Here is a 168,439-nt window from a genome sequence, read left to right as displayed (position 1 = left end):
CCCGCGAATTCGCGGGCCCTTTTGCTTTCAGGCGACCAGATCCGCATCCTCCGGATGCCGGTCGAGATAATCGACGACGAAGCCGCAGCCGGCGATCACCTTCCTGCCGTCGCGGCGGATCAGATCCAGCGCGCCCTTGACCAGCTCTGAGCCGATGCCACGGCCGCGCAGCGCACGTGGCGTCTCGGTGTGGGTGATGATGACTGCCGTCGGGGTCAGCCGGTAATTGGCGAAGGCGACCTCGTTGCCGACATCGAGCTCGAAGCGGCTCCTGTCCTTGTTGTCCCGTACCGATGCCGCCATGCAAGATCCTTCCGACGTGCTGTTTGCTCTGATCTAGGCTCCTGAACCGGCCCTTGCCAAGGTGCGACCAAGGAGGGTTGTTGCAGGGGAGATATCCGCAAAATGCGTGTCCGGTTCAGTCTCATGCTGCTGCTCGCCGCGCTGACCTCGACGTCGCCTGTCGCGGCCGAGGGAGGTCCGGCCTGGGATGTGTGCGTGGGGCTGAGCAGCACGCCGGACCAGCGGGTCGAGGCCTGCTCCACCGTGATCGACACCAAGAGCGAGGGCGGCAAGCGGCTTGCCGGTGCCTATTGCAACCGTGGCCATGGTCTCACCGAGAAGCGCGAGCTCGATGCCGCGCTGTCCGATCTCGACGAGGCGCTCAAGCTCGACCCCTTCTATGCCTGCGCCTACAACAATCGCGGCCGGGTCTATTCCTTCAAGCGCGATTATGATCGCGCCATTGCCGATTACAACCAGGCCATCAAGCTCGATCCGTCGATGGCGCTGGCCTACAACAATCGCGGCGAGTCGCGCTTCAACAAGGGCGATCTCGACGGCGCCCTGACCGATTTCGACGCGGCGATCAAGCGCAACCCGAATTCCGCCATGGCCTTTAGCAACCGCGGTCTCGTCTATTACCGCAAGCGCGACATGGCCCACGCACTCGCCGATTATACGACGCGGATCAAGCTTGCGCCCGATCTGCTCGCCTATATCGATCGCGGCAACGTCTATCGTGACACCGAGCAGCTCGACCGCGCCGCCGCGGACTATGGCGAGGCGATCCGCATCGCGCCGACCGACGCGCGCGGCTGGCGCAATCGCGGCATGATCCGCCTCTTCCAGGGCGACAACAAGGGCGGTGTTTCCGACTACGACAAGGCGCTGCAATACGATCCCTCCGACGCCTATTCCTGGAATAATCGCGGGCAGGCCCGCCTGCGGCTCGGCGACAAGCAGGGCGCGATCGCAGATCTCCGGAAGGCGCTGGAGCTGAAGCCGGACCTGGCGTCCGCGCAGGACGCGTTGCGGAAGCTCGGAGCGCTGTAGGCGGTAGCTCATCACCGCGCATTTGCGGCCATCGAAATAATCCTCAGATCCGCTCTTGCGCCGCCGCCGGCGGTTCCCACGTACTTTGCAGGACATACGTCCGAATGCGGCCGGCAGGGTCGCCAAGACATTCGGAAGTCGTGCTCGCCAGCCGCCGACGTGTGCCTCTGTCATAGGAGGGTACGATGTCGGACTTTGGTTTCTTGAATACTCATCGGACATGGGAAGACTGGTGTGGGATGCTGCTCGGCGCGGTGATCGTGGCTTCGCCATGGTTTCCCGTCCAGGAGGCGGCGATCACCGGCGACCAGACGGTGATCCTGAATGCGGTCGCAATCGGTCTGGTCGTCTTTGGCATCAGCCAGCTCGAATATGTCGCCTTGCAGCGCTGGCAGGAGGTGACGACGATCCTCGTCGGGCTGTGGCTGATCGGCTCGCCCTATATGCTCGGCTATTCCGGTGAGGGCTTTCTGCGCATCTATCACACCGGCCTTGGCGCCGTGCTCGTGCTGCTCGGCACGCTGCAGCTGTGGCAGGACTGGGACATGACCGACCAGGACATGCTCAGGCATGGACAATAGGCCGTAGAGATCGGCAGGCCCGTCGGCAGCGGGCGGCGGGCCTGTAGGCTCAGCGCGTCACGAGATCCGCATAGTCCGGGTGCTTCTCGATCCATGCCTTTACGAACGGGCATTGCGGGATCAGCTTCAAACCGGCGGCGCGGACCTGATCGAGCGCGCCCTGCACCAGCTTCGAGCCGACGCCCTTGCCGCCGAGCTCCTTCGGCACGTCGGTGTGCTCGAACGTGACGGTATTGCCGTCGCGCCTGTAGTGCTCGGTCGCGAGGTGTCCGTCGACCTCGAGCTCGAAGCGGTGATGCTCGCGGTTGTCGATGACGTCGTTCATGTCGTCTCCGCTCAGCTCTTCAGCGAGTCCGTCAGCATCCTGCGGATCGACCAGGCCTCGCCGCCGGAGGAGCCCTTGATGTCGTCGATCTTCCAGCCACTGGCCTCGCGCACGAAGTCGTAACGCATGATCAGGTCGGCGGGTTTCCGGTCGTTGCGGTGGCCGGTGATGGTGACCGCGATGGTTGCCTTGTCGGCTTCCATCTTCTCCGCGTCAACCTTGAACGATTTCACATCCGGTTCCTGCGAATTGGTGACCGGATCGAAATCGACCGGCCCGACATCGCCCTTCGGCGTATGGGCATCCGCTTTGGCCCACAGCGCGACCAGTCCTTTGGAGAGGTACTTTGCCTTCGCAGCCCTGTTCTCGATGATGAAGGCGCCGCCGCCATCACCCTTGCCCTTGGCCGCGCGGGTGTAGATCGCAGTCAAAATCGCGACGGGATCGCTCGGGGCCGGAGTCTCGGCGAAGGCGGGCGCGATGCCGGCGAAGAGAGCGGCGGTGACAAGGGAGCGACGGGTGAGCATGGAATGTCCTGGAAATGATTTCTCTGCAATGAGGGCGAGCACGACCGCCCGGAGCGGCCGGCCTCTATGCTTGTTGACTGACGTGAACGCCGTTCGGTTCAATCGGCGGCTTTGGCGAGCCTGGAGTCTTCGGGTTGCTGCTGCGGACGCAGGCATCCCTGGCAGATGACGAGGGAGCGGTTGAGCCTGGCATCCTGCTCGGCCTCGCTGGCGTCCTGCGCCTGCAACCATTCCTTCGACTGGGGCTGAAGCGCGGCCTGCGATCGGGAGCCTTCGGATCGGGCCAGATTGCGCGTTGGCTGTGAAGCGGCACGCGGCCGATTGGGATCCTCGCCGGCGCCATCCCAAGCCAAGCGGCCCGGCTTGAAGGCGGGATCGGACGCCAGATGCGCCTGAGGGCCCACGGCGCATCCGGCAAGCGCCAGCGACAACAGGATGAAGGCGGGCGCTTTGACCATGATGCGGCACTCTGTCGGCGAGAACTGAGCGAGGTTGCGCTGATCATGTTTAAGATTCCCTGAACGGTTGCCGCCGCCGCGGCGACCAACGCCAATGCGCTATCTCCTGCCTCTGCTGGTCCTGTTCGCCTCCGCCGCGCGTGCCGAGGATGCCAAGTCCTTCAATCCTTCCGATTATCCGCCCGGCGTGCAGCAGGCGTTGCGCTACGCCAATGAGGAATGCACCAGCCAGGATGGCGGCGAGGTGACCTTCGCCTCCGGTACGGTGCGCAGGATCGACCTCACCGGCGACGGCCGCGACGACTACATCGTCGATTTCAGCGAGACCAAATGCGGAGACCGCGAGACAACCTATTGCGGAACCGGCGGCTGCGTCATGAACATCCTGGTCACGCTGCCCGACGGCAGCGTGCGCCAGGTTTTCGACGGCTATGTGCGCAGCTACACGATCATGGCGCCGCCGGTGAAGCGCGGGGCTGCGCGCAGCATCCGCTTCGATCTGCACGGCAGCTTCTGCGGTGGCTTTGGTGCGCAGGCCTGCGTCAAGCAAAGGGCGATCACGGCGACACCGTTCGCGTTCAGAGCGCCGTGACAGAGCGGGTGCGGCCTGCCGCCCCCCGCTTTTCACCTTGATTGAGCCGGCGCCGGAGTGCAATCCTTGGGTATTGTGGCTCACCAGCCGGAGCAATTTTCATGAAGCGCGTTGTCGGGCGGAATATCTATATCACGAGCCTTTCAACCGTACTCGCCAAGGTCGGAGGCGCGAGCCAGCTCGCGGAGCTCGCCGACAAATGCCATTTCAAGGCGCTCTGGCTGCGGCTGGCGCGGGGCAAGACGCTCGATGCGAATTTTTCCGGAGGTCACGCGCATGACCTCCGCGCGGCTCTCGATCAAGTTGGTGTCGAGCTGTGGGGGTGGCACGTTCCCTTCTGCGCCAATCAGAATGAAGCTGCTACCGAAGGCGCGAACGTCTCCGCCTGGGCGGAGCAGTTCGATCTGGGCGGGGTCATCATCGACGCCGAACGCACCAACGAGTCGCCGCGATTTCGCGGTCATGCAGCCGAAGCCACCACTTACATGACCCGCATCGCGCACGATCTTGCGGCGCACGATCGTGGCCTCGCGCTGTCGAGCCATGATCAGCCGTCCCTTCACACGGACCTGCCGTTCGAGCCGTTCCTGAGCAACGTGAACGACAATTGTCCGCAAGTGTACTACCGCACCGAGAACATCATCACCCGTCTGGACAAATCGGTCCATGACTACAAGATCGCCGAGCGGACACGTAATTTTCAGGATCGCTACAGGCCGACTGGCAACGTGACGATCTCGGGTGACATTCCATTTTCGAGCGTGCACGCGTGCCTCACGGCGACGCGAAACTTCATCACCGCCGTCGAGCAGCGAGGCTACGGCGGCTACAGCTTCTGGTGCATGGACGAGGCGCCCCAGGAGCTGTGGCCGCTTCTCGAGGACCTTCCGCCAGCCGTCAGCTGAGCGCGAGAGCAGGCGTCAGGAGGTCACGGGATCGAGATGCTCGCCGCCGTGGCGCTCGGCGAGCAGCTCCTTCACCTTGTCGATGAACTTGCTCTTGACGACCTTCTTTCCCGGACAGGCATGCGTCGTCAGATGATCTTCCTTATGCAGCTTCATCGAATCCGGGTTCAAGCCCAGCACCGCTGACATCGTCGCGACGGCCGCGACGGCGTTCTTTTGCACCCGCAGCCCTCGGCCGGAATCGAATTCATCCTTGTCGTAGTCGCCGAGCATTTCGAATCCCAGCGAGACTTTATTCCACGACGGCGAGTGGACGCCCGACATGGTCATGGGTGTAAACGCCCAGATCTTCTTGTCGTCGATGAAGAGGTGCGGGCCGGCCTTCCAGTGTTGCTGGTCCCTGAAAAAGCTTTCCAGATTCAGGATGTGCTGTTTGGTGAAGCCGTTGGGGCGCTGTGCCAGCGTCGGCGATGCGGTGTTATGCAGGACGATGAACGACGGGCGCCACGCGTTCCAGGTCAGTGCGTGCGCATAGCTGTCGAATTCATCAGGGGTATAGGCAATACCGACAATCCCTTTCCATTCCAGCATGGTTCTTCTCCCAAATGAAATCATGAAATTCGTGCCGCGCATGCGCGGCGGACTGTGCAATATCAGAAATGACAACTTGAGATCGTAGTCACATAATCCTTCTTTGGCAAGGAACCCGGGGCGAGCGTCTGGTGCCTCGGCGGGCGAGACGCATGCTGGCGACGGGAGGGTCTGCGCCGGCCAGCCTTGCGGTGGCCGATTGGATGGCGATAAACAGGGCTCGAAAGCGGCCCGCTTGCGTAGGCCAGCTATCGAAGAGGAAGCCCGATGCAGCCCCTGCGCATGTCCCGCCGCGTCATGAATCTCGCTTACATGCTGACCCAGAATGCGCGGCGGCACGGTGCGCGTCCCGGTTTCGTCTGGGGTGACAGATCCTGGACCTGGCGGCAGATCGATGCGCAGGTCTCGGCGCTGGCGGCTGCGCTCGCCGCGCGCGGCATCGCCAAGGGCGACCGCATCCTGGTCCATTCCAAGAATGGCGACGAGATGTTCTTCTCGATGTTCGCCGCATTCCGGCTCGGCGCGGTCTGGGTGCCCACCAATTTCCGCCTGATGCCGGACGAGGTCACCTATCTCGCACAGGCCTCGGGGGCGAAGGCGTTTCTGTGCCACGTCGATTTCCCCGAGCATGCCGCGGCCGTGAAGGGCGGGGCGCTGGAGTTCACCTGGAGCATCGACGGCAAGGGTGCGTTCGGCGAGACGTCGGTTGCGGAGGCTATCGCATCGCGAGCCGGAGAGGTGGTCGACAACGTCGCTGTGGAACACGATGATCCCTGCTGGTTCTTCTTCACCTCGGGCACCACGGGCCGCTCCAAGGCCGCGGTGCTGACGCATGGCCAGATGGGCTTTGTCGTCACCAACCATCTCGCCGATCTGACCCCTGGCGTCACCGAGGACGACGCCTCGCTGGTGGTGGCGCCGCTGTCGCACGGCGCCGGCGTGCATCAGCTGGTGCAGACCGCGCGCGGCGTCTGCACCGTTCTCTTGCCGACCGAGAAATTCGACATCAACGAGGCGTTCCGCTTGATCGAGACGCATCGGGTCGCCAATCTCTTCACCGTGCCGACCATCCTGAAGATGATGGTCGAGCACCCCGCCGTGGACAAATACGATCATTCCTCGCTGCGTCACGTGATCTATGCGGGTGCACCGATGTATCGCGAGGACCAGAAGGCCGCGCTGAGGAAGCTCGGCAAGGTCATCGTGCAGTATTTCGGCCTCGGCGAGGTCACCGGCAACATCACCGTGCTGCCGGCGGCGCTGCACGATCCCGAGGACGGCCCGCACGCGAAGATCGGCACCTGCGGCTTCGAGCGCACCGGCATGCAGGTCTCGATCCAGGACGACGAGGGCAGCGAGCTCGCCGCCAACCAGAGCGGCGAGATCTGCGTGATCGGACCTGCGGTGCTCGCGGGTTACTACGACAATCCCGAGGCCAACGCGAAAGCGTTCCGCAACGGCTGGTTCCGCACCGGCGATCTCGGCCACATGGACGAGGAGGGCTTCGTCTACATCACCGGCCGCGCGTCGGACATGTACATTTCCGGCGGCTCCAACATCTATCCGCGCGAGATCGAGGAGAAGATCCTGACGCATCCGGCGGTCGGCGAGGTCGCGGTGCTCGGCGTGCCCGATGCGACCTGGGGCGAGGTTGGCGTTGCCGTCTGCGTTGCGCGCGAGGGCGAGAAGGCGGTGAGCGAGGCCGAGATGGCGGCGTTCCTGTCGCCCAAGGTGCCGCGCTACAAGATGCCGAAGCGCTTCTTCTTCTGGGAGGCCTTGCCGAAATCGGGCTATGGCAAGGTGCCGAAGCGCATGGTGCGCGACGAGCTCGAGGCCCGCGGGCTGCTCGATCTCGACAAGACGAAGACGGGCTGAGCGTTGGCGATGCGGAGTATCAAGCAGCCGGGCGCGCCGATCGCGGAACGCATCCAGTGGGTAGAGGCGAGGGGACGCGCCTTTTCCTTCACGCTTCAGGCGGGCCTGCCGCTGTTGGAGGCCGCGCGGCGCGGCTTTGCCGCCGAGGGATTTGCCAGCGGCGTGCTGAATTTCGGGCGCGGCACGCTTGGGCCGTTCGCCTATGTCATGCCGGCGCTCTCGAAGACCGGCGAGAACGCCGCATTCTACAGCGACACCTATCGGCCCGGCGGCCTGACGCGCACCAGGCTCGGCAGCCTGACGTTCGGCACGCGCGATGGCGCGCCGTTCTTTCATTGCCACGGGCTGTGGACGGAGGCGGACGGCAAGGCGAGCGGCGGCCACATGTTGCCGGACGAGACTGTCGTCGCCGAACCGTTCGAGGTCGAGGCTTTCGGTCTCGATGGCGCGACATTCGCCGCCGAGCCCGATCCGGAGACCAATTTCAGGCTGTTCGGGCCGGTGGCCGCCGCGCGCACCGGCGCGCGTACCTCTACCAGCGCCTTCGCGCTGCGGCTGCGGCCCAATCAGGACTTTGCCGGCTGTCTTGAAGAGTTCTGCCGCGCGCGTGGCATCGCGCGTGCGAGGATCCATGGCGGCGTCGGCTCGACCATCGGCGCACGCTTCACCCAAGGCGGCGTGACCGAGCCGTTTGCGACCGAGCTTGCGGTGACGGCCGGGCTGATCGCGCCCGGGCCCTCCGGCGCGCTCGAAGCCGTGCTCGATGTCGCGCTGGTCGACTACACCGGCGGCCTCGCCGAGGGACGCCTGGTGCGCGGCGACAATCCGGTGCTGATGACGATGGAGCTGGTGCTGGAGCCGCTGGATTAGGCTGCGATCGGAGATTGCGCGCGGGGCTCTCGCCAGTTGCTCGATCTCTGAGTTCTCGTTATGTTCTGATCCGAAGTATCGGGCAGAACGGACGGAGAGACGGTCATGAGCCGGAGAGGTCATCGCACCATCAACCTGCCGGCGCCGTATCTGAAGCGGGTCTGGCTCGATCCGTTGCAGGTGGGTGATCGCGAGGCCTATCCGTTTTGCCTGCCCATCTTCCCGGACGAGTTCGAGCTCAACTTCGACACCGCCATCACGATCATCGTCGGAGAGAACGGCACGGGGAAGTCGACCATCCTCGAGGGGATCGCAGCACTCGCCGGCTACGACGATGCCGGCGGCGGCAAGGGCTATATGCCGGTCGACCATTCCGAGGCACGCGAGAAGATGGGAGGTCAACTCGCCAGGGCGCTGCGCGCGAGCTGGCTGCCGAAGATCACCAATGGCTGGTTCTTTCGCGCCGAGAGTTTCTTCTCGGTCGCGCGGTATCTGGACAAGGCCGCGCGCGATGCCGGCCAGGCCGGTCCCGATTTCCTGTCGCACTCGCACGGCGAGGGCTTCCTGCGCTTCTTCGAGGAGCGCTGTCAGCGCCAGGGCATTTTCATCTTCGACGAGCCGGAATCGGCGCTGTCGCCGGCGCGGCAGATCGAATTCCTCAAGCTGCTGCGCCGCATGGAGGAATCCCGGATCTGCCAGGTCATCATGGCAACGCATGCGCCGATGCTGATGGCGTATCCCAATGCACGGCTGCTGCGGCTCGGGAAATACGGTCTGGAGCCGGTGAGGGTGGAAGAGACGGAGCATTACCGGCTGATGCGGGAGTTTTGTGCCGATCCGCGCGGGTTCGTCGAGGCGACGCTGGGGGAGTGAGTGCCGTATTCATTGCCGTTCACCGAAGCCCGTAGTATGTTTCTGCCATGATCAGATCCTGGCGGAACGCGGCAAGCCGCAAGGTCTGGGATGGCGACCGCCCGAACCAGTTTCGCGGGCTGGACTTCGAGGCGGCGGTCGATTTGCTGCTCGCGTTGAACGTCGCAAAGTCGCTTGGTGATCTCAGCCCGTTGAAGAGCGTCGGATTGCATAAGCTGAAGGGCGATCGCAAGGGACAATGGGCGATGACGGTCAACGAGCGGTGGCGCATCTGCTTCGAGTTTACCAAGGGCGACGCCTACGAGGTTGAAATCGTCGACTATCATAAGGGCTAACATCCATGCCTCCTCTCGTGCACCCCGGTCGTTTGCTCAAGCGCGAAATGACGGTGCGTGGGCTTAGCGCCAACAAGCTTTCCATCGACATCGGCGTGCCCTCGGGCCGGATCACTGATATCTTGAACGGGCGTCGCGGTATCTCTGCGGACACGGCGGTGCGTCTCGGACGCTATTTCGGCAACAGTCCCCAGTTTTGGCTGGACTTGCAGGGACAGCACGACATCGGCGTCGTCGAGCGCGAGAAGGGGGCGGAGATCGCGCGTCGGGTGAGGCCGGCCGACGCTGCGTGACGGAGTTTTGGTCCAGGCTTCATCGGAGCAGCTTGCGAACGATGTGGACACGGCCTGACCTCCTCGCGGCATGAACTGCCCGAGCTTTGCGGCATTCGCCGCCCTCAAAAGTGCCGAGGGCGCAGGGAAGGCCGGGTGCCGGCTGGCACCCGCGGTCCACTGTGCGAAACCTGCGTGACAAGAAGCTGCACAGCGGCATACAGGTGTAGCCAAACATCCGGCCTTCCCTGCGCAGTGGGTTGACGGCTTATGTCGTGCTCTCCTCGGGGAGCGATGCGCTATTGCCCCCGTCGCCTTCTCGGATGGCTGATGCGCGCGGTCCGGTCGGGCCGCGACATCACCGCAAGGCTTGGCGCACAGACTGCGGGCGCCGGGACCACACGATTTTGCCGTACGGAGGCTGCACCGGTCGTGTGCGCGACACCCTCGCTCACGGTTGCCCGCCCTGCGAAGCCCTTCGCGCCGACGCCGCCTACGTCCACCACGTCCCATCCCGCGTTCGTGACGATCGCGATGCGCCCCTCGGCCCGGGACGGGATGGCTTCCTATACGATAATCCGAAGTTCTGATAAAGAGAAATATTTCGATTTGGTGGCGTTGACCCGCCCGTGGGTGTTTTGCCTCTCGGGCGGCGCAACGGGTTGTGGGGGCGTGCCGGGACCCGCCGCAACGGCGCCACGAACCGGTCTCCCCTCGGCCCCAAAATGCGCTAGGATGACCGCAGCGCGCATGCCAAGTCGCGCACGATCAACTGGACGTAAGAGGAAACGAGATGAGGGTGACGATTGGACGGCGCACGGCCGTGGCCGGCGCGCTGGCTGTGTGTGGGGCGGCAGGCTTGACAGCGGCCTTTGGGCCGTTTTTTTCACCGGCCGCCTGGGCGCATGGGCCGACGCGGCAGAAGGTGCGTGAATCCATCGAGATCAACGCGCCGCAGGACAAGGTCTGGGCCGCGATCCGCAACTTTCAGGACATGAGCTGGCTTCCGCCGGTCACCAAGACCACGGGCGAGAAGGGCAACGAGGTCGGCGCGACGCGGACGCTGACGTTGCAGGGCGGCGCGACGGTCGAGGAGGAGCTCTACAAATACGAACCCGACATGCTGAGCTATTCGTACCGGATCACCAAGGTCGACGTGAAGGTGCTGCCGGTGACCAATTATTCCTCGACGCTGACGGTATCGCCCGCGCCCGACGGCAAGGCCAAGCTGGAATGGGCTGGCGCGTTCTACCGCGGCTTTCCCAACAACGATCCGCCGCCGGAGCTGAACGACGAGGCCGCCAGGACGGCAGTGAGCGGGCTCTACAAGACCGGGCTCGAGGCGCTGAAGAAGAAGATCGAGAGCGGTAGCTGACCGTGCGGGCGCTGGTTCTGGCGGCGGCGCTCGCCGCCGGCTTTAGCCATGCCGGCCCCGACGGCGCGCGCGCCGAGGAGGCGTTCGTCACCAACCAGCTCAGTGACGATCTGATGGTGATGGATCTCGGCACGCTGCGCAGCATCGCGACCATTCCCATCGGCGGCAAGCCGGCGGGGGTGGCCGTCAGCGCTGACGGGCGCTTTGCTTATGTCACGAGCCCCGACGCCAAGGCGGTGACGGTGGTGGACGCGGCGGCGCGGCAGGTCGCGGGACGCATCGAGGTCGGCGGCGGGCCGCTCGGCATCGCCGTCGCGCCGGATGGCAGGACGGTCTATGTCGCCGACTGGTACGCGGCGGCGGTGCGCGTGATCGATGCGGCCTCGCACAGCGTCACCGCCAGCATCGCGGTCGGCGCCTCGCCGTCGGGCCTTGCGGTGACGCCCAACGGCAAGCTGCTGCTCTCGGCCGACCGCGACGACGACAGCGTCTCGGTGGTGGACATTGCGACGCGCCAGCGCAAGGCGGTGATCAAGGTCGGCACCCGCCCGTTCGGCGTCACCATCGACGCCGAGGGCAAGCGCGCCTACACCGCCAATGTCGGCTCCGACGACGTCTCCGTGATCGACATTGCAGAGGGGCGCGAGATCGGCCGCGTGAAGGTCGGCATGCGGCCCTACGCGGTGGCGCTGACTTTGGGCCGCGGCTTCGTCACCGACCAATATGGCGGCACCGTCAGCGTGTTCGACGTGGCGAGCCTGAAGCCGATGAAGCGCATCAATGTCGGCGACTACCCTGAAGGCATCAACGCGACCGCCGACGGCAAGCGCGTCATCGTGGCGTGCTGGGAGAGCAACACGCTAAGCATCATCGATGCGGCCGAGCTGAAGGTCGTGGGCGAGATCAAGACCGGGGACGGGCCAAGGGCATTCGGGGCGTTTCTCAGGCGGACGGAGTAGGGGCGCGTAGGGCGGATTAGCGAAGCGTAATCCGCCACCTTGCATCGACGATCGCTCGGCGGATTACGCTTCGCCAATCCGCCCTACGGCACCGGGGCGCACCGCGTCCGCAATCTCGTCCATCCGCTCGAACACATGGTCCGGGCCCAGCGCCCGCAGCGCGGCCGGGGCCGCATAACCCCAGCACACCGCGCCGCAGGCAATGCCCACCGCATGTGCCGCCTCGATGTCGCGGACCTCGTCGCCGATCGCGATGACCCGGTCCGGCTGCACGCCGGCGCGGCGGATGACGCGGCGGAATTTCGCGGGCTTGCCGAAGATCGACGCCGAGCAGTCGAAATGCTGGAAGAGCGCGGCGGCAGCCCCGAGCTTCTCGCGCGCATTGGTCTCGCTGTCTGACGTCACCAGCGCGAGCTGCACGCCGTTCTCGGCCAGCGTCCGCAGCATCGTCTCGACGCCCGCGAACAGCGCAATCTCGGCCGCCGCTTCGCCCTTCAACCGCCGCGCATGCCGCGCGATCGCGGGCAGCTTCCACAAGGGCACTTCGAGGCGTGAAAGGATCTCGCGTGTCGAGGCATGCCGCAGGCTGTCGATATCCTCATCGGAGACGCGGCGAAAACTGAAGCGATCGGCGATATCGTTGATGGTGCGCAGAAACCACGGGAAGCTGTCGGCGAGGGTGCCGTCGAGATCGAAGATGGCGAGGGAAAAGGGCATGGGGCGGGGTACGTGCGGGCGGGCCAAGCATCGGGCTAGGAGCGATGCGCTGACAGATGCCATCGGGGATGCTATATTAATCGGCAGAGGTGACAGATGTCGGAGCTACTGGCAAGGATTACGGTCGATCCGCAGCGTATGCACGGACGTCCCTGCATTCGCGACCTGCGCATCACGGTTGCCGACGTCCTGGGATTGCTGTCCGCGGGACAATCGCGCGAGAGCATCCTCGAAGATTATCCGTATCTGGAGGAGGTCGACATTGACGCGGTGCTCGCCTATGCCGCCCGCCAGGTCGATCACCCGATCATAGCGGCCAAATAGTTTGCCATACCTGATCGATGCTCAGCTCCTCCGGCACTCGCGGAAGCCATGCGTCGCGCCGGATACGATGCGGCTCATGTGGCCGAGCTCGGGATGGCAAACGCGCTCGACGGGGTGATCTGGAACGAAGCCATTTCTAGATCGGCCGTTCTCGTGACCAAGGATCGCGATTTCTCCCTTCTGCGCGCTGCAAAGAGGCAGGGGCCGATCGTCCTGTGGGTTCGTGTTGGCAATATCGACAATCGCGTGCTGATCCGCCAGTTTCTGGCCGTCATGCCGCAAATTGTCGAAGCTGTCGCGCGGGGCGAGGCGGTTATTGAGTTCGTGGGTCGTTAGCGAGACGACAGTCTGCGAACGTCGACGTTGACGTCGAGATCAATGTTGCTGACGCAGGTCTGAGTAATTCGGTGCGAGCCGCCTTCGTGCCAGCGGCCCTCCCGCGCCAGCGCGCCACGGACGTTGGCCAGCTTCAGGCAGCGCCACTGCGGCAGCGGTCCACTGCTCTCGCCTGCAAACTGCCAGGCCAGTACGGCCTCCTCGCCGGATTTGTTGGTGCCGATGATATGCGGGCAGACTTCGCGGTGGCGACCCCCGTAGACGCAAGTCACCTGTTGCTCGGCAAGGATGGCGTTCCGAAATAGCGCATAGGTTCGGCTCGGCATCGAGATCACTCCACCGCGGCTCGATTCCTGCTGCCCAAGGCAACAGCAGCAGCTACTCCGCCGCCTCGCTCGTGCTCCTCCGCTTCGGCTTGCCCGCCTTCTTCAGCACCGGCGCCAAAAACTTGCCCGTGTAACTCCTTGGCGCCTTCGCAATATCCTCCGGCGGGCCCCAGGCGACGATCTCGCCGCCGCCGTCGCCGCCCTCGGGGCCGAGGTCGATGACCCAGTCGGCGGTCTTGATGACTTCGAGATTGTGCTCGATGACGACGACCGTGTTGCCTTGGGCGACCAGCTCGTGCAGCACCTCCAGCAGCTTCTTGACGTCGTGGAAGTGCAGGCCGGTGGTGGGCTCGTCCAGGATGTAGAGCGTACGTCCCGTGGCGCGCTTGGAGAGTTCCTTCGCGAGCTTGACGCGCTGGGCTTCACCGCCGGAGAGCGTCGTCGCCTGCTGGCCGACATGGATGTAGTCGAGGCCGACGCGGTGCAGGGTCTGGAACGTCTCGCGCACGCGCGGCACCGCCTTGAAGAACTCGGCGGCTTCCTCGACGGTCATGTCGAGCACGTCGGCGATGGACTTGCCCTTGAACAGCACCTCCAGCGTCTCGCGGTTGTAGCGCTTGCCCTTGCAGACGTCGCACGTGACGTAGACGTCGGGCAGGAAGTGCATCTCGATCTTGATGACGCCGTCGCCCTGGCAGGCCTCGCAGCGGCCGCCCTTGACGTTGAAGGAGAAGCGGCCGGGCTCGTAGCCGCGCGCCTTGGCTTCGGGCAAGCCGGCGAACCATTCGCGGATCGGCGTGAAGGCGCCGGTATAGGTCGCGGGGTTCGAGCGCGGGGTGCGGCCGATCGGCGACTGATCGATGTCGATGATCTTGTCGATATGCTCGAGGCCCTCGATGCGGTCGTGCGGGGCGGCGCCTTCGCTGGCATTGTTCAGCTTGCGGGCGATCGCCTTGTAGAGCGTGTCGATCAGCAGCGTCGACTTGCCGCCGCCGGAGACGCCGGTGACGGCCGTGAACAGGCCGAGCGGAATCTCGGCGGTGACGTTCTTGAGGTTATTGCCGCGCGCGTTCACCACCTTGATGGTGCGGCGATGGTTCGGCGGGCGCCGTTCCGGCACCTCGACCTCGAGCTCGCCGGTCAGGTACTTGCCGGTCAGCGATTTCGGATTGCGCATGATCTCGGCGGGCGTGCCTTCGGCGATGATGTTGCCGCCATGCATGCCGGCGCCGGGGCCGATATCGAGGACGTGGTCGGCCAAGAGGATGGCGTCCTCGTCATGCTCCACCACGATCACGGTGTTGCCGAGGTCGCGCAGGCGCTTGAGGGTATCGAGCAGGCGGGCATTGTCGCGCTGGTGCAGGCCGATCGAGGGCTCGTCGAGCACGTAGAGCACGCCTGTCAGGCCCGAGCCGATCTGCGAGGCCAGGCGGATGCGCTGGCTCTCGCCGCCGGACAGCGTGCCGGAGGAGCGCGACAGCGTGAGATAGTTGAGGCCGACGTCGAGCAGGAAGGTGAGGCGCTCGCGGATTTCCTTCAGGATGCGGCCCGCGATCTCGTTCTGCTGCGCGTTCAGCACATCGGGCACGGTCTCGAACCATTCGCCGGCCTTCTTGACCGACAGCTCCGAGATCTCGCCGATATGCCTGGCGCCGATCTTGACGCAGAGCGCCTCGGGCTTCAGCCGGAAGCCCTTGCAGCCCTCGCAGGGCACATCGTGGAAATACTTCGCCAGCTCCTCGCGCGCCCACTCGCTCTCGGTCTCGCGGTAGCGGCGGTTGATGTTGGTGATGACGCCTTCGAACGGCTTCTTGGTGTCGTAGGAGCGGACCCCGTCCTCGTAGGAGAACTTGATCTCGTCCTCGCCGGAACCATGGAGGATGGCGTTCTGGGTCTTCTTGGCCAGGTCCTTCCACTTGGTAGTCAGCGTGAACTTGTAGTGCTTGCCGAGCGCGGTCAGCGTCTGCGTGTAATAGGGCGACGACGACTTCGCCCAGGGCGCGATCGCGCCCTTGCCGATGGCGAGCTCCTTGTCGGGAATGACGAGGTCTTCGTCGACATGCTGCTCGACGCCGAGGCCGCCGCAGGCGGGGCAGGCGCCATAGGGGTTGTTGAACGAGAACAGTCTGGGCTCGACCTCGGGGATGGTGAAGCCGGACACGGGGCAGGCGAACTTCTCCGAGAACAGGATGCGCTCGGGTCCGCTCTTGTCGTGAATTTTCGCGGTTTTCTTTTTCTCTTCGGCAGGCGCCGCAGCGGCAGCCGGTGCATCGGCATACTCGATCACGGCGAGGCCCTCGGCGAGCTTCAGCGCGGTCTCAAAGCTTTCGGCGAGGCGCTGGCCGATATCGGCGCGCACCACGATGCGGTCGACCACGACGTCGATGTCGTGCGGGAATTTCTTGTCCAGCGTCGGCGCTTCCGCGAGCTCGTAGAAGGTGCCGTCGATCTTGACGCGTTGAAAGCCCTTCTTGAGCCATTCGGCGAGCTCCTTGCGGTACTCGCCCTTGCGGCCGCGCACGACGGGGGCCAGCAGATAGAGGCGGGTGCCCTCAGGCAGCGCCAGCACGCGGTCGACCATCTGGGAGACGGTCTGGCTCTCGATCGGCAGGCCGGTGGCCGGCGAATAGGGCACGCCGACGCGCGCCCAGAGCAGGCGCATGTAGTCGTAGATCTCGGTGACCGTGCCGACGGTCGAGCGCGGGTTCTTCGACGTCGTCTTCTGCTCGATCGAGATCGCCGGCGACAGGCCGTCGATCTGGTCGACGTCGGGCTTCTGCATCATCTCCAGGAACTGGCGCGCATAGGCCGACAGCGACTCGACGTAGCGGCGCTGGCCCTCGGCATAGATGGTGTCGAAGGCGAGCGAGGATTTGCCGGAGCCGGAGAGGCCGGTGAACACCACCAGCTTGTCGCGGGGAATCTCGACGTCGATGTTCTTGAGGTTGTGCTCGCGCGCGCCACGGATCGTAATTGCGCGCAGGCTCGAGCCCGCGTTCTGCTGTTGGCGCTTCGCCTTGATCACTTCATCCATCCGAGTTGCCCTCAAGGAGCCCAAAGGTGCGCGATCGCGCCAACAAAAAAGGCGCGCTTCGCCCCGAACCGGGATCGGCGCCGATGGGTATGACAGCGAACGTAGGAAGAACGGGGACGGATTTCCAGAGGGAGTTGCGACTCGTCAACGGAATGTTGGCGCGCTGGCGGCATCTGGCAGCAGGAGGGCGCGGAATTGCGGGAACGTGTCAGGCCGGACCAAACAAAAAGGCCGGCGCAAGGCCGGCCTTTCGTAACGCTGAGGCGTTGAAGTCGAAGCTTAGTACTTGGCGACGACGGGGGCGCCGAAGTGATAGTTCACGCCGACCTGCACGGTGTGGAAGTTGAGCGTGCCGGTGGGCACGGCGCCCGAGAAGTAGGTCTCGCCGCCGAGGCTGCGATAGAGGTACTCGCCCTTGACCGACCACTGCGGAGCGAAGAACGCCTCGACGCCAGCACCAACGGTCCAGCCCGAGTGGAACTTGCTGTCGGAGACCGAGAGGCCGCCGAGGGTGGCGGTGATCTTGTTGTCGATCCAGGCGTAACCACCGGTGCCGTAGAGCAGCACGTTGTTGACGGCCCAGCCGATGCGGCCGCGGACGGTGCCCATCGCGTCGGTCTTGGAGCTCACCGAAGCCGGGATGCCACCGACGCCGGGGACGAAAACCACGCCAGCGGCCGAAGCGCTGACGTCAGCCCAGGCGCCATCCGCCTCGAGGCCGAACACGACGTTGCCGGTCTGCCAGTTGTAGCCGGCGGTGCCGCCGACGAAACCACCCTGCATCTTCGGATCACCCGACGAGGCTTCCCAGGCGCCGCCACCGACGATACCGAGATAGAAGCCGGTCCAGTTGTAGACCGAAGCCATCGGAGCGACGGGAGCCTTGGTGTAGGGGCGAGCCGCGAGGTCAGCAGCCGAAGCGGGGGCGGCCAGAGCGAACAAACAGGCCGAAGCCAACAAAACTTTCTTCATTTTCAACTTAATCCCAGTCCCAGTTTCTGTTGTTGCCTTCCGCGGACGGAAGGGCAGCGGACTCAACGGCCCAACTGACGGGGTGCTTACACCACTGAAGCCGCAAGTTGTGTCTCCGGAAAGCCACAGTGGTCGAAAAGGTGATGGTTACTGACTCATTATGACGGCAAATTCGATCGCCAAATGGGAACGGAAGGCGCAAGGATTTTGCCAAATAGTCAAGTAATATCAGTCTGATATCTGTGCGTCGCGACCGGCTGGCCCTACCGGCGGCCGTGTACGCAGATCATCCCGATATCGATGTTCTGGCTGGTACGCTCGGAGCGTGTAGCAGCGCCCACCGGGCAGTTCGGTGGGAACCCGAACGCCATGCCGGCGCCAATCGCGCCGACAAGAACAAATCTGGAACGCTGCGGATGTCGATGCTATATGTGTTGATAACCCCGGGGGTGACGGGCTGAGTTGGGCCTGCCAGCGTATAGGGTCGCCTCGACAGGGCGCAGAGGAACGCGGGCAGCGCGCTCGGCCTTTTGAAATTCAGTGGCATTCGGAGTGGAGAGCGGCGATGGCGGGAAGCGTCAACAAGGTCATTCTGGTTGGAAATCTCGGCAAGGATCCTGAAATCCGCCGCACCCAGGACGGGCGGCCGATTGCGAATCTGAGCATCGCGACCTCGGAGACCTGGCGCGACAAGAACAGCGGCGAGCGCAAGGAAAAGACCGAGTGGCATCGCGTCGTGATCTTCAATGAGGGCCTCTGCAAGGTTGCCGAGCAGTACCTGAAGAAGGGCGCGAAGGTTTACATCGAGGGCGCGCTCCAGACCCGCAAATGGACCGACCAGAGCGGCGTCGAGAAGTACTCGACCGAGGTCGTGCTGCAGGGCTTCAACTCGACCCTCACGATGCTCGACGGCCGCGGCGGCGGCGGAGGAGGCGGCAGCTTCGGTGACGAACCCGGCGGCGATTTCGGCTCCTCAGGCCCGGTCAGCAGCGCGCCGCGACGTCCGGTTGCGGCCGGTGGCGGTGGCCGCAACAACGACATGGACGACGACATCCCGTTCTGAGAACGGTCGGGACGATGAGGGGCGCTGCCGGGTGTGGGTAGAGCCTGTCCCATCGTGTCAGCAAACCTTACTAATTGACGGGACGGGCTCGGGATTTCCGGGCCCGCTTCATGTTTGGCTTGAACTTGAGATGGCGTCCGGACGCGGCGTCATGGGGCGCTCGCCCACGTGATTTGTCGGGGTGGCGGAGGTGATTTTGGAAGTCCGGTTCCAGGCTCATCCAGGATGCCCGCTATACGGCCGTAAGTTATTGGAAAAATAAGCGGAAAAAGCGCTTCCCAGCCCTCGCCGAAGGGTGGTTATCAGGGGGGCGATGCGCTATATGATTCCCAGACAAAAACTCACCGGATTCCCCCTTGGCTGACGACGACAACAAGCCCGGCGACCAGCCGGCGCACCCCTCGGACATTCGCCCCGTCTCGATCTACGAGGAGATGAAAAAGTCCTATCTCGATTACGCCATGAGCGTGATCGTGTCGCGTGCGCTGCCCGATGCGCGCGACGGGTTGAAGCCGGTGCATCGCCGCATCCTGTTCTCGATGAACGAGCAGGGCTTCACGCCCGATAAGAAGCACAAGAAGTCAGCCGGTATCGTCGGCGACGTCATGGGTAAGTACCACCCCCATGGCGACCAGGCGATCTACGACGCCCTGGTGCGCATGGCGCAGGACTTCTCCTTGCGCGAGTTGCTGGTGGACGGGCAGGGCAATTTCGGTTCGGTCGACGGCGATCCCGCGGCGGCGATGCGCTACACCGAGTCGCGCCTCACGAAGATCGCGCTGAAGCTGCTCGAGGACATCGACAGCGACACAGTCGATTTCCAGGACAATTACGACGGCACCGAGCGTGAGCCCGTGGTTCTGCCGGCGCGGTTCCCGAATCTGCTGGTCAACGGTGCCGGCGGCATCGCCGTCGGCATGGCCACCAACATCCCGCCGCACAATCTCGGCGAGGTCATCGACGCCTGCATGGCGCTGATCGACAACCCCTCGCTGACCATCGACGAGCTCATCAACATCGTCCCGGGCCCGGACTTCCCGACCGGCGGCATCATCCTGGGACGTCAGGGCATCCGCAGCGCCTATCACCTTGGCCGCGGCTCCATCGTGATGCGCGGCAAGGTCTCGTTCGAGACGATCCGGAAGGAGCGCGAGGCGATCGTCATCACCGAGATCCCGTATCAGGTGAACAAGGCGACGATGGTCGAGCGCATCGCCGAGCTCTACAAGGAAAAGAAGATCGAGGGCATCTCGGACTTGCGCGACGAGTCCGACCGCGACGGCTACCGGGTCGTCGTCGAGCTCAAGCGCGATGCGGTGCCCGATGTCGTGCTGAACCAGCTCTACAAGTTCACGCCGCTGCAGACCTCGTTCGGCGTCAATGCCGTCGCGCTGGACTCGGGCCGTCCGCAGACGATGAACCTGAAGGACATGCTGACGATCTTCGTCGGCTTCCGCGAGCAGGTCGTCACCCGCCGCACCAAGTACAAGCTGCGCAAGGCGCGCGAGCGCGCGCATGAGCAGGTCGGCCTTGCCATTGCGGTTGCCAATATCGACGAGATCATCAAGGTCATCCGGCACTCGCCGACCCCGGCCGCCGCGCGCGAGACCCTGATGACGCGCGACTGGCCGGCGCGCGACGTCGAGGACATCATCACGCTGATCGATGATCCCCGTCATCGCATCAACGAGGACGGCACCATCCGCCTGTCGCTGGATCAGGCGCGGGCGATCCTCGAGCTGCGCCTCGCACGCCTCACCGCGCTCGGCCGCGACGAGATCGGCGACGAGCTTGCCAAGCTCGCCGGCGAGATCGGCGAGTATCTCGAAATCCTGCACTCCCGCGCCCGCATCCTCGACATCATCAAGACCGAGCTTGCCGAGGTGAAGGCCGAGTTCGCGACCCCGCGCCGCACCGTGATCATGGAGCAGGAAGGCGAGGTCGAGGACGAGGACCTGATCCAGCGCGAGGACATGGTCGTCACCGTCTCGCACGCCGGCTACGTCAAGCGCGTGCCGCTGTCGGCCTATCGGGCCCAGCGCCGCGGCGGCAAGGGCCGCTCGGGCATGCAGACCCGCGACGAGGATTTCGTCTCGCGCCTGTTCGTTGCCTCCACGCACACGCCGGTATTGTTCTTCTCCTCGCGCGGCCAGGTCTACAAGGAGAAGGTCTGGCGCCTGCCGATGGCGGCTCCCAACGCGCGCGGCAAGGCGCTGATCAACATCCTGCCGCTGGAGCAGGGCGAGCGCATCACCACCATCATGCCGCTGCCCGAGGATGAGTCGACCTGGGGCGAGCTCGACGTGATGTTCGCGACGACCGGCGGCAACGTCCGGCGCAACAAGCTGTCCGACTTCGTCGACGTTCGCCGCTCCGGCATCATCGCGATGAAGCTCGACGACGGCGAGGCAATCGTCGACGTCCAGATCTGCACCGAGCGCGACGACGTGCTGCTGACCGCCGCCGGCGGCCAATGCATCCGCTTCCCCGTGCCCGACGTGCGCGTGTTCACAGGGCGCACCTCGATGGGCGTGCGCGGCATCGCGCTCGGCGAGGGCGACAAGGTGATTTCGCTGGCGATCCTGCGCCATGTCGAGACCACCTCGGACGAGCGCTCGGCTTACCTGAAGATGCGCCGCGCGGTGGCCGGAGAAGCCGCGGCGGAAGAGGCGCCGGCGGATGCCGAGGCCGAGGAGACGTCAGGCAGCTTCCAGCTCCCGCAGGAGCGCTATGTCGAGATGTCGGCGGCCGAGCAGGTCGTGCTGACCGTCTCCGTCAACGGCTACGGCAAGCGGACCTCGTCCTACGAGTACCGCACCACCGGCCGCGGCGGCAAAGGCATCGTCGCCATGAGCGTCAACAACCGCAACGGCAATCTGGTCGCCTCCTTCCCGGTGGAGGACGCCGATCAGATCATGCTGGTCACCGACAAGGGCCAGCTGATCCGCTGCCCGGTCGAAGGCATCCGCATCGCCGGCCGCTCGACGCAAGGCGTGATCGTGTTCGACACAGCCGAGGACGAGCACGTGGTGTCGGTCGAGCACATCACCGAAGAGGCCGAGAGCGGAAACGGCGCGAATGGGGAGTAGTGCGAATGGTGAGTGGCGAATCGCGAATGGAATGATCTCTGTTCGCTACTCTCTATTCGCCATTCACCCCTAAATCTCCAGCTCCGTGCCGAACTCCACCACCTGCTTGGTCGGCACGCCGAAGAACGCGGCGGAGCGTTCGGCGTTGCGTTGCAGGAAGGCGAACACGCCTTCGCGCCAGACCCACATGCCCGGAACATCCTCGCGCGGGATGATGGTCTCGCGGCCGACGTAATAGGTGATGTCGGAGAGGTCGATGCCGGGCAGCTTGCCCTGGCGGCAGACGAGCTTCAATCCGTCATAGATCGTCGGGTTCTGCATGAAGCCGTAATGCAGGATCACGCGGGTGATGCCGGGAATGATCTCGATCACCTCGGCGCGTTCCTCGTCGGGAACGTGCGGGGATTCCTCGATCAGCACGGTGACCAGCAGCACGCGTTCGTGCAGCACCCGGTTGTGCTTGACGAACTGCGTCAGTGCGAGCGGCACGCCCTTCGGCGCCGCCGCCAGGAACGCAGCCGTGCCGGGCAACCTCGCGTGACACTTGTTGACAGCGGTTTCGATCAAATCCTCCTCGGGCTGTCGCAGCTTTGCACGCGCCGCCTCGACCAGCTTCACGCCGGCGCGCCAGGTCAGCATCAGGAAGGCCACGAGTCCGGCGAGCAGCAGCGGAAACCAGCCCCCTTCGAACAGCTTGACCGAGTTCGCCGAGAAGAAGATCAGATCGATCACGAAGAAGAAGCCGTTCACGGCAACGACAAGCCAGGGCGAAAAGCCCCACTGGATCGCGACCAGCGCGGCCAGCAGCGTCGTGATCGCCATCAGCAGCGAGACCGCGATGCCATAGGCGCCGGCGAGGGCGTCCGAGGAGCCGAAGCTCAGGACGGCGCCGAGCGTTGCGGCCGCGAGCAGCCAGTTCACCAGCGGCACGTAGATCTGGCCGATCGCATCGCTGGTGGTGTGGCGGATCTGCATGCGCGGCAGGAAGCCGAGCTGGATCGACTGCTGGGTCAGCGAGAACACGCCGGAGATGATCGCTTGCGAGGCGATCACGGTCGCGACCGCCGAGAAGGCGACGAGCAGATAGTGCAGGGCGTCAGGGCAGAGCTGGAAGAACGGGTTCTCGATCATCGAGGGATCGGTGATCAAGAGCGCGGCTTGGCCGAAATAGTTCAGCACCAGCGCAGGCAGGCAGATGGCGAACCAGGCGAGGCGGATCGGCAGACGGCCGAAATGTCCCATGTCGGCATACATGGCCTCGCCCCCGGTCACCGCGAGGAAGGCCGCGCCGAGAATTCCGAACGAGATGTGGAAATCCTGGTGGATCAGGAAATTGAACGCATAAAACGGGCTGAGCGCCGCCAGCACCGCCGGCGCCTTGACGATGCCATGGATGCCGAGCGCGGCGAGCACGACGAACCAGGACAGCATCACTGGTCCGAAGATGCGGCCGATGAAGCCGGTGCCCTGCTTCTGCATCATGAACAGGCCGATCAGGATGGCGACGGTCAGGGGCACCACGACGGGGGCAAGCGATGGGGCGTCGACCTTGAGGCCTTCGATGGCTGAGAGCACCGAGATGGCCGGTGTGATCGCGCCGTCGCCATAGAGCAGGGCGGCGCCGATGAGGCCGACCACCAGCAGATGGGCGCGCCAGGTGCCGGGCTGGGCGTGGCGGGCGTGGAGCAGGGCGAGCAGCGCCACGATGCCGCCTTCGCCGCGGTTGTCGGCCCGCAGGATCAACAGGGCATATTTCAGCGAGATGATCAGCAGCAGCGCCCAGAGGATCAGCGAGGCGACCCCGAGGACCGCGTCATGACTGAGTGTGCCGCCATGGGCGGCCGCCTTGGCGGCTTCCTTGAGGGCATAGAGCGGGCTGGTGCCGATATCGCCATAGACGACCCCGAGGGCGCCCATGGTCATGGTCAGCGGCAGCGGATCAGGATGGTGGCCGGAAGCGACTGCGGGCGTACTGGACAACGGCCCCCCCCGATGAAATCGCGCCCGACGGGCCATTCCGACGGACGCGAGCTTTAGGCAGTCTGCGACGGGACGTCGCAAATATCCATGGGGTTTCGGCTTGGGGGTCAGCTCTGGGGGCAGCTTGGGGCTTCAGCCTGGGGTGAGCTGACGCCAACCTGACAGGCCCGGCTACGGGGTGCGGTTGGCGGTCACGAGGCGCGCCTCGCGGACATCAGCCTTGGTGCCGGCCTTGCGCAGGCACGAAGCCTCGAAATTCGGCCAGGCCTGCTGCGAGCAGTCCTTGCCGATGGCGCGGATATCGAGCCGGTCGCTCTTGGCCAGCGGCTGCGGCACGCTGGCCTCGACGCTCGGGGCAAAGCCGGGCAGGAGGGTGAGGGCGGCGGCGACACACGCAGACAGAGCGATCGCTGAGAGAGCCTTGATCATTTGACAGTCCCCTGTGATGCGGCCGCCTACGCCCAGTGTGCGGCCCGTCATTCGTTGGCTGGATTAGTAACCATGGCCAGTTTCCGGACGTCTTCGCCGGCACGGGAAATGGTTTCGTGTCCGCGCCCATGTGTTTCATGGGCGCCCTCGGGACGAAACAAACCGGCCGTCGCCGACCGGCCCACGGGATATTTTGCCGGAAATTGCCGGGGAACCCGCCCGGCTTGCCGGGCTGCGCCGGGCGCGGTAGGAGGGGGCCATGCCGCGCATCGCCTTTTACCCCGGTTCCTTCGACCCCATCACCAACGGCCATCTGGACGTGGTCCGGAACAGCGTTTCGCTGTGCGACCGGCTCGTGGTCGCCATCGGGGTCCACCCCGGCAAGAAGCCGCTGTTCTCGACCGAGGAGCGGCTCAAGATGCTTCATGACGTCTGCGGCCCGATCGCGGCGCAGGCCGGCTGCGTTCTGGAAGCGGTGACCTTCGACGATCTGGCCGTCACCGCGGCGCGCAGGCACGGCGCCACCATCATGATTCGAGGCCTGCGGGACGGCACCGACCTCGACTACGAGATGCAGCTCGCGGGCATGAACGGCACCATGGCACCCGAGGTGCACACCGTCTTCCTGCCGGCCTCTCCCATGGTTCGCCCGATCACCGCCACTTTGGTGCGCCAGATCGCCGGCATGGGCGGAGATGTCTCGGCCTTTGTCCCGCCGCAGGTTGCGGCACAGCTCAAGGCAAAATTCGCCGGATAACGGCGCACGCTTTCTCTCATCTGATCCGGAGTTGTCATGATCCGAATTTTCGCAGTCCTTGCCGCGCTCGTGTTCGCGGTGCCGGCGGTGGCGCAGCAATTGCCGGCCAATCTCGACAAGGCCAACGCCATCGTCATCGACAGCACCAAGGGCCGCATCGTCATCAAGCTGCGCACCGACATCGCGCCCCAGCATGCCGAGCGCATCAAGCAGCTTGCGCGCGAGGGCTACTACAACAACGTGCCGTTCCATCGCGTCATGGACGGCTTCATGGCCCAGACCGGCGACGGCCAGAACTTCAACGGCACCGGCGGATCGAAATATCCGAACTTGAAGCAGGAATTCTCCAAGGTGCATTTTGCCCGCGGCATCGTCGGCATGGCCCGGCGCGGTGACAGCGTCGACAGCGCCAACTCGCAGTTCTTCATCATGTTCGCCGACGGCGGCAGCCTCGATGGCCAGTACACCGTGGTCGGCGAGGTCGTGCAGGGCATGGACGTCGTCGACAAGCTGAAGAAGGCGCCTCCCGGCTCGGCCGGCGGCGCGGTGACCGACCCCGACAAGATGGTGAAGGTGCAGGTCGCCTCCGACATCAAATAGGACGGGGCCATGGCGCGCTGTGGCGACAAGCTCCTGCTGGTTGCCGCACTGCTGCTGCTCGGGACCTCGGGCGCGGCCGCCGGGGACGGGCAGGTCAACACCATCCAGGACGTGTTCCGGCACCTGCGCACCTGCTGGAGACCGCCGCCGCCTGCCAAGGCCCGGCCACTCGACATCACCGTCGTCGTGAGCTTTAACCGCTCCGGCGACATTCTGGGCCATCCGAGGATCTCCTATGAATCCCCTGAGGGCTCCGACAATGACCGGCTGCAATACCGGATCGCGGTGATGGAGGCGTTGCAACGCTGCACGCCGATGCCATTTACCGATGCAATGGCGGGCGCTGCCGCGGGACGTCCATTCGCGATCCAGTTCCGTAACCGCAAAACGTCACCCGACAAGACTTCACCTCCAACGCAAGAGAGACGAGCATGAGCGTCACCGAAAACACCCTGATCCTCGAGACCACCCAGGGCCCCGTCACCATCGAGATGCGTCCCGATCTCGCGCCCGGCCACGTCGCGCGCATCAAGGAGCTGGTCCGCGAGGGCTTCTACGACGGCATCGTGTTCCACCGCGTGATCGAGGGCTTCATGGCGCAGACCGGCTGCCCGCACGGCACCGGCACCGGCGGCTCCGGCAAGAAGCTGAAGGCCGAGTTCAACAAGGAGCCGCATGTGCGCGGCACCACGTCGATGGCGCGCGCAGCCAGCCCCGATTCCGGCGACAGCCAGTTCTTCATCTGCTTCGACGACGCCCGCTTCCTCGACAACCAGTACACGGTGTGGGGCAAGGTCACCGAGGGCATGGAGAACGTCGACAAGATCAAGCGCGGCGAGCCGGTGCAGAACCCCGACAAGATCGTCAAGGCGCGGATGGCCGCGGACAAGGAGTAAGCTCCTCGTTCCAGGGGCGCGCGCAGGCGCGTCCCTGGTGGCAAGCCACGAATGCGCACTGATCTCTTCGATTTCGATCTGCCCGCCGAGCGCATCGCCTTGCGCCCGGCGAGCCCGCGCGACTCCGCGAAAATGCTGGTCGTGGAGAACGGCGCGCTGCGCGACCAGACCATCGCCGACCTCGCGCAATGGCTGAAGCCCGGCGACCAGCTCGTCGTCAACGACACCAAGGTGATCGCGGCGCAACTGAAAGGCCGCCGCATCGGCCGCGAGACCGAGCCGAAGATCGAGGCGACGCTGATCAAGCGGCTCGACGGTTCGCGCTGGCAGGCGCTGGTGAAGCCCGCCAAAAAGCTTGTCGCCGGCGACCGCATCCGCTTCGGCAATGAAGGCAAGGTCTGCCTGCTCGGCCATCTCGATGCCGAGGTCGAAGCCAAGGGCAGCGAGGGCGAGGTGACGCTGTCGTTCTCGTTCCACGGCCCGGCGCTGGATCAGGCCATCGCCGATCTCGGCAGCCCGCCGCTGCCGCCCTACATCGCCTCCAAGCGCACGCCTGATGATCAGGATCTTGCGGATTACCAGACCATGTTCGCCGCCAACGAGGGCGCGGTCGCCGCGCCCACCGCGGGCCTGCATTTCACCCCGGCGCTGGAGCAGGCGCTGCGCGCGCGCGGCGTCGGCCTCAACCGCATCACGCTGCATGTCGGGGCGGGGACGTTCCTGCCGGTGAAGGTGGACGACACCGACGGCCACAAGATGCACGCCGAGTGGGGCACGATCTCGGCCGAGACGGCGGAGCGGCTCAACGCGGCGCGAAGGAACGGCGGCCGTATCATCGCCGTAGGCACCACGTCATTGCGTCTGCTCGAGAGCGCGGCGCGCGAGGACGGCACGATCCAGCCCTTCGCGGCCGAGACCTCGATCTTCATCACGCCCGGCTATCGCTTCCGCGCGGTGGATGTCCTGATGACGAACTTCCATCTGCCGAAGTCGACGCTGTTCATGCTGGTCTCGGCGTTCTCGGGGCTCGAGACGATGAAGCAGGCCTACGCGCACGCGATTGCGAACGGGTACCGGTTCTATTCGTACGGCGATGCGTGCTTGCTGTTCAGGGCGGAGCCGTAGGCGACCCGCGCAAACGCATCACCGTCACCCTGAGGTGCTCGCCTCTTCGGCGAGCCTCGAAGGGCGACGGCCCGGTTGGTGCATCTCGGCCGTTCATCCTTCGAGGCTCACCATGCAGCGCCAGGCGCTGCATGGTTCGCACCTCAGGATGACGGATCGACAGGCGTGCTTTGTTACGCCATCACCCGCTGCGGCAACAGCTCCGCGATCTGCACCGCGTTCAGCGCCGCACCCTTGAGCAACTGATCGGCCGCCACGAACATCGAGATCGAATGCCCGGAGGGATCGCTGAGGTCCTTGCGGATACGGCCGACCAGGACGTCGTCCTGGCCCGAGGCGTCGATCGGCATCGGGAAGTAGTTCTTGCCGCGGTCGTCGACCACCTTCACGCCGGGCGCCCGGGCCATGATGGCGCGGACCTGGTCCTCGGTAATCGGCTTCTCGCATTCGAAGGTGATGGCCTCGCAATGCGCGCGCAGCACCGGCACGCGGACGCAGGTGACGCCGATCGCGATTGTCTCGTCCTCGAAGATCTTGCGGGTCTCCTTGATGACCTTGGTCTCTTCGTCGTTGTAGCCGGTTTCGGGGTCGACAGTGGTGTTGTGGTTGAACAGGTTGAACGCGTAGGGGTGCGGCATCACCTTGGGCGTATAGACCTGCCCGTTGAGATTGGCGCGGGTGGACTCGACCAGCTCTTCCATCGCGGCGGCGCCGGCACCGGAAGCCGCCTGATAGGTCGAGATGATCACGCGCTTGATGCGGTTCTTCTGGTGGATCGGCCAGAGCGGCACCAGTGCGGTGATCGCGGCGCAGTTCGGATTGGCGATGATGCCCTTGTGATCCCTGATGCGGTTCGCGTTGATCTCGGGGATCACCAGCGGCACGTTCGGATCCATGCGGAAGGCCGAGGAATTGTCGACCACGACGGCGCCCGACTTGACGGCGATCGGCGCGTACTTCTTCGAGATGCTGCCGCCGGCGGAGAACAGGGCGATGTCGACGCCCTCGAAGGAGCGCTCAGTCAGCTCCTCGATCACGACCGGCTGGCCGCGGAATGATACCGTCTTGCCGGCGGAGCGGGCGCTGGCGAGCGCCTTGAGCTTGCCGACGCGGAAGCCGCGCTTGTCCATGGTGGCTATGAATTCGGCGCCCACCGCACCGGTGACGCCGACAATCGCGACGACGGGATCGTTACTCACTTTGTCCTCCATTCCGTTTCAGTTGAGCATGATCTGATCGGAAAACCGGATTCCACTTTTCCGGATCATGCAGTTGCGATTCAGACAACAAAAAAGCCCCGGACCATCGAGGGCGGGGCTTCGGCAGAGATGATGCGTTTAAGTCGACGACCTACGCGCGCACGCCTCCCCGGGCCCCTGGGGCCGTGGTGGTTTTGGTCGTGCGTTTGGTGGTCGTGAACATGGCGGCGACTTATGGGGGAGAGTCCTGCGGTCGTCAATGGCTTTTCGTTCCCGGCCGATGCCGGGGACCGAGCCCGTTGCTATCTGGCCCGCGCGCCGGGCGGCTCCAGGATGACCTCCTTGAGGTCGTCCCCGCTGATCACGACGATTGCAAAATTGAGCCGGCCGCGTTCGCGCACGAGGCCACCGCTGATCGCCTTGCCGGAAGCGGCGCGCTCGGCGACCTGGACGGCGTCGGCGAGGCGGTGCCTGATCGCGCCGAGCGCTGCGAGGTTGTCGCGGTCCTCGTGATCGAGCTCGGCGAGGGGGAGGGCCGCTTCGCCGCCGACGATCTCGCCGGTCGCCGCGTTGATGGTGTGGCGCCAGATCCGGTCGTTGTGCAGGGTCTTCACCCGATACACCGGCACGCCGGTAGCCCCGTCAAAACTCACATCCGCCGTGGTCGCGCCGGCGTGCCGGCCTTCGGCAATCGCCATGGCCTGGCTGATCGAGATCGACGAACTACGGAAGCGTTCGATCTCGCGGCTGACGGCCTGGCGATCAACCTCCGCGTCACCATCTGTTTCGCTGTGCAGGGCAGTCGGCGTGCTGCCCGCGGTCACGATCGCCTGCGCGGGCGCCGCGAGGAGCAGCGCGGGCAAGGCGATCGCCAGCAGTCCTGAGGTCCATCGTTTGGCTGTCGTCATGCTCGAAACCCTCGACCAGCGAGTGTGCCGGATGATCGTAAAGAATTCGCGGCCGGCCTTGGGCATCGGCCGGCCGCGGAGCGCCGCACCGGGCTGTCCCCGGCAACGGCGATCTCAGCGGTACGGGCCACCTTTGGGGCTGGTGAAAAAGGCAGCCCGTATCGCTTATAACTAAACCATACCGTATCGTTTTATTTCGGTCAATCGAAGCGACGGCGTTCCCCGTGGGGAAAGCCGGCCTCTCACGGAATTGTCAGCGGGCGGGGCGTCGCCGTGGCGCGCCTTTGGCGGCGCTTTGGACGCGATCGGCAGGTCCCAGAGCACCGGCGAGGAAGAGCTTGATGGCCGTGCGCATGCGCTTTTCGGCAGTCTTCAATTCGAGCGCCATTCCGAACGTCGCCATGCGGTGGGTGTGACCAACGACGACGTCGAGGAACACTTCCGCCGCGATGGTGGTGTCCTCGATGTCGAGCGCGCCTTGCGCCACCAGATGGTCGAAGAAGCGCGCCGTGGTGGCGACGGCCTTGAGCCAGCCTTCCTCCTTGCCGAGCTTGGCGACGTCGGGGAAGTTGATGGCCTGCGACGTCATCATGCGGCTGAAGGCGACGGCATCGGGTCCGCAGGTGAAGGTCAGCATCTCGCGTCCGATCTCGATCAGCCGCTGCTCGACGGAGATGTCCGAGGCACTGGAGAGTTGCGTCTCCGCCGCTGCCGAGAGCGGCGCAAGCCAGCGCGCGATCTCGCGCCGGAGCACTGCGGCAAACAGGCCGCGCTTGTCGCCGTAGCGGGAATAGACGGTGGGCTTGCTGACCCGCGCCGCTTCCGCCACTGCGTCGAGCGAGGTGGCGTCGAAACCGCGATCCAGGAACAGGCGGGTGGCGACCTCGATCAGCCGCTGGTCGCGCTCGATGGCCGCGGATTTCGTCGGCCGGCCGCCGCGCGATTTCTGCACCTCGCGCCGCGGCGCTGCCGCTCTCGTCCTGGTCGCAGTCAATCCCATGCCCAATGATTCCTGCGCGTTTCTGACAGTCGTCATTCGCTCTATATCGCGCAGGAGCCGAGGCGTCATCGCGAATCTGGCCGAACGGGCCGTATCGTCAACGGTTTCGGCACCGGCGGCGTTCCTTCACCAAACCTCATGGCACCGTGGAGGTCCAGGCCTGCCCGGACGCGGCCTTGTCGTATCCGTATTGATAGAGCGCGCGCATATAGGTGGTGTCGAACCCTTCCGTCGGCGGCGCCGGATAGTCGCGCGCGATGTAGGAGAGATGAAAGCCGAGACGGTTTCGCTTGGCGAAATCATAGGTCGAGAAGATGATCGAGCGCGTCTGTGACTGGGTGATCGCCGACAGGCTGCGCGAGGCGACATCGATGGTGCCGTTGGAGACGAGCTCGAAGTTGCGTTCGATCTTCTTGTTGACGAGGATGTAGATGTCCATCTTCGCGCTGCCCGGCAAACGGCTGCCCTGGAACAGCAGGGCTTCCGGCAGCGTCAGCACCGGCGCGGTCACGCCGCCGTCGACATGCATCTCCTGAAACTTGCGGCCCTGGCCCTCGGCATCGATCATGATCGGTGGAAACACCAGGGGAATGCTGGCGGAGGCCGCCATCACGTCGCGAAACAGCTTGAGCGCCTCGGGCGTGCCGACGGCGGCGATCTTGCCCATGTCCCAGATCGCGGTGCGCTGGGTGTCGAGATCGGTCGTCACCACCAGCAGCTTTCGTCCCTTGGCGTTCTCGCGCGCGACCTGCGCCATGATCTCCGGTCCGACATATCGGGCGACGAGCTCGCGCAGCCGCGTGTTGCCGAACAGGCCGGATCCGAACAGCACGCGCATGATGCTGGGATCGTTCAGCAGGCTCTCCGCGATGCCGCTGGTATAGACCTCCTTCAGCGTGTCGTCGTATTGCGGGCCGAGAAACGCGAACGGCGCGATCAGGCCGCCGGTGCTCACGCCCGAGACGACGGAGAAGGTGGGACGGGTTCTGGCCGCGCTCCAACCGTTGAGAACGCCGACGCCGTACGCGCCATCGGCGCCGCCGCCGGAGAGCGCCAGATAGGTCTTCGCGGCGCTGCCGGTGTCCTTCTCGAAGCTGAATTTGGTGACGGGTTCGTCGGCGTACCGCCTGAGGCCGTCGATATCCAGCACGCGCGATGTGCTGGCTTCAGCGGCGGTATAGGGCGTGCGGGGCAGGGAGGTGCAGGCGGCAAGCGCCAGACTGCAGGTCAGGACCAGAATGCCGGTCAGTCGGCTGCCCGTTTGCCTGATCCAGGCATGCAAACGGCCGGAGACGTCAGTCGAACACGAAGGCAGGGGCACGGTGGCTGGCAATCAACACTTTCACGGCCGCCGGCAGTGTTCGCCGTGGCATCTCGTCCAGCCCCAAGATAAAACTACACGGTATCGTTTTGTTTAACAAGGCCGGCGGCGCGAATATCCGCCTTGATTGTGTCCCAGTCTGAGGCACAAGCCGGCCGAGGCGTGGGTTGGGCGGGTTGATCGGCTCCCCCCGACACGCAATAAGCACCGCCATGAATCCCGACAATGACCTTCCCAATCACTTTGAGTTGCTCGCCACCGATGGCGCCGCCCGCACCGGGCGACTGACCACGCCGCATGGCGTGATAAGGACGCCGGCCTTCATGCCGGTCGGCACCGCCGGCGCCATGAAGGGCATGCACTGGCGCGAGGTGCGCGACGCCGGTGCCGACATCGTGCTCGGCAACACCTATCATCTGATGCTGCGACCGAGCGCCGAGCGGATCGCAGCGCTCGGCGGCCTGCAGAAGTTCACCGGCTGGAACGGGCCGATGCTGACGGATTCCGGCGGCTTCCAGGTGATGTCGCTGTCGGACCTGCGCAAGGTCACCGAGAACGCCGTCACCTTCCGCTCGCATATCGACGGTGCCAAGGTCGAGCTGTCGCCGGAGCGCTCGATCGAGGTGCAGCGCCTGCTCGGCTCCGACATCGCGATGCAGATGGACGAGTGCGTGCGGCTGCCGGCCGAGCACGCCGACATCGAGCGTGCGATGCAATTGTCGCTGCGCTGGGCCGAGCGAAGCAAGCGCGCCTTCGAGAGCGCGCCCGACGGCTACATGCTGTTCGGGATCGTGCAGGGCGGCGACGTGCCACAGCTTCGTCATGCGAGCGCGCAGGGGCTGGTGGCGATCGGCTTCCATGGCTACGCCATCGGCGGCCTTGCCGTCGGCGAGCCGCAGGCGGTGATGCTGGCCATGATCGACGAGACCGCGCCGCTGCTGCCGAAGGAGCGCCCGCGCTATCTGATGGGCGTTGGCACGCCCGACGACATCCTCGAAGCCGTGAAGCGCGGCATCGACATGTTCGATTGCGTGATGCCGACGCGCAATGGCCGGCACGGCGTCGCCTTCACGCGCTTCGGCCAGGTGAATTTGCGCAATGCGCGCCACGCCGACGATTCCCGTCCGCTCGACGAGGAGAGCTCATGGCCGTCGGCGCGCAACTACGCGCGCGCCTATCTGCACCATCTCGTCAAGGCGGGCGAGACGCTGGGAGCGATGCTGCTGTCCGAAATCAATATCGCCTACTACCAGTTCCTGATGCAGGGCATCAGGGACGCGATTGCGCACGGAACGTTTGACGAGTTCTATCGGCGTACGCGCGAGGACTGGGCGAGGGGCGATATCGCCCCGCGCTAGGTCAATCAAAGATCAATTGCACACGATCCGCTGCTTGACGGCGTGCTTGGTGACGAAGCCGTAGCCGCAATTGTCGCAAGTCCAGAGATAGCTGATCACGTGGTCCGAGACGTACGCAGATGCTTCGGCTGCGACCATGGAGTCGGCGCAGACGGGACAGGTCGGCAACTCGCTGCAACGCGGATCACGCCTTAGCGTTACGGTCGACATCACTTCAGCAACTGCTGACATCGTGGTGACCTCCCTGCTTTGAGACCTAAGTCTAACATAAGCAGAATCAGTTGACGAGGTCGCAACACAAATGCGTTGGTTTTCTGCTAATTAAAGCTCACGCGATTTTGCGATGCAGCGTATTTAACATGTACCGCATTGTCGCTTGCGTGTCGTCGCAGGCTGTCCGTAACTGCGCATGGGCTGCGCAAGAAACGCAAATTGTCGCCACAGGGAGTTCATCATGGACGCATCGTCCACCACGGGTGCAGCGCACCAACCCGGCCGCGGCCGGATCTATGACTCGATCGTCGACGCCTTCGGCAATACGCCGATCGTGCGGCTGCGTCGGCTGCCCGGCATGAACGGCGTGAATGCGACGATTCTGGCAAAACTTGAATATTTCAACCCTGCGGCAAGCGTGAAGGACCGCATCGGTGCGGCCATGATCGTCGCGATGGAGAAGGCGGGTATCGTCAAGCCGGACACCGTGCTGATCGAGCCGACCTCCGGCAATACCGGCATCGCGCTCGCCTTCGTGGCGGCTTCGCGCGGCTACCGCCTCAAGCTGGTGATGCCGGAATCGATGTCGATCGAGCGGCGCAAGATGCTGGCCTTTCTCGGCGCCGAGCTGGTGCTGACGCCGGCGGCGCAGGGCATGAAGGGCGCGATCGCCGCCGCCGAGGAGCTGTTGAAGACGACGCCGAATTCGGTGATGCCGCAGCAGTTCAAGAACCTCGCCAATCCCGAGGTGCACCGCCGCACCACCGCGGAGGAGATCTGGAACGACACCGGCGGGAATATCGATTTCTTCGTGGCCGGCGTCGGCACCGGCGGCACGATCACCGGCGTCGGCCAGGTGCTGAAGCCGCGCAAGACCTCATTGCGCGTGGTCGCGGTTGAGCCGGAGGAGAGCCCGGTGCTGTCGGGCGGACAGCATACGCCGCACAAGATCCAGGGCATCGGCGCCGGCTTCGTGCCCGACATTCTCGACCGCTCGGTGATCGACGAGATCGTGAAGATCAATTCGACGACGGCGATCGAAACCTCGCGCGCGCTGGCGCGGCATGAGGGCATTCCCGGCGGCATTTCCTCGGGCGCGGCGATCGCGGCTGCACTCGAGATCGGCAAGCGGCCGGAAGCGGCGGGCAAGACCATCCTGGCGATCGTGCCGTCGTTCTCGGAGCGGTATCTTTCCACGGCGCTGTTTGAGGGAATCTAGGACATGGCGGATCAACCCCCGAGGCGGCCGCGTACGCTCGGCGATGCCAGGACCGAAGCTGAGGCGGCATTCAAGAAGGTGACGGCCAAGGTCGCCGCCGCGCCGCCGAAGCAGAACGTGCCGCCGGGGATCAAGGAGCAGGTCACGCTGCGGATCGACCAGGATGTGCTGGAGTTCTTCCAGGAGGGCGGGCCCGGCTGGCAGGACCGCATCAACGAGGCGCTGCGGAAAGCTGCGGGGAAGTAGGCGCCGACCTGCGCGCCGGATCTGCTATCTCTCTCCTGGAATGTGACACCCGCTTGGCGCACGTCTCTATCCGCGTCATTGCGAGGAGCTCTTGCGACGAAGCAATCCAGGCTGTCACCGCGGAGAGACCCTGGATTGCTTCGCTGCGCTCGCAATGACGGAGTGTGCGGCGGCGTCGCAAAACGAAAAAGCCCGGCGCGAGCCGGGCTTTTGTGTTGTCGATCTTGCTGCGGCTCAGCGGCGGAACATGCCGCCCATCATGCCGCCGACGACACCGCCCACGAAGGCCGCGCCAGCGGCATCGCCGGGATTGCTGCGGTGTTGCGGGGCCGGCGCAGGCGCGCTGTTCTGCGGAGCACTGGCGGCGCGCCGGGCCGGCTTCTGGCTGGTGTCGCTCGCCGTCGCCGGGGCAGCGACGATTTCCGCGAGCAGGGCCTTGTGCTGGTGCGTGTTGAGGTAACCCGATGAGGGATAGCCGCGTGCGGTCTGCCAGCGCTTGAGCACGGACCGCGTCTCGTCGCTGAATACACCGGTCTGCTTGGTGTCGAAGCCGAGCGCCGTGAGGCGACGCTGCACGTCGCGGCGTTTGTTCTTGTCGAGGCCGATCTGGTCCTCGGTAACTTGGCTGGCCTCATCGGTGAAGGTGGCGGGATCGACGCCGGCGTTGAGCGTACGCGTTGCGGTCGACGGGCCGCTCTTGATCGCCGCGAGGCGCGCTAGCGCCAAGGCCTTGAACTGGCCGTTCGGATAGGCGGAGAGATAGGCGTTGAGCTCTTCCGACTTGTTCGACTCCTTCACCGAGCGCCAGTATTCGAGCTCGACGCCGTCCGAGCCGCCGGTCGCTGCCGGCACGATGCCCGTCGCGGTCGGGGCTGCGTTGGCGACCTGCGTCGTCGGAGCCTGGTTGAGATAGACGGAGCCGGTCAGGTTGGTATGGCCCCAGGGCAGCTGGCCCTTGCGGGTCTCCTCATTGACCTGAGCGCGCACCGACGTCATCGCCTGCTGGATCTCGACGCCGGGCTTGGTGATGTTGTCGATCAGCGCGCGCGTGAACGGGCTGTTGTTGCCCTCCTGGCCGTCGAGCGCGGTCTGGCCGGGGCCGGTGGCGAACGCGATCAGGGTGCCTTCGCCGGACTTCATCTCGGCGAGACCGCTCTGCACGTTGACGCTGCGGGTCGCCGAGTTCGACTTGATCTTGGCGGCGAACGGATTGTCGCGGCAGGCATCGAGGAAGACGAGCTTGACCTTGGCATCGCCCATGGTCTGCTCGAGCGTCAGGTCGATGTTGATGGCGGCGCCCAGCTTGACGTCCATCTCCGACTTGATGTCGGCGTCGACAGGCAGCAGGTAATTGGTGCCGCTGACGGCGATGCCGTGGCCGGCATAATAGAACAGCGCGATGTCCGAGCCTTGCGCCTTGCGGCCGAAGTCGAGCAGCTTCTCCGTCATCTGGTCGCGGCTGAGATTGGACCCTTCGATCACCTCGAAGCCGACATTGCGCAGCGTCGATGCCATCGCCTTGGCGTCGATCGGCGGGTTCGGCAATTGCGCGACGTTCTTGTAGGAGCCGTTGCCGACGACGAAGGCGACGCGACGGTCAGCCTTCGCGGCACTGACCGACAGAGCCATGCACATCAGCGACGCGAGGAGGGTGAGATAGCGCATTCTGAAATCCCCAGAATCGAATTGCAGGCAGCATCAGATTGGCAACGAACGTACACGAAGTGCCCGACGTCGTGCCACCAAAACGGCAGTCCGTTGCGTTCAACCCATTGCTGTGTGGCCGAATGTGCACGGTGGATTGATTTCCCAACGTGATCCAAATCACATGGCCACTTTGTTTTGTCGCGCAAGGCGGCGGAAGGTTCAGCGCGCGCGGGCGGGAACCGATGGCGCCGGCTTCAAATTCAGGAGATTGCCGCACAGGATCAGCACCGCACCCAGCACGGTCCAGGCGTCGAGCCGCTCGGAGTAGAGCAGCCAGCCGGCGGTCGCGGTCAAAGGAACCCGCAGGAAGTCCATGGGAACCACGATCGTGGCGTCGGCGTACCGAAGCGCGCTGGCAAGGCAATAGTGCGAGAAAGTGCCGCAGACCCCGATGACGAACAGCCAGCCCCAGAGATAGGCCGACGGCCATGACCAGACGAAGAGCGTTGGCACCAGGCCCACGACCATCTGCACCACGATCATCCAGAACAGGATCGACAACGCGCTCTCGGTCCGGGTCAAGGACTTCGCGAGAATCATGGAAATGCTGAAGCCGATCGCGGCGCCGAGCGCGATCAACTGACCCGGATTGATCTCGCTGGTGGCGGGCCGCACGATCATGACGACGCCGACGATGCCGAGCACGACAGCGGCGATTTTCCAGATCGTCATGCGCTCGGACAGGAACGTCGCAGCCAGCACGGCGGTCCAGATCGGCATGGTGAACTCGATTGCGACCACCTGGCCGATTCCGATCAGCGTCAGTGCGTAGAACCAGCCGAGCTGTGCAAAATAATGCACGCCGTTGCGCGCCAGGTGCTGGTGCAGGCGTTGGGTTGCGACCGCCTTGAAGCCGCCGGCGCGGAAGATGATCGGCAACAACAGCGTGAATCCGATCACCGAACGCACTTCCATGATCTGGAAAACGTTGAGCTCGCGCGTGGTCTCGCGGCCGGCAACCGCCATCACCAGCATCAGCGCCAGCCAGCCGGCCATCCAGAATGCAGCCATCGTTTTGGACGGTGTCGCGCTCATCGGGGCAGGATTCTGGGGCAGGGTGCTGGAAGATGGAAAGTGCGAGAGGACGGCCGGTATCGACGACATCGCCGCCGTTTGCAACGGCCAAATCTGCGGATGCAGCGATGCAAGCGGACGTGCTAAGGCTTCATCGAACAACAAGAAAAGGGAGAGCTTCGCTCATGCGCATCTTGCAGCCAGCCGAATGGACCAAGCCTCGCGGCTTTTCCCATGGCGTCGTCGTCGAGGGACCGGGGCGCTGGGTGGTCCTGGCCGGCCAGACCGGCGGCGACGAGACGGGCAGCTACGCGCCCGACATGGCGGCGCAGGTCGCGACCGCACTGAAGCGGATCATCAAGCTGCTGGGCGAGGCGGGCGCCGGCCCCGAGCACATCGTCCGCCTGACCTGGTACCTGACCAGCCGCAGCGAATATGAAGCCGCCGGTGTCGGCATTGGCGCGGCCTGGAAGGAAACGCTCGGACGCAATTTCCCGCCTTCGACGCTGCTCTACATCGGTGGCCTCGTGGACGACCGGGCCAAGGTCGAGATCGAAGTCACGGCATTCGTGCCGGGCGCATAAAAAAAGATCCGGCGAGGTCGCCGGATCGTTTCTCGGATCGTCTGCTGTCTTACTTCGACATCGAGATGTTGGCGCCGCGGAACTGGCTGTCGGCGCGCATCGTGACGGTCTGCCTGTTGCCGCTCGTCTTCAGCGCGATGTTGGCGTTGAAGCCGGCGGCGGAGGCGACCACCTCGAAGTTCCCGCCGCCGCCGCGGCCTTGGAGCGAGCCGGAGATGTTGCGGCTGGCCTCGGACCAGCTGCCGGTGATGGCGCTTCCCTCAGCCTTGACGCTGGCCGCAAGGTTGAACTTGTAGGCGTCGCTGGCACAGGTCAGCGACATCTCCATGGTGGGACCGATCGGGGCGTATTTGGCCCGGCAACGGATCCGTTCCGTCGAGCCATCGTCAAGCGTCACGGTGCCGCTGCCGCTCCAGCTGCCCGCCATCGGTGCGAACGGACCGGACTGTGCGTTACTTTCCGTGTTCGCGAACGCCGCCGCAAACAAAACGGCGGCCGCAGTCAGCAGCCGCCGGTTCCGGGCGCGAGCCTCAACTGGTTTATTGGCGCGATGCTTCCCATCGCCCGCTGCACGGTATGCCTGCAGATGCTCCATTCCACTTCCCCGATCCGGCGTTGCCGTTGAGTTGACCGTTGGCATATGCACCATTGATCGAAACTTTCACAAGTCCCCCGCTGCCGATGGTGCCGGAAACGTTAGCGCCAGGCGCAGTGATCTTGCCGTCGGCAACCGTCAGCATGGAACTCGCGGTGGGTTCGCAGGAGCCGCTCTTGGTCACGATCGTGACCTGCCAGTTGCCGTCATAAGGGGTTTGGGCAAAGGCGGACGCGGCGAGGGTGCCAGTGAAAACCGAAGCGGCACAGAACACCGCAATGCGAGCAAAACGCATAAACTCCGTCCTTGAATGTGTCTGATATGCTGTCGCTTATCTGGACCAAATGTGACGGAAATTTGTTGCAATGCCAAATCGAAAATTGTTCCTGTGGAAACAATGGTTTATTTGCGTTTTCGGGACCGATTTTCGAAGCAAAATCAATGCAGCTTCACGTTAAGGGTAAACGTGGGCACAGGCGTTACGAGAGACTCGGTGCGGAGGTCGCGAACTGCTCGTCCTGAGTCTTGGCGGGCAACGCCTTGTGGACCTTGGCATAGTCGATCACGTCGGCGAGCAGCTTGAGCCCCAGGGGCGCCAGGGCGCGCTCCCAGAGCTCCCGCGCCGTCTCGCCCTTCTTGACGAAGCACCAGTCCTGGGCGGCAATGGCGCCGGCGTCCATGCGGTCGGCGAGGTGGTAGATCGTACCGCCGGCGATCGGATCGCCTTCCTTGATGGTCCATTCCACGGCGGCCTTGCCGCGATGGCGCGGCAGCAGCGAGGGGTGATAGCCGATGCCGCCGAGCTTGGCGGCGGCGAGCGCATCCTTGCCGATCCGGGCGTGGCTGTGCGCCGTGATGATCAGATCGGTATCGGGAGCGATCTCGGAGGCCACCACCAGTTTCGGATTGGCCTGGACCACAACCTCGATGCCGGCTGCCTTGGCGGTCGCAGCGAGGCGATCCTCGGCATCGGCGACCACGACCCTGACGATCGTGACGCTGTGCTCCCGGAGCATGTTCAGGGTGGTCACGCCGAAATGGCGGGAGCCGACGAGGGTAATGCGCATGGGTGTCCGATCCGGTCTCGCAACTGCGTCATCCCCCGATAACACGTCCGGACGCCCTGTCACCACCCGCGCCACGTTTGCGCGGGTTATCAACAATGCGCCTTGGCGCCGGGCGCGACCAACGCCGTGATTGCGCAGCCCGGCGTTCCGGTGCTTCCATGGCGGGCATTACGCCGGTTCGGGAGCGAGCTCATGCGAAGCGCCTGGTTTTTCCTTCTCGCGGCATTGCTGATAACCGTTCCCGCTCATGCCGGCGAGCCGTACCCCGTCGTGCCGCCGGAGACCGGGATCGCTCCCTTCGTGGGGCCGACCTGGGACGGCTATCGCTGTGCCCGCGGGCCGGTGTTCAATTTCTATCATCGCGCCTATTACGGCGAGGAGCCGCCGGCGCTCCATCGCGGCTACGCCTACCGGCCGTATTACCGGTACAGCGCCTATCGCAGATTGCCGCGCACGTATTTCTGCGTCACCGACTAGCGTTGCCGCGCGGCCACGGTGCAGCGGCAAGCGCGGATAAGTCGGTTCCTGTGTTTCGTTTTTAACAGAGGTAACCCGGGCCGACTGATAAGAGAGCGCCTACCGGGGCTGGCGACATTTCAATCCGCATCCGTTTTTAAACCCGGCTTGGGCCGCTGGCGCATTCGTCAGCGGCCTTTTCAATGCCGCTCATCGAGAAATCATCGAATGGTAACGCGATCTCAACCAGCCCGGCGTATCGACGAATCCGTCGCGGATTTGTATTGCGTACCGCGACACCGAAAATGTCCCGCCGGCGTGGGTGCGTCGCGCGGGCCTTTTCGCCGGGACACATTTCATGCCGCGCGCCATTGAGCAGATCGTTGACAGCTATGTGCGGCTGAAGAACCGCCGCGGCCTCGACGAGCTGATGATGCACAGGCAGCGGCTCGCGGTCGATCTGAAGAGCAAGTCCGGCTACGATTTCAGCCTGCCGATCGGCCAGATCGACGAGGAGATCGCGATCATCGAGGCGGGCCTCAACCGGCTCAAGGCAGAGAATTCCGCGCCGATCTAGCGGGTTATCGCGCGCTGGGAACGACGCATCGTCGCAGCCCCGGACCGGTTCATGCACGGTTCAGGCCGGCCATGGCTCAATCTCCGGGTCGTTTCGTGGGACACGAATCCTGTTAGGCTTTGTCCCCGTGATTTGGAGGAGACGTCATGATCGCTCTTGCGCTGGCTGGCCTGCTTGGGTTCGCAACCGTGCCCGCGGCATCGCCGGCACCCATGGTGGAGCAAGTTCAGTTCAGGGCTGCTCCAGGCGGACGCTGCCCGGACGGCTATGATTTCAACCACTCGAACGGCCGCTGCTATCCCAACGGCTATCATGCGCCGGGTGTCTACACGCGGAATCCCGGGCCGCACGAATACTACGGAAACTATGGTGGCTACGGAGGCTATGGACGGCGCGGCGGCCTCTGCCCTGACGGCTTCGCATACAATTACGCCGACGGTCAGTGCTACCGCAACGGCCGGCAACCGCCCGGACTGTACGGGCGATAATCGATCGCCGCGTCGGGGGGGCGGCGCGCTCTAGTCGCGCCGGCCGCCGTCGATCACCGTGAACAGCGGTCGTGCCGGCGTCGGCTCGACCAGCAACTCTTCCACGAGCGCGGTGGCTGCATCGACATATTTGCGCGTCGGCTTGTCGAGTTCGCGCCTGGCCTCGTCGTCGAGCGCGACCTTGGCGGCTTCGACCAGCTTGCGCATGCGCACGGCGTGGTCGTCGCCCGCCGTCAGCGTCGCGCGCGCCAGCGAGCGCAGCACGAAGAGCTCGCCTTCGAGGCGGAGCAGGCGGTCGTTGAGCCTTGTGAGAACGGCGTTGAGGTCGGCCATGTCTGCGGTTCGGCGCGAAGGATCTGTCCTGATCTAGCGACGATCGGTGAACGGAGTCCAAACGACACCGGCGCAATTGGGGCGATTTGCCGTCACGCTGCGGTGCGCGCCAGATAGTCGCGCGCAAAGGCGAGATACCATTCGAGGCAGGCGGGGTTGGCCATCGCCTCCTTGTTGATCACCTTTTCGACGGGCTGGCCGAGCAGAAGCTTCTTGACCGGCAGCTCCTGCTTCTTGCCGGACAGCGTGCGCGGGATCTCGGCGACGGCAAAGATCTCGTTCGGCAGGAAGCGGCGGGACAGGCCGGCCTCGATCGCCTTGTTGATCTTGGTCTGCATGGCGTCGTCGAAGGCGACGCCCTCGCGCAGCACCACGAATAGCGGCATGTAGCTGTCGCGGCCGAGATATTCGAGATCGACGACGAGGGAGTCCATCACCTCCGGCAGCGCCTCGATCGCGGAATAGAGCTCGCTGGTGCCCATGCGCAGGCCGTGGCGGTTGATGGTGGCGTCGCTGCGGCCGTAGATGATGCAGGAGCCATCGGGATTGACCTTGAGCCAGTCGCCGTGCCGCCACACCGGCCCACGGCCGCTGCCGTCGAAATTGTCCGGATAGGTCTCGAAATAGCTGGCGCGATAGCGCGCGCCGTCTCTGTCGTTCCAGAAATACAGCGGCATCGACGGCATCGGCTCGGTGCAGACGAGCTCGCCGACCTCGTCGACCACGGCGCGGCCCTGCTCGTTGAAGGCTTCCACGGCGGCGCCGAGCGATCGGCATTGCATCGCGCCGGGTGTCTGCGGCAGCTCCCGGTTGCCGCCGATGAAGGCGCCGGCGAAATCGGTGCCGCCGGAGATGTTGGCCCACCAGATATCGGCCTGCGCCGTGCTGCCGTTGATTTTCGAGAGCGCTGCAAAGCGGTCGTTGAACCAGGCCTGGGTATCGGCGCTGAGCGGCGAGCCGGTCGAGCCGAGACAGCGCAGCCGCGACAGATCGCCGGCAGCGGCCAGGTCGATCTCGGCCTTGGCGCAATTGGCGAAGAACGCAGCGCCCGCGCCGAAGAAGGTCGCCTTCGACCGCGCCACGAAGCGCCACAGCGTGGTCCAGTCCGGCTTGTCCCTGGTGCCGCCGGGGCTGCCGTCGAAGATGCAGCAGGTGGTGCCGCTGAGCAGGCCGCCGACCTGACTGTTCCACATGATCCAGCCGGTCGACGAGTACCAGTGATAGCGCTCGCCGAACGAGTTCGAATGATACGAGCAGCCGATGTCGTTGTGCAGGCCGAGCAGGGCCATCACCACGATGACGATGCCGCCATGCCCGTGCACGATCGGCTTCGGCAGCCCGGTGGTGCCGCTGGAATAGACGATCCAGAGCGGATGATCGAACGGCAGCCACATCGGCTCGAACGCGTCGATCGCAGCGCCGGTCTTGGCCGTGATCTCGGCGAGCAGGGCATCGGGCGCAGCGACCGCGCCGGCCTCGCTGTGCAGGATGACATGCTCGACCGATGGCAGCGATCGGCGCAGCTCGGCAACGACGTCGTTGCGATCGTGCCGCCGGCCGGCATAGGTGACGGAATCGCAGGCGATCAGCACTTTCGGCTCGATCTGCTTGAAGCGGTCGATGACAGCGGGTGCCGCCATGTCCGGCGCACAGACGCTCCAGACGGCGCCGATGCTCACGCTTGCCAGAAATCCGACAATGGTCTCGGGGATGTTAGGCAGATAGGCCGCGACGCGGTCGCCGGGCTTGATGCCCTGGTCCTTCAGATGCAGCGCAAGCGCCGCGGCCTTGCGCCGCAGCTCCGGCCAGCTCGTCGCCGTGATCCTGCCATCCTCGCCGCTGCTGACGATTGCGGGCAGGCCGGCGGCATCGGCCGCCTCGACGTGCCGGAACACCTGCCGGGCATAATTAACTTGCGCGCCCGGAAACCAGACCGCGCCCGGCATCTTGCGCTCGGTGATCACGGCCTGGAACGGCGTCGGCGATTGCAGGTCGTAATAGTCCCAGATGCTGCGCCAGAAACCGTCGAGATCACGCACCGACCATTGCCGCATCGCCTCGTAATCGGCGAAGGAGAGACCGCGCTGCTCGGCGAGCCAGTTGCGGTAGAGGGCGATCTGAGGAACGAAGGGAGCGGTCATCGGCTATCGGCATCAGTTGCGGGAAGGGAAATCTAGCCGGTGCCGCAGAGGAGCAGAAGCCGCAGTTCACGCAGGCCGCAATGACCAGGAGGCGCCCTTGCCCTGGACCTACCAGCCGGCGCCGGCCCAGCGCCGTCCGAACACGGGCGGTCGGGTCGTCACCGCTTTCCAGCCGAAGAAGTGATACTTGCCGGACCAGGCGTGCACCACGCCGCTGCAGATGGTGCACTTGAAGCTGCCGGCATGCGCTTCGCTGTGCTCCTCTCTGGTCGCGGTGTAGTTCATGCTGCAACCGGTGCAGGTGAATTCTTCGATCGTCCAGATGCTGTTGGCCATTGCACGCAGTGTTTTTGGGGACCTCGATGCAGGCTAGTTGCGGGCGTTTGCAGCGGCGTAAATGGGCCGGCGGAAATCCGGTTAACGGGCGTTAGCCAAGCCGCGGCCGCGGGTCCGTGAGAGATCCGCGCGGGCACCCGGATCAGTCGCCGCTTCGCATGTCCCGGTCGATGCGCATCTGTACCCGCCTGATCGCGAGCAGCTGAAGCCGGCCTTGCACCCGCCCGGAGCGGACCCTGTTGGCGATGGCATAGACATAGCGCCAATAGCCCGGTGCGGCATTGGGCTTGAGAGAATAGTGGATGCCGCGATGCATCCCAACGTGCTCGGCGGACTGTCTTGGAGGGCGTGTCATCGCCTTTCGAATGCGGAATGGTCCGATGGGTTCCTAATCGCGGCCCCCGGGGCGGTTCCAGTCGTCTTGACGCCGGATGCGTTGCTAGCAATAACGGACAGGCCTCGCAAGCACCGGAAGTTGCGTTCATGCCGCAAGGAAAGCAGTGCCCGTGAAAAGTCTCCGTCAGCTCCTGACGGGAGAGGACATCATCCAGCTCGTGATCCGGCTCGGCCTGCTGGCCCTGCTGATCATCTGGACCTTCCTGATCATCCGCCCGTTCGTGCCGATCCTGGCCTGGAGCGGCGTGCTGGCGGTTGCGTTCTATCCGGCTTTCAGCTGGGTGGCCAAAGTGCTCGGCGGCCGGCCCAAGACCGCAGCAGCGATCCTGACCCTGATCACGCTCGGCATCGTCATCGGTCCGGCGACCTGGCTCGGCATCAGCGCGGTGGACGGCGTGCGCGAGCTGGCACACCAGCTCGGCACCGGCGATCTGGCGCTTCAGGCCGCGCCCGAACAGCTCAAATCGTGGCCGCTGGTCGGGCCCTGGCTCTACGAACTCTGGGACCAGGCCTACACCAATGTCCGCGCGGTGGTGCGCGAGTTCGCGCCGTATCTCCAGCCGCTGGCCGGCCCGCTGCTTTCGCTCGCGGGCGATGCCGGCGTCGGCACGCTCCAGTTCCTGGTCTCGGTGTTCGTGGCGGGCTTCTTGTTTCCGCATGGGCCGCGGTTCGTGGCGGCCGGCCGCGGCTTCCTGTTTCGCATCGTGCCCGAGCAGAGCGAGCATTTCCTCGGGCTCGCGGGCGCGACCATCCGCGCGGTGGCGCAGGGCGTGATCGGCGTTGCGATCGTGCAGGCGTTGCTCGCCGGCATCGGCTTCAAGCTCGCGGCGGTGCCGAGCGCCGGCCTTCTCGCCTTCATCGTGCTGCTGCTCTCGATCGTGCAGATCGGCGCCTTCCTCGTGCTGCTGCCGGTGATCATCTGGATCTGGACTGCCAAGGACGTCACCACGGCGCTGCTGCTCACCGTGTTTCTCGTCGTCGTCGGCTTCATCGACACCATGCTGAAGCCGCTCGTCATGGGGCGCGGCCTGACCACGCCGACCATCGTGATCTTCGTCGGCGTGATCGGCGGCACGCTCGCCCACGGCATCGTCGGCCTGTTCATCGGGCCGATCATCCTGTCGGTGGCCTGGGAGATGATGATGGCCTGGATCAGGACCGAGGACCGGGCAGGGGCGGGCAAGAGCTGATCTCGCCCCGATCGGCGCGATCCGCCCGAGGCGCCGCGCCGGGACCCGACGGCGCGCAGCTGTGGTCAAGGCGCGCCGCGAACTTGTCTGTTCGACTAGACAAGTTACGATTGGGACGATTCTGTTTCAATGACGGCAGTGATGGCGAAGTCTTCCAAGCTGGTTGCCGCGAGGCGCGGCAAGGTATTGTTGGTCAGACGCCGGTCGGACGGCCTGTGGATGTTCCCGGGCGGCCGCAAGCGGGCGCGCGAGTCCGACAAGGATTGCCTGCGGCGGGAGATCAAGGAGGAGCTGCCCAAGCTGAAGCTCGGCAGGATCAGCCTCTGGAAGGAAGTGACGGCGAGGAACAAGCGCTCCGGCCGCAAGATGAGCGACGCGATCTTCATCGCCAAGACAGCCAAGGGCCGGCTGGCGATCGGCGACAAGAAGGAGATCGACCGCGCCGCCTGGCAGAAGCCGCGCGGCCTCCGCCTGACGCCGACCTCGCGCTACATCCGCGACCGCCTGTTTCCGAGGAAGCAAAGGCGGCGGTGAGCTAGTCCTCGCGTTCCGCCGATCGCGTCCGTCCGGCGAACCTCCTCGACTGCGTGCCCCGCGGTTCGGGCGCAGCAAGCTTCGCGGCCTCGAGCTCGCGCATCTCCTTGCGGACCTTGCGCGCATTGCGCATCGCGCGCTTGATGAAGGGATGTTGAGAGTCCTCGGCGAAGAACAGCACCACTTCGCAGCTCGGACATTGCCGGGAATAGCCGTCCTGCAACCGCCCGGCGCGATCGCGAAACACGTTCTTGCACCGCGTGCATTGAATTTGGACTGAACTCATGCGCGGGAACAACAATGACTTTGAAAATGGATCGTCAGCTCATCCCAAAAGTCTGAAGAAACCCTGAAGGCTTTCGCGGCCGGATGTCGCAGAACGCGCGGCCAAGCGCCGTCCCCCGGCCGCGTCCTGGCCGTGGACGATGCCGGTTTGAAACAGGCCGGCGGCCGCTATTGCCTGGCCGCCATCGCGTCCAGGCAATGGTTCAGAAAGGCGGTGCGATCCCTGGGCAGCACCTTCTCGAGATCCGCCTTCAGTGCGCATTCGCGCTGGCGCAACTGCTCGGCCCGGCGCTTCTCGGCGGCCTCGCGATATTCGGGAGCAACCTTGCTGGGATCGACCAGCGTCTGTGAGCGGGCGGGAGCCGTTGCAAGCAGCGCTGTGGCGGCGATGAAAATCAGTGGTTTCAAATGAGCCTCCGTAAAAGGAGCATCGTAGCGCGCGGTGCGGGCGCGCTCAAACGGCGAATGCGGTATTCCGCTCCGGCATGTTGGGGACGGAATGTGCCGGCCCGGCCAATGCCCGGCCTGCAGTTTTGGAACGACCGTGCCCGGCAGGCGTCGAATCCTGGCTCTCGGCCCATCCCCAAGCCCCAAAGCCCCCGGGCCGCGAGTAAACCTTCCCCACCAAGGTTGGCGACCTCAGCCCCCGCGCTGAGGTCGTTTGTTTGCCGGATGATGTGTGAACCAGTTCACAAGCGAGCGGCGATGTTGCTGCTATGAAGACGTCATTGCTTGACCAATTCATTTTGAACGAAACGCCCCAGCGTGGCTCCAAGCGCTGGGGTTTTTCGTATCTTCTTGCGCGCCGGGTGTTTACAATCGCGCCAAGCGTTGCGTCGACGGACGCAGATCCCGCGCCGCGCCAGTTCCCATCCACAGCTCGATCAAACGGCCCTTGTGGCGGGATCGCAGCGCCGCGCTGAACGTTGCCACCAGGCGTGCGTTCACCGGGCAAATCCCATATGCAGGGCGCGACGTCGCCGATTCGGAACGAGGGCGACTGGCGTTCAGTTGACGACGGTTTACGACCAGAAACGGATTCACGTGAGGCAGACCAAAAAGGCGCGGGTGGCCAAGACGCTCCCGAACAAGACGCCGCCGAAGAAGGCGTTGCCGAGGAAGACGTCGCCAAACAGGACGTCGACACACAAGACGTCGACGAGGAAGAGCACAAGGACACAGCGCGGCGCGATCTCGTCGTCGTCGCCGCTCGGGGTGCTCGCTCTGCATCTGCTTGCCCGATGGAAAGAGTCCGGGCGTAGCGGCATCGTCTTTCTCGCCGAGAACGAGAACAGGGCGGAGCGGCTCGGCAGCGTCATTCACGCGCTCGATTCCTCCTGCGAGGTCCTGGTGTTTCCGCGCTTGAACACCTTGCCGTTCGATCAGCTGGAGCCGTCGCACGAGCTCGCAGGGCGCAGAGCCTCCGTCCTGAGGCGCCTCGCGAAATCCAAGAAGCCGGTGTTTCTCGTCTCGACGGTGGAAGCCGTGATGGAGCGCCTGCCGTCGCCGGCGAGCCTGTTGCGGCTGAGCCTGAGCCTGAAGGTGGGCGGCGCGTTCTCCGAGCGCGAGCTCGAGGCGCGCCTCGAATCCCTCGGATACGATCTGGACGACGAGCCGGATTATCCGGGCGGGGCTTTGTTCCACGGCCAGACTTTCGAGATCTTCCCCGCGGGCGCGCTGGGGCCGTTCCGGATCGAGCATTCGGATCGCGCGATCAGAAGGATCGTGGCGTTCGATCCGAACGAGCACAGGATCATCTTCGAGACCAAGGAGCTTCTCGTCGACCCCATGTCGGAGCGGCTCGGCCTTGCCGGCAAACGCGGCAAGCGCGCGACGCTGTTCGACTATTGCGGGCGCGCCAAATGGATCGCCGATGCAGGCGTCCCGGTGCACGCCGACGGCTGGCTCGATACGATCGAGGAGGCCGCCCCGCGCGCGGAGCGTGAGCGCGAATATCTCGGACGGCGCGACTGGACGCAGCTCTCCAAGGGCATGAAGGTGCTGCCGCGCGCCTCGTCCTTCCAGACCATCCCTGAATTTTCCAAGCTGACATCCACCCGGAAGGCGCTGCGTGCCTTCGTCGAGGAGACACGCCGGGCCGGATCGCGGCTGATCCTCGTCGCGGCGCAGGAGGACGATCTGCGCGTGATGGAGCGGATGAGCGGCGTCAAGGCACAGCGCTGCGAGGACTGGGACGAGGCGACGCGGAGCCGCAGCGGCGAGGCGGCGCTGCTGGCTGATTTCGATGCCGGCTTCGTGGTGCCGGGGAAGAAACCGCTCGTCGTCGTGACGGCCTCCGACGTGCTCGGCAGCCGGGCGCATCATCCGCAGCCGATGGCGCGCGCCTGGACCGCGGCCTTTGACCATGCCGACGCGCCCGAGCAGGGCACGGTGGTGATCCACCTCCAGCGCGGCCTCGGCGTGCTCGACGGCCTGCAGAGCGTCAACACCGGCGGCGGCGGCTTGCGGGAGATGATCCGCCTGAAATTCGCCGGCGACAACGCGGTGCTGGTGCCGCCGTCCGATCTCGCCATGATGTGGCCTTACGCGGCCGAGCTCGGCAAGCTCGCGCTCGACAAGGCCGATGGCAGCACATGGTGGGCGCGCCGCACGGCAGCCGAGCGCGAGATCCAGATTGCCGGCAAGGCGCTCGCCAAGCACATCAGCCAGCGCCGCAAGCGGCGCGGCGAAAAGCTGGTGCCGCCGGGATCGGCCTACGAGAAGTTCGTCGCGCGTTTCCCTTACTTCACGACGATCGACCAGGCCAAGGCGATCCGCGACGTGCTCGACGATCTTGCCTCCGGCCATCCCATGGACCGGGTGATCTGCGGTGACGTCGGGTTTGGCAAGACCGAGGTGGCGTTGCGCGCGGCGGCCGCTGTCGTGCTGTCGGGCAAGCAGGTGGCGATCGCGGTGCCGACGACGGTGCTCGCCCGCCAGCATGTGGCAACTTTCCAGAAGCGCTTTGCGCCGTTCGGCATCGAGGTGGGCAACCTGTCGCGGGCAACCTCGGGCGCGGAGCTGCGGGAGACCAGGGAGGGCCTGCGCAGCGGCCGGATCAAGGTCGTGATCGGCACGCAGGCGTTGACGGCCAAGGACGTCAGGTTCGACGATCTCGGCCTCGTCATCATCGACGAGGAGCAGCATTTTGGCGCGGCCGAGAAGGCCAAGCTGTCGGGCCTCGCCAAGAATGCCCATGTGCTGATGATGAGCGCGACGCCGATCCCGCGCACGCTCGCCGCGGGCCTTGCCGGCTTCCGCGATCTCAGCGTGATCGCCTCGCCCCCGGTGCACCGGCTGCCGGTTGCGACGCGGATCGCGCCGCTGTCGGATGCGGCCATCGCGTCGGCGCTGCTGCGCGAGCAACGTCGCCATGGCCAGAGCTTCCTGATCTGCCCGCGCATCCAGGATCTCGATCCGATGCTGGCGCGGGTGCAGGCGGTGGCGCCGGACTTACGCATCGTCTGCCTGCATGGCAGGTTGGCGGCCGACGAGATCGACGACCGCATGATGAGCTTCGTCGAGGGCAGGGCGGACGTGCTGCTCGCAACCAACATCGTCGAGAGCGGCCTCGACATTCCCCGCGCCAACACCATCGTGGTGTGCTGGCCGGAGAAGTTCGGCCTCGCCCAGCTGCATCAGCTGCGCGGCCGCGTCGGCCGCGGCGGCATCCGAGCCTTCGCCCATCTGTTGACCGAGACGGCATCAGGACAATCCGAGAAGCGGCTCGCCGTGCTCGAGGAGTTCAGCCGGCCCGGCGCGGGCTTTGCGATCAGCGAGCGCGACCTCGACCTCAGGGGCGCGGGCGATCTGTTCTCGGAGCAGCAATCCGGCCACGTCCAGGTGTTCGGGCCCGTGCTCTACAGCCACCTCCTCAAGATGGCTTCGGAGAAGCTCGACGAGGGGCAGGCGGTGTGGGTGCCGGACCTGAACCTGCCGGTCGCGGACATGCTGCCGGAGACCTACGTGCAGTCCGAGCCGGTGCGCCTCGAGCTCTATGCGCGTGCTGCACGATGCACTGACGAGGACGATCTCGAAGACCTCGAGGAGGAAACCGCACGCCGCTTCGGCCCGCTGCCGAAGGTCGCGCGTGACTTCTTCGCCGCCGCCCGGCTCAGGCTCGAATGCAAGCGCAGAGGCATCATCCGCCTCGACGTCGGCCCCGAGGCGGCCGCCGCGACGTTCCTGCCCGGGCGCTTGCGCAAATCGCGAGGCAAGTCGCTGCAGCGCGACGGTGATCGCGTCGTCTATCACGCCAAGATGCAGGACGCGCCGTTTGCCCGGGTGGAGGAATTGTTCGAGCTGCTGGACGAAGGTTAGTGGGCCGGTTCAAAAAACGCGAAAACAACCCCATGCACAGTAGCTAAGTGGCGCTGGCGCAAGGCTTTTTGAATCCGGCGGAAGGGCCTGTTTGCTCCCGTCGGGCAAAACAGCTGCACGATGTGATCTTCGGAAGATCCGCTGCCCAGGATGTGGGACTGGGAATGGCTGCACGGCCCCGTAATCGGCCGGGGTCGCCGCGCCAGGCCGCTAACGTGGAATTAATTCAAAATGCTCACAATTTTAGACAGTTGTAGTTGGGTGCTGCGTACAAGGACTCGTCGCGAGGACGTTCCAGGGGCGGCTGCCTGTTGCTCGCTCATTGGGGTCCACGCACGTGACCACGACATTCGAAACGGCAAGCTTCGCCGAAGAGCTAGACGCCGCAGCCCTGGCAGCTGCCGCATCGGGCGATGAACCCGAGATGCTCGAAGCGCCTGAGCCGGTCAAGCGATCCAGCCGCAAATCGATCCTGGCCTTTGCAATCTGTGCCCTGGCCATCAACGGCGCGGCGGCCGTCTATACGTCGCAAGCCGATTTGTCGTCGTTGAATGTCGGCCGCCTGGCCGAACTGCTCCCGCGCTTCGAAGCGTCCGAGCCAAAGCCGGATCCCGTCATCGCTGCGTTGAAGGACATTCAGGCGGCCCAGCAGCAACACACCGCGTTGCTGCAACAGAACAATCAGGCAGCGGATCAGAACTCGGTTTTGCTGCAGCAGGATTCAATGGTGCTGCTGTCGCTGCGACAGAGCATCACGGATGAGCGGGTCGATGTGAGGAAGATGTCCTCGCAGCTGTCGTCGCTGATCGCGAAGATCGATGCGCTGCAGAGCACGATGACGATGTCGGACGTCACGTCCTCCATCCGAAAGGCGCATGCGCGCTACGGATTGTCTCCCGCGATGCGCAAGCGGATGGTGCGGGACACGCGGGAGACCAAGCCTCTGGGACCGGTCTCCGTTGGAGGCGCTCCGCTGAGCCTGCCGATTGCGTCGTCGGCTCCGGAAAGCTGAGGCGCTGGGCCCGCTGCCTCTCCACCGATGAGGCAGGATCAACGCATTTGAATTCTTACCGGATGTCGTGATGCCCGGGCTTGTCCCGCCTGCGCGGCCGATGCCGCTTCGGCGCGGCGAAGGCCCGGGCATTCACGTTCGCTATGCTTCATGCATGCGTAAATGGCATCTTCGCCGGTGGCGAAATGCTCGATCGCGCCCTGTGATCGTCATTGATCATTCCGCCTGATCGTCGCTCGACCTCATGTGATCCCCGCTGGTCCTGCGCACGACGCACGATGCACGACGTCTCTTTGAACATCAATCCGCATTGATCGTTGCGAACGATGTCCCTGTGTTGCGCGAAATGAGAATGGCGTATGGGAACTGACGAAGAGCTTGCTCAGTCTCCAGAGCCGTCGCCGCGATCGGACACGATCTACCGCATGGTTCTGCCTGTACGGGCTCTTCGCGTTTAGCACGTTGCACGCGCATTCATGCGCCGCGACGGGCGCCATCTATTGCCAGTTGCCAGGCAGGAGAGGTCCCCCCACTCCTGCCTGGTAACACCGGGACGTCTTCGATCACGCAGTGATGGCACGCTGAACAGTGTTTCGCGAAACCAGGAATGATTTTCGATGGTGAAGAAGATTAGCCGGCACGATGCCCCGCGCTGGCGCACCGCATTACCCGCCGCTGCCTTGACACTTTTCCCCGCCGTGGCGACGACGCCTGCAGCTGCGCAATCGGCGGCGTCGTTTCAGACGCCGGAATATTTCGCCTCGGGCGCCCTCAACCAGATCAATGCGGCTGCGGCCTATGCGGCGGGCTTCACCGGCAAGGGCGTGACGGTCGGTGTCGTCGATTCCGGCATCGATCTCAGGAATTTCGAGTTCTCGACGGCGGGCAAGTTCGCCGGCGGCGTTCGCTTCACCACCGCATTCGATGCGACCGCAACCGACCCGAGCGCGTATACGGTGATGCCCGCCGGCCAGAACAGCGATTCCGACACCACCGGCAGTCACGGCAGCATCGTCTCCAGCCTGATCGCCGGCGCCCGGAACGGCTCCGGCATGCATGGCTCGTCCTTCGACGCGAGCCTCTACGTCGCGGCCATCAACACCAATGGCAGCCCTCCCGGCGCGTTCGACGAGCAGCTCAGCGTGGCCGTGACCGGCCTCGTCGACGAGGGCGTCAAGATCATCAATCTCAGCCTCGGCAACAACAATTGCGCGACGGGCACGAACTCGGCGCAGAACGGCGGCGCGAAGTGCAACGTCGACGACTATACGCCGGCCGCCGCCGTGGCCGAGCTTCCGAAGTTCGCCGCCGCCGCGCAAACCGCCGTGGCCAACGGTGCGCTGCTCATCTTCGCCACCGGCAATGAAAAGCAGCCGTCGCCGGATATTCTCGCCGGCATGCCCAAGGTCGTCAGCGGCATCCAGAACGGCTGGCTTGCCGTCGGCGCCGTCGATGCGAACAACGTGACGACGTGGTACAGCAACGCCTGCGGATCGGCGGCGGCCTGGTGTCTGGTCGCTCCGGGCGATCTCACCGGCGCGACGACGGTCGGCACCGGCAATCTCGCCGGAAGCACGCTCGCCGGCGCCAACGGCGCGAACTACTCCTCGGGCTCCGGCACATCCTATGCCGCGCCGACGGTTGCCGGCGTTGCTGCGCTGGTCAAACAGGCCTTCTCCTGGTTCACCAATTACGACCTGCAGCAGACGCTGCTGACGACGGCGACAGCGCTCGGCACCCGCACCGCCGGCAGCATCACGCCCGACGCGACTTACGGCTGGGGCCTCGTCAACGCAGGCGCGGCCGTCAAGGGCTACGGCGCTTTCGTCACCACCGCGACGCTCGATACGCGCGGCTACAGCTCGACCTTCGGCAACGACATCTTCGGTCCGGGCGGTCTCATCAAGACCGGCGCCGGCAAGCTGACCCTTTCGGGCAACAGCACCTACACCGGCCCGACCACGGTCCAGGGCGGTGCGCTTGCCGTCACGGGCTCGATCGTCTCGCAGGTCACGGTGGAGCAGGGCGGCATCTTCGGCGGTTCCGGCCAGGTCGGCACGACGATCGTCAACGGCAGGCTGGGTCTCGGCACGCCGCAGACGCTGACCATCAATGGCGATCTCACCTTTGGTGCGACCGGCACTTATTTTGCCAGCATTCACGGAGCGACCTCGGATCTCGTCAGGGTCACCGGTACGGCTGCGCTCGATGGTACGTTGAAGGCGCAGACGCTCGGCGGCTCCTATTCGTTCAGCACGCCCTATACGCTGTTGTCGGCGACCGGCGGCGTCAACGGCACCTTCGGCAGCTTCGATCGCTCGCTGGTCGGCGCGGGGCTCGTGACCTCCGTGACCTATAGCGGCTCGCAAGTGCAGATGACGCTGACGCCGGGCCGGCTCGCCACGCTCTCGGAAAATCCGACCAAGGCGGTGACGCCGACCTCGACCACGACGACATCAGGCGGCACGACGACGGTGACGACGGAAGTCACCACGCCGACGCCGGCCAACTCGGAGGCAAGGACCGACAGGGACAAGGTGGCCGTGGCGATCGACAACGCAGCCGCCGCCGGTGCCAACATGAATCCGCTGTTCGCGCTCTACAATTCGACCGACGACATGCTGGATTCCGAGCTCGATCAGCTCACGGGCGAGGTCCATTCCTCCGTCCAGCGGATGGGTGTTCAGGTCGGGGGTCAGTTCCTTGGCGCAATGACGGACATTCACGGTGAGGGGCGCGATCCCTCGGCCAATCCGGCGCTCGCCTATGCTTCGATGTCGCGTCCGGCTGGCGTCGGGGCCATCGACAAGGCGACCGGTGCAACGGCGGGCGTGCGTGGCTATGGGCCGACCTACAGCGTCTGGGGCGGCCCGGTCACTTCGTACCGGACGACCAGCGGCGATGCCGATGTCGGCTCGGCCCGCTCGACGTCGCGCGCCACGCAATTCGTCAGCGGAATCGACATCCGCTTCAGTCCCGCGACGATGATCGGCATTGCCGCGGCCGGCGGTTCGGCGTCGAGCTCGCTCGCCGGCGGTCTCGGCTCCGCTTCCGCCAACGTGGCGCAGTTCGGCACCTACGGCACGACGCGGACCGGCGCGCTGACGCTGACGGCGGCGGCTGCTTTCTCCTGGATGGACGTGACGACGCATCGCGCCATCCCCGTTCTCGGGCTCACCGACGTGACTGGCCGCTACCGGCCGACGGTGTGGAGCGGACGCATCGAGGCGGCCTTCGAGGTGGCGAGGCTCGCCCGCGTCGCCTTCTCGCCCTATGCCGCCTTCGACGCGCACAGCATGCGCACGCCGGGCTTCAGTGAGCAGGACGCGATTGCGGGCGGTGCTGCGGTCGGCGGCCTCACGGTCCAGGGCCAGACCGGCACGACCACGCGCTCGACCCTCGGCCTCGATACTCGCGGCACCATGGAGTTCGGCGGGCTCGCCATGCAGGGCTTCGCGAAGGCGGGCTGGGCGCATTATTACGCGCAGGCGGCCCAGACCACGGCCTTCCTGACCGGCATCCCCGGCTCGGACTTCACCACCACGGGCGCCAAGTCCAAGCCAGATGCGGCGGCCGTCTCGCTCGGCCTCACCACCTGGTTCACGCCGAGCCTGAGCCTGACGACGACCTTCGACGGCGAGTTCGCCGCGAACAGCCAAGCCTATACCGGCGCGGCGCGGGTCAAGCTGACGTTCTGACCTCAGCCACCTTGCCGGCGCAAGATCGCGCCCGGGCCGCTCCGCGGGGGCTGCCCGGGCGTTGTCGTTGTCTGCCGATGTTTGGAAAGCGTGCCGACGGCCGGGAAGCTTAAGCCGCTTGCTCTTCGAACGAGGTGTAGACGCGGCCGGAGGGATCAACGACCTGCACGTCCCAGCAGCCGTCCTCGACCAGCTCCCTGGCCTTCTTGAGGGCCGCAGCCAGTGAAGGCCGCTTCAGGCTGACGACGCCAGCCGTGTCGAAACCGTTGATTTCAAACATGCAGTTCCCTCCGGTTTTGGGGAATCCTACACGTTTCGGGCTAGATGTCAGCGGGGTTTTTTGGAGGACGGGATGCGGCTGGCGCGGCCGCTCCGGCGTCAGCCCAGCGGAATGGTATCGACCCGCAGACAGGGGCGGCACTGGTAGGCATGCGCTCCGGGAAGCGTGAAGATGGCCGGCAGCGTGGCCAGGAAAGTCATCGGCCGTCTGCACAAGGAGCAGATCAAAACGGGTGGGCCGTCCTTCGCTACGCAAACCATCGCCAAAATGCCCAGGAGAGGTCAGGCACAATAGGAGGGCGCTGCGGGGAGTTCATCTCGGGGCGACTACTGGAGTCTATCGGAATCTGGCGGGCTCACTTGCGGGGAAGGGGCCGTTGCATTCGCGTTGACGAAGTCGGCGTGGCACGAACGGCACTTCGGATTGATCGAGCTCTTCGAAACCCATGGCGCGCAAACTCACCGCCGAACAGTACCAGATTTACGTAACGCGATTTGTTAGCGCTACCCGGAAAAGCCGCTCAAGTACCCTTTGGCAGTCGACCGCCGCTTGTAGCGAGCTTCCAGCTCCGGGAACGGCTCATGGAAGCGCATTGAGCATTGGCTGGGACTAGACGCCTGCCATCTCGGGGAAGACCGCCTCGATCTTGGTTTTCAGCGTGGCGGCGTTGAACGGCTTGACGATATAGTTGTTCACGCCCGCCTTCTTGGCGGCTATGACGTTCTCGGTCTTCGATTCCGCCGTGATCATGATGAACGGCGTGGTGGCGAGATTGGTGTCGGCGCGGACCTCCCGCAGCAAGTCATAGCCGGTCATCGGCTCCATGTTCCAGTCCGAGATGACCAGGCCGTATTTCTTGGCGCGCATCTTGTTGAGTGCGGCCGATCCATCGCTGGCGTCGTCGACATTCTCGAAACCGAGCTGCTTGAGGAGATTTCGGATGATACGGATCATGGTGCTGTAGTCGTCCACCACCAAGACAGGCATCGACAGATCAACTGCCATCTTGCTCTCCTACGCAACGAAAACGCACATTCGGGACAGATTGTCGAGACCCCGGTCAGTCCGCTTCGAGCACTAACATCGGCCCATAAACAGGGCGTTAACTGCTGTATCAGGTCGCAATGCCAAGGGGGTAGGGCGCACCAGATGCGCGGCGCTCCTCGGTGACCGTTTTGCCGCGATCGGCAACGGTCTCGATTTCCGGCTCGCTCCTGGCGCCTCGTGCTCGAAAGACGCCTTGATCCGGAAACGGCTCTCTTTCGCAGAGGGGGGGTGGCCTTACCGCTTATTTAACGATCGCTTGCTTTGCTGGTCCACGAAAGTTGAACGCGCGAAAATGCGTCCGCTCATTTGGAGCTTCCTTTCGAAGCCGCCGTAGATTGCTGTGGCACACGAAGGGCAAGTCGCCACCGTCGGGGATTTCTGATGATTACGTCGCAAGAAGAGACGGTGCTGAAAACGCATTTGGTCGAGATGTTCGGCCACATCAGCAGCATGCGGCGGGAATTCGCCGCTCTTCAAGGCAACAGCAAAGGCAGTTTCGCGACGATGGCAGACACCCTCGACGCGATCGTCGAGAATACGGAGGCGGCCGGGAACGCGATCCTCGAAAGCATGGAGGCGATCAGCGCCAGCGTCGCGAAGTTGCAGGGCGTCGACGAGCCGACTGTCGCAGCCGTATGCGGCGAGATCGTCGATAGCACGAACAACGTGTTCGAGGCCTGCGCGTTTCAGGACCTCACAGGTCAGCGGATCACGCGAGTCGTCAAGTCGCTGCAGTTCATTGAAGAACACATCAACAGGCTGGTCCGGATGTGGGGGAAGGAGGAGCTGGCGCGGATGGCCGCCGAGCTTGCTGTTCCAAGCGAACCGAACTTGATGGAGGGGCCGAAGCGGCCGGGCGTGGCGATTTCCCAGGACGACATCGACAAGCTGTTCGCGTGAGCTGCAGCATCCTTCGAGCTGCGGCACTGTAAGCGGGGCTACGCGAGCTAGATAGAAGCTTAGCCCCGAAACTACGGTCAGTGTTTGGTGAGCGCGCTGGGGCTCGAACCCAGGACCCCGTGATTAAAAGTCACGTGCTCTACCGGCTGAGCTACGCGCTCCCATGGCCGCTGATGGCCTCAAAGAGATCGCCATCGTGTTCGGACACTCGAGAAGCATGTCTTGCCGCTGCGCTTAGGCTTGCGTCGCGGGGAAAACCGGCTGTTTCCGGATCATGCTCTCGGCCCGGGCTGTGTAGGGGGATGGGACGCTGAGGTCAATAGCGGGCATAGCTGCCAAAAGTCCGGGCAGGAGTGCGGATTTACTCGTTAAATCTGCGGCTTAAGCGAAGATTTTCGACTCGATTGGAAAACCGTCATCCACGCCGAAGACCACGTGACTCTTGATCACGAGGTCCAGGCCGGGACTGGGGCTGCGCTCACTTCGTCTCCCGCCGCGCCTCGTTCGGCACCGGCTGCGGTGCGCCCACCGGTGGCAGCGCCACCGGGCGCAGGCCGATCAGCTCGGCGGTGCGGATCGCGCTGTCGTGCCAGAACTGGAACGAGTTGATGCGGCTGAGCTCGAGGATGGCGATGGCGACCGCCGCCAGGAACGGCAGGCTCTGCAGCACCAGCACGCCGGCGAAGATGTAGATCTCGGTGATCTGGCGGAAGCTGTTGGTCACGATCAGCACGCCGGCACCGACGATCAGCAGGGTGCCGATCACGGCCTCCCAGAACGCCTGGAACTCGATCGACATGCGGCTGAGGCCGCCCTTGGAGGTGCGGGCGAAGGCGATGTGCTCGGTGATGAGGCCCTGCGCCACCGCGCGCGACACCGTCCACTGCACGCTCATCGCCGCGATCATCGCACCCAGCATCTGGCCGGGCTTGATGGCGACGCGGGCGCGGTACATCGACAGGAAGTGCGCCAGCGAGACGACGAAGGCGCCGATGATCGGCAGCGTCAGGATCTTGTCGGGGATGGCGATGTCGGCGAAGGCGACGATCGGCACCCAGACGAGGTTGAGCAGCGCCACGACGACGCCTAGGCTTTCCGCGCCCAGCCAGTTCAGCCAGCCGAGGCCGTATTCGCGCTTCTGGTCCGCCGTCAGCCGGCTCGCGCCCGGCAGGAAGCGGCGCCAGTGCTTCTTGACGATCTGCAGGCCGCCATAGGCCCAGCGATGGCGCTGCTTCTTGAAGGCCTCGTAGGTGTCGGGCAACAGGCCCGCGCCATAGCGGGTGTTGGTGTAGTGGGTGGTCCAGCCGAGTTCCTGGATCGCAAGGCCGAGATCGCTATCCTCGCAGATCGTGTCGGACGACCAGCCGCCGGCCATGTCCATCGCGGCGCGACGGATCAGGCACATCGTGCCGTGCACGATGACGGCGTTGAGCTCGTTGCGCTGAACCATGCCGATGTCGAAGAAGCCGGCATACTCGCCGTTCATGATGTAGTGCATGATCGACAGATCGCCGTCGCGATGCTCCTGCGGCGCCTGCACGAGGCCGACGCGCGGGTCGGCGAACGCGGGCACGAGGTCCTTCAGCCAGTCGGGCTCGACGACATAGTCGGCATCGAGGATGCCGATGATCTCGGCATCGACGGCGGTGCGGTCCATCGCAATGCGCAGCGCGCCGGCCTTGAAGCCCTGCACCTTCTCGGCGTTGATGAACTTGAAGCGTTCACCGAGCGCGCGGCAATGGTCCTGGATCGGCTGCCAGAACGCGGGGTCCGGCGTGTTGTTGATGATGACGACGCATTCGTAGTTCGGATAGTTCAGCCGCGACAGCGCATCCAGCGTCTGCTTGAGCATGTCGACCGGCTCGAAATAGGCGGGGATGTGGATCGAGACCTTCGGGCAGTAGGCCTCGGGCACGTTCTCGACCGGCTTGTCCTTCGTGATCAGCCGCTGCGGCGGCCGGCCGAAGGCCACGGCCGCGATCTCGTCGATTCGCGCCATCGCAATGAGAACGAGCGGAACAAGCAGGATCATGCCGAGCGTCAGCGCGAAGGCCGAGCCGAAGATGAAGTAATGGCTGTTCCAGAACGCGAACACCGTCGCCGCCCAGGCGCCGACGCCATTGGCGGTGGCCGACAGCAGGAACGCCTGCCTGGCGGTCGCCTTCTCGATGCGCAGGATCGGCAGCGACAGCAGCACGCCGACCAGCAGCGCGATGCCCATCAGCTTCCAGTAATCGGGGTTCTCGACCGGACCGGTCCAGGCGAATTTCGGCTCGCGGCTGGCGTTGAGGATGCCCCAATACGGACCGACGCCGCCCTCGAAATACTTCCAGGGCTGATCGATGGCTTCGACGATGTTGTAGTCCATGCCGATGGCTTCGGCGCGGGTGACGAAATTGCGCAAGGTCAGCGCCTGCTGGAACGGACCCGGATCGGCGTTGCGCAAATTGTAGCCCTGGCTCGGCCAGCCGAATTCGGCGATCACGATACGCTTGCCCGGGAACTGGTTGCGTAGCAGGTTGTAGCGGTCGACGGCCTGGTCGACGGCCTGGTCCGAGCGGAAGTTTTCCCAATAGGGCAGCACGTGGGCGGCAATGAAATCGACGCTGGAGCCGAGCTCGGGGTTGTCGCGCCAGATGTTCCAGATCTCGCCTGTCGTGACCGGCACGCGGACTGCGCTCTTCACCCGCTTGATCATGTCGATGAGGTCTTCGACCTTCTGCTCGCCGCGGTAGATCACCTCGTTGCCGACGACGACGCCGACGACGTTGCTGTTCTTCCGGGCCAGCTCGATCGCGGCCTTGATCTCGCGCTCGTTGCGATCCTTGTCCTTGTCGATCCAGGCGCCGACGGTGACCTTGAGACCGAACTCGGCCGCGATCGGCGGCACAAGCTCGACGCCGCCTGTCGACGAATACAGGCGGATCGCGCGCGTCATGGTCGACAGCGTCTTCAGGTCGGCGCGGATTTTCTCGATGGTCGGGATGTTGTCGATGTCGGGGTGGGCCGAGCCCTCGAACGGCGCGTAGGAAACGCTCGGCAACAGCCCCTTGAAATCGGGCGCGGGTTCCTTGTCGCGCAAGACTCCCCATAGTCCTGCGTGGAGCGCGGACACGAGCAACAGAACGGCGGCGACAACGCGCATCGCGGCTAAACCAATAGGGGCTGTGGGGGCAGGGAAGCGGATCCGACCCCGAGATCCGACCAAGTCCGCGGCAAAGGGAGCATACCTCTGCCGCGCGGTTTCTCAACTGTCATGGCCTCATGTCCTTATGAGGGCATGGCATTTTGGGACGGGCAGCAGTGCCGACCGCACATATCGCCGATCGTTCCTGAACGGAGGCTGAAGCCTGCCTGTGACTATTTGGATGGGGCCGGCGTCGGGCTGGCCGCGGGCGAGGGGCTCGCTGCCGGCTGGGGCTGTGCGCCGCCTGGGGCTGGTGCGGGCGACGGCGAGGCGGCAGCCGCTGCTTGCTGCGGCTGCGCAGCCGGATTGATCCAACAGGCCTGGGTCAGATTGTTCAGGCTATTCGGAGCCTTGTCATCGATCTGAGGGAGAAAGCGGGTCAGGCAGCGGAACGCGGCCTGGATGTGGCCGCCAGGGCAGCCAAACCGGTCGTAAAGATCGATGTGGCGGAAGGCGGTATCGAGGTCATCCCTGTACATCAACTGAACCGCCCGACGGCCGAGCCAAACACATTCGGGGTTGCCGGCCGGACCGTTGATGGTGCGGGCAGCTTCGGCGAACTCGTCAGTTCGCTTCTGGTTTTGGCTCTGGGCGGCTTCCTTGGCGGCGTCGGCGGGCTGGGCGGCGGCCTTGCCCTGATCGGGCGCCGGCGTTCCGCTCTGGGCGGAGACGCCACCGAGACCGGCGAGAAGGAGAAGGGAGGAGACGGCCAAGGTGGCGGCGAACTGCCGCAGGACCGCATTTCGTGACTCGAACACCCGTTGCCGCATGAATTCCCCAATGTATGCGCTGGCCGTCCGCGTCAGGAGGATCCCGCGGACGCGCCGGTGATGGCGTCCAAATGGGTCTCCAATGCGGCGGAAAAGTCTTTCGGAGTCCATGGCCTGTATTTGGAATTTTGTCCAGCAAAGTCACGATGCTAGGTCCCGGTCGAACGGCCGCAGCCCGATTCCTTTGGCGGAGGAGCGGATCCTCACCCGGACACCCCCTTGGCAGATGGCGTGCAAGCAGGTAATCGACGGACCCTTCGCGGAGGACGGAACCGATTTCACTTCGTACGCCACTGGCGCTTCTGCTCGTTTCACTGGGTGCGATTGCTGCCGTGTGGTGGTGGCTGGCGACGCCGATCACGCTCGCGCGCGCGCCGATCGATCCCGCCGACAAGGTCCAATGCGTCTCCTACGCGCCGTTCCGCGGCGAGCAGACGCCGCTGGAGGCGTGGACCCATATCGAGGCCGAGCAGATCGAGCAGGACCTGCGCCAGCTCAAGGAGATCACCGGTTGCGTCCGTACCTATTCGATGGAGAACGGGCTCGACCAGGTGCCGGAGATCGCCGCCAAGGTCGGCGGGCTGAAAGTGCTGCAGGGCATCTGGCTGTCCAGCAACCGCACCAAGAACTACGAGCAGGCCGGGCTCGCCATCCGCCTCACCAAGCAATTCCCCGACGTGATCACCGCGGTCATCGTCGGCAACGAGGTGCTGCTGCGCGGCGAGATGACGACGGCCGACCTCGTCTCCATCATCCGCCTGGTGAAGACGCAGGTCAGCGTGCCCGTCACCTATGCCGACGTCTGGGAATATTGGCTGAAGAATCGCGAGGTCTCCGATGCCGTCGACTTCGTCACCATCCACATCCTGCCTTATTGGGAGGATTTTCCGGTCAAGGCGAAATTCGCCTCCGCCCATGTCGAACAGATCCGCGAGCGCATGGTGGTGGCGTTTCCCGGCAAGGAAATCCTGATCGGCGAGACCGGCTGGCCGAGCGAGGGGCGGATGCGCGACGGCGCGCTGCCGTCGCGCACCAACCAGGCGCGGGTCGTCTCTGAAATCCTGGGCCTTGCGAAGTCGCAGAAGTTCCGCGTCAATCTGATCGAGTCCTACGACCAGCCGTGGAAGCGCAAGCTGGAAGGCACCGTCGGCGGTTATTGGGGCCTTTATGACTCGGTGCGCCGGAGCCTGAAATATCCGCCGGGTGCGCCGATCAGCAATTTCCCGTACTGGAAATGGTACATGGGCGCGGGCATGGGCCTTTCCGTGCTGGTATTCGCGGTCGCCATCATCACGCTGCGCCGGCGGCCGTGGACGCCGCGCTTCTCGGCCTGGCTCGGCGTTGCGATCTCGGCGACGACGGCGGGAAGCCTGCTCGGGATCGGCGCCGACAAGATGTATTACGAGAGCTACGGCATCGCCGGCTGGCTCTTCTGGGGCGCGCTGCTGCTGGCCGGCATCCTGTCGCCGATCTTCTGCGCCCAGGCGATGGTGATCGGCCGCAGCCTGCCGAGCTTCCTCGATCTGCTCGGTCCGCGCGAGGGCCGCAAATGGTCGAAGCTCACTGCCGTGCTCGGCCTGACGCTGGCGGTGACGGCCGTGATCGCGGCGGCAACCGCGCTCGGCTTCGTGTTCGACCCGCGCTACAAGGATTTCCCCTACGCCGCGCTGACGATGGCGGTGGTGCCGTTCGCGCTTCTGATGCTGAACCGGCCGCAGATCGGCCAGCGTCCGATCGCGGAATCGGTGTTCGCTGGCGTGCTGGCGCTGTCGGCCGTCTTCGTGCTCTTCAACGAGGGGCGCGACAATTGGCAGTCGCTGTGGACCTGCGCGATCTATCTCTTGTTCGCGCTCACGCTGTGGCGGGCGCGGGCCGAGCAAACCCAAGAATGAACAGGCCGATCGCAAGGCCCGACAGCACGACGTTGTAGAGCACGATGCCGAGCCCGGCGGCGACAACGCCGACGGTGAGCAGCACGATCGACGGCCGCATCAGGTTCAGCGTCGCAACCACCAGCGCGACGATCCCGAACACCGAATTCTTGAACAGCACGGTCGAGACCGCGCGGCCCTTGCACAGCAGCGTCTGCAGCCCGGCGTCGCAGGCGAGCGCGGTCTGCGACAGCTCGATCGCGAGATAACGCAGATAAAGCGCATAGCCGACGGACGCGAAGCCGACGACGAGCAGGAACTGCACCTGATAGGGCGTGAGGCGGAAGGGCTTTTTTGTCATGGGCGCAATATGGTCGGGATGGCGCGGGCAGGCAACAGGGCAGGCGAGGTTTCTTGATCCGGCTTGCCCGGGCGTCCGCGATCAAGGTGTCATGCCCTCAAGATCCTGGCATCTTCCGGTTCTGCTCGGCCAGCCGGCGCTCGTATCGTTCGGCCAAGGCGAGCAGTCGTTTTCTGATATGGGGATCGGCCTGGTCTGCCAGTTCGCGGATCAACGCGAGTTGCTCCCGCAGAAAATTCGCGTCCGTCATCGCCGCTCCGAATCAATCAGGAGCGGATACTGCCTGCTGACGCCGGGCGCTTCCGTATCATTTGGTATGTGCGACGCGCGTGCCCTCGTGCGGCTATTTCAATCCCAAGCGACGTTCGACCCAGCCGAGAACGAACAGCACGAGCAGGGTGACCGTAATCGCCGCGCCGACGAGCAGCCAGGCGCCGAGCGCGCAGGCGATGCCAAGGCCGGCGGCAATCCAGACGGTCGCGGCCGTCGTGAGGCCATGAACCGTCTTCGCCTTGCCGTCGTGCAGGATGACGCCTGCGCCGATGAAGCCGACGCCCGTCAGCACGCCGGCGACGACGCCCTGGATGACCCTGGAGATCGCATCGGGGTGGTCGCGCAGGTTCTGGAACTCGATCACCGAGATTGACACCAGCGCGGAGCCGAGCGCGACCAAAGAAAGGGTCCGCATTCCCACCGGCTTGTCGTTCATGTCGCGATCAATGCCGATCAGCAGGCCTGTCCCCGCCGCGACGAGCAGCCTCAAGACATCATCGAGTTCGTTCATCGGATTCCGCTGGGTTCGGAGAGGCGCGCTGCCTGGAGCGCCGTCAGAGAACGCAGATCCGCGGCAAAAGGACTGCGCAGGCCGCAGCGTCCGATCGCCGCATGCGAGCAGCTTCCGTCGAGGATAAAGCCGTCCTAGCGCCTGAAGAAGGACGTCAGGGTCGAGGCCGCCGAGGCCGTCTCCGGCTTGGCCGGCGCGGGCTGCGCCGCAGGCGCCGGCGCGGGCTCCTCGCGTTTCGACGAGCGCTTCGAGGAATAGCTGCGGCGGTGCTTGCCCGGCTTCTCGGGCTTTGCGACGGGCGCGGTTTCGGCTTGCGGAGTCGCGTCCTGGTTCTTCTCGGAGTTCTTCTCCTGAACTCGATCTTGGGACTTCTCCTGTCCCTTGTCCTTTTCCGAGCCGCGCATCGAGAGGCGCTGGCCGTCGAACACAGTGGTCTCGCAGTGACGATCGTTCTCGGCAAGGGTCGCGCAGAATTTCGCGGCGGCGGCGGCGTTGACGAGGGGGCCGGCGCCGAGGCGGAGCTGCATGCCGAGCCCGGTGGTGCCTTCCTTGATCATGATGATCGGTCGCAGCGCTGCGACTTCCGGATTGGATTTGGTCACGCCGCGCCAGAGCGCGCGCAGTCCGTCGACCGAATTGGCGCCGCCGAGATCGATCGCAAAACGCGTCTGCTGAACTGCGATCGCGGGGGATTCGCTCTCGGCTGCTTCCGGCGGCTTGGCGGCGGCCATGACGGCTTCCGTCGGAGCGGGCGCCGGCTCGGCCTTCTTCTCCGCGGCCTTCTCTTTTGCCTCGGGCTGCATCAACTTCGACGCGGCCGGATCGGGCGGCGCCATGATCGATTTGGACGGCATCAGCGGAATGGTCGGCAACGACGAATTCATCGCCGTCGATTGCTGCACGAGGGAGGCGGCGGCAGCGGTCTGCGACGGCGGGCTCGCCGGCTCCTTCGCTGTTTCCTTCGGCATGTCCCTGGATGTTTCCCTGGACGTATCCTTTGCGTCCTTGGACGCATCCTTTGCGTCCTTGGACGCATCCTTGGACGCGTCCTTCGCAACCTCGGTGCGCGGCTTGTCGGCGGGAGTCGAGGCGACCGGCGCGACGCTGGGGGCTGCGGGCGCAGCGTCCTGCGGCTTGCCGGCCTGCGGCGGCGAGGCGGTCTGCTTGGCGATGGCGCCGGTGACGGAATCGAGCCCTTGCTCCAGCACGGTGACGCGTGAATAGAGCCGGTCGCGATCACTGTTCAGCGTCTCGATGGCAGCTGCGAGCCGGCGCGCCTCGTTCTGGCTTTCCTTGGTCAGCAGCTGCAGACGGTCGGCCTGGCGCGCAAGATCGGCCGAGGCGACCTGGTCACGCCGCCAGCCGAGCTGGGCCTGGTTGGCCATTACCGCGATGGTCACGGCGCCGACGGCGGCCACGCCCCACGAGCCTAGCCGCCACATCAAGCGGCGGTCGAACGCGCTTTCCTCGGCCAAAAGTCCGGAGAACAGTCCGCCGGTCTCCTTGGCGCCGAAGGCATCCGCCAGTGGGTCGGAATCCTTTGCCATGAACGTTAAGTGCCCAGCCCCGAAGCTTCCCCGAATCAATCAAGGAACATTAACAGGAAAAGCGTGTCGCACTTGAATTCCGGGCGTTTGCGGGGGTAGCAAGGCGAGAGCATTTCAGGGTGGCCTGCCGCCCGTCACGCCAATTGATTCGGCCGAATCTGACAGGATTTCGATGACCGCCCGTTCCAGCCTCACGATCGTGCTCGCCGCCGGCGAAGGCACGCGCATGCGATCGAGCCTGCCGAAAGTGCTGCATCCCGTTGCCCAGCAGACGCTGCTCGCCCACGTGCTCGCCGCGGCCCCCAAGGGAACCGGCACCTCGCTCGCGGTCGTGATCGGTCCTGATCACCAGGCGGTGGCGGACGAGGCGAAGCGCATCCGGCCCGACGCGCTGACCTTCGTGCAGACCGAGCGGCTCGGCACGGCGCATGCGGTGCTGGCGGCACGCGAGGCGATCGCGCGCGGCGCGGATGACCTGCTCGTTGCCTTCGGCGACACGCCGCTGATCTCGGCCGAGACTTTTGCGCGGCTGCGTGCGCCGCTCGCCAAGGGCGCCGCGATCGCTGCGCTCGGCTTTCGTGCCGCCGACCCCACCGGTTACGGCCGCTTCATCGTCGAGGGCGAGCGTCTGGTGGCGATCCGCGAGCAGGCCGATGCCAGCGCGGAGGAGCGCAAGATCGACCTCTGCAATGCCGGGGTGATGGCGATCGACGGTCGCCGCGCGCTCGAGATCCTCGGGCAGATCGGCAATGCCAATTCCAAGGGCGAATATTATCTGACGGACGCGGTCGAGATCGTCCGCAAGCAGGGATGGGAGTCCGTGGTGATCGAGACCAGCGAGGACGAGGTGCGCGGCATCAACACCAAGGCGCAGCTCGCCGAAGCCGAAGCCGTGATGCAGGTGCGGCTGCGGAAAGCGGCGATGGAAGCCGGCGTCACGCTGATCGCGCCTGAGACGGTTTATCTCGCCGCCGACACCGTGTTCGGCAAGGACGTCACCATCGAGCCGTTCGTGGTGATCGGCCCCGGCGTGTCGATCGCCGACGGCGCCGTGATCCATTCCTTCTCGCATATCGTCGAGACCAAGCTCGGCAAGAAGGTCTCGATCGGCCCCTATGCGCGGCTGCGGCCCGGCACCTCGCTCGGCGACGGCGCACGCATCGGCAATTTCGTGGAGACCAAGGCGGCGACGCTGGAGGCCGGCGTCAAGGTCAATCATCTCTCCTACATCGGCGATGCCACCGTCGGCGCCAATTCCAACATCGGCGCCGGCACCATCACCTGCAACTACGACGGCTTCAAGAAGCACAAGACGGTGATCGGGCAGGGCGCCTTTGTCGGCACCAATTCCTCGCTGGTCGCCCCGGTGAAGATCGGCAATGGCGCCTATATCGGCTCGGGCTCGGTGATCACGAAGGACGTGCCTGATGATGCCATGGCGCTGGAGCGCAGCCAGCAGACCATCCGCGAGGGCGGCGCGGCACGCTATCGCGAGATGAAGACGGGCGGCAAGAAGACTGAGAAGTAAGCTGCCAAGCGGTGCTTCTCGTGCGAGGGGGCGCGCATGGACGACGACAAAGAGGCGTCCGTCTTATTCGAGTTCCTCGTCGAGAACGTCATCAAGCCGCCGGGGCAATGGCTGCTGGACCAAATTGGAGTGCCGCATCCGCATGAGCAGGAGATGGCCTCGCTCTTCACCGGACTGGCGTTCTGGGCGTTCGTCGTCTTCCTCGTTTTCGCCCTGGTTCTCGGCTGGTGAGGCGTCCGCTATTCGTCGTCGGCGAATTCGGAGAAGATCGCGCGGGTCAGGCGCCAGCCGCGCGGCTTGGCGCGCTTGACCGGCTCACCTTCCGGATGCTTCACGAAGACAGGCTTGCTTTCCTTGCCGCGCTGGGGCGGCGGCCAATGCGCAAGGTGCGTGCCCGTTGTCTCGCTGGCGCGCAGATACATCGATGACAGACCTTTGCGGTCGGACGAGCCTTTCATGGCTTTGCTCTCCTGAACCGGAATCGTTGGTCAAAGATGTTGACAACAAGTTAATGCGCGCGGTTTAAGGCCGGCCAATTCGACGCAGCCGCGGGCCGGTGCATCGGGACGCTGTCTCAATCAGCAATAATTATTGAGTTTCTGGTTCCTTGGGAACTTCGCTAAAAACCGCACGCGTCGTTTAGGCGATTTTTCGACGATTTGGGGGATAGTGATCCGCATGTGCGGGATTGTCGGCATTCTCGGGCGCGAGCCGGTTGCGGAGCAGCTGGTGGATTCGCTCAAACGTCTCGAATATCGCGGTTACGACTCCGCGGGCGTCGCCACGCTCGAAGGCAAGCACCTCGAGCGCCGCCGCGCCGAAGGCAAGCTGAAGAATTTGGAGAAGCGGCTGGAAGCCGAGCCGCTCCAGGGCACGACCGGCATCGGCCACACCCGCTGGGCCACCCACGGCAAACCGACCGTCAACAACGCCCATCCGCATGCGACCGAACGCGTCGCCGTGGTCCACAACGGCATCATCGAGAATTTCCGCGAGCTGCGCGAGGAGCTCGAGAAGAAGGGCACGGTGTTCCACACCGAGACCGACACCGAGATCGTGCTGCATCTCGTCGACGATCTGCTGACGCGCGGCAACAAGCCCGTGGAAGCGGTGAAGCTCGCACTCGGCCGCCTGCGCGGCGCATTCGCACTCGGATTCATCTTCGCCGGCGACGACGATCTCATGATCGGCGCGCGCAACGGCCCGCCGCTGGCGATCGGCTATGGCGACGGCGAGATGTATCTCGGCTCCGACGCCATCGCGCTCGGCCCGTTCACCGACACGATCAGCTATCTCGAGGACGGCGACTGGGTGGTGCTGACCCGCAAGAGCGCGAAGATTTTCGACAAGGACGGCAACGCCGTCCAGCGCGACAAGATCAAGCATGCCGCCTCGACCTCGCTGGTCGACAAGGCGAACTATCGCCACTTCATGGCGAAGGAAATCCACGAGCAGCCGGAAGTGGTCGGTCATACGCTGGCGCGCTATGTCGACATGGCGACCGAACGCGTCTCGCTGCCGGTCAAGCTGCCATTCGACTTCAACGACATTCGCCGCATCAACATCACCGCGTGCGGCACCGCGAGCTATGCCGGCTTCGTCGCCAAATACTGGTTCGAGCGCTTTGCGCGCGTGCCGGTCGAGGTCGATGTCGCCTCCGAATTCCGCTATCGCGAGGCGCCCTTGCGCAAGGGCGATCTCGCCATCTTCATCTCGCAGTCGGGCGAGACCGCCGACACGCTGGCGGCGCTGCGCTACGCCAAGGCCGAGGGCGTGCACACCATCGCGGTCGTCAACGTGCCGACCTCGACGATCGCACGCGAGAGCGAGACCGTGCTGCAGACGCTGGCCGGCCCCGAGATCGGCGTCGCCTCGACCAAGGCCTTCACCTGCCAGCTCATGGTGCTGGCGAATCTTGCGATCGCGGCCGGCAAGGCGCGCGGCGAACTGTCCGACGAGGACGAGACCAAGCTGGTCCACGGCCTCGTCGAGGTGCCGCGCCTGATGGCGGATGCGCTCACCACCGAGCTGCAGATCGAGAAGCTCGCGCATCGGATCGCCAAGTCCAGCGACGTGCTCTATCTCGGCCGCGGCACCAGCTACCCGCTCGCGCTCGAAGGCGCGCTGAAGCTGAAGGAGATCTCCTACATCCACGCCGAGGGCTATGCCGCCGGCGAGCTCAAGCACGGGCCGATCGCGCTGATCGACGAGACCATGCCGGTCGTCGTGATCGCGCCGCATGACCGCGTGTTCGAGAAGACCGTCTCCAACATGCAGGAGGTCGCCGCCCGCGGCGGCAACATCATCCTGATGACCGACGCCAGGGGCGCGGCGGAGGCGACCGTGGATTCGCTCGTCACCATCGTCCTGCCCGACATGGCGGCAGCCTTCACCCCGATGGTCTATGCTGTTCCCGTGCAGCTGCTCGCCTATCACACGGCTGTCGTGATGGGCACCGACGTCGATCAGCCGCGCAACCTCGCAAAATCGGTGACCGTGGAATAGGCAGAAGGGATCCAGTCGGGGCGCTTCGTGGTCTTCCAAAACCTGCTAGAAGACCCTAGCTTGTGTGCTGCGACCGACTTGGAACCCGAATGACCCCCCGCGACGACGCGCCTGCGCCTCTCGATCCCGTCCCGGAACCGCATACCGGCGTGATGGGCCGCTTCCGCAACTATTTCCTGACCGGCCTCGTTGTCACGGGGCCGATCGCAATCACGTTGTATCTGGTCTGGTGGTTCGTCACCTGGGTCGATGGCGTGGTGCGGCCATTCGTGCCGCTGGCCTACCGGCCGGAAACCTATCTGCCATACGTCATTCCCGGTTGGGGGCTGGTGGTCGCGTTCTTCACGCTGACGCTGGTCGGATTTCTCGCGGCCAATTTGATCGGCCGCACGCTGGTCGATGTCGGCGAGACCTTCCTCGGCCGGATCCCGGCGGTGCGCGCCATCTATCGCGGCCTGAAGCAGGTGTTCGAGACGCTGTTCTCGGGCAAGGGCTCAAGCTTCCGTAAGGTCGGCCTGGTGGAGTTTCCCTCGCCCGGCATGTGGTCGATCGTGCTGATCTCGCAGTCACCCAACGAGGACATCGCGCGCAGCCTGCCGGGGCAGGAGGAGCACGTCTCGGTGTTCCTGCCGTGCTCGCCGAACCCGACCACCGGCTTCTTCTTCTATGTCCCGAAGAGCAAGATCATCGAGGTCGATCTCACGGCCGAGGACGCGGCGACGCTGATCATGTCGGCTGGCGTCGTGCAGCCCGGCTCGGCACCCGATCCGAAGAAGGCTGCGGCGCTCGCGGGCATGGCGAATGCCGCGCGCATCGCCAATGCCTCGACGCTTCAGCCCGAGCCTGCGAAGGTGGAGTAGGGCCATTCCATTGCGGGATGGCCTCGGCTGCGCGCGCGTCGGTATCCTCTGCTAGTCTCCGGCGATCCCGGCACCTTGCCCGGATTTCGACCCGGAGTGCACGATGTCCAAAACCATTGCGATCCTCGCACCCGGCGCCATGGGCAGCGCCGTCGCCCGCCGCCTCGGCGAACATGGCGCGCGCGTGCTGACGTCCTTGACGGGGCGGAGCGAGGCGACGCGAAAACGCGCCGCGGACGCCGGCATGATCGGCGCCGACGACGATGCGATCGCAGCTGCCGACATCATCCTTTCGATCGTGCCGCCGGGCGAGGCCGTCGCACTGGCTGAACGGCTGGCCGCGCTGATCGTCAGGCGCGAGAAGAAGCCGATCGTGGTCGATTGCAACGCCGTCAATGTCGACACCGTGCAGCGAATTGAGGAGATCATCGGCTCGGCGCAGGCGCCGTTCGTCGATGGCGGCATCATCGGATTCCCGCCGCAGCAAGGCGGCAAGAGCCCGGCCTTCTACATGTCCGGCGAGCACGCCGATGACGTCGCAATGCTCAGGGATTTCGGCCTCGACGTGCGCATCGTCGAAGGCCCGGTCGGCGCGGCCTCCGCCCTGAAGATGTCCTATGCCGGCATCGTCAAGGGTCTCGCCGGGATCGGCTCGGCCATGGTGATCGCGGCGACCAAAGCGGGCGCGGCCGATGCGCTGCGCGCCGAGCTCGCGCTGAGCCAGCCCGCGATCCTGGCGCGGCTCGAAGTGGCGCTGCCGGACATGATCCCGAAAGCCTATCGCTGGGTCGCGGAGATGCGGGAGATCTCGGGTTTCCTGGGGCCCGACCATCCGGCCAGCCAGATCTACGAAGGCTTTGCGCGCTGGTTCGAGCATCTCGCGAAAGATGCCAATGGCGAGGCTGTGGATGCTGACCTGATGAAGGCTTTCGCTGCGGGGACCGCGCGGACAAAATCCTGATCGATCCGAGCTCACTCGCCGTCGCGTGAAACCGAGTCCAGAAAGCCCTGAATGTCCCGGTCGCGTCTCAGGCGCACGACCGGAACATCGGGGCCATATTGCAGCCGCTCGGCCTCGATGGCGGGCACGCGCTCGGTATCGTAGCGCCACGCCTCTTTCATGAGATTCCAGTCGAACTGTTCCGGACATCCCGCGGGCAGATCCGGGCGGTTCGTGTCGCGGTCGAAGGCCGAGCGCCAGAGGATACGCCACTGGCAAAGCCAGCGAGGGCGGTCGATGACGACGAGAAGATCGGCGCGCGCGATCGTGAGATCGAACGCCAACCCCGAGAAGCTGCCGTCGACGACCCAGGCCTCGCCCGCGATCGCCTCGGTGACGCGCGCGCGAAAGCCCGGTTTGTCCGACGGCTTCCAGCCCGGCTGCCAATAGAGCACGTCGAGATGCACCACGGGCAATTCGAGCTTTCGCCCGAGATTGAGAGCGAGGCTCGTCTTTCCGCTTCCCTGCGAGCCAACGACGATGATCCGGCGCATGGCGGGAAGGGTCGCATGAAGTCTGCTGCCGGGAAAGAGTCTGCGTTCCGAGCCCGGCTTCATCTGCGCTTGCAATGACGGGGAGGAGACGTCGCGGGACCCATCTGTTATTGTTTCTGCGGAAGCAAGTTGCTGCGGCGGGAGTTCAAATGAGAGTGTTGGTGATCGGCGCGGGAGCACTGGGTGGCTATTACGGCGCTCGCCTGGTCCGGGCTGGCGGCGATGTGACCTTTCTGGTGCGGGCCGGGCGGGCGGAGCAATTGCGGCAGAATGGACTGCAAGTCGTGAGCCCCCACGGCGACTTCGCCGTGCAGCCGAAGACCATCCTGGCCAACGATCTCAAGGAGCCGTTCGACGTCGTGCTCGTCGGGGTGAAATCCTACTCGCTCGATGACGCGATGGCCCAGTTTGCCCCGGCCGTGGGCGCCGACACGATGATCTTGCCGATCCTCAACGGGTTGAAACATCTCGATGCCCTGATTGCGCGTTTTGGCGCGAGATGTGTCCTCGGCGGTCTCGCGAACGTCAGCGCCGGGCTTGATGCCGATGGTCGCGTCATTCAGTTCATGGCCAACCAGACCATCGTCTTCGGCGAGATCGAGGGTGCACTGAGCGAGCGCGTGCTCGCGCTGGAGACGCTGCTCCATGTTCCCGGGATCGACGTTCGCGCCAGCGAAGCGATCATGCAGGACATGTGGGAGAAGTTCGTCCAGCTCTCCACGCTCGCCGGCATCACCTGCCTGATGCGTGCGAGCATCGGCGACATCCTGGCCGTGCCGAACGGCGAGCAGTCGATCTTCCGCCTGTTCGCGGAATGCTGCGCCGTCGCGACGGAATCGGGTTTCGAGCCGCGCGCGCCGTTCATCGAGTTCGACCGCAAACTGTTCACCACGCTGGACTCGCCGTTGAAGGCCTCGATGCTGCGGGACATCGAACGTGGCTCGATCACCGAGGCTGAGCACATCCTCGGCGATATGGCCAATCGCGCCCGTGCGCTCGGCATCGACACGCCATTGCTGGATCTCGCCCGCGCGCATGTGGCGGCCTACGAGGTCGGGCGACGGAGGGCAGCGACTTAACCCGCGCCGATCAGCGGGATCGCCTCGTCGCGTTCGTAGAGATACAGCAGGCAGCGCAACGCCTCGCCGCGCTCGCCCTTGAGCTTCGGATCGTCCTTCAGAATCCGCAGCGCCTCGTCTCTGGCCTGTGTGACGAGCTGGCCGTGGACCTCCGGGCGCGCGATGCGGTAGCCGGGCAGGCCGCTCTGGCGCACGCCGAGCACGTCGCCTTCGCCGCGCAGCTTCAGATCTTCCTCGGCGATACGAAAGCCATCGGTTGTCTCGCGGATCACCTTCAGCCGCGCCTTCGACATCTCGCCGAGCGGTTCCGAGTAGAGCAGGATGCAGGTCGAGGCTTCCGAGCCGCGTCCGATGCGGCCGCGCAGCTGGTGCAACTGGGCAAGGCCGAAGCGTTCGGCATTCTCGATCACCATGATGGTCGCCGCCGGCACGTCGACGCCGACCTCGACCACGGTGGTGGCGACCAGAAGGCCGATCTCGTGCGCGGCGAACTGGCCCATCACGCGGTCCTTTTCGGTACCCTTCATCTGGCCGTGAACGAGGCCGACACGGTCGCCGAAGCGCTTCTGCAGGCTCTCGAAACGCTTGGTCGCGTTGGTGAGATGCTCGGTGCCCTCGGCTTCGGACTCTTCCACCAGCGGGCAGATCCAATACACCAGCTTGCCGGACTCCAGTGCGCGGCCGACGCCGTCCATGACCTCGCCGAGCCGGCTCATGGCGACGGCGCGGGTGTCGATCGGCTGCCGGCCGGCCGGCTTTTCGCGCAGCTCGGAGATGTCCATGTCGCCGAAATAGGTCAGCACCAGCGTGCGGGGAATCGGCGTGGCGCTGAGCACCAGCACGTCGACGGCTTCGCCCTTGGACGTCAGCGCCAGGCGCTCGCGCACGCCAAAGCGGTGCTGCTCGTCGACGATGGCGAGCGCGAGGTCGTGGAAGATGACGTCGTCCTGGATCAGCGCATGGGTGCCGACGAGCAGGTCGATCTCGCCGGCGGCGAGCTGCGTGATGATCTCGCGCCGCTCCTTGCCCTTCTCGCGGCCGGTGAGGATCGCGACCCGCATCCCCGCGCGCTCCGCAAGCGGGGCGATGGTCTTGATGTGCTGGCGCGCCAGGATCTCGGTCGGCGCCATCAATGCGGCCTGCTTGCCGACCTCGACAACCGCAGCGGCCGCAAGCAAGGCGACCACGGTCTTGCCGGAGCCGACGTCGCCCTGGAGCAGGCGGAGCATGCGCACCGGCTGTTGCAGGTCCTCCGCGATGGCGGCGGCTGCGCTGCGCTGCGACGGGGTGAGCGCGTAGGGAAGGGCATCGATGATCTTGCTGCGGAGGTGCCCGTCACCGGCATTGCGCACGCCGGCGGGACGGCGGAGTTGCGCGCGGATCAAAGCGAGCGCGAGCTGGCCGGCCAGAAGCTCGTCGAAGGCGAGGCGCGACCAGAACGGCCGGTCCGGCAGGATGTCCGTCAGCTCGACGGGCTGGTGCACACGATTGAGCGCTTCGGCGATCGGTGGGAAATTGCAGCGGCGCATCACCTCCGGGCTGATCCATTCCGGCAGCGCCGGCAGCTTCAGCAGCGCCTGCGCGATGGCACGGCGCAGCGAGCCGAGCGCGAGGCCCTCGGTCAGCGGGTAGACCGGATCGATTCCCGAGAGCTTCGAGATCGCCTCCTCGTCCAGCACGCGGTCGGGGTGCACGATCTGCGGGATGCCGTCATACATCTGCAGCGTGCCGGAGACGAAGCGCTTCTCGCCGACCGGCAGCAGCTTCTCGACATAGCCGGGCTTGGCGCGGAAGAAGGTCAGCACCACGTCGCCGGTATCGTCGCTGGCATAGACGAGATACGGCGCGCGGGCGTTGCGGGGCGGGGGCGGGCGGTGACGGTCGACGGTGACCTCCAGCGTCACCATGGTTCCCTGCGCCGCGTCGCGGATCTTCGGCCGCGCGCGGCGGTCGATGACCTGGCTCGGCAGATGCAGCAACAAATCGACCAGCCGCGGCGTCTCGCTCCGGCTGAGCAGATATTGCAGCAGCTTGTCCTGCTTCGGACCGACGCCGGGGAGCGTGGTCACGGGAGCAAACAGCGGATTGAGCAGGCTGGGGCGCATCAGGCGAATCTAGGATCGTTTCGGCCCGTCATGCCCGGCTTTATGCCGGGCATCCACGGCTTTTTTCGTGGCCCTTTGCGGGTATCCGGCCATGCCAAATCGAGGGCTGACACAGGCGGTTCGAGTGGCTATATCAGCCCCGCCCGGCACGTCCGGGCTTTCTGCGTTTGACTGGATTTGAGACATGACGGGAACGACACGATCGAGCAGCGGCCTGGACGACCGCCGCAAGCGGCTTCTGTTCCGCTGCTGGCACCGCGGCACGCGCGAGATGGACCTGATCCTCGGCCGGTTTGCGGACGCCGAGATCGGCAATTTGTCCGAGGCCGAGCTCGATCAGCTCGAGATCCTGCTCGAGGTCAACGATCCCGATCTCTATGCCGCCATTACCGGTGACAAGGTGCTGCCACCTGCTGTCACCGGCGCGCTGTTTGCCCGGATCAAGGCATTCCCGATTACGGACGGCGATCTATGAAACCGGGAATGAAGTCGCCGGCCGAGCTGCTTGCGCCCGGCCGGGCCCTGACGCTTGCCAACGTCGCGGAAGGCGCCGAAGGCCTCGTCGTCTCCGATCTCGCCCGCGCCATCGCGGCGCGGCCGAAGAGGCCGGCGGTCAGCCTTGCCGTGGTCTGCCGCGACGGGCCGCGCATGCAGCAGCTCGAACGCGCGCTGCAGTTCTTCGCGCCCGACCTGCCGGTGCTGACGTTCCCGGCCTGGGACTGCCAGCCCTATGACCGCGTCTCGCCGCATGGCGGCATCCTGGCCCAGCGCCTGACCACGCTGGCGCGGCTCGCCCCGCTCACCGGCAGCGACAAGCCGCTGATCGTGCTGACCACGGTGAACGCGGTGGTGCAGCGCGTGCCGGCGCGCGAGCTTGTGGCGGCGCAGGCGCTGTCGGTCGCGCCCGGCAACGTCGTGCCGATGGACACCATCGTCGCCTGGCTCGAGCACAACGGCTACAACCGCTCCTCGACCGTGCGCGAGCCCGGCGAATACGCCGTGCGCGGCGGCATCCTTGATCTGTTTCCGGCCGGCCTCGACCAGCCGGTCCGCTTCGACTTCTTCGGCGACAGCCTGGAATCGATCCGCACCTTCGACGCCGAGACCCAGCGCACGCTGCTCGACATGCGCGCGCTCGACCTCGTGCCGGTCTCCGAATTCCAGCTTGTCACCGACACCATCCGCCGGTTCCGCATGGGCTATGTCGCCGAGTTCGGCGCGCCCGAGCGGGACGATGCGCTGTACGAGGCCGTCAGCGAAGGCCGCCGCCATCCCGGCATGGAGCACTGGCTGCCGCTGTTCCAGGACCGGATGGACACGCTGTTCGACTATCTGCAAGGCGCTCCGATCGCGATCGAGCCGCAGGCCGAGGACGCCGTCCGCGAGCGATTCAAGCAGATCCAGGACTATTACGAGGCCCGCCGCGAGGCGATGGAGCATCACGGCGGAGGAGCGATCTACAAGCCGCTGCCGCCGGACCGGCTTTATCTCACCGACGAGGAATGGACCAAGCGCGAGAGCGGCATGCCGCTGGTGCGGCTGACGCAATTCTCGGTGCCGGCCGACGGGACGAGTGTCGTCGATGCCGGCGCGCGCAAGGGCCGCGACTTCGCGCCGGAACGCAACGACACCACCGTCAACGTGTTCGAATCCGTCGTCAGCCACGTGATGGCGCTGCACGCCCAGCGCAAGAAGGTCGTCATCGCGCTCTGGAGCGAAGGCTCGCGCGACCGCATGACTTCGATGCTGCGCGACCACAAGCTCGCCCACACCACCAGCGTCAACTCCTGGCGCACGGTGCAGGCGACCCCGCGCAACGAGACCATGCTCGCCGTGCTCGGCCTCGAAAGCGGCTTCGAGACCGACGAGATCGCTGTGATCAGCGAGCAGGACATTTTGGGCGACCGCCTGGTGCGGCCGCGCAAGGCGAGCCGCAAGCTCGACAATTTCATCTCGGAAGTGACGAGCCTTGCCGCCGGCGACATCGTGGTCCACGTCGATCACGGCATCGGCCGCTTCATCGGCCTGCAGACCCTCGACGTTGCCGGCGCGCCGCATGACTGCCTCGAATTGCACTATGCCGCCGAGACCAAGCTGTTCCTGCCCGTCGAAAACATCGAGCTGCTGTCGCGCTACGGCTCCGACCAGACCACGGTCGAGCTCGACCGTCTCGGCGGCGGCGGCTGGCAGACCCGCAAGGCCAAACTCAAGAACCGTATCCGCGAGATCGCCGGCGAATTGATCAAGATTGCTGCCGCGCGCCATCTGCATGAGGCGCCCAAGCTGCTGGTGCAGCCCGGCCTCTACGACGAGTTCTGTGCACGCTTCCCCTATGACGAGACCGAAGACCAGCTCGGGGCCATCGAATCCACGCTGAAGGACCTCGAACTCGGCCGTCCGATGGACCGGCTGATCTGCGGCGACGTCGGCTTCGGCAAGACCGAGGTGGCCTTGCGCGCCGCGTTTGCCGTGGCGCTCGAAGGCAAGCAGGTTGCGGTCGTGGTGCCGACCACGCTGCTCGCGCGCCAGCACGCAAGAACCTTCACCGAGCGGTTCAAGGGCTTTCCCGTGAACGTGGCGCAGGCCTCGCGCCTGATCGCGACCAAGGAGCTCAACCTGGTCAAGAAGGGCATCGCCGACGGTTCGGTCGACATCGTCGTCGGCACCCACGCGCTGCTCGGCAAGGCGATCAAGTTCCGCGACCTCGGCCTCGTCATCGTCGACGAGGAGCAGCACTTCGGCGTCACTCACAAGGAGCGGCTGAAGGCGCTGCGCTCCGAGGTGCACGTGCTCACGCTGTCGGCAACGCCGATTCCGCGCACGCTGCAACTGGCGCTCACCGGCGTCCGCGAGCTTTCGATCATCGCATCGCCCCCGGTCGATCGCCTCGCGGTCCGCACCTTCGTCGCTCCGCATGATCCCTTGATGATCCGCGAGGCGCTCCTGCGCGAGCGCTATCGCGGCGGCCAGGCGTTCTACGTCGTGCCGCGCATCGACGACCTCGCCGAGGTCAAGGACTTCCTCGACAAGAACGTGCCGGAGATGAAGGTCGCGGTCGCGCACGGCCAGATGCCGCCGGCGGTGATCGAGGACATCATGACTGCGTTCTACGACGGCAAGTTCGACATCCTCCTGTCGACCACCATCGTCGAGTCCGGCCTCGATATCCCCAACGCCAACACGCTGATCGTGCATCGTGCCGACATGTTCGGCCTTGCGCAGCTCTACCAGCTCCGCGGCCGCGTCGGCCGTTCCAAGCTGCGCGCCTATGCGCTGTTCACGCTCCCTGCGCAGCAGAAGATCACGGCGCAGGCCGAGCGCCGGCTCACCGTGCTGCAATCGCTGGAGACACTGGGGGCAGGCTTCCAGCTCGCCTCGCACGACCTCGACATCCGCGGCGCCGGCAATCTGCTCGGCGAGGAACAGTCGGGCCACATCAAGGAGGTCGGCTTCGAGCTCTATCAATCGATGCTGGAGGAGGCGATCGTCAACCTCAAGGCCGGCGTCTCCGAGCCTGCCGCCGACCGCTGGTCGCCGTCGATCACCATCGGCATGCCCGTGCTCATTCCGGAGGATTACGTCGGCGATCTCTCGGTGCGGCTGTCGCTGTACCGGCGCCTCGCCGATCTCGACACCGAGGAGGAGATCGAGAATTTCGGTGCCGAGATGCGCGACCGGTTCGGTGTGCTGCCGGACGAGGTGCGTTATTTGTTCAAGGTCGCCGCGATCAAGGCATTCTGCCGCCGGGCCAATGTCGAGAAGATCGACGCAGGCCCCAAGGGCGCCGTCATCGTCTTCCGCGACAATTCCTTCGCCTATCCCGATCGCCTGGTCACCTTCATCCGCAGCTACGGCCAGGCCGCCAAGGTACGGCCCGACATGAAGGTGGTGTTCCTGCAGGATTGGGAGACGCCGGAAGAGCGCCTCGCCGGCACCACGGAGATCATGCGTCAGCTGGCACAGCTCGCGGAGAGCAAGAAGGCGGCTTAGACGGTGCCGTAGGGTGGGCAAAGCGAAGCGTGCCCACGTATTGTTCGTGATCGAGAGAGATGGTGGGCACGGCGCAAGGGCGCCTTTGCCCACCCTACGAGAGCAGTTACGACGCCGCCCGCGTCCCGTCCGCCGACAGCCGCGCCAGCAGCGACCTTGCCGTATCCGACGGCGATAGCGAGTCCACGCTGACCACCGGCTCGCTGCGCATCTCGTGCTTACCATTCGAAGTGTGGCGCATCACGGCGGATAAGCGGCGGGCGATCATGTGGGCGGTGCGGAAGTCGGTTTCCGCGAACACGACGATGACCGAGCCGTCCTTCTGCGCCGCGCCGAAATCCATCTGACGCATCAGGCGGCTGAGGATGCGGGCGGCGTCCAACTGGGCGCGGGAATTGCCGGGGTCGAAGGCGAAGCGCGCGACCGACAGACCGCCGCCGCGGGCGAGGGCCTGCTCGACCGCCTTGGAAAAATCGCGGGCGAAAGCTTCGACCGTCAGAAGGCCGCTGCGCGGATCGAGCCAACCGCCGGCATCGATCGAGCGCAGCGTGCGGCTCAATTGTGCTTCCATGGCGTGCTGGCGGATCAGGGGCAGCGCATTGGCCGCGACCTTGGCCGGCTCTCCCGGGATCAATTCGAGATTGGGCAGGTCGTAAGTCTGCGTCAGCTGGTGCGCGGTGACGACGACCGGCAGGCTGCGGAAGCGGGTGTCCTCGGCGAGCACCGTGAGAAAGGCGTCGGTGACGCGCGCGGTAAAGCCCTCAGCAAGCACGACGCCGTCGAGGTCGCGGGTGTTGAGGTGTTTCGCGGCAGCCTCGATCGAGAGTGCACCGACCACACCGACGCGTTCCCCGAGCGCGACGGAGAGTGCCGGATAGGCTGCGCCGCGGCCGATCAGCAGCACGGTGGCATCGCGAGCGGGATCGCCCTGCGGCAGGGCGACCTTCACTTCAGGCAGTCGGCGCAGCACCGTGGCATGAAGCGTGCGCACGCGCAGGGCGGCGCGAAGCCGCGCGATCAGGCGGTCGGGATTGCCGCCGCGCGAGGAGAAGGGCAGCGCGTTGTGAGGCAGCGTGCTCGCCGCATCCACGGTCACGAAGGGCAGGTAGGGCGACTGGTCGGCGATCTTCCTTGCGAGCGGCGCGATATGCGGCTCGTGTCCGCCGGACATCTGGGCGAGAACCACGGCCGGCTGGACCTGCTCGACCGCGCGCGCCGCGCTGGCCCACTCGGTGTCGACGACGGGAAACAGCCGGGCCTCGTCCAGCGCCGCAATGAAAGGCGGCCGCTCGGCATTGGACACAAACAGGATCGGGCCCGCCTGGGACATTCGACAAACTCGGATCACGCAACAGATGCCGCGCAATCTAGTTTGGCCGCCTTAATGCAGCGTCAACGTAGCAGGCGAAACTGCGTCTAGACCTGGCCGGAGCGGTCGCGAAAAGCCTCGACCATCAGGGGGTTAAGCCCGAGCTCGCTGAGCGCCTCGCGGGCGCGGGCATTGTCCTGGGCGCGCCCGGCCAGCCTGTGGCCGCTCAGCCGATCGGGCAGCGCGGTGAGGAGGGCGCCCTGGCCGAGCCGGCGAGCCCATTCCTGGAGATCGTTGGAGAGGAAGCGATAGCCGCCGACCGCCATGATGCCCGAGGGCGGCGCCGTGATGCAGATCGCGCCGCTCGGGCGGTCGATCCGTGCGGCATAGCCGGTGTCGACATAGTCGCGCGGCGGCTGCGCCGTCAACGTGTCGCCGACCGGCTGCGGCGGGGCATAGGCCGCGATCGGCACCATCGCGCCGCGCAGGCCAAGCGTGCCCTTCGGCGTCAGCAGGATCTCGCCGGCGATGGAGGAGCCGGATTGCTCGCGCGGGGCGCCGTGCGGCCCGGGCATGACAGGCACCGGCATGCCGTCCTCGCCGCGGCGGGCGCCGAACAGGCCGGCCTCGCCGAACAGGTAGACGTCGGTCAATGGCGCATGCGGGGCGATCCAGGCATCACTCGCCGCCACCTGCTCCGGCGCGCGCCAAAGGCCGATGACGTTGCGCAAGGACGGCATCCGCGCCGCCAAATCGGCATCGCCGAGGCGCAGGGCGAGCTGCGCCGGCGCGATCAGCACCTCGCATTCGTGCTCGTTGATCTGCTGCTCCAGCACATCGTTCTCGAAGGGATGATGCAGCGCCAGCGCGCCGCCGGAGAGCAGCCACACCGCGAGCGAGGAGGCGAGGCCGGCGAACGACATCGGCGCGAGCGCCGCCATCAAGGTCGCGCCCTGCCTGATGTCGGCTTCCAGCGACATCGCAAGACCACCGGCGATCAGGCTGAAGTGTGGCCGCGGCACCGGGCGAAAGCCTTCTGCCGTGACGTCGAAGGAGATCATTGCCGCCTTGCGGCCGTCCTGGATCACGGCACGCGTCAGGCCGGGCGGGCGGGCCAGCACCTCGTCGAGCGAAGCCATGCCTTCGGGCAGATCGGTGCCGAAGCCGCAGACATGACGGATCGAGAACGCCTCGGCGGCGGCGTGCATCGCGAGGTCGGCATAGCTGACGCCGTCGACAGTGCTCATGGTGACGATGGCGCGCGCCGCGGTGCGGTTGAGCGCCGCGGTCAGCTCCGCATGTCGCCACAGCAGCGGCAGCGCCGCGACGACGAGGCCGGCGCGATGGGCGGCGAGCACGGTGAGCACGAACTCGACCGTCGCCGGCAACTGGATCGCGATGACGGAATTGGCCGGCAGGCCCGCTTCGACGAAATAGGCCGACAGCGCCTCGATGGCCGTGTCGGCCTCGGCATAGGTCATCCGTCGCGGCTGATGCCCGGTCACGCGGGCCTTGTTGAGGGGGTCGAGCAGGGCAGGCGCGTGCGGCTGTCGCATCAGCGTGCGCTGAAACAACGTGTCGAGCGTCGGTGATACGGCTGGCTGGTTCACGGCGTCACTTCGCTGGAATCGCTGGAGGCTGCCCCTTCGACCACCAAGTCTCCGGCAAATAGCCGGAGAGGGAGGTGGCCTTGGGCCGTTCTATCCGATTCCAGCGCGCGATCCATTGCTCCGATACGTTAAACAGGGGGATTGTGTAGAAGCCCGCGATCAAGGCGCGGTCGAGCGCCCGCACCGACGAGACGAAATCCGTATGTTCACGGGCTTCGAGCAGCGCGGCGATCATGGCGTCGACCGCCGGATTTCTGGCGCCCATGTAGTTTCGGGTTCCGGGATTATCCGCGGCAGCGCTGCCCCAGTAGAAATATTGCTCGTTGCCCGGCGACAGCGACTGGTCCCAGCGGTTCTGGATCATGTCGAATTCGAATGCGAGCCGGCGCTGGTCGAACTGCACGGGATCGACCGACCGCACGCTCGGTTCGATGCCGGCGCGTTTGAGGTCGCGCTGGAACGCGAGCGCGATACGCTCCTGATCGCGGGTCGTGACCATGATCTCGAACGTGAAGGGCGCCTTGGTCGCGCGGTTGCGCAGCACCGTGCCCTCGAGATCGTAGCCGGCCTCGGACAGCAGCTTCAGCGCTGCGCGCAGCGTGGTGCGGTCGCGTCCGGATCCGTCGGTCACGGGAAGGCGGTAGCTGCCGTCCATGATTTCGGCTGGAATCTGGGTGGCGAACGGTTTCAGCAGCTCACGCTCGCGCGCGTCCGCCGGCCGGCCATAGGCCGACAGGTCGGAGCCGGCGAAATAGCCGGCAACGCGCGCATAGAGCCCGAAGAAATAGTTGCGGTTGACCAGCTCGAAATCGAACAGCAGCGTCAGCGCCTGGCGCACGCGGATGTCGGCGAAGATCGGGCGGCGCGTGTTGAACACCAGGAATTCGGACGGCTGCGGCACGCCCGGCTTGACGGTATCGCGGATCACCTCGCCGCTTCTGGCGGCCGGAAAATCGTAGCCGTCGTGCCAGCGCAGCGGCTCGTGCTCGACGCGGAAATCGTAGAGGCCGCGCTTGAAGGCTTCGAACTGGCCGTTGGCCTCGCGAAAATAGTCGAGCCTGACCTCGTCGAAATTGTAGAGCCCGCGGTTGATGGGCAGGTCGCGGCCCCAATAGTCGGGATTGCGGGTCAGCGTCACGCTGGCCCCGGGCTTCACGGCCGTGACGCGGTAGGGACCGGAGCCGACCGGGCTCGTCAGCGTCGTCTCCTCGAAGGTCGCGACGTCGACTGCATGCTTTGGCAGGATCGGCATCAGGCCGAGGATCAGCGGCAGCTCGCGATCATTGGCGCCCGCGAGGTCGAAGCGGACCGTGAGGGGATCGGGCGCCTCGGCCTTGGCGACCTTGGCGTAATATTGCCGGTGGTTGGGGCGGCCGTGGTCGCGCAGCAGCTGCCAGGAGAACAGCACGTCCTCGGCCGTGACCGGCTTGCCGTCGGAGAAGCGGGCGCGCGGATCGAGGCGAAACGTGACGAAGCTCCGCTCGTCGTTGGTTTCGACGCTTTTGGCCAGCAGGCCATAGAGCGTGAACGGCTCGTCGTTGCCGCGCGCGAGCAGGCTCTCGACCACGTAGCCGCGCATCTGCTGCACGGCCAGTCCCTTGACGATGAAGGGATTGAGGCTGTCGAACGTGCCGAGAACACCCCAGGTCAGGCGGCCGCCCTTGGGGGCGTCGGGGTTGGCGTAGGGCATATGGGTGAAATCGGCCGGCATCGCCGGCTTGCCGTGCATGGCGATGGCATGAGCCTCCTCGGCTCGCGCACCGCCTGTCGACATTCCGCCGCCGAGGGCCAGGACAAGGGCAAAGGCCAACAAGGCCAAGACGCGAACGCGGACACATAGGCGGATATTTGGGCCCTCGAAGCGGCGTTGGAACATGAACATCAGCACACGTTGATTCGAGGACCGGCTCGCCTTGAATCCTATCACAGGGAATTTCACTGGGCTCAGCCGCGGACGGGGCCAAAGCCGCTTGTCGGCATTGATCTTTTCGTCGGCCACGCTAAGAAGGCACGCAATCGCGCAAGAGCGTCGAGCCCGTCACTTATCCGCCTCAATTGACGGGGAGAGAGCCGCGCCCAAGGCGGCCAGGTTCGGCGCTTCGGAGCGGTTCGGGCACTTCCCGTTCAGAAAGGGTTTTCCGCAATGAATTTCCGTTACTTGGCCGCGTCCGTCCGGCCGCGCGGGCGACTTCTCGCCTTGTTGACGGCGACGGCGTTGGCCGTCCCGTTTGCCGCCGAGGCCCAAAACCCGGCTCCGGCCCCCGGCGCGCCCAAGGCGGCCCCGAAAGCGGCTCCCAAGGCCGCCCCTAAGGCCCCGGCCGCTCAGGCCCCAGCCCAGCAAGCTCCCGCTGCAGGCGCTCCGGCGCAGCAGGGCGCGGCCCAGCCGGCCGACCAGCAGATCCAGCTGATCTACGCCCCCTGGACCAAGTTCTGCCTCAAGGGCCAGGACGCCAACGCCAAGCAGGTCTGCTTCACCGGCAAGGACGGCCGCATCGAATCGGGCCAGCCGGTCATCGCCGCGGTCATCATCGAGCCGGAAGGCGAGCCCAAGAAGATCCTGCGCGTGACGCTGCCGCTCGGCATGCAGCTCGTGCACGGCACCCGCATCATCGTGGACAGCAACGCGCCGCTGCAGCAGCCCTATGTGATCTGCTTCCAGAACGGCTGCATGTCGGACTACGAGGCGACGCCCGAGCTCATCAACAGCATGAAGAAGGGCCAGAATCTCGTTGTCCAGGCGATCAACGCCAACGGCGCGCCGCTGACCCTGCCGCTGCCGCTCGCCGGCGAATTCCAGAAGGCCTATGACGGTCCGCCGACCGATCCGAAGGTGTTCGAGGAAAACCAGAAGAAGCTCCAGGAGGAGCTCCAGAAGAAGGCCGACGAGCAGCGCAAGAAGCTCGAGCAGGGTGGTGGTGCCCCCGGCGCCGCTCCAGCAGGCCAGAAGTAATCGGAGCCAGGCTCCGGACATGAAAAAGGCGCTCGTTTCGAGCGCCTTTTTTGCTGGCCGTTTGCCGGCGACGAATGTCAGTTCAGCGAGGGATTGCGCGGGCGATAGCCGCCATCCTTGTTCTTGATGAAGATCTCGGCCACCTGGGAATGCCGGATCGGCTCACCGGACTCGTCGGGCAGCAGATTCTGCTCGGAAACATAGGCGACGTACTCGGACTCGGCGTTCTCCGCGAGCAGGTGGTAGAACGGCTGGTCCTTGTGAGGCCGTACCTCCTCGGGGATCGACAGCCACCACTCCTCGGTGTTGTTGAATTCCGGATCGATGTCGAAGATCACGCCCCGGAACGAGAAGATCCGGTGGCGTACGACCTGTCCGATCTGGAATTTGGCGGTCCGCGCTTTAATCATGCCCCGTCGATAGACCAGGATTGTGGCCGATGCTAGTGGCCTCATTTGGAATTGGCGTTCACTTCAAGGGCAGATAGCCCCCAAATCTTCAGAAAACACTTCATCAATGGTCGATATCCTCAATCTGGCGCTACCTTATTTCGGCTTGATCTTCGTCGGGTTTGCTTGTGGCAAGGTCAAATCGCTGCCGGAATCAGGCCTCGCCTGGATGAACTTCTTCCTGCTCTACGTGTCGCTGCCGGCGCTGCTGTTTGCGATCATGTCCAAGACGCCGTTCTCGGAATTGAACAACCCGCCGTTCCTGGTGGCGACCACGCTATCCACCGTCGCCGCGTTCACCCTGGCGCTGGTCGTGGGCAAGGTTCTGGGACGGCTGACATTGCGTGAGGCCACGCTCGCAGGTCTCTCCGGCGGCTACGGTAACATCGGCTACATGGGCCCCGGGCTGGCGCTCGCCGTGCTCGGGAGCAAGGCGGCGGCACCGACCGCGCTGATCTTCTGCTGCGACAGCATCTTCCTGTTCACGATCGTGCCGCTCCTGATCGAGCTGTCTGATCGCGACCATCCCTCGATCGTGCACGCCTTCGGCGTCGTGGTGAAGCAGATCGTGCTCAACCCGCTGATCATGTCGGCCTGCTTTGGCGCGGCCTTCGCTTCGCTGCATATCGAGATGCCCGTCGCGCTCGATCGCACTATCACCTTCCTGCAGAATGCGGCGGCCCCGACTGCGCTGTTCGTGCTCGGCGTGACCGTGGCGCTGCGGCCGTTCGACCGCGTGCCCTGGGAGGTCCCCGGCGTGATCGCGGTGAAGCTGCTGTTCCATCCGCTCGCGGCATTCGGCCTGATGCTGGCGTTCGGGCCGTTCGCGCAGCCCTGGGCCGCCACCGCCGTGCTGATGGCCTCGCTGCCGCCGGCGCTGAACGTGTTCGTGATCGCCCGGCAGAACGATGCCTGGATCGAGTCCGCCTCCGTCGCGGTGCTGCTCGGAACGTTTGCGTCCGTGGTCACGCTGACCAGCGTGATGTGGGCGATCCAGACGGGACGGCTGGCGTTTCCGTGAGAGGTTACCTTCGCCAGGTCGGCGTCAGGCCCTCGCGCATCGCAAGACGCCGGAGCGGGCCGATGGCGCCGAGCAGGTGCATGCCGACGGCGCGGACCGGCTGCAGCGGCAGGAAGTCGTTGAGGAGGGAACGGTTGGCGATGTCGATCGCAAACGTCCGGCTCAGAATGTCCGGGCGCCGCGCGCGGTCGTAGCTCTTGAGCACCGCGTCTGCGCCGGGATCCTGGCCGGCGGCGACGGCTTCGCCCGCAAGCCGCGCGATGTCGGCGGCATCGCGCAGGCCGAGATTGAGGCCCTGGGCGCCGATCGGGGGAACCACATGGGCGGCTTCGCCGACCAGCGCGATCCGGTCGCGGCCGAAGGATTTCGGACGTTCGATCGCCAGCGGGAACAGGTTGCGGCCGGGCTCCACACTCATGCGGCCGAGGATCGAATGCGACTGCTTCTCGATCGCTGCAGACAGCTCGGCATCATCGAGGCCCCGCAGCCGCTCGGCCTCGGCCGGAGCCGACACCCAGACGACGCTGGAGCGGTCGCCGGGCAATGGCACGAACACGCAAGGCCCGTGCGGCGTGTGGAACTCGGTCGAGACGTTGCGATGCGGCCTGGTGTGGCCGACGTTGAAGGTCAACGCGGTCTGCGTCAGCTCGCGCCGCGTCACCTCGATCCCGGCGGCCTCCCGGCACAGCGAATGCCGACCGTCGGCGCCGACCACGAGGCGGGCCGTGAGAAACTGCGCGGAGGCCGTGCGGACCGCGACGTCGTCGGCCTCGATCACGACGCTTTCGGCCTCGTCGTCGAAACGAACGAGATTGGGCAGCTCAGCCGCACGCTCTTCCAGCGCCAGCATCAGCGAGCGGTTGTCGATGTTGTAGCCGAAGGCGTCGAGCCCGATTTCGTGACAGGAGAAACGGACCTCGGGGCTGCGGAACAGCCGGCCGGTGTCGTCGACGAGACGCATGGTTTCGAGCGCGGCCGCCTTGTCCCTGCAGCGGGGCCAAACGTCGAGCGTCTCCAGGAGCTCCACGGAGGCGCCCAACAATGCGGTGGTGCGATTGTCGGCATAGGGAACGCGGCGCGCCACCAGTGCGACCCGGGCACCCGTCTGCGCCAGCGCGATCGCCGCTGCCAGTCCAGCCGGTCCACCGCCGATCACGGCGGCGTCATGGAGTGTCGATGCCTCTGTCATGGAACGACAAATGACACGCCCGGCGGCAAATTCAAGCCCGCTGATCGGGCCTGATGTCATGACCGATTGTGCGGCCGGGCGGCACCATGGCGGATGTGCAAAGCGGCCTCATTCTGATAGCAGGAGCCATGGACAGCCAAGAGGATTCCCTCAAGCCGACGCCCGCGATCCGCGCTGCTGCGTTCTCGGTGCACATCTTCACCGCGTTCGGTGCCGCGATCGCGTTATTGGCGATGCTGGAGGCCGTGCGCGAGCACTGGGCGGCGATGTTTCAGTGGCTGGGCGTCGCCCTGATCATCGACGCGATCGACGGTCCGATCGCGCGCCGGCTCGACGTCAAGAACGTGCAGCCGAACTGGTCGGGCGACGTGCTCGATCTCGTGGTCGACTTCGTCACCTATGTGTTCGTGCCGGCCTATGCGATCGTGGCCAGCGGCCTGCTGCTGCCGGTCGCGGCTCCCTTGCTCGGCATCGCCATCATCGTCACCAGCGCGTTGTATTTCGCCGATCTGCGCATGAAGGCTGACGACAATCATTTCCGCGGCTTCCCGGCGCTGTGGAATGCGGCGGCGTTCTATCTGTTCCTGCTGCACTGGCCGCCGCTGTGGTCGACGCTGCTGGTGGCCGCGCTCGTCGTGCTGACCTTCGTGCCGTTCCACGTGCTGCATCCGGTCCGCGTCGTGCGGCTGCGCTGGCTGACGATGTCGCTGATCGCGCTCTGGGCGGTGCTCGGCCTCTACGTGCTGGAGATGGATTTTCGCGTCGGCACTGCCATCACGATCACGCTCTGCGCCATCGCGCTCTGGATCAGCTTCAGCGACGCCTTGATCCGATTGGTGCGGTCGTTCGCATGATGCATCTGCTGACCAGTCCCGAGGCCTGGGCGGCGCTGCTCACCCTGACCGCGCTCGAAATCGTGCTCGGCATCGACAATGTCATCTTCCTGTCGGTGATCGTCTCGCGCATCCCGGAGAAGCAGGCGCACCGCGCCCGCCAGATCGGGCTGGCGCTGGCGCTGATCTTCCGCATCATCCTGCTCAGCCTCCTGGTCTGGCTGATCGGCCTGACCGCGCCGGTGTTTTCGCTGTCCGGCTACGATTTCTCCTGGCGTGACCTGATCCTGATCGGCGGCGGGCTGTTCCTGATCGCGAAGGCGACCCACGAGATCCACGCCGAGGTCGAGGCCGATGACGGCGAGAAGGATCAGAAGTCCGGCCGCAGCGCCTTCTTCTGGGTGATCGCCCAGATCATCGTCATCGACATCGTGTTCTCGCTGGACTCGATCATCACCGCCATCGGCATGGCGCAGGACATCGAGATCATGGTCGCGGCGGTCGTGATCGCCTGCCTGATCATGTACATTTCGTCGGGGCCGGTGTCGCGCTTCGTCGCGGAGCACCCGACCACGAAGATGCTGGCGCTGGCCTTCCTGGTGCTGATCGGCGTCGCGCTGGTCGCGGACGGATTCAAATTCCACATTCCGCGCGGCTACATCTATTTCGCAATTGCGTTCTCGGCGGCGGTCGAATTCTTCAATGTGCTGGCCAAGCGTAATCGCAAGAAGTCCGGCAAGCCGTCGGTCTAGGCGTTCCAGCCGTCGCCGAGTTGACAAGGCGGTCACGATGTTTTTCGCTTGCCTGAAAGAAGAGGAGGTCAGGTGATGACCAAAGCCGTCCGTGTGCACAAGGTCGGAGGCCCCGAGGCCCTGGTCTATGAGAGCGTCGACGTGCCGGCGCCCGGCCCCGGCGAGGTGCGCATCCGCCAGCATGCGGTCGGCCTGAACTTCATCGACGTCTATTATCGCACCGGGCTCTACAAGGCGCCGGGGCTGCCGTTCATTGCCGGCAACGAGGCCTCGGGCGAGGTGGTCGCGGTCGGACCCGGCGTGACCAATTTCCATCCCGGCGACCGCGTCGCCTACTACCACAATCTCGGCGCGTATACCGGCGAGCGCAACATCCCCTGGGAGAAGCTGGTCAAGCTGCCCGACCACATCACGCACGAGCAGGGTGCGGTGCTGATGCTGAAGGGGCTGACGGTCTGGTATCTCCTGCACAAGACCTTCAGGGTCGAGCCGCATCACCGCGTGCTGATCCACGCCGCCGCCGGCGGCATCGGCCTTTTGGCCTGCCAATGGGCGAGGGCGCTCGGCGCCCACGTCATCGGCACGGTCGGCTCGCGCGAGAAGGCCGAGCTTGCGGAAGCCAACGGCTGCGACCACGTTATCCTGTATAATGAAGAGGACTTTGTCGCGCGCGTAAAACAGATCAGCCGCAACGAAGGCTGCGACGTCGTCTATGACGGCGTGGGCAAGGCGACCTTCCCGGGCTCGCTGTCCTGCCTGAAGCCGCGCGGCATGTTCGTCTCGTTCGGCAACGCCTCGGGTCCCGTGCCGCCGTTCTCGATCGCCGAGCTCAACAACCACGGCTCGCTGTTCGCGACCCGGCCCAAGCTCAACGACTATATCGGCACGCGCAAGGAATTGCTGGAGGGCGCCGACACGCTGTTCGCCGCCGTCATCAACGGCAAGCTGCACGTGCCGATCAACCACGCCTACGCCCTCAAGGACGCCGCCAAGGCCCATATCGATCTCGAAAGCCGCAAGACCACCGGCGCGTCGATCCTGAAGCCTTAAGAGGCCCGGGCGCGGAGCGGAACTCGAGGCGCGAACCGCCGAATTCTCGGTACAGTATCGGACCGATCAGGCCTAACGCCTGATTGCGTCCCCGTTTCCAGCACATCACCTTCTCGAAGCCGCCACGATTCCATCGTGATTGCGGCATTCGCGAATTGAAGTTCGGTGCATGGGGGCAGCGAGATGGCCAAGACTGCAAAGACGGAGTTCAGATATCCGGAAGCGTACTGCGCGTTCTGCGCGACGAGAACGCCTCATCTGCACGAACGGCGTGCCGTTGCCGGGCAAATCGTCGCGCGGTCTGTTTGCCTTACGTGCAACACCGAAAGACCCAAGGACGTCGGCGACAACTAGGGTCGCGATCGTCGGCAGGCGTGCTTGCCGAAACGCAATGCTTGCGCGCTCACTATGGCAGATCAATACGTTTCCGACGAATTGCGCGGCTTCATCTTGAAGCGAATCGATTCTGTGGCCCAGATCGAAGCGCTTCTTCTCATTCGATCCGAACCGCAATCGCAGTGGAACTCGGCGCGGCTTGCGAGGCGGCTTTACATCGGCGAGGCGGAGGCCGCCGAAGCGTTGAGCCGCCTTTGTGCCTCCGAGCTGTTGACCTGCACCGATGAGGTCTACCGCCTTGAAGGCGTGCCGGAGCAGAATCTGGGACTGATCGAACAGCTTCTTGCAGTCTACTCCCGACATCTCATCCCCATCACGAACCTCGTTCACTCGAAACCTCGCCGCATCGGCTCATTCGCCGAGGCCTTCAAGTTCCGGAAGGGGTCGTGACGGTGTCGTCGTTGATCTACGGACTATGCGCTGTGACATCGGCAGTTTGCGCCGGACTGCTGCTCGCTGCATACCGTATCGAGAGATACCGGCTCTTGCTCTGGAGCGGCCTTTGCTTCCTCGGTCTCGCCGCCAACAACATGATCCTGCTGCTCGACAAGGTCGTGCTACCGGATATCGATCTCTCCGCATTGCGTCTGTTCGTCGCACTGATCGCGATGAGCATACTTCTCTACGGATTGATCTGGGATACTGAATCATGACGAACAATCTGTCCGCGGTCCTGTCCGGCGCGGTGGCGATGGCCTCGTTCGCGACCACGTTGTTCTTCGCGAGATTCTGGCGTCAAACCTCCGACGTCTTCTTCCTGCTGTTCGCTCTGGCGTTCGCGATCGACACAGTCTCGCGCGCCGCGCTCGGTCTCACCGAGACGTCCGACGAACTCGAACCCGTTTTCTACGTTCTGAGGCTCGCAATGTTCGGACTGATCATCCTGGCGATCATGCTCAAGAATCGGTCGCGCTGAGAAATGCCGATCAGGCTCAGGGACTTCGTCCGCTTCGCGGTCTTCGGCGTCGCAGTCGCCTTGATTGTTGCGTTCGGAATCTCTCCGTTCACGGGAGGCGTCGTTCAACAATGGTCGCGAAGCGACGTCGAGGCGCGGTCGAGGCTCGTCTTCAATGCGATCCAGCCGTTTCTCGACCGCGACGTAGCGGATCAATCCTGGGATCGCCTGAGCGAGCTGTTCCGGCGCGTGGCGTTGGACAAGAAGATCCTGGCCGTCGGCTTTTGTAGTCGGGCAGGAACGCTGGTCGCTCCGACGCCGGAAATGCCCGCGAGCTTCGACTGCGGCAAGATCGCGAAATTCGAGAGCGAGAGCTTCTCCGATATCGCCAGCGGTGGCCGGCGAATTCTGGTGGCTGCGTTTCCCGTCGGCAGCAGTGAAGGCCGATCCTATCTCGTGATCCTGACCGACTTGAGCTTTGCGAGCGCGCGCTCCAGCCAGGTGGTCGCCTACCTGCTTGCCTCTCTGGCCGGCGTCGTGCTGGTGCTGACGGTCGGCACCATCATCTTTGCCATCTTCATGCTGCGCAGCTGGATGAATTCTCTCAGGCGCGCGGTCGACGAGGTGCGCCTGGGCAGGTCAGGCGAGCGGCCTCCAGCGAGCGGCTCCGCCATGGACCGCGAGATCCACAAGCTGCTCCGTCGGGCTGAAGATTTCACCCTGACGCACCAGATCGACTGGACCCCAAGGGCACTTCAGGAACTGCTGAACGGCGTGTTGCCGGGCGCCGAGGTGCTGGTCTTGTCGAATCGAGAGCCGTACATCCACAACCGGACGGATGACGGAGTTGTCGTGCAGCGGCCGGCGAGTGGGCTGGTTTCGGCGCTTGAGCCGATCATGCGGGCCTGCGGCGGCACCTGGATCGCCCATGGCAGCGGGAGCGCAGACCGGGACACTGTCGATGCCCAAGACAGGATCAGGGTTCCGGAGGGTTCGCCAGCCTATGCGCTGCGCCGCGTCTGGATATCCGAGGCGGAGCAGGACGGCTACTATTACGGCTTTGCCAACGAGGGGCTGTGGCCGCTATGCCATATCGTCTTCGTGCGGCCTTCGTTCCGAACCGATGATTGGCAGACGTATCAACGCGTCAATCAGCGTTTCGCGGATGCCGTCGTTGCGGAAGCACGAACCGAGGATCCGGTCGTGCTGGTGCAGGACTATCACTTCGCGCTGGCTCCCAAGATGATCCGGCAGCGGCTTCCGAGGGCGACGATCATCTCGTTCTGGCACATTCCGTGGCCAAATGCCGAGACGTTCAGCATCTGCCCGTGGCGGCGCGAGATCATCGAGGGGATGCTGGGGAGCACCATCCTGGGGTTTCACACTCAGTTCCACTGCAACAATTTCATCGAGTGCGTCGATCGTTTCGTGGAGAGCCGGATCGACCGTGAGGTGCAAGCGGTCAGCCTTGGCGGCCACGAGACGAGGATCCGCGCCTATCCGATCTCGATCGAATGGCCGCCTGGCGCGCTCGCGGGAGTCCCGGCGCGGGACGCGTGTCGTGCGGAAGTCCTGGCGAAATTCGATCTGGTCGAAAACACCAAGGTGATCGTCGGCGTCGAGAGGTTTGACTATACCAAAGGCATTCCGGACCGCATGCAGGCGATCGATGCGTTGTTGACCCGCGATCCATCCTGGAAGGGGCGGCTCGTCTTCATCCAGGTCGCAGCCCCGACTCGCAGCAAGCTCGGCACCTATTCGCGGCTGCAGTCGGAAGCAGAGAATCTCGCATCCGAGATCAATGGCCGCCATGGGGATGACCAGTCGCCCATCCGGCTGATCGCGCGACACTACGAATCGAGCGACGTATTCAAGCTGTTCCGCGCCGCAGACGTCTGCGTGGTCAGTAGCCTCCATGACGGCATGAACCTTGTCGCCAAGGAATTCGTCAGCTGCCGCGATGACAACGCGGGCGTGCTCGTGCTGTCGAGTTTCACCGGGGCGGCCCGAGAGATGTCCGAAGCGCTGATCGTCAATCCTTACGACACTGAAGAACTCGCCGCCGCGATCAAGCGGGCCATGACCATGCCGCTGGACGAGCAGGCCGAACGGATGAAGCTGATGCGGCAGCAGGTTAAGGAGAACAACGTCTACCGCTGGGCGGGAACGATGCTGGTCGATGCTGCACGCAGCCGCACCCGCGAGCGGATTGTCGCCTTGACCGAATTCGGCGAGAACGCGCGTCCGACGGCAGCAGGGACACCGACGATTTGGCCTGGGTCGTAGGGCAGGATTCCGGGGCTGCAGTTCCGTCTGTCGGCGTCTGCGCTACTATGTCACAATACAGACGTGGGATCGAAAGCTAGTTTCGCGACGATACCGAGGGTCGCTTCGGCCTTGGAAGCGATCGTTGTGCCGATTGCAGCTCGAGGTCCTGTGCAGGATACGCACGATCCAATGACATTGAAACCCGTCAGCAGTGCCGGTGCGGTACCGTTTAGCGTCCAGAATGCGGTTCTGGCGACTTTGCCTGAGGCAGAGTTCGCTCTGTTGCGACCACACCTGAAGGCCGTCTCGCTGAAGCGAAACGAGATTCTTCAGGATGCGCTGCGTTATCCGGATGCGGCCTATTTCATCGAGTCCGGCGTGGTCTCGCGGATGGTTCGAACCGCTAGGGATGGATTGGTCGAGGTGGCCGTCGTCGGCAAGTTCGGATTTGTCGGCGTGTCGCTGGTGCTCGGTACGATGCAGACAATTCAGCGAAGCGTCGTGTGCGTTCCCGGAAACGCTCTTCGCATCGAAGCAAGTGCGTTTCGCGACATCCTGCAGCAAAGCCCGGCGACACGCGAGCATCTGCTCAAGTATGTGCAGTTGTTGATCGCGCTCAACGCGCAAATTGCCTTGTGCAATGCCAGACACGAGATTCCCCAGCGTGTAGCGCGGTGGATACTGCTTGCTCAGGACCGCATCGGGAAAGATCGCGTTCCCGTGACGCATGGAATGATCGCGTCGGCTCTCGGGGTAAGGCGGCCAGGCGTGTCGAAGGCGCTGTCGGACTTCGAGGCAGGAGGTATCATCGAGGGATCGCGGGGCGCCATTCGAATCCGGGATATGGCGGGGTTACGCCGTGAAGCCTGCGAATGCGAGAAGATTCTGAAGGATCGATTCCGCGTCTTTCGTGACATGCCCTATCACCATCATCGCGTCATGTGACACGCTCGTCAGACCTGAGGTGAAAGGCCGCCGCGCGTTGCGCGCGACGGCGTCGGGATCAGGCCGGTGTTACGCCACGCGTCTTGCCGCACCCGCCTTCGTCAAAATTCCGTCGAGACAATCGATCATTTCGGCGATCTCGGCCCGCGCGACGTTGAGCGCGGGCATGAAGCGCAGGGTGTCGAGCTGCGGGGCGTTGAGCAGCACGCCGGCTTCGAATGCCTGAGCGACGATGCCGGGCGCGATCGGCAGCTTGAGATCGAGCGCGAGCAGCAGGCCACGTCCCCGGACGCCGCCGAGCCCGTGCCGGGCCGAGACCTTCTGCAACTCGCTTTCGAGCAGCAGGCCGGTCTCGGCGACCTGTTTCAGGAAGTCCGGCTTGCCGACCTCCTCGAGGACGGCAAGGCCAGCCGCGCACATGATCGGGTTGCCGTTGAACGTGCCGCCCTGGTCGCCGTGCTCGAAGCAGGAGGCACGTTCGGTTGCGAGCAGGGCTGCGAGCGGCACGCCGCCACCGATGCCCTTGCCGAGCGTCATGATGTCGGGCGCAATGCCTGCGTGCTCGTAATGGAAGAGCTTTCCGGTCCGGCCCATGCCGGTCTGGATCTCGTCGAAGATGAGTAAGAGGCCGTGCGCCTCGGTCAGCGCGCGCAGCTGTTGCAGCAATTGATCGGTCGCGGGCCACACGCCGGATTCGCCCTGGATCGGCTCAAGCATCACAGCGACGGTGTTGTGGTTGATCAGCGCTTCCACCGAGGCGATGTCATTCAGCTTGGCCTTCTTGAAGCCGGCGACCTTCGGCTCGAACAGCGGTTCGAATGCCTTCTTGCCCGAGGCTGACATCGTCGCCAGCGTCCTGCCGTGGAAGCCGCCTTCGAAACTGATGATCTCGAACGCGCCGTTCTTGTGCAGGCTGCCGTATTTGCGCGCGAGCTTGATCGCGCCCTCATTGGCTTCGGCCCCGGAGTTGGCGAAGAACACCTGGTCGAACGCGCTGTTTGCGACCAGCGCCTCGGCCAGCTTCAGGCTCGGCTCGTTGTAGAAGGCCGGGCTCGGCGTTAGCAGCCGCTTGGCCTGCGCGCTGAGCGCGTCGGCGACCACCGGCGGGGAGTGGCCGAGGCAGTTGACGGCCCAGCCCTGCACGAAGTCGAGATAGCGCTTGCGATCGTCGTCCCAGAGGTAGGAGCCCGCGCCGCGGACAAACACGGCCTTCGGCCGTGCGGTGATGTCCATCAGCGCGTCGTACGGATGCGTCGTCATGTCGAACTCCTCTGGAGGCGGGTGGAAAAGGGGTGCAAAAAGCAGAAAGGCCGCACCTTGCGGGTGCGGCCTTCTCGAAAACCTCGGCTGAATTCAGTGGTTCAGCGGCGTCCTCGGACATGGCGCACCCTCTCGTCGTCGCGGGAGCGACGGCGGAGCATTTCGGTGCGCTGGTTGGTCCGGTTGATCATGGGGCGCGTCCGTACAGCCGAATGGCAGGGTTTGTCAAGCGGGTGTTTTGCACGACACAGCCTTCGCGTGCACCGCTCAGGTCGGGTGCGGCGCTTCCTCGGCGTGGTCACGGCCCCAATCGGCGTCCGCAATCGACGTGTCGATCAGCTCGCCGCGCAGCAGCTTGAGCGGCGAATTCCAGTACAGCGCGATATTGTGGAAGGGATCGGTCAGCACCTTGAACACCCAGACGAGGCCGGTTGTGACATCGCGTGTCGCGAACAGCTGGAGCATGCGGGCAAGGCCGCCACCGACGCCGATCGCGAGCCAGAGCGAGCCGATGTGACGGATGAAATCGAAACGCGAGACCGGCGGATCGAACAGCCCGAACAGGGAAGGGAACGCGTACAGCGCGACCGGCGCGCTGCCCCACACCAGCAGCAGGATGATCTTGCGGGTCTGGTTGTAGCCGACCTTGACCGCTTCCTTGTAATCATTGCTGACGTCGTTGACGACGTCATAGCCGTTCGGCTCGAAGAAGAAATGCCCGGTCTGCCGTGTCAGCATCGCGAGCCAGCCGACGAGGCCTGCGAGGGCAGGGTCTCTGAACAGCAATGCGTAACAGCCGAGAAAGATCACGGCGCTGACGAGATGCAGTGTCTGGTTGACGGTGCTCTGGTGATAGAAGCGGTAATCGTCGAAGCGCTGCGTGCGCAGCATGCTCGAGAGGCGGCTCATCCTCGTTTCCTCGCTCGCGTTGAAAACGGGGGAGAGTTAGGACGAGTCCGTGACCCCTGCGTGAATGCACTATAGTGTCACATGACGCACGCAGCCCGTCCCGACACCGGCCGGTTTCGTCCCTTTTCGTCACTCGCCCCGCAGAACCATCGCGCCGCTGGCGCGTTTGTGATCGAACCGGACGCAACTCCGCCCAGACCAAGATGGGCGGGACCAACCAGATTGTCTTCAACCTTGTCCGATACGCCTTACCCGATCGACCTCGACAGTATTCGCGGCGCATTTCCGCCGGGCATCGAAGCGCCTCCGCTGCTGGTCGACTTTGCCGCCTGGCTCAACGGGCGCCCCTGGGGCAGCGTCGGCTGCTTTTCGCTTGAGGGGCAGTTCTCCGATCACGCGCCGATCGTCGACGGCAGTCCGTTGCGGGACAGGTTCTCGCTGTTCATGCGGCTGCCGGACGGTTCGGCCGTCGGCGGCTGGTACGGCGCGGGTCTTGACCGCGACAACCCGCCGATCGTCGGTCTTGGCTCCGAGGGCGATTACGAGCTGCTGGCGCCGAGCCTCGATGCCTTGCTGGCCAAGCTGACGTCGCAAGCCTTCGACAGCGCCTGGAGCGACCTTCGCCCGCACGAAGACGTCGAGTCCCAGACGGTCGAGCTTGCGCAATGGCTTGCCGGCCAGTCCGCCGGCGACAAGACGGGGTGTGATGACAGCGCGTCCGATCTTCCCGACTTCCGCGGCTTCGTGGAGAAATGGAGCCGGGATCGCGAAGACTACTGGGCCAATCATCGGCTGATGGCCGAGCTCGGCTGGCGGCTGGCCGCGCATCTGCCGAAGGGCAAGAATCCATGGGACCGCACCCGTTTCGAGGTCGCGATCGTCGGCAAGCAGTATCAGGCGCGCGTGCTCTCACGCGGACCGCAGCCGTTCGAGGAGGCCGCCGCGATCGAATCCCTGCTGCGCGATCTGCGCGAGGAGATGCGCAAGGCACAGCCTGAGCTTGGGCTGTGGTACGTGATGAAATTCGGCCTCCATGCCGATGGCCGCGTCATGCCGAGCTTCGAATACGATGTGCGCCCGACCATCGACGGCGAGCCGGCGTTGCTCTCCGAGGCGAAAGCCGATCTCACCCGTGCTCCGCGCCCCGAGCGCTGGGTGCCGAAATGGCTGGCCTGACGACATTCACGGCGTCGTTGCGACCGCGGAAAACGCAAAGATAATTGCGTCATCCTGAGGTGCGAGGCATGGGACGCAAGGGCGTCCCATGGGGAGCCTCGAAGGATGAGCGGCCGCGATGCAGCCGGGCCGTCGTCCTTCGAGGCTTGCTCTATGGCGCGATGGCGCCGCAGAGCAAGCACCTCAGGATGACGGAGATGGAGCGTGACGCTCGCGATGACAGGGGGGCTTAGAACCCCGCGACGCTGCCGTGCAGATCGTACTGGTCGGCGCGCTCGATCTTCGCGGTGACGATCTCGCCGACGCGCAAGGGCCGGCGGCTCGTCAGGTACACCGCGCCGTCGATCTCCGGCGCATCGGCCTTGGAGCGGCCTTTCGCCACCGTCGGGCCGACCTCGTCGATGATGATCTGCTGGCGGGTGCCGACCTTGCGCTTCAGACGTCGCGCGGAGATCTTCTGCTGGCGGGCCATCAGCGCATTGTAGCGCTCCTGCTTGACCTCTTCCGGCACCGGGTTCTCGATCGCGTTCGAGGTCGCACCGGCAACCGGCTCGTATTTGAAGCAGCCGAGACGATCGATCTCGGCTTCATCGAGCCAGTCGAGCAGATAGGCGAAGTCGGCATCGGTCTCGCCGGGGAAGCCGACGATGAAGGTCGAGCGCAAGGCAAGATCGGGACATTCCTCGCGCCAGCGCTTGATGCGCGCCAGTGTCTTGTCCTGCGCGGCCGGGCGCTTCATCGCCTTCAGCACCTCGGGGCTCGCATGCTGAAACGGGATATCGAGATAGGGCAGCACCTTGCCCTCGTTCATCAGCGCGATGACTTCGTCGACATGGGGGTAGGGGTAGACGTATTGCAGTCGCACCCAGGCTCCTAATTCACCGAGCTCGCGCGCGAGGTCCAGGAATTTGGCGCGGACCTGGCGGTCCTTCCACGGGCTCTCGGCATATTTGAGATCGACGCCATAGGCCGAGGTGTCCTGCGAGATCACCAGCAGCTCTTTGACGCCGGCGCCGACCAGCCGCTCGGCCTCGCGCAGCACATCATTGGCCGGACGTGAGACGAGGTCGCCGCGCAGCTTCGGAATGATGCAGAAGGTGCAGCGGTTGTTGCAGCCCTCGGAAATCTTCAGATACGCATAGTGACGCGGCGTCAGCTTGATGCCCTGCGGCGGCACCAGGTCCACGTGCGGATTGTGGGCGGGCGGCAGCGCGCGATGCACGGCGTCGAGCACGCTCTCATATTGCTGCGGGCCGGTGATGGAGAGCACGCCGGGATAGGCCTGCTCGATCTGCTCCGGCTCGGCACCCATGCAGCCGGTCACGATCACCTTGCCGTTCTCGGCCATGGCCTCGCCGATCGCCGAGAGCGATTCCTGCTTGGCGCTGTCGAGGAAGCCGCAGGTATTGACGATGACGATGTCGGCCCCGTCATGCTTGCGGGCGAGCTCGTAGCCCTCCGCGCGCAGGCGCGTGATGATGCGCTCGGAATCCACCAATGCCTTGGGGCACCCGAGCGACACGAAGCTGACCTTGGGCGCAGCCGTCTGATCCATATCCAAATCTGCCTGATTGACAGGCCTGAGCTAGTCCCAATTGCCCACAATTACAACCCTTTGCAGGGCGTTCCGGCGTGCTATGGATGAATCACCTGCCGTGAGTGAGCCATGAGCGCCGAACAGTCGCCCAAAATCGTGATCGTCGACGAAAGCCCTGTCCGGGCTGCGATCCTGGAGGAGGGATTGCGGGAGGCCGGATTCACGCAGGTCGTCCATATCAGCGAGATGCAGAGCCTGCTCGCCCGTATTTATGCGGTGGATCCCGACATCATCCTGATCGATCTCGAAAACCCCAGCCGCGACGTGCTGGAGGCGATGTTCCAGGTCAGCCGCGCCGTGAAGCGGCCGATCGCGATGTTCGTCGACCAGAGCGATTCCGCCTCGATCCAGGCCTCGGTGGAGGCGGGGGTATCTGCCTACATCGTCGACGGGCTGAAGAAGGAGCGCATCAAGCCGATCCTCGACCTCTGCGTGTCCCGCTTCAACGCCTTCGCCAAGCTCCAGGAGGAGCTGGAGCGGACCAAGTCGCAGCTCGAGGACCGCAAGATCATCGAGCGCGCCAAGGGCATATTGATGAAGGTGAAGGGTCTCACCGAGGACGAGGCCTACGTGCTGCTGCGCTCGACCGCGATGCGCGAGAAGAAGAAAATCGGCGAGATCGCGCAGTCGATCATCACCGCGTCGGAGATGCTGAAATGACCGCCCCCTTGCGCATCGGGTTCATTCCGCTGGTTGATGCCGCCGCGCTGATCGTCGCCGTCGACAAGGGCTTTGCCGCCGCCGAAGGCCTCGACGTCGAGCTGGTGCGCGAAGTGTCGTGGTCCAACGTCCGCGACAAGCTCAATATCGGCCTGTTCGACGCCGCGCATCTGCTCGCGCCCGTGGCGATCGCGTCCTCGCTCGGGCTCGGCCACGTCAAGGTGCCGATCGCAGCTCCCTTCAATCTCGGCATCAACGGCAATGCCATCACGGTGTCGCCGGCACTCCATGCGGCGCTGATGGAGGAGATCGACGGCGATCGCTTTGACCCGATGGTGACGGCGAAAGCGCTGGCGAAAGTGGTGGCCAAGCGGCGCAAGGCGGGTGCCGAGCCGCTGACCTTCGGCATGACCTTCCCGTTCTCGACCCACAATTACCAGCTGCGGTTCTGGATGGCGGCGGCCGGCGTCGACCCGGACGAGGATGTGCGCCTCGTCGTGTTGCCGCCGCCCTACATGGTCGACAGTCTCGCCAACGGCCATGTCGATGCGTTCTGCGTCGGCGCGCCCTGGAATTCGGTCGCGGTCGATCTCGGCATCGGCCACATCCTGCATTTCGTCTCCGACATCCTGGTGCGCGCCGCCGAGAAGGTGTTGGCGGTCCGTGAGGTCTGGGCCGACAAGAACCCGGACGTGGTCGCAAGCCTCGTGCGTGCGGCGGTGAAGGGGGCCGAGTTCATCGAGCAGCCCGCGAACCTCACTGAAGCCGCGGAGATCCTGGCGCGGCCCGAGCGGATCGGCGTCGATGCCGAAGTCATCCAGCGCACGCTGACCGGGCGTCTGAAGATCTCCCCTGATGGCACCTTCCGCGAAAGCGGCCGCTATCTCCTGGTGGGGCGGGAGGAGGCCGGGCGTCCCGATCCGGTCCAGGCCGCCTGGCTCTATGCGCAGATGGTGCGGTGGGGGCAGACCGCGCTCAACCCCGAAGGCGTCAAGACGGCAATGTCCGTGTTCAGGCCGGACCTTTACGATGCGGCGCTCGGCCGCCGGCCGCCCGAGCAGGCTCCCGCGGCGTTCGGGGCATTCGCCGGCCCGGTCTTCGATCCCGACAACATCCGGGGGCATCTTGAGGCCTTCGAGGTTGGGCGCTGGAAGACTTGATTCGCTCTGCCTAATTCTTGGGCAAGTTGTGACATCGGCTAGATTTTGAGCTGCGTGCTCGAATTTCGTGAGCCGTTCGCACCCTGGGATCTTCAGGGTATCCACCTAATTATCTGAAATCACTACATTTCCTGTTTTGTCAAAGCTGGCACGCAACTTGAATGTTGCAGTGCGGCCAGCTTGTCACAGGTGCCTGCTGAGCCAAGTCCCGCAGCAACGAAGCTGATCGGACCGTTGGGTAATGAAGCCGGCTCCTGAGCCAGCCCAGTTCCTCGCGGGTCGCGCCAATGTCCGTCGATGCCACTCCCGTGTGGCCGCAGGAGCTTCGTTACCGACCATGAAAATCGATACGCTCGCAGTCGACTTCACCGACGAGCAGAAACGCTATCTCGAAGGATTTACGACCGGTCTGCAGATCAGCCGGGTCGGCCGCGGTGTTGGCGGTGGTCTTGGCGGCGGCGCCGGCAAGGCGAATGCCGAGCCGGTTGGTCCCGATGCCGTGCACATCAAGGCGCAGGACAAGGTGATCGCGTCGGGCAAGAAGCTCGCCGACCAGGAGAAGTTCAAGCGCGACGAGCATCCCTTCGATGCCTATCCGCGGCTGCGCCAGCAGGCAGCCGACAACGCCCCGCCGAGCCCGGCGGACAATTTCCGCTGGCGCTATTACGGCATCTTCTACGTCGCGCCGACGCAGGACTCCTATATGAGCCGCCTGCGCATTCCGAACGGCATCATGAAGCATTGGCAGCTGTCGGGCCTTGCCGATCTCGCTGACGAATTGTGCGGCCCGTACAGCCACGTCACCACGCGCGCCAATCTGCAGCTCCGCGAGATCCCGCCGAAGCACGCGGTGAAACTGCTCGAGGGCATCCAGGAGCTTGGCTTGTGCTCGCGCGGCTCCGGCGCCGACAATATCCGCAACGTGACGGGCACGCCGACGGCGGGCATCGATCCGCAGGAAATCATCGACACGCGGCCCTATGCGCGCGAGTGGCACTACCACATCCTCAACGATCGCTCGCTCTACGGCCTGCCGCGCAAGTTCAACGTCGCCTTCGACGGTGCCGGAAGGATCGCCGTGCTCGAAGAGACCAACGACATCGCGTTCACCGCGTTCGAGGTGAAGGACGGCTTTGGCGTGGAGCCGGGCGTCTGGTTCCGGCTCGGCCTCGGCGGCATCACCGGCCACAAGGACTTTGCGAAATATTCCGGCATCATCGTCAAGCCGGAGCAGGCGACCGCCGTGGCGGACGCCATCGTGCGTGTGTTCATCGACCATGGCGACCGCACCAACCGCAACAAGGCGCGGCTGAAATACGTGCTCGACGCGATGGGTCATGACGGCTTCCTCAAGCTGGTCGAGGAGCGACTGAAGACGCCGTTCACGCGCGTCCCGGAGGAAGCCTTCGCGCCGCGACCTGCCGCGGACCGCATGGCGCATGTCGGTGTGCACAAGCAAAAGCAGGACGGTCTCAACTGGATCGGCGTGTCGCTGACGCTCGGCAAGCTCAGCTGTGAGCAGATGAGGGGCCTCGCCAAGGTCTCGTTCGACCTCGGCGATGGCGAGATCCGTCTTACGGTCTGGCAGAACCTCTTGATCTCGGGCGTGCGCGACGAGAATGTCGAGCTTGCCATCGCCGCGATCAAGCAGATCGGGCTCGCGGTCGAGGCTTCCCATATCCGCGCCGGCCTGATCGCCTGCACCGGCAATGCCGGCTGCCGCTTTGCCGCCGCCAACACCAAGCGCAATGCCGAGGAGATCGGCGACTGGTGCGAGCCGCGCGTTGCCATGGACAAGCCGGTCAACATCCATGTCACCGGCTGCCATCATTCCTGCGCGCAGCACTACATCAGCGACATCGGCCTGATCGGTGCGCGCGTGCCGATCAATGAGGAGGACACGGTCGAAGGCTATCACCTCTTCACCGGCGGCGGCTTCGGCCCCGATGCCGACGTCGGGCAGGAGGTCTATCACGACCTCAAGGCCGAAGACGCGCCGAAGACGGTCGAGGGACTGCTCAAGGCCTATCTCGTTCACCGTTCGTCCGCCGACGAAACGTTCCTCTCTTTCGCGCGCCGCCATGACGGCGAAACGTTGCGCAAGCTTGCCGATGCACAGGTGTCCGCATGAACCAGATCACCCCTCCGCCCAGGCTCGATATCATTCCCGCCAGCGCGCCGTTCTCCGACGCGCAGCGCTCCTGGCTGAACGGCTTCTTTGCCGGACTGCTGTCGCCTGAATTGGCCGCGCCGCTGTCAGCCGAGCAGGGCGCTGCCGTCATGCAAGGCGCCGGTGACGGAGACGACGGCGAAGCGCCATGGCACGACCAGACCATGCCGATTGCCGATCGGATGAAGCTCGCCGAGGGCCGGCCCGTCCGCCGCAAGATGATGGCGGCGATGGCGCAGCAGGATTGCGGCCAGTGCGGCTACAATTGCCATGACTATTCCGAGGCAATCGCCAGCCGCAGCGAGGCGCGGCTCAACCTCTGCGTTCCCGGCGGCAAGGAAACCGCGCGGATGCTGAAGTCGCTCGCCGAGGAGCTCGACAAGGCTCCCGCGGCGAAGGCGCCCGAAAAGTCGGACGCTGTGGCCGCGCCCGCCGTGACCGTGACGATCGCCGAGCCCGGCCGCTCACGCGACAATCCGACCGAGGCGACCTTCCTGTCGCGGCGTCTGCTCAACAAGGGCAAGTCGGAGAAGGAGACCTACCACGTCGAGTTCGACCTCTCCGAGAGCAAGCTCGACTACGTCGTCGGCGACAGTTTTGGCGTGTTCGCGCGCAACGATGTCGGCCTTGTCGACCAGATCATCGCGCTGCTCGGCGCCTCCCACACCACCAAAGTCAACGGCAAGACGCTGCGCGAGGTGTTGATCGACGACGTCTCGCTGTCGCCGGCGCCGGACTCGCTGTTCGAGCTGATCTCCTTCATCACCGGCGGCGCGCAGCGCGAGAAGGCAAGGGCGCTGGCGCAGGGAGAGGATCCCGATGGCGATGCCGCAACGCTCGACGTGATGGCGGCACTGCAGAAGTTCTCCGGCACGCGGCCGCATCCGGAGGCCTTCGTGGAGGCGCTGGAGCCGCTGCAGCCGCGACTTTATTCGATCTCCTCGTCGCACAATGCCACGCCCGGAAAGCTGTCTCTGACGGTCGATTCCGTGCGATACTTGATCGGCAAGCGCAAGCGTGTCGGCGTCGCCTCGACCTTCCTCGGCGAGCGCATCAACGAGGGTGAGAAGCTCAAGGTCTATGTGCAGAAGGCGCACAATTTCGGCCTGCCGCAGGACCCGAAGACATCAGTGATCATGATCGGTCCCGGCACCGGCATTGCGCCGTTCCGCGCCTTCCTGCTCGACCGCAAGGCGACCGGCGCGCCCGGCAAGAACTGGCTGTTCTTCGGCCATCAGCGCAGCGATTGCGATTTCTTCTACCAGGAAGAGCTCAATGCGATGAAGACCTCTGGCCAGTTGACGCGGCTGTCGCTGGCCTGGTCGCGCGACGGCGAGAAGAAATTCTACGTGCAGGACCGCATGCGCGAGGTCGGTCGCGAACTGTGGACATGGCTCGCCGACGGCGCGCATCTCTACATCTGCGGCGATGCCAAGCGGATGGCCAAGGACGTCGAGCGCGCGCTGGTCGACATCGTCGCCCAGTTCGGGGCGCGTTCGACGGACGAGGCGGTCAGCTTCGTCGCCGAGCTCAAGAAGACCGGCCGTTTCCAGGCGGACGTGTACTGACCGTCGTCAATCGGTTATCCGAGCCGGTTCCAACTGGCTCGGATTTGAGCGAATAAGATTCTCGGAACCCGCTCCTGGAGAGAATTTACCTCTGTGATGCGGCCTTCTCGGAGGAGGCGCATCGCTATTTGCGCCACCGTCTTGCCTCCCGCCCAGGTTGATCCTTCATAATCCCGCAAATGGGGCGTTGGAGATCGACCATGCGCGAACTATCGGCGGAAGCCAGACTGCATTTCTACGCGCGCTCGCTCTCGCAGCGGACCGGTGCGAGCATGCACCATGTCGCGCTCTACAGCGCGTTTGCGGTCATCGCGGCGATCGTGTTCGGGACGTTGTCGGTACATCCGTTCTAGCGTCTTGCTTAGTCCGGTAGGGTGGGCAAAGCGGAGCGTGCCCACCACCTGCTTCGATCATGCGGAGATCGTGGGCACGGCGCTATGCGCCTTTGCCCACCCTACGGCACCTGATGTGTCTCACGACCCGCGCTTGAACGGCGCGACCTCGATCCCCGCGGTCTTCAATGCCTGACGCAAGGTCCGGGCGATCTCCACGGCGCCGTGGGTGTCGCCGTGGATGCACACCGTATCCGTGCGCATCTTGATGACCTTGCCTGTCACCGAGACCACCGCGCCGTCCTGCACCATGCGGACCACGCGGTCGGCGATCGCCTTGGCGTCGTGCAGCACCGCGCCGGGCTTCTTGCGCGAGACGAGGTTGCCGTCGTCCTCATAGGCGCGGTCGGCGAACACCTCGTGCACCATCGGCAGGTTGGCGTCTTCGCCTGCCTTCACCAGCTTCGAATTGGCGAGCACGACGAAGATCAGGCTGGCGTCGACCGCCTTGATCCCGGCGGCGATCGCCTTCGCCGTCATGTCGTCCTCGCAGGCGACGTTGGAGAGCGCGCCATGTGCCTTCACATGCGTGACCTTGTGGCCTGCCGCGGTCGCGATCGCCTGCAAGGCACCGATCTGGTAGGCGACGAGGTTCTCGATTTCGGAGGCCTTGAGCCCCGCGATCGGATGCCGGCCGAAGCCGTGCAGGTCGCGGTAGCCGGGATGGGCGCCGACCGAGACGCCGCGCGCCTTCGCCAGCTCCACCGTCCGGCGCATGATATCGGGGTCGCCGGCATGGAAGCCGCAGGCGACGTTGACCGAGCTAGCAAGGTCGATCATCGCGGCGTCGTTGCCCATCTCCCAAGCGCCGAAACCTTCGCCGAGGTCGCAGTTCAGATCGATCGTCTTCATGGGTGCTCTCCGCCTCTGGTCTTGTTGTTACGTTCAAGGCTCCGCGGTGACCTGCCACGTCCCGGCATCGACGGCGCTCACGGCATAACCGGCGACGTTGGCATCACTGAGGGCCTCGATGTTGAGCTCGACAGTGTCGGAGGCGCGCAGGCGATCGGGCAGGGTCTTGATCGCTTGCGCGAACTTGCGCGCCTCGTCCTGCGCCTCGGCCATGCTGACGGCCTTGAAGCGGAACGCCGTTCCCGCCGAGGTCTGCGCGAGGCGGCCGACGTCGGCGGTGATGATGGTTGCGATCTTCGGATAGCCGCCGGAGGTGCCGCGATCCATCATCAGCGCGATCGGCGCGCCGTTGCCGGGCACCTGGATGCTGCCGTTGACGGTGCCGTCGGAGACGATGTTGTGGCCGTGCAGGTGCTTGATCGCGGGTCCTTCGAGCCGGTAGCCCATGCGATCGGAGGTCGCCGAGATCTTCCACTCGCTCTCCAGGAACAGCGCCTTGTTGGCGTCGTCGAACTCGTCGTCCTGCGGTCCCAAAAGAACACGGATCGGACCGCTCACGGGCTTCGGCAATTCGATCCGCAACTCCGGCGCGCCACTCGCGGCATCGACGCTGAACTCGTCGCCGGCCTGGAGCGGGCGCGGGTAGGGGCTGCCGAGGCCGGCGCGGGCATTCACCGCGAGGCTGCCGAACACCGCCTCGCCCTTGATGGCGCCTTCGATGGCGAGATAGGTGAAGGCGCCGCCGCGGGCGAAACCCAGCGTCAGCGTCTCGCCGTCTTTCAGCGTCACCGACGAGTCCATGGCGAGCGGATTTCCGGCGACGTCCGCATTGCGCGGCGCGCCTGAAATCGCCACGCGCACGGCGCCGTCGCGCGCGGTGAAGGACGCGCCAAACGGGCCGATCTCCACAGCTGCCGCGAACGGCTCGTTGCCGACCAGCGTGTTCGCCGCGGCCAGCGACAGCCGGTCCATGGCGCCGCTGACCGTCAGGCCGTAGCGCTGCGCGCCGTGGCGTCCGCCGTCCTGAACGGAGCTTGCCGGCCCGATGCTGGCGACGACGAGCCGGTTCATGCGTTCACCTGCTCGGCGACGATCTCGCCGGCTTCCGCCGCGCGGTCCATCTCGTCGAAGGTCCTGTGGTCGATGGCGAAGAACGTCACGCGGTCGCCGGGTTCGGTGAGGAAGGTCGGATTGCGGTGGAGCTGATAGGTTCGCACCGGCGTGCGGCCGAGCAGATGCCAGCCGCTGGGGGCGGCAAGGCATTGGATGCCGGCCTGGACTCCGCCGATCGAGATCGTGCCGGCGGGCGTCAGCAGCCGCGGCGACTGCCGGCGCGACATATGCAGGGATTTGTCGAGGCCGCTGAGATAGGACCAGCCCGGCGTGAAGCCGATCATGGCGACCTTGTAGTCGCCGCCCGCATGCCGGGCGACGATGTCGTCGGGCGTGGTGCTGAGCGCCTTGGCGACATCCTCGAGATCGATGCCGTGCTCGCCGCCATAGGCCACGGGAATGCGCCAGCGGCGCGTCTTGGTGACCGGCGGCGGTGGCTGGATCGCGATGGGGAGCAGCTTGTCACCGAGCGCATCGAAACTGATCTTGCCGGGGTCGTAATGCACCAGCAGCGAGCGATAGGTCGGCACCGTCTCGGTGATGCCCTCGATGGGGCTTGCGGCGAGCGCCTTGTCCAGCGCCAGCACGCGCTGGTTGGCATCGTCGTCGATGGTGCGGCTGAACTCGACCGTGACGGCACTGTCGCCACTGGGCAGAAGGCGGGGCGGAGGAAGCGTCGCGGCCATTGAGCTGTCGAGGTGAGCTGTCAAAATCGGGCTTCGGAAGAACGCGGGCTCGACCTTGAGTTCCGCGTCACCCCTGCTTCGCGTAAATGCGCCCGCAAGTCCAATAAATTAATCCAGGGGAGGGCGATAAAGCCTTGTTATCGCGTCGCATAACGGCTGTGCGGCCCTGCATTCCTGCGGGTCTATTGGCCCTTGACGCAAGGGCTGCGGCTCGCAAGATGCGCGCGTTCTTTCCCGCACCCCGGAGCTCGTTCTCGTCCATGTCGTTGTCCCCCGAAGCCCGCAAGACCCTCGCCGGCATCACCACTGCCACCATCACCACGGTCCTGCTCAAGAAGGGCCTGCGCAATGTGTGGATGCGGGGCGCGAGGCCGCTGCGCCCGGGCCTGCCGCGCCTGGTGGGACCGGCCTTCACGCTGCGCTTCGTGCCGGCGCGCGAGGATCTGGCGACGCCGGAATCCTGGTCCTCGCCGATCTCGACCCGCACCGCGATCGAGGCGATGCCCGAGGGCTGCATTGCCGTGGTCGACGCCATGGGCATCACCGACGCCGGCATCTTCGGCGACATCCTCTGCGCCCGCATGGTCAAGCGCGGCGTCACCGCGCTCGTCACTGACGGCGTCGTGCGTGACGTCGAGGGTGTGCTCGGCACCAATCTTCCGGTGTGGTGCGACGGCTATGCCGCGCCGCCGTCGGTGGCGGGCCTGACCTTCGTCGGCTGGGGCGAGCCGATCGGTTGTGGCGGCGTTGCCGTTTTCCCGAACGATATCGTCGTCGCCGACCAGGACGGCTGCGTGCTGATCCCGCAGGCGATGCTCGAGCACGTGCTCAACGAGGGCGTCGAGCAGGAGCGGATGGAAGCGTGGATCGTGGGCGAGGTGAACAACGGCGCGGCGCTGCCCGGTCTCTATCCCATGAACGCCGAAACCAAGGCGCGCTACGCCGCCAGCAAGAAGTAACGGATCAGGAAACGAGGGACGTCATGGACATCACGCTTGCAGGCAAACGGCCCACCCGCCGCGCGCCCAAGGAAAATTTCACCGGGACCGTGTTGCAGGATCCCATCAACATGGCGCCCGCGCCGGCACGGCTCAACGTCTCGCGCGTTTCGTTCGAGCCGGGCGCCCGCACCAACTGGCACCATCATCCGCTCGGGCAGACGCTCTACGTGATTTCCGGCGTCGGCCGCGTCCAGACCAAGGGTGGTCCGGTGCAGGAAATCCGTCCCGGCGACACCGTCTGGATTCCGCCGGGTGAAGTGCATTGGCACGGCGCCTCGCCTGATAACAGCATGTGCCACATCGCCATGCAGGAAGCGCTCGACGGCGTCTATTCGACCTGGCTCGAGCCGGTCACGGACGCGGAGTATTCGGCGCCGCTGGGCTAGGCTGCGTGTCCCGGACAAGATGCATCGCCTCAAGGCGATGCGTCGCCGATCCGGGGCCCAGAATCTTCCGAACGATTGGCGCGACAGGGTCCCGGCTCTGCGCAGCAACGCTTCGCGTCGCAACTTGTCCGGGACACGACAACCTACATCCGCTCCGCCGTCCACGTGCCCGTGCACAGCGCACCGCGCCACGTGCCGGAGCCGGACGTGCCGCTGAGGCGGCCGAAGCCGACGGCGCGCTTGATGCCGGTGCTCAGGGTGACGTTGATGCTGCCGGCGTCGGCGACGCGGCCCGAAGCCGACACCGCCGCGCTGCTCGATGCGATCTGACCGTTGTTGATGCCGATCGCCACCGTCGCGCCGTTGCCGCAGGTCTCACTCGATGAGGAGATGCGGACATTCCATGTGCCGTCGAAACTGCTTGTCGCAGCATCAGCCTCTGCGAGCGGGAAGGCGGTGGCGACGAGGATGGCGAAGAGACCTTTGCGAAAGCCGTTCATGACACGCCCCTGTGGGTGACCATGCGGGGAACGTGGCACGGACGCGGAACCGGAGATGTGAGACCTGTCACGCGCGCGGGAGGCTCTGTGAGGTAGCGCACCTCGCCAATCGTGCGGCAAAAGCAAAGGGGCCCGGTTCGCGGGCCCCTTTCAACGGAACGGCTACGTTGAACCTCAGTTCACACGCGTCCAGGTCTGGCCGCCGCAGAACATGCCGCCGAAGGCGCAGCCCTGCACGCGCATCGCATTCGGGCCCTTCATCGCGATGGTCGAGTCGTAGTTGCGGCCGGAGTTGGGATCGTGGATGCGGCCGCTCCACTTCGAGCCCTCGGGCTTCATGTTGATCAGGATGCGCTCGTTGGTCTTCTCGGCATAACCGCACAGATTGGCGCCACACTGCTCGACGCGGACATTGCCCTTGTTCTCTTCGGTCGCCCAGACGCCGATCGGCGAGTTCGGGGCGGCCACGGGCGCCGCAGCCACCGGGGCCGGAGCGGGCGCAGGAGCAACCGCGACCGGCGCAGGAGCGGGAGCGGGAGCCGCAACGGGCGCGGGCGGCGTCGTATTGTCGTAGCTGGCAGACGGAGCGGCGGCCACCGTCGCGGCCGGAGCGGGCGCCGCAGGCGCGGCCGGTGCGGTTGCCTGGACCGGGGCCTGCTGCACGGGTTGCTGCTGCGCCGGAGCAGGCGCGGGCTGCGCGGTGGTGGCCGGAGCCGGCGTGGTGTCGACGTCATCGTCCTTGGAGCCACCGAGGCCCTTGAGGTTGATGTTGTTCAGCTTGATCGGCTTGTCGGACAGGCCCGGCGCGACGATGGTCACGCAATTGAGCGAAGCGCAGTTGCGCGGCGTCTCGATGCGGATGTGCTGGCCCTCGATCTGGAACGAGATCGTATTTCCGCCGGCATGCGCGGCGGCGGTCGACGCCAGGAAGAGCGCGGTGGCGGCGATGGTGAGCTTGTTCATGACAACCTCCGAAAATGGCGTGGTCCCGATGGACTGAAGTCGCCGGTGGGTGAAGCGTGGTTCGACCCTATGCCGGGCTGGCGGGACGTTCTGTGATGGGAGTCACAACGGCCCCAGACGCCTGGGTGAGCCAGCGCACATCCAGCCGCGGTTCATCCCGCATAACCTTGTCACGACACGACAGGAGGCGCCGATGACCCGGCTTTTGACTTCGCTTGGCACATTGATCGCTTTGACGGTGGCCGCGCCCGCAGCCGAGGCCGGCTCCTACTCGTTCTCGATCGGCGGCCACCGCTTCCATGTCGAGGCGCCCCGGACGTGCCGGTCCACATCCTGTGTATCGATCTCGTCCAATCGTAGCCTTCGGCCGGTGGAAGAGACCGCAACGAGGCCGGCGCCCATTGTCCAGGCGCCGGTCGCTCCCGCCAATTCGATTCGTCCACCGCCGCCGGCCGTGGTCGCGACACCACCTGCGCCTGCAGCGCCCATCCTTGCCGCGACGACGTCGCAGCACGCTGCGCCGCCGCCGGCCCCAAAACCCGAGATAGCAAGACCTGAGGCGCTGAATCCCGATCCGCCGCGGGTTGACCTGCCGCGCGTCGATCCACCGAAAGCCGTGACGCTCGCTCCGCCGCGCATGGAGCCGCCGCCCGCTCCGAGCCCGGAGATCAAGCAGGCCGTGACAGCCGCGCAGGGCACCGACGACGCGCAGGGCTACACGCCGCTTGGCGAATGGGAGAGCGCCGGCGCCAAGGGCACGGTGCGCATCGAGCGCTGTGGTCCTGCGCTGTGCGGTTACGCGCTGACCGAGGCTTCAAATCGCGGCGAGAGCGTGCTCGTCAACATGAAGCCGAAAGCGCACGACGTCTGGACCGGCAGCATCTACAGCCGTTCCAGCGGACGCACCTTCTACGGAACGATGACGCTGAAGAACTCCGGCAGGCTTCACGTCGAAGCCTGCGCGATCGGCCATTTCTGGTGCTCCGGCAACGACTGGACGCGGGTCGAGACGCCGCGCGTGCAGCTGCTCACCACGTCGCGGCAGTGGAGCGAGCGGTCGTAGCGCTTCGCTTGCCCTCCGGGGGAGGGGAAGCTGCAGTTGGTCGACTGTTGCCGTCTAGATCATGCCGAGCACGATGGCGCCGACGAAGGCCATGGCGAGGTACGCGGTGACTACGCTCAGTCTCCCGGCGAACGTCATGAGGTCGCTCCCTCCACGCGCGTCAGTTTCCGCGCGAGCCTTCATGGTTAACAGAAAGTCTCGCCGCGAAAAAGTCAGCCTTGCTGTCGCTCAGCCCTCGCAGCGTTTTGGTTCGCTCCGGCCGGCATGGTTAAAGAACAGTGAAACCAACGTGTTGAAGAGTCTTTAAGTAAATTCACCGAACGTGCGTGCATGACGCGCGGAGTTCGTTTGTATCTCGTCGGCTCCATCGTCCTTGTTTCGCTAGCGGGTTGCGGTCGCGGCTTCTTCCAGGCCGAACGTGAACCATGGCGGGCCGAGGCTGAAGCCGCTTGCCTGAAATCGGGCGCGGTGAAAGAGGGGCCGGATCTCGTCCGGATCGATCCGATCTCCGGGCCCGGCATGTGCGGCGCCGAGTTTCCGCTCAAGGTCGCCGCCCTCGGCGAAGCCTCGAGCAGCTACGGCTTCGCCGACGAGGAACTGCGCCCGCCGGGCAGCATCGGCGGCCAGCCGCGCTGGCCGGTGTCCCAGCCGCGCTCGAACTATCCGCAGAGCTCGAACTATCCGGCATCGTCCTATCCGCAGCGTTCGAACTATCCCGAAGCCGCGGTGCGCCAGCCCGCCGGCTATGGTGCCTCGTCCGGGCCGATGTCGCTGAACGCGCCAGGTGTGGCGTCGCAGGAGGACGAGATCGACCTGCCGCCCGATGGCACCGACGTCGCCGGTGCATCGCGTTACATGAACGCACCGAGCTATCCGGCCCGGCCGGCGCCTTACTCGCAGGCGCCGGCGCAGCAGCCGCTGCCGCGCCTCGGCCCCGCGCAGGGCAATCCCGTCACGACCGTCGGCCCGGTCGCGATCAAGCCGACCGCGACGCTCGCCTGCCCGATCGTCTCCGAGCTCGACCGCTGGCTCGCCGACACTGTGCAGCCTTCGGCGATGCGCTGGTTCGGCGTCCGCGTCGCCGAGATCAAGCAGATCTCCGCTTATTCCTGCCGCGGCATGAACGGCAATCCGCACTCGCACATCTCCGAGCATGCGTTCGGCAACGCGCTCGACATCGCCGCCTTCGTGCTCGCCGACGGCCGTCGCGTCACCGTGAAGGACGGCTGGCGCGGCATGCCGGAGGAGCAGGGATTCCTGCGCGATGTGCAGTCGGGCGCCTGCGCGCATTTCACAACTGTGCTCGCGCCGGGATCGAACGTCTATCACTACGATCACATCCACGTCGATCTGATGCGCCGCGCCAGCCGCCGCCTGATCTGCCAGCCCGCCGCGGTCTCCGGCGAGGAGGTCGCATCACGTGCGCAGTCGCGCCGCCCCTATGCGAGTGCGCGCGAAACCTCGGTGACCGGCTCGCTTGGCGCGCGCAAGAGCTCGGCGCACAAGCGTGAAGAGGACGATTACGCCGACGATTAGACGGGCTGCGATCGCGTCAACTGACATGTCCATCGTCCGCTATCTCACCCATCCGCAGGTGCAAATCGACCCCGCCGTGCCGGTGCCGCAATGGGGCCTCAGTCCGGTCGGGCGGGCGCGCACTGAAGCACTGGCGAGCACGGATCGGCTCGCACGTACGACGCAGATCATCGCGAGCGGCGAGCGCAAGGCGATCGAGACCGCCGAGATCATCGCCGCTCGTCTCGGTGTCATGATCGAGATCCGCGAGGCCATGCACGAGAATGACCGCTCGGCGACCGGCTTCCTGAAGCCGGCCGAGTTCGAGGCCGTCGCCGATCAGTTCTTTGCCGCACCCGAGCTCAGTGTACGCGGCTGGGAGCGCGCCGTGGATGCACAGGTGCGCATTGTGCGCGAGGCCGAGGCGGTGCTGGCACGCAATCGTCCTGGGGATGTCCTCTTTGTCGGCCACGGCGCGGTCGGTACGCTGCTGTTCTGCCATATCGCCGGCCAAGCAATTGACCGCCGTTACGATCAGCCGGCAGGCGGCGGCCACGTCTTTGCGTTCGCGCGCGAGACGGGCGAGATCCTGCATGGCTGGCGACGACTGGAAGAGATGGCGCTGTAGCCCCTCGTCGCACTGAGGCCGGGCTGCTCAGCGAGCGCTGCGGCTTCGGCAAAGCGCCTCTGGCGCGCAAAAATTTGCGCAGGCCGGATTCCCGTCCAAATCATTGAACTGCAATCACTAATCGCGCCTTGGCGGGTCGTCCGGGCGGTTGGCACAGTCGCTGCAATGAAGGGGTCGCAACGAAGCGGCGCTGCCGGCGCCGTGAGCCAACGGAACCCGTCATGCAGATGACTGTCACCCCGCCCGTTTCCGATCTCGAGCAGCGCGTGCTGTCGCGCATTACGGAGGAGCGCTGGCTCGACCTCGCATCCGAACTGATCCGCACCGGTCAGCCTCGTTCCGGCAATCCGCTCGATCCCGATTTGCCGCCCGCGGAGGAGGAGGCGATCTCGATGCTGGTCGCGGGCAAGCTCGAGGCCCTCGGCATGGAGGTGACGAAGCACAGCGCGCAACCGCACCGGCCGAACGTTCTCGGCGTGCTGAAGGGGCGGGAGGGGGCACCATCGCTGATCCTCAACGATCATCTGGACACCTATCCCGTGGTCGAACCCGAGAAATGGCACATGACGGATTTCGATCCGTTCAAGGCCACGCGTCACGGCGATCTGCTGTACGCGCGCGGCACCTCGGACACGCGCGGCAATCTCGCGGCATCGCTGCTCGCGGTGCAGGCTCTGATCGAGGAGGGCGTGAAGTTCGATGGCACCCTGATGTGCTGCTACACGGTCGACGAGGAGCGCAACGGCACCGAAGGCTCGATCTACATGCTCGACAAGATTGGCCTTACCGCCGACTACGAGATCACCGCCGAGCCGACCGCCTGGGGCGACGTCTCCGGGGATTGGGGCATGAATCTCTCGGTGGCCAATTCCGGCCATTGCCTGATCGAGGTCACGGTCGAGGGCGTCAAGTCGCACATCTGGCGGCCCGACATCAGCGTCAATGCCATCATGGAAGCGGCCAGGCTGCTGCCGAAGCTCAAGGAAATGGCGTTCACGCACGTGCCGAGCAAGTTCATGGGGCATACGCCGCCCTGCTGCTCGGTGGTGAGAATCCGCGGCGGCCTGCCCGGCGAGATGCAGTTCTCGCCGGATGCCTGCACCATCACGCTTGCGGTGGTCGGCGTCGTGCCGGGCATGACGCTGCAAAGCGTCATCTCCGACATCGAGCGCCTCGGGCAGGCGACCTTTGCCGGTGCCAACGACGTCAAGGTCGGGGTGCGCCAGGTGCCGGGCTCGCTGTTCGTCAACGCGACCGAGCCCGTGCCGGTTGAAGAAGAGCCTTGCCGCTCCCTGCGCGCGGTCTACCGGCGCCTGATGGGCAGCGAGCCCGGCGTCAATCGCAAGAACGCGTTCAACGACACGATCCGTTTCCGCGAAGCCGGCATCAATGCGGTGACCTTCGGGCCGGGCGAGGATGGCTGGGCCGTCGACAACGAGAACATCTCGATCACCAAGTCGGTGATGGCGACGCGGATTTACGCGCTGACCATCATGCAGATCCTGGGAGTGCGCGCATGAGCGTCGAGGCAAGTCCGATGGCCATTCCGATCTCGGCCGACCGCACGCGGCGGGGCAGCCTGCGGCTGCCGAAGATCTCGCGGTCAGTGTTGCTCTCGACGCTGACCGTCGCCGTGCTGCTCGCCGCCTGGGCCGTCGTCACGGAGATGGGGTGGGCCAACGAGCTGTTCCTGCCGAAGCCGCAAGCCGTGTGGGCCGCGTTCGTCAAGACCATGACGAAGGGCTACCAGGGCGCGACGCTGCTTCAGCATCTCGGCGCGAGCCTCTACCGCATCCTGGTGGCCTTTGCTCTCGCCTGTCTCGTCGGCATTCCGCTCGGCGTGCTCATGGGCGTATCGAAGAATGCGCGTTCGCTTCTCAATCCGCTGATCGAGTTCTATCGCCCCCTGCCTCCGCTCGGGCTCTACACGCTGCTGGTGATGTGGCTCGGAATCGGCGAGAGCTCGAAACTGTCGCTGCTGTTTCTTGCCGGCCTACCGGGTATCGTGATCTCGACCATCCAGGCCGTCACCAGCGTCGACCCCGTCTATGTCCGTGCCGCGCAGTCGCTCGGCGCGACGCGGCGCCACCTGCTCTTTCACGTCTATCTGCCGGCGGCGGGTCCGCTGATCCTCGCGGGCATGCGTATCTCGCTCGGCTTCACCTACACCGTTCTCGTTGCTGCCGAGATCGTCGCGGCCTCCGCCGGCATCGGTTGGATGATCTGGGATGCCGCGAAATTCCTGCTGTCCGACGTCGTGATCATGGGCCTGATCGTGCTCGGCCTCACTGGCGTCGTGCTCGACCTGATGATGCGCGGCATCGCGAAACTCCTGATGCCGTGGTCCCGAATTTAATCCTGATCGAGGAGAGATTGACATGATGAAGAGACTGGTTGCCGCGCTTGCCGTCGCCACGTTCGCACTCACGTCCGCGGTCCGCGCCGAGGACAAGCCGGCCAAGATCACCGTCGGCTATCTGAACCTGGTCAATGCACAGCTCGTGACAAAACATCTCGGCCTGTTGGCCAAGGAGATGCCGGGCGTCGATATCAAATACGTCAAGGTCGGCGGCGGCGGCGACATGCTGCGCGCGATTGCCGGCAACGACGTCGACTTCGGCGGCCTCGGCAATCCGCCGACCGCGATCGGTGCAACACGCGGGCTGCCGATCAAGGGCATCCTGGTGATCAATCTGCTCGACTATGTCGAGGCGATGGTGGTCCGCGCCGACAAGAACATCGCCTCCTTGAAAGACCTGAAGGGCAAGACGGTCGCAGCGCCGTTCGGTTCGACGACGCATTATCTGCTGCTTCAGGCCCTGAAGGACGAGGGCGTCGATCCAGCCTCGATGAAGATCATCGATCTCGCGCCGTCGGACATTGCGGCCGCCTGGCTCCGCGGCGATATCGATGCCGCCTGGTTCTGGGAGCCGAATCTTGACAAGGCCGTCAAGAACGGCGGCAAGATCCTGATCACCTCGGGCGAGATGACAAAGCGCGGCTATCCGACCTGGGACATCGGCGTCGTGATGAATGCGTTCGCGGAGAAGTATCCGTCTTACGTCGAGAAGTTCATCAAGGCCGAATGCGAGGGCATCGATTTCTGGCTCAAGAACCCGGAGAAGACGGCCGAGATCATTGCAGAGGAGCTGTCGCTGCCGCTCGCGGACGCGACGCGGATGATGAAGGGCACCGGGATGGTTCCCTGCAACAAGCAGCTCACGGAAGACTATCTCGGGACGTCCGCAAGGAAGGGCAAGTTCGTCGATACGCTGGTCTCGACCGCCGACTTCCTGGTCAAGCAGGAGCGTCTGCCGAAATTGCTGCCGCGGGCCGATTTCGAGGCCTTCATCCAGCCCGCCTATCTCGAGAAGGTGATCGGCCGCTGAGACCGATGCCGGCGGGCGCGTCTCGCCGGCACGTCCCAATCCCATGAGCACGTGACAGACATGGATATCTCGCCTCGCCATCTTCGCGCCGCCTATCGCAACGGTGCGCTCAAGCCCTCGGATGTCGCCGCGCATGTGCTGTCGCGCCTCGCGGATGCCGATCAGAGCGGTGTCTGGATATCGACGGCCGGGCCAGGGGAAGTTATGGCGGCGGCGCGCGCGCTCGATGCGCGCGTCGGCGAGATCGACGGCTTGCCGCTCTACGGGCTCATCTTCTCGGTCAAGGACTGCATCGACGTTGCGGGCGAGCACACCACGTCCGCCTGCCCGGAATTCGCGTATGTGGCGAAGGATACCAGCCCTGTCGTCGCCGACGCGCTCGCCGCCGGGGCCATCTATGTCGGCAAGACCAATATGGATCAGTTCGCAACCGGGCTCGTCGGAGTCCGCTCGCCCTACGGCGTCGCCCGCAATCCGCACAATCCGGACTACATTCCCGGCGGCTCCAGCTCGGGCGCGGCGGTGTCGGTCGCGACCGGCACGTCATCCTTCGCGTTCGGCACCGACACCGGCGGATCGGGCAGGGTGCCCGCATCCTATTGCGGCGTGACCGGCTTCAAGCCGGCGCCGGGCGCCTTCAGCCAGCGCGGAATGGTCTACGCGTGCCGGAGCTTCGACACCATTTCGCTCTACACGCGGGATCCCGGCGACGGTTACGACATCTATCGGGTGCTGGCGCGGCGCGATCCCGCAGACCGCTTTTCGCCGCCGGATTTTCCCGGTTGGACCGAGCAGGCGTCGCCTTCGCGCTCGCCAAGGATCGCAACGCCGCGCCGCGACCAGCTCAAGTTCTTCGGCAATGCAGAGACGGAGGCACTGTTCGGCGATGCGCTGCGCAGGCTGCGAGAGCTCGAGCTGCCGATCGCCCCGGTCGATTTCTCGCCGTTCACCTCGATCAACGACCTGATGTTCTTCGGTCCACTCCTCGCCGAGCGTGACGTCTCGGTGGGAGCGTTCCTCGACGCCTATCCCGATGCAGGCGTCAAGATCGTGCGTGATCTCATCCTCGGCAGCCGGAAGTTTTCCGCGGCCGATGCCTACCGCGCGCTCTACGAGATCAAGGGCGCTCAGCATTCGCTTCGCGATTTCTGGGATGCGCACGATGCGCTGGTCGTGCCGACGGTCGGCACCATCCTCAGTATCGACGAGGTGGCACGCGATCCGCTGACGGCCAATTTCAACAACGGCTACTACACCAATTACGCCAATCCACTCGGGCTCGCCGCGATCGCCGTCCCGAATGCGATCACCGGGGCCGGCGTGCCCTATGGCGTCACGTTCCTGGCGCCGGCCGGACGCGAGCGACTGCTTGCCGATCTCGCCTGCGCATTCACGGGAGCGGCGGCCGCGCCTTGAACATCCGCGTCGCGTTGCAATCCGATCGGATACCTCCTAGCCTTCGAGCCGTCACTCGAAGGGGAGACTTATCGTGGGGCGCGGTCATGCGCATGAGGTGGCCGATCCCGGTGAGCCATGCGCGGAGGTGCAAGGGACCGGGACCGGACGTTACGTGCTGAAGGCGCTGGACAAGTCCGATCTGGACCTGGTGATGCGGACCGGCAGGCTGGCGACCTACCAGAACCGCGAATACCTGCTGCGTGAAGGTGAGCCCGCCGACGGCATCCACATCATTCTCAGCGGGATCGTCGAGAGCACTCACGCCGGCACGCAGGGCCGCGAGCTGATGCTGGCGACCTGGGAGGCCGGCGACTTCGTCGGTGCCCCCTACATTCTCGGCGATCACCGCCATAGCTGGTCGGCGCGCGCGCTCGGCCGTGTCGAGGCGCTGCATCTCGATCAGGACGCGATCCGCCTGTTGATCGCGCAGACGCCGTCATTCGCAGTCGCGCTGATCGAGTGTCTCGGCTTCAAGGGCGAGACCTATTCCATGCTGGCGCAAACGCTGGCGGGCCAGAAGGCGGCGGAACGGCTGGTGCTGCTGCTGGTGAAATTATGCGAGAACGCGGCGCAGGACGAGAGCGGCCCGATCTCGCTCGGCCGCATCACGCAGGCCAATCTCGCGCGCATGATCGGCGCGACGCGCCAGTCGATCAGCCTGATCCTCAACCGTCTTCAGGACGACGGAATCATCTCGACCGGTCCAACCAAGATGGTCGTCAACAATCTCGCAGCGCTGAGGAAGCAGGTCCCCGAATAGCGCGCCGGCGGGATCATGACGAGGCCGGCTTCGACGGCGCGGGGGCCAGCCCCATGCTGCGCTGCACCTCGCGTGGGACGTTGTAGGTGCGCATGATGTGGCGGCTGTCGCGCAAGCCTGTCGCCTCACGCTGCACCACGAACATCCAGAGCGCCTGGCCGGCTTCCATCACCAGCTTGCGCCGCGCCGGCTGCATCGAGGTCGGCACGTCCGGAGAGGCGTTTGCGGTATCGAACTCGCGCAGACGCGCCAGCGCCTGTTCCAGCGTGCGGCCCATCCGTCCAAGCGCGGAGGCTTGTTCCTGGACGATCTCGTAATGGAGGATGTCGACAGGCGGGCGAAGATCACGGGACATGGCCGCAAATATAGTGCCGCCTGTCCCGTCTGCGCAACGCGCTGCTAGTTCGCCCGATACGCCGCCAGGAACATCCGCGTCGCGCTGCCGATCACCTCGGTCATGCGTTCCTCCGACGGTGCGGGCGCGGCCTGGAACACAAAGGGCAGGAAGAGCGATGCCTTGCACAGCTCCATGAACTGGGAGGCAGCAAGATCGCAATCGTCGATCTTGAGATCGCCAGGAGCGACGTGGGCCTTGAGATAGTCGGAGAGGCGGTTGATGGACTTGTCCAGCACCCGCGCATAATAGCGGCGGCCGACATCGGGCATGCGCTCGGCGATCGCCATCACGGTGCGGATCGCCGATCCGCCGCCGGGCCGGCACAGCAGCTGGATGTAGGCCCGGCCGAACTCCTTGAGCGTGGTCTCGACATCGCGCGCGGGATCGAAGTTGAACACCACCTGGCCGTGCTGGAGCGCCTCCTGCTCGAGGATGGCTTCGAACAGCGCGCATTTGTCGGCGAAGTAGACGTAGAGCGTGCCCTTGGAGACCTGCGCCGCGCGCGCGATCTCGCCCATGCTGGCGCCGTCAAACCCCAGATCCATGAACACCTTACGGGCACCGTCGAGGATCTGGCGGCGCTTGGAGCTGTCCTCCTCTTGGATGACGTGCAGATGTTCGCCGGCAGCTACAACCATTGGTTCAGGGTCTCGGAAGGTTTCTGGACAGGGTGCCTAACGATGAAACGCAAATAAAGGATTCGGGCCAGTAGGGTCCGGGCGGGAATATTATGTATATTGACCGAACCGTTCGGTCAATGGTATTTGGATGAGCGACAGGAACCGGCCGCCGGACGGCTGTCCTTGATCGCATTTTTTTTTGGGGAGGCCTTTATGGCCGTATCGAGAGACCAGGCTGCGCGCGTCCTTCGCCAGGAAGCGGTGGAGGAGCACGCGGGCGGTGACGCTGCGATCGAGGGCGCTGCACCCCTTGCCGAGCAATTGCGCGCGCATGTGGCTGAAGAGACCAAGCGCCGCACCGCCGAGGCGCCGGAAAAACCCGTGACCGACAAGCCGGCCGCATCCGCACCAGCGGCGTCCGCCGCCGGCGCTCCCAAAGCCGGCAAGCGCAAATTCGTCCTGATGGGCGTTGGCCTGGTGCTGGCGCTCGCGGCTGCGAGCTACGCAGGCTACTACACGCTGGTCGGCCGCTTCTACATCTCCACCGACGACGCCTATGTCCGCGCCAACAACACCATGCTGGGCGCGCGCGTGTCCGGCCACATCGCCGCGATTCCCGCCGGCGACAACACCACGGTGCGTGCCGGTGACGTCATCTTCCGCATCGACGACGGTGACTACAAGATTGCGGTCGATGCCGCCGCGACCAAGATCGCGACCCAGCAGGCCACCATCGATCGCATCGGCCGCCAGATTGCCGCGCTCGACAGCCAGGTGGCGCAGGCCAAGGCGCAGCTTGTCTCGGCCCAGGCTGGCCTCAAGCGCGCCGATCTCGACTATGAGCGTCAGCAGGCGCTGAGCAGCAAGGGCTTTGCCTCGCGCGCCACCTTCGAAAGCTCGGAAGCCGGACGCGACCAGGGCGCCGCCGCGGTCAAGGCCGCACAGGCCGCCTACGACGTTGCCGTCAGCAATGTTGACGTCGCCAAGGCTCAGCAGGCCGAAGCGCAGGCCCAACTCGCCGAACTCAAGACCACGCTCGCCAAGGCCGAACGCGATCTTGCCTTCACGGCGGTGCGCGCCCCGGTCGACGGCACGTTCTCGAATCGTCTCGTCAACACCGGCGACTTCATCGCGGTCGGCCAGCGCCTCGGCAACGTCGTGCCGCTCGATGACGTCTATATCGACGCCAATTTCAAGGAAACCCAGCTCAAGCGCATCCGTCCCGGCCAGCCGGTGACGATCAAGGTGGATGCCTACGGCATGCGCAAGTTCTCCGGTGTCGTCGACAGCATCGCGGCAGGCGCGGGCTCGGTGTTCACGCTGTTGCCGCCCGACAACGCCACCGGCAATTTCACCAAGATCGTCCAGCGCGTGCCGGTCCGCATCCGCGTGCCGAAGTCGGTGGCGAAGCAGAACCTGCTCCGTGCCGGCATGTCGGTCTATGCGACCGTCGACACCAACAAGGGTGCGGCCGACGCCGACAACGAGGTCGATCTCGACGATCCCACCGCGATCCACCCGCAGTAAATCGCGATCCCAGCGCTGCGAGGTCGGACGGCCATGGCGAACGCCACCACTGCTTCACCTGCCATGATGGCGGACCCCGCTTCGGAGCATATCGCGCCGAAGCGGCTGTTCGCGTTCATCATCATGGTGTTCGGGATGTTCATGTCCATCCTGGACATCCAGATCGTCTCGGCGTCCTTGAGCGAAATCCAGGCCGGATTGTCGGCGAGCTCCAGCGAAGTCTCCTGGGTCCAGACCGCCTATCTGATTGCCGAGGTCATCGCCATCCCGCTGTCGGGCTTCCTGTCGCGCGCCTTCGGTACGCGGCTGCTGTTCGCGATCTCGGCGGCGGGATTCACCGCCTCGAGCCTGCTCTGCGGCTTCGCCACCACCATCGAGGAGATGATCCTCTGGCGCGCGCTGCAGGGCTTTCTGGGCGCCGGCATGATCCCGACGGTGTTCGCCTCGGCCTATACCGTCTTCCCGCGCACGAAATTCCACATCGTCGGGCCCATCATCGGTCTGGTCGCGACGCTCGCGCCCACGATCGGGCCGACGGTCGGCGGCTACATCACCGACCTGATGTCCTGGAACTGGCTGTTCTTCATCAACGTCGTGCCCGGCATCGGCATCACCGTCGGCGTGCTGGCGCTGGTCGATTTCGACGAGCCGCATTTCGAACTGCTCGACCGCTTCGATTGGTGGGGGCTGGCGTTCATGGCCGGCTTCCTCGGCACGCTCGAATACGTGCTGGAGGAGGGCCCGCAATATGAATGGCTGCAGGATACCTCGGTCGCGGTCTGCGCGTGGATCTGCGCGATCTCGGCAATCGCCTTCTTCTGGCGCGTCTTCACGGCGGCCGAACCGATCGTCAATTTGCGCACCTTCTCCAACCGCAATTTCGCGATCGGCTGCGTGCTGCAGTTCTGCATCGGCATCGGCCTCTACGGCCTGACCTACATCTATCCGCGCTATCTCGCCGAAGTGCGCGGCTACAGCGCGCTGATGATCGGCGAGACCATGTTCGTCTCCGGCATCACCATGTTCCTGGTCGCGCCGCTGGTCGGCCGCCTCATGGTGAAGATCGACATGCGCTACATGATCGCATTCGGCCTCGTCGTGTTCGCGATCGGCTCCTACCAGATGACCTGGATCACCCGCAACTACGATTTCTACGAGCTGCTGGTGCCTCAGATCCTGCGCGGCGTCGGCATGATGTTCGCGATGGTGCCGACCAACAACATCGCGCTCGGAACGCTGGCGCCTGATCGGGTGAAGAACGCCTCGGGCCTGTTCAATCTGATGCGTAACCTCGGCGGCGCGGTCGGGCTCGCCGTCATCAACACCGTGCTCAACGACCGCACCGATCTGCACATCAGCCGTCTCCAGGAGCGCGTGACCTGGGGCAACGCCACCGCGACCGAAACCCTCACCATGTTCATGCAGAAGTTCCAGGGGCTCGGCGATTCCACGCTGATGGCGATGAAGCAGCTCTCCCAGCTCGTACACCGCCAGGCCGTGGTGATGAGCTTCGGCGATGCCTTCTTCGTGCTGACGCTGTTCTATCTCGGCCTCAGCCTGCTGGTGACGCTGCTGAGCAAGCCGGTCTCGCCGACCGCCGGCGGCGACGCGCACTGACGCAACTTCAGTCTCGGTGTCGCCCGCCTTGTGCGCATTTGCGCACTGGGGCGGGCGATCCAGTATTCCAGAGGACTTCGTCGGAGAGCTCGCTCTCGCCACAGCCGCCGCGGCGTACTGGATCCCCCCGCCTGCCGCCTTCGCTGAAGCTTCGGCGCCCCTGGACCTAAACCTCGGCGAAGCCTTGGCGTAGCCGGGTCGCGGGGGATGACAACGGAAACTGTGGCGACAGCGACACCCGCCGCACCAAATTGCAACACTCGTCCGTGATCTCGCGCGGGCCCCGTTGCAAAGCGCGAACGACACATCTATAAAGCGCACCTCATTCAATCGAACCGGGGAGAGATTTGCATGATTTCGTCGCATTCGCAGATCGTACGCCCGCGCTCGATGATCGTCTGGTTCGGTATGTACGCGGCCTGCTAGAGGCCTCTTCCGCCAGCTTCGATTGGGCGCCACGTCCCGATCGCTCCTCTTCCCAAGTCAAAGCCAACTTTAGGTGACGCCTGTCCGGCCCTCGCGGCCGGCCCGTGTCCGTCGATGGAGCCGGCCCGCACGAAGCGGCCGGGTGATGTCATGACCGCTCTGCCCAAGAAGCCCGCCGCGATTCGCGTGGTATTGCCCTTCGTATTCCGGCACTGGCTGAAGCAGCCGGGGCGCGGCCTCGTCGTGGCCGGCGGCCTGCTGGGTGCGACGGTCGCCGACCTGTTCATGCCCGTATTTTCGGGACAGCTGGTCGACGCGCTGACGCGCGGCCCGTCCGATCCTGCTGCACGCCATGCGGCTTTGGTGGCCTTCGGCGCCATCGTGGCGCTGGGTGCGGCCTCCGTGGTGCTGCGGCTGACCGGCCTGCAGGCGATCGTGCCGTTCACGCTCAAAACCATGTCGGACGTCGCACAGGAGACCTTCACACGCGTGCAGCGTTTCTCCACCGACTGGCACGCCAACTCCTTCGCGGGATCCACCGTGCGCAAGATCACGCGCGGCATGTGGGCGCTCGACCTGCTCAACGACACCATCCTGATGGCGTTGGCGCCGTCGCTGCTGGTGTTGATCGGCTCGATGGTCCTGATCGGCCTGCACTGGGCTTCGCTCGGCGTGGTGATCGCTGTAGGGGCGATCTTCTACGTCGCCATCACCGTCGTGTTTTCGACGCGCTACATCGCGCCGGCCGCACGGGTCTCGAATGCGTGGGACACCAAGGTCGGCGGCACGCTGGCGGACGCGCTCACCTGCAACGCAGTGGTGAAATCCTTCGGCGCCGAGCTGCGCGAGGATGTGCGGCTTGCGCGCGTCGTCGGCCGCTGGCGGGTGCGCGTGCGGCGAACCTGGCTCCGCTACAACTACACGGCCATGGCGCAGCTGTCGCTGCTGCTGTGCCTGCGCGCGTCGGTCATCGGCGGTTCGGTGCTGCTGTGGATGTACGGCCACGCCTCGCCCGGCGACGTCACCTACGTGCTGACCAGCTACTACATCATCCACGCCTATCTGCGTGACGTCGGCATGCACATCAACAACCTGCAGCGTTCGGTCAACGACATGGACGAGCTGGTGGCGATCCATGCCGAGCCGATCGGGATCGCCGATGCTGAGGACGCACGGCCGATTGCGATCGAAGGCGGCGAGATCGTGTTCGACGACGTCACGTTCCATTATGGCGGTCATCACGCGCCGTTGTATGACGGGCTGTCGGTGAAGATCCGGGCCGGCGAACGGGTCGGCCTGGTCGGCCGCTCGGGCTCCGGCAAGACCACCTTCGTCAAGCTGGTGCAGCGGCTCTACGACGTCACCGGCGGCCGCGTGCTGATCGACGGGCAGGACATTGCGCACGCCACGCAGCAATCGCTGCGCAGCCAGGTCGCGATCGTGCAGCAGGACCCGATCCTGTTTCACCGCTCGCTCGCCGAGAACATCGCCTATGGCCGGCCGGGCGCCAGCCTGGAGGCGATCGAGCAGGCGGCGCGGCTTGCGAACGCGCATGACTTCATCCTGCGCCTGCCGAAGGGCTACGGCACGCTGGTCGGCGAGCGCGGCGTGAAACTGTCGGGTGGCGAGCGGCAGCGCGTGGCGCTGGCGCGCGCCTTCCTGGCGGACGCGCCGGTGCTGATCCTGGACGAGGCGACCTCGAGCCTCGATTCGGAATCGGAGGCGCTGATACAGCAGGCGATGGAGCGGTTGATGAAGGGGCGCACCTCGGTCGTGATCGCGCACCGGCTGTCGACGGTGAAGAGCCTCGACCGCATCCTGGTGTTCGACCGCGGCGAGATCGTCGAGCAAGGCACCCACGCCGTGCTCGCGCGCAAGCCGGACGGCATCTATCGCGGCCTGTTCGAGCGCCAGGTGGTGGAGCTCGGGCATATCGCGGCGGCGGAGTGAGGCACGCGGCGGGCGAGCGTCCCGCCGTCGCGCCGCCAAGGAATACGTCAAGGAAGCCGTCAAGGATGGAATGACATGAAAGACCTGACGAACGGCTCCATCGTGAGACACATCCTGGCCATGGCGCCTCCGATCATGGTCGGCATGGTCACGATCATGATCTGCCAGCTCGTTGACCTCTACTTCGTGTCGAGCCTGGGGGATGCCGCCGTGGCGGGTGTCGCCGCGGCCGGCAATGCCGGCTTCCTCGTCAATGCCTTGATGCAGATGCTCGGCGTCGGCACGGTGGCGCTGATCGCGCACGCCGTGGGACGCAAGGACCGGCCGGATGCCAACCTGATCTTCAACCAGGCGATCGTTCTGTCGGTGCTGTTCGGACTGTTGACTCTGGTCGCCGGTATCGCGCTGTCGCGCGCCTACATGCGTTCGATCGCCGCCGATCAAGCCACGGTCGAGGCGGGGACCACCTATCTGCTGTGGTTCATGCCGGCGCTCGCCCTGCAGTTCTCGACCCAAGTGATGGGGGCCGCGCTGCGTGCCACCGGTATCGTACGCCCCACCATGCTGGTGCAATCGTTTGCCGTGGCCATCAATATCGCGCTGGCGCCGGTCCTGATCACGGGCTGGGGCACCGGCCATGCGTTCGGGGTCGCCGGTGCGGGGCTGGCGAGCTCGCTCGCGGTCGCCATCGGGGTGCTGGTGTTGCTGGCGTATTTCCGCAAGGTCGAGCGCTATGTCGCCTTCAATCCAGCGCAGTGGCGTCCGCAGCTTCGGCAATGGAAGCGGGTTCTCAATGTCGGACTGCCCGCGGGCGGCGAGTTCGTGATGGTCTTCATCATCATGGGCGTGGGCTATTACGTGCTGAGCGTTTTCGGCCCGGCCGCGCAGGCCGGTTTCGGCATCGGGACGCGCGTCCTTGGCCTGATCCAGATGCCGGCGCTTGCCATCGCTCTCGCTGCAGGGCCGATCGCCGGTCAGAATTTTGGCGCCGGCGATGGCGCGCGAGTGCGGGAGACCTTCCTCAAGACGGCGCTCATCGCTGCCGCCGTGATGGCCGTCTTCATGATCCTCGCGCAGCTTGCGCCGGGTGTGTTGCTTGCCGGCTTCTCGAATGATCCAGATACCATGGCGGTCGCATCACTCTTCCTGCGGATCGTCTCGCTCAACATGGTGGCGCAGGGGCTGATATTTACCTGCTCCAGCATGTTCCAGGGGCTCGGCAACACCAAGCCGGTGTTGTGGACCTCGGCGATACGGGTGCTGACCTATTCCATGCCGTCGATCTGGCTCTCGACATGGCCGGGATTCCGGATGGAGCACGTCTGGTATCTGTCGATTGCGACGACAATGGTGCAGGCGGCGCTGAGCATCTGGTTGCTCCGCCGCGAGTTCAACAAGCGCCTGGCGGTGCCACCGCAGGATGAAAGCGTGGGGCCTGTGGTCGTCGAACCGGCCGCGCCATCCCAGCGCGAGCCCGCCTAGCGACGTCTTGTTGCATCCCCGCGGCTCCGGCTAATTTGCCGTGCTGCGAGGATGGTGCGCTGTAAGAAGGGCGGAATGAACGAGCTGACCAACGAGCAGAAGCCGGCGTCATGGCTCGCCGCGATCTGGGCGGCGCGCTACCGCACGCCGGCCCGCTTCGTCGCGCTGATCGCGCTGCTGCTGCCGTGGACCACGACCGGGTTGATCTTCGCGCTCATCCCCTGGCTGATCGCCTTCGCCTTCGTCGATCTCCGCGAATTTCCGCGCTCGCTGCGTCGTCCGATCTGCCTGCTGCCGATCGCACTGGTCATGCTCGCCGCCATGGGCACGCTCTGGTCGGATGCGCCATGGCCGGAGCGAATCCAGGCGATCGGGCCGGCAGCCAAGCTGCTGGTCATTCCGCTCCTGCTCTACCAGTTCGAGCGTTGGCCCTACGGCCATTGGGTATTTTCCGCCTTCCTGGCATCGTGCACGGCCTTGATGCTCTATTCCTTTGCCGTCGCGATCGACCCCTCACTTTCGCTGAAGCTCTATCTGTCGCGCGGGCCCTACAAGGTCGAAAGCGGGATCGCGGTGCGCAACTATATCGACCAGAGCCAGGAATTCGCGCTCTGCGCGCTGGCGCTGGTCTATCCGGTCGTGTCGCTGCTGCGGCAAGGTCGCGCCCGCAGCGCGGCGTGGTTCGCTGCGCTCGTGATCGGATTCCTCGCCAACATGATCTTCGTCGTGGTCTCGCGCACGGCGCTGGTAACGCTGCCGGTCCTGGTGCTGGTGTTCGCGTTGCTGCATCTGCGCCTGCGTGCGGCACTGATCGCTTTGGCTGTGACGGGATTGCTGGCCGGCTTGTTCTTCGCCGTGTCGCCGCATTTGCGCGCAACCGTCGGGAAGTTTCAGGCCGACTATGAGGCGAGTGTGCAGGAAGGTCAGGTCAGCGGCATGGGCTCGCGTCTGGAATATTGGCGGAAGTCGCTTCGCTTCATCGCCGACGCGCCGCTGGTGGGCCATGGCACCGGCTCGATCCGCCCCCTGTTTGCCGGCGCGGCTGCCGATGCACAAATCGATCCGCTGCGCATGGAGATCGTCAGCAACCCGCACAACCAGACCCTCAGCGTGGCCGTGCAGTGGGGCGTCGTCGGTGTCCTGATCCTCTACGCGCTCTGGTTTGCGCACCTGTTGCTGTTTCGTGGCGAGGGACTGGCCTGCTGGATCGGCCTGCTGGTCGTGGTGCAGAACATGCTGACCTCGCTGCTCAACACGCATCTGTTCGACTTCACGCCCGGCTGGATCTACGTTCTCGGCGTCGGCGTTGCCGGCGGCATGGCGCTCGCCAAAAGGCCATAGAAGCTAGGGCGCGCCGAGACTGTTCCAGACGAGGGTCAGACCCGACATGAACAGCAGGCCGAGCACGACATCGCCGAAATGCTTGTCGTTGAGGGCGTGATAGACCCGCGCGCCGGCCCAGGCGCCGATCAGGGTGCCTGGAAACGCCACCATGGCGAGCCAGATCACCTTGAGCTCGACGAGACCAGATGCGGTCTGCAGCAGCAGCGCTGTCGCCAGCACCGTGAAATTGAAGAGCTGGAAGATGCCGCGCCGCTCGTGCTTGTTCCAGCCGCGGATGTTGGCCCACAGGATCGGCAGCGGCCCGGACAAGCCGGCGAGGCCGCCCAGAATACCGCCGGCAAAGCCGATCGCGCCGTCGGCGATCCGGCCGCCGAACTTGATCGCGAGCGGCCTCTTGTTCAGGTACAGCGCGCTCGAAAAGATCAGGATCAACACGCCGACGCTCAGCTTGAACACTTTTGGATCGGCCGAGGCGATCAGCATGGTCCCCAGCGGCACGCCAAGCAGCCCTCCGATCAGGAACGGCCACACCAGCGAGAGGTCAAAGCTCTTCCACATCGACGGCAGCGTCGAAGTCTGCGCGATCACCGAGCAGATCAGCACCAGGGGCACTGCGAGCGAGGGCGGCAGCACGCAGAGCCAGATGCCGAGCGCCATCAGCGCCGTGCCGAAACCGGCCAGCCCCGAGACGAAGCCGCCGGCCAATGCGCCGAGCGGCAGGAGAACGTAGGTGAGCGTTTCCAACAGGCCATTCCTCGTCGGAGCGATCCCGAACTGTTGATCGCCGTTGCCCGCATAGCACGGCTGCCGTCGTGCAAGTCAATCCGTCGCGCACGCAAGCGTGATCTGCGGTGTCGGGCGTTCGTGGAAGACGCGCCTACATGACGCTCGTACTTCAATTCCGGGGCCGCACGCCGCGATCATGCTCACGGATCGGCCAGCCCCGAACGAGATGACGGAGAATGACGATGACCCGTACCAAAATTGCCGTTGCGGCTGCATTGCTGTCCGCAGCCGCCTTGATGCCGACATTTGCCCAGGCTCAGTTTTCGGAGCCTGCGGCCTATCAGGCCGCTCATCCTGACCGCGATGTGCTGAATGGCGGCCAGCTCACGCCCGCGGGGCGCGCGGCCCGTGGCGAGACAGCGGCGCCAACCGAAGCCTATGCGGCGTATCCGTCAGGCGCGACCCCGGCCGTTCGCCGGCGTCACCCCCGTCACCATCGTTGAGAAGGGACTAGACGATCTGCCTGGTGTCGGCGGGCTTCTGCAGGGCGCCAACCAGGATGCGCAGCGCTTCCGTCAATTCACACCTGTTCCGCGCCGCCCCTAGCGAGACGCGTGCCGCGTGCGGCGGTGTTCCGTCGACGATGAAGGCATCGGCAGCGACGACCGCCAGTCCATTCCGGAGCAAATGTGCGGCGACATCGGGTCGATCCTCGGGCAACCGCAGCCACAGATGATGCGCCGCGGGCTTGGCCAGGAACTGAAAGCCTTTCAGGGTGCGCTGCGCGAGCTGTTGTCGGCCGATCGCCTCGTTGCGGATGGCGGTGATGATCCGATCGGCAATCCCGTTTTCGATCCAATGCGTCACCAGCGCGACCATCAGCGGCGCCGGCATCTGCACGGTCGCCTGCAAATATGCACGCATCTGCTGCTGCGCGTCGCCGTCGGGCGTCACCAGATAGGCGACGCGTAGCGCCGGCGCGATGCATTTCGACAACGTGGTCGCAAGATAAGTCCGCTCCGGAATGAGGTTTGCGATCGGCGAGGCCGCGCGGTCGAGCAGGCCATAGGCGTCGTCCTCGATCAGGATCGTGTCGCTATCGCGGATGATCTTCGCGATAGTGGTGCGCCGCTCGGGCGAGAGCGTCGCGGTGGTCGGATTGTGCAGCGTCGGAATGAGATAGACGGCCTTCGGCTTGTGCGTGCGGCAGGCCTTTGCCAGTGCTTCGGGCAGGATGCCGCCGTCATCCATGGTAACGCCGACGAGCTTGATGCCGAGCCGCGCTGCCGCGGCCTTGATGCCGGGGAATGTCAGCGCTTCCGTCAGCACGATATCACCAGGCCGCGCAAGGTGTGCGAGCAGGTCGAAGAGGATCGTTTGCGCGCCGGGAAAGATCACCAGCCTGTCGGCTTGCGCATGCGGCACCCGCGAACGCATCCAGCGCGCGGCCACTTCGCGCTCATGCGCGCTGCCGCCGGGCGGCTGATAGTTGAGATAGGCCGTCAGGCCCGATTGCGCGCGGAGCGCTTCCATTCCGGCGATGATGCGCTCGTCGAGTTGAGCCTCCAGCGGATGCGGCGGCACGTTCATCGACAGGTCGATTGCGACGGGATGCGGCAGGTCGACCGCACGGCGCGCGCTGGTCTCCGACACGAACGAGCCCTGTCCGACCCGCGCCTCCATGATGCCGCGTCGCCGCGCCTCGGTGTAGGCACGCGTCACCGTGGTGAGGTCGATGCCCAGCGCCTTTGCCAGCGCGCGCTGGGTCGGCAATTGCTGGCCGCGCACCAGCCGGCCGGCGGCGATGTCGGCCTCCATGGCCTCGACGATGCGCTGATAGCGCGGGCCCGACAGCTCCGAGATTGTAGGGGTCCAATCCATGCAATATAGGCCCATATCCTTTGAATGTATGGATACAAGTTCTTATTGTATGGATCGACGAAAAGGAAGAGGTGTGGTCATGGCGACCGGTTCGATCTCGCTGGCGAAGGCAATGTGGCGCGGTTTCCGGGGCAAGTGCCCGAACTGCGGCGAGGGGCATCTGTTCGGTCGCTTCCTCAAGGTCGCACACGCTTGCGATCACTGCGGCGAGGAGCTGTATCACCAGCGTGCCGACGACTTCCCCGCCTATCTCGTGATCGTCGTGGTCGGCCATCTCGTGGTGCCCGCGATCCTCGCGGTCGAGACCGCCTATGCGCCGCCGGAGTGGTTGCAACTCGCGGTGTGGCTGCCGGTGACGCTGTTTGCTTCGCTGGCGCTGCTGCAGCCGACCAAGGGCGCCATCGTTGGCCTGCAATGGCAGGTCGGCATGCACGGTTTCGAGGCGGGCAAGCTGCGGCGCGAAGCTACCGGGCTTGAGCCTGTCCTTGTGAAGGTGGACTCGCGCGCCGCCTGAGCTGGCGGCGTTTACATCGCGGGCCCGGCCGCTACACTCCATCGTACCAACAGGAACGATGGAAACGCCGATGACCGCACGCGCGAAGACTTTTCTACTCTGTCACGGCGCATGGTCCGGCGGATGGGCGTGGAAGAAGATGCATCCGCTGATGGCCGAAGCCGGCCATCGTCTGATCACGCCGACCTACACCGGGCTTGGCGAGCGCGCCCATCTCGCCAGTCCCGCGGTCGATCTCGAGACGCACATCCAGGACATCCTCAACGTCATCAGGTTCGAGGACCTCAGCGACATCGTGCTGCTCGGCCACAGCTATGGCGGCATGGTCGCGACCGGTGTTGCTGACCGTGCACGCGAGCGGGTGACGCAGCTGATCTACCTCGATGCCTTCGTGCCGCGTGACGGTCAGTCGCTGTTCGACCTCAACGAAGCGGGCCGCGAACCGATGCGCAAGGCCGCGGCCTCCGGTGACGGCTATCGCATCCCGCCGAACCCGCCGCCCCCGGATACGCCGCAGGCCGATCTCGACTGGCTCTATGCGCGGCGCGTCAACATGCCGGTCAAATGCTTCGAGACGAGGCTGAAGCTTGCAAACGGCGAGCCGGCGATGCCGCGCAGCTATATCTATTGCACGCGCATTCCTCCGGGCGACGTGTTCGGGCAGTTCGCCGCGCGGACGAAGAGCGAGGAGGGCTGGCGCTATTTCGAGCTCGACGCCAGCCACGCGCCGAACGTCACCGCGCCGGCGGCGCTGATGGCGGTGCTGAACGAGATCGTCGCCTAGTTCGTCATTCCGGGGCTCGCGAAGCGAGAACCCGGAATCCATCGGGCGCTAGTGACGGTGGATGAATGGATTCCGGGTTCGTGCTGCGCACGCCCCGGAATGACAGAGTTGAAATGGTGAGGGGCCTGGCGCGTTTGCGCCAAGCCCCTCGTCGCAAGATATCAGCCGGCCTGTAAGCCGGGTTCTGTAGGGCACCACCCGCTTGCGCGAATGATACGTGACGGCCATTCCTCTGGGACCGTGTTTGCACACGGCCTCGAGCAACCTACCCGGACGGCGGGCCTGACATCGCCCCGCGGCGTTATCGCTTGCGCGAACAGCCCGCTACGCCGTCCCTATTCGGTTTTGCTCCCGGTGGGGTTTACCATGCCGGCTCCGTTGCCGGATCCGCGGTGCGCTCTTACCGCACCTTTTCACCCTTACCCTGCGAAGCCAGAAGGCGAAGCAGGGCGGTTCGTTCTCTGTGGCACTTTCCCTGGGGTCGCCCCCGCCGGACGTTATCCGGCACCGTATGTCAAGGGAGCCCGGACTTTCCTCCCCGGCGGCCTTTCGGCACTTGCCGGAGCGGCCGTCCGGCCGACTGACTGGTTACGCATGGAGCATTTGTGACGGTTCCGTCAAGCCGAGATCGCCGCGCACACGCGGTCCGAAATATTTTATCCTGAAGATGTCGTTTGCTGCGTGCCCCGTTCGACTGGATGTCGGCGACACAGCCGAACAACAGGAGTGAAGCGATGCAATATCTGCTGATGATCTACCAGAACGAGGCCGAGTACGCGAAGATCGACACGGGAACCAGCCAGAAGATGTCGGCGGAGTACGAGGCCTTCACGCAATCCATCATCCGGAACGGCAATTTCAAGGCCGGCGATCGGCTGCGGCCGACCACGACCGCGACCACGGTGCGCGTCCGCGACGGCAAGACGCTGACGACGGACGGTCCATTCGCGGAAACCCGCGAGCAGCTCGGCGGCTATTATCTGATCGAGGCCAAGGACCTTGATGCCGCGATCGAGATCGCCGCGCGGATTCCGAGCGCACGCGTCGGGTCGATCGAGGTGCGGCCGATCTGGCTCTACGACAAGTGAGCGTCGTCGGGGAATGACCCCTTCCGAGATCGACAAGATCTTCCGCGACGAGGCGGGGCGGGCGCTGGCCACGCTGATCCGCCTCGTCGGGGATTTCGATCTGGCCGAGGACGCGCTCCAGGATGCGTTCGCCGTCGCACTCGATCGCTGGACAGTGGGCGGAGTGCCGGACAATCCGCGCGCGTGGCTGGTCAATGTCGCCAGGCACAAGGTGATCGATCGCATCCGCCGCCAGGCCGTGTTCCGCGGCAAGCAGCAGGCGCTTGTGCACGAGCTCGAGCTGAACGCGCAAACGGCCGACGAGCCGCCCCTGATGCTCGACGACGACATGCTGCGGCTGATCTTCACCTGCTGCCATCCCGCGTTCGCGCCCGAGGTTCAGGTCGCGCTGACGCTGCGCACCGTCTGCGGCCTTTCCACCGCGCAGGTCGCGCGCGCCTTTCTCGTTGGCGAGGAGGCGATGGCGCAGCGCCTCGTCCGCGCCAAGCAGAAGATCAGGCTCGCCGGCATCCCCTACGAGGTGCCCGAGCGCGAGGCGCTCGCGGCGCGGCTCGACGGCGTGCTCGCGGTGATCTATCTTGTCTTCACGGAGGGCTATGTCGCGACGTCGGGCGCGGATCTGATGCGCCCGGATCTCGCGATCGAGGCGATCCGGCTCGCCCGCCTGCTCGACCGGCTGATGCCGGATCGCGGCGGCATCAAGGGCTTGCTCGCCCTGATGCTGCTGCACGATGCGCGCCGCGCCGGACGCGAGACTGCGGCCGGCGATATCGTGCTGCTCGAAGAGCAGGACCGCAAGCTGTGGCATCGCGTGCAGATCGAGGAGGGCTTGCGCCTGATCGACGATGCGCTGCGCATTCCCGGCCGGCCGCAGGCTTACGTCGTGCAGGCCGCGATCGCCGCGTTGCATGCCCGCGCGCCGAGCTTTGCTGAGACCGACTGGCCGCAGATCGCCGGGCTCTACGAAGTATTGCTGCGTATCGGTCCCTCTCCGGTGATCGAGCTCAACCACGCTGCCGCGCTGTCGATGGTCGATGGGCCGGCACGCGCGCTCGATCTCGTCGATGCGATCGTCGCGCGAGGCGGGCTCCGTGGCTACGAGCTGTTGCCCGCGGTGCGCGCGGATCTGTTGCGGCGGCTCGGCCGGAAAGAAGAGGCGCGCGAGGCGTATCAGACAGCGACTGCGGCGACGCAGCTCGAGCCGTTGCGGCGGCTGTATGCGCGGCGGGTGAGGGAGATGGGGTAGGGCGCTCGTGCCCCGGACGCAGCGCAGCGCCCCCGGCGATGCGAAGCATCGTCCGGTGCGGTGCGCTGCAGAGCCGGGGCCCATCTCACCGCAGAGGCTCGTGTTGCCGACTGGGTCCCGGCTCGCGCTTCGCGCGTCCGGGACACGAGAGTGGTGTAAGCCTTACCCTCACTTCGACGCGACCGGCGTGCCCTCGGCCGGCAGGCTCGCCAACAGCGCCTGCAATGTCGACAGCGTCGAGTGGTCGGCGACACCGTCGAGCCGCGCGGGACGGAAATGCCGCTGGAATGCGGTGACGACTTCCATCGTGGCGGCATCGTATTTGCCTGATAGCGGCACGCCGTAGCCGTACTTGGCGAGCGCCTGCTGCATGCTCAGCACCTCATCGCTGATGGTGCCGAGCATGAGGCTCTCGCCGCGCACGACCGGCGCAGGCGTCACCCAGTGACCGACCCCGGAATTGGCCAGCGAGTGCCACGGAAATTTCTCGCCGGGATCCTTCTTGCGCGCGGGCGCGACGTCGGAATGACCGAGCACCCGATGCGTCGGCACCTTGCGGCGGAGCATGATGCCGCGACACAGCGCGATCACGGCGGCGATCTGGCGCAGCGGATAGTCCGGGTAGCCCCAGTCATGGCCGCGATTGATGATCTCGATGCCGATCGAGCAGGAGTTGATGTCGTCTTCGCCGGCCCACGAGGAGACGCCGGCATGCCAGGCGCGCTTGGCCTCGGACACGCATTGCACGATGCGGCCGTCCTCCAGCACGACGTAATGCGCCGAGACTTCGGTGCCGGCCGTGCAGAGCCGCGCCAGCGCGCCCTCGACGTCGGGCATGCCGGTGTAGTGCAGCACGATCATGTCGGGCTGCCGGCCCTTGTTGCGCTCGCCATAGTTCGGGGAGGGGATGATGTCGGAGACGATCGAGGAATCCGGCTCGAACGTCCGCATGTTCGCCGCGGCCTTGGGAACCGGGAGAACACGTTGACGCTTCGAATCAGATCCAGATGGGGTGGACGAACCGGACGGCGGCATAGACAACTCAAGTCGGACGCGAATGGGCCAAGCCCTTCTCTTTACTATTCCTTTACCCTCCACCGCGCGCAATCGCGCGGCGCGGTTAACGGATGCATTTTCGCCGATGTGTGTGGATGAAGCATCACCGCCGCTTCACCTTTGCGACTTGTAACGAGCCGATCAACGCTTTCTTAACGCTAAGGGCCGTTACTGAGGGATGAAGAGCCGACCCGCGTCCGGAGGCGGCCAAAGCGTAATTTTGGCTCGAAATCCCATGGCTGCCCGACAAATTCCGCTGGGAACACTCGGTTTGCGGCCCGGGGCGACCGGGCTTGGTAACCATGCTGGACCGGGGCTTTGTCGTGGAACCGCCGCGACGCGGAATGATTCGAGGCGTTATGGGCTGGCACGCCCCCGATCTGGCCTGGTCGTTCGGCAGGTGTGGCGCATGAGCTCCACGCCTCATATTCCTGTGCTCGGCCGCGAGGCCATCGATCATCTCGCGCCGCGTGCCGACGGGATCTATGTCGACGCCACGTTCGGCGCCGGTGGTTATAGCCGCGCCATCCTCGACGTACCCGGAACCCGCCTGATCGCGATCGACCGCGACCGCACCGCGATCGCGGGCGGGGCCGATCTCGTCGCACGTTCCGCGGGCCGGCTGACGCTGGTCGAGGATCGCTTCTCTGATCTCGCCGAGGTCTGCGCGGCGCAAGGCGTGGACGCGGTGGACGGCGTCGTGATGGACGTCGGCGTGTCCTCGATGCAGCTCGACCAGGCCGGGCGCGGCTTCTCGTTCCGCCTCGACGGTCCGCTCGACATGCGGATGGGACAGTCGGGCCCGACCGCGGCCGACGTGGTCGCGCGTGCCGCCGAAGGCGATCTTGCCGACATCATCTATCAGTTCGGTGAAGAGCGGCAGTCGCGCCGCATCGCGCGTGCCATTGTGGCCGACCGGCAGGAAACGCCGTTCACGACCACGCGCGCGCTCGCCGACCTCATCGGCAGGATCGTGCGCTCCAAGCCCGGCGACATCCATCCCGCGACGCGGACCTTCCAGGCCCTGCGCATCTTCGTCAACGAAGAGCTCGAGGAACTGCGGACGGCGCTGGCCGCGGCCGAGCGTATCCTCAAGCCCGGCGGTCGCCTCGTGGTGGTCTCGTTCCATTCGCTGGAAGACCGCATCGTCAAGAATTTCCTGGCCGCGCGTTCGAAGACCGGCGGCGGCTCGCGGCACCTGCCGGAGGTGGCGCAGACCCCGCCGAGCTTCGAGTTGCTGACGCGGCGGCCTGTCGTCGCCGGCGACGAGGAAGTCGCGCATAATCCGCGCGCGCGTTCCGCAAAACTGCGCGCGGCCGAGCGGACCTCTGCGCCTGCGCATGAGGACGATGAGGCATCGTCCTGGCCAAAACTCTCCGACGTGATGAGGGGCGGCTAGCACATGCGCATCATCCACCTCCTCGTCATCGGCGCGCTGATCTTCGCTGCGGCCTATGTCTACCGGATCAAGATGGATTCCACGGCGCGCACCGAGAAGGTGCTGCGGCTGCATGCGGAGATCCGCGAGCAGCGCGACGCCATCGCCTCGCTGCGTTCCGAATGGGCCAAGCTCGATGCGCCGCTGCGCCTGCAAGGCCTGTCCGACCGGCATCTGCAGCTCAAGCCGGTCAACGGCACGCAATATGATTCGCTGAAGAACCTGCCGGAGCGCCCGCCGAGGATGTTCAGGCCGGGCGAGCCCGACCCGATCGGGGCCATGCTCAACACCATCGAAGCCGCAAGCGATCCTGACACAGTGACGGGCTCCGTGCCTCAGCCCGAGGACAATCAATGAGCGCTGCGACTCCGGCCAAACCCATAGAACCCTGGCGGCAGCGTCTGATCCGCAGCCTGCTCTACGGGCGCAATGTCGACCGCGCCGCGAAGGCGCGCGCGCGCGTTGGCCTCGCCATGCTCGCCTTCGCCTCGGTCTACGCCCTGATCGGCGGCCGGCTCGTGATGTTCGCGATCGGCGCTGACGCCCATGGCGCCCGCCGTGCCGCGGCGCAGGAAGTGGTGGCGACCGCGCGCCCTGATATCGTCGACCGCAACGGCGCGATCCTCGCGACCGACGTCAAGGCGGCGAGCCTGTTCGGCGAGCCGCGCCGCATCATCGACAAGGACGAGGCGATCGAGCTTCTCACCGCGACCGTGCCCGACCTCGACGAGGCCGAGGTGCGCGAGCGCCTGAGGACGCGCAAGGGCTTTGTCTGGCTCAAGCGCGAGGTCACGGCGCAGCAGCAGCAGGCCATCCACAAGCTCGGCATTCCCGGCATCGGCTTCCTGCGGGAGAACAAGCGCGTCTATCCGACGGGCAACGAGGTCGCCCACCTCATCGGTCTCGTCAATATCGACAACCAGGGCATCGCCGGCATCGAGAAATGGCTCGACAATCAAGGTCTCGCCGATCTCCATCGCGCCGGCTTCGCGACTGATCGCCTGCAAAAGCCGATCGAGCTCTCGGTCGATCTGCGCGTCGAGCATGCGCTACGCGACGAATTGCTGAAGGCCAAGGACAAGTTCCACGCGAAGGCCGCGTCGGGCATCGTGTCCAACGTCAAGACCGGCGAAATCGTCGCGATGGTCTCGCTTCCGGACTTTGATCCCAACAACCCGAAGGAAGCGCACGACCCCGACCGCATCAATCGCCTGACTACCGGCGTCTACGAGATGGGTTCGACCTTCAAGGCGTTCACGCTGGCGATGGCGCTGGATTCCGGCAAGATCAATTTGAACTCGATGTGGGACGCGCGCGGAAACCTGCACTACGGCAAATTCACCATCCACGACAGTCATCCGCTCGGGCGCTTCATCAACACCAAGGAAGTCTTCACCTACTCGTCCAACATCGGCGCGGCGCGGATCGCGCTCGGCCAGGGCGTGGAGGCACATAAGGCGTTCCTCGCCAAGATGGGCCAACTGACGCGGCTGCGCACCGAACTGCCGGAGAGTGCGGCACCGCTGATTCCGCGGCGCTGGAGCGAGCTTAACACGGTCACCGCGGCCTTCGGCCAAGGTCTGTCCGTGGCGCCGCTGCAAGCCGTGATGGGCATCAACGCACTGGTGAACGGCGGCTATTTGATTCCGCCGACCTTCATGAAGCGCAGCCCGGAGGAAGCCGCAGCGCTGGCCAAGCGCGTGGTCAAGACCGACACCAGCGACAAGATGCGATACCTGATGCGGCTCAACGCCGAGATCGGCACCGCCAAGACCGCCGACGTCAAGGGCTATTACGTCGGCGGCAAGACCGGCACGTCCGAGAAGGTCATCAACGGCCGCTATGCCAAGAAGCGCGTGCTCAACTCCTTCACCGCCATCCTGCCCTGCGACGACCCGAAGTATCACGTCCTCATCATGCTCGACGAGCCGCAGGCGCTGCCGGAAACCCATGGTTTCATCACCTCGGGCTGGAACGCTGTGCCCACCGGCGGCAAGGTGATCGAGCGGATCGCGCCGCTTCTGGGCGTCGAGCCACGGTTCGACCTGCCGCCTGCGGACCGCCTTATTCTTGCAGCATCCAGGACAACCCAGTAATCAACGGGGGTGGCCATCGCCGCGGTTGAGTCGGGATTTTCCACCCAGATTCGGCTTTCCGGCATGGCATTGTCGACTGGAAGACCATGAAGCTGTCCGCCCTGCTAGGCAATGATGCCGCGATCGAGCCCGCCGCCGCGGCGCTCGACGTCACCGGCCTTGCGCTCGACAGCCGCGTGGTCAAGCCGGGCGATCTCTTCTTCGCGCTCGCAGGCAGCAAGACCGATGGTGCGCGCTTCATCGACGCGGCGATTGCCGCAGGTGCGGTCGCCGTCGTCGGCGACCATGCTCCTGACGGCAGCAAGGTGCCGTTCATCGCCGTCGCCAATCCGCGCCGCGCGCTGGCGCTGGCTGCGGCGACCTTTTTTCCCGCCCAGCCCGCGACCATCGCGGCCGTCACCGGCACCAGCGGCAAAACCTCGGTTGCCGCCTTCACGCGCCAGATCTGGGAACGGCTGGGGCATGTTTCCGCCAGCATCGGCACTATCGGCCTGGTCTCGCCCAAGCGCACCGTTTACGGCTCGCTGACGACGCCGGACCCGATCGCGCTGCACCGGCAGATCGACCAAATCGCGCGCGAAGGCGTCACGCATCTCGCCTTCGAGGCGTCCTCGCATGGGCTCGATCAATACCGGCTCGACGGCGTGCGCGTCTCTGCCGGCGGCTTCACCAATCTGTCGCGCGACCACATGGATTACCATCCGACCGTCGCGCACTATCTTGCGGCAAAGCTGCGCCTGTTTCGGGAACTCGTCGCCCCGGGCGGCGCGGCCGTCATCTCGGCCGATCATGATTGCTCGGCGGAGGCGATCGCTGCGGCAAAGTCGCGCGGCCTGTGCGTGATGACGGTCGGCCGCAACGGTGACGGGGCGGGCGAGGGTATCCGTCTCGTCGAAGCCGTGGTCGAAGGATTCTCGCAAAAGCTGACGCTCGAGCATCGCGGCAAGCGCCATGCGATCCGGCTGCCGCTGGTCGGCGAATTCCAGATCGAGAACGCTCTGGTGTCGGCTGGCCTTGCGATCGGCACCGGCAGCGACGCCGCCAATGTGTTCGCGAGCCTGGAGCATCTCGAAGGTGCCAAGGGGCGGCTCGAACGCGTCGGTGAGCGCAACGGCGCGCCGATCTTCGTCGACTACGCCCACAAGCCCGACGCGCTGGCCAAGGCGCTGCAGGCGCTGCGACCTTATGCCAGGCGCAGGCTGGTCGTCGTGTTCGGCGCCGGCGGCGACCGTGATGCCGGCAAGCGTGCGATCATGGGCGCGATCGCGGCCGAGAACGCCGACGGAATCATCATCACCGACGACAATCCGCGCAGCGAGAAGCCGGAAGCGATCCGCGCCGCGATCCTTGCCACAGCGAAGGGCGCCCGCGAGATCGGCGACCGTGCCGCGGCCATCCGTGCCGCGATCGAGGACTTGCAGGAGGGCGACGCGCTGCTCGTCGCCGGCAAGGGTCACGAGACCGGGCAGATCGTCGGTGGCGAGACTTTGCCCTTCAGTGATCACGAGGCGGTTGCCGCCGCATTAGCGTCGAGGGTTGCATGAGCGCGCCGATATGGACGGTTGCCGAGGTGGCGCGCGCACTGGGCGCGGACGGATCGTTCCCGGACACGTCGATCGATTTCGTCACGCAGGACAGCCGGCTGGTGAAGCCGGGCAGCCTGTTCGTGGCGCTGAGCGGCACGCCGAGCGGTGGTTTCGTCTCGGCTTTCGCCAGCGCACGCGACGGCTGGGAGTTCGCGGACAAGGCCGAGGCTTCGGGTGCGGTCGCGATGATCGTGCCGCACGAAATCAAGGGCATCCGCATTCCGCAGATCGTCGTCAAGGATACGCTGATCGACGGCCTCTGGGGCCTTGCACGGGCCGCGCGTGCGCGCTTCAACGGGCCGGTGATCGGCCTCACCGGCAGCGCGGGCAAGACCAGCACCAAGGAATTCCTCGCGGCCTATCCGAACGCCTATGCCAGCCCCTCGAGCTTCAACAATTTCTGGGGCGTGCCGCTGACGCTGTGCAATGCCAGGCCTGACGCCAGCCTCTGGGTCGTCGAGATGGGCATGAACCAGAAGGGCGAGATCGCACGGCTCAGTGAGTTGACGCGCCCGACGGTGGCGCTCGTCGTCAACGTCCAGCCCGTGCATCTGGAAAAGCTCGGCTCGCTCGAAGCCATCAGGCACGAGAAGGTGTCGATCGCGCTCGGCCTGCCCGAGGGCGGGGTGCTGGTGCTGCCCGCCGGGCTCAAGGCCTCGGAATGGAAGGGCAAGGTCGTGCGCTTTGGCGAACACGCCGAGGTGCATGAGGTCGCGCACGCGCCGCATGGCGAGAGCTGGCAGATCGTGGCGATGATCGGCAAGAAGGAGCTCGCCTTCAGCCTGACGCCGGGCGCGCCGCATCGCGTGCAGAATGCGCTGGCTGCGCTTGCCGCGATCCGTGCGGCCCATCTCGATCCTGCGACGCTCGCGATCAAGCTCGATCGGGTCGGCATCATGACCGGGCGCGGCGTCGAGCAGGCGATCGGCGGTATCACCGTGATCGACGACAGTTTCAACGGCAATCCAGCCAGCGTTGCTGCGGCGCTGCAAAGCCTCCAGGCGCGCAACATCACCGGCGGGCGCCGCATTGCGGTGCTCGGCGACATGCTGGAGCTCGGCAATGATGCGCCAAATTATCACACCGCGCTTCTCAGGCATCTCGACGGGATCGACGCCGTCTACTGCGTCGGCCCCCTGATGCGCCACCTCTACGATGTGCTGCCGGCCGGCAAGGGCCTCGGCTGGCACGACGATCCCGCCACGCTGAAGCCGGGCGAGGTCGCGAGCCTGCTGAAGGCGGGCGATGTCGTGGTTGTCAAGGGCAGCAAGAAGATGTTCTGGGTCAACAAGTTTGTGCCGGGCCTGGTGGCCGCCTTGCAGGCAAAGGCGTAAACTGCTTGGAAGGCGCCGTTCCCGAATCCCACCTTTGCGGCGCGAAGCCGTCCGGTTTCCCGAGGTCGCGCGGCCCATGATGAAGAACAGCGAATGCGCATGAGGTACGTTACGACCATGATCAACGCCAAGATCGTGCGTGCAAAGCGCCATAGGACCGACTGAATGTTTTACTGGCTGATCGACCTCTCCAATACATTTTCGGGCTTCGGTGCCGTTCGCACCTTCCTGAACGTCTTCCGCTACATCACCTTCCGCACCGGCGGCGCCGTCGTCACCGGCGCGCTGTTCGTGTTCCTGTTCGGGCCCTGGATCATCGATCATTTGCGCATCCGCCAGGGCAAGGGCCAGCCGATCCGCACCGACGGTCCGCAATCGCATCTCGCCAAGAAGGGCACGCCCACGATGGGCGGGCTGATGATCCTGTCCGGCCTCACGGTCGGCACCGTGCTGTGGGCCAATCCGCTCAATCCCTATGTCTGGATCGTGCTGGCGGTGACGCTCGGCTTCGGCTTCGTCGGCTTCTATGACGATTACCTCAAGGTGACCAAGCAGACCACGACCGGGTTCGGCAGCAAGCTGCGCCTCTTGATCGAGGCGGCGATCGCGCTGGTGGCCTGCTACGCGCTGGTGCGGCTGAACCGCGATCCCGCCTCGACCGCGCTGACGATTCCCTTCCTCAAAGACACCGTGCTGCATTTCGGCTGGTTCTTCGTCATCTTCGGTGCCTTCGTCATCGTCGGCTCCGGCAACGCGGTGAATCTCACCGACGGTCTCGACGGCCTCGCCATCGTGCCGGTGATGATCGCGACCGCGAGTTTTGCGATGATCGCCTATCTCGCCGGCAACGCCGTGTTCGCCGAATATCTCCAGATCAAATATGTCGCCGGTACCGGCGAGCTCGCGGTGCTCTGCGGTGCGCTATTGGGTGCCGGCCTCGGCTTCCTCTGGTTCAATGCACCGCCGGCCTCCATCTTCATGGGCGACACCGGCTCACTCGCGCTTGGCGGCATGCTGGGTGCGATCGCGGTGGCGGTGAAGCACGAGATCGTGCTCGCGGTGATCGGCGGCCTGTTCGTGCTGGAGGCGGTCTCCGTCATCGTGCAGGTGGTGTCGTTCAAGCTGACGGGCAAACGCATCTTCCGGATGGCGCCGATCCATCACCATTTCGAGCAGCTCGGCTGGACCGAACCGCAGATCGTGATCCGCTTCTGGATCATCTCGGTGATGCTGGCACTCGCCGGCCTGTCCACGCTGAAGCTGCGGTGATCGCTCGATGATCCCCGTCACCTCCTTCGCCGGCAAGACGGTCGCGGTGTTCGGTCTCGGCGGCTCGGGGCTTGCCTCCTGCCACGCGCTGAAGGCCGGCGGTGCCGAGGTGATCGCGGCCGACGACAATGCCGAGAACGTCGCCAAGGCCGCGCAGGCCGGGTTCATCACGGCGGATTTGCGCAACGTGTCCTGGGCGAATTTTGCCGCGCTCGTTCTCGCGCCCGGCGTGCCTCTGACCCATCCGGTGCCGCATTGGAGCGTGCTGAAGGCGCGCGAGGCAGGCTGCGAGGTGATCGGCGACATCGAGCTGTTCTGCCGCGAGCGTCGCCGTCATGCACCGAACGCGCCGTTCGTCGCCATCACCGGCACCAACGGCAAGTCGACCACGACGGCGCTGATCGCGCATCTCACCAAGGTCGCCGGCTACGACACCCAGATGGGCGGCAATATCGGCACCGCGATCCTGTCGCTGGAGCCGCCGCGCATGGGCCGCGTCCACGTCATCGAGATGTCGTCCTACCAGATCGACCTCACGCCCTCGCTCGATCCCTCCGTCGGCATCCTGCTCAATGTCAGCGAAGACCATATCGACCGCCACGGCACCATCGAACATTATGCCGCGGTGAAGGAGCGCCTCGTCGCGGGCGTGCAGGACGGCGGCACCGCGATCGTCGGCGTCGACGATGGCTTCTGTCGCGACATTGCCGACCGGCTCGACCGGGCCGGCAAGACCGTGGTGCGCATCTCCGTCAAGAACCCGCTGGCCTCAGGCATCCATGTCGAGCACGGCAATATCGTGCGCACTGCGGGCGGCGCGCGCAGCGAGATCGCCGCGCTCGGCGGCATCGGCTCGCTGCGCGGCCAGCACAACGCGCAGAACGCAGCCTGCGCCGCCGCAGCCGCGCTCGCGATGGGCATCAGCCGCGATGTGCTCCAGAACGGCCTGCGCAGCTTCCCCGGCCTCGCGCACCGCATGGAGCAGGTCGGCCGCCGCGGCAATGTGCTGTTCGTCAACGATTCCAAGGGCACCAACGCCGATGCCACCGCGCATGCGCTGTCGTCCTTTGCGGACATCTTCTGGATCGCCGGCGGCAAGCCCAAGGCGGGCGGTATTACGAGCCTCACGGGTTTCTTCCCGCGTATCCGAAAAGCCTATCTGATCGGCGAGGCCGCGCAGGAGTTTTCGGGCACGCTGGGCACGGTCGCGCACGAGATCAGCCAGACCCTTGACGTCGCCGTCGAACACGCCGCGCGCGATGCGGAAGCCGCGGGCCTCACTGACGCCGTCGTGCTGCTGTCGCCGGCCTGCGCCTCCTTCGACCAGTACCGCAATTTCGAGATCCGCGGCACCAAGTTCCGCGAGCTGGTGCAGGCGCTGTCGGGCGTGAAGCCGGTGGTGTGAGGCGGAAAGGCCTACCTTCGGTCTTAAACTTTGAGATGATTGCTATTTTTGAGAATTTTGTTTCTAAAGTGCACGCGGTGGTAGTCGTCCATCCGAGGTGGGCATGCAGAGGAACGGCCGGCATAGGTTGCCAACTCAACGCCTAGACATCGAGGAAATCCGGCGCGTACCTATTTTAACTGTCGCTGCTGATTTCGGGATTCGTCTGCGGCGTGGCGTCGCGAATTGTCCCTTTCCCGATCATCGCGACTCAGATCCTTCCTTCCACCTGTATGTAAAGACGAACACATGGAAGTGTTACGGATGTGGCCGAGGCGGCTCAGTAATCGATCTCACGATGAACGTGAACAATTGGAATTTCCTTACGGCCTCCAAATGGCTACGGGATAGGTACGTCGGTGGATTGCCCACTCGGCTTCCGAAGCGAACCATAGTACAGGAGCCAAAACCCAAGGACGCGGTGCAATCAGACTATTCTGCAGACGCGGAGGTGTACGACTGGATAGTTCAGCAAAGCCCTCTACTCGAATCCGGTCGAAATTATCTGCTCGGCCGGAGAATTGGCGACGCAACCATTCGCGCGTTCCAGGTGGGGCAGATTGGTGACGCCACAGAGCTGATGATCGAAGCCCAGAAATATTTCGGCATTGAACGTCTGCACAAGTGTGGAATGTTGGTAGGGAGGACCCATGCGAGACTCGTCTTTCCATCTGGCTATTTGGTATTTCCATTTTTAGACGGCGGCGCATGCAGATATCTGCAGGCACGTGCTCTAGGTAGCCCCCCACCAAAGGTCCGGCGATGGATCGTTCTCAGCGGGCTGAGGCCGCCGATTTATAATGTTGATGTGCTTCGTCGGGCCGGCAATGTCTTTCTATGCGAGGGGGTGACGGATGTTTTGTCCGCGTACGAACTTAACCGTCCCGCATTCGCTTTACTGGGCGCTGGTGCTCAAATGCCCCCGGATTGTATCGAGCTGCTAAGGAATCGAACTGTTTGCATCTTGTCGGATAACGATCGAGCCGGCAGATCGATGGGACAGCGTTTACTAGAGCAGCTTTCAAGGCTGGGAATCGACGTAGTCGTTCAGAAGTGGCCTGCGGGCATAAAGGACGTGAGCGACCATCTCATTCTTTCGCGAAAATAATGGTGGCTTTTTTGCGCTTCATTGATCTTGTTCTGCTGCCTGAGAATTTGATTTGGGCCTGGCGAAAGGCCAGGCATTTATATCAGGCTTCCGATGCGCTCCATGACCAGGCGGAGGTTGCTGCTTTCGAGTTGAATCTGGATGCTGAGCTTGGGCGAATGTCGCGCGAAATCCGACAGGGGAAGTTCCGCACGACTCCGATACGTCTTTTGCCTCAGCCCAAGCGGCCCGACTCTGACGGTAAGCCTCGAATGCGCCAGAGCTTTCAACTCGCTGTTCGCGATCAAGTGGCTTGGATCGCGATTGTAAATGTAATCGGACCAAGCTTGGATCGGTTGATGCCGTCTTGGAGCTACGGTCATCGCTTGTATCGTTCTGCGTGGTACGACAATTCTGACAGCGTTCACCATCACCTACGCATAGGACCGTATCGGCATACGACCTCAAATTTGTATAGGAAATTCAAGCACAGTTGGCCGCTCTTCAGGCGTCATGTTTCGCTCACCGCGAGAAAGATGGCCACCGGTTCAATCAATGTTGATGAACTCGATCAAGGGGATCAACAAGCGCTATATCACGCGATCGAGTTTTCTAAAGTTACGGATCGATTGTCGTACCTTGAAGACAACTTCTGGAATTTTCGTGGGTTGGAACGAGCAGGGGCAAACCTGTACTATGCGTCGTTTGACCTGGAGAAATTTTATCCCTCGATCCGGCTAGCGTCGATCTCGGCGGTGCTAGATCGATATCTCCCGGAATTCTCATCAGATAGCGATTTTAGGACTTTCGTCGAGAGAATGTTGCAGTTTGAGGTCCGGACCGATGGCCTCTCAGATTCAATGAAAGCGGCAGTCGATCCGCCGACGCTCTCCGGCCAGTTTTCGGGGCTGCCGACTGGTCTAATGGTTGCGGGATTTTTGGCCAACGTCGCTCTGCTTCCCGTTGACCACGATGTGGAGACCGACGTCTCGGCTAAGAGAGATTTTGCGCAGTTCCGGTTCGTGGATGACCATTCAATTCTGGCGTTCAGTTTTGAAACGCTAGTCGAGAGAATCGAGGCCTATCGCGATCTTCTGATCCGTCATGGAGTGGGTGCGCAGATTGCTCGCGACAAGTACGATCCTCCCGGCCTATCGAACATTGTCGGTACTTCGAGTGTAGGGCCTGAAGCAAGATCGAGCAGCTACAATGAGGTTAGGAAAGATTGCGAGATAGACGGGCGTCGACCCAACAAGCTTCTTACTCGAACGCTGGCCCAGGTGTCGTTGCTCGCAGCAGCAGATTTCGACACTTTATCGGACGACGTAAAGCTTCAACGCTTGGAGCAATTGGAGTGGCTATTGCTCGCAAATATTCCGGAGAGAGAGGTCAGAGCGGACACACGAGCAGCATTTGCCGCGGGTCGAATTACGGCCCTGGCTCCGGCAATATTCCACACCAGCCCTGAGCTCGTGGAGGCGCTTAGGGCGCAAATGGCTCCCAGAAAAGAGGGCCCGGGACCTGAGCAGTCTTCCATGGGCTTTCCAATTGCCGTTCACGTCTATTCGACAAGCGATGAGGAGCGTTGGAAGAAGCATTGTCGGCACTACTTTTCCTTGCTTTTCCAAGCGTTCGCCGAACACCCGGATAAGGTGCGTCTGCTGATCCGGTTGCTCGAATACGGAAAAGCCACGGGCTATGATGTGTTCTCTTCTCTTGGCCAGTGGATGGAAGAGCATGCAACCGGGGCGAACTATCTGCTTAAACGCTACCTTAGCGCCTTAACGCTGCACGCAATTTCCAAGCTCGTTGTTGTCGCTGGTAGCGACTTGACTAGGCCCGATCTCTTGCAGCGGCAAATCCGAGCTGCTCAGGAATTTCTCGACTCTATTCTAAAATTCAAGATCGATCTGTTTGTCGATCAAGTTGGCGTACTTTCGCGACATCCAGAGTTTTTTCAGCTTGACGCGTTACGCTGCTTTCAAGCCGGCCTTAGATCTGCAGCAGCGGTGACTGCCGGAGTAGATAGTGTCCGAAGTCAAGAGCTTGATCGCTTGGCCGATCGAGTAATGGGGCTAGGTTGGGGGAGCGCATCAATTCTCTGGCGTAAGGAAACTGGCTATCCCATCGGTGTTTGGGTTCATTGGGGTCAATCATTTCTAGCAACGAGGTCAAACGATCCCAGCCCTGTATGGGCCGCGGCAGCCGGCTCGCACGACCCCGCCGATCGCTCTGATTGGAGTAGCCTGCGTCGATTTCCGACGCATTTAACCCGCCAAGGGTGGGCCGCTCTTGAGCAGAACCCGCGCTTAATAAACGATGATGATTCAGGCTGGTTGCTCGATGCAGCGCGGGCTAATCAAAAGGCTTTCGAGGCGTTAAGATCAGACACAAAGCCGTTTAGGCAGGTCAGAAGAGCGTTAGCTGGAGCGCCAAAAGGCTATGCAACGTTGGGCCAATGGGTCGGATTCACAGCTACATTGAATGGGAATGACCCGCGGGCCGGCGAATGGACTGCCTTGGAAATAGTTCGGCAGATGACCGAGCCGCTGCTTGAGGCTTTCGCTTCAGTCGAGCGACTGGAAGTGGTTCACCCCGAGAACATCCTGGTGCCGTTGGATTGGTTCGGTCAACACCCAACGGCGCGTCAATCTGAGCAAATTTGGACTTGGCAAAGCTGGCGGGCGCAGGTGAGACGTTCAAAGGTGCGCCTCTCGAACGGTCGCATCGATGATTTTAGATTGCATCCTTCCTCAAGCGCCGAGAGTAGGGGGTTCTTGCGCGTGAGAGGTGTCGCCCAGATTCTTTGGGGTCTGCTCAGGCAGAGTTTTGTATTCCCTGCAATTTGGAACATTCGAGGTGAGGAACGAGCAACGATAACTCTCGTCAGGTCTGAGCTTGAGGACCTGCGCATTTCGTCGATCACCTTAGCAATTCTGGAGGCAACTCTTGGCGTGCGCAATAAAGAGACGCTGCTGATGCCGATATTTCCGACTTTGTTTGGCGGTCTTCAAGCAAATGACACGCTGCTCGATCCTCCCATGATCCGAACAATCAACGATTTCGACAGGGCTTTGCGCCTTGGGCAGAGAGTGCTGGAAGATCGGCAAGTGACCGTATTAAACCATCATCCAAGGCAGCTAATACCTGCGAATATAGGCCAGTTGGCGCAATCGACATTTTCGGTGATCGAAGAGGAAGACGAGCCATGAGCGTCGACGCGACCGTTATGGCAGAATGGCTTCGCATAGGACTAATTCAGACTTCACTCGATTCGAATGCGGCTTGGATCTCTGGGCCAAAGATGACGCAAGCTGAAGAGGATCAAGCGATAGCTGAAATCAAGAGATTTATTGCGGGTTTCAAGCAAACCCAGCCAGTTCCGGACATTATATTACTACCAGAGCTCGCTGTTCCCCGAGGTTTCGTCCCGACTCTTCGTAGAATGGCAAAGTCAATGTCGAGCATCATCATTGCGGGCTTGGATTATCGTCAGTCATCCCAAGGACATATTTCGACGGCGGCAAACGAGGCCATCATCATTGTTCCCGATAGATGGAAAGATAAGAAGATATCTGCGACGACGACGGCTCGATACATAGGCAAGACATTTTGCTCGAACCAAGAAGGAAAATATCTCGCCGGGCAAGGATTTGACTTTCAGGGAGATCGATCAGTCTGGATTTTTGATGGTGGCGAGGTGGGGCGATTTGGGGTGGCGATTTGCTACGACTTTCTCGACCTTGAACGGGTGGCTGCGTATCGAGAGCAGATACAGCATCTGTTTATTCTCGCGTACAACAGAGATACGAATTCTTTCGAGCATGCGGCCGAGGCTTTGTCGCGGATGATCTTTTGCAACGTTGTCGTCTGCAACACAGGCTACTTCGGGGGATCTTTAGCTGTATCGCCGTATTATCGGCCTCAACAGCGAACAATATATCAGCATTGCGGCGCGGGGCTGGTTACCTCGCAGGTCATAGAGCTGCCCGTAAGAAATTTGTGGGAGCATCAGCAAGGCAAGGGTGCGTTGACGGATTTTCCCGCTGGTAAGGAGCCGATGTTCAAAGGTTTGCCCGCTGGCTATCAGGCAAGCCCACCTTTATTTATCAAGCCTGCTTCTGTTTGACGTCGCCTTGACGATCCCCATTGATTTGACGGTCTTCTTAGTTTCCTTAACCCTCCGGTAACCAACCTCGGCGACCAATGGACGGACCTCTGTCCGAAAGCGGCCGCCCATGCTCTCCCGTGAAGAACGCACCCCCTTTTCCGAGTGGTGGTGGACCGTCGACAAGCCGCTGATGGGCGCCATCCTGGCCCTGATGCTGACCGGCGTGATCCTGTCGCTGGCGGCGAGCCCGCCGGTTGCGACCCGCATCGGGCTCGATCCGTTCCACTTCTTCAGCCGCCACGTGATGTTCCTTCTCCCGTCCTGCCTGGTGCTGCTCGGGGTCTCCTTCCTGTCGCCGCGGTCGATCCGCCGCTCGGCGCTGATCATCTTCGCGGCCAGCATCATCCTGATCGTGCTGACGCTCGCGATCGGCCCCGAGGTGAAGGGCTCGCGGCGCTGGATCACGCTGCTCGGCGTCAACATCCAGGCCTCCGAAATCGCAAAACCGTCCTTCGTCGTGATCGCCGCCTGGCTGTTTGCGGAATCGACCAAGCGGCCGGAGATGCCGGCGACCACGATGGCTTTGGTGCTGCTCTTGATGCTGGTCTCGCTGCTGGTGATGGAGCCGGACTTCGGCCAGACCATGCTGATCCTGATGGTGTGGGGCTCGCTGTTCTTCATCGCGGGTATGCGCATGATCTGGGTGTTCGGTCTCGCAGGTCTCGGCGCCGCCGGCCTGTTCAGCGCCTATCTGTTCGTCCCGCACGTGGCGGGGCGCATCAAGCGCTTCATGAACCCGGCCTCCGGCGACACCTTCCAGGTCGATACCGCCATGGAGGCCTTCTACAACGGCGGCTGGTTTGGGCTCGGGCCGGGCGAGGGCATTGCAAAACGCAGCCTGCCGGACAGCCATACCGACTTCGTGTTCGCGGTGGCCGCCGAAGAGTTCGGCATCATCCTGTGCCTGGCCATGCTGGCGCTGTTCGCCTTCGTCGTGATCCGGACGCTGTCGCGCGCCTATGCCAATGAAGACATGTTCTCGCGCTTTGCCGCATCGGGGCTTGCGATTCTGTTCGGCGTGCAGGCGGCGATCAACATGTCCGTGAACCTGCAACTGATCCCCGCCAAGGGCATGACGCTGCCCTTCATCTCCTACGGCGGCTCCTCGATCGTGTCGCTTGCCTATGGTGTCGGCATGATGCTGGCGCTGACACGGCTGCGCCCGCGCACCGAGGTCGAGGCCAGCGGCCACGCCGAGGCGATGCGCAGTTACGCGTGACGTCTCGTGTCCCGGACAAGCGAAGCGCAGATCCGGGACCCAGAATGCCGCAAACATCCGCAGAAGGAATGGGCCCCGGTTCAGCAGCGCACTACACCGCGAAGGGCGGCGCACCTGCGCTGCGCCCGGGGCACGAGTGCCATCGTGCTTGGCTCGCAATGACGGGAAAGACCTTGTAAAAGGCCCATCCATGGACACTTCCTCCCCCCTGATTCTTCTCGCCGCGGGCGGCACCGGCGGCCATCTGTTTCCGGCCGAGGCGCTTGGCGTCGAATTGATCCGCCGCGGCTTTCGGGTTCGCCTCGTCACGGATGAGCGCGCGTTGCGCTACAGCGGGCTGTTCAGCAAGGACATGATCGACGTTGTCTCGAGCGAGACCGCGCGCGGCCGCAATCCGTTCCAGCTCGCCTATGCCGGGCTCACGCTCGCCGCCGGCACGCTGTCCGCCTACGCGCTGATCAAGCGCCTGAAGCCCGTCGCCGTCGTCGGCTTCGGCGGCTATCCGACGCTACCGCCGCTGGTCGCGGCGAAGTTCGCCGGTGTGCCCGGCATCATCCACGATGCCAACGCCGTGCTCGGCCGCGCCAACCGGTTCCTGTCGAGCCGCGTGCGCGCCATCGCGACGTCCTTGCCCGGCGTGCTCGACCGCGATCCGGCGCTCTCGGCTAAGACCACCACGGTCGGCACGCCGATGCGGCCCGCGGTTCTCTCTGCTGCCGCTGTACCCTATGCCGCACCCGAGGTGAACGGACCGCTGCGTCTGCTCGTCGTCGGCGGCAGCCAGGGCGCGCGCATCATGGCCGACATCGTGCCGGATACCATCGAGCGGCTCGAGCCCGCGCTGTGGGGCCGGCTGATCCTGACCCAGCAGGTGCGCGACGAGGACATGGCGCGGGTGCGGGCGGTCTACGACAGGCTCAAGATCAAGGTGGAGCTTGCGCCGTTCTTCACCGATCTGCCGGCGCGGCTCGCTGCCAATCATCTCGTGGTATCGCGCTCCGGCGCCGGCACGGTGGCCGAGCTCGCCGCGATCGGCCGGCCCTCGATCCTGGTGCCGCTGCCCGGTTCGATCGATCAGGATCAGTTCGCCAATGCCGGCGTGCTGGTCAAGGTCGACGGCGCGATCCGCATCCCGCAGACCGAGTTCACACCCAATCGTCTCGCCGCCGAGATCTCCGCGTTCGCCGCCGAGCCTGCGCGCCTTGCCGCCATGGCCGCGGCCGCCCGCAGTGCCGGCCGGCTCGATGCGGCCGAGCGGCTCGCCGATCTCGTGGTCAAGGTCGCGGGAATCTGACGCGAAAAAGCCCTTGTCTTGGCCTCTCAAAGCGGGGCATCCAGTGGGAAGGGCACGTGGCTGATTTGGCTGCGACCTTCGCCAGATGCCGCCTCTGCAAGGCGGCGAGGTCAGGGAACAGAGCATGAGACTGCCGCGTGAGATCGGACCCATCCACTTCGTCGGGATCGGCGGGATCGGCATGAGCGGCATCGCCGAGGTGCTGGTCAATCTCGGCTATGCCGTGCAGGGCTCGGACGCCTCCGACAATTACAATCTCGACCGTCTGCGCAAGAAGGGCGCGAAGGTGTCGGTCGGCCACAAGGCCGAGAATGTCGACGGCGCCGAGGTCGTCGTGGTCTCCACCGCGATCAAGCGTGACAATCCGGAACTGGTGGCGGCGCGCGAGCGCCGCATTCCCGTGGTGCGCCGTGCCGAGATGCTGGCCGAGCTGATGCGGCTGAAGAGCTGCGTCGCCATTGCCGGCACGCACGGCAAGACCACGACGACCACGATGGTCGCAACGCTGCTCGATGCCGGCGGCCTCGATCCGACCGTCATCAATGGCGGCATCATCAACGCCTACGGCTCCAACGCGCGGCTTGGTGCCGGTGACTGGATGGTGGTGGAGGCCGACGAGAGCGACGGCACATTCCTGAAGCTGCCGACCGATGTCGCGATCGTCACCAATGTCGACCCCGAGCATCTCGACCATTTCAAGACCTTCGAGGCCGTGCAGGACGCGTTCCGCCATTTCGTCGAGAACCTGCCGTTCTACGGCTTTGCCGTGATGTGCATCGATCATCCCGTGGTGCAGAGCCTCGTCGGAAAGATCGAGGATCGCCGCATCATCACCTATGGCGAGAATCCGCAGGCCGATGCGCGGCTGGTCGATCTCACCGCGGGCGGCGGCGGCTCGAAGTTCAAGGTCGTGATCCGCGATCGAAAGGCCGGGACCACGCATGAGATCGCCGATCTCGCGTTGCCGATGCCGGGCCGGCACAACGCCTCGAACGCGACGGCGGCGATTGCAGTCGCGCATACGCTCGGCGTGTCGGACGAAGCGATCCGCAAGGCGATGGCCGGCTTCGGCGGCGTCAAGCGCCGCTTCACCAAGACCGGCGAATGGAACGGCGTTACCGTCATCGACGATTACGGCCATCACCCCGTGGAGATCGCGGCCGTGCTCAAGGCGGCGCGCGATTCCTACACCGGCAAGGTGATCGCCGTGGTGCAGCCGCATCGCTATACCCGCCTGCAATCGCTGTTCGAGGAATTCTGCACCTGCTTCAACGACGCCGACGCGGTCGTCGTTGCCGACGTCTATGCCGCCGGCGAAGCGCCGATCGAGGGCATCGACCGCGATCATTTCGTCGAAGGCCTGCGCGCCCACGGGCATCGCGAGGTGGTGCCGCTGCCCAATGCCGGCGAGCTGGCCAAGATCGTCCACGGCATCGCCAGGAGCGGCGATCTCGTGGTGTGCCTCGGCGCGGGCAATATCACGCAATGGGCGTACGCGCTGCCGGACCAGTTGAAGGCGCTGGAGTGAGCATGCCGATGAACGGCCTGCAGCCCGCACGGCAAACTGCGCTCCCTCCCCCCTTGTGGGTGAGGGCGGGGGAGAGGGGTAGCCACAAACTCCGATCTTGCTTGGGGCTACCCCCCTCCCTGCCCCTTCCCCACAAGGGGGGAGGGAACGGAGAAAGCTTTCGTCCCTCACATGAGGTGACGTGGTGACCTTTCCCGACATCACCCCCTCTCTCAAGGCCGCGATGCCTGAACTTCGCGGGCGGCTGCTGGCCAACCAGTCGCTGGCCGAGCTCACCTGGTTTCGCGTCGGTGGTCCGGCGCAGGTGCTGTTCACGCCGGCGGATGAGGACGATCTCGCTTATTTCCTTGCGCGTCTCGCGCCCGAAATCCCTGTCCATGTCGTCGGCGTCGGCTCCAACCTCATCGTCCGCGACGGCGGCATTGCGGGCGTCGTGATCCGGCTTGCGCCGCGTGCCTTTGGTGAGGCGAGTGCGAGCGGCGATGTCGTCACCGCAGGCGCGGCGGCGCTCGACAAGCGCGTGGCGGAAGTCGCGGCCTCCGCCAATATCGGCGGGCTCGAATTCTACTTCGGCATTCCCGGCACCATCGGCGGCGCGCTGCGCATGAACGCGGGCGCCAATGGCGGCGAGACCAAGGACGTGCTGGTCGAGGCGAGGGGCGTCGGGCGCGACGGCGCCATGCACGTGTTCTCCAACGCCGACATGAAATTCGTCTATCGCAACAGCGGCGTCGATCCCTCCATCATCTTCACTTCCGCGCGCTTTCGCGGCGAGATCAAAGATGCCGAGACGATCCGCGCGCGCATGGCGGAGGTGCAAAACCACCGCGAGACCGCGCAGCCGATCCGCGAGAAGACCGGCGGCTCGACCTTCAAGAATCCGCCCGGCCATTCCGCCTGGAAGCTGGTGGACGCTGCCGGCTGCCGCGGCTTGCGCGTCGGCGGCGCGCAGGTCTCGGAGATGCACTGCAATTTCCTGATCAACACCGGCGATGCCACCGCGCAGGACATCGAGGCGCTGGGCGAGACCGTGCGCGAACGGGTGAAGGCAAATTCCGGAATTGAGCTACACTGGGAAATCAAGCGGATCGGGGTTTCATGACCACCGTCATTCCGGTGCTCGCGAAGCGAGAGCCCGGAATCCATAACCACGATCGGGAGTATGGATTCCGGGCCTGCGCCTTACGGCGCATCCCGGAATGACAACTGATAGGTAACTGAAGACATGCGCATCACCATCCTCTTCGGCGGCTCCAACCGGGAGCGTCTGGTTTCGGTCGCTTCGGCCCAGGCGCTGCATCACGCACTGCCCGAGGCTGATCTCTGGTGGTGGGACGTCGAGGACAAGGTGCATGTGGTGCAGTCCAAGCAGCTGCTCGAACATGCCCGTCCGTTCGAGGACGAGTTCAGGCCGGGAACGTCAGGCATTCCGCTGGAGCAGGCGCTCGACCGGGCCAAGGCAGAAGGTCGCGTGCTCGTGCTCGGCCTGCATGGTGGGCGTGCCGAGAACGGCGAATTGCAGGTGATGTGCGAGGCGCGCGGCGTGCCCTTCACCGGTTCGGGCTCGGCTTCCTCGCATCTCGCCTTCGACAAGATCGCGGCCAAGCATTTTGCCGCGCTCGGCGGCGTGACGCCGCCGGCAAACATCGCGCTGGACCACCTCGACGCGGCCTTCGCCGAACACGGCAGGCTGATCGCAAAGCCGGCGCGCGATGGATCGAGTTATGGCCTGATCTTCGTCAACGCCAAGCAGGACCTGGTTGCGGTCCGCAACGCAGCCAAGCACGAGGACTACGTGATTGAGCCCTATATCGCCGGCATCGAGGCGACTTGCGGCGTATTGGAGCGCACCGACGGCTCGATCATCGCTCTGCCGCCGATCGAGATCATTCCGGGAGAGGGCAATTTCGACTACGCCGCAAAATACCTCCTGAAGTCGACCCAGGAGATCTGCCCCGGGCGTTTTCCGCCCGAGATCACCGCCGCGCTGAAGCAGCAGGCCATGCTGGCGCACCGCGCGATGTCCTGCACGGGCTATTCCCGGTCGGACTTCATCGTCTCGGACCGGGGCCTCGTCTATCTCGAAACCAACACGCTGCCCGGGTTGACCAAGTCCTCGCTCTACCCCAAGGCGCTGAAAGCCGAGGGCATCGAGTTCGTCGACTTCCTGCGCGGCCTGGTGGAGCTCGCCGAACGGGGCGTCCGGAAATAGTTAGGACTGGTTAACGGCGGGAACACCGAAACGGCCCGGTTTGGGGTCCAAAACCGGTAAAATGCCGGACATCGCGGCATAAATGCCTCACAGAGCGGGGCAAAATGCGCCGGACGTTAACGAACTTTACCTTTTGTTTACCAGGACGTCCGAAGGTTAACGCTGGCGGCGCATATGGCGCTTTGGCTGCCGGCGCGTGAGCTGTCGCGGGTGATGTCACCCCCGGCGCACGCTTTGAAGGGGAGTGGCTTCTTCTGCTGAAGACCAGCACCCGACCCGGTACGTCCGAGACGTCATGTTCGCCAGGATCCGCGCGATGTCGCGGGGAAACTGTTGACGAGCTCGTGCAATGGATGGAGCAGGAAGCCTCACCCGGTCCTTTTTCAGATCGCTGAGGCCCCAAGCTGACCTGAAGGCGGCCGCGATCGGAGCGGTCGTGCTTCTGCGCGAGTGGATGCAAGAGAAGTTCGACCGCAGGCACGCCGAAGCGCGCGCCGCCGCCAAGGACAAGATCAAGACCAAGGCCCGGGCCAAGGCCGTCGTCGAGCGCGAGCCGCCGCCGCGCGTCGTCGCGCTCGTCGAGCGCTATCTGCCGCGCCGGGTCGGGATCAGCATGACCGTGCTGCTGCTGATCGGCAGCTGCGGCTTCGGCATCGTCAGGGGCGGCCATCTCCAGGATTTCATCACGGCGGTGAGCGACGCCCGCAACGCGCTGGCCAATTCCGCCGGGTTCCGCATCACCTCGGTCGTGATCAACGGCCGCAAGCAGCTCACCCAGGACGAGATCCTGGCTATCGGCGGCGTCAGCGGCCGCTCCTCGCTGCTGTTCCTCGACGCCGACGCGGTGCGCGACAAGCTCAAGGCCAATCCCTGGATTGCTGACGCGACCGTGCTGAAGCTCTATCCGGGCCGCCTCATGATCGAGCTCACCGAGCGCAAGGCGTTCGCGCTGTGGCAGGAGGCCGGAAGGCTGTCCGTCATCGCTGACGACGGCGCCGTGCTCGAGCCCTATGTCTCGCGCCGCTTCCTGACGTTGCCGCTCGTGGTCGGCAAGGGCGCCGAAACCCAGGCCCGCGATTTCCTGGCGCTGCTGGCCCGCTATCCGCAGGTCAATGCGGTGACGAAGGCGGCGATCTACGTCGGCGAACGGCGCTGGAATCTGAGGCTGAAGGACGGCCTCGACATCCGTCTGCCCGAGCAGGACGTCGGCAACGCGCTTGCGATGCTGTCCAAGCTCGACAAGGAGGACCGGCTGTTCTCCCGCGACATCGTCGCCGTCGACATGCGCCTGCCCGATCGGCTGGTGGTGCAGCTGTCCGAGGACGCCGCCAAGGCGCGCGAGGATCTGTTCAAGGACAAGAAGAAAAAGAAGACCGGGGATTCCGCATGACCGGTCTCGATCGCACCCAGACGCCGAAGACCCGCCAGATGCCGCATAAGCGCGGCGGCCTCGTCGCCTGCCTCGACATCGGCACCAGCAAGATCGCCTGCATGATCGCTCGGCTGAAGCCGTCTGCGCCGAGCGAGGCGTTGCGCGGCCGCACCCATGCGGTTGAATTGATCGGATACAGCCAGATCCAGTCGCGCGGCATGAAGGCCGGCGCGGTGATCGATCTCGGCGAGTGCGAGCAGGCGGTGCGCCAGGCCGTCGCGCTCGCGGAGAAAATGGCCAAGGTGCGAGTCGAGTCCGTGCTGCTCTCGGTCTCCGGCGGCCGGCTCTCCGGCCAGCTGGTCGAGGCTGCCGCGGACATCCGTGGCGGCGCCGTGACGCAGGCCGATGTCAGCCGCGTCACCTCCACCGGCATGCGCCACGCCACCGGCGAAGGCCGCACCGTGCTGCACGCGCTGCCGGTCGGCTACACGCTCGATGGCGTCAAGGGCATCCGCGACCCCCGCGGCATGGTTGCCCATCAATTCGGCATCGATATGAACGTCGTCACTTGCGACGCCACCGTGGCGCGAAACCTGATGCTGGCGGTGGAGCGCTGCCACATCAATGTCGAAGCCATGGCGGCGAGCCCCTATGTGGCTGGCCTGTCGGTGCTGACCGACGACGAGGCCGATCTCGGCGCTGCCGTCGTCGAGATGGGCGCTGGCACCACAACGATCGCGGTCTATTCCGGCGGCCGTTTCGTGCATGCGGCGGGTTTTGCGGTCGGCGGGCAACACATCACGATGGATCTGGCGCGCGGACTCTCCGCGACCATTGCCGATGCCGAGCGAATCAAGACGTTATACGGGACCGTCATCACCGGCGGATCGGACTCGCGTGAGCTGATGTCTGTGCCGACGGCCGGTGACGAGCAGGATCTGCCGCAGATCGTTTCCCGCGCCACCATCGCCAACATCGTCAAGCACCGTGCCGAGGAAGTCTTCGAAATGGTTCGGGACAAGCTGAAGGATTCGCCCTTCGCCTCAGAGCCGAACGGCCGCGTCGTGCTTTCGGGCGGAGCCTCGCAGCTCACCGGCCTCGTCGAACTCGGAACCCAGATTCTCGGCCGGCCCGTGCGGGTCGGACGTCCGCTCGGCTTCGGCCGGCTGCCGAACGAGGCGAAGAACGCCGCGTTCGCGGTGCCGGCCGGACTCCTCGTCTACCCGCAATATGTTCACCTCGAACATGTCGAACCGCGGCATACGCGGCAGCAGGTCAAGACAGGGACCGGCGGCTATTTCGGAAAGGTCGGACGATGGCTACGCGAGGGCTTCTGATGACTCAATTCCGCAATTCCCGACTTTCACCAACTCCCGCGGCCGCTGGCCGGGGCGAACCCACGCGCGCGTGATCGAGAGGCAAACATGACCATCAGCATCAACGTTCCTGATATTCACGAACTGAAGCCCCGGATCACCGTGTTCGGCGTCGGCGGCGCCGGCGGCAACGCCGTCAACAACATGATCACGGCGGGCCTTCAGGGTGTCGACTTCGTGGTCGCCAACACCGACGCGCAGGCGCTGACGATGTCGAAGGCGCAGCGCATCGTGCAGATGGGCACCGCGGTGACGCAGGGCCTCGGCGCCGGCTCGCAGCCGAACGTCGGCGCGGCGGCGGCGGAAGAGGTGATCGACGAGCTGCGCGACCATCTCTCGGGTGCCAACATGGTGTTCGTCACCGCCGGCATGGGCGGCGGCACCGGCACCGGCGCTGCTCCCGTGATCGCCAAGACCGCGCGCGACATGGGCATCCTCACCGTGGGCGTCGTGACCAAGCCGTTCCACTTCGAAGGCGGCCGCCGCATGCGCACGGCTGAAGCCGGCATCAACGAGCTTCACAAGGTCGTGGACACGCTCCTGATCATCCCGAACCAGAACCTGTTCCGGGTCGCCAACGAGAAGACCACCTTCGCCGACGCCTTCGCGATGGCCGACCAGGTGCTCTACTCGGGCGTCGCCTGCATCACCGACCTGATGGTCAAGGAAGGTCTGATCAATCTCGACTTCGCCGACGTCCGCGCCGTCATGCGCGAGATGGGCAAGGCGATGATGGGCACCGGCGAAGCCTCCGGCGACAAGCGCGCGCTGACTGCCGCGGAAGCCGCGATCGCCAACCCGCTGATCGACGACAGCTCGATGAAGGGCGCCAAGGGCCTCCTCATCTCCATCACCGGCGGCAAGGATCTCACGCTGTTCGAGGTCGACGAAGCCGCGACCCGCATCCGCGAGGAAGTCGACCAGGACGCCAACATCATCGTCGGCGCGACCTTCGACGAAGCGCTCGACGGCCTGATCCGCGTCTCGGTCGTCGCCACCGGCATCGAGCAGGCTGCGATCGCCCGCAACAGCCAGGCGACCTCCGCTCCGGTCGCGAACGCCGCGCCGCAGGCGCAGCAGGCGCCCGCAGCTCCGGCCGCAGCCGCCGAGAGCCGTCTCGCCGACCTGACCGCGCGTCTGCGCGCCGACAACCAGCGCCTGGCCGAACGCGCCCAGAAGCTGGAATCGCAGATCCCCGCAGCACAGGCCCCGGTCGCTGCCGCGCCGATGGCGCCCCGTCCGAACGTCGAGCGCGCCGCGCTCGCCGCCATCGCGGCTGCCGTTGCCGAGGTGCCGCAGGCGCCCGCGCCGCAGACCTATGGCGACGTGACCGTCCGTCCGATTGCGCAGAAGCCGACCCTGTTTCCGGAGCCTGAGCAGGCCCCGCTCGCGATGCAGGAGCCGATGACGCCCGAAACCTTCATCCCGCCGCAGGCCGAGCGGGGGCCGATCCGCGCGCCCCGGATGCCGCGTATCGATGAACTGCCGATCCAGGCCCAGGCCGAGATTCGCCAGGCCCGCGGCGAGGTCGAGGAAGAGCCGACGCACAAGACCCGCCTGTCGCTGCTGCAGCGCCTCGCCAATGTCGGCCTCGGCCGTCGTGACGAGGAAAGCGAGCCGGCGCCTGCCGCCCGTACCGCCGGTCCCGCGATGCCGCCGCTGCCCGAGCGCCGGCCGCAGAAGACTGTGGCGCAGCAGATCGCGTCGAGCGAGCCGGTATCAGAGTATGCCCGCCGTCCGGCGCCCCAGGGCTTGGACATGCATGGCCGCCCGGCGCCTGTTGCGCCGGCGCCACAGGGTGACGACCATCTTGATATCCCGGCCTTCCTGCGGCGGCAGGCGACCTGAGGATTGTTACAATAAGGCAGACGCAAAAAGGCCCCGGCAGCAAGCTTGCCGGGGCCTTTCCTTTTGTCCCGTGCATGTCCGGATTGCGCAGCCAAACAACTGATTTTAAATCATTAATTACGTATTCGGGTGTTCAGTAGAACTGCCGGAAACGGCCCCAAACCTCGGCGCAATTTGGTTAAGCCTTGGCGCGAATACGGCAGGTTTGGGGTAACAATCGGTAAAAAAGCGTGAGTTGGCGCTGTTTGAGGCAGTGACTATGGTTTGCCGTGACTTGGGGATACGGAGATTCGTAAGCGTCGGCACTGGCCGGCCAAGCGGGTCTCGTATAAGTCGCAGTGGGTCGTAGTGGGGCGGGTTCCTGATGAAATTTAGCCGGCAAACAACGCTTCGTGCGCAAGCCTCTGTGGCAGGCGTTGGCGTTCATTCCGGTCTTCCCGTTACCCTTACGCTTGGGCCCGCGCCTGTCGACGCGGGTTTTATTTTTGTCCGCACCGGGCTCGAGGGAAGTGATCGCGAAGTTCAGGCGACGGCCGGGCAAGTGGTTGCGACGGATCTCGCGACCGTGCTGGGCGACAGCGAGGGACCGCTCGTCTCTACCGCCGAGCACGTTCTGGCAGCCTTGCGCGGCATGGGCGTGGACAATGCCACCATCGAAGTCGACGGTCCGGAAGTGCCGATCATGGACGGCAGCGCTGCGGCCTTCGTCGCGGCGATCGACCAGGCTGGGATTGTCACCCAACCGGCGCAGCGCCGCTTCATCCAGGTTTTGAAGCTGGTCTCGGTCGCAATCGGCGACTCCTTTGGCGAATTGCGGCCCTACGCCGATGGCTTCCGCGCCGAAGTCGAGATCGACTTTGCCAATCCCGTGATTGGTCGGCAGAGCTACGCGTTGGAGCTCGTGCCGGAGCGGTTCCGCCGCGAGGTGGCGCGTGCCCGGACCTTCGGTCTGATGTGCGATCAAGCGCGGCTCTGGGCTGCGGGCTACGGTCGCGGTGCTTCCTTCGGCAACACCGTCGTGTTCGACGACGAACGGCTCCTCAATCCCGAGGGCCTGCGCTACGCCGATGAATGTGCCCGCCACAAGGTGCTGGACGTGATCGGCGATCTCTCGCTGGCTGGCCTGCCGCTGCTTGGCGCTTACCGTTCGGTGCGTGGCGGCCACAAGCTCAACCACGCTGTCCTGACCGCGCTGCTCGCCGACCGTACCGCCTGGCGGGTGGTCGAGGGCGAGGCGGCCCGCCGCACCACGCGTCCCGTGGGCGAAGTCGGCCGCGGAATCGTCGGCGGCCGGATCGCCGCGGCCTACGGGCCGGACGTGTCCTGACAGGCTTGCTGTCGCAGGCATTTGCTGTCGCTACCCCGGGAAACCCCTGGTAACCATGATCAGCTAGGATTGCGGCAAGTTCGCCTTAATCCGGGCGAAATGCCTGCCTATCCGGTTGGTTAAAGATCGCTTTTCGGATACATCGGCGTGGTCGCATGGCAAGGCACCACGGTTACATTTCGCGCCCGTGACGGGGTTCATGGGCTGGCGGGCACCGCATCACAGGGCGTCAGGGCTTAAACTCATGTCGGCACAGCGTATGACGCGCGGATTTTTCTCGGTCTCGTCGCGAGCCCGCGGGCTGCTTCAGGCCGTCACCTTCATCTTGCTCGCGCTGCCGCTCGCCGGCTGCGGCACCGGCTCGCTCTGGGACAAGTTCACCGCCAAGGACGACACCTTCGTCGAGGAGCCCGCCGACAAGATCTACAATGAGGGCCTGTACCTCATGAACGAGAAGAAGGACATGAAGGCGGCGAACAAGAAGTTCGAAGAGGTCGACCGCCAGCATCCTTATTCCGACTGGGCCCGTAAATCGCTGCTGATGTCCGCCTATGCGTCCTACCAGGGCGGCGATTACGACGGCTGCATCGGCGCCGCCACGCGCTACGTGACGCTGCATCCCGGCAGCCCGGACGCGGCCTACGCACAATATCTGATCGCCGCCTCCCATTACGACCAGATTCCGGACGTCAGCCGCGACCAGGCCCGCACCGAGAAGGCGATCGCCGCGCTGGAAGAGGTGGTGCGCAAATATCCGAACTCGGAATACGCGACGTCGGCCAAGGCCAAGATCGAGGGCGCGCGCGACCAGCTCGCCGGCAAGGAAATGAATACCGGCCGCTACTACGCGCAGAAGCGCGACTACACGGCCGCCATCAACCGCTACAAGACCGTCGTCACGCAGTATCAGACCACCCGCCATGTCGAGGAGGCGCTGTACCGGCTGACCGAAGCCTATATGGCGATCGGCATCGTCGGGGAGGCGCAGACCGCGGCGGCTGTGCTTGGCCACAATTTTCCTGACAGCCGCTGGTACAAGGACGCCTATAATCTTGTAAAATCCGGCGGTCTCGAGCCGAGCGAGAATCAGGGGTCCTGGATCAGCAAGACTTTCAAGAAAATGGGTCTCGGCTAGGAAATAGGGTTCCATGCTGGCGCGTCTGTCGATCCGTGACATCGTCCTGATCGAACGGCTCGATATCGAATTCGCCACCGGACTTGCGGTTTTGACCGGCGAGACCGGTGCGGGCAAATCCATCCTGCTCGATGCCTTTGCGCTGGCGCTCGGCGGCCGCGGCGACGCCGGCCTCGTGCGCCACGGCGCGGAGCAGGGGCAGGTCACTGCCGTATTCGATATCCCGAAGAATCACCCCGCGGCGAAGATCCTCGCCGAGAACGGCCTGGACGACACGAGCGTTGAAGAATCTTGCGAGATGATCTTGCGCCGCGTGCAGCTCGCCGACGGCCGCACCCGCGCCTTCATCAACGACCAGTCGATCTCCGTGCAGACGCTGAAGGCGGTCGGCGCCGCCCTGGTCGAGATCCACGGCCAGCATGACGAGCGCGCGCTGGTCGATGCCGCCACCCACCGCCGCCTGCTCGACGCCTTCGCCGGGTTGGAGAAGGACGTCGCCGCGGTCGAGGCGCTCTGGGACGCCCGCCGGACCGCCAACACCGCGCTGGAGGAGCACCGCGCCGGCATGGAGCGTGCCGCGCGCGAGGCCGACTATCTGCGCCATGCCTCGGCCGAGCTGAAGCAGCTTTCCCCCAAGGACGGCGAAGAGACCTTGCTGGCCAATCGCCGCACCACCATGATGCAGGGCGAGAAGATTGCCTCCGACCTGCGCGAGGCGCAGGAGGCGGTCGGCGGTCACAATTCGCCGGTCGCGACACTCGCGGCCGCCGTGCGCCGGCTGGAGCGCCGCGGCGTCAATTCGCCGGCGCTGGTCGAGCCCGCCGTGAAAGCGATCGATGCCGCCATCAACGCGCTGGAGGAGGCCGACCAGCATCTCCAGGCCGCCCTTGCCGCGACCGATTTCGACCCGGCCGAGCTCGAGCGTATCGAGGAACGGCTGTTCGCCCTGCGTGCGGCGTCGCGCAAATATTCGACGCCGGTCGACGGGCTCGCCGCGCTGGCCGCCAAATATGCCGCCGACGTCGTGCTGATCGATGCCGGCGCTTCGCAACTGAAGAAGCTGGAGCAGGCCGCGATCGAGGCGGATAGCCGCTATGCCGCCGCGGCCAAGAAGCTGTCGCTGGCACGGCAGAAATCGGCGGAGAAGCTCAACAAAGCCGTCAATGCCGAGCTCGCCCCGCTCAAGCTCGAACGTGCCAAATTCATGACCCAGGTCGCGACCGACGAGGCCGCACCGGGGCCGCAGGGCTTCGACCGGGTCGAGTTCTGGGTGCAGACCAATCCGGGCACCAAGCCGGGGCCGATGATGAAGGTCGCCTCCGGCGGCGAGCTGTCGCGCTTCCTGCTGGCGCTCAAGGTGGTGCTGTCCGATCGCGGCTCGGCGCCGACCCTGGTGTTCGACGAGATCGACACCGGCGTCGGTGGTGCGGTCGCCGACGCCATTGGCGCCCGCCTGGCGCGGCTTGCCGGCAAGGTCCAGGTGATGGCCGTGACCCACGCCCCGCAGGTCGCCGCCCGCGCCGACCAGCATCTCCTGATCTCCAAGGACGCCCTCGACAAGGGCAAGCGCGTCGCCACCCGCGTCAACGCGCTCGCCGCCGACCACCGCCGCGAGGAGATCGCGCGGATGCTCGCCGGCGCCGAGATCACGGCCGAGGCGAGGGCAGCGGCGGAACGGCTGCTGAAGGCGGCGAGTTAGGTCTCGTGTCCCGGACGCGCGTCGCGCGAGCCGGGACCCAGAAAGCCCGCCCCACGGCCCCGGCTCTGCAGCGCACCGCTAAAGAAGCGCTGCGCCGCGTCCGGGGCACGAGACTAACCGCCTTTACCCCTCCGCCCGCTCCGTCGTATCCAAGCACCATGGCCAGAGCAGCAAAATCGAAAGCAACACCGCCACGCGACGTCGCCGATCTCACCAAGGCACAGGCCAAGGTCGAGCACATGCGGCTGGCGCTCGAAATCGAGGGGCACAACGAGCGCTACTATCAAGAGGACGCGCCCACGATCACCGACGCCGAGTACGACGCGCTGCGGCAGCGCTTCAACGCGATCGAAAAGCGCTTCCCGGAGTTCGTCAGCGCGGACTCGCCGTCGCAGAAAGTCGGTGCCGCGCCGTCCGGCCGCTTCAAGAAGGTGCGGCATTCCGTTCCGATGCTGTCGCTCGACAACGCCTTTGCCGAGGAGGACGTGCGCGACTTCGTCGGCCGCATCGTGCGTTTCCTGAAGCTCGATGACGACAAGATCAATTTCTCCGCCGAGCCGAAGATCGACGGGCTGTCGATGTCCCTGCGCTATGAGGGCGGCGAGCTCGTGACTGCGGCGACACGCGGCGACGGTGCGGTCGGCGAGGATGTCACCGCCAATATCCGCACGCTCGAGGACGTGCCGCAGAAGCTGAGGGGCCGCAACATTCCCGACATCTGCGAGGTTCGCGGTGAGGTCTACATGACCAAGAAAGCCTTTCTTGCGCTCAACGAGCGGCAGAAGGCGGCCGGAGACACCATCTTCGCCAATCCGCGCAATTCCGCCGCGGGCTCGCTCCGCCAGAAAGACCCGACCATCACCGCTTCGCGTCCCCTGGGCTTCTTCGCCTATGCCTGGGGCGAGATGAGCGCGATGCCGGAGGATACGCAGAGCGGCATGATCCACTGGTTCGAGCGTTGCGGCTTCAAGACCAACCCGCTGACCAAGCTGTGCCATTCGGTCGAGCAGTTGATCGCGTTCCATCAGAGCATCGAGGAAGAACGCGCCGAGCTCGACTATGACATCGACGGCGTGGTCTACAAGGTCGACCGCATCGATTGGCAGGAGCGTCTCGGCTTCGTCTCGCGCACGCCGCGCTGGGGCATCGCGCACAAATTCCCGGCCGAGCAGGCGATGACGACGTTGACGGCCATCGATATCCAGGTCGGCCGCACCGGCGCGCTAACCCCAGTGGCACGGCTGGTGCCCATCACCGTCGGCGGCGTGGTGGTTACCAATGCCACCTTGCACAATGAGGACTATGTCCGCGGCATCGGTAATTCCGGCGAACTCCTCCGCGAAGGTCGTGATATCCGCATCGGCGATCTCGTCATCGTGCAGCGCGCCGGCGACGTCATCCCGCAGATCGTCGATGTGGTGATGGAGAAGCGGCCGGATGATTCCGT

The 168,439-nt window shown here is 64.9% G+C and carries 156 protein-coding genes, 1 tRNA gene and 1 other RNA gene; 100 read left to right on the top strand and 58 right to left on the bottom strand.

Annotated elements, in window-relative coordinates; genetic code table 11:
- Positions 1–27: 27 nt before the first annotated feature.
- Entirely contained in the window at positions 28–303 is a 276-nt protein-coding gene (locus Q0743_RS22460; RefSeq protein WP_298243657.1) for a GNAT family N-acetyltransferase, read from the bottom strand.
- 102 nt (positions 304–405) lie between these two features.
- On the opposite strand from Q0743_RS22460, the gene Q0743_RS22455 reads away from it, so the two are divergent.
- Positions 406–1,335 (top strand): tetratricopeptide repeat protein, encoded by a 930-nt coding sequence (locus Q0743_RS22455; RefSeq protein ID WP_298243656.1) that lies wholly within the window; start codon positions 406–408, stop codon positions 1,333–1,335.
- 185 nt (positions 1,336–1,520) lie between these two features.
- Positions 1,521–1,916 carry an SPW repeat protein gene (locus Q0743_RS22450; RefSeq protein WP_298243655.1) on the top strand — a complete coding sequence of 132 codons (396 nt, stop codon included), beginning with the start codon at positions 1,521–1,523 and terminating at the stop codon, positions 1,914–1,916.
- 49 nt (positions 1,917–1,965) lie between these two features.
- On the opposite strand, the gene Q0743_RS22445 is transcribed toward Q0743_RS22450, so the two are convergent.
- The 3 genes from Q0743_RS22445 to Q0743_RS22435 form a co-directional block, all read right to left on the bottom strand.
- Positions 1,966–2,241 carry a GNAT family N-acetyltransferase gene (locus tag Q0743_RS22445; RefSeq protein ID WP_298243654.1) on the bottom strand — a complete coding sequence of 92 codons (276 nt, stop codon included), beginning with the start codon at positions 2,239–2,241 and terminating at the stop codon, positions 1,966–1,968.
- 11 nt (positions 2,242–2,252) lie between these two features.
- Complete coding sequence (locus Q0743_RS22440; protein WP_298243653.1) at positions 2,253–2,768, bottom strand: DUF3828 domain-containing protein; 516 nt, start codon at positions 2,766–2,768, stop codon at positions 2,253–2,255.
- Between the two features lie 98 nt (positions 2,769–2,866).
- Complete coding sequence (locus tag Q0743_RS22435) at positions 2,867–3,226, bottom strand: hypothetical protein (protein ID WP_298243652.1); 360 nt, start codon at positions 3,224–3,226, stop codon at positions 2,867–2,869.
- A 94-nt stretch (positions 3,227–3,320) separates the two neighbouring features.
- Here Q0743_RS22435 and Q0743_RS22430 point away from each other — a divergent pair, with 94 nt between their 5' ends.
- Positions 3,321–3,818 carry a hypothetical protein gene (locus Q0743_RS22430; protein WP_298243651.1) on the top strand — a complete coding sequence of 166 codons (498 nt, stop codon included), beginning with the start codon at positions 3,321–3,323 and terminating at the stop codon, positions 3,816–3,818.
- A 101-nt stretch (positions 3,819–3,919) separates the two neighbouring features.
- On the top strand, positions 3,920–4,723 hold the full coding sequence (locus Q0743_RS22425; RefSeq protein WP_298243650.1) for a hypothetical protein: 804 nt from the start codon (positions 3,920–3,922) through the stop codon (positions 4,721–4,723).
- Between the two features lie 15 nt (positions 4,724–4,738).
- Here Q0743_RS22425 and Q0743_RS22420 read toward each other — a convergent pair whose 3' ends face one another.
- On the bottom strand, positions 4,739–5,314 hold the full coding sequence (locus Q0743_RS22420; protein WP_298243649.1) for a peptidoglycan recognition family protein: 576 nt from the start codon (positions 5,312–5,314) through the stop codon (positions 4,739–4,741).
- Positions 5,315–5,581: 267 nt separating this feature from the next.
- Here Q0743_RS22420 and Q0743_RS22415 point away from each other — a divergent pair, with 267 nt between their 5' ends.
- The 7 genes from Q0743_RS22415 (at position 5,582) to Q0743_RS22385 (ending at position 11,873) form a co-directional block, all read left to right on the top strand.
- Positions 5,582–7,189, top strand: a complete 1,608-nt coding sequence (locus Q0743_RS22415) for an acyl-CoA synthetase (protein WP_298243648.1) — start codon at positions 5,582–5,584, stop codon at positions 7,187–7,189.
- Between the two features lie 9 nt (positions 7,190–7,198).
- The gene (locus Q0743_RS22410; protein ID WP_298243647.1) at positions 7,199–8,059 is read left to right on the top strand and encodes a DUF296 domain-containing protein; all 861 of its coding nucleotides are present in this window, start codon (positions 7,199–7,201) and stop codon (positions 8,057–8,059) included.
- A gap of 105 nt (positions 8,060–8,164) precedes the next feature.
- The gene (locus Q0743_RS22405; protein WP_298243646.1) at positions 8,165–8,932 is read left to right on the top strand and encodes an AAA family ATPase; all 768 of its coding nucleotides are present in this window, start codon (positions 8,165–8,167) and stop codon (positions 8,930–8,932) included.
- Positions 8,933–8,979: 47 nt separating this feature from the next.
- Positions 8,980–9,267, top strand: a complete 288-nt coding sequence (locus Q0743_RS22400; protein ID WP_298243645.1) for a type II toxin-antitoxin system RelE/ParE family toxin — start codon at positions 8,980–8,982, stop codon at positions 9,265–9,267.
- A 5-nt stretch (positions 9,268–9,272) separates the two neighbouring features.
- Positions 9,273–9,560, top strand: a complete 288-nt coding sequence (locus Q0743_RS22395) for a HigA family addiction module antitoxin (RefSeq protein WP_298243644.1) — start codon at positions 9,273–9,275, stop codon at positions 9,558–9,560.
- Positions 9,561–10,332: 772 nt separating this feature from the next.
- Positions 10,333–10,914 (top strand): SRPBCC family protein, encoded by a 582-nt coding sequence (locus Q0743_RS22390; protein ID WP_298243643.1) that lies wholly within the window; start codon positions 10,333–10,335, stop codon positions 10,912–10,914.
- A 2-nt stretch (positions 10,915–10,916) separates the two neighbouring features.
- Positions 10,917–11,873 (top strand): cytochrome D1 domain-containing protein, encoded by a 957-nt coding sequence (locus Q0743_RS22385; RefSeq protein WP_298243642.1) that lies wholly within the window; start codon positions 10,917–10,919, stop codon positions 11,871–11,873.
- A 63-nt stretch (positions 11,874–11,936) separates the two neighbouring features.
- Here the strand turns inward: Q0743_RS22385 and Q0743_RS22380 are convergent, their stop codons facing one another.
- Entirely contained in the window at positions 11,937–12,590 is a 654-nt protein-coding gene (locus Q0743_RS22380; protein WP_298243664.1) for an HAD family hydrolase, read from the bottom strand.
- Between the two features lie 96 nt (positions 12,591–12,686).
- Here Q0743_RS22380 and Q0743_RS22375 point away from each other — a divergent pair, with 96 nt between their 5' ends.
- Together Q0743_RS22375 and Q0743_RS22370 are read left to right on the top strand one after the other, a co-directional pair.
- On the top strand, positions 12,687–12,914 hold the full coding sequence (locus Q0743_RS22375; RefSeq protein WP_298243641.1) for a DUF433 domain-containing protein: 228 nt from the start codon (positions 12,687–12,689) through the stop codon (positions 12,912–12,914).
- Positions 12,915–12,920: 6 nt separating this feature from the next.
- Positions 12,921–13,250, top strand: coding sequence for a DUF5615 family PIN-like protein (locus Q0743_RS22370; RefSeq protein ID WP_298243663.1), 330 nt, complete (start codon positions 12,921–12,923; stop codon positions 13,248–13,250).
- On the opposite strand, the gene Q0743_RS22365 is transcribed toward Q0743_RS22370, so the two are convergent.
- The 3 genes from Q0743_RS22365 to Q0743_RS22355 all read right to left on the bottom strand — a co-directional run bounded on the left by Q0743_RS22365 (position 13,247) and on the right by Q0743_RS22355 (position 17,582).
- A complete protein-coding gene (locus Q0743_RS22365; protein ID WP_298243640.1) occupies positions 13,247–13,576 on the bottom strand; it encodes a hypothetical protein in 330 nt (109 codons plus the stop codon). The two genes, Q0743_RS22370 and Q0743_RS22365, sit on opposite strands and share 4 nt — an antisense overlap.
- Positions 13,577–13,628: 52 nt before the next feature.
- Positions 13,629–16,610 carry an excinuclease ABC subunit UvrA gene (uvrA, locus tag Q0743_RS22360; RefSeq protein WP_298243639.1) on the bottom strand — a complete coding sequence of 994 codons (2,982 nt, stop codon included), beginning with the start codon at positions 16,608–16,610 and terminating at the stop codon, positions 13,629–13,631.
- A 279-nt stretch (positions 16,611–16,889) separates the two neighbouring features.
- On the bottom strand, positions 16,890–17,582 hold the full coding sequence (locus Q0743_RS22355) for an outer membrane protein (protein WP_298243638.1): 693 nt from the start codon (positions 17,580–17,582) through the stop codon (positions 16,890–16,892).
- A 565-nt stretch (positions 17,583–18,147) separates the two neighbouring features.
- Between Q0743_RS22355 and Q0743_RS22350 the strand changes: the two genes are divergently transcribed.
- Together Q0743_RS22350 and gyrA are read left to right on the top strand one after the other, a co-directional pair.
- The gene (locus tag Q0743_RS22350) at positions 18,148–18,645 is read left to right on the top strand and encodes a single-stranded DNA-binding protein (protein ID WP_092234768.1); all 498 of its coding nucleotides are present in this window, start codon (positions 18,148–18,150) and stop codon (positions 18,643–18,645) included.
- Between the two features lie 356 nt (positions 18,646–19,001).
- Positions 19,002–21,734: a DNA gyrase subunit A gene (gene gyrA / locus Q0743_RS22345; protein WP_298243637.1), complete on the top strand. Its 2,733-nt coding sequence runs from the start codon at positions 19,002–19,004 to the stop codon at positions 21,732–21,734.
- Between the two features lie 69 nt (positions 21,735–21,803).
- Here the strand turns inward: gyrA and Q0743_RS22340 are convergent, their stop codons facing one another.
- A complete protein-coding gene (locus Q0743_RS22340; RefSeq protein WP_298243662.1) occupies positions 21,804–23,657 on the bottom strand; it encodes a potassium transporter Kup in 1,854 nt (617 codons plus the stop codon).
- Between the two features lie 228 nt (positions 23,658–23,885).
- Positions 23,886–24,143: a hypothetical protein gene (locus Q0743_RS22335; RefSeq protein ID WP_298243636.1), complete on the bottom strand. Its 258-nt coding sequence runs from the start codon at positions 24,141–24,143 to the stop codon at positions 23,886–23,888.
- Positions 24,144–24,402: 259 nt separating this feature from the next.
- Between Q0743_RS22335 and coaD the strand changes: the two genes are divergently transcribed.
- From coaD to queA, 5 genes are read left to right on the top strand one after another with little or no spacing between them, the layout of a single operon-like run.
- A complete protein-coding gene (gene coaD, locus Q0743_RS22330) occupies positions 24,403–24,900 on the top strand; it encodes a pantetheine-phosphate adenylyltransferase (RefSeq protein ID WP_298243635.1) in 498 nt (165 codons plus the stop codon).
- A 36-nt stretch (positions 24,901–24,936) separates the two neighbouring features.
- Positions 24,937–25,500, top strand: coding sequence for a peptidylprolyl isomerase (locus Q0743_RS22325; RefSeq protein ID WP_298243634.1), 564 nt, complete (start codon positions 24,937–24,939; stop codon positions 25,498–25,500).
- A gap of 9 nt (positions 25,501–25,509) precedes the next feature.
- Positions 25,510–25,935: a hypothetical protein gene (locus Q0743_RS22320; RefSeq protein ID WP_298243633.1), complete on the top strand. Its 426-nt coding sequence runs from the start codon at positions 25,510–25,512 to the stop codon at positions 25,933–25,935.
- Complete coding sequence (locus Q0743_RS22315; RefSeq protein WP_128951691.1) at positions 25,932–26,396, top strand: peptidylprolyl isomerase; 465 nt, start codon at positions 25,932–25,934, stop codon at positions 26,394–26,396. Before Q0743_RS22320 ends, Q0743_RS22315 begins: the two co-directional genes overlap by 4 nt.
- A gap of 51 nt (positions 26,397–26,447) precedes the next feature.
- Entirely contained in the window at positions 26,448–27,521 is a 1,074-nt protein-coding gene (gene queA, locus Q0743_RS22310) for a tRNA preQ1(34) S-adenosylmethionine ribosyltransferase-isomerase QueA (RefSeq protein ID WP_298243632.1), read from the top strand.
- Positions 27,522–27,694: 173 nt separating this feature from the next.
- Here queA and Q0743_RS22305 read toward each other — a convergent pair whose 3' ends face one another.
- The 4 genes from Q0743_RS22305 to Q0743_RS22290 all read right to left on the bottom strand — a co-directional run bounded on the left by Q0743_RS22305 (position 27,695) and on the right by Q0743_RS22290 (position 31,898).
- The gene (locus tag Q0743_RS22305; RefSeq protein ID WP_298243631.1) at positions 27,695–28,732 is read right to left on the bottom strand and encodes an aspartate-semialdehyde dehydrogenase; all 1,038 of its coding nucleotides are present in this window, start codon (positions 28,730–28,732) and stop codon (positions 27,695–27,697) included.
- A gap of 290 nt (positions 28,733–29,022) precedes the next feature.
- Complete coding sequence (locus Q0743_RS22300; protein ID WP_298243661.1) at positions 29,023–29,628, bottom strand: PepSY domain-containing protein; 606 nt, start codon at positions 29,626–29,628, stop codon at positions 29,023–29,025.
- Between the two features lie 253 nt (positions 29,629–29,881).
- Entirely contained in the window at positions 29,882–30,628 is a 747-nt protein-coding gene (locus Q0743_RS22295; protein ID WP_298243630.1) for a TetR/AcrR family transcriptional regulator, read from the bottom strand.
- Positions 30,629–30,764: 136 nt separating this feature from the next.
- Positions 30,765–31,898: a patatin-like phospholipase family protein gene (locus Q0743_RS22290; RefSeq protein ID WP_298243660.1), complete on the bottom strand. Its 1,134-nt coding sequence runs from the start codon at positions 31,896–31,898 to the stop codon at positions 30,765–30,767.
- A gap of 263 nt (positions 31,899–32,161) precedes the next feature.
- Here Q0743_RS22290 and tgt point away from each other — a divergent pair, with 263 nt between their 5' ends.
- Positions 32,162–33,307 (top strand): tRNA guanosine(34) transglycosylase Tgt, encoded by a 1,146-nt coding sequence (gene tgt / locus Q0743_RS22285; protein WP_298243629.1) that lies wholly within the window; start codon positions 32,162–32,164, stop codon positions 33,305–33,307.
- 12 nt (positions 33,308–33,319) lie between these two features.
- Here tgt and Q0743_RS22280 read toward each other — a convergent pair whose 3' ends face one another.
- Positions 33,320–33,538: a hypothetical protein gene (locus Q0743_RS22280; RefSeq protein WP_100174826.1), complete on the bottom strand. Its 219-nt coding sequence runs from the start codon at positions 33,536–33,538 to the stop codon at positions 33,320–33,322.
- 223 nt (positions 33,539–33,761) lie between these two features.
- On the opposite strand from Q0743_RS22280, the gene cysK reads away from it, so the two are divergent.
- A complete protein-coding gene (gene cysK / locus Q0743_RS22275; protein ID WP_298243628.1) occupies positions 33,762–34,739 on the top strand; it encodes a cysteine synthase A in 978 nt (325 codons plus the stop codon).
- Positions 34,740–34,742: 3 nt separating this feature from the next.
- Complete coding sequence (locus Q0743_RS22270; RefSeq protein ID WP_298243627.1) at positions 34,743–34,985, top strand: BrnA antitoxin family protein; 243 nt, start codon at positions 34,743–34,745, stop codon at positions 34,983–34,985.
- Positions 34,986–35,219: 234 nt separating this feature from the next.
- Here Q0743_RS22270 and Q0743_RS22265 read toward each other — a convergent pair whose 3' ends face one another.
- Entirely contained in the window at positions 35,220–36,650 is a 1,431-nt protein-coding gene (locus tag Q0743_RS22265) for a caspase family protein (protein ID WP_298243626.1), read from the bottom strand.
- 201 nt (positions 36,651–36,851) lie between these two features.
- Complete coding sequence (locus tag Q0743_RS22260; RefSeq protein ID WP_298243625.1) at positions 36,852–37,727, bottom strand: DMT family transporter; 876 nt, start codon at positions 37,725–37,727, stop codon at positions 36,852–36,854.
- 164 nt (positions 37,728–37,891) lie between these two features.
- Between Q0743_RS22260 and Q0743_RS22255 the strand changes: the two genes are divergently transcribed.
- Entirely contained in the window at positions 37,892–38,290 is a 399-nt protein-coding gene (locus Q0743_RS22255; protein WP_298243624.1) for a RidA family protein, read from the top strand.
- Positions 38,291–38,339: 49 nt separating this feature from the next.
- On the opposite strand, the gene Q0743_RS22250 is transcribed toward Q0743_RS22255, so the two are convergent.
- The 3 genes from Q0743_RS22250 to Q0743_RS22240 all read right to left on the bottom strand — a co-directional run bounded on the left by Q0743_RS22250 (position 38,340) and on the right by Q0743_RS22240 (position 39,952).
- A complete protein-coding gene (locus tag Q0743_RS22250; RefSeq protein ID WP_298243623.1) occupies positions 38,340–38,885 on the bottom strand; it encodes a hypothetical protein in 546 nt (181 codons plus the stop codon).
- Positions 38,830–39,180 carry a hypothetical protein gene (locus Q0743_RS22245; RefSeq protein WP_100174819.1) on the bottom strand — a complete coding sequence of 117 codons (351 nt, stop codon included), beginning with the start codon at positions 39,178–39,180 and terminating at the stop codon, positions 38,830–38,832. Before Q0743_RS22245 ends, Q0743_RS22250 begins: the two co-directional genes overlap by 56 nt.
- A gap of 184 nt (positions 39,181–39,364) precedes the next feature.
- Positions 39,365–39,952: a formyltransferase family protein gene (locus tag Q0743_RS22240; RefSeq protein ID WP_097662306.1), complete on the bottom strand. Its 588-nt coding sequence runs from the start codon at positions 39,950–39,952 to the stop codon at positions 39,365–39,367.
- A gap of 192 nt (positions 39,953–40,144) precedes the next feature.
- Here Q0743_RS22240 and Q0743_RS22235 point away from each other — a divergent pair, with 192 nt between their 5' ends.
- The 3 genes from Q0743_RS22235 to Q0743_RS22225 all read left to right on the top strand — a co-directional run bounded on the left by Q0743_RS22235 (position 40,145) and on the right by Q0743_RS22225 (position 41,473).
- Positions 40,145–40,429: a hypothetical protein gene (locus tag Q0743_RS22235; RefSeq protein WP_298243622.1), complete on the top strand. Its 285-nt coding sequence runs from the start codon at positions 40,145–40,147 to the stop codon at positions 40,427–40,429.
- Between the two features lie 337 nt (positions 40,430–40,766).
- The gene (locus Q0743_RS22230) at positions 40,767–40,985 is read left to right on the top strand and encodes a hypothetical protein (protein WP_298243621.1); all 219 of its coding nucleotides are present in this window, start codon (positions 40,767–40,769) and stop codon (positions 40,983–40,985) included.
- A 146-nt stretch (positions 40,986–41,131) separates the two neighbouring features.
- Positions 41,132–41,473: a hypothetical protein gene (locus Q0743_RS22225; protein WP_298243620.1), complete on the top strand. Its 342-nt coding sequence runs from the start codon at positions 41,132–41,134 to the stop codon at positions 41,471–41,473.
- Positions 41,474–41,503: 30 nt separating this feature from the next.
- On the opposite strand, the gene Q0743_RS22220 is transcribed toward Q0743_RS22225, so the two are convergent.
- From Q0743_RS22220 to Q0743_RS22205, 4 genes are all read right to left on the bottom strand, one after another.
- Entirely contained in the window at positions 41,504–41,806 is a 303-nt protein-coding gene (locus Q0743_RS22220; RefSeq protein ID WP_298243619.1) for a hypothetical protein, read from the bottom strand.
- A 92-nt stretch (positions 41,807–41,898) separates the two neighbouring features.
- Positions 41,899–43,947, bottom strand: coding sequence for an acetoacetate--CoA ligase (locus Q0743_RS22215; protein WP_298243618.1), 2,049 nt, complete (start codon positions 43,945–43,947; stop codon positions 41,899–41,901).
- Between the two features lie 108 nt (positions 43,948–44,055).
- The gene (locus Q0743_RS22210; RefSeq protein WP_298243617.1) at positions 44,056–44,283 is read right to left on the bottom strand and encodes a hypothetical protein; all 228 of its coding nucleotides are present in this window, start codon (positions 44,281–44,283) and stop codon (positions 44,056–44,058) included.
- Positions 44,284–44,425: 142 nt separating this feature from the next.
- Entirely contained in the window at positions 44,426–44,599 is a 174-nt protein-coding gene (locus Q0743_RS22205) for a hypothetical protein (protein WP_298243616.1), read from the bottom strand.
- Positions 44,600–44,783: 184 nt separating this feature from the next.
- On the opposite strand from Q0743_RS22205, the gene Q0743_RS22200 reads away from it, so the two are divergent.
- Positions 44,784–45,869: an AI-2E family transporter gene (locus tag Q0743_RS22200; protein WP_298243615.1), complete on the top strand. Its 1,086-nt coding sequence runs from the start codon at positions 44,784–44,786 to the stop codon at positions 45,867–45,869.
- Positions 45,870–46,010: 141 nt separating this feature from the next.
- Positions 46,011–46,403, top strand: a complete 393-nt coding sequence (locus Q0743_RS22195) for an NUDIX hydrolase (RefSeq protein ID WP_298243614.1) — start codon at positions 46,011–46,013, stop codon at positions 46,401–46,403.
- Position 46,404: 1 nt separating this feature from the next.
- Here Q0743_RS22195 and Q0743_RS22190 read toward each other — a convergent pair whose 3' ends face one another.
- Together Q0743_RS22190 and Q0743_RS22185 are read right to left on the bottom strand one after the other, a co-directional pair.
- Positions 46,405–46,689, bottom strand: a complete 285-nt coding sequence (locus Q0743_RS22190) for a hypothetical protein (RefSeq protein ID WP_298243613.1) — start codon at positions 46,687–46,689, stop codon at positions 46,405–46,407.
- Between the two features lie 167 nt (positions 46,690–46,856).
- Positions 46,857–47,096, bottom strand: coding sequence for a hypothetical protein (locus Q0743_RS22185; RefSeq protein ID WP_298243612.1), 240 nt, complete (start codon positions 47,094–47,096; stop codon positions 46,857–46,859).
- An 807-nt stretch (positions 47,097–47,903) separates the two neighbouring features.
- On the opposite strand from Q0743_RS22185, the gene Q0743_RS22180 reads away from it, so the two are divergent.
- The 3 genes from Q0743_RS22180 to Q0743_RS22170 all read left to right on the top strand — a co-directional run bounded on the left by Q0743_RS22180 (position 47,904) and on the right by Q0743_RS22170 (position 55,718).
- Positions 47,904–51,008 carry a DEAD/DEAH box helicase gene (locus Q0743_RS22180; protein WP_298243659.1) on the top strand — a complete coding sequence of 1,035 codons (3,105 nt, stop codon included), beginning with the start codon at positions 47,904–47,906 and terminating at the stop codon, positions 51,006–51,008.
- Between the two features lie 337 nt (positions 51,009–51,345).
- A complete protein-coding gene (locus Q0743_RS22175) occupies positions 51,346–52,020 on the top strand; it encodes a hypothetical protein (RefSeq protein ID WP_298243611.1) in 675 nt (224 codons plus the stop codon).
- Between the two features lie 617 nt (positions 52,021–52,637).
- Entirely contained in the window at positions 52,638–55,718 is a 3,081-nt protein-coding gene (locus tag Q0743_RS22170; RefSeq protein ID WP_298243610.1) for a S8 family serine peptidase, read from the top strand.
- A gap of 109 nt (positions 55,719–55,827) precedes the next feature.
- Here the strand turns inward: Q0743_RS22170 and Q0743_RS22165 are convergent, their stop codons facing one another.
- Together Q0743_RS22165 and Q0743_RS22160 are read right to left on the bottom strand one after the other, a co-directional pair.
- On the bottom strand, positions 55,828–55,998 hold the full coding sequence (locus tag Q0743_RS22165; RefSeq protein ID WP_298243609.1) for a hypothetical protein: 171 nt from the start codon (positions 55,996–55,998) through the stop codon (positions 55,828–55,830).
- A 609-nt stretch (positions 55,999–56,607) separates the two neighbouring features.
- Positions 56,608–57,003, bottom strand: coding sequence for a response regulator (locus Q0743_RS22160; protein ID WP_097662292.1), 396 nt, complete (start codon positions 57,001–57,003; stop codon positions 56,608–56,610).
- A 423-nt stretch (positions 57,004–57,426) separates the two neighbouring features.
- Here Q0743_RS22160 and Q0743_RS22155 point away from each other — a divergent pair, with 423 nt between their 5' ends.
- Entirely contained in the window at positions 57,427–57,945 is a 519-nt protein-coding gene (locus Q0743_RS22155; protein WP_097662291.1) for a protein phosphatase CheZ, read from the top strand.
- Between the two features lie 85 nt (positions 57,946–58,030).
- Here Q0743_RS22155 and Q0743_RS22150 read toward each other — a convergent pair.
- The 3 genes from Q0743_RS22150 to Q0743_RS22140 form a co-directional block, all read right to left on the bottom strand.
- Positions 58,031–58,106, bottom strand: a tRNA-Lys gene (locus tag Q0743_RS22150).
- Positions 58,107–58,423: 317 nt separating this feature from the next.
- Positions 58,424–61,090 (bottom strand): glycosyltransferase, encoded by a 2,667-nt coding sequence (locus Q0743_RS22145; RefSeq protein WP_298243608.1) that lies wholly within the window; start codon positions 61,088–61,090, stop codon positions 58,424–58,426.
- 215 nt (positions 61,091–61,305) lie between these two features.
- On the bottom strand, positions 61,306–61,902 hold the full coding sequence (locus tag Q0743_RS22140; RefSeq protein ID WP_298243607.1) for a beta-1-3, beta-1-6-glucan biosynthesis protein: 597 nt from the start codon (positions 61,900–61,902) through the stop codon (positions 61,306–61,308).
- 332 nt (positions 61,903–62,234) lie between these two features.
- On the opposite strand from Q0743_RS22140, the gene Q0743_RS22135 reads away from it, so the two are divergent.
- Positions 62,235–63,794 carry a beta-(1-6) glucans synthase gene (locus Q0743_RS22135; RefSeq protein WP_298243606.1) on the top strand — a complete coding sequence of 520 codons (1,560 nt, stop codon included), beginning with the start codon at positions 62,235–62,237 and terminating at the stop codon, positions 63,792–63,794.
- On the opposite strand, the gene Q0743_RS22130 is transcribed toward Q0743_RS22135, so the two are convergent.
- From Q0743_RS22130 to Q0743_RS22115, 4 genes are all read right to left on the bottom strand, one after another.
- Positions 63,754–64,134, bottom strand: coding sequence for a hypothetical protein (locus tag Q0743_RS22130; RefSeq protein ID WP_298243605.1), 381 nt, complete (start codon positions 64,132–64,134; stop codon positions 63,754–63,756). The genes Q0743_RS22135 and Q0743_RS22130 overlap by 41 nt on opposite strands.
- Positions 64,135–64,231: 97 nt before the next feature.
- Positions 64,232–64,384 carry a hypothetical protein gene (locus Q0743_RS22125; protein WP_298243604.1) on the bottom strand — a complete coding sequence of 51 codons (153 nt, stop codon included), beginning with the start codon at positions 64,382–64,384 and terminating at the stop codon, positions 64,232–64,234.
- A gap of 93 nt (positions 64,385–64,477) precedes the next feature.
- Positions 64,478–64,918, bottom strand: coding sequence for an MgtC/SapB family protein (locus Q0743_RS22120; protein ID WP_298243603.1), 441 nt, complete (start codon positions 64,916–64,918; stop codon positions 64,478–64,480).
- Between the two features lie 134 nt (positions 64,919–65,052).
- The gene (locus tag Q0743_RS22115; RefSeq protein ID WP_298243602.1) at positions 65,053–66,465 is read right to left on the bottom strand and encodes a hypothetical protein; all 1,413 of its coding nucleotides are present in this window, start codon (positions 66,463–66,465) and stop codon (positions 65,053–65,055) included.
- Positions 66,466–66,637: 172 nt separating this feature from the next.
- Here Q0743_RS22115 and glmU point away from each other — a divergent pair, with 172 nt between their 5' ends.
- Entirely contained in the window at positions 66,638–67,993 is a 1,356-nt protein-coding gene (gene glmU, locus Q0743_RS22110; RefSeq protein ID WP_298243601.1) for a bifunctional UDP-N-acetylglucosamine diphosphorylase/glucosamine-1-phosphate N-acetyltransferase GlmU, read from the top strand.
- A 36-nt stretch (positions 67,994–68,029) separates the two neighbouring features.
- Positions 68,030–68,224 carry a hypothetical protein gene (locus Q0743_RS22105; protein ID WP_298243600.1) on the top strand — a complete coding sequence of 65 codons (195 nt, stop codon included), beginning with the start codon at positions 68,030–68,032 and terminating at the stop codon, positions 68,222–68,224.
- Positions 68,225–68,232: 8 nt separating this feature from the next.
- Here the strand turns inward: Q0743_RS22105 and Q0743_RS22100 are convergent, their stop codons facing one another.
- Positions 68,233–68,451 carry a hypothetical protein gene (locus Q0743_RS22100; protein ID WP_128918162.1) on the bottom strand — a complete coding sequence of 73 codons (219 nt, stop codon included), beginning with the start codon at positions 68,449–68,451 and terminating at the stop codon, positions 68,233–68,235.
- Between the two features lie 220 nt (positions 68,452–68,671).
- Between Q0743_RS22100 and glmS the strand changes: the two genes are divergently transcribed.
- The 3 genes from glmS to Q0743_RS22085 all read left to right on the top strand — a co-directional run bounded on the left by glmS (position 68,672) and on the right by Q0743_RS22085 (position 72,319).
- Positions 68,672–70,498: a glutamine--fructose-6-phosphate transaminase (isomerizing) gene (glmS, locus tag Q0743_RS22095; RefSeq protein WP_298243599.1), complete on the top strand. Its 1,827-nt coding sequence runs from the start codon at positions 68,672–68,674 to the stop codon at positions 70,496–70,498.
- A gap of 89 nt (positions 70,499–70,587) precedes the next feature.
- On the top strand, positions 70,588–71,358 hold the full coding sequence (locus tag Q0743_RS22090; RefSeq protein WP_298243598.1) for a DUF502 domain-containing protein: 771 nt from the start codon (positions 70,588–70,590) through the stop codon (positions 71,356–71,358).
- Positions 71,359–71,461: 103 nt separating this feature from the next.
- The gene (locus tag Q0743_RS22085) at positions 71,462–72,319 is read left to right on the top strand and encodes an NAD(P)-dependent oxidoreductase (protein WP_298243597.1); all 858 of its coding nucleotides are present in this window, start codon (positions 71,462–71,464) and stop codon (positions 72,317–72,319) included.
- Positions 72,320–72,330: 11 nt separating this feature from the next.
- Here Q0743_RS22085 and Q0743_RS22080 read toward each other — a convergent pair whose 3' ends face one another.
- Positions 72,331–72,768, bottom strand: coding sequence for an AAA family ATPase (locus Q0743_RS22080; RefSeq protein ID WP_298243596.1), 438 nt, complete (start codon positions 72,766–72,768; stop codon positions 72,331–72,333).
- A 233-nt stretch (positions 72,769–73,001) separates the two neighbouring features.
- Here Q0743_RS22080 and panE point away from each other — a divergent pair, with 233 nt between their 5' ends.
- Positions 73,002–73,931: a 2-dehydropantoate 2-reductase gene (gene panE, locus Q0743_RS22075; protein WP_298243595.1), complete on the top strand. Its 930-nt coding sequence runs from the start codon at positions 73,002–73,004 to the stop codon at positions 73,929–73,931.
- Here panE and recG read toward each other — a convergent pair.
- On the bottom strand, positions 73,928–76,036 hold the full coding sequence (recG, locus tag Q0743_RS22070; protein WP_298243594.1) for an ATP-dependent DNA helicase RecG: 2,109 nt from the start codon (positions 76,034–76,036) through the stop codon (positions 73,928–73,930). The genes panE and recG overlap by 4 nt on opposite strands.
- Positions 76,037–76,220: 184 nt before the next feature.
- On the opposite strand from recG, the gene Q0743_RS22065 reads away from it, so the two are divergent.
- On the top strand, positions 76,221–76,511 hold the full coding sequence (locus Q0743_RS22065) for a succinate dehydrogenase assembly factor 2 (protein ID WP_298243593.1): 291 nt from the start codon (positions 76,221–76,223) through the stop codon (positions 76,509–76,511).
- Positions 76,508–80,026, top strand: coding sequence for a transcription-repair coupling factor (gene mfd, locus Q0743_RS22060; protein WP_298243592.1), 3,519 nt, complete (start codon positions 76,508–76,510; stop codon positions 80,024–80,026). The genes Q0743_RS22065 and mfd overlap by 4 nt, the downstream gene beginning before the upstream one ends.
- Positions 80,027–80,132: 106 nt before the next feature.
- Here the strand turns inward: mfd and Q0743_RS22055 are convergent, their stop codons facing one another.
- The 3 genes from Q0743_RS22055 to Q0743_RS22045 all read right to left on the bottom strand — a co-directional run bounded on the left by Q0743_RS22055 (position 80,133) and on the right by Q0743_RS22045 (position 84,827).
- On the bottom strand, positions 80,133–81,356 hold the full coding sequence (locus Q0743_RS22055) for a GGDEF domain-containing protein (protein ID WP_298243591.1): 1,224 nt from the start codon (positions 81,354–81,356) through the stop codon (positions 80,133–80,135).
- Between the two features lie 86 nt (positions 81,357–81,442).
- Positions 81,443–82,945, bottom strand: a complete 1,503-nt coding sequence (locus Q0743_RS22050; protein WP_298243590.1) for a class I adenylate-forming enzyme family protein — start codon at positions 82,943–82,945, stop codon at positions 81,443–81,445.
- A 4-nt stretch (positions 82,946–82,949) separates the two neighbouring features.
- Entirely contained in the window at positions 82,950–84,827 is a 1,878-nt protein-coding gene (locus Q0743_RS22045; RefSeq protein WP_298243589.1) for an extracellular solute-binding protein, read from the bottom strand.
- Positions 84,828–85,088: 261 nt separating this feature from the next.
- Between Q0743_RS22045 and Q0743_RS22040 the strand changes: the two genes are divergently transcribed.
- Positions 85,089–85,895 carry an invasion associated locus B family protein gene (locus Q0743_RS22040; protein ID WP_298243588.1) on the top strand — a complete coding sequence of 269 codons (807 nt, stop codon included), beginning with the start codon at positions 85,089–85,091 and terminating at the stop codon, positions 85,893–85,895.
- A gap of 77 nt (positions 85,896–85,972) precedes the next feature.
- Here Q0743_RS22040 and hspQ read toward each other — a convergent pair whose 3' ends face one another.
- The gene (hspQ, locus tag Q0743_RS22035; protein WP_018317973.1) at positions 85,973–86,305 is read right to left on the bottom strand and encodes a heat shock protein HspQ; all 333 of its coding nucleotides are present in this window, start codon (positions 86,303–86,305) and stop codon (positions 85,973–85,975) included.
- 106 nt (positions 86,306–86,411) lie between these two features.
- Here hspQ and Q0743_RS22030 point away from each other — a divergent pair, with 106 nt between their 5' ends.
- Positions 86,412–87,365, top strand: a complete 954-nt coding sequence (locus Q0743_RS22030; protein ID WP_298243587.1) for an AEC family transporter — start codon at positions 86,412–86,414, stop codon at positions 87,363–87,365.
- 4 nt (positions 87,366–87,369) lie between these two features.
- Here the strand turns inward: Q0743_RS22030 and Q0743_RS22025 are convergent, their stop codons facing one another.
- Positions 87,370–88,554: a UbiH/UbiF family hydroxylase gene (locus Q0743_RS22025; protein ID WP_298243586.1), complete on the bottom strand. Its 1,185-nt coding sequence runs from the start codon at positions 88,552–88,554 to the stop codon at positions 87,370–87,372.
- Between the two features lie 86 nt (positions 88,555–88,640).
- Between Q0743_RS22025 and pcsA the strand changes: the two genes are divergently transcribed.
- The 8 genes from pcsA (at position 88,641) to Q0743_RS21985 (ending at position 95,693) form a co-directional block, all read left to right on the top strand.
- Entirely contained in the window at positions 88,641–89,408 is a 768-nt protein-coding gene (pcsA, locus tag Q0743_RS22020; RefSeq protein ID WP_298243585.1) for a phosphatidylcholine synthase, read from the top strand.
- Positions 89,405–90,139, top strand: a complete 735-nt coding sequence (locus Q0743_RS22015; protein WP_298243584.1) for a TerC family protein — start codon at positions 89,405–89,407, stop codon at positions 90,137–90,139. The genes pcsA and Q0743_RS22015 overlap by 4 nt, the downstream gene beginning before the upstream one ends.
- Positions 90,140–90,214: 75 nt before the next feature.
- Positions 90,215–91,189, top strand: a complete 975-nt coding sequence (locus tag Q0743_RS22010) for a quinone oxidoreductase (RefSeq protein WP_298243583.1) — start codon at positions 90,215–90,217, stop codon at positions 91,187–91,189.
- A gap of 378 nt (positions 91,190–91,567) precedes the next feature.
- A complete protein-coding gene (locus tag Q0743_RS22005) occupies positions 91,568–91,975 on the top strand; it encodes a hypothetical protein (RefSeq protein ID WP_298243582.1) in 408 nt (135 codons plus the stop codon).
- Entirely contained in the window at positions 91,972–92,238 is a 267-nt protein-coding gene (locus Q0743_RS22000; protein ID WP_367184931.1) for a DUF5985 family protein, read from the top strand. The genes Q0743_RS22005 and Q0743_RS22000 overlap by 4 nt, the downstream gene beginning before the upstream one ends.
- Positions 92,235–92,501: a DUF5985 family protein gene (locus tag Q0743_RS21995; protein ID WP_298243581.1), complete on the top strand. Its 267-nt coding sequence runs from the start codon at positions 92,235–92,237 to the stop codon at positions 92,499–92,501. Before Q0743_RS22000 ends, Q0743_RS21995 begins: the two co-directional genes overlap by 4 nt.
- Before the next feature lie 3 nt (positions 92,502–92,504).
- Positions 92,505–94,766, top strand: a complete 2,262-nt coding sequence (locus tag Q0743_RS21990) for a trehalose-6-phosphate synthase (protein WP_298243580.1) — start codon at positions 92,505–92,507, stop codon at positions 94,764–94,766.
- Positions 94,767–94,937: 171 nt separating this feature from the next.
- The gene (locus Q0743_RS21985; RefSeq protein WP_298243579.1) at positions 94,938–95,693 is read left to right on the top strand and encodes a Crp/Fnr family transcriptional regulator; all 756 of its coding nucleotides are present in this window, start codon (positions 94,938–94,940) and stop codon (positions 95,691–95,693) included.
- 69 nt (positions 95,694–95,762) lie between these two features.
- On the opposite strand, the gene Q0743_RS21980 is transcribed toward Q0743_RS21985, so the two are convergent.
- Together Q0743_RS21980 and Q0743_RS21975 are read right to left on the bottom strand one after the other, a co-directional pair.
- Positions 95,763–96,953, bottom strand: coding sequence for an acetylornithine transaminase (locus tag Q0743_RS21980; protein WP_298243578.1), 1,191 nt, complete (start codon positions 96,951–96,953; stop codon positions 95,763–95,765).
- Between the two features lie 267 nt (positions 96,954–97,220).
- Positions 97,221–97,862, bottom strand: a complete 642-nt coding sequence (locus Q0743_RS21975) for a hypothetical protein (protein ID WP_298243577.1) — start codon at positions 97,860–97,862, stop codon at positions 97,221–97,223.
- A gap of 234 nt (positions 97,863–98,096) precedes the next feature.
- On the opposite strand from Q0743_RS21975, the gene Q0743_RS21970 reads away from it, so the two are divergent.
- Positions 98,097–99,038 (top strand): hypothetical protein, encoded by a 942-nt coding sequence (locus Q0743_RS21970; RefSeq protein WP_367184932.1) that lies wholly within the window; start codon positions 98,097–98,099, stop codon positions 99,036–99,038.
- Positions 99,039–99,267: 229 nt separating this feature from the next.
- Here the strand turns inward: Q0743_RS21970 and rimO are convergent, their stop codons facing one another.
- The gene (gene rimO, locus Q0743_RS21965) at positions 99,268–100,593 is read right to left on the bottom strand and encodes a 30S ribosomal protein S12 methylthiotransferase RimO (RefSeq protein ID WP_298243575.1); all 1,326 of its coding nucleotides are present in this window, start codon (positions 100,591–100,593) and stop codon (positions 99,268–99,270) included.
- Positions 100,594–100,704: 111 nt separating this feature from the next.
- Here rimO and Q0743_RS21960 point away from each other — a divergent pair, with 111 nt between their 5' ends.
- The 5 genes from Q0743_RS21960 to Q0743_RS21940 all read left to right on the top strand — a co-directional run bounded on the left by Q0743_RS21960 (position 100,705) and on the right by Q0743_RS21940 (position 106,546).
- Entirely contained in the window at positions 100,705–101,295 is a 591-nt protein-coding gene (locus tag Q0743_RS21960; RefSeq protein ID WP_145633838.1) for an ANTAR domain-containing response regulator, read from the top strand.
- Positions 101,292–102,455, top strand: a complete 1,164-nt coding sequence (locus Q0743_RS21955; RefSeq protein ID WP_298243574.1) for a CmpA/NrtA family ABC transporter substrate-binding protein — start codon at positions 101,292–101,294, stop codon at positions 102,453–102,455. The genes Q0743_RS21960 and Q0743_RS21955 overlap by 4 nt, the downstream gene beginning before the upstream one ends.
- A gap of 337 nt (positions 102,456–102,792) precedes the next feature.
- Positions 102,793–104,586, top strand: coding sequence for a NirA family protein (locus tag Q0743_RS21950; protein WP_298243573.1), 1,794 nt, complete (start codon positions 102,793–102,795; stop codon positions 104,584–104,586).
- A complete protein-coding gene (locus Q0743_RS21945) occupies positions 104,583–106,193 on the top strand; it encodes a sulfite reductase subunit alpha (RefSeq protein ID WP_298243572.1) in 1,611 nt (536 codons plus the stop codon). Before Q0743_RS21950 ends, Q0743_RS21945 begins: the two co-directional genes overlap by 4 nt.
- Positions 106,194–106,393: 200 nt before the next feature.
- Positions 106,394–106,546 (top strand): hypothetical protein, encoded by a 153-nt coding sequence (locus Q0743_RS21940; protein ID WP_298243571.1) that lies wholly within the window; start codon positions 106,394–106,396, stop codon positions 106,544–106,546.
- A gap of 120 nt (positions 106,547–106,666) precedes the next feature.
- Here Q0743_RS21940 and Q0743_RS21935 read toward each other — a convergent pair whose 3' ends face one another.
- The 3 genes from Q0743_RS21935 to pxpB are packed head-to-tail and all read right to left on the bottom strand — an operon-like array spanning position 106,667 to position 109,236.
- Positions 106,667–107,437 carry a 5-oxoprolinase subunit PxpA gene (locus tag Q0743_RS21935; RefSeq protein WP_298243570.1) on the bottom strand — a complete coding sequence of 257 codons (771 nt, stop codon included), beginning with the start codon at positions 107,435–107,437 and terminating at the stop codon, positions 106,667–106,669.
- A 33-nt stretch (positions 107,438–107,470) separates the two neighbouring features.
- Entirely contained in the window at positions 107,471–108,508 is a 1,038-nt protein-coding gene (locus Q0743_RS21930) for a biotin-dependent carboxyltransferase family protein (RefSeq protein ID WP_298243569.1), read from the bottom strand.
- Positions 108,505–109,236: a 5-oxoprolinase subunit PxpB gene (pxpB, locus tag Q0743_RS21925; RefSeq protein WP_298243568.1), complete on the bottom strand. Its 732-nt coding sequence runs from the start codon at positions 109,234–109,236 to the stop codon at positions 108,505–108,507. The genes Q0743_RS21930 and pxpB overlap by 4 nt, the downstream gene beginning before the upstream one ends.
- 260 nt (positions 109,237–109,496) lie before the next feature.
- Here pxpB and Q0743_RS21920 point away from each other — a divergent pair, with 260 nt between their 5' ends.
- Both Q0743_RS21920 and Q0743_RS21915 read left to right on the top strand, forming a co-directional pair.
- Entirely contained in the window at positions 109,497–110,195 is a 699-nt protein-coding gene (locus Q0743_RS21920; RefSeq protein ID WP_298243567.1) for a ribonuclease activity regulator RraA, read from the top strand.
- Positions 110,196–110,218: 23 nt separating this feature from the next.
- Complete coding sequence (locus tag Q0743_RS21915) at positions 110,219–110,623, top strand: cupin domain-containing protein (protein ID WP_298243566.1); 405 nt, start codon at positions 110,219–110,221, stop codon at positions 110,621–110,623.
- A gap of 143 nt (positions 110,624–110,766) precedes the next feature.
- Here Q0743_RS21915 and Q0743_RS21910 read toward each other — a convergent pair whose 3' ends face one another.
- Both Q0743_RS21910 and Q0743_RS21905 read right to left on the bottom strand, forming a co-directional pair.
- Entirely contained in the window at positions 110,767–111,123 is a 357-nt protein-coding gene (locus Q0743_RS21910; RefSeq protein WP_298243565.1) for a hypothetical protein, read from the bottom strand.
- A 174-nt stretch (positions 111,124–111,297) separates the two neighbouring features.
- Positions 111,298–112,086, bottom strand: coding sequence for a DUF2147 domain-containing protein (locus Q0743_RS21905; protein ID WP_298243564.1), 789 nt, complete (start codon positions 112,084–112,086; stop codon positions 111,298–111,300).
- Between the two features lie 193 nt (positions 112,087–112,279).
- On the opposite strand from Q0743_RS21905, the gene Q0743_RS21900 reads away from it, so the two are divergent.
- The 8 genes from Q0743_RS21900 to Q0743_RS21865 all read left to right on the top strand — a co-directional run bounded on the left by Q0743_RS21900 (position 112,280) and on the right by Q0743_RS21865 (position 120,899).
- Entirely contained in the window at positions 112,280–113,149 is an 870-nt protein-coding gene (locus Q0743_RS21900; protein ID WP_298243563.1) for a DUF2147 domain-containing protein, read from the top strand.
- Positions 113,150–113,479: 330 nt separating this feature from the next.
- A complete protein-coding gene (locus Q0743_RS21895; protein WP_298243562.1) occupies positions 113,480–114,685 on the top strand; it encodes an extensin family protein in 1,206 nt (401 codons plus the stop codon).
- 25 nt (positions 114,686–114,710) lie between these two features.
- Positions 114,711–115,292 (top strand): histidine phosphatase family protein, encoded by a 582-nt coding sequence (locus tag Q0743_RS21890; RefSeq protein ID WP_298243561.1) that lies wholly within the window; start codon positions 114,711–114,713, stop codon positions 115,290–115,292.
- A 221-nt stretch (positions 115,293–115,513) separates the two neighbouring features.
- Positions 115,514–116,812, top strand: a complete 1,299-nt coding sequence (locus tag Q0743_RS21885) for a M20 family metallopeptidase (protein ID WP_298243560.1) — start codon at positions 115,514–115,516, stop codon at positions 116,810–116,812.
- Positions 116,809–117,648 carry an ABC transporter permease gene (locus tag Q0743_RS21880; RefSeq protein ID WP_298243559.1) on the top strand — a complete coding sequence of 280 codons (840 nt, stop codon included), beginning with the start codon at positions 116,809–116,811 and terminating at the stop codon, positions 117,646–117,648. The genes Q0743_RS21885 and Q0743_RS21880 overlap by 4 nt, the downstream gene beginning before the upstream one ends.
- Positions 117,649–117,670: 22 nt before the next feature.
- The gene (locus tag Q0743_RS21875) at positions 117,671–118,681 is read left to right on the top strand and encodes an aliphatic sulfonate ABC transporter substrate-binding protein (RefSeq protein ID WP_298243558.1); all 1,011 of its coding nucleotides are present in this window, start codon (positions 117,671–117,673) and stop codon (positions 118,679–118,681) included.
- A gap of 60 nt (positions 118,682–118,741) precedes the next feature.
- On the top strand, positions 118,742–120,097 hold the full coding sequence (locus tag Q0743_RS21870; RefSeq protein WP_298243557.1) for an amidase family protein: 1,356 nt from the start codon (positions 118,742–118,744) through the stop codon (positions 120,095–120,097).
- A gap of 73 nt (positions 120,098–120,170) precedes the next feature.
- On the top strand, positions 120,171–120,899 hold the full coding sequence (locus Q0743_RS21865) for a Crp/Fnr family transcriptional regulator (RefSeq protein WP_298243556.1): 729 nt from the start codon (positions 120,171–120,173) through the stop codon (positions 120,897–120,899).
- Positions 120,900–120,912: 13 nt separating this feature from the next.
- On the opposite strand, the gene Q0743_RS21860 is transcribed toward Q0743_RS21865, so the two are convergent.
- Both Q0743_RS21860 and Q0743_RS21855 read right to left on the bottom strand, forming a co-directional pair.
- The gene (locus Q0743_RS21860) at positions 120,913–121,254 is read right to left on the bottom strand and encodes a DUF6665 family protein (RefSeq protein WP_298243555.1); all 342 of its coding nucleotides are present in this window, start codon (positions 121,252–121,254) and stop codon (positions 120,913–120,915) included.
- 44 nt (positions 121,255–121,298) lie between these two features.
- Positions 121,299–121,934 (bottom strand): TetR/AcrR family transcriptional regulator, encoded by a 636-nt coding sequence (locus Q0743_RS21855; protein ID WP_298243554.1) that lies wholly within the window; start codon positions 121,932–121,934, stop codon positions 121,299–121,301.
- A 195-nt stretch (positions 121,935–122,129) separates the two neighbouring features.
- Here Q0743_RS21855 and Q0743_RS21850 point away from each other — a divergent pair, with 195 nt between their 5' ends.
- The 5 genes from Q0743_RS21850 (at position 122,130) to Q0743_RS21830 (ending at position 130,259) form a co-directional block, all read left to right on the top strand.
- Positions 122,130–123,443 carry an HlyD family secretion protein gene (locus Q0743_RS21850; protein ID WP_298243553.1) on the top strand — a complete coding sequence of 438 codons (1,314 nt, stop codon included), beginning with the start codon at positions 122,130–122,132 and terminating at the stop codon, positions 123,441–123,443.
- 33 nt (positions 123,444–123,476) lie between these two features.
- Positions 123,477–125,060, top strand: a complete 1,584-nt coding sequence (locus tag Q0743_RS21845; protein ID WP_298243552.1) for a DHA2 family efflux MFS transporter permease subunit — start codon at positions 123,477–123,479, stop codon at positions 125,058–125,060.
- 576 nt (positions 125,061–125,636) lie between these two features.
- The gene (locus Q0743_RS21840) at positions 125,637–127,436 is read left to right on the top strand and encodes an ABC transporter ATP-binding protein (protein WP_298243551.1); all 1,800 of its coding nucleotides are present in this window, start codon (positions 125,637–125,639) and stop codon (positions 127,434–127,436) included.
- Positions 127,437–127,511: 75 nt separating this feature from the next.
- Positions 127,512–128,918, top strand: coding sequence for an MATE family efflux transporter (locus Q0743_RS21835; protein WP_298243550.1), 1,407 nt, complete (start codon positions 127,512–127,514; stop codon positions 128,916–128,918).
- A gap of 75 nt (positions 128,919–128,993) precedes the next feature.
- On the top strand, positions 128,994–130,259 hold the full coding sequence (locus Q0743_RS21830; RefSeq protein ID WP_298243549.1) for an O-antigen ligase: 1,266 nt from the start codon (positions 128,994–128,996) through the stop codon (positions 130,257–130,259).
- A 3-nt stretch (positions 130,260–130,262) separates the two neighbouring features.
- Here the strand turns inward: Q0743_RS21830 and Q0743_RS21825 are convergent, their stop codons facing one another.
- Positions 130,263–131,006, bottom strand: a complete 744-nt coding sequence (locus tag Q0743_RS21825; protein WP_298243548.1) for a sulfite exporter TauE/SafE family protein — start codon at positions 131,004–131,006, stop codon at positions 130,263–130,265.
- A 224-nt stretch (positions 131,007–131,230) separates the two neighbouring features.
- Between Q0743_RS21825 and Q0743_RS21820 the strand changes: the two genes are divergently transcribed.
- The gene (locus tag Q0743_RS21820) at positions 131,231–131,491 is read left to right on the top strand and encodes a hypothetical protein (protein WP_298243547.1); all 261 of its coding nucleotides are present in this window, start codon (positions 131,231–131,233) and stop codon (positions 131,489–131,491) included.
- A 7-nt stretch (positions 131,492–131,498) separates the two neighbouring features.
- Here the strand turns inward: Q0743_RS21820 and Q0743_RS21815 are convergent, their stop codons facing one another.
- Entirely contained in the window at positions 131,499–132,869 is a 1,371-nt protein-coding gene (locus tag Q0743_RS21815; protein ID WP_298243546.1) for a PLP-dependent aminotransferase family protein, read from the bottom strand.
- Positions 132,870–132,918: 49 nt separating this feature from the next.
- Between Q0743_RS21815 and Q0743_RS21810 the strand changes: the two genes are divergently transcribed.
- Positions 132,919–133,383 (top strand): DUF983 domain-containing protein, encoded by a 465-nt coding sequence (locus Q0743_RS21810; RefSeq protein ID WP_298243545.1) that lies wholly within the window; start codon positions 132,919–132,921, stop codon positions 133,381–133,383.
- Positions 133,384–133,453: 70 nt separating this feature from the next.
- Positions 133,454–134,167 (top strand): alpha/beta hydrolase, encoded by a 714-nt coding sequence (locus Q0743_RS21805; protein ID WP_298243544.1) that lies wholly within the window; start codon positions 133,454–133,456, stop codon positions 134,165–134,167.
- A 157-nt stretch (positions 134,168–134,324) separates the two neighbouring features.
- Here the strand turns inward: Q0743_RS21805 and rnpB are convergent.
- Positions 134,325–134,751, bottom strand: an RNA gene (rnpB, locus tag Q0743_RS21800) — RNase P RNA component class A.
- Positions 134,752–134,901: 150 nt separating this feature from the next.
- On the opposite strand from rnpB, the gene Q0743_RS21795 reads away from it, so the two are divergent.
- Both Q0743_RS21795 and Q0743_RS21790 read left to right on the top strand, forming a co-directional pair.
- On the top strand, positions 134,902–135,255 hold the full coding sequence (locus tag Q0743_RS21795; RefSeq protein WP_298243543.1) for a YciI family protein: 354 nt from the start codon (positions 134,902–134,904) through the stop codon (positions 135,253–135,255).
- A gap of 13 nt (positions 135,256–135,268) precedes the next feature.
- Positions 135,269–136,501 (top strand): RNA polymerase sigma factor, encoded by a 1,233-nt coding sequence (locus tag Q0743_RS21790; RefSeq protein WP_298243542.1) that lies wholly within the window; start codon positions 135,269–135,271, stop codon positions 136,499–136,501.
- Between the two features lie 168 nt (positions 136,502–136,669).
- Here the strand turns inward: Q0743_RS21790 and Q0743_RS21785 are convergent, their stop codons facing one another.
- Positions 136,670–137,452: an N-acetylmuramoyl-L-alanine amidase gene (locus Q0743_RS21785; protein ID WP_298243541.1), complete on the bottom strand. Its 783-nt coding sequence runs from the start codon at positions 137,450–137,452 to the stop codon at positions 136,670–136,672.
- 514 nt (positions 137,453–137,966) lie between these two features.
- Here Q0743_RS21785 and rsmH point away from each other — a divergent pair.
- The 22 genes from rsmH to ligA form a co-directional block, all read left to right on the top strand.
- Positions 137,967–138,956 carry a 16S rRNA (cytosine(1402)-N(4))-methyltransferase RsmH gene (gene rsmH, locus Q0743_RS21780; protein ID WP_298243540.1) on the top strand — a complete coding sequence of 330 codons (990 nt, stop codon included), beginning with the start codon at positions 137,967–137,969 and terminating at the stop codon, positions 138,954–138,956.
- 3 nt (positions 138,957–138,959) lie between these two features.
- A complete protein-coding gene (locus tag Q0743_RS21775; RefSeq protein WP_097663117.1) occupies positions 138,960–139,352 on the top strand; it encodes a hypothetical protein in 393 nt (130 codons plus the stop codon).
- On the top strand, positions 139,349–141,091 hold the full coding sequence (locus Q0743_RS21770) for a penicillin-binding protein 2 (RefSeq protein ID WP_298243539.1): 1,743 nt from the start codon (positions 139,349–139,351) through the stop codon (positions 141,089–141,091). The genes Q0743_RS21775 and Q0743_RS21770 overlap by 4 nt, the downstream gene beginning before the upstream one ends.
- Before the next feature lie 86 nt (positions 141,092–141,177).
- On the top strand, positions 141,178–142,635 hold the full coding sequence (locus Q0743_RS21765; RefSeq protein ID WP_298243538.1) for a UDP-N-acetylmuramoyl-L-alanyl-D-glutamate--2,6-diaminopimelate ligase: 1,458 nt from the start codon (positions 141,178–141,180) through the stop codon (positions 142,633–142,635).
- Positions 142,632–144,011, top strand: a complete 1,380-nt coding sequence (murF, locus tag Q0743_RS21760; RefSeq protein WP_298243537.1) for a UDP-N-acetylmuramoyl-tripeptide--D-alanyl-D-alanine ligase — start codon at positions 142,632–142,634, stop codon at positions 144,009–144,011. Before Q0743_RS21765 ends, murF begins: the two co-directional genes overlap by 4 nt.
- 165 nt (positions 144,012–144,176) lie before the next feature.
- Positions 144,177–145,280, top strand: a complete 1,104-nt coding sequence (mraY, locus tag Q0743_RS21755) for a phospho-N-acetylmuramoyl-pentapeptide-transferase (protein ID WP_298243536.1) — start codon at positions 144,177–144,179, stop codon at positions 145,278–145,280.
- A 7-nt stretch (positions 145,281–145,287) separates the two neighbouring features.
- Positions 145,288–146,685, top strand: coding sequence for a UDP-N-acetylmuramoyl-L-alanine--D-glutamate ligase (gene murD, locus Q0743_RS21750; RefSeq protein ID WP_298243535.1), 1,398 nt, complete (start codon positions 145,288–145,290; stop codon positions 146,683–146,685).
- A gap of 103 nt (positions 146,686–146,788) precedes the next feature.
- On the top strand, positions 146,789–147,832 hold the full coding sequence (locus tag Q0743_RS34290; protein WP_367184930.1) for a CHC2 zinc finger domain-containing protein: 1,044 nt from the start codon (positions 146,789–146,791) through the stop codon (positions 147,830–147,832).
- Entirely contained in the window at positions 147,832–151,023 is a 3,192-nt protein-coding gene (locus tag Q0743_RS21745; RefSeq protein WP_298243534.1) for a hypothetical protein, read from the top strand. The genes Q0743_RS34290 and Q0743_RS21745 overlap by 1 nt, the downstream gene beginning before the upstream one ends.
- Positions 151,020–151,940: a hypothetical protein gene (locus Q0743_RS21740; RefSeq protein ID WP_298243533.1), complete on the top strand. Its 921-nt coding sequence runs from the start codon at positions 151,020–151,022 to the stop codon at positions 151,938–151,940. Before Q0743_RS21745 ends, Q0743_RS21740 begins: the two co-directional genes overlap by 4 nt.
- Positions 151,941–152,049: 109 nt before the next feature.
- Positions 152,050–153,201 (top strand): putative lipid II flippase FtsW, encoded by a 1,152-nt coding sequence (gene ftsW / locus Q0743_RS21735; RefSeq protein ID WP_298243532.1) that lies wholly within the window; start codon positions 152,050–152,052, stop codon positions 153,199–153,201.
- Between the two features lie 190 nt (positions 153,202–153,391).
- Positions 153,392–154,495 carry an undecaprenyldiphospho-muramoylpentapeptide beta-N-acetylglucosaminyltransferase gene (gene murG / locus Q0743_RS21730; protein WP_298243531.1) on the top strand — a complete coding sequence of 368 codons (1,104 nt, stop codon included), beginning with the start codon at positions 153,392–153,394 and terminating at the stop codon, positions 154,493–154,495.
- A 124-nt stretch (positions 154,496–154,619) separates the two neighbouring features.
- On the top strand, positions 154,620–156,023 hold the full coding sequence (gene murC, locus Q0743_RS21725; RefSeq protein WP_298243530.1) for a UDP-N-acetylmuramate--L-alanine ligase: 1,404 nt from the start codon (positions 154,620–154,622) through the stop codon (positions 156,021–156,023).
- A 184-nt stretch (positions 156,024–156,207) separates the two neighbouring features.
- Positions 156,208–157,125 (top strand): UDP-N-acetylmuramate dehydrogenase, encoded by a 918-nt coding sequence (gene murB, locus Q0743_RS21720; protein ID WP_298243529.1) that lies wholly within the window; start codon positions 156,208–156,210, stop codon positions 157,123–157,125.
- Positions 157,126–157,248: 123 nt separating this feature from the next.
- Positions 157,249–158,235 carry a D-alanine--D-alanine ligase gene (locus tag Q0743_RS21715; protein WP_298243528.1) on the top strand — a complete coding sequence of 329 codons (987 nt, stop codon included), beginning with the start codon at positions 157,249–157,251 and terminating at the stop codon, positions 158,233–158,235.
- Positions 158,236–158,584: 349 nt separating this feature from the next.
- Entirely contained in the window at positions 158,585–159,625 is a 1,041-nt protein-coding gene (locus Q0743_RS21710) for a cell division protein FtsQ/DivIB (protein ID WP_298243527.1), read from the top strand.
- On the top strand, positions 159,622–160,944 hold the full coding sequence (gene ftsA, locus Q0743_RS21705) for a cell division protein FtsA (RefSeq protein ID WP_097663106.1): 1,323 nt from the start codon (positions 159,622–159,624) through the stop codon (positions 160,942–160,944). The genes Q0743_RS21710 and ftsA overlap by 4 nt, the downstream gene beginning before the upstream one ends.
- An 87-nt stretch (positions 160,945–161,031) precedes the next feature.
- Positions 161,032–162,831 carry a cell division protein FtsZ gene (ftsZ, locus tag Q0743_RS21700; RefSeq protein WP_298243526.1) on the top strand — a complete coding sequence of 600 codons (1,800 nt, stop codon included), beginning with the start codon at positions 161,032–161,034 and terminating at the stop codon, positions 162,829–162,831.
- Positions 162,832–163,195: 364 nt separating this feature from the next.
- Positions 163,196–164,158: a UDP-3-O-acyl-N-acetylglucosamine deacetylase gene (gene lpxC / locus Q0743_RS21695; protein WP_298243525.1), complete on the top strand. Its 963-nt coding sequence runs from the start codon at positions 163,196–163,198 to the stop codon at positions 164,156–164,158.
- Between the two features lie 244 nt (positions 164,159–164,402).
- Positions 164,403–165,293 (top strand): outer membrane protein assembly factor BamD, encoded by an 891-nt coding sequence (locus Q0743_RS21690; RefSeq protein ID WP_298243524.1) that lies wholly within the window; start codon positions 164,403–164,405, stop codon positions 165,291–165,293.
- 13 nt (positions 165,294–165,306) lie between these two features.
- Entirely contained in the window at positions 165,307–166,992 is a 1,686-nt protein-coding gene (gene recN / locus Q0743_RS21685; protein WP_298243523.1) for a DNA repair protein RecN, read from the top strand.
- A 158-nt stretch (positions 166,993–167,150) separates the two neighbouring features.
- Positions 167,151–168,439: NAD-dependent DNA ligase LigA (ligA, locus tag Q0743_RS21680; RefSeq protein WP_298243522.1), on the top strand; the 1,289-nt coding region annotated here is incomplete at its 3' end.

Origin of the sequence: uncultured Bradyrhizobium sp., from assembly GCF_936943645.1 — a bacterium.
Taxonomy (GTDB): Bacteria; Pseudomonadota; Alphaproteobacteria; order Rhizobiales; family Xanthobacteraceae; genus Bradyrhizobium.
This window is presented reverse-complemented; position numbering and strand designations above follow the sequence as displayed.

Coding starts and splice junctions, on each gene's coding strand:
- Q0743_RS22460 (WP_298243657.1), bottom strand. CDS start 303: ATGGCGGCATCGGTACGGGACAACAAGGACAGGAGCCGCTTCGAGCTC.
- Q0743_RS22455 (WP_298243656.1), top strand. CDS start 406: ATGCGTGTCCGGTTCAGTCTCATGCTGCTGCTCGCCGCGCTGACCTCG.
- Q0743_RS22450 (WP_298243655.1), top strand. CDS start 1,521: ATGTCGGACTTTGGTTTCTTGAATACTCATCGGACATGGGAAGACTGG.
- Q0743_RS22445 (WP_298243654.1), bottom strand. CDS start 2,241: ATGAACGACGTCATCGACAACCGCGAGCATCACCGCTTCGAGCTCGAG.
- Q0743_RS22440 (WP_298243653.1), bottom strand. CDS start 2,768: ATGCTCACCCGTCGCTCCCTTGTCACCGCCGCTCTCTTCGCCGGCATC.
- Q0743_RS22435 (WP_298243652.1), bottom strand. CDS start 3,226: ATGGTCAAAGCGCCCGCCTTCATCCTGTTGTCGCTGGCGCTTGCCGGA.
- Q0743_RS22430 (WP_298243651.1), top strand. CDS start 3,321: ATGCGCTATCTCCTGCCTCTGCTGGTCCTGTTCGCCTCCGCCGCGCGT.
- Q0743_RS22425 (WP_298243650.1), top strand. CDS start 3,920: ATGAAGCGCGTTGTCGGGCGGAATATCTATATCACGAGCCTTTCAACC.
- Q0743_RS22420 (WP_298243649.1), bottom strand. CDS start 5,314: ATGCTGGAATGGAAAGGGATTGTCGGTATTGCCTATACCCCTGATGAA.
- Q0743_RS22415 (WP_298243648.1), top strand. CDS start 5,582: ATGCAGCCCCTGCGCATGTCCCGCCGCGTCATGAATCTCGCTTACATG.
- Q0743_RS22410 (WP_298243647.1), top strand. CDS start 7,199: ATGCGGAGTATCAAGCAGCCGGGCGCGCCGATCGCGGAACGCATCCAG.
- Q0743_RS22405 (WP_298243646.1), top strand. CDS start 8,165: ATGAGCCGGAGAGGTCATCGCACCATCAACCTGCCGGCGCCGTATCTG.
- Q0743_RS22400 (WP_298243645.1), top strand. CDS start 8,980: ATGATCAGATCCTGGCGGAACGCGGCAAGCCGCAAGGTCTGGGATGGC.
- Q0743_RS22395 (WP_298243644.1), top strand. CDS start 9,273: ATGCCTCCTCTCGTGCACCCCGGTCGTTTGCTCAAGCGCGAAATGACG.
- Q0743_RS22390 (WP_298243643.1), top strand. CDS start 10,333: ATGAGGGTGACGATTGGACGGCGCACGGCCGTGGCCGGCGCGCTGGCT.
- Q0743_RS22380 (WP_298243664.1), bottom strand. CDS start 12,590: ATGCCCTTTTCCCTCGCCATCTTCGATCTCGACGGCACCCTCGCCGAC.
- Q0743_RS22375 (WP_298243641.1), top strand. CDS start 12,687: ATGTCGGAGCTACTGGCAAGGATTACGGTCGATCCGCAGCGTATGCAC.
- Q0743_RS22365 (WP_298243640.1), bottom strand. CDS start 13,576: ATGCCGAGCCGAACCTATGCGCTATTTCGGAACGCCATCCTTGCCGAG.
- uvrA (WP_298243639.1), bottom strand. CDS start 16,610: ATGGATGAAGTGATCAAGGCGAAGCGCCAACAGCAGAACGCGGGCTCG.
- Q0743_RS22355 (WP_298243638.1), bottom strand. CDS start 17,582: ATGAAGAAAGTTTTGTTGGCTTCGGCCTGTTTGTTCGCTCTGGCCGCC.
- Q0743_RS22350 (WP_092234768.1), top strand. CDS start 18,148: ATGGCGGGAAGCGTCAACAAGGTCATTCTGGTTGGAAATCTCGGCAAG.
- Q0743_RS22340 (WP_298243662.1), bottom strand. CDS start 23,657: ATGACCATGGGCGCCCTCGGGGTCGTCTATGGCGATATCGGCACCAGC.
- Q0743_RS22335 (WP_298243636.1), bottom strand. CDS start 24,143: ATGATCAAGGCTCTCTCAGCGATCGCTCTGTCTGCGTGTGTCGCCGCC.
- coaD (WP_298243635.1), top strand. CDS start 24,403: ATGCCGCGCATCGCCTTTTACCCCGGTTCCTTCGACCCCATCACCAAC.
- Q0743_RS22325 (WP_298243634.1), top strand. CDS start 24,937: ATGATCCGAATTTTCGCAGTCCTTGCCGCGCTCGTGTTCGCGGTGCCG.
- Q0743_RS22320 (WP_298243633.1), top strand. CDS start 25,510: ATGGCGCGCTGTGGCGACAAGCTCCTGCTGGTTGCCGCACTGCTGCTG.
- Q0743_RS22315 (WP_128951691.1), top strand. CDS start 25,932: ATGAGCGTCACCGAAAACACCCTGATCCTCGAGACCACCCAGGGCCCC.
- queA (WP_298243632.1), top strand. CDS start 26,448: ATGCGCACTGATCTCTTCGATTTCGATCTGCCCGCCGAGCGCATCGCC.
- Q0743_RS22305 (WP_298243631.1), bottom strand. CDS start 28,732: ATGGAGGACAAAGTGAGTAACGATCCCGTCGTCGCGATTGTCGGCGTC.
- Q0743_RS22300 (WP_298243661.1), bottom strand. CDS start 29,628: ATGACGACAGCCAAACGATGGACCTCAGGACTGCTGGCGATCGCCTTG.
- Q0743_RS22295 (WP_298243630.1), bottom strand. CDS start 30,628: ATGGGATTGACTGCGACCAGGACGAGAGCGGCAGCGCCGCGGCGCGAG.
- tgt (WP_298243629.1), top strand. CDS start 32,162: ATGAATCCCGACAATGACCTTCCCAATCACTTTGAGTTGCTCGCCACC.
- Q0743_RS22280 (WP_100174826.1), bottom strand. CDS start 33,538: ATGTCAGCAGTTGCTGAAGTGATGTCGACCGTAACGCTAAGGCGTGAT.
- cysK (WP_298243628.1), top strand. CDS start 33,762: ATGGACGCATCGTCCACCACGGGTGCAGCGCACCAACCCGGCCGCGGC.
- Q0743_RS22270 (WP_298243627.1), top strand. CDS start 34,743: ATGGCGGATCAACCCCCGAGGCGGCCGCGTACGCTCGGCGATGCCAGG.
- Q0743_RS22265 (WP_298243626.1), bottom strand. CDS start 36,650: ATGCGCTATCTCACCCTCCTCGCGTCGCTGATGTGCATGGCTCTGTCG.
- Q0743_RS22260 (WP_298243625.1), bottom strand. CDS start 37,727: ATGAGCGCGACACCGTCCAAAACGATGGCTGCATTCTGGATGGCCGGC.
- Q0743_RS22255 (WP_298243624.1), top strand. CDS start 37,892: ATGCGCATCTTGCAGCCAGCCGAATGGACCAAGCCTCGCGGCTTTTCC.
- Q0743_RS22250 (WP_298243623.1), bottom strand. CDS start 38,885: ATGGAGCATCTGCAGGCATACCGTGCAGCGGGCGATGGGAAGCATCGC.
- Q0743_RS22245 (WP_100174819.1), bottom strand. CDS start 39,180: ATGCGTTTTGCTCGCATTGCGGTGTTCTGTGCCGCTTCGGTTTTCACT.
- Q0743_RS22240 (WP_097662306.1), bottom strand. CDS start 39,952: ATGCGCATTACCCTCGTCGGCTCCCGCCATTTCGGCGTGACCACCCTG.
- Q0743_RS22235 (WP_298243622.1), top strand. CDS start 40,145: ATGCGAAGCGCCTGGTTTTTCCTTCTCGCGGCATTGCTGATAACCGTT.
- Q0743_RS22230 (WP_298243621.1), top strand. CDS start 40,767: ATGCCGCGCGCCATTGAGCAGATCGTTGACAGCTATGTGCGGCTGAAG.
- Q0743_RS22225 (WP_298243620.1), top strand. CDS start 41,132: ATGATCGCTCTTGCGCTGGCTGGCCTGCTTGGGTTCGCAACCGTGCCC.
- Q0743_RS22220 (WP_298243619.1), bottom strand. CDS start 41,806: ATGGCCGACCTCAACGCCGTTCTCACAAGGCTCAACGACCGCCTGCTC.
- Q0743_RS22215 (WP_298243618.1), bottom strand. CDS start 43,947: ATGACCGCTCCCTTCGTTCCTCAGATCGCCCTCTACCGCAACTGGCTC.
- Q0743_RS22210 (WP_298243617.1), bottom strand. CDS start 44,283: ATGGCCAACAGCATCTGGACGATCGAAGAATTCACCTGCACCGGTTGC.
- Q0743_RS22205 (WP_298243616.1), bottom strand. CDS start 44,599: ATGCATCGCGGCATCCACTATTCTCTCAAGCCCAATGCCGCACCGGGC.
- Q0743_RS22195 (WP_298243614.1), top strand. CDS start 46,011: ATGGCGAAGTCTTCCAAGCTGGTTGCCGCGAGGCGCGGCAAGGTATTG.
- Q0743_RS22190 (WP_298243613.1), bottom strand. CDS start 46,689: ATGAGTTCAGTCCAAATTCAATGCACGCGGTGCAAGAACGTGTTTCGC.
- Q0743_RS22170 (WP_298243610.1), top strand. CDS start 52,638: ATGGTGAAGAAGATTAGCCGGCACGATGCCCCGCGCTGGCGCACCGCA.
- Q0743_RS22165 (WP_298243609.1), bottom strand. CDS start 55,998: ATGTTTGAAATCAACGGTTTCGACACGGCTGGCGTCGTCAGCCTGAAG.
- Q0743_RS22160 (WP_097662292.1), bottom strand. CDS start 57,003: ATGGCAGTTGATCTGTCGATGCCTGTCTTGGTGGTGGACGACTACAGC.
- Q0743_RS22155 (WP_097662291.1), top strand. CDS start 57,427: ATGATTACGTCGCAAGAAGAGACGGTGCTGAAAACGCATTTGGTCGAG.
- Q0743_RS22145 (WP_298243608.1), bottom strand. CDS start 61,090: ATGCGCGTTGTCGCCGCCGTTCTGTTGCTCGTGTCCGCGCTCCACGCA.
- Q0743_RS22140 (WP_298243607.1), bottom strand. CDS start 61,902: ATGCGGCAACGGGTGTTCGAGTCACGAAATGCGGTCCTGCGGCAGTTC.
- Q0743_RS22130 (WP_298243605.1), bottom strand. CDS start 64,134: ATGACAAAAAAGCCCTTCCGCCTCACGCCCTATCAGGTGCAGTTCCTG.
- Q0743_RS22125 (WP_298243604.1), bottom strand. CDS start 64,384: ATGACGGACGCGAATTTTCTGCGGGAGCAACTCGCGTTGATCCGCGAA.
- Q0743_RS22120 (WP_298243603.1), bottom strand. CDS start 64,918: ATGAACGAACTCGATGATGTCTTGAGGCTGCTCGTCGCGGCGGGGACA.
- Q0743_RS22115 (WP_298243602.1), bottom strand. CDS start 66,465: ATGGCAAAGGATTCCGACCCACTGGCGGATGCCTTCGGCGCCAAGGAG.
- glmU (WP_298243601.1), top strand. CDS start 66,638: ATGACCGCCCGTTCCAGCCTCACGATCGTGCTCGCCGCCGGCGAAGGC.
- Q0743_RS22105 (WP_298243600.1), top strand. CDS start 68,030: ATGGACGACGACAAAGAGGCGTCCGTCTTATTCGAGTTCCTCGTCGAG.
- Q0743_RS22100 (WP_128918162.1), bottom strand. CDS start 68,451: ATGAAAGGCTCGTCCGACCGCAAAGGTCTGTCATCGATGTATCTGCGC.
- glmS (WP_298243599.1), top strand. CDS start 68,672: ATGTGCGGGATTGTCGGCATTCTCGGGCGCGAGCCGGTTGCGGAGCAG.
- Q0743_RS22090 (WP_298243598.1), top strand. CDS start 70,588: ATGACCCCCCGCGACGACGCGCCTGCGCCTCTCGATCCCGTCCCGGAA.
- Q0743_RS22085 (WP_298243597.1), top strand. CDS start 71,462: ATGTCCAAAACCATTGCGATCCTCGCACCCGGCGCCATGGGCAGCGCC.
- panE (WP_298243595.1), top strand. CDS start 73,002: ATGAGAGTGTTGGTGATCGGCGCGGGAGCACTGGGTGGCTATTACGGC.
- recG (WP_298243594.1), bottom strand. CDS start 76,036: ATGCGCCCCAGCCTGCTCAATCCGCTGTTTGCTCCCGTGACCACGCTC.
- Q0743_RS22065 (WP_298243593.1), top strand. CDS start 76,221: ATGACGGGAACGACACGATCGAGCAGCGGCCTGGACGACCGCCGCAAG.
- mfd (WP_298243592.1), top strand. CDS start 76,508: ATGAAACCGGGAATGAAGTCGCCGGCCGAGCTGCTTGCGCCCGGCCGG.
- Q0743_RS22055 (WP_298243591.1), bottom strand. CDS start 81,356: ATGTCCCAGGCGGGCCCGATCCTGTTTGTGTCCAATGCCGAGCGGCCG.
- Q0743_RS22045 (WP_298243589.1), bottom strand. CDS start 84,827: ATGTTCATGTTCCAACGCCGCTTCGAGGGCCCAAATATCCGCCTATGT.
- Q0743_RS22040 (WP_298243588.1), top strand. CDS start 85,089: ATGAATTTCCGTTACTTGGCCGCGTCCGTCCGGCCGCGCGGGCGACTT.
- hspQ (WP_018317973.1), bottom strand. CDS start 86,305: ATGATTAAAGCGCGGACCGCCAAATTCCAGATCGGACAGGTCGTACGC.
- Q0743_RS22030 (WP_298243587.1), top strand. CDS start 86,412: ATGGTCGATATCCTCAATCTGGCGCTACCTTATTTCGGCTTGATCTTC.
- Q0743_RS22025 (WP_298243586.1), bottom strand. CDS start 88,554: ATGACAGAGGCATCGACACTCCATGACGCCGCCGTGATCGGCGGTGGA.
- pcsA (WP_298243585.1), top strand. CDS start 88,641: ATGGCGGATGTGCAAAGCGGCCTCATTCTGATAGCAGGAGCCATGGAC.
- Q0743_RS22015 (WP_298243584.1), top strand. CDS start 89,405: ATGATGCATCTGCTGACCAGTCCCGAGGCCTGGGCGGCGCTGCTCACC.
- Q0743_RS22010 (WP_298243583.1), top strand. CDS start 90,215: ATGACCAAAGCCGTCCGTGTGCACAAGGTCGGAGGCCCCGAGGCCCTG.
- Q0743_RS21995 (WP_298243581.1), top strand. CDS start 92,235: ATGACGAACAATCTGTCCGCGGTCCTGTCCGGCGCGGTGGCGATGGCC.
- Q0743_RS21990 (WP_298243580.1), top strand. CDS start 92,505: ATGCCGATCAGGCTCAGGGACTTCGTCCGCTTCGCGGTCTTCGGCGTC.
- Q0743_RS21985 (WP_298243579.1), top strand. CDS start 94,938: ATGACATTGAAACCCGTCAGCAGTGCCGGTGCGGTACCGTTTAGCGTC.
- Q0743_RS21980 (WP_298243578.1), bottom strand. CDS start 96,953: ATGACGACGCATCCGTACGACGCGCTGATGGACATCACCGCACGGCCG.
- Q0743_RS21975 (WP_298243577.1), bottom strand. CDS start 97,862: ATGAGCCGCCTCTCGAGCATGCTGCGCACGCAGCGCTTCGACGATTAC.
- rimO (WP_298243575.1), bottom strand. CDS start 100,593: ATGGATCAGACGGCTGCGCCCAAGGTCAGCTTCGTGTCGCTCGGGTGC.
- Q0743_RS21960 (WP_145633838.1), top strand. CDS start 100,705: ATGAGCGCCGAACAGTCGCCCAAAATCGTGATCGTCGACGAAAGCCCT.
- Q0743_RS21955 (WP_298243574.1), top strand. CDS start 101,292: ATGACCGCCCCCTTGCGCATCGGGTTCATTCCGCTGGTTGATGCCGCC.
- Q0743_RS21950 (WP_298243573.1), top strand. CDS start 102,793: ATGAAAATCGATACGCTCGCAGTCGACTTCACCGACGAGCAGAAACGC.
- Q0743_RS21945 (WP_298243572.1), top strand. CDS start 104,583: ATGAACCAGATCACCCCTCCGCCCAGGCTCGATATCATTCCCGCCAGC.
- Q0743_RS21940 (WP_298243571.1), top strand. CDS start 106,394: ATGCGCGAACTATCGGCGGAAGCCAGACTGCATTTCTACGCGCGCTCG.
- Q0743_RS21935 (WP_298243570.1), bottom strand. CDS start 107,437: ATGAAGACGATCGATCTGAACTGCGACCTCGGCGAAGGTTTCGGCGCT.
- Q0743_RS21930 (WP_298243569.1), bottom strand. CDS start 108,508: ATGAACCGGCTCGTCGTCGCCAGCATCGGGCCGGCAAGCTCCGTTCAG.
- pxpB (WP_298243568.1), bottom strand. CDS start 109,236: ATGGCCGCGACGCTTCCTCCGCCCCGCCTTCTGCCCAGTGGCGACAGT.
- Q0743_RS21920 (WP_298243567.1), top strand. CDS start 109,497: ATGTCGTTGTCCCCCGAAGCCCGCAAGACCCTCGCCGGCATCACCACT.
- Q0743_RS21915 (WP_298243566.1), top strand. CDS start 110,219: ATGGACATCACGCTTGCAGGCAAACGGCCCACCCGCCGCGCGCCCAAG.
- Q0743_RS21910 (WP_298243565.1), bottom strand. CDS start 111,123: ATGAACGGCTTTCGCAAAGGTCTCTTCGCCATCCTCGTCGCCACCGCC.
- Q0743_RS21905 (WP_298243564.1), bottom strand. CDS start 112,086: ATGAACAAGCTCACCATCGCCGCCACCGCGCTCTTCCTGGCGTCGACC.
- Q0743_RS21900 (WP_298243563.1), top strand. CDS start 112,280: ATGACCCGGCTTTTGACTTCGCTTGGCACATTGATCGCTTTGACGGTG.
- Q0743_RS21895 (WP_298243562.1), top strand. CDS start 113,480: ATGACGCGCGGAGTTCGTTTGTATCTCGTCGGCTCCATCGTCCTTGTT.
- Q0743_RS21890 (WP_298243561.1), top strand. CDS start 114,711: ATGTCCATCGTCCGCTATCTCACCCATCCGCAGGTGCAAATCGACCCC.
- Q0743_RS21885 (WP_298243560.1), top strand. CDS start 115,514: ATGCAGATGACTGTCACCCCGCCCGTTTCCGATCTCGAGCAGCGCGTG.
- Q0743_RS21880 (WP_298243559.1), top strand. CDS start 116,809: ATGAGCGTCGAGGCAAGTCCGATGGCCATTCCGATCTCGGCCGACCGC.
- Q0743_RS21875 (WP_298243558.1), top strand. CDS start 117,671: ATGATGAAGAGACTGGTTGCCGCGCTTGCCGTCGCCACGTTCGCACTC.
- Q0743_RS21870 (WP_298243557.1), top strand. CDS start 118,742: ATGGATATCTCGCCTCGCCATCTTCGCGCCGCCTATCGCAACGGTGCG.
- Q0743_RS21860 (WP_298243555.1), bottom strand. CDS start 121,254: ATGTCCCGTGATCTTCGCCCGCCTGTCGACATCCTCCATTACGAGATC.
- Q0743_RS21855 (WP_298243554.1), bottom strand. CDS start 121,934: ATGGTTGTAGCTGCCGGCGAACATCTGCACGTCATCCAAGAGGAGGAC.
- Q0743_RS21850 (WP_298243553.1), top strand. CDS start 122,130: ATGGCCGTATCGAGAGACCAGGCTGCGCGCGTCCTTCGCCAGGAAGCG.
- Q0743_RS21845 (WP_298243552.1), top strand. CDS start 123,477: ATGGCGAACGCCACCACTGCTTCACCTGCCATGATGGCGGACCCCGCT.
- Q0743_RS21840 (WP_298243551.1), top strand. CDS start 125,637: ATGACCGCTCTGCCCAAGAAGCCCGCCGCGATTCGCGTGGTATTGCCC.
- Q0743_RS21835 (WP_298243550.1), top strand. CDS start 127,512: ATGAAAGACCTGACGAACGGCTCCATCGTGAGACACATCCTGGCCATG.
- Q0743_RS21830 (WP_298243549.1), top strand. CDS start 128,994: ATGAACGAGCTGACCAACGAGCAGAAGCCGGCGTCATGGCTCGCCGCG.
- Q0743_RS21820 (WP_298243547.1), top strand. CDS start 131,231: ATGACCCGTACCAAAATTGCCGTTGCGGCTGCATTGCTGTCCGCAGCC.
- Q0743_RS21815 (WP_298243546.1), bottom strand. CDS start 132,869: ATGGATTGGACCCCTACAATCTCGGAGCTGTCGGGCCCGCGCTATCAG.
- Q0743_RS21810 (WP_298243545.1), top strand. CDS start 132,919: ATGGATCGACGAAAAGGAAGAGGTGTGGTCATGGCGACCGGTTCGATC.
- Q0743_RS21805 (WP_298243544.1), top strand. CDS start 133,454: ATGACCGCACGCGCGAAGACTTTTCTACTCTGTCACGGCGCATGGTCC.
- Q0743_RS21795 (WP_298243543.1), top strand. CDS start 134,902: ATGCAATATCTGCTGATGATCTACCAGAACGAGGCCGAGTACGCGAAG.
- Q0743_RS21790 (WP_298243542.1), top strand. CDS start 135,269: ATGACCCCTTCCGAGATCGACAAGATCTTCCGCGACGAGGCGGGGCGG.
- Q0743_RS21785 (WP_298243541.1), bottom strand. CDS start 137,452: ATGCGGACGTTCGAGCCGGATTCCTCGATCGTCTCCGACATCATCCCC.
- rsmH (WP_298243540.1), top strand. CDS start 137,967: ATGAGCTCCACGCCTCATATTCCTGTGCTCGGCCGCGAGGCCATCGAT.
- Q0743_RS21775 (WP_097663117.1), top strand. CDS start 138,960: ATGCGCATCATCCACCTCCTCGTCATCGGCGCGCTGATCTTCGCTGCG.
- Q0743_RS21770 (WP_298243539.1), top strand. CDS start 139,349: ATGAGCGCTGCGACTCCGGCCAAACCCATAGAACCCTGGCGGCAGCGT.
- Q0743_RS21765 (WP_298243538.1), top strand. CDS start 141,178: ATGAAGCTGTCCGCCCTGCTAGGCAATGATGCCGCGATCGAGCCCGCC.
- murF (WP_298243537.1), top strand. CDS start 142,632: ATGAGCGCGCCGATATGGACGGTTGCCGAGGTGGCGCGCGCACTGGGC.
- mraY (WP_298243536.1), top strand. CDS start 144,177: ATGTTTTACTGGCTGATCGACCTCTCCAATACATTTTCGGGCTTCGGT.
- murD (WP_298243535.1), top strand. CDS start 145,288: ATGATCCCCGTCACCTCCTTCGCCGGCAAGACGGTCGCGGTGTTCGGT.
- Q0743_RS34290 (WP_367184930.1), top strand. CDS start 146,789: ATGCAGAGGAACGGCCGGCATAGGTTGCCAACTCAACGCCTAGACATC.
- Q0743_RS21745 (WP_298243534.1), top strand. CDS start 147,832: ATGGTGGCTTTTTTGCGCTTCATTGATCTTGTTCTGCTGCCTGAGAAT.
- Q0743_RS21740 (WP_298243533.1), top strand. CDS start 151,020: ATGAGCGTCGACGCGACCGTTATGGCAGAATGGCTTCGCATAGGACTA.
- ftsW (WP_298243532.1), top strand. CDS start 152,050: ATGCTCTCCCGTGAAGAACGCACCCCCTTTTCCGAGTGGTGGTGGACC.
- murG (WP_298243531.1), top strand. CDS start 153,392: ATGGACACTTCCTCCCCCCTGATTCTTCTCGCCGCGGGCGGCACCGGC.
- murC (WP_298243530.1), top strand. CDS start 154,620: ATGAGACTGCCGCGTGAGATCGGACCCATCCACTTCGTCGGGATCGGC.
- Q0743_RS21715 (WP_298243528.1), top strand. CDS start 157,249: ATGCGCATCACCATCCTCTTCGGCGGCTCCAACCGGGAGCGTCTGGTT.
- Q0743_RS21710 (WP_298243527.1), top strand. CDS start 158,585: ATGGATGGAGCAGGAAGCCTCACCCGGTCCTTTTTCAGATCGCTGAGG.
- ftsA (WP_097663106.1), top strand. CDS start 159,622: ATGACCGGTCTCGATCGCACCCAGACGCCGAAGACCCGCCAGATGCCG.
- ftsZ (WP_298243526.1), top strand. CDS start 161,032: ATGACCATCAGCATCAACGTTCCTGATATTCACGAACTGAAGCCCCGG.
- lpxC (WP_298243525.1), top strand. CDS start 163,196: ATGAAATTTAGCCGGCAAACAACGCTTCGTGCGCAAGCCTCTGTGGCA.
- Q0743_RS21690 (WP_298243524.1), top strand. CDS start 164,403: ATGTCGGCACAGCGTATGACGCGCGGATTTTTCTCGGTCTCGTCGCGA.
- recN (WP_298243523.1), top strand. CDS start 165,307: ATGCTGGCGCGTCTGTCGATCCGTGACATCGTCCTGATCGAACGGCTC.